Here is a 228,793-nt window from a genome sequence, read left to right on the forward strand (position 1 = left end):
GGACTGGCACACACCCTACGAAGCAATGAGCAAGCTACTGTCAGCCGACACAACCGGTGTTGCGACCACCGATTGAATCCGCCCTACCTCGCCAGGTGACTACCTCGGCGTATACCGGGCGCACCTCCGACGTTCGGCCCGTGTTCACAGTTAGGCTCACCCCGTGCACCTCAAGACGCTCACGCTCCGGGGATTCAAGTCCTTCGCGTCGGCGACCACCCTTGAGCTGGAGCCGGGCATCACCTGCGTGGTGGGCCCCAACGGCTCCGGCAAGTCCAACGTGGTCGACGCGCTCTCCTGGGTCATGGGCGAGCAGGGAGCCAAGTCGCTGCGCGGCGGCAAGATGGACGACGTCATCTTCGCGGGCACGTCGGGCCGCGCGCCGCTCGGCCGCGCCGAGGTGGCCCTGACCATCGACAACACCGACGGCGCGCTGCCGATCGACTACACAGAGGTCACGATCTCCCGCACGCTGTTCCGCAGCGGCGGTTCCGAGTACGCGATCAACGGCAACAGCTGCCGTCTGCTGGACATCCAGGAGCTCCTGAGCGACTCCGGCATCGGGCGTGAGATGCACGTCGTCGTGGGGCAGGGGCAGCTCGACGCCGTGCTGCGCGCCACGCCGGAGGAGCGCCGCGGCTTCATCGAGGAGGCCGCCGGTGTCCTCAAGCACCGCAAGCGCAAGGAGAAGGCGCTCCGCAAGCTCGACGCGATGCAGGGCAACCTCGCCCGGCTGGGCGACCTGACCGCCGAGCTCCGCCGCCAGCTGGGCCCGCTCGGCCGGCAGGCCGAGGCGGCCCGCAAGGCCCAGACGGTGCAGCGCGACCTGCGCGACGCGAAGTCCCGTCTGCTCGCCGACGACCTCGCGCAGCTCACCGCGCAGCTCGAGCAGGAGCGCGCCGACGAACGCTCCCTCCGGGAGCGCCAGGCCGAGACCGAGGCGGCACTGACGGAGGCACGCGGCAGGCTCGCCCGCCTGGAGGCGGCGATGTCCGCCGAGTCGCAGCAGGTCAGCCAGGCGGGCGACACGGTCTTCGCCCTGTCGCAGACGCGCGAGCGGCTGCGCAGCCTCCAGTCCCTGGCCGGCGAGCGTGCGCGACTGCTCGGCACCGCCGAACCCGCCCACCAGGGCCAGGACCCGGACGACCTGGAGGCGCAGGCCGCCCGCGCCCGGGCGAGCGAGGAGGAGCTGGTCACCGAGGTCGAGATGGCCCACGAGGTGGTGGAGACTGCCGTGGACGCGCGGGCCGAGGCCGAGGCCGCGGCGCAGGAGGCCGAGCGTACGCACGCGGGTCTGCTGCGTGCGGCCGCCGACCGCCGCGAGGGCCTCGCCCGCCTGGCCGGGCAGGTGGCCGCGCGCCGCAGCCGGGTCGAGGCCGCGCAGTCCGAGCTGGACCGGCTTCGCGACGCCCTGCTCGAGGCGGAGGAGCGGGTGGCGAACACCTCGCGCGAGCTCGGGGCGCTCGAGTCGGAGGTCGGTGGTGGCGAGGACGGCGAGGAGGGGCTCGACGTCGCGCACGAGGCAGCGTCGGAGGTGCTCGAGCTGGCGAAGGCCGAGGTGCGGCACCTCCAGGAGCAGGTGACGACCGCGCAGCGGGACCGCAGCGCCGCCGCCGCCAAGGTCGAGGCACTGGAGCTGAGCCTGGACCGCAAGGACGGCGCCGGCACCCTCCTGGCCGCCGACCAGGCCGGGGTTCTGGGCTCGGTGGCGGCGCTGCTCGGCATCGAGGCGGGTTTCGAGGACGCGGTGGCGGCGGCGCTCGGCCCGGTGGCGGACGCCGTCGCCGTGGCGGGCGTCGACGAGGCGGTGGACGCGCTACGGCTACTGCGGGACGAGGACGCCGGCCGCGCCAGCCTCGTCGTCGGCTCGGACCGGAGAGCCGCGCACGACGCCGACCGGCCGGCGGTCGCGCTGCCGGCCGGGGCGCGGTGGGCCACCGACGTGGTCCAGGTGGCTGGTCCCGCGTCGGCCGCGCTGCTGACGATCCTGCGTGACGTGGTGGTCGTGGACGACCTCGCGCGAGCCCGCGCGCTCGTCCGTGACCAGCCGGTGGTCGCGGTGACCAGGGCCGGCGACCTGCTCGGCACCACACGGGCCTGGGGTGGGTCGGCGGCCGCGCCCAGCGTGCTGCACCTGCAGTCGGCGCTCGACGAGGCCAAGGCCGCCCGCGACGAGGCCGCCGCCCGGGAGACCGACGGTTCGGCGCACCTGGAGCGTGCGCGTGCCGAGCGTACGACGGCCCAGGAACGGTACGACGAGACGCTCGCCCGGCTGGGCGAGGCGGACGCCGCCCGCGCCGCCGCCGCGGAGCAGCTCGGTTCGCTCGGTGCGGCCGCGCGTGCCGCCCAGGCGGAGGCCGACCGGCACCGGGCCGCGCTGGAGCAGGCCCGGTCCCGCCGCGAGGAGGACGAGATCGAGCTGGAGGCGCTCGTCGAGCGCATGACGATCGCCGAGGAGGAGCCCTCCGACGGCGAGGGCTCGATCGACGCGGTGCAGGCGGAGCGGGACACGGCCGCCGCCGCGGCCACCGCGGCCCGGGCCCGGGAGACCGAGGCGCGGCTCGCCCTGCGGACCGCCGAGGAGCGGGCTCGTGCGGTGTCGGGCCGGGCGCAGTCGCTGGCCGCGGCGGCGGAGCAGGAGCGTGCGGCCCGCGCCCGCGCGGCCGAGCGTGAGGAGCTGCGGCGGCGTGACGCGTCGCGCGCGACGCTGGTGCAGCAGGCGGTGGCGGTCGCGCTCGAGGCGATCGGTCGGTCGCTCGACCGGGCGGTGGCCGACAAGGCGGCCGCCGAGGAGGCGCGGGCGGCGGGCTCCGAGCAGCTGGTCGCGGTGCGGGGGAGCGTCGAGTCGCTGACGGGCGAGCTGCGCGAGCTCACCGACGTGGCCCACCGGGACGAGGTCGCCCGCGCGCAGCAGGTGCTGCGCCTCGAACAGCTCCAGAGCCGGGCGTCCGAGGAGCTGGGCATGGACCCGGACGTGCTCATGGAGGAGTTCGGTCCGCACCAGGCGGTCCCCGTCTACGAGGGTGACGCGGCGGTCCGCGGCCGTAAGCGTCGCGCCGTGGTGGAACGTGACGACGAGGGCAACCCGATCCGGTACGAGGGCGATCCCGCGCTGCCCCGTGGCGCGGCGGCGCGCGAGGACGCGCTCATCGCGCGCACGCGCGCCCTGCACGAGGCGGGCCTGCGGCCGGACGACCCCGCGGCCACCGCGGTGGTCGTCGCGGCTGCCGGGGCCGAGCCGGAGGAGGGCCCGGCCGAGGGTGAGACCGCAGCGGTCGAGGAGCCGGCCCCGAGCGAGCCGAAGCCTGACCGGACTGTCCCGTACGTCCGCGAGGAGCAGGAGGCCCGGCTGGCGAAGGCCGAGCGGGCGCTGTCCCGGATCGGTGCGGTGAACCCCCTGGCGCTGGAGGAGTTCGCGGCCCTGGAGGAGCGGCACCAGTTCCTGGTGGACCAGCTCGCCGACCTGAAGAAGTCCCGTGAGGACCTGCTGCAGATCGTCGACGACATCGACGAGCGTGTGCAGCAGGTGTTCGCCGAGGCCTTCCAGGACACGGCGGCCAAGTTCCTCGAGATCTTCCCCCGGCTCTTCCCCGGGGGCGAGGGCAGGCTGACGTTGACGGACCCGGAGAACCTGCTCACCACGGGTATCGAGGTCGAGGCACGGCCGGCGGGCAAGAAGGTCAAGCGGCTGTCGCTGCTCTCGGGCGGTGAGCGCTCGCTGGCCGCGGTCGCGTTCCTCGTGGCGATCTTCAAGGCACGGCCCAGCCCGTTCTACATCATGGACGAGGTCGAGGCGGCGCTCGACGACGTCAACCTGGGGCGCCTCATCGAGATCTTCAAGGAGCTGCAGAAGGACAGCCAGCTCATCGTGATCACGCACCAGAAGCGCACGATGGAGGTCGCGGACGCCCTCTACGGCGTGACCATGCGTGGCGACGGCGTCACGACCCTGATCAGCCAGCGGATGGGTGACCGGGAGGCGGTCACCGCCTGAGCAGGAGGTGCACCGGGGGTGAATTTTCGTGCCCCGCACAGGGAAATTTTCAGGTGTGAGGCATTTCTCCTGCGTTCCGCGCGCGTGTTGCGCGGCGTGTCGCGGCCGTCTGCACGGCAGGACCGGACAAGACACGACACAATAGGGCCATGTGGTGGTCGGTCATTCTGCTCGTGGTGTGCCTGGTCCTGGCGGTCGGGGTCTTCGTCGTCGCCAGCCAGATGGACGCGCCCGCGAACAGGACTGAGCAGGTCTCGTTCCTCCAGTGGTTCTCGTCCGGCATCGCACATCTTCGTGGTGACGCCAAGCGGCGCAGGGACGGCCGCCGCCTCGGCGCGTCCGCCGTCGCGACCCACGCGGTCGGTGCCCCCTCCGTGTGGGTCGGCAAGCCACCCGTGGTCAAGCCGGACGACTCGCCCGTGGACATGGGCATGTCCGAGTTCTTCGCGGCGACCATCGAGTCCAAGCCCGGTTACGTCGACGCCGAGGAGCTGACCGACGTGCTGAACCGGGCACGCGACCAGGCGCAGAAGACCCTGCACGTGCCGCTCGGGACGGTGCCGCTCAAGCCGACCAACCTCGTGCCGGGGCAGCTCAGGGCCGTGCGGCCGGTGCAGAACGTGCAGAGCGTCGCGCCGGAGCCCGCGGTGGACGACGGCCCGGCCCAGGCCGCGAGCTAGCGTCCCCGCCGGGTCCGCCAGGCCCGGCCCCGCTTCAGCTCTGTACGGTGCGGTGCGAGACGATCACGGGGGTTCCGCCGATCGGATCCGTGAGGATCGACGCCTCGACGGAGAAGACCTCGCGCAGCAGCTCGGTGGTGACGACCTCGGCGGGCGCGCCCTGCGCGACGATCTCGCCGTCGCGCATGGCGACGATGTGGTCCGCGTACCGGCACGCGAGGTTGAGGTCGTGGAGCACCATGACGACGGTCCGGCCGTGGTCCCGGTTGAGCGTGGCGACCAGCTCCAGGACGTCGAGCTGGTGCGCCATGTCCAGGTACGTCGTCGGCTCGTCGAGCAGGAGCAGATCCGTGCGCTGCGCGACGGCCATCGCGATCCAGGCTCGCTGGCGCTGCCCGCCGGACAGCTCGTCCACGTCCCGGTCGGCGATCTCCTCCGTGCCGGTGGCACGCAGCGCGTCCGTCACCGCGTCCGTGTCCGACCTGCCCCACTGGTGCCACCAGCTCTGGTGCGGGTGCCGCCCGCGGGACACGAGGTCCCGCACGGTGATCCCCTCGGGCGCTACGGGCGACTGGGGAAGCATGCCCATGACGCGTGCCACCTCGCGGGTGGGCAGCTCGGAGATCGCCCCGCCGTCGAGGAGCACCGTCCCGCTCGTCGGCGGCATGAGGCGGGCGAGACCGCGCAGCAGGGTCGACTTGCCGCACGCGTTGGGCCCCACGATGACGGTGACCCGCCTGTCGGGCACGGCGAGCGACAGCGTGCGGACGATCGTCCGTTCGCCGTAGCCCAGGGTCACGGCGTCGGCGCGGAGGCGGGCGTCGGACGTGATGGCGACGTTCATCAGGGGGTCCCTCTCGTCGGACGGCGACGCTGCAGCAGGTACAACAGGTAGGGCGCGCCGAACAGGCCCGTCAGCACGCCCACGGGGAGCTGGAACGGCAGGGCCGTGCGGGCGACGGTGTCCGCCACGAGCACGAGCGAGGCGCCGGCGGCGCCCGCCAGCAGCGGTGGGATGTCAGGGACGGCGGCGAGCCGGCGCGCAACCTGTCCCGAGACCAGGGCGACGAACGCGACGGGACCGGCGGCCGACGTGGCGAGCGCCGCCAGGCAGACCGCGATCACGAGCAGGGCGGCCCTGGCGCGACCGGGCCGCACGCCCCAGCCGGACACGACGTCGTCCTCGAAGAGGAGGGCGCGGCCCGTGTGGGCCAGCACGAGGGCGGCGGGCACCAGAAGAGCCACCCCGACGGCCACCGGCATCGTCTCGCCCCAGCCGCGCGCGTTCAGGCTCCCGGTGAGCCAGGCCGCCGAGCGCTGCGCGTCGTAGACGTCGATGCGGGTGAGCAGGAACTGGGTCAGCGCGGTGAGCGCGGCCGACAGTGCGATGCCGACCAGGAGGATGCGGCGTCCCCGGAGGGCCCCGTCCCGGGCGAGCAGGGCGATCAGCGCGGCCGCGGCGAGGCCGCCCGCCAGGGCGGCCGCCGGGATCGGGACGACGCCGACGGGCCCGCCCAGGGAACCGACGGCGATGACTGCTACGACCGCCACCGAGGCGCCCGCGCTGATGCCGAGGACGTCGGGACTGGCCAGCGGGTTGCGCAGCACGCTCTGACTGAGCCCGCCGGACACGCCGAAGGCGGCGCCCACGATCATGGCCAGGACCACGCGGGGCAGCCGGACCTCGAGCACCGCGTACACGGTGTTCTCCGGCCCGCGGCCCTGGAGCGCCGCCCACAGCGCCTCGGGCGACGTCGGTTCGTCGCCGAGGCTCAGGGCCACCGCGGACACGACGGCCAGGAAGAGCCAGGTCCCGAGCACGGCGGCGACGACCCGGCGCCGGGGGCGGGGCCGGGGGAGCAGGGAGCGCGGGGCGCGCGGGGACCGGCCGGTACCCACCCGGACGGCGGTCACCGGGCACGCTCCTTCGCGCGGCGGGTCAGCCAGATGAAGAACGGGGTGCCGAGCAGCGCCGTCACGACACCTACCTGAACCTCGGCGGGACGGGCGACCAGGCGGCCCACGACGTCGGCGGTCACCAGCAGGAGCGGACCGAGCACCGCCGAGAGGGCGAGCACGCGCCGCACGTCGGTACCCACCAGCGCCCGGGCGACGTGCGGGATGACCAGACCGACGAACGCGATGGGCCCGGCCAGCGCGACCGCGGTGCCCGACAGCAGCACCACGGCCGCACCGGCGAGCAGCCGGCTGCGCACGACGGCGACACCGAGCGCCGCCGCCGTGTCGTCGCCCAGGGCCAGGGCGTTGAGCGAGCCGGACACGACGATCGCCAGGATCGCGCCCACGACCGCCGGCGGGATCGCGGGCAGCAGTACCGCAGGCTCCGGCAGGCTCAGCGCGCCGACCACCCAGAACCGGTACTGGTCCATGGTGGAGGCGCTGAGCAGCACGGTCGCCGAGACCGCGGCCCCGAGGAAGGCGGTCATGGCCATGCCGGCGAGCGTCATGTTCACGGGCGTGAGTCCTTCGGGCGAGCGGCTCGCGAACAGGTATACCGCCGCGGTCGCCAGCGCCGCCCCGGCCAGTGCGAGCAGCACGCGGGGGACCCCCGCGCCGAGGCCCAGGAAGACGCTGCCCGCCACCACGGCCACCGCGCCGCCCGCGGAGATGCCGAGCAGGCCGGGGTCGGCCAGGGGGTTGCGGGTCACCGCCTGCGCGAGCACCCCGGCCACGCCCAGCGCGCACCCGACGAGCAGGCCCAGCAGGGTGCGCGGCAGCCGCAGCTCCCAGATCACCGTCGCGGCGATGCCGTCGTGCCCCAGCAGCCCCGCGAACGTCTCGGCCGGCGACAGCACGCGCGTGCCCACGGTCACGCTGGCGAGCGTGGCGGCGGCCAGCAGGACGAGCGCTGCGAGCAGGACCGCGGTGACCGCGGTCCCGCTCGCAGCGACGGTCCGGGGTGCGCTCACCGCTGGTCGGCGGCGATGGCTTCCAGGTCGTCGAGGACCAGCTCGGCCCCCGCCACACCCAGGCCCAGGTACCAGGTCTCGTCCGGCACCTCCTGCACGACGCCACCGTCCGCCACCGCGGGCACCTGGTCCCACAAGGGTCCGTCGACCACCGCGGCCTGCTCGGTGGAGTCGGGCTCGCCGTAGGTGCCCCACAGCAGCCAGTCACCCTCGGCGAGCGTGATCTCCTCGGCCGAGATCTCCACGGCGAGGTCGGCGATGTCCTCGGTCTCCGGCCGGGGCAGCCCGGCGTCGTCGAGGACGATGCCGATGAACGAGTCGTTCGCGTACAGCCGGATCTGGCCCGCCATGAAGCGCAGCATCGTGATCGTCGGGGCCTGCCCGCCGTTCGCCTCGGTGACGGCGGCGCCGACCTCGGCCGCGCGCTCCTCGTAGGCGTCCAGCAGCTCCTGAGCGCGCACCTCCTCGCCCACGGCGGCGGCGTTGAGCAGGAAGTTCTCCTTCCACAGCACGCCGGGGCGAGGCGCGAGCACGGTCGGCGCGATGTCCTGCAGCTGCCGCTTGAGGTCGTCGTCGTCGATCCGCAGCGAGGTGCCGAGGATCAGGTCCGGCTCGAGGTTCTTGATCTGCTCGAGGTCCAGGGCGTCGTACGGGCCCAGGTCGACGGCGTCGCCGACGTCGAGATAGTCGGGCGCCATGCCGACGTCGGCCGGGTGGGCGATGCCGACCGGCTCGATGCCCAGGGCGGCCATGTTGTCGAGCTCGCCCGTGTCGAGCACGATGACGCGCTCCGGCTTGGCGGGGATCTCCGTGTCGCCGACCTCCTCGTTGGCCACGAGGTTGCGCACGGTGCGGGGAAACTCGCCGGGCGCGGCGTCGGTGCCGAGCCGGGCGGCCAGCTCGCGTACGTCCTCGAATCCCTCCTGCCCGGTGGCGACGTTGGACTTGTTGTCGCCGGTGCCGGAGTCGTCCGCCGGGCCGCAGCCGGTGAGCAGGGCGGCGCCGAGGACCAGGACGGCGACGGTCGCGGTAACTGCGCGGGGCATGGTGGTTCCTCTGTCTCTGGTGACGGCCGCGTTCGGCCGTGGTTCCGAGCCAGCGCGGGCTCCGGGCTGAGTCGCGCGCGGCGACGTCACCTTACACTCGGGAATTAGGCAAGCCTAAGCATGCCCGGCTCCCGGACGTCGCGGCGGCGCTGCCGCGCGGCCCTCCGCGGGATGAAAGAATCTGGGGCGTGAACGAGCTTCCCTGGATCGAGATCATCTCCGCCGTCGTCGTCGTCCTCGCGGGCGGTGGCGGCATCGCAGGCCTCGTCGCCGTCCGGCGCCGGAGGCGCGACCAGGACCAGGCCGGCGGCACCGCGACCGTCGAGCGCGAGCGGACGGCGGAGCCGGAAGCGCCGGCCGTGCCCGCCACGACGGCCGAGCCGGAGGCCGCCGCCGAGCCGACCGAGGCCCCGCCGGTCCGCCCCACGGTCGAGACGCCGGCGCCCACGGCCGGCCGCCTGGTGCGGCTCCGCGACCGCCTCGCGCGCTCGGGCTCGCCGCTCGGCGCCCGCCTGTTGTCCGTCCTGTCCCGCGACGCGCTCACCGAGGACGACTGGGACGAGATCGAGGAGGAGCTGCTCCTGGCGGACGTCGGCGCGGGGCCGACGACCGAGCTCCTGGAGTCGCTGCGCACCAAGGTCCGCGTGCTGGGCGTGCGGGAGCCCGCCGCCGTGCGCGATCTGCTGCGCTCCGAGCTCGTCGCCCTCCTGGACCCGGCGCTCGACCGCACGCTGCGGACCGAGCCGACCACGGCGGACGACGGAACGCACCTGCCCGCCGTGACGCTCGTCGTGGGCGTGAACGGCACGGGCAAGACGACGACGGTCGGCAAGCTCGCCCGCGTGCTGGTGGCGGACGGTCGCAGCGTCGTGCTCGGCGCCGCGGACACGTTCCGGGCGGCCGCCGCCGACCAGCTCACCACGTGGGGCAACCGCGTGGGGGTGCCGACCGTGCGCTCGGACCGCGAGGGCGCCGACCCCGCGTCGGTGGCCTTCGAGGCGGTCGCCCGCGGGCGCGACGAGAAGATCGACGTCGTGCTGGTGGACACCGCGGGCCGTCTGCAGAACAAGGCAGGGCTCATGGACGAGCTCGGCAAGATCGTGCGGGTCTCCAGCAAGGTCGCCGCGCCGAGCGAGGTGCTGCTCGTCCTCGACGCGACCACGGGCCAGAACGGGCTCTCGCAGGCCCGGGTCTTCGCGGAGGTCGCCGGCGTCACGGGCATCGTGCTGACCAAGCTGGACGGGACCGCCAAGGGCGGGATCGTCGTGCAGGTGCAGCGCGAGCTCGGCGTGCCGGTCAAGCTCATCGGCCTGGGCGAGGGGCCGGACGACCTGGCGCCGTTCGACGTCGACGAGTTCGTGGACGGCATTCTCGGGTGAGTCCCAGCAGGTCTCGCCTCCCTTCTTCGCCACCCCGGGTGTGAAACGAGACGTTTACCCTCCTCCGGCCTGCTTCACGCGCCCGTAACTCCAGGGTGTGTCCGGTGAAACGGTCCTTCGCGACTGTGTTGCGAACCCAGCACTCCGAGCTGGCCAAGAGAGGATCGTCATATGGAACTGGACACCGGAGCCACAGCGTGGATGCTGATGTCAGCGTCACTCGTGCTCCTCATGACTCCCGGCCTCGCCCTGTTCTACGGCGGGATGGTCCGGGGCAAGTCCGTGCTGAACATGATGATGATGTCGTTCGGGGCCATCGCCGTGACCGGTGTCGTCTACGTGCTGTGGGGCTGGTCGATGTCGTACGGGGCCGACGTCGCGGGCATCTTCGGTAACCCGTTCGACCAGTTCGGTCTGGCCGGCGCGATCTACGACGACGCCGGCGAGTTCGTCATCGACGACTTCGGCGTGCCGGGCATCGTCGGGGTCGGGTTCCAGGCGACGTTCGCCATCATCACCGTCGCGCTGATCTCCGGGGCGATCGCGGACCGCGTGCGGTTCGGCTCGTGGCTCGTGTTCGTCGGGCTCTGGGTCACGCTCGCGTACTTCCCCATGGCGCACATGGTCTGGGGCGGCGGCCTGCTCTCGCCGGACGGCCCGTTCGCGAGCATCGCCACGCCCATCGACTTCGCGGGCGGCACCGTCGTCCACATCAACGCGGGCGCCGCGGCCCTCGTCCTCGCCCTCGTGATCGGCAAGCGGAAGGGCTTCGGGTCGGAGCCCATGCGCCCCCACAACCTGCCGCTCGTCATGCTGGGCGCCGCGCTCCTGTGGTTCGGCTGGTTCGGGTTCAACGGGGGCTCGGCCTTCACCGCCGACGGGGCCGCGGGCCTCGCCTGGGTCAACACCACCGCGGCGACCTGTGCCGCCATCCTCGGCTGGCTGGTCGTCGAGAAGCTGCGTGACGGCTCCGCGACCTCCCTCGGTGCCGCGTCCGGCGTGGTCGCGGGCCTCGTGGCCATCACGCCCGCCGCCGGCGCGCTCAGCCCGGTCGGCTCCGTCGTCGTCGGCGCGATCGCCGGTGCCCTGTGCGCCTTCGCGGTCAGCCTCAAGTACCGGTTCGGGTTCGACGACTCGCTCGACGTCGTGGGCGTGCACCTCGTCGCGGGCCTCTGGGGCACCGTCGCCATCGGCTTCTTCGGTACGGAGACCGGCCTGTTCTACGGCGGCGGCGCGAACCAGCTCGCCGTCCAGGTGATCATCGCCGTGATCGCCGTCCTCTTCTCCGCCGTCGTCACACTGGTCCTCGCGCTCGCGATCAAGCCGCTCGGCTGGCGCGTCTCCGAGGAGGCGGAGGTCAGCGGCATCGACCTCGCCGTCCACGGCGAGACGGCGTACGAGAACTCGGGTTCCACCATCACCGAGGTGCGCTGACCGTGATCACGGTTCAGCGCCCGACCGCTAGGGAGGTACGCGCATGAAGCTCGTCACGGGGATCGTCCAGCCCCACCGGCTCGACGACGTCAAGACGGCGTTGGAGAGTGCCGGTGTCCGGGGGATGACGGTGAGCGAGGCCAGCGGCTACGGCCGGCAGAAGGGGCACACGGAGGTCTACCGCGGTGCCGAGTACACCGTGGACCTCGTGCCGAAGGTCCGGGTGGAGGTCCTGGTGGCCGACGCCGACGTCACCGCGGTCACCGACGCCATGGTGAACGCGGCCCAGACCGGCAAGATCGGTGACGGCAAGGTCTGGGTCGTGTCGGTCGACGACGTGGCCCGCGTGCGCACCGGCGAGCACGGCGACGCCGCCCTCTGACCGGGGAGCCGTCGACGACGTATGGCACATGACCCGGTGTCGGAGGACGCCAGGGCGCAGGCTCCGGACCCCGCCGACGGGGTCCGGGGCCTGCGCGAGCAGCTCCTCACCATCGCGGCAGACCTCACCGGGCCGGGGCGCTCCGGCCAGGCCCGGCGGTCCGCCGTGGGCCAACGGGTCACGGACCGCCTCGGTGTGCTGTTCGCCGAGGCGACGAGGGACGTGGTCCCCACGGGTATCGCCCTGGCGGCCGTGGGGAGCCTGGGGCGGGACGAGCTCGGTCCGCTGAGCGACCTGGACCTCGTGCTGGTGCACGACGGCCGGTCGCACAGTGCCGAGGACCTGCAGCGTGTGGCGGAGCGCCTCTGGTACCCGCTGTGGGACTCCGGCGTGGATCTCGACCACGCGGTGCGGTCCCTGAGCCAGTGCCGCCAGGTGGCGGCCAGCGACCTGCCCGCGGTGATCGGCTGGCTCAGCGTGCGCGCCGTGGCGGGCGACGCCGCCGTGGTGCACCGGGCGGCCTCGGTGGTGCTGAAGGACTGGCGCGCCGCGGCCCGCCGCCGGCTGCCCGAGCTCCTCACCTCCACCAGGGAGCGCGCGCGGCGGGCGGGCGAGCTCGCCTACCTCATCGAGCCGGACCTCAAGGAGGCGCGCGGTGGCATCAGGGACGCGGTCCTGCTGTCCGCGCTTGCCGCGACGTGGCTCACGGACCGCCCGCACGGTGCGGTGGACGCGGCGGCCACCCACCTGCTCGACGTCCGCGACGCCCTGCAGGTGGTGACCAGGCGGCGCACCAGCCGCCTGCTGCTGGCCGACCTCGAGGAGGTCGCGGAGCACACCGGCTACGACGACGGCGACGACCTCCTGGCCGGCCTCGCGGAGTCGGGCAGGACCATCTCGTACGCGCTCGACCTGACGATCCGGCGGGCTCGGCAGGCCCTGACGCGACCGGTGGGCGTCGGCAAGCCGCTGATGGTGCGCGGCCGCCGCACGCCGCCCCGGCTGCGGGTGGTGGGCGAGGGGTTGGTCGAGCACGACGGCGAGCTGGTGCTCGCCGTGGGCACGCGTCCGGCGTCGGACCCGCTGCTGCCGCTGCGGGCCGCCGCGACGGCGGCCAGGACCGGGCTCGTCCTGTCGCCCGTGACCATCGGGAGCCTTGAGCAGTGTCCGCCCCTGCCCGAGCCGTGGCCGCCGCCCGCCCGCAAGAGCCTGCTGTCGCTGCTCGCGGCGGGGCAGGCGCAGGTGCCGGTGTGGGAGGTGCTCGACCTCGCGGGAGTGGTCACCACCTGGATGCCGGAGTGGGGAGACATACGCAACCGGCCGCAGCGTGCAGCGATCCACCGGCACACCGTGGACCGGCACCTGGTGGAGACGGCGGCGGAGGCCGCCCGGCTGCGCCGAGGGCTGCCTGGCCCGACGGCGGGGCGTGCGGCCGCCGGCGACCTCCTGCTGCTGTCGGCGCTGCTGCACGACATCGGCAAGGTCCGCGACGCGCCGGACCACTCGGTGGAGGGAGCACTCCGGGTACCGCGCATCCTGGGGCGTGCGGGATTCCCGCGCCCGGTGGTCGACGACGTCACGCGCCTCGTGCGACACCACCTCACACTGGCGGACCTGGCCGTACGGGCCGACCCCGACGACCCGGCCACGGTCGCGGAGCTGCTGGCGGCGGTGGACCACCGGAGCGACCTGCTGCGGGTGCTGCGGGCGCTGACGGAGGCGGACACCACGTCCCTCGGGCCCAAGTCGTGGACGGACTGGCGCGCGCAGCTCGTGAACGGGCTCACCGAGCGCGCGCTCGCGAAGCTCGCCGATGAACGAGACGGGAGCGGACTCGATTAGGCTGTGTCCGTGTTCAATTCCCTGTCCGACCGGCTTACCTCGACGTTCAAGAACCTGCGCACGCGGGGCCGTCTCTCCGAGGCGGACATCGACGCGACCGTGCGGGAGATCCGCCGCGCCCTCCTCGACGCCGACGTCGCGGTGCCCGTGGTGCGCGAGTTCACCGCCGCGGTGCGCGAGCGCGCGCTGTCGTCGGAGGTCTCCGGTGCGCTGAACCCGGCCCAGCAGGTCGTCAAGATCGTCAACGAGGAGCTCGTCGACATCCTCGGCGGGGCCACGCGCCCGCTCACGCTGGCCAAGACGCCGCCCACGGTGATCATGCTCGCGGGTCTGCAGGGTGCCGGCAAGACCACGCTGGCCGGAAAGCTCGCGCACGCCCTGAAGGGGCAGGGGCACACGCCCGTTCTGGTCGCGGCCGACCTCCAGCGTCCGAACGCCGTGACCCAGCTGACCGTGGTGGCCGAGCGCGCCGGCGTGCCGGTCTTCGCGCCGCACCCCGGCAACACGAGCGAGGCCGACGACCCCGCCGCCGACGCGCCGCTGATCGGCGACCCGGTCGGCGTCGCGCGCGACGGCGTCGCGTACGCGAAGGAGCGGCAGCACGACGTCGTGATCGTGGACACCGCCGGCCGCCTCGGCATCGACGAGGTGCTGATGCAGCAGGCCTCGGACATCCGCGCCGCGGTGAACCCGGACGAGGTCCTGTTCGTCATCGACGCGATGATCGGTCAGGACGCGGTGAACACCGCCAAGGCGTTCGCCGACGGTGTGGACTTCACCGGCGTGGTGCTCTCGAAGCTCGACGGTGACGCCCGCGGTGGTGCCGCCCTGTCGGTCGCCAAGGTGACGGGCCGGCCCATCATGTTCGCCTCCACCGGCGAGAAGCTCACCGACTTCGAGGTCTTCCACCCCGACCGCATGGCGAGCCGCATCCTCGACATGGGTGACGTGCTCACCCTGATCGAGCAGGCCGAGAAGGCGTTCGACGCCGGCGAGGCCGAGAAGATGGCGGCCAAGGTCGCCAGCGGCCAGGACTTCACGCTCGCGGACTTCCTGGTGCAGATGCAGCAGCTGAAGAACATGGGCTCGATGAAGAAGATGCTCGGCATGCTGCCGGGCATGGCCCAGATGCGCGACCAGCTCGACCAGTTCGACGAGCGCGAGGTGGGTCGCATCGAGGCGATCATCCACTCGATGACGCCCGCCGAGCGGGAGAACCCGAAGATCATCAACGGCTCGCGCCGCGCCCGGATCGCCAAGGGTTCCGGTACCACGACGACCGCCATCAACCAGCTCCTCGAGCGGTTCGACAACGCCCAGAAGATGATGCGGCAGATGTCAAAGGGCGGCGGCATGGGCCCCGGTGGGATGCCGGCGATGCCCGGAGGCCCCGGTATGGGCATGGGCAAGAAGTCCCGTGGCAAGACGGCGCCTCCCAAGAAGGGCAAGAAGGGCAAGTCCGGAAACCCCGCGAAGCGCGCCCAGCAGGAGAAGGAAGCCATGCAGCGCGCGCTCGGCGGTGGGCCCGCCGGCACGCCGTCGGCGCCGGCCGGCTCGTCCTTCGGCCTCGGCGCCAAGAAGGACGAGGCACCCGACCTGAGCAACATCGAGCTGCCGCCGGGCCTGGAGAAGTTCTTGGGTCGGTGAGGTCCGCCGGTGGTTCCGGCGGGTGGTGGTGGGTCACAGCGGGTGCGGTAGGCCGCTGGTCGTGCGGGGGGCAGGGCGTGTCCACAGGGTGAATCGGGGAGAACGAAGGAGCCGGATGTCTGCGCTGGAAGGTCCTACCGCGGCGATCCGCGGACGCATCCTGCTGGGTGACGACCGCGAGGCCGAGGAGATCTGGGTCCGCGGCGGCAGGGTCAGCCTGACCCGCCCGTCGGCGCAGGGCACCAACATGCAGGTGCTGGAGGGCTGGGCGGTGCCCGGCCTGGTGGACGTGCACTGCCACATCGGGCTCGCCGCCGACGGCGCGGTGCCCGTGGAGGAGGCCGAGAAGCAGGCGGTCGCCGACCGCGACGCCGGGGTGCTGCTGATCCGCGACGCGGGCTCGCCGCTCGACACGGCGTGGGTGCACGACCGCAGCGACCTGCCGCACCTCCTGCGCTCGGGCACGCACCTGGCGCGGCCCAAGCGGTACCTGCGCAACTACGGCCTCGAGCTCGAGTCCCCTGAGCTGCTCCCCGACGCGGTGCGTACCCAGGCGCGCCGTGGCGACGGCTGGGTCAAGCTCGTGGGCGACTGGATCGACCGCACGCTGGGGGCCGACGGGGACCTGCGCCCGCTGTGGCCGGACGACGTGCTCGCCGAGGCGGTCGCCGTGGCGCACGCCGAGGCGGCGCGGGTCACGGTGCACGCCTTCGCCACCGAGACCATCGACGGGCTCCTGGCCGCGGGTGTGGACTGCATCGAGCACGGCACCGGCATGACCGCCGAGCACATGGCGGTGGCGGCGGAGCGCGGGATCGCCGTCACGCCGACCCTGCTGCAGGTCGGACAGTTCGAGAGCATCGCGGCGCAGGCCGACGGCAAGTACCCCGTGTACGCGGAACGGATGCGCGCCATGTACGCGAACCGATATCAGCAGGTGCGGGACCTGCACGCCGCGGGCGTGCGACTCCTCGTCGGCACGGACGCCGGCGGCACCATCTCGCACGGCCGGATCGCCGACGAGTGCGCCGAGCTGGTCGCCGCGGGCCTCCCGGCGGCCGAGGTGGTGGCGATGGCGTCCTGGCGCGCCCGCGACTACCTGGGCTTCGGGTCCGTGGTCGAGGGGTCGAGCGCCGATCTCGTGGTGTACCCGGCGGACCCGCGCGAGGACATCGAGGTGCTGCGCCGCCCCACGGCGGTCGTGCTGCGCGGCACGGTCTACCCGACCGATCGCTGACGGGCCGGCGTGTGACGCACACGCGGTTGGTGGGCACCCCCGCCGTCTGGCACAATATCCACGTACTCGGCATGCCCAGACCCCTCTCACCTGGTCGTGCCGTGTCCCGGTCTCACACACTGCTTCACCCCACGTCGCGGTGCGCGGACCATCCCATAGAAACCAGGAGAGACCACTTCGTGGCTGTCAAGATTCGTCTCAAGCGCCTCGGCAAGATCCGGGCCCCGTACTACCGTGTCGTCGTCGCCGACTCGCGCACCAAGCGCGACGGTCGCGTGATCGAGGAGATCGGCAAGTACCACCCGACCGAGGAGCCGTCGCTCATCGAGATCAAGTCGGAGCGCGCACAGTACTGGCTCGGCGTCGGCGCACAGCCGAGCGAGCAGGTTGCCGCACTGCTCAAGGTGACCGGTGACTGGCAGAAGTTCAAGGGCCTGCCGGGTGCCGAGGGCACGCTGCGGGTCAAGGGCGAGAAGGTCGACGCGGCCGCCGCGATCGAGGCCGTCAACGCCGATGCCGAGAAGGCCAAGGCCAAGGCTGCCGAGAAGGCCGCTGCCGCTGCCGCCGAGGCTCCGGCTGAGCCGGCCGAGGGCGACGAGGCCTGATGCTCTCGGAGGCCCTCGAGCACCTGGTGCGCGGCATCGTGGACAACCCGGACGACGTTCGCGTCTCCGCGAAGACGCTGCGCCGTGGTGACCTGCTCGAGGTCCGAGTGCACCCCGACGACCTCGGCCGAGTCATCGGCAGGGGCGGTCGCACGGCGCGCGCGCTGCGCACCGTGATCGGTGCGCTTGCCACCGAGGGTCCGGTGCGGGTCGACGTCGTGGACGTCGACCGGCGCTGACAGCATCGCGCTGCGGGGCTGCCCGCCCTGTACGTCGACGAGGCCCGGTCCGAACGCGGACCGGGCCTCGCTCGTTCCTTACCCTTGATCCTCACCCTTCATCCCTCGAGGAGAGACATGCAGCTGACCGTGGCCCGCGTCAGTAAGCCGCACGGGCTCAAGGGCGAGGTCGCCCTCGACCTGCGCACGGACGACCCGGAGACCCGGCTCGCGGTCGGTGAGCGGCTCGAGACCGTGCCCGCCGAGGCCGGCCCGCTGACAGTGACGCACGCGCGCGAGCACCAGGGGCGGTGGCTGGTCACGTTCGCGGAGATCACCGGCCGCGACGCGGCGGAGAACCTGCGCGGGACGGAGCTCGTCGTCGAGGCGGACTCGTCCTCCGAGGAGGACGCCTGGTACCCGCACGAGCTCGCGGGCCTGCGCGTCGAGCTCGACGACGGCACGGTGGTCGGCAAGGTCGTCTCCCTCGAGTACATGCCCGCCCACGAGGCGCTGCTCGTCGAGGAGACCCTGCCCGACGGTGGCACGGCCCGCACGCTGGTCCCGTTCGTCATGGCGATCGTGCCGGTGGTCGACGTCGAGGGCGGTCGCGTGGTGCTGACCCCGCCCGGCGGGCTGCTGGCCCGGGACGCCGACGCCGCGATCGTCGACCGTGCCGATGACGTCGACGCCGTCGAGCGTGAGGACAGCTGACGTGCGCATCGACGTCGTCTCGATCTTTCCCGACTACCTGGCGGCGCTCGACCTGTCGCTGGTGGGCAAGGCGCGACAGCGGGGTCTGCTGGACCTGCGCGTGCACGACCTGCGGGACTGGACCACCGACCGGCACCGCACCGTGGACGACACCCCGTTCGGCGGAGGCGCCGGCATGGTCATGCGGCCCGACGTGTGGGGTCTCGCGATCGACGAGGTCCTGGACGTCGAGGTGACGGGGGCCCACCTGATCGTCCCGACGCCGTCGGGCGAGGTGTTCACCCAGCGGCATGCCGAGCGCCTCGCGTCGGCCGAGCAGATCGTGTTCGCCTGCGGACGGTACGAGGGCATCGACGCGCGGGTGGCGGAGCACTACCGGGACGCCGGTGTCACCGTGCACGAGCTGTCGATCGGTGACTACGTGCTCAACGGGGGCGAGGTCGCCTCCCTCGTCATGATCGAGGCCGTGGCGCGGTTGATCCCCGGTATGGTCGGCAACCCGGACTCGCTGGTGGAGGAGTCGCACGGTGCCGCAGGCCTGCTGGAGTACCCGGTGTACACGAAGCCGCCGTCCTGGGCGGACCTCGAGATTCCCGAGGTGCTGCTGTCCGGGCACCACGCGAAGATCGAGCGCTGGCGCAGGGACCGCGCGCTGGAGCGGACGGCGCGGCTCCGCCCGGACATGATCGCGGCGCTCGACGTCGCGGCCCTGGACAAGCACGACCTGGCGCTCCTCGCGGAGGTCGGCTGGGTGCCGGACCCGCAGGACGCCGGGAGGCTCGCGCGGGCCTGAGGGCGAGCGCCGGGCGTCACATCCGCTCGGCTGCCTGTTCCGGCTGTTCGTATGGCAGAATTACCCGTTGGTGCGTCGCCGGTCAGGTCTCTGCCACAGGGGACGGCCGGGACGGGCAACCGTCCCTGACCGGGTCAAGCCGCACCAGCACACACACCCTTCCGGGACCCTGCCGGCCTGTCGGCCGAGGCAGGGCCCACGATATTCGCGCCTGACCTGTGGCAGGCCCGGAGAGAACAATGCAGAAGCTCGACATGATCGACGCAGCCTCGCTGCGATCCGACATCCCGGAGTTCCGCGCCGGTGACACGGTCAAGGTCAACGTCAAGGTCGTCGAGGGCAACCGCTCTCGTGTCCAGGCGTTCCAGGGCATCGTGATCTCCCGCCACGGCGGCGGGATCGGCGAGACGTTCGCTGTCCGCAAGGTCAGCTTCGGTGTGGGCGTGGAGCGCAAGTTCCCGCTGCACGCGCCGTCGATCGAGTCCATCGAGGTCGTCACCCGCGGCGTCGTGCGCCGTGCGAAGCTCTACTACCTGCGCGAGCTGCGCGGCAAGAAGGCGAAGATCCGCGAGAAGCGCGAGAGCTGACGCGCACCAGCACGTCTCGAACGCCGGCCGTCATCCTCACGTCGGGGATGGCGGCCGTCGTCGTGACTGCCCCGGTCAGCAGGGATGCCACCGGGGCATCTGACCGGCCGCGCGACCATTTCGCCGCGGACGCCCCGAGGTGACAGAGTTACCCTCGTGACGAGTTTCGACCGGGTGGCGCCGCCCACCCCTATCGATGGGACGCCCTTGAGCGCAGCAGATCCGTGGGAGAACAGCGGGGCGCATCGTCGGGGCGGGGCCGCCCACGGTCGTGAGCCGCGCAAGCAGCAGTCGGGCTTCGTCGCGATGCTCAAGGAGGTCGGGATCATCGTGGTCAGCGCGCTGGTCCTGTCGTGGCTCATCAAGACGCTGCTGGTGCAGCCGTTCTACATCCCGAGCGCGTCCATGGAGGACACGCTGACCGAGGGCGACCGGGTGATGGCCTCGCGCCTGACCCCCGGTCCGTTCGACCTGAAGCACGGGGACATCGTCGTCTTCGTGGACCCGGGCGACTGGCTGCCGCCCTACCCGGCACCGGACCGGGGGCCGCTCGGCAACGCGGCGACGTCCTTCCTGACCACCGTGGGCCTGCTGCCGCAGGACACGGGCGACCACCTCATCAAGCGCCTGATCGGGCTGCCCGGCGACAAGGTCGTGTGCTGCGACGCCGAGGGGCGGGTGTCGGTGAACGGCACGCCCATCGACGAGACGTACATCAAGCCGGGCTCGGTGCCGAGCCAGGACCCGTTCGAGGTCACGGTGCCCGCGGACATGCTGTGGGTCATGGGCGACAACCGCCAGGACTCGCAGGACTCGCGCTACAACCGGGGCAAGCCCGGTGGCGGGTTCGTGCCGATCGACAACGTCGTCGGCACGGCGTTCGCCACCGTGTGGCCGCTGGACCGGCTGAACTGGCACAACCATCCGAGCGACGTCTTCGACGGCGTCCCGGACGAGCCCCCAGCGGAGAAGTAGGTGGTGCGGACCGTGCCCACGCTGCGGCAGGAGCGCGCGCTCCTCGCCTCGGGTGCCCGCCTCGTCGCGGGCATGGACGAGGTGGGGCGCGGGGCCCTCGCCGGCCCGGTCAGCGTGGGCGTGGTGGTGGTCGACGCCGCCACGCGCACCGGTCCGAAGGGCGTCGCCGACTCGAAGCTGCTGACGCCCGCCGCGCGGGAGGCCATCGCGCCGGCAGTGCGGAGCTGGGCGGTGGCCTGGGGCGTCGGCCACGCCGGGCCCGCGGAGATCGACGAGATCGGGATCATCGCGGCGCTCCGGACCGCCGGCCGCCGCGCACTGGCCCAGGTACGGCTGATGTGCGGCGACGTCGACGTGGTGGTGCTGGACGGCAAGCACGACTGGCTCTCCACCCCGTCGCTCGACCTGTTCGCGGCGGCGGACGCGCCGGACGACGGCGTCCCCGACCCCGCCGTGCGGACGCTGATCAAGGCCGACATGACCTGCACGTCGGTGGCGGCCGCCAGCGTGCTGGCCAAGGTGGAGCGCGACGCGATCCTGGTCGAGCTGGCGCAGCGGCACCCGGAGTACGCATGGGACCAGAACAAGGGCTACAGCGCGAAGGCCCACATGGACGCGCTCGGCCTGCACGGGCCGACCCCGCAGCACCGCAGATCCTGGAACCTGCCCGGAACCGCGGCGTCGGTGGGATGATGCTTTCGTGAGCGCCGAAGACCTCGAGAACTACGAGACGGAGATGGAGCTCGCGCTCTATCGCGAGTACCGCGATGTGGTGGGCCTGTTCGCCTACGTGGTGGAGACCGAACGCCGGTTCTACCTGGCCAACCAGGTGGACCTCCAGGTGCGGTCCGCCGCGGGTGAGGTGTACTTCGAGCTGCGGCTCGGCGACGCCTGGGTGTGGGACGTCTACCGGTCGGCCCGCTTCGTGAAGTCGGTCCGCGTCGTGACGTTCAAGGACGTGAACGTCGAGGAGCTGGCGAAGGCGGAGCTCGGCCTCTGACGCAGACCCGCCCTGGGCCGAAACTCGTCGTGAGCCTGTGCGGACCCTCCTGACGGGACGCCAGGGGTTCGACCACGACGTGGGACCTGTGGATCGTCGAGCTGTGCACAGGTGACCCCGACGGCGCCGTCGGACTGCCCTGCCGTGACCAAGGCTGGTCATGGAGGTGGACGCGATGGCGAAGAAGGACGGCGTGGGCCGGTACGGCGAGCGCGTGGCGCTGCGACACGTGGAGGCACGCGGCTGGCGTGTGCTCGACACCAACTGGCGCGGCAAGGACGGGGAGCTCGACATCGTCGCGCTCGACGACGACGTGCTCGTGGTGATCGAGGTCAAGACCCGGTCGGGCCACGGGTTCGGGCACCCGGCGGAGGCGGTGACGCCCCGCAAGCTCGCCCGCATCAAGCGGTTGACGGGGCAGTGGATCACCGTGTTCAGGGAGCGACTGGCCGAGGCGCGGCTGCTGGAGGAGGCGGGACCGGGCAGCGCCGTGCCGGTGCTTCCGGACGTGCGCGCGCGGTTCGGTGCCGTTCGGATCGACGTGGTGGCGGTGACGCTGCAGGCCAAGGGGCGCCCCGTGGTCGAGCACCTCGAGTCGGTGGCCTGATGGGCACGGCGACCACGCGGGCCGTCTCGCTCGTCGGCATGCGGGGACACGTCGTGGAGGTGCAGGCCCACCTCGCCGCGTCGGTCCCCGGGTTCACCCTGGTGGGCCTGCCGGACGCCGCGCTGAGCGAGTCGCGGGACCGGGTGCGCGCGGCGGTGACCAGCACGGGGCTGGCGTGGCCAGTCAAGAAGATCACGGTGAACCTCTCGCCGGCCTCGCTGCGCAAGCAGGGCAGTGCCTACGACCTCGCGATCGCCGTGGCGGTGCTCGCGGGTGCCGAGGGGCCCTCGTCGCCGGGGCTGCGCCGGACCGGGCTCGACCGCGTGGTGCACCTGGGCGAGCTCGGGCTCGACGGGCGCCTCCAGCCGGTACGTGGCGTCCTGCCCGCCGTCGCGGCCGCCGTGGACGCCGGGTACCCGGACGTCGTGGTGGCCGCGGGAGACCTCGACGAGGCCCGCCTCGTGCCGGGCGCACGGGTCGTGGGCGCGGCGAGCCTCGGCGAGGTGATAGCGCTGCACGGCGGACCGCCCGAGCTGGTCCGGGAGGTGGTGACCGTGCTGCCGACCCGAGCGGCGCCGCCCGCACGGCGGCCGGGGGACCTGGCCGACGTCATCGGGCAGGAGCGTCCGCGCGCGGCGCTGGAGGTGGCGGCCGCCGGAGGGCACCACCTGCTGCTCGTCGGGCCGCCGGGAACCGGAAAGACCATGCTGGCGTCCCGCCTGCCGGGCATCCTCCCGGACCTCACGGACAGAGAGGCCGTCGAGGTCACCGCCGTGCACTCCGTGGCGGGAACGTTCGACCCGGGCGGAGGACTGATCCGTCGGCCGCCGTTCGAGAACCCGCACCACACGGCCACGCAGGCTGCGGTGGTGGGTGGCGGGTCGGGTATCGCCCGACCGGGAGCGGTCTCGCGGGCGCACCGCGGAATCCTGTTCCTCGACGAGGCTCCCGAGTTCGGCGCACGGGTGCTGGAGACGCTGCGGCAGCCGCTGGAGCAGGGCGAGCTCGTGATCCACCGGTCCGGGGGCGCCGCGCGATACCCGGCCCGGTTCCAGCTCGTCCTCGCCGCCAACCCCTGCCCTTGCGGGCTGGCGATGGACAAGGGCCTGGAGTGCAGCTGCTCGCCCGCGATGCGGCGCCGGTACTTCGCGCGCCTGTCCGGGCCGCTGCTGGACCGGGTGGACGTGCAGGTGGAGGTGCGTCCCGTCGACCGGGTCGAACGGGTGGAGGGTACGTCGGAGCCGTCTGCGACCGTGGCGGCCCGGGTCCTCGCCGCACGCGAGGCCGCGCGGGCGCGCCTGGCCGGCACCCCGTGGTCGACCAACGCCGAGATGCCGGGACGGTTCGTGCGCGACCTGCTCCGGCCGCACCCGGGCCTGTTCGGACCGATCGAGCGCGCGATGACCGACGGACGGCTCAGCCTCCGGGGTGTCGACAGGGTGCTCCGGATCGCCTGGACCCTCGCCGACCTGGCGGGGCGTGCCGCGCCCACGGTGTCGGACGTCGGCAATGCGCTGCTGCTGCGCACCGGAGGCGACCGTGGGTGAACCGCTCTTCGACCTGCCCCGCGCGGGGCTCGGGTTCGACGTCGGGGATCCGGTGCTGGCTCGGGCGGCGTGGAGCCGGATCGCCGAGCCGGGGGATCCGGTGGCGGGAGCCTTGGTGGGCAGCCTCGGACCGGTCGGAGCGCTCGACTGGCTCGTGGACGCGGCCGGGTCGCCGGAGACGGCCGGCGCGGTGCTCCGTCGGCTCGAGAGTGCGGCGCAGGGGGCTGTGCCCGGTGCGGCACCAGGAATCGGTTCGGGTCCGGTCGGGGCCGATAGGGCCGACGCACCCGGGCGTCTGCTCGGTCCCGTCGCCGAGGGCCCGGCTCCCGAGGCCCCCGCCGTCGGCAGCCTGACCTCCGGACCGCGGGCGGCGGAACTGGTCATGGCGGCGGTCCGGCGCTGGGCGCCCCGGCTCGAACGGCTCGACCCCGGGGGAGAGCTCGCCGTGCTCGGCCGGTACGGGGGAACGTTCCTGACGCCGGACGATCCCCGCTGGCCCGCCGGGTTCGCCGCGCTGGGGGCCGGCGCACCGCTGGCGCTGTGGGTGCGTGGCGACCCTGACCTGGCGCGGCTGGGGGAGCGCTCGGTATCGCTGGTCGGTTCCCGGGCCTGCACCGACTACGGCATCCGCGTGACCCGGGCACTGGCCTGCGGGCTGGCCGACCGGGGGTTCACGGTGGTCTCCGGCGGCGCCCACGGCATCGACGCGGAGGCGCACCGGGGCGCGCTCGTCTCAGGGACGCCGACCGTGGCGTTCCTCGCGGGCGGCGTCGACCGGCTCTATCCGGCGAGCAACACCGACCTGCTGCGGCGCACCGTCGAGCAGGGTGCCGTGGTGAGCGAGGTGCCGCCCGGGTCGGTGCCGGGAAAGCAGCGGTTCCTCAAGCGGAACCGGCTGATCGCGGCGCTCACGTCCGGCACGGTGGTGATCGAGGCGTCGGTCCGGTCCGGCGCGCTCTCCACCGCCAACCACGCGGTGCGGTTGCTCCGCCCGCTGGGCGCGGTGCCGGGGCCCGTCACGTCCATGGCCTCCGCCGGGTGTCACGAGCTGCTGCGTCGCGGCGCCGCCGTGTGCGTCACGGACGCGGCGGAGGCCGCGGAGCTCGTCGGGGACCTGGGCGAGAGCGCGCCGCGGCGCCGCGGCGAGCAGCGGCCCGGTGACGACCTCGACGCGGTGGGCAAGGCCGTGCTGGACGCACTGCCCGTGCGCAAGGCCGCGCACGAGCGCTCGATCGCGCGAGCGGCAGGGCTCGCGCTCGGCGACGCCACAGGAGCTCTCGGGCTGCTGGAGCTCATGGGCCTGGCCGAGCAGCGGGACGGAGGCTGGCGGCGGCGCTGAACGGGGCTCGGCGGGCCAGGTAGGGGCGAGGACGGCGGCGCGCCTGCTTCGTCGCGCGGCGTGCGAGCTGCACACTGGCAAACGTGGACCTTACCGACCTGTCCGGCTTGCCGCGGCTGCCCGAGCAGCTGTCCGACGCCGTGTCGCGGTTCGCCCGGTACCTCGACGCGCAGCGCGGGCACTCCGCCCATACCCGGCGTGCCTACGTGGCGGACGTGACCGACCTTCTCCGGTACGCGATGCGACACGGTACGACGCGGCTCGACGCCATCGACCTCACCCTGCTGCGCGCATGGCTCGCCTCCCAGTCCGACCGGGGGCTCGCCCGCTCCACGCTCGCCCGCCGAGGCGCCTCGGCCCGTGCTTTCCTACGCTGGGCGCACCGTTCGGAGCTGGTCCCCGTCGACCCGTCGGCTCGCCTCGCGAGCCCCAAGGTGCCGCGCACCCTGCCGACCGTGCTCGACGTGGACGCGGCGAGCCGCCTGCTCGACGGTGCCCGGGCCGCTGCCGACGACGCCGACGAGGCGAACCGGCCCGTGGCCCTGCGGTCGTGGGTCGCCGCCGAGCTGCTGTACGGCGCGGGCATCCGGGTGGGTGAGCTGGTGTCCGTCGACGTCGGGCACGTGGACTCGCGCGACCGGCTCGTGCGCGTGCTGGGCAAGGGCGGCAAGGAGCGGGTGGTGCCGTTCGGGGTCCCGGCGGCGCGCGCCGTGGAGGCCTGGCTCACCGACGGGCGGCCCGCACTGGCGACGGCAGCGACCGGCGACGCCCTCCTGGTGGGGGAGCGGGGCGGACGCTGGGGCCAGCGCCAGGTGCGCGAGGCCGTGCACCGCCTCGCGGCTCAGGCCGGGGTGGACGACGTGGCGCCGCACGCGCTCCGGCACTCCGCCGCCACCCACCTGCTGCAGGGCGGATCGGACCTGCGCGCGGTGCAGGAGGTGCTGGGCCACGCGAACCTCGCGACCACGCAGCGCTACACGCACGTGGACGCCGAGCGGCTGCGCAGCGTCTACGCCCAGGCCTTCCCGCGCGCCTGAGGGACCGACCACGGGAGGGCCGCCGAGCCGCAGCTCAGCAGTCGACCGGGGTTTGACCGGCGTCGAACCGCAACCTGGACGTCCGCCCAGGGCCTGGCGGCCGCCGAGCCGCAAGCTGAACGTCTTCGCGGCGGCTGATCCGCAACTGAGCCGTGCATCCGCGCGTCGATCGATGTCTACCTTGCGGTCCGGGGCCGGGTCGACGCCTGTCCTGCGCTTCGGGAGCCGGGTCCATGTCTGCCGTGCGGCTCGGCGGGCCTCGTTCGCGGAACGTGCGGTTCGAGAGCTGCGTGAGAGCGGCGGCCCTGCCTCGCCGACGACGCTGGTCGCTCGGCGTCAGTGGTCCGGCAGGAGCACGATCGGCGGGCGGTCCAGCAGGGACAGCGGGTCGATGTAGCGCTCGCCCCTGCGTACACCCCAGTGCAGGCACGACCGAGGCGCGCAGTGGCTCGGCGACGTGCCGCCTGCCGCGTCTCCGCCCTCCACGGTGCCGATCCGTTCGCCGGCCGTGACCGCCGTCCCTACCGCGACGGAGGCGGCGACCGGCTCGAGGCTGCTGCGCAGCCCGTCCGGATGGGTGACGACCAGGACCCCGCGCCGTGCCACCGGCCCGGCGAACGTGACCACGCCGGCGCCGGGGGACAGGACGCTCGAACCGTGCGCGGCGGTCAGGTCGACCCCACGGTGGCCGGCGCCCCACCTCTGTGCGGGTGGGTCGAACCTACGCTCCACACCGGCCGGCGGGTCCACGCCGGCGACGGGCGGCACGTATCCGGTGGCCCCGGCGGCGCCGGGGCGCGCGTTCACCCCGGCGGCGCCGGGGCCTGCGTCCACCCGGACGGCGAGGTCGGGTCCGGAGCGCAGCGCTGCGGCGGGTGCCACGGTGACGAGTGCGACGAGGACGACGGCGAGCAGCACGATCAGCACGGTCGCCGGGAACCGGGCGATGACCCGGCGGGGAGCGGGAGCGGGGAGATGCGTCATGTGGTGAGCATCGCCCGGTCCGACGCGCTCGGGACCACGTAGGTCGGCAGGCTGTGCACGGTGCGGCGCGCGTGCTCCCTGTGGTCGCGCTCGCCGCCCGCAACGCCGGTGACGAGGGTCGCCGGGGGCGGCAGCGACTTCTCCGAGCCCGCCGGGACCGGGTCCTCGCCGGCAGCGCGCGACGTCACAGTCGCGGGGCGTCGGCCGAGTCCTCGTTGCATGGGCTGGTCGGGTAGACTTCCACCCGCGACTGGCATGGACTCCCGTCGGACAGCTGGACAGCTTCGCTGGCCGCCTGCCCAGTACGGAGACCACCCGATCGACAACGCGCGTCACAACATGTCGCGCCCGGCAGCGGTCCGGCCCCCAGGGTCGGCGTCGGGCACGGAGTGGCGCCAGGGGCACCGAGGTAACTGCGGTGCCGATCCAACCGAACCGCGGCCCGGGCTGTCAGCCCAGGTCCGCCTGAAATGCGTGCGGAGGACCCGGGTCGATCTCGGGCCGCACCGAAAGGACGTGTCATGGCCGTCGTGTCCATGCGCCAGCTCCTCGAGAGCGGTGTCCACTTCGGACACCAGACCCGCCGTTGGAACCCGAAGATGAAGCGCTTCATCTTCACGGAGCGCAACGGCATCTACATCGTCGACCTGCAGCAGTCGCTGCACTTCATCGACAGCGCCTACGACTTCGTCAAGGAGACGGTCGCCCACGGCGGCTCGATCCTCTTCGTCGGCACCAAGAAGCAGGCCCAGGAGCCGGTGGCCGAGCAGGCCGCCCGCGTCGGGATGCCCTACGTGAACCACCGCTGGCTCGGTGGCATGCTCACGAACTTCACCACCGTGCACAAGCGCCTTCAGCGGATGAAGGAGCTCGAGGAGATCGACTTCGACGACGTGGCGGCCTCGGGCCTCACGAAGAAGGAGCTCCTGGTCCTGCGTCGCGAGAAGGACAAGCTCGCGCGCACGCTCGGCGGTATCCGTGACATGGCCAAGGTCCCCTCGGCCGTGTGGATCGTCGACACCAACAAGGAGCACCTCGCGGTGGACGAGGCCCGCAAGCTGGGCATCCCCGTCGTCGCGATCCTCGACACCAACTGCGACCCCGACATGGTCGACTACGCGATCCCGGGCAACGACGACGCGATCCGTTCCGTCACGCTGCTCACCCGCGTGATCGCGGACGCCGCCGCCGAGGGCCTCATGCAGCGCCACTCGGGTGGCAGCAAGACCGGTGCCGAGGCCGAGGCCGCCGCCGAGCCGCTGGCCGAGTGGGAGCGCGAGCTCCTGGCCGGCACCGAGGGCACCGTCGAGGCTCCCGCCGCGGAGGGCACCGTCGCCGCGGCGTCCGCCGAGGCCGCCGAGGCTGCCACCCCGGCCGCTCCGGCCGAGGTCGTCGAGGCCGCTGAGGCAGCCGAGGCCACCGCGCCCGCCGCCCCCGAGGCAGCCGAAGCCACCGCGCCTGCCGCCGAGGCTCCGGCCGCCGCCCCCGAGGCCACCGAGGCTGCCGCCGCGGTCGCCCCGGAGGCCGAGACCGAGAAGTGACGTGCTGCGCTGACCGGGCCCGGTTCGTCCGGGCCCGGTCGGCGCACCGCTCCTCGGGTCGTCAGACCTCCCACGAACAACACGACTGCACGGAGGACCAGAACAATGGCGAACTACACCGCCGCTGACATCAAGGCGCTGCGTGAGCGGACCGGCGCCGGCATGCTCGACGTCAAGAAGGCCCTGGACGAGGCCGACGGCAACGCCGAGAAGGCCATCGAGATCATCCGCACCAAGGGCCTGGCCCGCGCCGCCAAGCGTGAGGGCAACACCGCCTCCGAGGGCCTCGTCGCCGTCAAGATCGACGACTCCGCCGCCGGCCAGGTGGCCACCATGATCGAGCTCAACGCCGAGACGGACTTCGTCGTCAAGAACGAGAAGTTCATCGCGCTCGCCGAGGACGTCCTCGCGGCCGCTGCCGCCGCAGGCGCCACCGACGAGGTCGCCGCCGCTGCCGCGCCGTCGGCCGAGGGCACTGTCGCCGACCTGATCGCCGCCCAGGGCGCGACCATGGGCGAGAAGGTCGTCCTGCGCCGTGTCGCGCGGGTCGAGGGCCCCAAGGTCACGGCGTACCTGCACAAGACGGCCAAGGACCTGCCGCCGTCGATCGGTGTCCTCGTCGTCACCGACGAGGCGGGCTCCGCCGTCGCCAAGGACATCGCCCAGCACGTCGCGGCGATGGCCCCGAAGTACCTCACGCGTGAGGACGTCCCGGCGGACATCGTCGAGAAGGAGCGCGCGATCGCTCTGGAGACCTCGAAGAACGAGGGCAAGCCGGAGGCCGCGCTGCCCAAGATCGTCGAGGGGCGCCTGAACGGCTTCTTCAAGGAGGTCGTGCTCGTCGAGCAGCCGCTGGCCAAGGACCCGAAGACCACGGTCGGCAAGCACATCGCCGCCGTGAACGGCTCCCTGACGGCGTTCGTGCGTTTCCGCGTCGGTTCCTGACGCAGCTTGGTCGGCCCGGTCCGCGCTTCGGCGCGGGCCGGGCCGACGCATACGCGGGCCGGTCCCTCCGGGCGGCCCGCACACCGGGCTCCTCAGGAGCACGGTGCGACTTCGATACTTTTGGTGGGGTGTAGAGCCGTCTCGGCTCCACTTCGCACCAGGGGTCTCGAGGCCGGTCCGGACGTCTCTGCCCCGGCGCAGAGGTGTGTTGCCCGCGAGTCGGGCAGTATTCCGGAAGAGCCAGTGTCCCGGTAGTGACGACCGAAGGGTGACGGACCAGTGAGCGACGAGGCGACCCAGGACTTCGCGGTGGACGAGCACGGCAGGCCCGCACGGCGGGTGCTCCTGAAGCTGTCGGGCGAGGCGTTCGGCGGCGGAAGCGTCGGGCTCGACGCCGACGTGGTGCGGCGTATCGCGAAGGAGATCGGCGTAGCCGTGCGCGACGGCGTGCAGGTCGCCATCGTCGTCGGCGGCGGAAACTTCTTCCGTGGCGCCGAGCTGAGCGTGGCGGGCATGGACCGCGCCCGCGCCGACTACATGGGCATGCTCGGCACCGTCATGAACTGCCTGGCGCTCCAGGACTTCCTCGAGCAGGCGGGCGTCAAGACGCGCGTGCAGACCGCCATCACCATGGGCCAGGTCGCAGAGCCGTACATCCCGCTGCGCGCCATCCGGCACATGGAGAAGGGCCGCGTGGTCATCTTCGGTGCCGGCGCGGGCATGCCGTACTTCTCCACCGACACCGTCTCCGTGCAGCGCGCGCTGGAGACGCACTGCGAGCAGGTGGTCATGGGCAAGAACGGCGTCGACGGCGTGTACGACTCCGACCCGCGGCGCAACCCCGACGCGAAGAAGCTCGACCACCTGACGTACACCGACGCCCTCGTGAACCGCCTCGGCGTCATGGACGACACGGCGCTGGCCATGTGCCGCGACAACAACGTCCAGATGCGGGTGTTCGGCATGGAGGGCGAGGGCAACGTGACCCGTGCGCTGGCCGGCGAGCCCATCGGCACGCTGATCACCTCGCGCTGAACCGTCCGCGCCCCGGGACCCGGGAAACGCGCGATCCTTTCGGTAGCCGGGCAAAGTGTCCGTAGAGTGGCCCCGGCACCACCCGTAGACGAATGACAGGAGCAGTGGTGATCGACGAGACCCTCCTCGAGGCCGAGGAAAAGATGGAGAAGGCGATCGAGGTCGCCAAGGAAGACTTCGCGGGTATCCGTACCGGTCGCGCCAACGCTGGGATGTTCAGCAAGATCACCGTCGACTACTACGGTGCGCCGACGCCGCTGCAGCAGCTGGCGTCGTTCAACATCCCGGACGCCCGCACCGTGATGGTGGCGCCGTTCGACAAGAGCTCGCTCCCCGCCGTCGAGAAGGCGCTGCGTGACTCCGACCTGGGCGTGAACCCCGCGACCGACGGGAACGTCGTCCGCGTGGTGCTGCCCTCCCTCACGGAGGAGCGGCGCCGCGACTACGTGAAGCTCGCCAAGACCAAGGCGGAGGAGGCGCGCGTCTCGATACGCAACGTCCGGCGCAAGGCCAAGGACGAGCTCGACCGTGTGGTCAAGGACGGCGAGGCCGGCGAGGACGAGGTCGCGCGCGCCGAGAAGGAGCTGGACAAGCTCACCAAGAGCCACGTCGACGTCATCGACCAGCTGCTCTCCAGCAAGGAGAGCGAGCTGCTCGAGGTCTGATGTCCGCACCGCCTCGAGACAGAACAGAGCGAGACATTGCGCGCATCCCTGTGAGCCCGGCGCCCGAGCCCGCGTCCGACCCCGCGCCGGCTCCGAAGCAGTCGCGCGCCGGCCGTAACCTGCCGGCCGCGATCCTGGTCGGCGTCGGCCTGCTCGGAATCGTCGGCGCGTCGCTGTACTGGCGGCCGGAGCCGTTCGTCCTCCTCGTCGTCGTCCTGATGTGGGCAGGGCTCTGGGAGCTGCGCCAGGCGTTCGCGCGCCGCAACCTGCAGCTGCCGATGGTGCCCCTGTTCGTGGGCAGCGCCGGCATGATCGTCTCCGCGTACCGGGGCGGTCCGGAGGCGCTCTTCGTCGCCTTCGTGCTGACGGTGGCGGCTGCCGTGGTCTGGCGGGCGCTCGACGGCTCGGGCCTCGGCGCCGTCCGGGACTCGGCGGCGGCGGTCTTCGCCGCCGCCTACCTCCCGTTCCTCGCGGGTTTCGTCGTGCTCATGCTGGCGCAGCCCGACGGCGAGATCCGGGTGGCGCTGTTCATCCTCCTGGCGGTGGCCAACGACACCGGCGGCTACATCGCGGGCGTCATGCTGGGCCGGCACCCGCTGGCACCGACCGTGAGCCCCAAGAAGTCATGGGAGGGTCTGGCCGGGTCGATCGTGCTGGCCACAGCGGTGGGCGTGCTCGGAGCGGTGTACGGGCTGGGCGAGAGCCCGCTGCTCGGCATCGCGCTCGGCGTCATGACCGCCATCACCGCGACTGTGGGCGATCTCGCGGAGTCGCTGCTCAAGCGTGACCTAGAATTGAAGGACATGGGCTCATTGCTCCCGGGGCACGGGGGCGTGCTGGACCGCCTCGATTCGCTGGTCATCACAGCGCCCTTCGTCTATCTCGTGCTCTCGGTGGTTGCCTGATGAAAACTCCCCTTGCCCAGCCTGTCGTCCGGCCCTCGGACGAGACCCCCGCCATCCCGCTGCAGATGGCACCGAAGCGTCGCGGCAAGCCGCCGAGGCACTTCGCCGACCTGACTCCCGAGGAGCGGGTGGCCTCCGTCGTCGAGGCGGGAGAGCCGGCGTTCCGCGCCAAGCAGCTCGCCACGCACTACTTCACGCACTACACGAGCGACGCGGCGAAGATGACCGACCTCCCGGCGAAGTCCCGGGAGGCGCTGGCGACCACGATGTTCCCCACGCTGATGCGGCCGACGCGCAAGCTCGAGGCCGACGGCGGGACCACCGTCAAGACGCTGTGGCACCTGTTCGACGAGGCCAAGGTCGAGTCCGTCCTCATGCGCTACCCGCAGCGCACCACGCTGTGCGTCTCCAGCCAGGCGGGCTGCGGCATGGCCTGCCCGTTCTGCGCCACCGGCCAGCTCGGTCTGACCCGGAACCTCTCGACGGCCGAGATCCTCGAGCAGGTCCGCGCGGCGTTCCGCTCCCTGGCGGACGGCGAGATCCCCGGCGGGGTGACGCGCCTGAACAACCTGGTCTTCATGGGGATGGGCGAGCCGCTCGCCAACTACAAGGCCGTGATCGAGACCGTGCGCGCCCTCGTGGCGCCGCAGCCGGAGGGCTTCGGCATGTCGGCCCGCAACATCACGGTCTCCACCGTGGGCCTGGTCCCGGCCATGCAGAAGCTCACCAAGGAGGGCATCCCGGTGACGCTCGCGCTGTCGCTGCACGCGCCCGACGACGACCTGCGCTCCGAGCTGGTGCCGATCAACACGCGCTGGAGCGTCGACGAGACGCTCGACACCGCGCGGAAGTACTTCGAGGTCACCGGGCGCCGGGTGTCCATCGAGTACGCGCTGATCAAGGACATGAACGACCACGCGTGGCGTGCGGACCTGCTCGGCGAGAAGCTCAACGCGCGCGGCCGCGGCTGGGTGCACGTGAACCCGATCCCGCTCAACCCCACGCCCGGTTCGATCTGGACCGCGAGCGACCGTGAGGTCGAGGACGAGTTTGTGGCACGATTGCGCGGTCACGGGATCCCGACCACGATCCGTGATACCCGCGGGAGCGATATCGACGGAGCCTGCGGGCAGCTTGCGGCTGAGGAGGACGACGAGTGAGTGGGATGTTCAACAGCGTTCCCGCGATGCGCACCGGGTACGACAAGGACGAGGTCGACGAGTTCTTCGAGCACGCCCGGCAGGCGTACGAGGGCCGGACCATGGACCGGCTGACCAGTGCCGACATCCAGGCGTCCACGTTCGACCTGACCCGTGGTGGGTACAACACCCACGAGGTCGACGCGGCGCTCGACCGGCTCGAGGCGGCATTCATCGCCCGGCAGCGCGCGGAGTACGCGGCGGCACACGGTCAGCAGGCGTGGATGAACGCGCTCGCCGAGCGCGCCCGGTCCCTGTACGGACGCCTGGGCCGGCCCGACGGCGAGAAGTTCGCGCCGGCCGACCGGGGTTCACAGGGTTACGACAAGGACGACGTCGACGACCTCTGCGACCGGCTCATCGGCTACTTCGACCGGCAGGAGCCGTTGACGGCCGGGGACATCCGGTCGGCGACGTTCGGACGGGCCCGCGGCGCGGACGCCTACGACGAGGCCTCGGTGGACGCGTTCCTGAGCCGTGCGGTGGAGGTCCTGCTCGGGGTGGAGTGACCGCCCCTCCGCCGAGGTAGTCGTCTGGCGAGGTAGTCATGTAGCGAGGTAGTCACCTGGTTCGCGCTGGGCGACTACCTCGCTACACGACTACCTCGCCAGACGACTACCTCGCCAGGTGACTACCTCGGCAAGGGGAGGGTCAGACGGCGGGGGCGGGCTCCTGCGTCTCCCGCAACAGCGCCTCGTTGCGCGTGGCGGTCAGGAACGCCCGGATCGAGTCCCTGCTCCGGGTGAGGCAGTCGATGCGGGACTGGACACCGATGAGCGCCGTGGCGAGCTGCTCGGCCACCTCGCGCGGGCAGGTCGGCTCGTCCCGTCCGGCGGCGTCCTCCGCGTCGAGGAGGATCTTGACGAGCCGGGTGGGGATACCCGCCTGGACCAGGCCTGCCACCCGGGACACCCGCTCGACATGGGCCTCGGTGTAGACGCGGTACCCGTTGGGCGCACGGTCCGCCTCGAGCAGGTCCTGCTGCTCGTAGTACCGGATCAGGCGGGTGGTCACGCCTGTCCGGGCGGCGAGCTCACCGATCTTCATCGCATGCCTCCGACGGCCTTGACATTGACACCAGTGTCAAACTTTAGCGTGGCCGACATGGAGAAGACAGGCGCCACAGCAGCCGTCCAGCCGGCCCTCGCGAGCCCGCCCCGGGACCGGCGCGCCCAGCCGCGTCCCGCCGACGGTCTGCCGTGGCCCTCCCTGCTGGTGCTGGGCGGCGGGACCCTGCTCATGGTCACCGCAGAGATGCTGCCGACCGCCGTCCTCGAGCAGATGAGCACCGGGCTGGGCGTGGCCGAGTCGAGCACGGGCCTGCTCGTCTCGATCTGGGCCGCGGTCGTGGTGGTCCTCAGCTTCCCCCTGGTCCGGTTGACGCGCGGACGCGACCGGCGTGCCGTGATCACCGGCGGACTGGTCGTGCTCGGCGTCTCGTCCGCGCTCACCGCGCTCGCCCCGACCTTCGAGCTGGCGGTGGGCGCGCGCGTCCTCGGGGCGTCCGCCGTCGGTCTGCTGTGGGCGACCACGAACGCGCACGTCGCGGACCTGGTGCCCGACCGCCTGCTCGGCCGCGCCGTCGCCGTGGTGCTGGGCGGGGCGACCCTCGGGATGGTGGTGGGCACGCCGTTCGCCCGGCTGGTCGCCGACGCCGCCGGCTGGCGCGCCTCCTTCTGGGCCCTCGCGGTGCTCGGCCTGCTGGGCGCGGTCGCGGTCCGGCTGGTCGTCGCGCGAGCGCCCCGGCCCGTCACAGCGCAGAGCACGGCGCAGAGCACAGCGCAGAACACGGTACCGGGCGCAGAGGCGCCGGCCACCGCACCGCGGCGCGGGACGGGGCACCTGCTGGCGGTGACCGCGCTCGTCGGGCTGGTCCTGGTGGGCCACTACGGCGCGTACACCTACATCACCCGCCTGACCGAGGTGCCCGCAGAGGCGCTGCCGGGCGGGATGAGCGCCCTGCTGCTCGTCTTCGGGATCGCCTCGGCGGCAGGGGTCGCGCTGGCAGGCCGGCTCGGGGACCGGAGCGGGCCCGCCCTGGTGGTGAGCGTGGCCGGTACGGCGCTCGCCGTGCTCGCCCTCGCCGTGGTCGACGTGAGCCCCGTGGTCGGCATCGGAGTGGTCGTGGTGTGGGGAGTGGTGTCGGGCGGAATGCCGCCCTTCGCCCAGACGCTGATCCTGCGGATCGCCGGGCCGGAGCGCCGGTCCTTCGCCGGCGCGCTGATCCCGGTGCTGTTCAACGGCGGCATCGCCGTCGGGGCGGCGCTCGCCTCGATGGTCGTGGCCGGGCCGGGCGTGGCAGGAGTACCGCCGCTGGCAGCCGGGGTGGTCGGCGCGGCTGCGCTCGGCCTGGCCGTGACGCTCCGGGGCCGCCGGGCGAGCACCGCATGAAATTCGGATGAACGGTTGGTGCCGACCGGCCATCCGGAGTGCGCCTTCCGCCCCATATGCCACGATCGTGCAGTCAGGGCACAGTCGGGAGAGATCTCCGACGGGCAGGCCGAGCCGGCCGGGAAGGGCGCGACGTGGAGACGGACCCGCGCGACGTGGAGACGGACCCGAAGGCTCGCGCGCGGGGGGACCGCGGCCGGACCGGCCGGGTCGTGGCCGCGCTTGCCGTCCTGCTGGTCGTGGTGGTGGCCGGCGTGGCCTTCTGGGTCAACTCGCAGCCTCGGGACCCGGTGACGCTCAGGGTCCTTGCCGGCTCCGAGCTCGCGGACGTCATGGGCGACGACGCGCTCATGGCGGACCTCAGATCGACGACCGGCGTCACGCTGGAGCCGACCTACGTCGGCACCCTGCAGGGTGCCGACTCCGTCGTCAACGGGGGCGTTCGGTGCGGTGCGGCGGGCGACAGCACGGACTGCGACCTGGCGTGGTTCTCGTCGAACGACTACATGGAGCTCCTCTGGGACGAGAAGCAGGCCCTGGCCGCGGCGGCCGAGGATCCCTGGGTCACGCAGAGCGGGGAGACGATGCGCTCGCCGGTCGTCCTGGGCGTGAAGCGTTCGGTCGCGCAGCGGCTCGGCTGGACCCAGGACCGCACCGTGTCCTGGAACGAGATAGCCGACCGCGCCGCCGACGGCTCGCTCTCGTTCTTCATGACCGACCCGGCGACGTCGAACTCCGGGTTCTCCGCGCTCGTCGGGGTCGCGTCGGCGTTCGACCGGAACGGTGCCGACCTGAACCTCGAGGACATCGACCCCGCGCGGGCCGGTGACCTGTTCTCCGGCCTCGTCCGGACCGCGGGCAGCTCCCAGTGGCTGACCGAGCAGTTCGTCGCCGACCAGGACGAGGCGGACGCGATCGTCAACTACGAGTCGGAGCTGATCGCTCTGGCCGGCTCCGGCCAGCTCACTGAGGAGCTGGTGATCATCTACCCCGAGCGGACGGTCTACGCGGACTACCCCGTCCAGCTGCTGGCCCCGGACCAGCAGGACGCCTACGACCGGACGGTCGAGTGGCTCATGGCCGAGGGGACCCAGGAGCGTGTCTCTGCCGCGACCCACCGCCGTCCGGCGACGGACAGCGAGGTGCCCGCCGACCCGTCGGTACCGCCGATGGATCCCGTGCCGGTCCCGCTGCCCGAGGAGCTGAACACCGCCAACGGGCTGATCGACAACTACCTCCAGGACTACCGCGACCCCGCGCACACCATCTACGTGCTGGACACGTCGCGGTCCATGTCAGGCGCGCCCATGAATCAGCTCCGGCAGGCGTTCGGCGACCTCACGGGAAACGACACCTCGATCACGGGGGAGTTCGCACGGTTCCGCAAGGGGGAGCGCGTGACGATCCTGCCGTACGACACGGCGCCCGGGCGTCCGGTGCGGTTCAGCCTCGCCGACCCGGAGCTGGACCCGGAGGAGCTGACGCCGCTGCGCGAGCACGTGGCCGGCCTGGTGCCGGACGGCGGCGGGACAGCCATCTACGCGGCGCTGGAGGAGGCGTACGGCCTGGTCGAGCGCTCGCAGGCCGAGGGGGAGGGCTACTACACCTCGATCGTGCTGATCACGGACGGCGAGAACAACGATCCGAGCCTCGGCCTCGACGCATTCGAGGCGGACTTCGCCGCGGGGAGCAGCGGCTCCCTCGGCACGCCCACGTTCATCGTCATGCTCGGGGACGACGCGAAGTACGTGCGCGAGATGGAGTCGGTGGCGACGCTGACTGGTGGCCGGGTCTTCGACGCGGCCCGGACGTCGATCCGCGCGGCGTTCAAGGAGATCCGCGGCTACCAGTGACCGGCCCGCGGGACGACCGGCGGTGGTCCCCGCCGCGGGTCAGCCGGTCGGGTCGTCGTTGGAGCCCCTCCGGTCGTTGCCGGACCGGAGCGCGATGATCCAGGCGCCCAGCAGGCCGGTCGCGAGCACCGCGCCCGTACCGATCAGCCAGGCGTTGTCGTGCAGCACCAGCGAGACGACGACCAGCACGAGGGCGACGGCCGCACTGGCCACGATCACCACGGTCGGGCTGGGTCCGCGGCCCGGTGGCCAGATCGCGGCACAGAGCGTGCCGATCATGACCACGATCAGGCCCGCGATCGTGCCCTCCGCAAGAGTTTCCACGGGACAGCGCATCCTCCGTCGAGCCTCGCGCCCCGGGTGCCCGCGGCACGTTCCGCCGGAAGTCTGCCACGACCCGGCGTGCGTGCGGAAGGAAAGATCCGGGTCAGCAGGCCGGCGCCACCGGGGCGTTCGACCCGGTGCTCACGTAGGCGTCAGCCACCCAGTTGCCCGGGCCGATCCGGTTCCACAGGTCGCTGGTGCCGAACGTCCCCGTGACGGTGGTGCCGCGTGCGGTGCACTCGATCACCACGTTCGCGTGGTTGCCCGCCAGCCCGACGGCGGTGCGGGCGGTGCTGGGGCCGGAACGCACGGTCAGCGGCCCACCGCTGGTGCGGACGATGCCCCGGGGGCCCGAGCCGGTCCAGAGGTAGGTCACGGTGGTCCAGGCGTTGTCGGTGAGCCCGACGCCGTCCCAGAAGGTGCCGTCCCCGAGGTCGATGCCCGCCGGGTTGGCGACCCGGCGGCCGAACCCGTCGAGCCCGCCGTTGTAACCGTCCTCATATGCGGCCTGAGCCTGCGGGCGGCCCTGCGGCAGGTCCGCCCAGGACTGCCGCGTCCCCGCCGGGTTCCAGTAGTCGTCGGTGGTGTTCCACGGGCCCACGTCCCAGACCGGCGCGTACGCGCAGCGCCCCGTGCTCTCCGCGCAGACCCGCACCGAGTAGCTCCCCGAGGCCTTCGCCGACAGACCGCGCCGCGACGGCAGCGCCACGAAGTGGTCCCGCGGCGTGATCACGTGCCCGTTCGCGGTGGTCCCGCCCACCAGACCCTCCCGGGTGGCGAAGACGCGGTACGAGTCCTCGCCGGCCGTCGGGGCGGCCTCTGCCTCCTGCAGCGACCGAGACCTGAGGGCCGAGGGCGTGAGCGTCACCGCCCGCACGGCAGGGCTCACGTCGCCGGTGCCGACCAGCGTGACCCGCGCCTGCACCGTCTCGGCCGGCACCGGGAGCGCCGAGCCGGCGGGGACCCACTCGGTCCAGGAGTCAGGTCCCTGGCCGGTGAGCCGCCCGCGCACGTCGACCAGCACTGACGTGCCTTCCGGTGCGGTGGCGTCGACGTCGGCCGAGACGGCGCTCGTGGGGGAGCCGAGGGCCTCCGGCTCGGCGACGAGCTGGCCCGACACCTCCTGAGCCGACACCTCCTGGTCCGGGCCCGAGTCGCCCCCAGAGCCGCCCGCAGAAGCCCCCGCCCCGGCGCCCTCGAGGCGCAGCGTCCCGGCCTGGTGCCGCACCCCGGCGTCGTCGGCGCCCACGTCGGTGAGGTCGACGGCCCAGGACCGCGCGTCGGGGTCCGGTGCAGCTCCCGCGACGGCCGTCCCCGAGGCGAGGACGAGCGCGCAGGCGGTGGCGGCGAACAGGGCGGCGCGGCGGCGGGTCCCGCGTACCTGGATGAGCATGTGCCGAATGTATGCGTCCGGTATTTCACCCGCGAGGGGAAAGAGGTGAAATCTCGGTGTCCGGCCGGCTGCCGTCGCCCCCGGCCCTGGCGCACGTGGTGCATGATTCGGGGAACGCACCCCGGTGCGCCCCAGAGCAGCGATGACGAGCAAGGAGAACCACGTGCCCGAGTTCCTGGCCGACAAGCCCGGTGAGTACGACCTCGACGGCGACGGCGTCACGGACGTCGAGGTGGCTGACACCGACGGCGACGGCGTGGTGGACGCCCAGTTCGAGGACTACGACGCCGACGGCGTGCCCGACGTCGAGCTGCACGACACCGACGGTGACGGGCGGCCCGACGTCGTCGTGGAGACCGCCGGTGGCACGCGGACGATCTCCGTGGACACCGACGGTGACGGCGAGGACGACGCCGTGGACTCGTTCCCGGCGTAGGAGGACCCGCCCGTCAGGCCCGCACGGGAGCCGGCCGGGGCCGACCGTAGGTCAGGCGGCGCAACAGCACCTCGGCCGGCCCGCGGCGCCCGGTGCGCTCCTGCCAGACGGCGAAGGCCACGGTGAGCGCCCAGACGCCCACGGCGTACAGCAGCATGGTCGACGACGTGAGGTGCTCGCCGAGCCCGAGCCCCCACGCGGCGAGGACCGGCGCGCACAGCACCGACTGGAGCAGGTAGGACGTGAGCGAGCGCTTGCCGACGGCCTGCACCGCGCCGGCGAACCGCCCGTCCGTGGCGAACAGGTCGTTCGACGGCGTGCCGGTGCGGCGCAGGGCGATCCGATGGCCCAGCAGGCCGAACAGCGCCACGTAGCCCAGGCCGCCGAAGAAGCCCGTCAGGATCTGGACGGGCAGCACGACCCAGCCCGCGTGGTCGGGGATGCTGATGGCGCCGACATGGTCGAGCGCGGACGGCAGCGGGCCCAGCCAGCCGATGGCGATGCCGACGACGGCCACGCGGCGCAGCAGCGGCAGGTGCTCGCCCGGGTTCTCCAGGATGCGGCGGCGTCCGGCCCAGAACGCGAGCAGCAGCATCATCGGCACCACGAGCATGAGGACCCCCTGGCCGACCGACCCGAGGACCCAGTAGCCGAGGCGCTCGCCGATCGATGCGAGGTACGACGTCGCGGCCACCGAGTCGGTCGTCGGGCCGAAGTCGGCGACGATCGACCGCGCGAGGGGGTCGTCCGCCGGGACCTGCGCGGTGAACCAGGCACCGATCACGGCGAACACCGTGCCGATCGCCAGCAGGCCGCCGAGCACCCACGTCCAGACGATGAGCGTCACGTCCTTGGCCTGGAAGAAGAGCCACACCACGAGCAGGCCCGCGATGCCGTAGGCGCCGAGCACGTCGCCCATCCAGAGCAGTGCCGCGTGCACGAACCCGAACGCGAGCAGGAGCCAGTTGCGCCGCTGCAGCAGCCTGCGTGCGGCGTCCTCGGGGGTTCCCGAGGACACCTGGCGGTTGAAGAGCTGCATCATCCCGTAGCCGAACAGGAACGCGAACATGGGGTAGGTCCGCAGGTCGACGAGCACGATGACGAGGAAGTCGACGGTCTTGTCGAGGGCGGACCCGTCGACCGGGTGCGACGCCCACGGGTTCATCTCGCGACCCCACAGGTAGTAGGGCGTGTTCGCGACGGCGATCAGCAGGAGCATGAAGCCGCGCGCGAGGTCTGGCGCGGGCGAGCGCTCGGAGGCCTGGACGGGCCCTCTGGTCAGGGCTGTGGTGGGCATGGGTCCATCTCAGCAGCCCACGCGGCCGGTCGCGAGCAAAGAGGGCCGGAGACCTACGCGGCCTGCTCCGCCAGGCGGGCGCGCTCCTCCTCGACGATGCGGCGTGCCACCTCCGCGTCGGCGACGTCGGTGGCGCCCGGCGCCACGGCCACCGTGGAGCGGCCCGCGTACTCGGCGAACAGCTCCGCCTTGGTGCCGAGGATCTCCAGGAGCCGCTCGTCCACGCTGTTCTCGACGAGCAGCCGGTGGACCTGCACGGTGCGGACCTGGCCCATCCGGTGCGCGCGTGCGATGGCCTGCGCCTCGACGGTCGGCTTGACCTGCGGCTCGCAGAGGATCACCACGGAGGCGGCCTGGATGTTGAGCCCCACTCCACCGGCCTCGATCTGGCTGACCAGCACCTTCGGCTCCGGCGACCGGGTGAACTCGTCGACCAGCTCCTGGCGCCGCCGGGCGGGCACCGAGCCGGTGATGGGCCCGATCGCGAGCGGGCCCAGCTCCGCCAGCACCGTCTCGATCACGTCCCGGAAGAACGAGAACACGACCACCTTGCGGTTGTTGTCCATCGCCTCGGCCACGATCTCGCGCAGCCGCACCAGCTTCGCCGTCGGCTCGGGGGCCGGCGCGAAGGCGGCCCGCCGCATGTCCGCGAACGACCGCTTGAGCACGGCCCGCCGGTAGGCGGCGCCGTCGTACTTGCCGAACCGCTCCCACTCGTCCACCTGGACCAGCTCGGGCAGCTCGGTGAGCACGTCCTCCTGGTTGCGCCGCAGGTACACGGTGGCCACCGACCGGCGGAACGCCGCGGCACCCGCCAGGCCGGCCGCCGGGTCGACCGAGGCGGCGACCTCGGGCTTGAGGTAGTGCACCAGGTTGCGGAACTCGTCCACGGTGTTCTCCATGGGCGTGCCCGACATGAACAGCACCCGCTCGGCCGAGCGGGCCCAGTCCGCAGTCCGCTCCGAGCGCTGGGCGGCAGGGTTCTTCACGTAGTGCGCCTCGTCCACCACGAGCAGCGCGGGCCGGGGCAGCCCGTCCGCGCGCAGGTGCCCGAGCTGCGGGAACGTGACGATGCCGACTCCGCCGTCGGCTATCCAGGTGCGGATGCCGGCGTCACGGTCGTCGCCGTGCAGCACCCGGGGGTGCAGCAGGGAGTGCGCGGCCACCTCCCTGGCCCAGTTGGCGGCGACGCTCGCCGGGCAGACGACGAGGAAGTGCCTGCGGCCGCGGGCGGCGAGGTGCGCCATCGCCGCGATGGCCTGGACGGTCTTGCCGAGCCCCATCTCGTCGCCGAGGATGGTGCGCCGCTGCACCAGCGCGTACCGGGCGCCGAACGCCTGGTACCCGCGCAGGGACACGGTCAGGAGCGAGGTGTCCAGGTCCTGGGCCGTGACCTGGTCCACCACGTCCTCCGGCAGGTAGCCCTCCGCCGCCTCCACGTCGATGCCCAGGTCGACGAGCTCGCCCAGAGCGGTGTAGTAGGCGGCCGCGCGGGCCTCGTAGTCCTGCCAGACCTCTGCGTCCGAGGTGCCGGTGAGCGTCCGGTCGAGGCGCCGCAGAGCCTCGGTGACCCCGGAGGAGTCCAGCCCGTCCACGGTCTCGCGGAGCGCGGTCAGCGCCGTGTCCGCGGCGGCGGTGCGCTCGCGGCCCGCGAAGAGCCGCCGCACGAGGGTGCCGCGCAGGGCTCCGGTCTCGGCCAGCCGGGCGAGCCTCGGCACCTCGACGTCGGCCCGCTCGCCCCACGCGTCGAAGAACCGGGCGACCTGCTCGTGGGTGTGCAGGGCGCGCACGAGATCGGTGACGAGCGGGTCGGCCGGGTCGGCCTCGATCCGGAAGGTGAGCGACTCGTCCACGGCGTCGAAGATCTGCCGCGCGGCCTCGCGCAGCAGGCGGGCGGTCTTGGGCCCGACGCCCCCGATCGCGTCGAGCTCCTGGGTGCTCGCCCCCAGCACGTGGGCGACCGTGCGGAACCCCGCGGACTCGACGGGCCCTACCCGCACGCGCCCGGTGCTGACCTCGCGGATCCGGTCGACGGGGACCTCGGCGAGCTCCGCCAGCACCCGGGCGTCGCGCACGGCGCGGTACGCGACCCGCACGCGTTCCGGGGCGGCGCCGCGCTCGGTCAGCGCGGCCGTGCCGAGGGCGTGCCGCGTGCGGGCCTCCTCGAGGAGGTCGCGGGCGGCGCCGCGGGACCAGGTCTCCATGGCGGCTGACGGTACTGCGTGCGGACCCGGACCGGGAACCAGCACACGCCGTCGGTGCACCGCTGCGGTGCATACCGGACTGAACGCCCGTTCTGGTAGTTTCGTCGCACCGTGGACAGGAGGAACGAGTGAGCACGGACGCACTGCCTCAGCAGGCACAGGCGGCGCAGGCCACCGCAGCAGGGGAGACGACGCCAGGGGGCGCGTCGCAGACGGCACTGGACGTGGCCGAGCGCGACACGGACCTGGTGGCAGCACCCGACCAGGCGACGAGCCCGGAGCAGGTGACGGGTCCCGCGCAGGTCGCGGGCGCTGAGCAGGACAAGGCCCCGGAGCCGGAGGAGGCTCTGGAGCGCGAGGAGAACCTCGAGACGCGCACGGCCGCCAGGCTGCACGAGCTGGTGGCCTCGGGCGCCGAGAAGCTGCCCGGCGAGGCCGGCAGCACGGTGTCGCGGCTTGCCGTGGCGCTGCTGTCGTTCGGCAGCCAGGCCGCCACGAAGGACCAGGACAAGCCGACCACCAAGCTGGTCGGGGAGGCCGTCGAGCTGTACCGCAGCCTGGACGACGACGACCCCGCCAAGCAGCGCGCGGTGCTCGAGGGCGCGCTCGAGAAGTTCACGACGTCCGTCGTCGGCGGCAAGGAGCGCTCGCAGGTGCTCGAGGTCGCCGAGGAGGCCATGGGCCTGTGGGCCAAGCTCCGCGGGACGTCGTCCGACCTCGCGAAGTCGGACGCCGCCGTCTCGATGCGCTCGCTCTCCAGCGTGCTGCGCAAGGAGGGCCGCGACGAGGAGGCCGACGAGACGGAGACCGAGGCCAAGCGCCTCGAGTCCTGAACCGTCACGGGCACCGGTATCGAGCAGCACCGGTATCGAGCCCTGACCGGGGCGTGGGCACTGTCCCGTGCCCCGGTCAGGGCTGTCCCGGCAGCAGTGCCGGCCCGCACGTGGGCTCGTCCCTGAGGCCCACGTCGGCGGGCAGGTCCGCGACGGTCGGTTCCCGGCCCGCCATCGCGCAGGCCCTGGCGATCATCTGGTCGTCCGAGAAGCTCCACTCGGTGGTCACGCCGTGGTCCTGCACCACGACGAGCTGCCCGTCGTCGGCGTACACGGTGTTCGCAGCGGCCGTGCCGCCGGGAGCGTAGAGACGGGTCGCGAGCCTGCCCACCCGCTGGCCCGTCCCGATGTCGAAGAACACCAGCTCCGCGCCCTGGTTCCGGGCCACGAGGTCCGGTCCTGGCAGGACGGCCAGGACGTCGCCGTAGCTGCCCTTGAGATCGAGCCGCACGGGGTCGTCGTGCCCGTCCACGCTGCGCAGGCGCACCGCCGCGTCCACGCCGAGCGTCACGAGCCGGTCCGGTCCCGGCGTGAGCCCGGCCTGCTGCGCGTCCACCGTGTGCACCTGGGCCACGGCGCTGCCGCGCACCGCCCAGACGTCCGTGCCGCCCTCGGCGGCGGCGGCGAGGTCGGCCACGCGCAGCGCGAAGTCGCGTGGCGCGACGGCGACACGGCTGCCGTCGGCGGTGACGGCGACCCGCCCTGGCTCGTCCCACTCGGTGGCGAGCCGCGGGTTGTCGCCCAGCGGGCCAGGCACGTACAGGGCCTTGTCCTCGAGGCCCGCGTCGAGCAGGTAGAGGCCTGAGCACGCGTCGACCAGCAGGATGTGGTCCTGTGCGCGCTGGGCGCTCACGAACGTGGCGCAGTCCGGGTCGCGCCCGTCGAGGGCCGGTACCACCAGGCCGCGGAACCCGGCCTCGTGCCCCGCGACGGTGCCGCCCTGGGTCCGGTAGGCGTTGCCCTCCGGAGAGATGAGCAGCAGCCGGTCGCCGTCCAGCCAGACCGGCAGGAGCGGCCGCCCCACGTCCTCGCTGTCGTCGGGCAGCGTCACCGTGCCGAGACCCTGGATCATGACGGTGCCGTCCGACCAGGACATCGCGACGTCCGCCGACCCGGTCGTCCCGCCCCGGTACGTGGCGATCACCGGTGTGGGCCCGGCCCTGTCGGAGGTGCCGGGCCGTGGCGCGGCCGCCGCGGTCCCGGCCGCGCCGGGCAGGGGTGCGTCGCCGTCCGTGCCGGCGGTGCTCCACAGGGCGATCCCACCGCCCGCCGCCGCCACGACGCGTTCCGTGCCCACCAGCACCGGCGGGCCGGGCTCCGGGACACCCGACAGGTGCCAGGTGCGGTGCTCGCCCAGACCGCTGTGGATCTCGCAGGCGACCAGCCCGCCGTCGGTCGTGAGCAGGGCGCGGGTCGTGTCGTCGTCGATCGCCACCACCCGCGGGTGGGACCAGGCGCGCGGCACCGGGCAGCTCGCCGTGCGCGTCGACCCGTCGGCCCAGTGGCGCACGGTCACCGTGGTGCCGCCGGGCCCGGAACGCAGGGTCGCCCAGTCCCGCAGGGACGGCGACGGCACGGCACCGGCCGGCAGGTCCACCGCCCCCGCGCCGCTCAGCGCGAGAGAGTCAAGGCTGCGGACCTCGAGGGCACCCGCGGCGGCGTCCGCCACCGCCAGGGTGCGGCTGGAACCGACGGCGAGGGACGTGACCGACAGGCCGGTGTCCGCCAGACCGTAGAACGCCAGGTCCTGCTCGTCGGGGCGGTGCGGGTCGCCCTCGGACTCCAGCACGGAGAGGTCCCGGCCCTCGAGGGTGATGCTGCCGATCCGGTTCCGCCCCGTGTCGGCGTCGTGCCACGCGACGATCAGCATGCCGCCGTCCGGCGTGACGGCGACCGCCGTGGTGCCCGCCAGGTCGAGGTGCGTCTGCCGGCTGGTGCTGCCCTCGGGCAGCTCGCCGAACCGGCCGATCGTCACCCCGAGATCGTCCACCGCGGCGACCACCGCCCCGTCAGCGCTCCCGGCCACCACCGTGCGGCCGGCGGCCGCCCCGTCCGCCCGGGCGGTCACCCGGGCGAACGGGGTGCGGTCCCCGTGCAGCACGGTCGGGGCGCCGTCGTCGGGGTTCCAGCGCACCAGGTCTCCGGTGTCCGTGCGGCCGACGACGCCGGTACCGGTCGCCGCCACGTCGGCGAGCGCGGCGTCCCCCGTCAGGTCCGTGGTGCGCAGCAGGTACGGGTCGGCGGGCTCGTTCGCCGTGACCGCGTTGAACAGGGCGGTGCGGGTCTGGCCGTCGCGGAGCCTGCGGACGGCCTCGACCGCCAGCAGCTGCGCCGTCGCGGGATCGTCCTGCTGCACCACGTGGGACGTCGCCCCGAGCAGGTGCGCCGCGTTGGCGTTCATCGCGTCGTTCGCGCGGCCCGCCTCCCGCTCGGCGAACGCGAACGCGCCGACCGACAGCGCGAGCATGACCCCGAGCGAGAGGTTCACCAGGCGTCCCCGCATGCTCGCCGAGCTCTGGCGGGCGATGTGGGAGCTCAGGATCTCCTCGGTGCTGACGTCGGGCCCGCGCAGCGGGGCGACGAGCTCGGCGAGCGCCGTGGGACGGTCCGGGTGGTGCCGCCAGAACCGGCGCTGGCGCAACCGCGTCAGGTCGGTCCACTTGGGCTCGTGGTCGAGACCCGCCGCGAGCGGCGCGGGCAGTGCGGTGCTGCTGATGGTGTCGATCTCGTTCGCCGTCTGGTCCCAGACGATCCTGCCGCTGGTCATCGCGATCAGCAGCGTGTCGATCCCGCGGTGCTCCAGCCACCACTCCACCTCCTTGGCCACGTACTTGGAGCTCGCGGCGCCCTCGGAGGCGAACAGGATGAAGTACTCGGAGTCCTCGAGATTGCGTTCGATCGCGCCCCACAGGCTGGAGTTGTTCGCCAGCCCGGTCCGGTCGAGAAAGATGTTGAGGTCGGGCACGTCGTCGCGCTTGTCGAAGTCGAGCAGCTGCTGGTGGAACTCCGGCGCGAACTCGCCGTCGGAGTCGCGGCTGTACGACAGGAAGGCGTCGTACCGGAAGCCCCGCGGGCCACGGCGCGCTCTACCGGCAGGGCGCAGGGCACGTCCTGTCCGGTTGGTCATCCTCGTACCCGCGTCCCTTCCTCGGCGAAGGTGGTGAACCGGAGAAACGTATCCCCGGGTGGGTCGTGTCGCCGCAGGTCAGACGCTAACGACCTTTAGGGTGCATTGCACGGTTATGCGTGGGCGCGAGTCGGACGTCGCGAGCCGCACGAGGAAGGGCACGACATGGCACCGGAGCTGGTGGTCCCCCGCGGCGGCTCCCGCAGGCCGTTGGCACGCCGGTCCTGGGTCCGCGCCGGCTTCGCCGCGCTGTTCGGGGTCGCCTTCGGTCTGGGGCTGTGGGGCTTCTGGCTCTACCGCGCCTCCCCGGACTTCGCCTGGGGCACCACCGTGTGGGACGTCGTCTACTACACCGTGCAGCTCTTCGTGCTCGGCGCCGAGGCCACGAACGAGGGCGGCGACCTGCCCTGGCAGCTCCAGGTCGCGCGCTTCCTCGCGCCGGTCGCCACCGGCTCCGCCGTGTTCGAGGCCGTGCGCTCCTTGTTCGCCGACCAGTTCACGCTGATGCGCACCCGCCGCATGCGCGGCCACGCGATAGTGGTCGGCCGCACGCCCGCCGCCGGCGTCATCGCCGAGGCGCTCGCGGCCCGGGGAGCGCTCGTGGCGCGGACCGCCACCGGCGACGCCGAGTCGCTGCGCAACGCGGGGGTGGCCGGTGCTGCGGTGCTGTACGCCTGCGAGAGCGAGGACGACGAGCCCGGCGTCAACGTGCTCACCGTCGCGGTGGCCAATCGTGCGGAACGGGCCCCCGACGTGCCCGGACTGCGGCTGAACGCGCACGTCAGCGATCCCGAGCTCGCGCTCGCCCTCCAGGCCCGCCACCTGAGCCACCCCCAGCCCGGGGTGGACTTCTTCACGCTGGGCGAGCTGGTCGCCCGCTCCCTGGCCCGGCGCGACCAGACGGCCGCCCGCGGCGACGCCCCACATATCTCGGTGGTCGGGCACGGGACGTTCGGCCGTGCGCTCGTCGTCGCCTTCGCCCGCCTGCGGAGCGTCGAGATCGCGTCCGGCGGAGAGCCGCTCACCGTGACCCTGGTCGGGCCCGGCGCGCAGGATGCCGCCCGCACCCTGCGGACCCGCTGGCCCAGCGTGCGCTCGGCGTGCCGGCTCGTCCCGGTGGAGACGTTCGCCGAGGTGCGCGCCCTCGGCACGCCCCAGCGCGTCTACGTGTGCCACGACGACGACGGCGATGCGCTCCGCAACGCCCTCCGCGACAGCGACCTCTGGCGGGCCGGCGAGGGCGCGGTGGTGCTCCGGCTCAACCGGCTCGCGGGGCTGGGCGGGCTGTTCGGCACCCACGACGGCGCGATCCTCGACGACCTCGGCGGGCGGCTCGACGTCGTCGAACCGGGCTCGCTGCTGCGCAAGGCGACCGCGCCCGGCGCGCTGGTGCACGACGACGTCTACGACCTGATGGCCGTCTCCGCGCACCTGACCTACCTGCGCAACCAGCGGGCGCGCGGCGTGGCCTGGGAGAGCAGCCCCGCCATGGTCTCCTGGGCCGACCTGTCCGACGACCTGCGCGCCGCGAACCGCGCCCAGGTGCGCGCCATCCCGGACCGGCTGCGCCAGATGGGCTGCACCGTCGCGCCCGCCGGCGACACCGAGCACGGCCGCATCCCCGAACCCATGGTGGACGCGCGGGCTGTTGACGAGCACGACCGCTGGATGGCGGACAAGCTCGCCGACGGCTGGTCCTACGCTCCCGAGCGCGACGACGCCCGCCGCCTGCACCCGGACCTGCGTCCCTGGGCCGACCTGTCGGAGGCGGACCGCGAGAAGGACCGGGCGGCGATCCGCGCGATCCCGGTGATCCTCGCGGACTTCGGCCTGCACGTGGTCCCGCTCGCCGAGGACGCCGGCTTCGAGGCCGCCGACGCCCCCGTGCCCGACCCGCGCGGAGTGGTCCGCGGCTGGCGGATGTTCGGCAGGGGCCGTGCCGAGCAGCCGGGCGAGGGCTGACAGGATGTGCCCATGCGAAGCGTCACCCTCCTCGGCTCAACGGGTTCCATCGGCACACAGGCCATCGACGTCATCGGGCGCAACCCCGACCGGTTCCGGGTGGACGCATTGTCCGCGGGGGGCTCGGACCTGCCGGCGCTCGCCCGCCAGGCCGCGGACCTCGGCGTCCGCGCCGTCGCCGTGGCCGACGCCGCCGCACGCCCCGCACTGACCACCCTGCTCGGCGAGGCGGGGGCCGACGGCGTCGAGGTGCTCGCCGGACCCGACGCCGCGACCGAGCTCGCCGGCCGGGGGAGCGACGTGGTGCTCAACGGCATCACCGGGTCGGTCGGCCTGCGACCCACTCTCGCCGCGCTCGCCGCCGGCTCGACGCTGGCGCTCGCGAACAAGGAGTCGCTCGTGGTCGGTGGCGCGCTGGTCAAGGCGGCCGTGCGGCACGAGGGGCAGATCGTGCCGGTCGACTCGGAGCACTCCGCCATCGCGCAGTCGCTGCGCTCGGGCGCGCCGTCGGAGGTGCGCAGGCTGGTCGTGACGGCCAGCGGCGGGCCGTTTCGTGGCATGTCGCGGGCGGAGCTGCGCGACGTCACGCCCGCACAGGCTCTGCGGCACCCCAACTTCGCCATGGGGCGTGTGGTCACCACCAACTCGGCGACCCTGGTGAACAAGGGCCTCGAGGTGATCGAGGCGCACCTGCTCTTCGACCTGCCGTTCAGCGCCATCGACGTCGTGGTGCACCCGCAGCAGATGATCCACTCGATGGTCGAGTTCGCCGACGGCTCCACCATCGCGCAGGCCGGCCCGCCGCGGATGCTCGTGCCCATCGCGCTCGGCCTGTCCTGGCCCGACCGCCTGCCGGACGTCGACGTGGCGATCGACTGGACGAAGGCCGCCACGTGGGAGTTCCTGCCCCTGGACGACGACGCCTTCCCCGCCGTCCGCCTGGCCCGCCAGGTGGGCGAGGCCGCCGGCACCCACCCGGCCGTCTACAACGCCGCGAACGAGGTGTGCGTGGACGCGTTCCACGACGGCGCCATCGGGTTCCTCGACATCGTCGACACGGTGGCTGCCGTCGTGGAGCAGCACGCGACGACGGCCGCGGGCGACGCGGGCTCGGTCGAGGGCGTCCTGGAGGCGGACGCGTGGGCGCGCCGGCGCGCGGGGGAGATCCTCACGTCGGCCTGACGCGGCCGTCCTGCCACGCCATCTTCCGCAGGCCACGCCATCTTCTGCGTCCGAGGCGGTCAGCCGCGGATCATGGCGTGGCCCGCAGATCATGGCGTGCGCGGCCGGTCAGGCGCTCCGGTCCGCGAAGCCGTGGTCGACCGGGCCGTGCCCGCTCCACGGTCCGGGCGCCGTGCCGGTGCCGCCGATCACCAGGTCGTCCGCCGCCCGCAGCGCACCGGTCAGGTAGTCCTTGGCGGCGCGCACCGCCGGTTCCCAGCCGTCGTGCCGCGGGCGCAGCACGGCGCACGCCGAGCTGAGCGTGCAGCCCGTGCCGTGCGTGTTCCGGGTGGGCACCCGCGGGGCCGTCAGCGCGACCACGTCCGGCCCGGGACCGGCGAGCTGGTCCACCGACTCGGCCGAGACGAGGTGCCCGCCCTTGACCAGGGCGTACCGCGGCCCGAGCTTCAGCAGCGTGCGGGCCTGGTCGGCGGCCTCCACGGCGTCCCGCGCCTTCTCGACGCCGAGCAGCACGGCGGCCTCGGGCAGGTTCGGCGTGACGAGGTCGGCCAGGGGGAGCAGCTCGTCGCGCAGCACCGCCTCGGCGTCGGGTTCGAGCAGCCGGTGGCCCGAGGTCGAGACCATCACCGGGTCGAGCACCACGTACGGCGCGGGGCCGGCGGACCGCAGCGCGCGCAGGGTCGCCGCGATCGCCCGGCCGACGGCGGCGTCCGACGTCATGCCGATCTTCACCGCGTCCACCGCCACGTCGGCGAACAGCGTCTCGAGCTGCGCCGTGACCATGTCGCCGGGTACGGGCAGCACCCGGGTCACACCGGTCGTGGACTGTGCCGTCAGGCCCGTGAGCACCGCGCAGCCGTAGCCACCCAGGGCCGCGAAGGTCTTCAGGTCGGCCTGGACGCCGGCTCCGCCCGAGGGGTCGGAACCGGCGATCGTCAGCGCCACGACGGGGTGGCCGGGCGCACGGGTGCGCACGACGGAGGGCAGGGCAGGATCGGGACCCATGAGGCGTTCCTTCGCTAGAATTACCTAGAGCAGGTTCACGGGTGCATCTCAGCCGGGCTCTCGCCCTGGCGCCCCGCGCCATGTCGGTCCACCTTAGACCGGTCGTGCCCCGTGCTGAAGTCCGTCGACCAGCAGGTCGAGCATGCGGCGGCCGTGGTCCGGCCCCTCGTCCGCCATGGGCAGGGACAGCTTCGAGACGGCGTACAGCAGGTCCTTGGGGCTGGCCACGGCGCGCACGGCGCCCGCTTCGACCGCGGCGTCGAGCAGCGAGCCGAGCGCGGGGCCCAGCCGCCCGAGGAAGTAGGCGGGCAGGGCGTCGAAGGCGCTGTCGCCCGAGTGGAGGGCCGAGGCGAGCCCGCGCTTCGTGGCCAGGAACTCCGTGTACCGGTGGAGCCACCGCTCGAGCGCCTCGACCGGCGCGTACTGCTCGGCGAGGACGGGGGCGGCGTCGGCGCAGGCGTCGACCTCGTGCTGGAACACGGCCTTGACCAGGTCGGAGCGCTTGGGGAAGTGCCGGTACAGCGTGCCGACGCCGACGCCGGCCAGGTCGGCGATCTCCTTCGCCGGCGCATCGACGCCCGACGTGCCGAAGACGGCCTTTGCTGCGTCGAGCAGGGCGTCGACGTTGCGTTGCGCGTCGGCGCGCAGTGCGCGCGGCGCTGTGTTCTGGGTCACTTCGCTCCCATCCCTTGCTATCCGGAATGCCTTTCCATATAGTTCTGGAAGAGCGTTCCACTTAGTTCCGAGACTACGGCATCGACGGTGCGCTCACCAGACCATGACCCCAGGAGGACGCATGCAGTACCGCAACCTCGGGCGGACCGGCATCAAGGTCAGCCCCTACGCACTCGGCGCGATGATGTTCGGCGCGGTCGGGAACGCCGACCACGACGACTCCGTCAAGATCATCCACCGGGCCCTCGACGCCGGGATCAACTTCATCGACACGGCCGACGCGTACTCGCACGGCGAGTCCGAGGAGATCGTGGGCAAGGCGCTCAAGGGCCGCCGCGACGACGTGGTGCTCGCCACCAAGGTGCACCTGCCGATGAGCGACGACCCCAACCACCGCGGCAACTCCCGCCGCTGGATCATCGCCGAGGTCGAGAACTCCCTGCGGCGGCTCGGCACCGACCACATCGACCTCTACCAGATCCACCGCCCGGACCCCGAGACGGACGTCGAGGACACGCTGGCGGCGCTGACGTACCTGATCAACTCGGGCAAGGTGCGTGCCATCGGATCGTCGTCCATGCCCGCCGCCGACATCGTCGAGGCGCAGTGGGTCGCCGAGCGGCGCGGGCTGGAGCGCTTCCGGTCCGAGCAGCCGCCGTACTCCATCCTCAACCGGGGGATCGAGCGCGACGTGCTCCCGGTCGCCCAGCAGCACGGCATGGGCACCCTCGTCTGGAGCCCGCTGGCCGGCGGCCTGCTCACCGGCCGGTACCGCAAGGGGCAGGCCAACGACACGCACCGCGCCCGGTACGGGTTCGAGCACCTGCGTGACGAGCATCGCCTCGACGTCGTCGAGCAGCTCGTCCCCGTCGCCCAGGACGCGGGGGTGCCCCTGAACCACCTCGCCATGGCGTTCGCCATCGCCCACCCGGGCGTGACGTCCGCGATCATCGGCCCCCGCACCATGGAACACCTCGACAGTGCGCTCGCGGGCGTCGACGTGGCCCTGACCGACGAGATCCTCGACCGGATCGACGAGATCGTCCCGCCGGGCACCGACGTCGGCCGCCTCGACATGGCCTACGACCCGCCCGCCATCCAGCAGGCCCCGCTGCGCCGTCGGCCCGCCGACCAGCGTGCCGCGGCCTGACCAGCACGCCATCGCACGGGAGGAACTTTCATGACACACGAGCAACGGCCCATCGGAACCGGGTTCACGGCGGCCTCGACGGTCGAGGACGTGCTGGCCGGCATCGATCTGACCGGCAAGAACGTGATCGTCACCGGCGGTCACTCAGGACTGGGCCTGGTAGCGACCCGGGCGCTGAGCGGCGTCGGCGCCTCGGTCGTCGTCGGCTCGCGCGACACGGAGCGTGCCGCGGCGGCGGTAGCGGGCATCGAGCGGGTGGAGGTCAGCCGGCTCGACCTCCTGGACCCGGGGTCGATCGACGCGTTCGTCGCGCGCTACCTCGCCTCGGGGCGCCCGCTGCACATCCTGATCAACAACGCCGGCTATCCGGCCCCGGCCGAGATCGTGCGGGACGCCCGCGGCTACGAGGCGCAGTTCGCGACCAACCACCTGGGCCACTTCCAGCTCACCCTCGGCCTGCGCCCCGCGCTGCGTGCCGCGGGTGGCGCACGGGTGGTCAACACGACGTCCGGGGCTCAGCGGATGTCCGACATCCTCTGGGACGACCCGAACTTCACGGGCGGCGGCTATGCCCCGGGCCTCGCCTACGCCCAGTCCAAGACAGCCAACGTGCTGTTCACGGTGGAGCTGGACCGGCGCTGGTCCGGAGAAGGGATCCGTGCCTTCGCCGCCCACCCGGGGGTGATCGCCACGACGTCGTTCAACAGCGCGGTGGGCGTCGAGGAGCAGCGTGCCCAGGGCCTGATCGACGACGCCGGCCGGCCGGTCATCGACCCCGAGCGCGGCAAGAAGACCGAGGCCCAGGGCGCCGCGACCATCGTGTTCGGGGCGACCAGCCCGCTGCTGGCGGGCATCGGGGGGCTCTACCTGAACAACAGCGACGTCTCGCAGCTCGACGACGACCAGCCGCCGCCCACGCCGGAGGAGATCACGGCCGACGTCGTGTCGCACTCGATCGACCCGGCGTCCGCACGGCGGTTGTGGGAGCTGAGCGAGCGGCTGCTGGCCGGGTAGTGGGCGTGGGCTGGGGCCGTGCTGCTTACCGCCCCCTCGTCCAGTTGAACACCGCGATACCCGTCACCAGGGCCCCCACCGTGACCAGGGCCGTCGCGGCGACCGCCTGGATGCCGTTGAGCAGCCCGGCGTCCAGCGCGACCTGGACGGTGCCGATCAGCGCGTAGACGCCGGCGAACACCGTGATGGCCGAGAGCGTGCCGTCCATGAGGCGACGGCGTCCGCGCTCACGTCTCGCCTCGGCGGCCCGCTCCCGGTCGCCGTGCAGGCGCTCCAGGGCTGCCAGGCGCGCGGCGATCGGCTCCTGCAGCAGCTCGCGCAGGCGCTCCGTGACCACGGCGGCCTGCTGCTCGAAGTGGGACGCCTGCAGCAGCTGGCGCAGCATCCTGGACTCCAGCGCGGAGGCCAGGAACGTGGGCGAGGTGATGGTGGTCAGCGTGGTGCGGACCTCGGAGGCGAACTCGTGCAGCCGCAGCTGCTCGCGCGTGAGGCGCTCCTTGCGCTCCGCGAGGTCGGCGCCGTTGTTCACGTCGTGGTCGGCGAGCATGGCCGCGACGATCCGCAGGTGGTCCGCGAGCGTGGCGTTCCACGCGCTGAACAGTCCGTTGAGGCTGGCGACGAACTCGGCGAGGGAGCCGTACTGGGAGATCTTGAAGTGGGCGGTGCCGACCAGCGCGACGGTGGTCGAGTTGGTGGCCACGGCCACGACGTCGCCCAGGTGGCGTACGCCCTCCAGCAGCACGGGGTTGCGCTGGCGCAGCGTCCAGTCGCAGAGCGTGGCGGTGCCGTAGGGGACGGGCTGGAGCAGCACCTGGGAGCCGAACGCGGCCAGCAGCTCGTCGCCCATCCTGACCGGTATGCGTTCCGCCGCCGGCGCGGCCGGCCCGCGTCCTCGGCTCGCCTCGTAGACGGTCGTGACCACGTGCGCACGGCCCTGGGCGATCTCGGTGCCCTCCCGGACCAGGTCGGCGGTGGCGCGCTGGAGCAGGTCGGCAAGGTCGAACAGCCGCTCCGGCGGCGGCCCGTCGCCGTGGTCGACGTCGACGGCCATGCCGTCCGGCGTCGTCCAGCGCACCCGGATGTCGGCGTGCAGGTTGGAGAGCCGGAACCGGGCGTCCCTGACCTGCTGCGGTGACTGGTCGCGGGCCGAGTAGCGGAACCGGACGTAGTGGTTGCCGAACTCGGTGAACCGCACGTCGCAGGACAGCTCGGCGATGAACGACCCGTCGGGCTGCTCCAGCTGCACGTTCGGCATCGCGATGGACACGCCGCCGTAGGGGCGCGCGGCCCGGTCGACGCTCGCCCACACGTCGTCCATCTTGAGCCGCCCGCGCACCGCGAGGGCCTGGACGCCGAGCAGCCGAGGTCGTTCGTCGCGGTCGGCGAGGGTGCGGATCGCCGCCACCGCGGCGGCGGGCCTGATGTCGCGCAGCCCGAACGGGTAGATGTAGACGGTGCGCAGGCGGTCGAGCGTGAGCCAGGTCGTGTCGAGGCTGCGGTGCAGCTCGGCGAGGTGCATGCGGTAGGAGCGCAGCTCGCTGGCCAGGATGTAGTTGAGGTGCCGGTCGGTCTCGGCGGCGCGCAGACCGTCGAGGGCGGCGGCGAGCGGTGCCGGGTGGCCGGCCATGGCGGCGTCGGCGGCGCGGGCGGCGTCGGCCAGGGCGCGGAAGTACCGGATGCGGGTCACTGCCTGGGGTACGAGTGCGAGGCGGAACGGGGAGCCCGGGTCCGGGATGGCGCGGGCGGCCCTGAGCAGGTCGGTGCATCGTTCGCCGGCCTGGTCGGCGGCGACGGCCACGCGTCCGAGGTCGCCCGCGCTGCGTGCGGCGGAGGTGTGCATCTGGGTGATCAGGGTGCGCAGCAGCACGGCGACGGCGTCGCCCTCCGCGCGGCAGACGTCGTCGGGCGCGCGGTCGCGGCACGTGGCCCAGGTCTCGACGAAGGCGCGGAGCGGCACGATGATCCGGCCGTGCCGAAAGGTGTACTGCAGGGCGTCGCTCGCCTGCGACCACAGGTAGGCCCCGAGCAGGGCGGCGGCACGGGGCAGGTGGGCGACGGCGGTCAGTGCGGCGGCGGTCTGCGGTCCGCGGGGGTCGCCGGGCAGCGGGTGGCGGCGGTTCGGCGCCTCGCCGTCCTCGCCCATGTTCCAGCGGGACGCCGCCCAGATCGCGCTGACGTCGACGCCGACGTCCCGCAGCTGTCTGGCGACGCGGGAGTCGCCGTCGGCGGCGGGCCAGGCGTCGGTCTGGAACATCGACGTGAGGCTCTCGGTGAGGGCGGCGGGGCCGTGGGCGTGCGCCTCGCGTGAGATGGACGAAACCGACATGAGCGCTAGGTTAATGATCAGTAACCGTTGTTTCAACGAATCACCATGAATTCGAAAGGGCGTGAACGTCGGGTGGTCGTCCCGGGGGAGAGCTGAGCGGCCTTCCGAGCGTGCGGAGAGGTGCCGTAGTCTCGGTGCGGTGAGCATCGTTCCGCACATCGTTGGTGTGCTCGTCCTCCTGCTGGGCGTCATCGTCTCCGTGGGGCTGCACGAGCTGGGCCACATGATCCCCGCCAAGAAGTTCGGCGTACGGGTGAGCCAGTACTTCGTCGGGTTCGGGCCCACCCTCTGGTCACGGACCAAGGGCGAGACCGAGTACGGCATCAAGGCGATCCCGCTGGGCGGGTTCGTGCGCCTGATCGGCATGATGCCGCCGGCGCCGGCCGGTACGCGGCGCGGCAAGGGTTTCTGGAACGAGCTCGTCGCGGATGCCCGCGACGCCTCCGTCGCAGAGGTGCGCCCCGGTGAGGAGCACCGCGCCTTCTACAACCTCTCGACGCCCAAGAAGCTGATCGTGATGTTCGGCGGGCCGTTCATGAACCTCGTGATCGCCACCGTGCTGATCGGCGTGATCCTCGTCGGGTACGGGGCGATGACCGTTTCCACCACGGTGGCGCAGCTCTCGGAGTGCGTGCCGGCGTCCGTCACCTCGACGGCCTCCGGCGACGACTGCGAGGGACAGCCGGCGGCGCCCGCCGTCGCCGCCGGACTGGAGCCGGGCGACGAGATCGTGGCCTTCGGCGGTGCCGAGGTGCACAGCTGGCAGCAGCTCGTCGGTCTCATCAACGACTCCGCCGGCCGCACGTCCGAGGTGGCGGTGCTGCGCGACGGCGAACGCGTCACGCTCGAGGTGACCCCGGCCAGGGCCGACCGGCCCGTCGTGGACGAGCGGGGCGCGGCGGTGCTCGGCGCCGACGGCGATCCGGTCGTCCGGCCCGGTGGGTTCGTGGGCTTCTCCCCGCTGCAGGAGCGTGAGCCGCAGCCGCTCTCCAGCGTGCTGCCCGCCGTGGGCGACCAGACCTGGCAGACCCTGACCATGGTGGCGACCCTCCCGGTCCGCGTGGCCGAGGCCGCCACCCAGGCCTTCACCGCGGAGGAACGCGCGCAGGACTCCGTGCAGTCCATGGTGGGCGTCGCGCGGATCAGCGGCGAGATCATGGCCCTGGACGAGGCGATCCTCGACCGCGTCATGTTCTTCCTGAGCCTGCTCGCGAGCCTCAACATCGCGCTGTTCGCCTTCAACCTGATCCCGCTCCTGCCGCTCGACGGCGGACACCTGGTCAACGCCCTCTACGAGGGCGGCAAGCGTACGCTCGCCCGGGTGCGCGGGGCCGCGGTGCTGCCCGGCCCGGCCGACGTCGCCCGCATGACGCCCGTCGCCTATGTGGTCTTCCTCATCCTGCTCGGGGTGGGTGGCGTGCTCATCGTGGCGGACCTGGTGGATCCGGTGCGGATCACGTGATGCCCGACACGATGTACGTATCGCACCTTCGGAAGCAGGGATACTGAACCCGTGAGCGCAATCAGCCTCGGCATGCCGGCAGCACCTCCGCCGGTCCTCGCCCCCCGCCGCAAGACTCGGAAGATCAAGGTCGGCAAGGTGGAGGTAGGTGGTGACGCACCCGTGAGCGTGCAGTCCATGACCACCACGCCCACCACCGACATCAACGCGACCCTCCAGCAGATCGCGGAGCTCACGACGGCAGGCTGCGACATCGTTCGCGTCGCCGTCCCGACCTCCGACGACGCCGAGGCGCTGCCGATCATCGCGAAGAAGTCCCAGATCCCCGTGATCGCGGACATCCACTTCCAGCCGAAGTACGTGTTCGCCGCGATCGACGCCGGGTGTGCCGCCGTCCGCGTGAACCCCGGCAACATCCGCAAGTTCGACGACCAGGTCAAGGAGATCGCCCGGGCCGCGAAGGACGCCGGGATCTCGCTGCGCATCGGCGTCAACGCCGGGTCCCTGGACAAGCGCATCCTGGAGAAGTACGGCAAGGCGACGCCCGAGGCGCTCGTGGAGTCCGCCGTGTGGGAGGCGAGCCTCTTCGAGGAGCACGACTTCCACGACTTCAAGATCTCGGTCAAGCACAACGACCCCGTCGTCATGGTCCGCGCCTACGAGCTGCTCTCCGAGCGGGGCGACTGGCCGCTGCACCTGGGTGTCACCGAGGCGGGGCCCGCGTTCCAGGGCACCATCAAGTCGGCCACCGCGTTCGGCGCCCTGCTCAGCAGGGGCATCGGCGACACGATCCGCGTCTCCCTCTCCGCCCCGCCGGTGGAGGAGGTCAAGGTCGGCAACCAGATCCTGCAGGGCCTCAACCTGCGGCCGCGTAAGCTCGAGATCGTGTCCTGCCCGTCCTGCGGCCGCGCCCAGGTGGACGTGTACACGCTGGCCGAGAAGGTCACCGCGGGACTCGAGGGCATGACCGTCCCGCTGCGCGTCGCCGTCATGGGCTGTGTCGTGAACGGCCCGGGCGAGGCACGCGAGGCCGACCTCGGTGTGGCCTCCGGCAACGGCAAGGGCCAGATCTTCGTCAAGGGTGAGGTCATCAAGACCGTCCCCGAGGCGATGATCGTCGAGACCCTCATCGAGGAGGCGATGCGGATCGCGGACTCGATGCCTTCGCCGGAGAATGATGTGCAGGCCGGTCCCCCGGTCGTCTCGGTGGGCTGAGCCGGAGCGGAGCAGCAGGCTCAGGGACTACCGAAGAGTCTGATTCGAACGGAGCAGAGCATGGCTCGCTGGCGCACCCCGGTACCCGCCGGAGCGCGCCCCGACGGGCCGCCAGAACCGGGCGAACAGGACATTCGGATGCAGGTGGAGGGGCAGTCGGGTGCGCGCGCACTGACCCGGGCAGACCTGGCGCAGGCCCTCGCGGTCTGCGCCGTCGACCCGGTCTCGTCCGTGCTCGCCACCGCCCGCCTGGAGATCGCGGTGCGCGCCGGCTTCGGCGCCGCCGCGGGCCAGGCCTGGGGCTGGCCCGCCGTCGGACGCCTTGAGGCGGTGTGCTGGGCCGGTGCCAACCTGGTGCCCGTGGTCCCGGTGGCCGACCCGGCACGCCGTGCCGAGGCGATCACCGCCTTCGCCGAGGTGGCGCGCGTCCACGGCCGCCGGTCGTCGTCGATCGTGGGGGAGCAGGAAGCGGCGCTGGCGCTCTGGGAGCGCCTGTCGCCGCACTGGCCGCCGGCCCGCGAGGTGCGCGCCGACCAGCCCTCGATGGCCATCGGGACGGCACCCTCGCTGGCACCCGAGCCCACCGTGCGCCGTTCCGTGCCCTCGGAGCTGGGCCTGGTGCTGCCGGCCTGCGTGCGCATGTTCACCGAGGAGGTCGGCTACTCGCCCGTCGCGACAGGCGGCTCCGCCTACGCGGAACGCGTGAAGTCGCTCATCACCGAGGGGCGCTCGTTCGTCCGTGTGGTGCCCGACGTCGGCGGGCAGCCCGCCGTCGCCTTCAAGGCAGAGCTCGGCGCGGTCGCCGGCGGAGTCGCCCAGGTCCAGGGTGTCTGGGTGGAGCCGGCGTTCCGAGGCCGCGGCTGGTCGGAGTCGGGCATGGCCGCCGTGGTCGCCCTGACGCGCGCGTCCATCGCGCCCGTCGTGTCGCTGTACGTGAACGCCTACAACGAGCGGGCCGTCGCCGCCTACCGGCGCGTCGGGTTCGAGCAGGTGGGCACGTTCGCGACCGTGCTGTTCTGAGCCGACGGGCCGTTCCGCACCGACGGGTCACCGCAGCAGCCTGGACATCCTGCGGTCCGCGAGCGGCTTGCCGCCCGTCTGGCACGTGGGGCAGTACTGCAGGGACCGGTCGGCGAAGGACACCTCGTGCACCGTGTCGCCGCACGGCGTCCCGTCCCAGCCCGGGCAGGGCAGGCCGGCGCGTCCGTGGACCCGCATCCCGGCCCGCTTGGCGTCCTTGAGCTCCTTGGCCGGCTTGCCCGACGCCGCCGCGATGGCCTCGGCGAGCACGTCACCGATCGCGGCGTGCAGCCGAGCGGTCTCTTCCGGGGTGAACGAGCGGGTCAGCTTGTAGGGGCTGAACCGGCTCGCGTGCAGGATCTCGTCGCTGTAGGCGTTGCCGATGCCCGCGATGGCGCGCTGGTCCCTGAGCAGACCTTTCACCTGCTGGTTCTTCGTCGAGAGCAGGCCGGCCAGGACGTCGACGGTGAACTCCGCGGCCAAGGGTTCCACGCCCAGGGACGCGATCATCTCGATCTCGGCGGGGTCGCGGACCACGTGGACCGCCAGCCGCTTGCGGGTGCCCGCCTCGGTGAGGTCGAACCCGGAACCGTCGTCGAGCCGCACCCGCAGCGCGAGGACGGCGCCGCGCCCGGAGCCGCCGAGGGACGGACGCACCGGCTTGGTGGACAGCGCGTCCGACCAGCGCACCCATCCGCCCCGGGAGAGATGGAAGACCAGGTGGAGCGGGGCGCCGCCTGGCTCCGGGCCGACCACCACGTCCAGCCACTTGCCGTGCCGGGCGACGCCGGTCACCTCGCCTCCGACGAGCGCGCCGGTGGGCAGGTCGAACGTCTTGAGCGCGGCGATCGATCCGACCTCGACGGCGGCGACCGTGCGCCCAGAGGTCCGTGCGCGCAGGAAGTCGGCGAGCGCGGCGACCTCGGGCAGCTCCGGCATGGCCTCATCCTGCGAGACTTCCCGAGGCGGGGCAAGACCTGCGAAGCGTGGCCGAACCGCAACCTACGCCTGTTCCGGGCCTTGGCGGCCCTGGGGCGGGCGCCGAGCCGCAACTTGCGGGTCCACCGAACTGGCTGGCCGGGTCGAGCCGAAGGTTAGACGTCGATGTACTCGGCGAACCGCAGGTTGTGGGTCAACCTGGGCACCCAGAGGCGCGAAGCTTGCGGTTGACCACCGTTGGAGACGAGTAACGTGCGGTTCGGCGCCCCGCAGGACGAATAACGTGCGGTTCGGCACTCGACGACTCCCGACGTGCGGTTCGGGACCCGCCCCAGGCCGTGGGTGCCTCGTGGTTCCGCAAATTTCCGGCGAGCCGCAGCGGCCCGCGCGGATAGGCTGTGCCCCATGTCTTCCGCACGCCTCATCCAGGGCGACGTGCTGCGCATGTCGTCCCTCTTCGTCCGTACCCTGCGCGAGGACCCGGCCGAGGCCGAGGTCGCCAGCCACAAGCTCCTCGTGCGCGCCGGGTACATCCGCCGTGCCGCACCGGGCATCTACTCGTGGTTGCCGCTCGGTCTGCGGGTGCTGGCCAAGATCGAGGCGATCGTCCGCGAGGAGATGGTCGCCATCGGCGGCCAGGAGGTGCACTTCCCGGCGCTGCTGCCGAGGGAGCCCTACGAGGCCACGGGCCGCTGGGACGAGTACGGTGCCGCGCTGTTCCGGCTCAAGGACCGCAAGGGCGCCGACTATCTCCTGGCCCCCACGCACGAGGAGATGTTCGCGCTGCTGGTCAAGGACCTGTACTCGTCGTACAAGGACCTCCCCGCGATCCTCTTCCAGATCCAGACCAAGTACCGCGACGAGGCGCGCCCCCGCGCGGGCCTGATCCGCGGGCGCGAGTTCATCATGAAGGACTCGTACTCGTTCGACGTCAAGGACGAGGCCCTCGAGATCAGCTACCAGAAGCACCGTGAGGCGTACGAGAAGATCTTCCAGCGCCTCGGCCTGGAGTACGTGATCGTGTCCGCGATGTCGGGCGCCATGGGCGGGTCCCGCTCCGAGGAGTTCCTCAGCCCCTCGCCGATCGGCGAGGACACCTACGTGCGCTCGCCCGGGGGCTACGCCGCCAACGTCGAGGCCGTCGTCACGCCCGTCCCCGAGGCGATCCCGTACGACGACGCCCCCGCCGCGCACGTCGAGGACACCCCCGACACCCCGACCATCGCCACCCTCGTCGCGGTCGCGAACGAGAAGTTCCCGCGCCCCGACCGGCCCTGGACCGCCGCCGACACCCTGAAGAACGTGGTGCTCGCCCTGGTCCAGCCCGACGGTACGCGCGAGCTGGTCGTGGTCGGCCTGCCCGGCGACCGCGAGGTCGACCTCAAGCGCATCGAGGCCGCGCTCACCCCCGCCGAGCCGGAGCCCGCCACCGAGGAGGACTTCAAGAAGTTCCCCGGCCTGGTCAAGGGCTACATCGGCCCGCAGGCGCTCGGCCCCCAGGGCGAGCAGATCGAGGGGCCCGACGGCGAGAAGGTCCCCGCGATCCGCTACCTGCTCGACCCCCGCGTGGTGCCGGGCACCCGCTGGATCACCGGTGCCAACGAACCCGGCAAGCACGTGTTCGACCTCGTCGCCGGCCGCGACTTCACCGCCGACGGCACGGTCGAGGCCGCCGAGGTGCGCGTCGGCGACCCCGCGCCCGACGGCTCCGGCCCGCTGGAGCTCGCCCGCGGCATCGAGATGGGCCACATCTTCCAGCTCGGCCGCAAGTACGCCGAGGCGCTTCGCCTGGTCGTGCTCGACGAGAACGGCAAGCAGGCAGTCGTCACCATGGGCTCCTACGGCGTCGGCGTCACGCGGGCGCTCGCGGCGCTCGCCGAGGCCAACCACGACGAGAAGGGCCTGGCCTGGCCCGCGCACGTCGCCCCGGTGCACGTGCACCTGGTGGCGACGGGCAAGGGCACCGAGGTGTACGAGGCGGCGGAGTCGATCGCGACCGACCTTGCCGCCCGCGGCGTCGAGGTCCTCTTCGACGACCGGCCCACCAAGGTCTCGCCGGGCGTGAAGTTCAAGGACGCCGAGCTGCTCGGCGCCCCGCTGGTGGTCGTGGTGGGCAAGGGCCTGGCCGACGGCGTGGTCGAGGTGCGGCCGCGCGTCGGCGAGGCGGAGCAGGTGCCCGTCGCGGAGGTCGTGGACGCGGTCGCCGAGAAGGTGACGGCCCTCCTGGCCTGACCCCGCCGCCGACCGGAGAGCGTCAGGCGCGTTCCGGCAGTCCCGGGAACGGGACCGCCGGGGCGCCCCACTGGGCCGCGGCCAGCGTGCTGTCGGTCAGCAGCGCGACCAGCACGGCGCGGGTACCCGGTTCCGCGATCCCGGTCAGCGTCGCGTAGTTCTGCGCGAGGTCCAGCTCGAGGTCGCGGGCCAGGTCCGGCGTCGCCGTGTCCCGGCCGGGCAGCGCGTAGGCGACGCGGCGCGGGTCCTGGTCGGTTCCGTCGGTACCGGCCACGACGGCCCAGCCCTGGGCCCGTGCCCGGTGCAGCCTCGCCCGCTCGTGGGCCCGGGACCGCACCTCGCCGTCGGCCTGCGCCGCCCGGACCTCGAGCGCGTACGCGGCCGTGTCCTCGGACAGGATCAGGGCGTCGAGCTCGTCCGCCGAGAGCCCGGTCGGCACGGCGGCAGGACCCTCCGCGGACGCGGCTGTCGTCGCAGGGGCGTCCTCGCCGTCGGCCGGCTGTGCGTCGGGTTCGTCGGGTTCGGGAATCTCGGTCGGGGGAAGCTCAGGGCCGCGCGCACCCGTCAGCTGTGCCAGGTCACGGGCGTACTGCGCCTGGGCGGCGGACACGGAGGCGAGCAGGCGGCCGAGTGACCCGGCCTGGGCCTGGTTGGCGGCGGCGCGGGTGCGGGTGGCGGCGTCGCGCAGCGAGCTGACGACGGCCCGGGGCGTCTGCTCGGGTGTGGTCGCCGACGGGGAGGCACCGGCGTCCTCGGCCACGATGTCGCCGAGCCCTGAGTCGTACTCGCCCCCGAGCTGCTCCGCCTGCAGCGCCGTGGCCTCGGCGATGAGCGTGAGCTCCGCCGCGACGTCGGCCTGGACCCCGTCTGCCGCCGCCGCGCCGTCGGCCTGGTCGGCGACGAGCAGCGCGTCGGCGACGGCGGTGCGCCGCAACACCTCGGCCGCATCGGGGACCGGCTCGGTGGGTGGCGGCGTCTCGAGTCGCACGCCGCAACCTGAGAGAATGATCGCGCAGGTCAGGGCCAGCGCAGTCAGGGCTGACCGGCTTCGGGTGCTGGCCCTCGGGCCGTTGGCGTTCATCGTGGCCGATGATGCCATGTTCCAGAAGGCGATTCGTGCCCCGGCCGAGATGGGTCAGGTCGCGGACGTCACGTTCTACGCGAAGTGCCGAGGCCCGGCGCTTCGTTACGCTTGATCCAGACAACAACAGCACATCGGTCGAACCGTTCCGGCTCGAACCGTGCCCCCGCACGTGGGGGAGCCGACGGGAGGCAATCGATGACACAGCAGGCGGATGCGGTTCGCGAGGTGGTGGGACCGGTGGTCGAGGCCGCCGGGCTGCACCTCGAGGACGTGGACGTCACCCGTGCGGGCAGCAAGTCGGTGGTGCGGATCACCGTCGACCTGCCGGACGACGCCGTGGGCAGCCTGGACTCCGACGCGCTCGGCGACGTCGCACGCGCCATCTCGGCGGCCCTGGACGTGGACGACGTCGTCGCGGGCGCCTACACGCTGGAGACCTCGACGCCGGGCACGTCCCGGCCGCTGACCGAGGTGCGGCACTTCAAGCGCGCCAGGACCCGGCTGGTGACGCTCAAGATGATGGACGGCAGCCGCGTCGAGGGCCGGCTGACCGACGTGCTGACGGACGACGACGGCGACGCCCTGATGCTCGACGGAGACCGCCGGATCCCGGTGGGCGACGTGCGCAGGGGCAAGGTCGAGGTAGAGCTCAAACGGCTCGACGACGCCCAGGATGCCGAGGTGGGTGAACTGGGCGAGAGTGCAGATGAAGACACCGACGACGACTCGGACGGTGCTGGTTCGGACAACGCGACCGAGGGTAGTCCCGGCCGCAACGAGGAAGGCTGACATGGACATCGACATGACGACCCTGCGGATGCTGGAGCGCGAGAGGGATCTCAGCCTGGACGTCCTCGTCGCGGCCATCGAGCAGGCTCTCCTCTCGGCGTACCACCGCACCCCGGACGCCTACAACCGGGCCCGCGTCGAGGTGGACCGCGCGTCGGGCCATGTCACGGTCTGGGCGCGTGAGGAGCTGCCGGCTCCGGTCGACCCGGAGAGCCCCGAGGTACGTCCCACCGTGGAGTTCGGTCCCGAGTTCGACCACACGCCGCAGGACTTCGGGCGGATCGCCACCGCCACCGCCCGCCAGGTGATCGTGCAGCGGCTGCGCGACGCCGAGGACGACCAGGTGCTCGGCACGTTCCGCGGCAAGGAGGGTGAGGTCCTCGCGGGCGTGATCCAGCAGGGCCGCGACCCCCGCATGGTGCTGGTCGACGTGGGCGGTACCGAGGCGGTGCTGCCGCCGCACGAGCAGGTGCCGACCGAGGAGTACGTGCACGGCGAGCGGCTGCGGGCCTACGTGGTCGAGGTGAGCCGCGGAATGAAGGGCCCCCAGATCACGTTGAGCCGTACGCACCCGAACCTGGTGCGCAAGCTCTTCGAGCTCGAGGTCCCGGAGATCGCGGACGGCTCGGTGGAGATCACCGCCATCGCCCGCGAGGCGGGGCACCGCACCAAGATGGCGGTCCGCACGCGGGTCGCCGGGCTCAACGCCAAGGGCGCCTGCATCGGCCCGATGGGTGCCCGGGTGCGCGCGGTCATGGCCGAGCTGCACGGCGAGAAGATCGACATCGTCGACCACAGCGACGACCCTGCCGCGTTCGTGTCGAGCGCCCTGTCGCCCGCACGTGTGTCGTCGGTCACAGTGGTCGACGCCGACGCACGGGCCGCCCGCGCCATCGTGCCGGACTACCAGCTGTCCCTCGCGATCGGCAAGGAGGGGCAGAATGCCCGTCTCGCCGCGAAGCTGACGGGTTGGCGCATCGACATCCGATCGGACGAGGCCGCCGACGCCGACGCAGGTGGCACCGCCGCCGACGCGCAGGGCGGACGGTAACGCCCGGTGGGTCGGCGCGGTAGACTGTCCGAGTCTGGGCCACGCGCCCGTCTTTCGACATACCCCGTTCCGCCCGCCAAGGGTCCGGTACGCACGTGCGTCGGATGCCGGGGGCGCGACCAGCGGTCTGCACTCCTGCGTCTGGTGCTGGACGACCCGATGGGTGGTGACTCCGTGGCAGGTCCACGGCGCATCGTCGTCGACGTCCGTGCCTGCCTGCCGGGTCGCGGTGCCTGGGTTCACCCGGATCCGCGGTGTCTGGAGCTCGCTGAGCGTCGCAGGGCCGTACCGCGCGCACTGCGCGTCGACGGGCCCCTCGACCTCGGCGAGGTACGAGCACAACTCGGCCAGTGAGGGCACAGGCCGCAGGACTTTCCCGACCGGGCGCAACCGTGCGTCCGGCCGAACCATGCGATTCGTCGACAAGGAAGCGGGTCAGAAGCCGATGGGCACCCGATGAGTCCCCAGCGATGAGTACTCAGTACTAACGGTGGTCCTCCCTGTCTTGGGACGGACCGAGACAGGAGAGTTGTGGCAAAGGTCCGCGTCTACGAGCTCGCTAAGGAGCTCGGAGTGGAAAGCAAGACCCTGCTGGCCGAGTTGAAGTCGGCAGGCGAATACGTTCGCTCGGCGTCGTCGACGCTCGAGCCGCCCGTCGTGCGGCGTATGCGCGACAAGTTCCCGGCCGGTGGCGCTTCCGGCCCGTCCGACAAGGGCGGCGCGGCGACGCCCGCGAAGAGCGCTCCCAAGCCGACCGCGAAGCCCGCGGCCCAGAAGCCGGCCCAGTCGACACCGACCCCGGCCCCAGCTCCCGCGCCGGCCCCGAGCAAGCCGGAGGCCACTCCGGCTCCGGCGCCCGCCCCGGCCCCGAGCCCCGCCCCTGCCCCGGCGGCCGACGAGTCCCCGGCGGCGCCTGCGGCGTCCGCCAAGCCGGCCGCCGCGCCCAAGCCCGGTGCGCCGAAGCCGCCCGCCGCGCCCAAGCCCGGTGCGCCGAAGCCGCCCGCCGCGCCTTCCGGCGCGCGTCCGGGTCGGGACGGCGGCCGTGGTGGCCGTCCCGGTGGCGGTAACCCGCGTCCGGGCAACAATCCGTTCGCGACCAGCCAGGGCATGCCCCGTCCCGGTGGCCGTGGCCGCCCGGGTGCGGGTGCCGGCACCAGCGACCGTCCGGCCGGTGGCAACCCGCGCCCGGGCAACAACCCGTTCGCGACCAGCCAGGGCATGCCGCGTCCGGGGCAGCGCCCCGAGCGCACCGACGCCCCCAGCGGCGAGCGTTCCGGCGGCCCCCGTCCCGGTGGCCCGCGTCCTTCGGCCCCTCGTCCCGGTGGCACCGGTGGCGGCGGTCCTCGCCCCAACCCCGGCATGATGCCGGGTAAGACCTCCATGCCGCGTCCGGGTGACCGCCCGGCTCCGGGTGGCGGTCGTGGCCGTCCGGGTGGCGGCGGTGGCCGTCCTGGCGCCGGTGGCGCCGGTGCGGGTGCACCGGGTCGTCCGGGTGGCGGCGGTGGCGGCTTCGGCGGCCCGCGTCGCGGTGCCGGCGGTCGTGGCGCCACGCAGGGTGCCTTCGGGCGCGCCGGCGGCAAGCCGGTCCGCGGACGCAAGTCGCGTCGGGCGAAGCGCCAGGAGTTCGAGGCCATGCAGGCCCCGTCGCTCGGTGGCGTGCAGGTTCCCCGCGGCAACGGCACCACCGTCGTGCGGCTGCGCCACGGTGCGTCGCTGAACGACTTCGCCGACAAGATCGACGCGAACCCCGCGGCGCTCGTGACCGTGCTGTTCCACCTGGGCGAGATGGCCACGGCCACGCAGTCGCTCGACGAGGACACGTTCGGCACGCTGGCCACCGAGCTGGGCTACCAGATCGAGATGGTCTCGGCCGAGGAGGAGGACCGCGAGCTGCTCGGGGCCTTCGACATCGACCTGCAGGCCGAGGAGGCCGACGAGTCCGACGACGACCTGGCCGCACGGCCCCCGGTCGTCACCGTCATGGGCCACGTCGACCACGGTAAGACCAAGCTGCTGGACGCGATCCGCAAGTCGGACGTGGTGGCGGGCGAGCACGGCGGGATCACGCAGCACATCGGTGCGTACCAGATCACGCACGAGCACGAGGGCACCGAACGTGCGATCACGTTCATCGACACTCCGGGTCACGAGGCCTTCACGGCGATGCGTGCCCGTGGTGCGCAGGTCACCGACATCGCGATCCTCGTGGTCGCGGCCGACGACGGCGTGATGCCGCAGACGGTCGAGGCGGTGAACCACGCCCAGGCGGCAGGTGTGCCGATCGTGGTCGCGGTCAACAAGATCGACGTCGAGGGTGCGAACCCGGCGAAGGTGCGCCAGCAGCTCACCGAGTACAACCTGGTGGCCGAGGAGTACGGCGGCGACACGATGTTCGTCGACGTCGCGGCCAAGCCGGGCATCGGCATCGAGGGCCTGATCGACGCCGTCCTGCTGACCGCGGACGCGTCGCTCGACCTCCGGGCGAACCCGACCAAGGACGCGCGCGGCGTGGCCATCGAGGCGAACCTCGACAAGGGTCGCGGTTCGGTGGCGACGGTGCTGGTCCAGGCCGGCACGCTGCACGTCGGCGACGCGATCGTCGCGGGCACGGCCTACGGCCGCGTCCGTGCGATGTTCGACGAGCACGGCAACGCGGTCGAGGCGGCCACCCCGGCCCGCCCCGTCCAGGTGCTGGGTCTGACCAGCGTGCCGGGTGCCGGTGACACGTTCCTCGTGGCGCCGGACGACCGGACCGCACGGCAGATCGCCGAGAAGCGCCAGGCGGCCGAGCGCGCGGCGACGCTGGCCAAGCGCCGCAAGCGGATCAGCCTCGAGGACTTCGACGTCGAGCTCAAGAAGGGCAAGGTCGAGAGCCTCAACCTCATCCTCAAGGGCGACGTGTCCGGTGCCGTCGAGGCACTGGAGGACGCGCTGCTCAAGATCGACGTGGGCGAGGAGGTCGAGCTGCGCGTCATCCACCGTGGTGTGGGTGCGGTCACGCAGAACGACGTCAACCTCGCGACCGTCGACAGCGCCGTGATCATCGGCTTCAACGTGAAGTACGGCGAGCGCGTCGAGGAGCTGGCGGAGCGCGAAGGCGTCGACGTCAAGTTCTACTCGGTCATCTACCAGGCGATCGAGGACGTCGAGGCAGCCCTCAAGGGCATGCTCAAGCCGGAGTACGAGGAGGTCCAGCTCGGGACCGCGGAGATCCGCCAGGTCTTCCGTTCCTCGAAGTTCGGCAACATCGCCGGTTCGATGGTCCGCTCGGGCAGCATCCGCCGTAACTCGAAGGCGCGTGTGCTTCGCAACGGGACGGTCGTGGGGGACAACCTCACCATCGAGTCGCTGCGTCGCGAGAAGGACGACGTCACCGAGGTCCGCGAGGGCTTCGAGTGCGGTATCGGTCTCGGGTCGTTCAACGACGTCACCGAGGGCGACACCATCGAGACGTTCGAGATGCGCGAGAAGCCGCGCGTCTGACGCTGATGGCTCATGGAGTGCGGGGTATTCGCCCGCCCGGCTCGTCCGGGAAGGGCGAGTGCCCCGCACTCACGCCGAAAGGACAGGTTCATGGTCGACAATCCGCGGGCTCGTAAGCTCGCCGACCGCATCAAGGTGATCGTCGCGCAGATGATCGACACGAAGATCAAGGACCCGCGGCTCGGCTTCGTCACGATCACGGACGTCCGCGTGACCGGGGACCTGCAGAATGCCTCGGTGTTCTACACGGTCTACGGTTCGGACGAGGAGCGTGACGGGACGGCGGCGGCGCTGAAGAGCGCCACGGGGCTGATCCGCTCGGAGGTGGGCAAGCAGACGGGTATCCGCCTGACGCCGACCCTCGAGTTCCACCTCGACTCCGTGCCGGACACGGCAGCCAACCTCGACGCCGCCCTGATCGAGGCGCGCAAGCGGGACGCCGAGCTCGCAGCCCTGCGCGCCGCCGGCGCCGGGTACGCGGGTGACGAGGACCCGTACAAGAAGCCGCGCGAGGACGACGCCGAGTCGGAGTGACCTTCGACTCGGTGCTCCGCGAGCGAAGCACGCCCTACGGGGACGACGGCGCCACCCGGCGCCCGGCAGGAACCTCGTGTTCCGGTCGGCCCGGGTGGCGTCGTCGTCTCCCGACAGGGAGGGTGCGCCGGGACACGCGATACTTGCTCCCATGATTTCCCCCACGCCGCAGGCCCCGGTGCGCCGCCCGACGGCCGCCGACGGATTCGTCGTCGTCGACAAGCCGCAGGGCTGGACCAGCCATGACGTCGTCGGACGCATGCGACGGCTCGCCGGTACCCGCAAGGTCGGCCACGCCGGGACGCTCGACCCCATGGCGACCGGCGTGCTCGTGGTGGGCATCGGCAAGGCGACCCGCCTGCTCACCTACGTGGTGGGCGCGGACAAGGACTACGACGCCACCATCCGGCTGGGGGTGGCGACCACCACGGACGACGCGGAGGGTGACGCCGTCGCGGTGGCCGGGGCCGACGCCGTCGAGCGGGTCGACCGGGCCGCGCTCGACGCGGCCGTGGCCGACCTGCGCGGAGACATCCAGCAGGTCCCCACGTCCGTCTCCGCGATCAAGGTGGACGGCAGGCGCGCGTACGCACTGGTGCGGGCGGGCGAGGAGGTCGCCCTCAAGGCCCGGCCCGTCACGGTGTCCCGGTTCGAGGTGCTGGACGTGCGTGCGGCCACGGCCGCCGTGCCCGACCTCGACCTCGCGGGCACGTACGTCGACGACCCGGTCGACCGGGAGCCGGCCGACGGGGATCCGGCCGACCGGGACCCCGACGCGGAGCCCGCCTCGGTCGCCGACGTGCCGACCAGGGAGGTCCCGGCGGTCGACGTCGACGTGCGCGTCACCGTCTCCTCCGGGACGTACGTGCGGGCCCTCGCGCGCGACCTGGGCGCGGCGCTCGGCACCGGCGGCCACCTGACGATGCTCCGCCGCACCCGTGTGGGCGGCTACGAGCTGGCGGGCGCCCGCACGCTGGAGGAGCTCGAGGCGCAGGCCGACGCCGACGGCACGCTGGCCACGCTCCCGATGGCCGACGCCGCCCGCGCCACGTTCCCGGTGCGCGAGCTCGACGAGGACGAGACCCGCGCGCTCGGCTACGGCCAGTGGGTGGGGCCGTCGGGGCGGGCCGAGGTGGTGGCGGCGCTGTCGCCGTCCGGCGCGCTCGTGGCGCTGCTGGAGGACACGCGGCGGCGGGGCGAGAGCCTCGCCAAACCGGTGCTGGTGCTCGCCCCGGCGCAGTGAGCCGGGCACACGAGGGCTGAAACACGCCGTAGGCTTTTGGGGATCGGTGCGGGCAGGTCGCGCGAGCGGCCCCGCACCAGCGCCACCCGATTCATGAGGAGCAACCCGCGTGCAGCTGTGGACGGACCTGGAACAGGTTCCCCCGGGATTCGGGCCATCAGTGGTGACGATCGGCAACTTCGACGGCGTCCACCGCGGCCACCAGGCGGTGCTCGACCGCATCCTCCGGCTCGCCAGGGGGGACGCGGCCAGCGCCGTCGCCGTGACGTTCTCGCCCCACCCGGCCGCCGTGCACCGGCCTGATTCGGCTCCTGAGCTGATCACCGGCCTGGAGGACCGGCTCGCGCTCATGGAGCGCACCGGCCTCGACGCGGCGCTCCTGGTGCACTACACGCTCGACTTCGCCGCGCAGACCCCTGAGGAGTTCGTGGCGCGCTACCTGGTGGACGGCCTGGGCGCCCGCACCGTGGTGGTCGGCCACGACGTGCGCTTCGGCAAGCAGAACGCCGGCACGCTCGCCACGATGGTCGAGCTCGGCGGTCAGCACGGGTTCGAGGTGGTCGCCATCGACGACGTCGGCGACTTTCTCCCGCCCGAGGGCGACGGGCACCAGCGGTGGTCGTCGACGGCGGTCCGCGCGCTGCTCGCGGAGGGCGACGTCGACCAGGCCGCCGACGTGCTCGGCCGCCCGCACCTCGTGCGCGGCACCGTGGTGCACGGCGACGCGCGGGGCCGCGAGCTCGGCTTCCCGACCGCCAACCTCGGCGACATCACCGGGCTCGTCCCCGCCGACGGCGTCTACGCCGGATGGCTGCGCCGCGGCACCGCGGCGACCTGCGCGAGCCTCTCCGGGCCCGAGGGGGACCGGAACGCCCTGTCCGGGACCGGCCAGGGGCAGGAGGAGATCCTGCCGGCAGCGATCTCCGTCGGCACCAACCCGACGTTCGACGGCGTCGAGCGGCGCGTGGAGGCGTACGTGCTGGACCGCACCGACCTCGACCTGTACGACCAGACGGTCGCGCTCGAGTTCGTGGCCCACCTGCGGCCCACGCTGCGGTTCGACGGCATCGAGCCGCTCGTCGCCCAGATGAACGACGACGTGGCCCGCGCCCGAAAGATCCTCCGCCCCTGAACGCCGCCGCCCACGACAAAGCTGGTCGGTCGGGAGAACCGGTGGTCCTTCGCGCGTTGAGGTGGGCATGACGTCCCTCCAACTGACCGACCTGCTCGTCGGGTACGGCGGCCACGCCGTCTGTCCGCCGGTCTCGCTGACCGTGGCCCCCGGCGACGTGGTCGCCGTGATCGGAACCAACGGCACCGGCAAGTCCACCCTGCTGCGTACCGTGCTCGGTCTGCAGGAGCCGCTGTCCGGCACGGTCAGCGCGTTCGGCCGCGCCGTGGACGAGCGTGAGCGGCACTTCAGGGCCAGGGTCGCGGGCGTGCTGGACGACGACGCGTTCTTTCCCGGGGTGACCGTCCGGGAGCACCTCGTGCTCACCGCGCGCGGCCACGGCGTGCCCGACGCGGGAAAGGTCACCGACCAGGTGCTCGACCACGTGGGCATCACCGGGCACGGCGGCGCCATGCCGCACACCCTGTCGTCCGGGCAGCGCCGCCGGTTCCTGCTGGCCAGCGCCCTGGTGCGCCCGCGGGAGCTGCTCGTCCTGGACGAGCCGGAGCAGCGCCTCGACACCGCGATGCGCGCCCGCCTCGCCGACCTGCTGCGTGCCGAGTCCGACGCCGGCACGGCCGTGCTGTTCGCCACGCACGACGACCGGCTCCTCGCCGGGACCGGCGCGCACGCCCTGCACCTGTCCGACGACGGCGCCACCCTGCTGCCGCCCGACGAGGCACCGGGCGTGCTGGCGGGCTTCCGGTGACGGGCGGGCGGACCACGGCCGATCCGGTGCTGCCGCGGCTCACCGGGGTCGAGGAGGAACGGCTCACCGGCGCCGAGCTGCGCCGCCTCACCGCGCGGGTGCGGGCGCACAACCTGCCGGCCGAGGCGGGCCGGGTGGCCATGGACGTCGGCGAGATCGTGGTCTCCCTCGCGATCGTCGGGCTGTACGTGTGGGGTTTCGGCGGCCCCGTCCGGGAGATGCTCGGGTCGGACGCGACCCGGTTCGGGCTGGGCCCCGGTCTGGTCCAGGCGCTGGTGCTCGCCCTCGCGGCGCTCGCCGGAACGCTGCTCGCCCTGCGGCTGGGCCCCGCCGGCCTGCCCGCCGCCGGGGTGCGCTGGTGGGTGCCCGCCCCGGCCGACCGGGCCGGGCTCACCTCACCGTCGGTCGTGCGGGCGCTGCTCGCCGGGACCGGCGCGGGCCTGCTCGTGGGCGGCCTGCCCGCGGCGTTCGTGGGCGTCGACCTCGCCGGGATCCTCGCCGACGCCGCGCTCGGCGGGGCGCTCGGCCTCCTCGTCGTCGCCGGGACCGGTGTGCTGCAGGTGACCGGGGCGGCGTCGGGCGACCTGCCCGGACGGGTCCTCAACGCCCTGCTCGCCGCCGTGCCGCTGGCCGGGCTCGGTCTGGCGCTCTGGTCACCCCAGTGGCCCGCCTGGGCGGTGCCGTGGCCCGTGCCCGCCGGACTGGTCCTGGTTTCCGGTGCCGCGCTCGCGTTCTGGGCCACCCGGCTGGACCGCCTGCGCGCCGGCGACCTGCGCGCCCGCGCGTCCGCGGCCATGCAGGTCTCGGCCGCCGTGCTCTCGCTCGACGGCGGCGGGATGAGCCGGGCGCTCGGTGCGGGCCGGTCGGCGTCCCGGGTGCTGCCCTGGATGCCTGGCACGGCGCGCGGCCCGAGCGGTGCCCTGCTCGCCGCGGACGCGACCCTGCTGGCCCGTTCGCCCTCCGCGCTCGCGGGGCTCGTCGCGCTCGCCGCGACAGGCGCCTTCGTGGTGCAGGTGCCGGTCCTGGCCGGCGGGATCGGGCTGTGGGCGGTGCTCGCCCTCGCCGGCTACGCCGGGGCGGTCGCCGGTGCGGTGGGTCCACGGTCCGCGGGGGAGAACCCGCGCCTGGACTCGCTCGTGCCGCTGGGCGCGCGGGCGACCAGGGCGGTCCGCACCACGTGGCCGGTGGTGACCGCCGCGGTCGTCGTGCTGGCCGTCGTGGCCGCGACAGGGGGCTGGCAGTGGCTCGCGCCGGCCCTTCCCGCCGCCGTCGTGCTCGGGGCTGCCGCCGTGCGCACCGCGTACCGCGGGCCGGTGCCGTGGGACGTCCCGATGATCGCCACCCCGGCGGGCGGCGTACCGACGGGGCTGGTGCTGCACCAGCTCAAGGGCCTGGACCTGGCGGTGCTCGGTACCCTCCCGCTCGCCTGGGCGGTGGTCTCGGGGTCGGTGACGCCGGGGCTGGTCGCGCTGCAGGCGGCGTTCGCCGTCGGCGCGGTGCTGTGGGCCGTGCACGTCAAGCGCACCGACTGAGGTGGTGCGGCTCACGCGGTCCGGCAGGCCGCCTGAACACTGGTAATGTTGTGTCTGCCGTCTGAACGGCCGCGGATCGAGAGCGCCCGGTGAACAAGTCCCGGAGCACCGCGCAACGACACTGAAGGAGAGCCATGCCGCTCGACACTGCCACGAAGCAGCAGATCATTTCCGAGTACGGAACCAAGCCGGGCGACTCGGGCTCGCCGGAGGTGCAGATCGCGCTCCTCACGCAGCGCATCAAGGACCTCACCGAGCACCTCAAGGAGCACAAGCACGACCACCACAGCCGTCGTGGTCTGCTGCTCCTCGTGGGCCAGCGCCGTCGTCTCCAGGGTTACCTCAAGGGGATCGACATCGAGCGCTACCGCGCCCTGGTCGACAAGCTCGGCCTGCGCCGCTGACATGACGCCCACCAGCCCGGCCCCCGCTGCGGGGGCCGGGCTGGTCTGGTGAGATGCTGTAGTACAAGAAGGCGCCGCCCGTGACCTCGTCCGGTCCTCGGTAGTGGCTTCCCGAACACCTCGCACGTGCGAGCGCCGGTTCGGTAGGCCTCGATCGATGACCGTCGGGCACGGGGGCGTTCCGAAGAGAACACCCGACAGAAGGAGGGCACCCGTGGAGGGTCCCGAGATCCAGTTCGCCGAAGCCGTCATCGACAACGGTCGCTTCGGCACCCGTACCGTCCGGTTCGAGACCGGACGCCTCGCCAAGCAGGCCGCCGGCGCAGTCGCCGCGTACCTCGACGGCGAGACCATGCTGCTGTCGACCACCGCGGCCGGCAAGCACCCCAAGGACCAGTTCGACTTCTTCCCCCTGACGGTGGACGTCGAGGAGCGGATGTACGCCGCTGGGCGCATCCCCGGCTCGTTCTTCCGCCGTGAGGGCCGTCCGTCGACCGACGCGATCCTGACCTGCCGCCTGACCGACCGCCCGCTGCGCCCCCTGTTCGTCAAGGGCCTGCGCAACGAGGTCCAGATCGTCATCACGGTCATGGCGCTGCACCCCGACGACGCGTACGACACCCTGGCGATCAACGCCGCGTCGGCGTCGACCCAGATCTCCGGCCTGCCGTTCGACGGCCCGGTCGGCGCGGTCCGCATCGCGCTGGTCGACGGCCAGTGGGTCGCGTTCCCCAAGTACTCCGACAAGGAGCGCGCGGTCTTCGACATGGTCGTGGCCGGCAGGAACGTGACGGCTGACGACGGCTCGACCGATGTGGCTATCGCCATGATCGAGGCCGAGGCCACCGACGACGCGTGGAACCTCATCAAGAACGAGGGCGTCGCGGCCCCGAACGAGACGGTCGTCGCCGAGGGCATCGAGGCGGCCAAGCCGTTCATCAAGGCCCTGTGCGACGCGCAGGCGCAGCTCGCCGCGCAGTCCGCCAAGGAGACGCAGGAGTTCCCGCTCTTCCCGGACTACCAGGACGACGCCTACGCGGCCGTCGAGGCCGCCGTCTCGGCGCCGACGCGCGAGGCGCTCACCATCGCGGACAAGCAGGAGCGCGAGAACACGCTGGACGGCATCAAGGCCGGCCTGCAGGAGCAGCTCGCCGGGCAGTTCGAGGGCCGCGAGAAGGAGCTGTCGGCGGCGTTCCGCTCGCTGCAGAAGCAGCTCGTCCGCCAGCGCGTGCTGACCGACGGCGTCCGCATCGACGGCCGTGGCCTCGCGGACATCCGCACCCTCTCGGCCGAGGTCGAGGTGCTGCCCCGCGTGCACGGCTCCGCGATCTTCGAGCGCGGCGAGACCCAGATCCTGGGTGTCACCACGCTGAACATGCTCCGCATGGAGCAGCAGATCGACTCGCTCGGTCCGGAGACGCGCAAGCGCTACATGCACAACTACAACTTCCCGCCGTACTCGACGGGTGAGACGGGCCGCGTGGGCAGCCCGAAGCGCCGCGAGATCGGCCACGGTGCGCTCGCCGAGCGTGCCCTGGTGCCGGTCCTGCCGAGCCGCGAGGAGTTCCCGTACGCGATCCGCCAGGTGTCCGAGGCTCTCGGCTCCAACGGTTCGACCTCCATGGGCTCCGTGTGCGCGAGCACGCTGTCGCTGCTCAACGCCGGTGTGCCGCTGCGTGCACCCGTCGCGGGCATCGCGATGGGCCTCGTGTCCGACACCGTGGACGGCGAGACCCGCTACGCCGCGATGACGGACATCCTGGGCGCCGAGGACGCGTTCGGCGACATGGACTTCAAGGTCGCCGGTACCAAGGAGTTCGTCACGGCCATCCAGCTCGACACCAAGCTCGACGGCATCCCCGCCTCGGTGCTGGGTGCGGCGCTCGGCCAGGCCCGTGACGCTCGCCTGACCATCCTCGAGGTGCTCGACGAGGCGATCGACACGCCCGACGAGATGTCCCCGAACGCCCCGCGCGTCATCACGGTGAAGGTCCCCACCGACAAGATCGGCGAGGTCATCGGCCCGAAGGGCAAGATGATCAACCAGATCCAGGAGGAGACGGGCGCGGACATCTCCATCGAGGACGACGGCACCGTGTACATCGGTGCCACCGACGGCCCGTCGGCCGAGGCCGCCCGCGCGGCGATCAACGCGATCGCCAACCCGCACGTCCCCGAGGTGGGCGAGCGGTTCGTCGGAACCGTCGTCAAGACGACGTCGTTCGGCGCCTTCATCTCGCTGTCCCCGGGCAAGGACGGTCTGCTGCACATCAGCCAGATCCGCAAGCTCGTGGGGGGCAAGCGCGTCGAGAACGTCGACGACGTGCTGTCCATCGGCCAGAAGGTCCAGGTCGAGATCGGCGAGATCGACCCGCGCGGCAAGCTGTCGCTGGTCGCCGTGACCGACGAGGACGAGGCGGCTCCGGCCGACGTCGCCGAGCCGGCCACCGAGGCCACCGCATCCGCGGACGCCTGACATGACGTGGCACCTGCCGCTCGTCCCCGCGGGCGAGCCCGGTGCCGAGCTGACCGCCGGGCAGGACGGCGCGACCATCCGTCGCTCCGTCCTGCCCGGCGGTGTCCGTGTACTCACCGAGCACATGCCGGGTCAGCGCTCGGCCACGGTGGGTGCGTGGATCGGCGTCGGCTCGCGGGACGAGACCGACGGCCACTTCGGCTCGACGCACTTCCTGGAGCACCTGCTCTTCAAGGGGACCACCCGGCGCTCCGCGATGGACATCGCCGAGGCGTTCGACGCCGTCGGCGGCGAGGCGAACGCGGCCACCGGGAAGGAGCACACCTGCTACTACGCGCGGGTGCTGGACTCCGACCTGCCGATGGCGGTCGACGTGATCTCCGACATGGTGACCTCGGCGCGCCTGGACACCGACGAGCTCGAGACCGAGCGCGGCGTCATCCTCGAAGAGCTCGCGATGAACGACGACGACCCGACCGACGTCGTGCACGAGCAGTTCTCCGCCGTCGTCCTGGGCGACCACGCGCTCGGCCGCCCCATCGGCGGCACGCCCGAGACGATCAACGCCGTCCCGCGGGACGCCGTCTGGGACCACTACCGCTGGAACTACCGGCCGGAGACCCTCGTGGTCACGGCCGCGGGCGGCATCGACCACGACAAGCTCGTGCAGCAGGTCACCCAGGTGCTGTCCGACGGCGGGTGGGAGCTCGACGCGGCGACCGCGCCGTGCGACCGCCGGGTCTCCACCGAGGACCGGACCGGCGTGCCGGAGTCGGGCGCGGAGCTGACCGTCACCCGCCAGGTCGAGCAGGCCAACATCATCGTGGGCTCCACCGGCATCGCGGCGACGGACGACCGGCGCTTCGCGCTGTCCGTGCTGAACGCGGTGCTGGGCGGCGGCATGTCGTCCCGGCTCTTCCAGGAGATCCGCGAGAAGCGCGGTCTGGCGTACTCGACGTACTCCTTCGCCTCGGCGCACGGCGGGCTCGGTACGTTCGGCCTGTACGCGGGCTGCGCGGCGAGCAAGGTGGACCAGGTGACCGACCTGCTCGTCGAGGAGCTGGAGAAGCTGGCGAACGACGGCATCACCGAGGCCGAGCTCAAGCGGTCCGTGGGGCAGCTCTCCGGCGGTACGGTGCTCGGGCTGGAGGATTCCGGCGCGCGGATGAGCCGCCTGGGCAAGGCCGAGCTCGTGTACGGCGACCTCATGTCGCTGGAGGAGTCGCTCGAGCGCATCCAGTCGGTGACGGCGGCGGACGTCCGGTCCCTGGCCGAAGACCTGGCGGCCCGCCCGAGGTCGATCATCCGAGTGGGCCCGTTCGACAACTGACCTTCGTTGAGTGCCGGATGTTCGCCCGTCCAGGGCCGCTGGAAGGGCGAATATCCAGCACTCAACGACGAAGCAAGGGTGGTAGATCGTGAGTGACATCAAGGTGGCTGTGGTCGGCGCCGGCGGACGCATGGGTTCGCAGGCCTGCGCCGCCGTGGAGGCGGCGGACGGCCTGGAGCTGGTCGCGCGGCTGGACCAGGCGGACACCATCTCCCGCGAGACCCTCGCCGGGGCGGACGTCGCGGTGGACTTCACCGTCCCCGCCGTGACGGAGGCCAACGTGCACGCCGTGCTCGACGCGGGCGCGCACGTCGTGGTGGGCACCACCGGCTGGGACGACGACTCGCGCGCCCGCGTCGCGGCGCACCTCGCCGAGCTCTCGCCGCGGGGAACGGGCGGCAGCGGGGCACTGGGCGTGCTCATCGCGCCGAACTTCGGGCTGTCGGCGGTGCTGGCGATGACCTTCGCCGCCAAGGCCGCGCGCTACTTCGAGTCGGCCGAGGTCGTCGAGCTGCACCACCCGAACAAGGTGGACGCGCCGTCGGGCACCGCGCGGCACACCGCGGCGGCCATCGCCACGGCGCGCGCGGAGGCGGGCCTCGGACCGTCGCCCGACGCGACCGAGGACGGCTGGGAGGCCCGCGGCGCCGACGTCGACGGGGTGCGCGTGCACGCCGTGCGGCTGCGCGGGCTCGTGGCGCACGAGGAGATCCTCTTCGGCAACGAGGGCGAGCAGCTCATCATCCGGCAGGACTCGTTCGACCGGGCCTCGTTCATGCCCGGCGTGCTGCTCGCGATCCGGTCGGTGGTCTCGCGGCCAGGGCTGACCGTGGGCCTCGAGCACGTGCTGGACCTGTCGTGAGCGAGTCCCCGGGCGAGCGGCCTGGCGCGCGTCCGACGTCGGGCCGCAAGCTGCCCAAGGGCCTGGCCGGCACGTTGGCCGTGACCGCCCTGCTCGCGCTGTACGTGTGGCAGATCGCGGGCCGCGGCATCGCCATGGTGCGCACCGGCGAGTCGGTGCTGATCGCCATCGGGCTGGCCGTGCTGATCATCCCGCTGCTGGTCATCGGTCTCATCGTGCGCGAGTACCGGCTGGCCGCGACGGTCCAGACCATGGCGGACACACTGTTCGCGGAGGGCGACCTCCCCGTGGACGACCTGCCTCGGTCGCCCGGCGGCCGCATCGAACGGGCGGCGGCCGACGAAGCGTTCGAGCCGCACCGGGCGGCGGTCGAGGCCGCCCCCGAGGACTGGCGTGCCTGGTACCACCTGGCCTTCGCCTACGACGCGGCGGGCGACCGCCGTCGGGCGCGGGAGTCGCTGCGCAAGGCCGCCGGGTTCTACCGCGCCAAGCCTGCGCCCGCGGGCCCGGGAGGCTAGCGGGCGCCGTAGCGCGCGACCATCGTGGCGACCGCGTCGTCGACGGCGCGGGCCGTCTCGGCGTCGGTGGGGTTCCAGCCGACCACGGTCAGGCGGGGCCAGAACGTGAAGTTCGAGATCATCCCCAAGAACTGGGTGGTGGCCGCCACCGGGTCCTCGACGCGTGCGGCTCCGGCGTCGTGCTCGGCGGCGAGATACCGTCGAACCGAGTCGAAGAACGGCATCTTGCCGATGTGGAAGTGGGTCTCGGCGAGGGCCGGGAAGCGCGGCATCTCGGCGATGACGATGCGGTACAGGCCCACCATCTCGGGCCGGGACATCAGGGCGGCGTACCGGCGCCCGTACTCGGCCAGCCCACCGGCGAGGTCGCCGGACGCCGGCTCGGGGCGCTCGTCGCCGTCCGGGTTCCAGTGCTCCTCGACCATCGACTCGAACAGGCGCGCCTTGGTGGGGAACTGCTTGAACAGCGTGGCCCTGGAGACCTCCGCGGCCTCGGCCACCCGGGCCAGCGACGTGCCCGCGTAGCCGTTGTCCAGGAACAGGCTGGTGGCGGCGGCGATGATCGCCGCGCGCTTCTGCTCCGCGAGCTGCTGGTGGTACGTCCCGGTGCCGGTCGCCATGGGTCCATCATGCCTCAGGCTGTGAGGTGAGTCGCTTGACTCACCTCTAAGGCTGCGCCTATTCTGCAGAAGAGGTGAGTCAGTCGACTCACAACTAGCGAGGGTCGACCCCGTGCAGCGATTCGAGAACAAGACGGTCATCGTCACCGGCGCCGGTGGCGGCATGGGCGTCAGCCACGTGCGCGCCTTCCACGCGGAGGGCGCCGGCGTGGTGATCGCCGACCGCGACGCCGAGCGGGGCGCTGCGCTCGCCGCAGAGCTGGGGGAGCGGGCCGTGCACGTAGGGCTGGACGTCACCAGCGAGACGCAGTGGGCGGCCGCCGTCGCGACCGCCGAGGAACGGTTCGGGCCCGTGTCCGTGCTGGTGAACAACGCGGGGACGCAGCAGCCTGCGGCGCTGATCGAGCACCTGGACGCCGAGACGTTCCGGCGCACGCTCGAGGTCAACGTGACCGGTCAGTTCCTGGGCATCCGTGCGGTCACGCCGTCCATGCGGCGCGGCGGCGGGGGCTCCGTCGTCAACATCTCCTCGACCATGGGCAACGTCGGCACGGCTCACTACGCCGCCTACACGGCCAGCAAGTGGGCCGTGCGGGGCCTGACCCGGTCGGCCGCGCTGGAGCTGGGCCGAGACGGGATCCGGGTCAACTCGGTGCATCCCGGAGTGGTCTCCACACCGCTGATCACCACCCCGGTCGCCGAGGGCGAGCGTCCCGTCGCAGACCTCTACTCGCCCGAGCCGTTCGCCGTGCCGCGGCTGGGGGAGCCGACCGAGCTCTCCCGGCTCGTGCTCTTCCTGACCTCGGCGGACGCCGTGTTCGCCACGGGTTCGGAGTTCGTGCTCGACGGCGGCCTGCTGCTCGGGCCGGCGCTGCGCTACGAGACCGAGACCGAGGCGGAGACCGATGCTGCGAACGAGACCGAGGCCGCGTGATGGACGACGCCGTACGGCGGGCCGTCGAGATCACTCCCGCCGCCTCGACCTGGCAGCGGATCATCGATATCACCACGACGGGCCGGCGTACCGGCCTGCCCCGTCGGATCGAGATCTTCTTCTACCACGTGGCCGGACGCACCTACCTGTGCAGCGGCACGGTCCACCGGCCGAGCTGGTACGTCAACCTGGTGGCCGAGCCGGCCCTCACCTTCCATCTCAAGCACGGCGTGCGGGCGGACCTGCGTGCCACGGCACGGCCGGTCACAGATGAGCCGGAGCGCCGCGCGGTGCTGTCCGAGATCGTCGCCGACCTCAACCAGCCGGCCAACCCGGGGCACCTGGCCCAGCCGGTCGACCTCGAGGACTGGATGCGCCGCAGCCGACTGGTCGAGGTCACGTTCCTGGACTGACCGCCGCCGCCACGGCCAGGGATCGTTCGCGTGCGACCGGCCTCAGAGCGCCCGCAGGCGGTCCAGCAGCGGCCCGGCGGCCTCCGCGAGGAACCGGTCCTGGTTGTGGTCGCCCACCTGCACGATCGAGAGGTCGGTGAACCCGGCCTCGAGGAACGGCCGGGCGCTCTCGGCCAGCTTGTCCAGGTCGGGCCCGCACGCGATCGACGACGCCACGTCCTCCGGCCGCACGAACTGCGTGGCCCCCATGAACCCGGCGGGCGTCGGCAGGTCCGCGTTCACGGACCACCCGCCGCCGAACCAGCGGAACTCGGCGTGCGCGCGCTCGACCGCCTTCTGCTCGTCCGGGTCCCAGCACACCGGCAGCTGCCCGAACACGCGCGAGCTGCCCGGATGCTTGTCGGTCCAGCCCTTGACCACGTCGGCGTCCGGCGTCGCCTGGACCAGGTGGTCCCCGAGCGGCGCGAACCGCTCGACGCCGTGCTCGCCGGACACCGCGATACCGAGCTGTACCCCGGCGTCCGGCACGTCCCAGAGCCGCGCCGAGTCCACGCGGAAGTGCTGACCCTCCCACGTGACGAGCTCGCCCGTGAGAAGCTCCCGGATGATGTGGACCGCCTCCTCGAGGAGGTCGTGCCGCACCGCGATGCTCGGCCAGCCGTCGCCGATCACGTGCTCGTTGAGGTTCTCGCCGGAACCGAGCCCGAGCACGAAGCGGCCCCCGGCCAGGAGCTGGAGCGTCGCCGCCTGCTGGGCCACCACGGCCGGGTGGTACCGCATCGTGGGGCAGGTCACGAAGGTCATCAGCTCGACCCGGTCCGTCGCCTGGGCCACGGATCCCAGGAGCACCCACGCGTTGGGGGCGTGCCCCTGCTCCGGGAGCCAGGGGGAGTAGTGGTCGCTGGAGAGCTCGAAGTCGAAGCCGGCCTCCTCGGCGGCGACCGCGTACCGCAGCAGCTCGCGCGGTCCGCTCTGCTCGGTCATGAGGGTGTACCCGATGCGCATGAGGGCTCCTTCCCGCTTGCCTCCCTCGACGATAGGCAGCCTGATACCCGCTCGCCCCTCGGCCACGGCGCTCTCCGTCACGGCGCTCTCGGCCACGGCCGCACCCGGAGTGCGAGAACCGCTGATCCGCGCGAGCATTCGACGGTGACCAACCGCCCGTGCCGTCTGCCGGTCCGGCGACGCGTCCTGAGCGCGTTGGCCGTGGCCGTCTGCTGTGCGCTCACGGCGTGCGCGCCCGCGGCCACGCGGTCGGACGACGCCAACATCCTGGCGAGCGTGTCCGACCACCTCGACGAGTCGAGCTCGGCCGTGGCCACGGCGCGGCTCGCCGTCCGGGCCAGGGCCGACGGCCGCCTCCCGGCCGTCACGGCGGACGTCGCGGTCGGGGACGCGGCCGAGACCGCCACCGGGGCCGTGCACGGCATCGGCACGGTGGTGGTCTCCGGGGCGGACGCCGAGCGGGTGCGGGACGACGCGCTCGCCGCCGCCTCCGGCGCTGTCCGACCGGTCGCGGCGGCCCGGACCTGGCTGGGCGGGCCGGCGTCGTCGGCCGACGACGTGCTGCGCGCCCTGGACGACGCCGCCGGCGCGCTCGACGACGCGAACGGCGCGGTCCAGCACGCCCAGCGGACGGCGCCGTGAAGAGCCGCCTCCTGACGGTGGCACTCGGGGTGCTCACCGCCATCGGCGGGTTCCTCGACGCCGGTGACCTGGTCACCAACGCCGTCGTGGGCTCACGGTTCGGGCTGTCGCTGGCGTGGGTCGTCGCGGTGGGCGTGCTGGGCATCTGCGTGTTCGCGCACATGTCCGGCAAGGTGGCCGCCGTGTCGGGCCGGGCGACGTTCGAGGTCATCCGGGAGCGGCTCGGGCCACGCACCGCCGGGCTGAACCTGGTGGCCAGCCTCGCGGTCACGGTGCTGACGCTCGTGGCGGAGGTCGGCGGCATCGCGCTCGCTCTCCAGCTGGCGAGCAGCGTGGACCACCGGCTCTGGGTTCCCGTGGCCGCCCTGGCGGTGTGGCTGGTCCTCTGGCGCGTGAAGTTCAACCTCATGGAGAACGTCACCGGCCTGCTCGGGGTGACGCTCGTCGGGTTCGCGGTAGCGGTGTTCCTGCTGGGTCCCGACTGGGGCGAGCTCGGCGCGCAGCTCGTGCCCCAGGTGCCCGCGACGGAGAGCGCGCCCGTGTACTGGTACTTCGCCGTGGCGCTGTTCGGCGCGGCGATGACGCCGTACGAGGTCTTCTTCTTCTCGTCCGGCGGCGTCGAGGACCGCTGGACGGTGCGCGACCTGGCGACCTCGCGCCTGAACGTCATCATCGGGTTCCCGCTCGGCGGACTGCTGTCCGTCGCCATCGCCGCGTGCGCCGCCGTGGTGCTGCTGCCGGCCGGGATCCGGGTGGACTCGATGTCCCAGCTCACGCTCCCGGTCGCGCAGGCGGGCGGGCCGCTGCTGGTCGCTGTGGTGATCGTCGGACTGGTGGCCGCCACGTTCGGCGCAGCCCTGGAGACCGCGCTGTCCACGGGATACACGCTCTCGCAGTACCTGGGCTGGTCGTGGGGCAAGTTCCGGCGCCCCGCGCAGGCGGCGCGGTTCCACCTGGCCATGATCGTGGCGCTGGTGGTCGCCGTCGGCGTCCTGATGACCAACGTGGACCCGATCGCGCTGACCGAGTACTCGGTGGTCTTCTCGGCGGTGGCGCTGCCACTGACGTACCTGCCGATCCTGGTGGTCGCCAACGACCCGGAGTACATGGGCGAGCACGTCAACGGGCGAGTGCTCAACGTGCTCGGCACGGTGTACCTGGTGGTCCTCGTCGTGGCCGCGCTGGCCGCGATACCCCTCATGATCGCGACGGAGGCGGGCGGATGAGACGTACCGGGACCGGCCCGCGCGACCTGTCGCGCCAGCCGGAGCCGCAGCAGGCCGGGCGGGTCCTGGACGCGCGTCTGCACCTGCTGGACCGTCAGGTGCTCGACGTCGACGACGTGCCGGTGTGCACGCTCGACGACCTCGAGCTCGAGATCGTCGACGGCGAGCCGCCCGAGGACGGACGGATCGACGGCAGCGTCCCGGTCGTGATCTCGGCGCTGCTCACCGGTCCGGTGCTCGGCACCAGGGTGTTCGGGGGCCGGCCGCCCACCTCCCGCTGGTACCGCCTGCCGTGGGCCCACGTGTCGGAGGTGGGCACGGTGGCGCGTCTGGGGGTCAGGGGTACCGGTCTCGACGCGACCTGGCTCGAGCGCTGGACCCGCGACCACATCGTCGGGCGCATCCCGGGCGGGACGCACGACCCGGAGGGCTCAGGATGATCGCCTCGGACCTGCTCGACGTCCCGGTGCACGACGACGCCGGGGCGCACCTCGGCTGGGTGGTGGACCTGCGCTTCGTGCTCGACGGGCCGCCCAGCACCTACCTGGCCCGCGCGCGGCTCCACGGCCTCGTGGTGTCCCCGCGCACCAGGACGTCGTTCCTGGGCTTCGAACGCTCGCGTGTGCGCCATCCGTGGCCGGTTGCCCCGCTGCTGCGGTGGCTGCACCGGGGTGCGTTCCTCGTGCACTGGCCCGACGTCGCGCGGGTACCTGACCCGGACGACGACGGCCCGCACCGCGACGCCGTCGTCCTGCTGCGTGCCGGGTACGGGCGGTACGAGCCAGGGCTCTGAACCGGTGCGAGAGCACCGCCGTGCGCGGCGGAGACGGCGGCCACCTGCGACCTTGCTCACGATCGGCCGCCGGGGGTGGAGCGCACCCTGAGCCGGTTGTTTGAATGGTCGCCGCCGCGGTCAGCGCTACCGGCTGCGCGGCGTCCCCCTGACTGAAAGTTCTTGTGCTTCTCCCTGCCTTTCTCCGCGCGCGCCTGCGTGCGCCGAGCCTGAGTTCCGCACCGACCGGCTCCGGGCCGACCGGCTCCATACGCTCCGGGACCAGCTCCGGCCGCTCCCCGTGGCGCGCGCTGCGCCACCCCGCGATGCGCTGGTGGACCGGCGCCAACCTGGTCTCGAGCGCCGGGACCTGGATGCAGATGACCGTCCAGAACCTGCTGGTCCTGCAGATCACGGGCTCCCCGGCCGCCACGGGGCTCTCGCTGGCCGTCCAGGCGGCGCCCGGCCTGCTCTTCGGGGTGGCCGGTGGCGCGGTCGTGGACCGGTGGCCCCGCAAGGCCGTGGTCGCCGTGAGCCAGGCGGCGCTCGGCCTCGTCGCCCTCGCGACGGCCCTGCTCGTCGGCCTCGACGCCCTGAACCTGCCGCTCCTTCTGACGCTGTCCGCGGTCACCGGCCTGCTGGCCGCCGTGGACGGGCCCGCGACCTCGCTGCTCGGCAACGACCTGGTCGCACCGCACGACGTGCCCTCCGCCATCGGGCTGGGTTCCGTGACCAACAGCGTGGGCCGTCTGGTGGGAGTCGGCGTGGCCGGCGGCCTGCTGGCGTTCACCGGACCCGCCGCCGCGTACCTCGTCAACGGTGTCTCGTTCCTGGGGGTCGCGGCGCTCGTACCGTTCCTGCGCCTCTGGGCGCGCGGCCTCGAGGAGGCGTTGCCCGTGGCGCCGGTGCCTCCGGTCGAGCCGGCGGCGCACGGAGCGCCGGCGGCGCACGGAGGCGCGGTGCCTGACGAGGCGGACGCCGCACCGCGACCGTCGTCCAGCTCGCTCGACGGCATCAGGTACTTCTGGAGCCGCCCGCGGCTGGTCGCCCTGCTGGGGGTCACGGCCGTGAGCGCGGTCTTCGGCCGCAACTACTCCCTGACCCTCGCCGTGCTCGTCACCGGCGCGCTGGCGGGCACCACGCAGGACTTCGCCACCGTTGCGGCGGTGCTGGCCGTCGGCGGCATCGTCGGTGCGTTCCTCGCGGGCCGGCTCCGCCGTCCGACCGTGCGGGTGGTGGCCGCGCTCGCCGCGGCAGGAGCGCTGCTCCAGGTGGTCGCCGGTCTGTCCCCGACCTTCGCCCTCCTGCTGGTCGTCGTCGCGCCCATGGCCGTCATGGAGTCGCTCTCGGACACCGCGGGCGCGACCGTGCTGCAGACCGACCCGCCGGCCGCGATGCGGGGCCGGGTCCTGGGTGTCTGGCGCAGTGCGAGCACTGCGTGGGGCCTGGCCGGCCCGCCGCTGCTCGGCCTCATGATGGAGCTCGTCGGCGTGCGCGCGGCCCTGGTCGCGGGCGGGGCGCTCGTGCTGGTCACGATCGCCGCCGGCGCGGCCCGGCACCGGGTCTACGCGGCGCGCCCCGGCTCCGGGGCGGTCCGGCGCGGCCGGGTCCTCGGCCGGCCCGCCCCGGGCGCGGCCACGGAGGGGGCGCCCGCGGGCGCGTCGCCGTCGTGGGTCCCGCGGCGGCCTCGCGTCAGGCCGGCTCCGCCGCGAGGACGGCGTCCGCGTCCGGGTGGGTCGGCACCCACCGCACCGTCACCAGCACGAAACCGACGACGAGCAGCACTGACGTGAGCACGAACGGGTAGGTCCGGTCGATCCCGGACAGCCAGCCGGAGATCCAGCCGAACGGCGCGGCCGCGAGCATGATGCACGTGCGCTGGAGCGCCATCACGCGTGAGCGCTCGCCCTCGTCGACGTGCAGCGCGACGAGCGACTCCGAGAGCATGAACAGCATGCCCGCGCCGAAGCTGTCCAGCAGCAGGCACAGGCCGAGGAACGCGTAGGTCGACGCCGTCGCCGAGCCGTCGGCCGCGGGGATGGCGACCAGCGCGACCTGCCCGGCGAGGTGGACCCCGAACCCCCACAGGGTGGCGCGCCTGGGGTCGACGGCGGTGGTCAGGAGCGGGATGAGCGTGAAGAAGAAGACCACGGACAGCACCGAGCGGACCATCGGGAAGAAGGGCAGCAGCGCGTCCGGCACGTGCAGGTGCTGGCTGGCCACCACCTGCCAGAACGTGGCGTTGACGAGCGTGACCGCGGCGGTCAGCGCGGCCACCGCCAGCGCGAGGAGCGACCCGCGTGAGCGCAGCAGCAGCCCGAGCGCCCCGCGGTACCCGGCCAGCAGGTGCCACACGCTCTGCCCGCGCGTGGCGGCCATGCGGACCTGGCCCTGGCGCGTCTCCCGCGACCAGAGGTAGAGCCAGACGATCTTCGCGGTCATCACGACCGCCGCGTTGATGTACAGGATGCGCACCGCGGGCTCGAGCCCGAGCTGGGCGACCAGCAGGGCGGCCAGCGGCGCGAACAGCGCCGAGCAGTCGGCCGCGACCTTGACCAGCGAGTAGATCCGGGTGATCTGGCCCCGCTCGGCGTCCTCGACCATGAGGCAGTCCCACGAGTTCTGCGTGACCTGCAGGGCGCCGTTCACGAGCGACGCCGCGAGGAAGAACCAGAAGTTCTCCGCGAACGCCCACAGCAGGCACGGGATCACCCAGGCGATCACGTCGAACCACGCCGTCGTGGCGCGCCGGCCGAGCCGGTCGGTGATGATCCCGCCGGCCAGCCCGAAGCCGACCTGGGACAGCATGGCGACGGTCGCCAGGAAGCCGATCTGCTGGTCGTGCAGGCCCAGCGCCAGCATGAACACCGACGCGTACGGCAGCACCAGGGCCATGGACAGTCCCCACAGCGGCTCGGTCCACACGCAGGCGCGAGGGTTGCCGCGGAGCTCGACAAGGGTCCGCCAGAGCGGGTTACGGGTGCGGTTCACGGGGCAAGTGAAGCACCTCGGTGGCGGCCTCAGTCGGTGAGGCTCGTCCAGCAGTACAGGGCGTGTCCCTGGTCGGCGGCGCGGGCGGCCAGGGCCGCGAGCAGCAGGAGCGCGGCGGCGAGGTTGCGCGGCCGCACGGCGGGCGGCGCGGCGCTCGACCACTCACGTGCCGCCCGGGCGAGGCGGGCGGGGCCCGCTGACGCCAGCTCGTCCGCGAGGGTCTGCGAGACCGTCACGATCCACGGGCCCTCGTCGCCCCCGCTGCCGATGAGGCTGCCGTGTCGCGGGTGCGCGGTGACCTCGCCGTACGGGCGGCCGGACAGCACACCGGCGAGCCCGCCGAGCATGACGAACGGGTCCACGGCGGGCACCTCCACGGCGTCGAACCGCGGCAGGTCCGTGCGCTGGTCGGGCTCGGACGGCCCGCCGGACGTGTGGAGCGCCGTCGCCGCCACCTCGTCGGTAGGTGCGGCGAAGTACTCCGTGCGTATCCCCATGGTGCGATGGTCGCAAGGCCGTGTCACGGGACTGTCACGCGGGCGTGAAACCTGGGGTTCGCGATGCGCACGCGGGGTGCGCCCCGGCGCCGTCAGATCTGGGCGGACCAGCGGTGCTCGACGACCTCACGGGCACCCGTCGCGAGCGTGCGGCTCCGGCCGTCCTCGCCGAGGCCGCTGGCCTCGAGGAAGGCGGCGCGCGCCGTGTCGTCGACGAGCGACCAGGTCGTCACGGTCTCGGAGCCGTCAGCGCGGAGCCGGTCGACGGCCGCCGCCAGGAGGCGCGACCCGTGGCCGGCGCGCTGCGCCTCGGGCAGCACCTCGAGGGACAGCACCTGCCCGGGGGAGACGGCGGCGAAGCCGACCACGTCCGGTCCGTCGAGCGCCACGAACACCGCGAAGCCGGGTCCGGGCGGCGAGTTGATCGCCGACGACCAGCGGCCCTGCATGGCAGGGACGTCGAGCGCGGCGATCACCCCCTCGCCGAGCACCCCGGTGGCGCGCCAGGCGGCCACCTGGACCTCGGTCACGGCGTTCTCGTCACCGGCGACGGCGGGGCGGACGGACACGTCGGCAGTCTCACGAAACAGGGCCACCCGATCACCCTAACGGCCGCCCCGCTCGTCAGCCCCAGCCCAGGGCGCGGAGGGCGGCCGCCGTGGCGGCCGCGAGCACCACGACCAGGATGAACGGGGCGCGCAGCGCGAGCGCGAGCGCCGCGACCGCGAGCGCCGGGACGCGCGCGTCCACGGTGAGGGCGCGGCCGTCGGCGAAGCCCTGGACGACGACGAGCGAGACGAGCAGCGCCACGGTCACGAGCGCGGTGACCCGGGTGACGCGCTCGGAGGCGAGCCAGCTCCGGGGGATCAGGTGGCCGCCGAGCTTGAGGGCGAAGCAGGCCAGCGAGGCCACCAGGACGGTGGCCCACAGGACGGTGGTGGTCATGTGGCGGGCTCCCGGTCGGTCGAGTTCTCGGGCTCGTCGTCGGCGGTGCCCGGGGTGGTCGGCGCGACCAGCCCCACGACGACCGCCACGGCGGCAGCGGCGAGCACGGGGATGCCTGGCGGCACGAACGGGATCAGGGCGGCGGTGGCGGCGACGGCGAGCCCGGCCACGAGCTGGGCGCGGCGCGGGGCGAGGCGCGGCCACACCAGGGCGAGGAACGCGGCGGCGGCCGCGGCGTCGAGCCCCCAGGCGCGGGGGTCGCCGAGCGCGTCGCCGGCGAGGGCGCCGAGGAGCACGAACGTGTTCCAGAGGACGAAGACGCCGATGCCGGTGACCCAGAACCCGACCCGGGACGCGGCGGGTTCCGGCTGGGCCGCCGCGACGGCGGTGGACTCGTCGATGGTGAGGTGGGCGGCGGCGAGCCGGCGCCAGCCGCGCACCTGGAGCAGCGGCGAGACCACCGCGCCGTACAGGGTGTTGCGCAGGCCGAGCAGGGCGGCGGTGGCGACGGCGGCGACGGGGGTGCCCGCCGCGCCGATGACGCCGACGAGGGCGAACTGCGAGCCGCCGGAGAACATGAGCAGGCTCAGGGCCATGGTCGGGCCGAGGCCGACACCCGCGGTCACGGACAGCGCGCCGAACGAGATGCCGTACAGGCCGGTGGCCACCGCGACGCTCACGCCCTGGCGGGCGGCGGCGCGTGCCGCCGGGTTGCGGGGGAGGACGTTCACGTCGTGAGGTTATGTCCTCGCGCCGGCCATCCGGAAAGCCGCCCGCCGGCCGGACGGCGTCACAGCGCCACGTACACGGTCTCCTGGTATTCCTCCATGCCTGCCTCGCCGCCCTCGCGGCCCAGGCCGGACGCCTTGACGCCGCCGAACGGCGCGCTCGCGTCGGACACCAGCCCGCGGTTGACACCGATCATCCCGGCCTCGATCTCGTCCATGACGCGCCGGGCGCGGTCCAGCGACGTCGTGTAGGCGTACGCCGCCAGGCCGAACGGCGTGCCGTTGGCGAGCTCGATCGCCTCGTCGTCCGACCCGAAGGCCACGATCGGGGCCACCGGGCCGAAGATCTCCTCCGTCACGATCCGGGCGTCGGCGCTGATGCCGGTCAGCACGGTCGGCTCGAAGAAGTGTCCGGGGCGGTCGAGCCGCCCGCCGCCGGTGAGGACCTGTGCGCCGTGCGCCACGGCGTCGTCCACCAGGCCGGTCACCTTCTCCACGGCCGCCTCGTTGATGAGGGGCCCTACCTCCGCGCCCGGCTGGGAGCCCGGCGCGGTCACCTTGGCGCCCATCGCGTCGGCGAGCTTCTCCGCGAAGGTGTGCGCGACGGCGTCGTGCACGAGGAAGCGGTTGGCGGCCACGCAGGACTGGCCGGAGTTGCGCAGCTTCGCGATCAGTGCGCCCTCGACGGCGGCATCGAGGTCGGCATCCTCGAACACGACGAACGGCGCGTTGCCGCCCAGCTCCATGGAGGTGCGCAGCACGTTCTTGGCTGCCTGCTCGAGCAGCACGGAGCCCACGCGCGTGGAGCCGGTGAAGGAGACCTTGCGCAGGCGCGGGTCCTCGAACAGCGGGCCGGTGACGGGTCCGGCCTGCGTGGTCGGGACCACGTTGACGATGCCCGTGGGCAGCCCCCGCGCCTCGGCCTCCGACCGGATGATCTCCGCGACCAGGAGGGTGGTCATCGGGGTCAGCTCGGCCGGCTTGATCACCACGGTGCAGCCCGCGGCGAGCGCGGGGGCGATCTTGCGGGTGGCCATGGCGATGGGAAAGTTCCAGGGCGTGATCAGCAGCGAGGGGCCGACGGGCCGGCGGCTCACGTACTGCGTGTTGCTGCCGGACGGCGCCGTGCGCACCAGGCCGTCGGCGCGTACGGCCTGCTCGGCGAACCAGCGCAGGAACTCGGCACCGTAGACCACCTCCGCGCGTGCCTCGGCCAGCGGCTTGCCGGCCTCGGCGGTGATGAGCGCCGCGATGTCGCCGGCGCGGGCGACGAGCCGCTCGAAGACGGCCCGCAGCAGCTCGGAGCGTGCGCGCGGCGGCACGGCGCGCCAGGCGGGGGCGGCGGCGTGCGCGGCGTCGAGCGCGCGGACGGCGTCGGCGGGGGTGGCGTCGGAGACGTCGAAGAGGGGCTCGGCCGTCGCCGGGTCGGTGACCTCGAACGTGGCGCCGCCCGCCGCGGGGCGCCAGTGCCCGTCGACGAGGAGGCCGGTGGGCAGGTGCGCCACGAGCGCGGGGGAGAGCGTCGTCGCCGTCATATTCCGAGTATCCATACCCGCGCAACCGGCACCGGGAGCAGGGGTGGCGACCGAGTATCGTCTGGCACACGCCAACGAGACGGGGGATCACCATGACGGCGACGGCCGACCTGTACGACGAGCACGGCGAGGCGCTGGCCTCGCTCTCGCTGCAGCTGCGCGACTTCGGCGGGGTGCGCGCGTTCTCGGGCCCGGTACGCACGGTGCGGTGCCACGAGGACAACGGCCTCGTCAAGGCGCTGACGCGGACGCCGGGCGAGGGCGCGGTCCTGGTGGTCGACGGCGGCGGCTCGCTCCGCAGCGCCCTCATGGGCGACCTCATCGCCGCCGCGGCGGTCGAGAACGGCTGGGCCGGGGCGATCATCCACGGTGCGGTCCGCGACTCGGCGGCGATCGGCGGGCTGCGGCTGGGGGTCAAGGCGCTCGGCACCAACCCGCGCAAGTCGTCCAAGACCGGTGCCGGGGTGGTGGACGAGGCGGTGGAGATCGGCGGCGTCGTGTTCCGCCCCGGCGCCACGGTGTACGCGGACGAGGACGGCGTGCTGGTCGAGCGATGACGCACGGCCACGGGAGCCGCGCACCCGGCGGCGTCGAGCGGCGGGCCGGGCCGCTGCTGATCCTGCTCAACGGGCTGCCGGGAGTGGGCAAGTCCACGGTCGCCGCGGCCTGGTCGGCACGGCACCCCGGCAGCCTGAACCTCGACATCGACGTGGTCCGGTCGCTGATCAGCGGTGCCGTGCGGGACACGGCGGAGCCGGCCCGCGCGCTCGGGCTCGCCATGGCGGCCCAGCACCTGCGCGGTGGGCACCACGTGGTCGTGCCGCAGCTCGTCGCACGCGCCGACCAGGTGCCGCGCTTCGCGGACGCCGCGGCCACGGCGGGCGCGCGGTTCGTCCACGTGCTGCTGGAGGCGCCGGAGAGCCTGGTGGCCGGCAGGGTGGCCGCCGACGCGGCGCCCCACCGCCGCGACGTGGGCCCCGCGGCGCTCGCCGCGTACGCGGAGGGCCTGCGCGGGATCGCGCTGCGGCCCGGCGTGCTCAGGCTGGGCAACGAACGGCTCGCCGCCACCGTGGAAGGGCTGGAGCGGCTGCTCGGGACGGCCCGAGCACAAGCCCTGTGATCCGGCGGTAAACGGTACGGTATGCCTATGGTTCTTCCCGCTGCCTCCGCGCGCCCGTTCGGCGCGGTCCTGACCGCGATGGTCACCCCGATGACGCCCGACGGCGCCATCGACCTGAAAGCGGCGGCCAAGCTGGCGAAGAAGCTCGTCGACGACGGAAACGACGGCCTCGTCCTGTCCGGGACGACCGGTGAGTCCCCGGTGACGCACACGCCCGAGAAGGTGGAGCTCGTCGCCGCCGTCGTCGAGGCGGTGGGCGACCGGGCCGCGGTCCTGGCCGGCGCCGGGTCCAACGACACCGCGCACGCGATCCGCATGGCCACGCAGGCCGCCGACGCGGGCGCCGACGGACTCCTGGTCGTGTCGCCGTACTACTCGCGCCCCACGCAGGAAGGGCTGTACCAGCACTTCGTCGCCGTGGCCGACTCCACCGACCTGCCCGTCATGCTGTATGACATCCCCGGCCGGTCCGGGGTGCGCATCGCGCCCGAGACCTTCTCGCGCATCGCCGAGCACCCGCTGGTCGTGGCGAACAAGGACGCCACCGGCGACGTCTGGTCGGCGGAGCAGCTCATCGAGGCCACCGGACTCGCCTGGTACTCAGGCGACGACGGCCTGCTCCTGCCCTTCCTGAGCGTGGGCGGCGCCGGCATCGTGTCGGTGTCCGCGCACGTGGTCGGACAGCAGTTCGCCGAGGTCGTGCGGCTGTGGGACGCCGGCGACCACACCGCCGCGCTGCGCGTGTTCCGCACGACGGTGCCGGTCGTCAACGCGCTCAACGGAGCCGGCGCGCAGGCCGTGATGACGAAGGCCGCGCTGCAGGCACAGGGCGTGCTGGAGCACCGGACGCTGCGCCTGCCGAACGTCGCCGCCACCGACCACGAGGTGGCGCACCTGCGCGCCGTCCTCGTCGCGAGCGGTGTGATCCCCGCCAGCGCGCACCCCATGTCGCCGCCGGAGCTCCCTGAGGACGCCTCGGCCGTCATCGGGCACCCGGCGATCGTCACACCCCGTTAAAGAACTTTCTCTGTACGTAAACGAGGCCTTGGAGGCCAAGTGAGTCACCCTCACCCCGAACTGTCCCTGCCCCCCGCACTGCCTGACGGCGGTCTGCGCGTGGTCGCCCTCGGCGGCCTGGGCGAGGTGGGACGCAACATGGCGGTCCTCGAGCATGCGGGCAAGCTGCTCGTCATCGACTGCGGCGTGCTTTTCCCCGAGGACAACCAGCCCGGCGTGGACCTGATCCTGCCGGACTTCGACTACATCAAGGACCGCCTCGACGACATCGAGGCGATCGTGCTGACGCACGGCCACGAGGACCACATCGGCGCCGTGCCGTACCTGCTCCGCCTGCGCAAGGACATCCCGCTGGTCGGCTCGCGCCTGACGCTCGCCTTCATCGAGGCGAAGCTCAAGGAGCACCGCATCAAGCCCTACACCCTCGAGGTGAAGGAAGGGCAGCGGGAGAAGCTCGGCGTCTTCGACTGCGAGTTCGTCGCGGTCAACCACTCCATCCCGGACGCGCTCGCCGTGGCGGTCACCACCGCCGCCGGCACCGTGCTGCACACCGGTGACTTCAAGATGGACCAGCTGCCGCTCGACGGCCGCATCACCGACCTGCGCGCCTTCGCCCGCCTCGGCGAGAAGGGCGTGGACCTCTTCATGGTGGACTCCACCAACGCGGAGGTGCCGGGGTTCGTGACGCCGGAGGCCGAGATCGGCCCGGTGCTCGACGACGTGTTCGCCCACGCCGACAAGCGGATCATCGTCGCGTCCTTCTCGTCGCACGTGCACCGGGTGCAGCAGGTGCTGCGCGCCGCGCACGCCCACGGCCGCCGCGTCGCCCTCGTGGGCCGCTCCATGGTGCGCAACATGGGCATCGCCGCCGACCTGGGCTACCTCGACGTGCCGCCGGGCGTGCTGATCGACCTGAAGAAGGCCGACTCCGTGCCGGACGACCAGATCGTCTACATGTCCACGGGCTCCCAGGGCGAGCCCATGGCCGCGCTGTCCCGCATGGCCAACGGCGACCACAAGGTGCAGGTCGAGTTCGGCGACACCGTGATCCTCGCGTCGTCGCTCATCCCCGGCAACGAGAACGCCGTGTTCCGCATCATCAACGGGCTCACGCGCCTCGGCGCCCGCGTGGTGCACGGCGGCAACGCCAAGGTGCACGTCTCCGGGCACGCGTCGGCCGGCGAGCTCATGTACTGCTACAACATCCTCAAGCCGAAGAACGTCATGCCGGTGCACGGCGAGGTGCGCCACCTCGTGGCCAACGCGGCGCTCGCCGTCAAGACCGGTGTGCCCGCGGACCGCGTGGTGCTCGCGGAGGACGGCGTGGTCGTCGACCTCGTGGACGGCAAGGCCTCCGTGGTCGGTGCGGTGCCCTGCGGGTACGTGTACGTCGACGGGTCGTCGGTCGGCGAGATCACCGACGCGGAGCTCAAGGACCGTGTGGTGCTCGGCCAGGAGGGCTTCGTGTCCGTCTTCGCCGTCATCGACACCGCCACCGGCAAGGTGCTCGCGCCGCCGCAGATCCTCGCCCGCGGCATGGCCGAGGACGCTTCGGTGTTCGACAAGGTCATGCCGGAGGTCACCACGGCGCTCGAGAACGCGATCGCCGGCGGTGCCACCGACACGCACCAGCTGCAGCAGATCATGCGCCGCACCATCGGCCGGTACGTGGCAACGCGCCTGCGTCGCAAGCCGATGATCGTCCCGGTGGTCGTGGAGGCCTGACCGGTCCTGCTGATGCGGCCGGCCGAGTCCGGCCGGGTCGTTGAGAACGGGGTGATGTGTCTGATCGGGCCGATCAGACACATCACCCCGTTCTCGTCGGCCGACGAAGACGGCCGGTGAAGTTCACCCGCCGACGATGGGGGCATATCGGGCATCGGTCGCTAGCGTTGGCGGCTGCCCGATGCCTCCTTTCGAGAAGGTCCGCATGTCTCATCACGTCGTCGACCGGCGACCGTCGCAGGGCGTTTCCTCGCAAGGGTCGTCGCCCGCTGTCACCGGACCGTACGGTCTCGCGCACGTCGTGCGGGCGATCGCAGTGGTGTGGTGCCTGCTGCTGATCGTCGACCTGGTGGGGGTCTACCGGGCGCCCGGAGCCTGGGCGGACGCGGCGTCCGGCGGCCCGGGATGGGCGCAGGCCGAGGTGGCGCTCTACGCGTCGACCGCGTACCTGTACCTGCCCGTCCAGATCGCCGCCTTCCTCGTCGGCTCATCCTGGTTGTATCGGAGCCGGCAGCTGGCGGACGCCCTGTCACCGTCGTTCCGCCACAAGCACCCGCCCTATCGGGCGTGGCTCGCGTGGGCCTTCCCGGTCGTCAACCTCTGGTTCCCGTACCAGTTCGTACGCGACATCCGCCGGGCGACCGTCGGTCCGGTCGTGACGACGGCGCCCGTCCGCCTCTGGTGGCTGCTCTGGCTCGTGTGCCTGGCGGCGGACCTGGCGACGTTCGTGGCCGCGGCATCCGCCGAGGTGGGGTCGGACGCCACGCTGAGCGTCGTGCCGTGGCTCGTCACCGGGAGCTCCGCGCTCGGCGTCGTGGGCGGCGTCCTCTGGCTGCGGATCGTCCAAGAGATCACGTCCGCGCAGCGGGCGGGCCTCGCTCTGTCTGGAGAGGTGTTCTGATGTCGCACGACCCGTTCGTCCCGCCCATGGGGCAGCGCCCGCCCATGGGTCCGCCCGCGGGACCGGCGGCTCCCGTCGTGCCCGCACCGGTGCACTACACCTACGGCGCGCCGTTGTACTCCGTTCCGCCTCTGCGCAGCGCGGCAGGGCTGGGGACCGCAGCGATCGTGCTGGCGTGCGTCTGGTCGGCGGTGGGGGTACTGAAGCTAGCGCTCGCCCCTGCGGCAGCCGACGCGCTACGCGACGCGGCCGCCGCAGGGAAGGGCGCCTACGACAGTGCGCTCACCGGCTACGACCTCGCCGCGATGCTGTTCTTCGCGGTGCAGCTCGCGACCTACGTCGTCGCCTGTCTCTGGCTGTACACCAGCCGGTCGACCGCGGTGGCGGCCACCCCGGGCTTCGTGCACGCGCGCAGCAAGGTCTGGGCGTGGCTGGGCTGGTGGGTGCCGATCGTCTCGTTGTGGTTCCCCTACCAGGTGGTGCGCGACATCCGCCGGGGGACGGCCACCGGCCCGGTCTCAGCGATCGGTGGCTGGTGGGCCGCCTGGCTCGTCTTCGTCACGCTGTCGAACGCTGCCGGCCGGATGACCAGCCGCACGACCGCGGAGGCCACGGCGATCGCCGCGGAGGCGCTGGTCCTCGTCGAGCTCGTCGCGACGGTCGGCATGATCGTCGCGCTCGTGCTGTGGATCCGGATCGTCCGCGACGTCTCTCGCTCCCAGGGAGAGCGCATCGCGGCCGCGAGGCAGGCGCCCGGGTCATGAGGTCGCGTCGACGACCTCGTCCAGGCGCAACCTGCGGTTGAGCGCCCCGGCGATCCGCACCACGGCGGTGCGCGGCAGGAGCCTCGCCGGCCAGGTCATCGCACGGTTCACGACCCGGCCGGGGTAGGAGACGGCGCGCCGCCGGGCGTAGTCGTCCAGCGTGCGGGCCGCGACCAGCTCCGGTGTGTCGGCCGCGCGGGGGTCGATCGTGGCCGTGGTGCCGTCGAAGAAGCCGGTGGCGATCGCGCCGGGGTGCGCGGCCATGACGTGCACCCCGGTGCCCCGCAGCTCCTCGGCCAGCGACTCGGTGAAGGACAGCACGAACGCCTTGGTGGCGGCGTAGCTCGCCTGGTAGGGCATGGGCTGGAACGCCGCGGTGGACGAGACGTTGATGATGCCGCCGGTGCCGCGCTCGACGAGCTCGGCCCCGATCGCATGCGTCAGGGCGAGGAGGCCGCTGATGTTGAGGCCGACGGTGCCCAGCTGGGCGCCGAGCGGGCGGCGGAGGAAGGGGCCGACACTGCCCGCACCGGCGTTGTTGAGCAGCAGGTCGACGGTCAGGCGGCGGTCGCGCAGCTCTCGCAGGATCTGCTCGGGGCCGTCAGGGGCGGCGAGGTCGCCGACGACGACCTCGGCGTCCGTGCCGCCGTGCCGTTCCCGGATCTGGGCGACGAGCTCCCGCAGGGGCTCTTCCGAGCGGGCCAGCAGGATCAGCCGGGCTCCCCGGCGAGCCAGCTCCAGGGCGTAGGCGCGGCCCAACCCCTTGGAGGCGCCGGTGACCAGCACGGTGACGTCGGTGAAGTCATGGCGCACAGGATCTCCTATTGTTTCGAGTCTCGAAGTAATGCGACCCGAACATAGCACGGTACTTCGAGACTCGAACTATCGGTAGGATGGTGTGATGACGACGCCAGAGCTCACCGCGGTGGTCGCGGCGACCCACGACATCTGGATGCGGACGAACGACCTGCTCGGCGAGTCGCTGGCCGAGCACCAGATGACGCCGGCGACGTTCCAGGCGCTGTGGGTGATCGACCCCGACGAGCAGCCGCCGTCGATGAAGGTGATGGCCGAGCGCCTGTACTGCAACGCGCCCAACCTGACGTTCATCAGCAACCAGCTCGTCGACCGGGGCCTGGCGGAGCGTGCGGTGGACCCGGACGACCGGCGGTCCCGCGTCCTGGTCCTGACGGCGAAAGGGCGCGAGGTGCGCGCCGAGCTCGTCCGCGTGGCCCTGGAGAAGACCCCGCTGGCCGTGCTGAACAGGAGCGAGCTGCGGCAGCTCATGGCGCTGCTGGAACGGGTCAACCGGCCTGCCGGACAGCCCGCGGTCCCACAGCGCTGAGTTCTCGCGTGGTCGGTCGTCTACCAGACAGGACGCCGGCATCGGGCCGGCGTGACGGGCCCGGAGGACATGATGGAACAGGAACAGGACACCGAGTTCGACACGGCTGCCGCCGTGACGAGGTCCATGCTCGGCTGGGGCGTCGTCGCCGGGCCGTTCTACCTGGTGGTCGGGCTGGTGCTGGCGCTCACCCGCGACGGGTTCGACCTCGCGCGGCACCCGCTCAGCGCGCTCATGCTGGGCGACGGCGGCTGGATGCACACCACCAACCTGGCCCTCAGCGGTGTGATGGTCTGCGTCGCCGGCCTGGGGGCGGCACGGGCGACGGCCCGCGGTACCGGGATCGCGGTCGGCATCTACGGTCTGGCGATGGTCGCGAGCGCGGTCTTCCCGCCCGACCCGATGCCGGGTTTCCCACCGGGGCAGGACGGCGCCACCACACCGAGCGTCGCCGGACTGCTGCACTTCGTGTTCGGCGGTATCGGGTTCGTCGCGTTCGCCGTGGCTGCGTTCCTGCTCGGCGGGTGGCTGGCCCGGCACGGCGAGCGCACCGGAGCACTCTGGTCGCGCGTCGCCGCCGTCGTGATCCTCGTGGGCTTCCTCGGCGGAGCCGCACTGGGCCCCGCCGGTGTGGCCGGCATCTGGCTCGCCGTGGTGGTCGGGTTCGCCTGGCTGCTGCTCGCCTCCGTCCGGCTCTACCGCGAGGTGCCGCATCCGGACGTGGCGCGCCGCTGACCGCGGCGCGCCACGCGGGGTGGTTCCTGACCGGGCTCCGGTGGCGGAGACCTGCCGGAACTCGTCGACCGTGCGCGTGAAGTGCACCGTCCGGTGCCGGCGGGCGAGGTCGTCGAGCGTCTCGTCCTCGTAGAGCTCAGCTCGATCGAGTCCAGCGGGGCGAAGCCGAACGTGTCCTGGCAGTACCACTCTGACAGGCCCCAGGAAACTGGTGCCGGCGCACGGGATCTCGACCGGTCGTGGCGGGTTCACCCACAAATGGTGGCTACCGGACATTGCGGTGTGAGTACGGTGTCGGGAACACACCGGAGGCCATTGATGTCCGATCCGCGTATTTCCCACCAGAACGGTGCCGCCCCCTGGCCCGTGCCGGGTCAGCAGGGCGTGCAGCCCTACCCGGAGCCGCTGGGCAGCCCGGCGCACCCCCAGTCCCCGCATGTCGAGCCGCAGTACGCCGAGCCGCAGTACGCCGAGCACCGCACCGGTCAGTACCCGGCCGCCACGGGGCAACGTGTCGACACCGCGCCGCAGCCTCGCGTGCCCGTCGACGAGGCGTACCCGCCCGCCCGGCGGCGCCTGCCGAGCAAGCCGCTGCCCGAGCCCCCGGCCGGGCTGGCCGTCGGCGCGATCGTCGCCGCGTGCTGCGTGCTGTTCGTCGAGCTCGCCGAGCTGGCGATCCTGCTGGTGACCGGCGGCAGGGGAGAGTCCGCCGCCGGCATCGAGATCGGCATGGGCATCCGGTTCGACCCCAACAGCGGCACCGTGACGCTCCTGTTCGGGCTGGCCGCGTACGTGGCCGCCTGCGTCTGGCTGCACGCGAGCCGCAGGTTCGCCGAGGCGGCGAACCCCACCGCGCGGTTCGCGCACGGTCGTGCCTGGACCTGGCTCGGCTGGTGGGTGCCCGTGGTCTCCCTCTGGGTCCCCTACGGCGTGGTGCGCGACATCCGCCGTGCCGTGGTCCCCGGGGGCGGGCGCGGTGTGGTCCTCGGCCTGTGGTGGTCCTTCTGGCTGCTGTCGGGCCTGCGGCTGTTCGCCTCCTCCTCCGCCGACGCGGAGGTCGTCGTCCGGTCCGTCGCGGTGGTCGCCCTGGCCGTCGCGTTCGCCTGCTGGATCCGGATCGTCCGGGAGACCACGAGGGCACAGGAGAAGGTCTCAGGCCTCTTCTGACCGAGGAGCGGCGGGACGTTAGCCTGCCCGTATGGCTGCTCCCGCCCCCTCGCCGCGCCCGCCCCGTGCCGAACTGCACGTCCATCTCGAAGGCACGCTCGAACCGGACCTGGCCTTCGAGCTGGCGGCCCGCAACGGCGTGCGGCTCCCGTATCCCGCCCCGGCGAGCCTGCGTGCGGCGTACCAGTTCGAGGACCTGCAGTCGTTCCTCGACCTGTACACGGCGGGCATGTCGGTGCTGCGCACCGAGGCCGACTTCGCCGACCTGACGGGCGCGTACCTGGCGCGGGCGGCGGGGGCGGGGGTGCGGCACGCCGAGATCAGCTTCGACCCGCAGGCGCACCTCGTGCGCGGAGTGTCCCTGGAGACCGTCGTGGGCGGCATCGCGCGCGTCGTGGAGCGCGGCGAGGCCGAGCACGGCGTCTCGACCCTGCTCGTGGCCGCGTTCCACCGCGATCGTGACAGCGCCGAGGCGCTCGACGTCCTGGAACGGCTGCTCGCGATGGGCGCACCGATCGTCGGCGTGGGTCTGGACAACGCGGAGGTCGGCTACCCGCCGGGCCTGTTCCAGGACGTCTACGCGCGTGCGGAGGAAGCCGGGCTGCGCCGCACCGCCCACGCGGGGGAGGAGGGGCCCGCCGAGAACATCCGGGACGCCCTGGACCTCCTGCACGCCGAGCGGATCGACCACGGCATCGCCGTCGTCGACGACCCGGAGCTCGTCGCTCGCGTCGTGGCGGAGCAGGTCCCGTTCACCGTGTGCCCCGTGTCCAACGTGCGGCTGCGCGCGGTCCCGAGCCTCGCCGAGCACCCGCTGCCCGCGATGGTCGAGGCGGGCATGCTCGTGAGCATCAACTCCGACGACCCGCCGTACTTCGGCGCGTACGTGGACGACGTCGACGACGCCGTCACCGCGGCCTACGGACTCACCAGGGACCAGCGGGCCGGACTCGCGGCCGCGTCGTTCCGCGGGTCGTTCCTCGCGCGAGACCGGGTGGACGGCTACCTGGCCGAGGTGGAGGCGTGGCGCACGGCCGGCGTCTGACCCGCCGCCCGAGAGCGTGCGCCGAGCCCTGGTCTCCCGGCGTTCAGCGGCCGAGCAGCGCGGGTCCTACCGTTCCGGCGGCCCGGTCGAAGGCGGCCGCGCGCTCCTGCTCGTCGCCGGGCAGCAGGCCGGCGAGCTCGAGCGAGACCAGGCCGTGGACCAGGCCCCACAGCCCGACCGCGGCGCTCAGCACGTGCTCGGGCGGCGCATCGCCGACCGTCCGGGCGACCGCGTCGTGCAGCACCCGGAAGGTCGGCCGCTCGATCGCGGACGCCGGATCCCCGGGCGCCGGCGCCACCGCGCGGTAGAACATCACGCGGTAGAAGTGCGGGTCTGCCAGGGCGAACCGCCGGTAGGCGCCGCCGAGGCCGCGGAGGTCCGCCACGGGGTCGTCGCTCTGCCCGACGGCGGCCAGGTGCTCGGCGAAGCGCCGGAACCCCTCGCCGCAGACCGCCTCGACCAGCGCCTCGCGCGAGCCGAACAGCGCGTAGACGGCGGAGGCGCTGGTCCCGGCGTCGGCAGCGACCTTCCGCACGGTGACGGCGCCCTCGCCGTCGGACGAGATCACCCGTGAGGTGACCTCGAGGAGCCGGGCGCGCAGGGCGTCGTCGTGCAGTCGTGGTCGAGCCATGGCGTGAGTCTAGAAGTCTTGACGAAGGTTTGCGAACGGTGTTTGATAACACTGTTACAGAATATCGTCGCATCGACGCAAGGAGGAAGTCGTGCTCGAGCTCTCGGATCCGGCCCGCATCACAGCGGGTGTCGTGCTTCTGACCGTGGTGGGGATCGAGTCGGGCGGGTTCTTCCTGCTCAAGGTCTTCGGCGGCAAGCTGGTCACCACCGACCTGCAGAAGAGCTTCTACCGGGCGGGTCACGCGCACGCCGGTGTGCTGGTGATCCTCGGTCTGCTCTGCGTGCTCCTGGCGGAGGCGACGAACCTGACGGGGTTCGCGCACTGGCTGGCGGCCACCGGCGTGCTGTGCGCGGCGATCCTGATGCCGGCCGGCTTCTTCTTCTCCGCGATGGGGGAGGGGCGCACGGCACCCAACCGCGCCGTCGTGCTGCTCCCGGCAGGGGCGGTGTTCCTGGCTGCCGGTGTGGTGACGCTGGCGGCCGGCCTGCTCCTGGGCTGAGCGCGGCGGCCAGGTCCAGGACACACCGCGAGGGGTCCTGGGCCCCGCCGTCGTCCCCGGTTACGGTGGCGACATCATGGCGACCCGCACGTCGGCCCGGCGAAGCTCCGGGAAGGGATCCGGGCAGGGCGCGAAGCGCCCCAGGCCCAAGGCCGCAGCGTCGAAATCGACCCAGCGTCGGGGGGCCGCTCGTCCGGCACCCAAGGCTGCGTCCGCGCCGTCCCGCCCACCGTGGCCGGTCCGCGCGCTGCGCGGGCTGTGGATGGGTATGGCGCACGCCGTGGGCGGCGCGACTCGTGCCGCCGGGCCCCGGACCGCGCAGGACGCGTCCGGGGGCACGCAGCAGGCAGAGCAGCAGGGAGGGCAGGAACTGGAACCGGACCACCGGCGCGACGGCGTCGGCTTCGCGCTCCTCGCGGTGGCGGTGATCGTCGCCGCGCGCGAGTGGTGGGGCATCGACGGACCCTTCGGCGACGGCGTGCACGCGGTGGTCGCCGGCACGTTCGGCGTGGCCGGCGTCGCGCTGCCCGTGCTGCTCGTCTGGCTCGCCTTCCGGGTCATGCGCCATCCGGAGCGCGCCCAGCAGAACGGTCGCGTGGCGATCGGGCTCAGCTTCCTGGTCGTCGCCACCTGCTCCCTCGTGCACATCAGCGCCGACCTCCCCTCGCCGGCGGAGGGCTTCACCCCGGTGCAGGACGCCGGGGGTGTGATCGGCTTCCTCTTCGCCACCCCCGTGGTCACCGGCCTGACGCAGTGGTTCGCGATCCCCTTGTACGTCCTGGCCGGGTTCTTCGGCGTCCTCATCGTCACGGCGACGCCCGTGCACCGGATCCCCGCACGGCTGCGCGGCCTGTACGACCGGCTCACCGGCAACCACAGCGAGCCCCAGGCCACGGACAAGGACGGACTGGCGCTCGCCGAGGGCGTCTCGGCGCACGACGGGGCGCCCACCGGTAAGCGCCGCAAGCGCCGCACCAAGCAGGAGATCGCCGCGGAGAAGGAGCGCCTGGCCGGGTTCGTGGGCGACGAGGCCTTCGAGAAGGCCGCGGAGGTCGAGGCCGCAGAGCGCGCCGCGAAGGCGGGCAAGCTCACCACCCAGCGCATCCCGACCAGCGAGTCGGCCGGCAAGGTCACCGGCGCTCCCGCCATCGGACCCGGCGTGCTCGGGCCGGACGGCGAGCGCGGCAAGGGCGACGGGCTGGGGCCGCCGCAGGGCAGCGAGCCGATGCCGCGCGGGGTGCAGCCCATGCTCGAGGGCGACACCGTCTACCTCCTGCCCGACGAGGACCTGCTGGTGCAGGGCCCGCCGCACAAGGCGCGGTCGGCCGCCAACGACCGGGTGGTCGAGTCGCTCACGGGAGTGTTCGAGCAGTTCGGCGTCGACGCCAAGGTCACCGGCTTCAGCCGCGGTCCGACGGTCACCCGGTACGAGGTCGAGGTGGGCGCCAAGACCAAGGTCGAGCGCATCACCTCACTGTCCAACAACATCGCGTACGCGGTGGCGAGCGCCGACGTGCGCATCCTCTCGCCCATCCCGGGCAAGTCCGCGATCGGTATCGAGATCCCGAACACCGACCGCGAGACCGTCGTGCTGGGCGACGTGCTGCGCTCCGGCGCCGCGCGCCGCACCGAGCACTCGATGGTGATGGGTGTCGGCAAGGACGTCGAGGGCGGCTACGTGGTCGCCAATCTCGCGAAGATGCCGCACATCCTCGTGGCGGGTGCCACCGGCGCCGGTAAGTCGAGCTTCATCAACTCGATGATCACCTCGATCCTGATGCGGGCCACGCCCGAGCAGGTGCGCCTGATCCTGGTGGACCCCAAGCGCGTCGAGCTCACGATCTACGAGGGCATCCCGCACCTGATCACCCCGATCATCACGAGCCCCAAGAAGGCGGCGGAGGCCCTCGACTGGGTCGTGCGCGAGATGGACTCGCGGTACGACGACCTGGCGCTGTTCGGCTTCAAGCACATCGACGACTTCAACACGGCGGTCCGGGCCGGCAAGGTCAAGCCGCCGGCGGGCTCCGAGCGCAAGATCGCGCCGTACCCGTACCTGCTCGTGGTCGTCGACGAGCTCGCCGACCTGATGATGGTCGCCCCGCGCGACGTCGAGGCGTCCATCCAGCGCATCACCCAGCTCGCGCGCGCAGCGGGCATCCACCTCGTGCTCGCGACGCAGCGTCCGTCCGTCGACGTCGTCACGGGGCTCATCAAGGCGAACGTGCCGTCGCGCCTCGCGTTCGCGACGTCGTCGGTCACGGACTCCCGCGTCGTGCTGGACCAGCCGGGGGCCGAGAAGCTCATCGGCCAGGGTGATGCGCTCTTCCTGCCCATGGGGGCCGCCAAGCCGATGCGTGTCCAGGGCGCGTGGGTCACCGAGTCCGAGGTCCACGAGGTCGTCGAGCACGTCAAGAGCCAGCTCAAGCCCGTGTACCGCGAGGACGTCGCCGCGCCCGCCGCGGCGAAGAAGCAGGTCGACGAGGACATCGGCGACGACCTCGACCTGCTGCTGCAGGCCACGGAGCTCGTCGTCACCACCCAGTTCGGCTCCACGTCCATGCTGCAGCGCAAGCTCCGTGTGGGCTTCGCCAAGGCGGGCCGCCTCATGGACCTGCTGGAGTCGCGCGAGATCGTGGGGCCCTCCGAGGGCTCCAAGGCCCGCGACGTGCTCGTGGTGGCCGACGAGCTGCCGTCGGCGCTCGCGCTCATCCGTGGTGAGCAGCCGCCGCAGGTCTACGACCAGGCGGAGCCCGAGCGTGGAGCGGACGACACCGCGCGTGCCGCCGCCGACCAGTACGCGGAGGGGACGGACGGGCACATGCCCCCCGTCGCCACGGACTACCACGACGACGCCGACGCGCTGCGCTGACCTGGCCCGTCCGGACGGGGGGTGAACCGCCGCTAGGCTGGAGCAATGGTCACCGACGCTCCGTCGCCCTGGAACATTGCGAACATCGTCACGATGATTCGCATCGCCATGGTCCCGTTCTTCGCCTGGGCGCTCCTCGTCGACGGCGGGGACGACCCGACGTGGCGTCTCGTGGCCACGGCGATCTTCGTGGTCGCGGCGGTGTCCGACAAGGTGGACGGCTACCTCGCCCGGTCGCGCGGGCTCATCACGGACCTGGGCAAGCTGCTCGACCCGATCGCCGACAAGCTGCTCATCGGCGCCGCGCTGGTCCTGCTGTGGATCCCGCTCGGCGAGCTGCCGTGGTGGATCCCGGTGGTGATCCTGGTGCGCGAGCTGGGGATCACGGTCATGCGCATGGGCATGCTCAAGTACGAGGTGATGCCGGCGTCGCGCGGCGGCAAGCTCAAGACGGTACTGCAGTCCGTCGCCATCGCGATGTTCCTGCTGCCGCGTGACGGCTTCGAGTGGTTCACGGTGCTCGCCTGGGTCGTGCTGCTGGCCGCGTTCGTCCTGACGGTCGTGACGGGCCTCGACTACGCGTACCAGGGCTGGAAGATCCGCCGCGACGCGCGTGCCGAGGCGTCCAGCCGATGACGGCGTCGCGCCTCCTGGCCGAGGCGGCCGTGCGGGGGTGGAGCATCGGAGTGGCCGAGTCGCTGACGGGCGGGCTCGTCACGGCGTCCCTCGTCGCGGTGCCCGGTGCGTCGAAAGTGCTGCGCGGCGGTGTGGTCGCCTATGCCACGGACCTGAAGGCGGAGCTGCTGGGCGTGGACGCCGACCTGCTCGCCGAGCGGGGCGCAGTCGACGAGGCGGTCGCCGCGCAGATGGCGGCGGGTGCCCGCAGGGTCACGGGGGCCGACGTCGGTCTGGCGACCACCGGGGTCGCGGGGCCGGATCCCCAGGACGGTCAAGGGCCGGGTGTGGTCTTCGTCGCAGTGAGCACGCCGGTAGCCTCCGAGGTGCACCGGCTGGACCTCGACGGCGAGCGGTCCCAGGTGATCGGTGACGCTGCCCGCGGCGTGCTCGAGCTGGCGTTCACGCTCGTCAGCGAGGCACTGGGTGAAAACCGCGACACACCCCCCACCGAATTTCGTGAAGTTACAGACATGTGAAACTTCTTGGCCTAATCTTGCACAGGGCTTGACGGGTGCGGGCTCCGGGAACAAGGCTCAGATCCACGACGTTGGTCCCGGTGTGATCATGAACAGGCCGACCACCCGGAGCCGGCGCAAGAACCCTTCGAGCACGGGGTACGGTAGAACGAACTCCGCGCACGGAGGGCGCACCACACGCAAGGCACGTCCGGTCCAGACAGGACAGGGCGCGAGTTCAGGGACAGGCACTGAAAGGGGGCGCGAGATGGTCGTACTACGGCGAGAAATCGGAGACGTGCTGCGTGACACGCGGCAGCGTCAGGGGCGCACCCTGCGCGAGGTTTCGTCGGCGGCGCGAGTGTCGCTGGGGTACCTCAGTGAGGTGGAGCGAGGGCAGAAGGAGGCGTCGTCCGAGCTTCTTGGCTCCATCTGCGAGGCGCTCGACGTGCCGCTGTCCTTGGTCCTGCGTGAGGTGAGCGACCGCGTGGCGGTGGCTGAAGGATTCCAGATCCCGGACACCATCCCGGCGGACTTCGTCGCCGGGCTCCTGGCCAGGGGAGGCGACCGGACCGCAGCGCGGCGAGAGGTCGCGCAGTCGGATCTGGCACCGGTCGGCTGAGCCGGCACATTCGAGGCGGAGTCGTGGTGCGGTAGCACCGCGGCGACGGACAACCAGGGCGGGACCCCCGATGCGGGGGTCCCGCCCTGGTTCTGTCTCCGGTGCTATCTCGAGCCGGGTGCCTGGCAGGTCGCGCACCAGAACACCGGACGCTCGTAGGGCTTCTCGTTCGCCGATCCGACGCTGATCGGCGTGCCGCAGCGGTGGCACGGGCGGCCCGCCCTGCCGTGCGCGTGCATCTCGACGGCGCCCAGGCCGCGGGCCCGTCCCACGGCGACGCTGCGCTCCATCAGCCGCCTTGCGGTGCGCAGGAGGTCGTGGGACTCCTCGTCGGTCAGCGCCCCGGCCTGCGCCCACGGGAACAGCCGACGCGCGAACAAGGACTCGGCCATCCAGATGGTCCCGATACCCGCGACGGTGCGCTGGTCCAGCAGGGCCGCGCAGAGCGGCCGGTCCGGCTCGCGGACGAGCCGCGCCGCGGCGTCGGACAGTCCCGCGGTGGGGAAGTCGGCACCCAGCACGTCGGGGCCCAGCCCGCTGAGGATGCGGTGCTCGTCGTGGGTGCGCAGCAGGTCGAGCATCCCGAGGTGCCACCCGGTGGCCGTCCAGGCGTCCGTGGCGAGCACGGCACGGATCGCGGGGTTGCGGGCCGAGGCGTCGCGCGAGCCCGTGCGGTGCACCTTCCAGAGCCCCTCCATGCGCAGGTGCGTGTGCAGGGTGCGCCCGTCGTCGAGCCGGGTCAGCAGGTGCTTGCCGTACGCGCTGGTCTCCAGGGCGGTGGTGCCGGTCAGGTTCGCGGCCCCGGCGCTGGGCCAGCGCAGTTCCGCACGGACGAGCGGCAGGCCGCGCAGCGCCGCGGTGAGGCGCTCGGCGGTGAGACGCAGAACATCGCCTTCTGGCACGTATGCTCCCCTCGTCGTGGGGTTTCAGCGTAGTGTGCGCCTCGCCGAGCGAGGCCGCACAACCGGCATATCACCCGTGCACGTGGACCTGCTTCAGGTTCGGCCGCGCGGGGCCTATGGGGGACAGCCCCCAGAGATCTGCTGGCGTAACCGGGGGAATACCGGATGGATTCTGAGCGCCCGCTCCAGGACTCTTATCTCATGACCGTCGCAGACGCTGACCTGGGGAGACATCCCGAATTGCCGCCAGTACCCGTAGACCCCCGCAGCGCGCGCACCGTCGGTTGGCTCGGCGCGACGGCCCTGCTCCCGATGGCCGCCGCGCACGTGGTGGGCGCGTCGGCCGTCGACCCCGTGCTCGACCCGATCAGCTGGTACGCGTTCGTGCCCGGCGGCGGCGAACTCATCCTGGCGGGCGGCCTGGTCATGGCCCTGCTCGGCCTGATCCTCACGGTGCGGATGTATCGCGCCGGGCTGGCCGTCGGGCCGGTCCCCGCCGTCGCGATGATCCTCTTCGCCGTCGCGATGGTTCTGGTCGGTGCGTTCCCGACCGACCCGCCCGGCACCGCGGTGACCCTGTCCGCGACGATCCATCGGGTCAGCGCGGCAGCGGCGTTCTGCGTGCTCCCGGTCGTGGGCCTGAGCCTGGAGCGGTCGATCCCGCAGCCCCGGTCCGCGCTCCCACGCGGCCTGCGGACGGCGGCGATCGCCCTGGGCGTGGTGGTCGGCCTGTTCCTCGTGGTGCACCTGTCGTTGGTCTTCCTCGCCGACTCCGGGATCATGGCCTTCGGCCTGATCGAGCGCGTCGGCTTCGTGATCATGATCGGCTACCTCTTCCTCCTCGCGGCGACCATCGACCGTGAGGGGCTCGGCACGGAGCCCCTGACGGCGGTGATCGGCGGGCAGGAGATGGCCGAGATCGAGCCGGCCCTCGCGCTCAGCGGACCGCGATCCGCAGACCTCGTGGGGTGACCGCGAAACCCGCCTCCACGAGCGCGCGCGCCACCGGATGGTGCCGTGCCGCCTCCAGGGCGGGTACGCCGTCGACGCGCTGGACCACCAGCCGGCCCAGCCGGTCCTCGCGGACCGCGCGGGCCAGCGCCGCGGCGGCGACCGCGAGCCGCGCGGGGTTCTGGGTGAACGACAGCACCGTGCGCCCACCCCGCTCCACGAACAGCGCGAGATCACCGTGGGTGAGCACCACGACGGCACCGGCCTTGCGGCCCGGCCGGTGCGCGGTAGCGGCCCTGGTCCCCGGGCCTCTGCCCGACGTCGGTTCCCCGTCCTGGTCACCCGCGACGACTATGGACGGCGTCCCGTCCCCTCCGCGGCCAGGTACACCGTTGCCGTCGACCGGGCGGTCGGTGCCAGGGCCGGCCGGCCAGGCGAGCGCCGCCCCGTACGGGTTGGCGGGGTCCATCGCGGCGAGCACCACGGTGGCGCTCGTGGCGCTCGTGGCGCTCGTGGCGGAGCCGGCCGCCACGGCGGCCGTCCGTTCGGCGGCCTCCAGCTCAGCCTCGACCACGCGGGCGCGGTCCTGCGCGTCGACCCGCAGCCGGTCGACGGCACCCGGCAGCGCGAACTGCGAGCCGCCCAGGTGCTCGACGAAGTACCCCCGCCGTACCGCGCCACGTTCCTCCAGGCCGGACAGCACCCGGTACACGTCGCGGTAGCCGGCGCCGACGCCCTCGGCTCCCGCGCCGGACCTGGTGAGCACGCCGTGTCGTTCGAGCAGCACCTGGGTCAGCGCGTGGGCCCGCACAGTGGGGTCGGCCTCGCGCGCGGGCAGCGCCGCCCAGCGGCCCCCGCCGCCCGGGACGGTCGACCCGGCGCGGAGCGCCGACGCGGGGCGCCCCGGCGACACCGCGAACCGTGAGCGCCGCACCGGCCGGGCGCGTGCGGCGGTCCGTGGCGCACGATGGGCGCCCCCGCCACTGACCCGCTCGCGCAGGGCGCCGAGCCCGTCGTTGGTGACGTGCCCGGCCCAGACCAGGTCCCACAGCACCTCGAGCACCGCCTGCGGCTCCGCACCGGTGAGCTCGGCGACCCGCGCCAGGAAGAAGCCACCGGAACCGGTCAGCAGTTCCAGGACTGCCCGGTGCAGGTCGGAGTCGAGCGGGCTCCCCTCCTCGACCGGTTCCGGCGGGGGAAGGGTGAGCCCGGCGCCGTCGGCCAGGTGGAGCGAGACCAGGCCGTCGCCGCCGCCCGACCCGGGCAGCCGCGAGTGGCCGGCCCACAGGACCTCGCCGGCGACCGTCAGCTCGTCCAGCAGGGCGGGGGAGTAGGCGGTCACCCGCGCGGGCAGCACCAGGGACTCCAGGGCCGACGCGGGGACCGCCGCACCGGCGAGCTGCTCGATCGCCTGCACGAGCCCGTCCGCGCCGCGCAGCAGCCCCGTGGAGACGTTCTGCCAGCGGGGCAGGAAGACCCCGAGGGCCTCCTGCTCGACGGGCTCGACCTCGGAGCGCAGCACCGCCAGCGAACGTCGCCGCAGCAGGCGCAGCACCCCGGGATCGCACCACTCGTCGCCCGTGCCGCCGAGCGGGCCGGGTCGCAGGCTGCCGCGCGCGAGCACGCCGTCGGCCTCCAGGCGGGCCAGCCCGTGCGCGACGACCGCCACACCGAGCCCGAACCGCTGAGCGACCGTCGGCGCGCCGAACGGGCCGTGCGTACGGGCGTGGCGGCGCAGCAGGTCGCCCAGCGGGTCCGGCACGGGCTCCGTGAACGTCTCGGGGATACCCACCGGCAGCGCCACACCGAGGGCGTCGCGCAGCCGGCCGGCATCCTCGGCGACCGCCCACTGCTCCTGGCCGGCGAACCGGACCCGGATGACGCGGCGGGTCGCCTCCAGCTCGTCGAGCCAGTGCCCGACGGCGTGCCGGGCCTCGTCGCGGGTACGTGCCTCCAGGGCGGCGAGCGGGTGCGGCCCGGTGCGGCGCAGGAGGTCCCACAGGCCCTCGGCGTCACGGGCCTGCCGGTCCGGTGCGAGGCCGGCCAGCTCGGCCTCGGTCCGTTCGACGGCCCCCGGGTCCAGGAGGTCCGCCAGGTCCGCCGTGCCCTGGTCGCCCAGCAGCTCGGCGAGGAGCTCCGGGTCGAGGGAGAGGGCCGCCGCGCGGCGCTCGGCCAGCGGCGCGTCGCCGTCGTACAGGAACTGCGCCGTGTAGCCGAACAGGAGCGACTGGGCGAACGGGGACGGCGTCGGGGTCGTGACCTCGACGACGCGCACGCCGCCCCCGACGATCTCCCGCATGAGGTCGGCCAGCGCCGCGACGTCGAAGTCGTCCTGCAGGCACTCCCGCGCGGCCTCCAGCACGATGGGGAAATCCGGGAACTGGCTGGCCACCTCCAGCAGCTGGGCGGACCGCTGCCGCTGCTGCCACAGGGGCTGCCGCTTGTCCGGCCGGCGCCGAGGGAGCAGCAGGGCCCGCGCCGCCGCCTCCCGGAACCGCGCGGCGAACATCACGGACGAGCCCAGCTCGTCCCGCACGGCGCCGAGCACCTCGTCCGGGTCGAGCAGCAGGTCGTCGAGGGCGACCTGGCCGGGGGTGTGCTGCGCCTGCTGGGTGGCCTCCCGGCCGGTGTCCCGGCCGGTGTCCGCGCCGACCTCCCACGGGTCGCCCTCCCAGCCCCCGCCGGAGTCGGGCAGCCGCAGCACGATCCCGTCGTCCGAGTGCATCGCTGCCACGTCGAGGCCGAAGCGGGCCCGCAGCCGAGCGGCGATCACCAGGGCCCACGGCGCGTGCACGCGCGCGCCGAGCGGCGAGTGGATCACCACGCGCCAGTCGCCCAGCTCGTCGCGGAACCGCTCCACGACGACCGTGCGGTCGTCCGGCACGCGGCCGGTGCCCAGCCGCTGCTCGCTGAGGTAGGCGGCCAGGTTGTCCGCGGCCCAGGCGTCGAGCCCGCCGTCGCGCAGGTGCTTGCGCCCGGCCTCGGGGTCGGCCGCCAGGGCGGCGTCGGCCTCCCGCACGAACGCGCCGACCGCACGCCCGAGCTCGGCCGGGCGGCCCGGGGCGTCGCCCTTCCAGAAGGGCAGCCGTCCGGGCAGGCCGGGGGCGGGGGTGACCAGCACCCGGTCGGTGGTGATCTCCTGGATGCGCCACGTGCTCGACCCGAGCGTGAACGTGTCGCCGACCCTGGACTCGTAGACCATCTCCTCGTCGAGCTCGCCGACCCGCTTGCCGCCGCGCGTGCGGGCCGTGCCACCGGTCACGGCATCGGTGAGGGCGTCGCCCGGCGTGTCCCCGGTGGCCCCGTCGTTCGCCAGGAACACGCCGTAGGCGCCCTTGTCCGGGATGGTGCCGCCGCTCGTGGCGGCCAGGCGCAACGCTCCGGGCCTGCCCCGCAGCATGCCCGTCGCGCGGTCCCAGGTGATGCGGGCACGCAGCTCCGCGAAGTCCTCGCTGGGGTACCGGCCGGCGAGCATGTCGAGCACTGCGCGCCACGTCGCGTCGCCGAGGTGCGCGAAGGGCGCGGCGCGCCGCACGAGGGCGAGCAGCTCGTCCTCGGCCCAGTCGTCGACGGCGAGGGCCGCGACCACCTGCTGCGCCAGGACGTCGAGCGGGTTGGCCGGCACGTGCATGTGCTCGATCTCGCCGGCTCGCATGCGCTGCGCGATGACGGTGGCCGGGACCAGGTCGCCGCGGAACATCGGGAACACCACGCCCTTGGACACCGCGCCGACCTGGTGGCCGGCCCGGCCGATGCGCTGCAGGCCGCTGGCTACCGACGGCGGTGCGCCGACCTGGACCACCAGGTCCACCGCACCCATGTCGATACCGAGCTCCAGGGACGACGTGGCGACCACGGCGGGCAGCCGGCCCTCCTTGAGCTCCGTCTCCGTACGGGTGCGTTCCGCACGGCTCATCGACCCGTGGTGGGCCCGCGCCAGGAGCGTCTCGTCCTGGCCGGTGTCCCGGCCGGGCACGGCCTCGGGCAGTCCGCGCTGTCCGGGGGCCGGCCGAGGGAGGCCTGCGCTGGTCCCCGACTGCCCTGGCACCAGTGCGGCCCACGTGCTGGCCGGGTCGGCGACGTCAAGGCCCTGGCGCTGCGCCCATACCTCGTTCATGCGGGCGGTCAGGCGTTCGGCGCCCCGCCGGTTGTTGGTGAAGACGATGGTCGAGGTGTGGTCGGCCACGAGGTCGACCACCCGCTCCTCGACGTGCGGCCAGACCGACGCCCGGCGCAGCGGGCGCGTGGCCTCGCCCGAGAGGTCGATCTCGTCGTCGCCGGTGCCGTCCGGTGGTGCCGCGCCGTCGGACGGGCCGGTCGCAGGGGCGCTGTCGAGGTCGGCGAGATCAGGGACGGGCACGACGACGTCGATGGCCCACTCCTTGTGGGAAGGCGGCTGCACGACGGCGACCTCGCGTGCCGATCCGCCGGAGCGCCCGCCGCCGAGGAAGCCGGAGACCGCCTCGACCGGGCGGACCGTCGCCGACAGGCCGATGCGCTGCGCCGGGCGGTCGAGCAGCGCGTCCAGCCGTTCGAGGCTCAGGGCGAGATGCGCACCACGCTTGGTGCCCGCCACGGCATGGATCTCGTCGAGCACCACCGTCTCGACGCCGGCGAGACCGGCGCGGGCCGACGAGGTGAGGATGAGGAACAGGGACTCCGGCGTGGTGACGAGGATGTCCGGAGGCCGGGTGGCGAACGAGCGCCGCTCGCTCGCCGGAGTGTCCCCGGTGCGCATGCCGACCGTGACGTCCGGCACCGAGATGCCGTCCCGTGCCGCGGCCTGCCGGATGCCGGTGAGGGGGGAGCGCAGGTTGCGCTGCACGTCGGCCGCGAGGGCCTTGAGGGGCGACACGTACAGCACCCGGCAGCGGTGGGACCGCTCCTCGGGCGGGGGTGCCGACATGATCCGGTCGATCGACCAGAGGAACGCCGCGAGCGTCTTGCCCGACCCGGTCGGCGCGACCACGAGCGCGTGCTGGTCGCGCGCCACGGCGTCCCACGCGCCGGCCTGGGCGGCGGTGGGCTGCGCGAACGCTCCCGTGAACCACGTGCGGGTGGCGGGTCCGAACCGGGAGAGCGGGTCGTCGGGCGTCGGCATGGACCCATTCTGTCCCCGACCACTGACACCGGCCGGTTCTCGGGGCCCGCTCCCGGCGACGTAGGGTTGCCGGGTGCGCGAACGGGATTTCTGGCAGCTGGTCGACGAGGTCTTCGGCCCCGCCTACGGGCGGGCGCTCGCGCGTGAGCAGGTGCTGCCCGCGCTGGACGGCCGGACCCCCGCGGCCGCGCTCGACGACGGTGACGAGCCGCGCGACGTGTGGCACGCGCTGTGCGACGCGCTGGACGTACCCGACGCCGAGCGGTGGGGCAAGGACAAGTACCGGCAGGCGCCGCCTCCCCGGCGCTGAGCGGGCTCGGTGCCAGGGCCGGCGAGATGTCCCGCGACACGCCGATGTGTCGTGCCTTGCCTCGAACAGGCGTTCGGCTAGACTCTGACCACAGGCACGGATTTCGGAACGTCGTCCACAGGCGGCGGCCGGAGAAGGCGTTCGTGTCAGTGGCTCCGCGTACGGTCGGCAACGACGTACCGAGCCATCCATACCGGCGCACAGAGCGCCCCGAAACCGAAGGTGTTGCACATGCCCGCACCAGCAGATCGCGACAAGGCCCTCGAAGCGGCCCTCGCTCAGATCGACCGCAGCTTTGGCAAGGGCTCGGTCATGCGCCTCGGCGACGAGACGCGTGCGCCCATCGAGGTGATCCCGACCGGCGCGATCGCCCTCGACGTGGCGCTCGGCATCGGCGGCCTGCCCCGGGGCCGCGTCGTCGAGGTATACGGACCCGAGTCCTCGGGCAAGACGACCATCGCGCTGCACGCGGTGGCCAGTGCGCAGCGCCAGGGTGGCATCGCGGCGTTCATCGACGCCGAGCACGCGCTGGACCCGGACTACGCGAAGAAGCTCGGTGTCGACACCGACGCCCTCCTGGTCTCGCAGCCGGACACGGGCGAGCAGGCGCTGGAGATCACGGACATGCTGATCCGCTCGGGTGCGCTCGACATCATCGTGATCGACTCCGTCGCCGCGCTGACGCCCAAGGCCGAGATCGAGGGCGAGATGGGCGACAGCCACGTCGGCCTGCAGGCGCGCCTCATGTCGCAGGCCCTGCGCAAGATCACCGGCGCGCTCAGCTCGTCGGGGACCACGGCGATCTTCATCAACCAGCTCCGCGAGAAGATCGGTGTGTTCTTCGGCTCGCCCGAGACCACCACCGGTGGCAAGGCGCTGAAGTTCTACGCGTCGATCCGCCTCGACATCCGCCGCATCGAGACCCTCAAGGAGGGCACCGACGCGGTCGGTAACCGCACCCGGGTCAAGGTCGTCAAGAACAAGATGGCCCCGCCGTTCAAGCAGGCGGAGTTCGACATCCTGTACGGGCAGGGCATCTCCCGCGAGGGCGGCCTCATCGACATGGGCGTGGAGCACGGCTTCGTGCGCAAGTCGGGCTCGTGGTTCACCTACGAGGGTGACCAGCTCGGTCAGGGCAAGGAGAACGCACGGTCGTTCCTGCGGGACAACCCCGACCTCGCCAACGACATCGAGAAGCGCGTCAAGGAGAAGCTGGGCGTGGGCCCCAAGGTCGATGCGCCGGCCGACGGCGGTGCGGCGGCGACAAGCCCGGCAGCCACGGACACGACCCCGGCGACGGGCACCGTGGCCGCAGCGAGCTCGTCGTCTCGGACGACCGCTACGGCCAAGGCCACGAAGTCGACCAGCACCCGGTCGAAGGCCACCAAGCCGGCTGCTTCGAAGACCGCGGAGAAGGCGGAGGCGGCCGCCGAGAAGGCGCCGTTCTGACGTGCAGTACGGTGATCCAGCGGATGGTCCCGGCGTGGGGAAGCGTCGGGGCCGTCCGGCTGCCCGCGATGATGGCCGGGCGAACGGTGGTGGCCGTCGCGGCGGCGCCGACCGGGCACCCCGCCAGACGGTCGCGGAGCGCCTCGAATCGGGTCAGATCAGTCGGGACGAGGCCGTCGAGAAGGCTCGCGAGGTAGTTCTGCGGATCCTCACGGCGGCGCAGCGTTCCCGCCGCGAGCTCGAGCAGTCGCTGGCCCGTAAGGGCTACCCGGAGGACGTCGTCGTGCAGGTGCTCGACCGGTTCGACGAGGTGGGCCTGGTCGACGACGCGACCTACGCCGAGACCATCGTCCGCACCCGGCACGCCGAGCGAGGCCTGGCCCGCCGCGGCATCGCGGCAGAGCTGCGCCGGCGCGGCATCGACGAGGACACGGCCACGGTGGCCCTGGACCAGCTCGACTCCGACGACGAGCGGGTCGCCGGCGCGAAATTGGCCACCAAGCTCGTCACCCGCACGCGCAGTCTCGACCGGCAGGTGCGGGTCCGTCGCGCTGTCGGCTCGCTCGCACGGAAGGGCTACGCGCCCGGGCTGGCGTTCGAGCTGGTCCGTGACGCGCTCGCAGCGGAGGGCGAGGAGACGGACGACCTCGGCTACGCGGAGGACTGAGGCGGACGCAGGCGTCGGCAAAAGGTCAGGTGGTCGGTAGCCCGAGCTACCGACCACCTGACCTTCTTACCGATCACGCTACGTCCGCGCCCGGTCAGGCGGGGCCACCTGCTCCGACGGGACCGCCCGCGCCGCCGGCCACCACCGTGGGGTTGCCGATGCCGGGGCCTTCGTCGGTGAGGCCCGACGTGCGGCTGGACAGGAGCCTGGACAGCCGGTGCGCCACGACGGTGAGCGCCCAGTTGATCAGGATGAACACCACGGCAACGAGGATGAGGACCTGCAGCGGGTTCCCGTCGCCCGACGACACGATCTGACCGCTCCGGAGCAGCTCGTTGGAGCCGATGATCGACCCGAGCGCGGAGTCCTTCAGCACCACGACGACCTGCGAGACCAGGGCGGGCAGCATGGCCACGAGAGCCTGGGGAAGCTGGACGGACCTGAGTGTCTGGCCTTCGGTCAGGCCGATCGCGAGGCCGGCCTCACCCTGCCCCTTGGGCAGGTTGCCCACACCGGACCGCACGAGCTCGGCGATGACCGAGCCGTTGTACAGGATGAGTGCGACGACGACGGCGACGAACGCCTTGTCCGACACACCCGGCAGGACGACGCCGAACAGCCCGTAGAAGAACACCATCATGAGCAGCACGGGCACGGCGCGCAGGAACTCGACCACCACGCCGCAGACCCAGCGCACGGGCGCGAGCTGCGAGAGGCGGCCCATGCCGAAGACGAGTCCGAAGGCGATGGACCCGACGATCGCGAACGCGGCGGCCCGCAGGGTGTTCACCAGGCCAGGGACCAGGTAGTACTGCCACGTGCGGGCCGAGAGCGCAGGCTCCCACAGGTCCGAGGACAGCTGCCCCTTGGCGTCGAGCTGCAGCAGGACCCAGGCGACCAGGCCGATCGCGAGCAGGGCGCCCAGCACGTTCCAGGAACGGATCCAGGCCCGTGAGCGCGGTCCGGGGGCATCGAAGAGGACGGAGGTGCTCATCGCTTCACCGCCAGGCGCTGGGACATCCAGGTGGTCAGGAGGCCGATGGGGATCACCAGGATCACGTAGCCGATGGCGAACAACCCGAAGATCTCCCATCGATAGTTGGCATTGAACTCGATCATCGTCTTCATCGTGGAGGCGGTCTCCCAGGAGACGCTGGCGGCCGCGGCGACCGTCGAGTTCTTGAGCAGGGCGATGAGCGTGTTGCCCAGCGGGGCTATGGCACCGCGGAACGCCTGCGGCAGGATGATCAGCCGGGCGGCGGGCAGGAACGACAGGCCGATCGCGCGCGCTGCCTCCGCCTGCCCCAGGGGCACGGTGTTCACACCCGAGCGGATGGCCTCGCACACGAAGGCGGCGTGGTAGACCGCCAGGCCGACGACGGCGAGACGGAAGAAGTTCGCGTTGAAGTCAGCGGCCAGGCTGACCTGGAGCTGGGTCCAGACGGCCAGGACCAGGAAGGTCATGATGATCGTCAACGGGGTGTTGCGGAAGACGTTCACGTACGCGGCGCCGGCCCACTGCAGCGAGGCAACGGGGGAGATCCGCATCAGCGCGAGCACGGTGCCGATCACCAGGGCGAACAACGCGCCCCAGAACGTCAGCTGGATGTTGGTCCAGAACGCCCCGAGCACGTCGTACTGCTCCAGGAGCGCGCCGAGCCCGGACAGATAGTCGTTCACGGGTCACCTTTCGGGTGAGGCGCTGCCCCTGAGGGCCCGCCCCGGTCGGTCAGGTCGCGGACGGCAGGAGTGCCGTCCCCGCAGCGAACGGGATCGCGCCGGTCAGGCCGGACGCGATCCCGCGTGCACTGCGATGAGGACGTCAGGCGCAGGCGTCCGGCGTCGGCGGGTTGAGGTCCGCGTTCGGGGTGTAGTCGGCGCCCTCGGTGTTGGCGGCCACTGCCTCTTCCCACGCGCCCTCTTCGATCATCTTGGTGATCGCCTCGTTGATCGGCTCGCACTGGTCGGAGCCCTTGGGGAGGCCGACGCCGTAGTTCTCCTCGGAGAACGGGTTGCCGACGACCTTGAGGTTGCCGTCACCGTTCGCCGCGGCGAGACCCGCGAGGATGATGTCGTCCGTGGTCACCGCGTCGACCTGACCGGCAGACAGGGCAGTGACGCACTCGGCGTAGCCGGGACGCTCCAGCAGCTGGACACCCTCGGCGTAGTCGGTCTTGATCTTCTCGGCCGAGGTCGAGCCGGTGACCGAGCAGAGGTTCTTGCCCTCCAGGTCCTCCGGGCCGGTGATGTCGGTGTTGTCGGCCGCGACCAGGAGGTCCTGGCCCGCGACGAAGTACGGGCCGGCGAAGTCGATGACTTCCTTGCGGTCGTCCGTGATCGAGTACGTCGCGAAGATCATGTCGACGTCGCCGTTCTGCAGCATGCTCTCGCGGTTGGCGGAGGGCGTCTCGCGGAACGTGATCTGGTCCTCGCTGTAGCCGAGCTCCTGCGCGACGTAGCGGGCGACGTCGACGTCGAACCCGGTGAACTCCGCGCCGTCCTGCAGGCCGAGGCCCGGCTGGTCGTACTTGATGCCGATCGTGATGCCGCCGCCGTCCTCGGTCGCGCCGCCTTCCGGCTCGCCGCCGACCTCTGCGCTGCCGCAGGCCGACAGCACGAGAGCAGACGCTGCCGCCGTCGCCAGCAGCCCCATGGTGTGCTTACGCATGATTCCCCTTCGGGTAAGTGCGGGATCCGGTCCGGATCCCTTGACTGGGATCAACCACTGGAAGATCAGTGAGTGAGGATCTTGGAGAGGAAGTCGCGGGCCCGCTCGCTCTTGGGTGCCGTGAAGAACTCCTCGGGGGCAGCCTCCTCGACGATCTGACCGTCCGCCATGAAGACCACGCGGTCGGCGGCCTTGCGGGCGAAGCCCATCTCGTGGGTCACGACGATCATCGTCATGCCCTCGTGGGCGAGCGCCACCATGGCGTCGAGCACCTCGTTGACCATCTCCGGGTCGAGGGCCGACGTCGGCTCGTCGAAGAGCATCACCTTGGGCTGCATCGCCAGGGCGCGCGCGATCGCGACGCGCTGCTGCTGGCCACCGGACAGCTGCGCGGGCATCTTGCCCGCCTGGTTACCGACCCCGACGCGATCGAGCAGCTTGCGAGCCTGCTCCTCCGCGGCCTGCTTGCTCATCCCGCGGACCTTGCGCGGGCCGAGCGTCACGTTGTCGAGCACCGTCTTGTGCGCGAACAGGTTGAACGACTGGAAGACCATGCCGACCTCGGCACGGAGCTGCGCGAGGGCCTTGCCCTCCTCGGGCAGGGTCTTGCCGTCGACGGCGATGCTGCCGTCGTCGATGGTCTCGAGGCGGTTGATGGCACGGCACAGGGTGGACTTGCCTGAGCCCGAGGGGCCGATCACGACCAGCACCTCACCCTTGCGGACGGTCAGGTCGATGTCCTGCAGCACGTGCAGCGGGCCGAAGTGCTTGTTGACGTGCTTCAGCTCGACGAGGGGTGCGCCGAGGGCGTCCTCCGGCATCGGAGCGTCCGCGGTGTCGTCGGCCGCCGGCTGGCCGGTGGTCGAGGTGCTCTGGTCCATCCCTTGAACCTAACGATCCGATGTTTCCTGAGCCAAGTCGACAAGTCACGGCGACACAACGGTTCGGTAACAGATGTCCGCAATGAGGGGCGGCGCCGCCGTTCTGCGCGACTCGACAGGGGCCGTAAAATCGACTCGATGTCCACGACCGCCCTCACCCCAGTCCTGCCCTCCGCCGCCGCGCCGGAGCAGCCGCCGCGCACCTACATGGTGCGCACCCTGGGCTGCCAGATGAACGTCCACGACTCCGAGCACATGGCGGGCATGCTCGAGGAAGCCGGCTACCAGCGGGCGTCCAGCCAGGACGAGGCGGCCAACGCCGCGGACGTCGTGGTGATCAACACCTGCGCCGTCCGCGAGAACGCCGCGAACAAGCTGTACGGGAACCTGGGCCAGCTCGCCAGCATCAAGGCGGCGCGGCCGGGCATGCAGATCGCCGTCGGCGGCTGCCTGGCGCAGAAGGACCGCGGCGACATCGTGGCGAAGGCGCCGTGGGTCGACGTCGTCTTCGGCACGCACAACCTCGACGCCCTGCCGGTGCTCCTGGAGCGCGCCCGGCACAACGAGGCGGCCCAGGTGGAGATCGCCGAGTCCCTGCAGGTCTTCCCGTCCACGCTGCCGACCAAGCGCGAGTCCGTCTACGCCGGCTGGGTCAGCATCTCCGTGGGCTGCAACAACACGTGCACCTTCTGCATCGTGCCGCACCTGCGTGGCAAGGAGCGCGACCGGCGCCCGGGCGAGATCCTCGCCGAGGTGGAGGCGCTCGTCGCCGCCGGGGCCATCGAGGTGACGCTGCTGGGGCAGAACGTGAACAGCTACGGCGTCGAGTTCGGTGACCGCGGCGCGTTCGCCAAGCTCCTGCGCGCGTGCGGCCGGATCGAGGGCCTGGAGCGGGTGCGGTTCACCTCCCCGCACCCCGCCGCGTTCACCGATGACGTCATCGCCGCCATGGCCGAGACCCCGAACGTGATGCCGCAGCTGCACATGCCGCTGCAGTCCGGCTCCGACCGGATCCTGCGCGCGATGCGTCGTTCCTACCGCTCCGAGAAGTTCCTGGGCATCCTCGACCGCGTGCGGGCCGCGATGCCCGACGCCTCGATCACCACCGACATCATCGTCGGCTTCCCCGGCGAGACCGAGGAGGACTTCGCCGAGACGCTGCGCGTCGTCGAGGCATCCCGGTTCAGCTCGGCGTTCAGCTTCCAGTACTCGCCCCGCCCGGGTACGCCCGCCGCGACCATGGCCGACCAGCTGCCCAAGGCAGTGGTGCAGGAGCGCTTCGAGCGCCTGCTGGCGCTGCAGGAGCGGATCGGCGCGGAGGAGGCGCAACGGCAGGTGGGTCGCACGCTCGAGGTCCTGGTCGCCGAAGGGTCCGGCAAGAAGGACGGTGCCATGCACCGCCTCTCGGGGCGCGCGGAGGACAACCGTCTGGTGCACTTCGGCCTGCCCCGCCCGTCGGCCGGCCCGGACGACGGCGCGCTCGACCTCACGGGCGCCCCGGTGAGCCTCGACGACCCACGCCTGTCCGCCGTCGTGCCCGACGGCCTGCCGCGGCCCGGCGACGTGGTGACCGCGACCGTCACGAAGGCCGCCCCGCACCACCTGATCGCCGACCCCGTGGCCACCGGACCGCTCGTGGTGCGGCGCACCCGCTCGGGCGACGCCTGGGCCGAGCGCGAGAAGGTGCGCCTCGGCGGCGGTGAGGACACGCACTCCCACGGCACACCGGCTCCTTCGGGGCCGGTGTCGCTGGGTCTGCCGACCCTCCGCCACGCCTGACCCGCTCGGTCGTGGGCGGGATCGCCCACGACCACGCGGCGCGCGCTACTTCTCCGGGGCGCCCGGTTCTGCGTCCGACGGCGGGGCCAGCGACGCCACCGTCGAGAAGAACTGGCTGGCCGTGACCAGCCCGCAGGACACCGTCTGGGCCAGCTGGTCCTCGGTGGCGCCGTGCTCGAAGTCCACGGAGACCTCGGCGTACAGAGCGAGCCCCGCCGCCTCCTCACGCGTGTAGACCTTGGGCCAGATGCGCTCACGGTTCCAGTCGTTGGCGGCCTGCAGCACGGCGAGCCGCGCGCCGGCGGGCAGCGTGCCCGCCCAGCGGCCGCGCACCTGCAGGATCTCGGCGTGCTCGCCGAGCAGCAGGAACCAGAAGCGGTTGCCGTCCCAGGTGCCGGTGACGTCGCCGTCGTCGTCGATGCGGAACCGGTAGCCGCGGCGCGAGAGGTCATCGCCCACGCGCTGGGTGGTCAGCGGACGAGGCTTCTCGATCTGGACGCCCGCGATCGTCCGGGTCTGCGTGCCGGAGGAGCGCCGCGCCGCCGGCGGGCGCGGATTCAGGAGCCGCGCGAGCCAGCGGCCGGCGCCGCCTCCACCGAGAGCCGGGCTCATGGCGCCGACCTCAGGGGATCGGGGAACGTCTCGTCCAGGTGCTCGAAGAACATGGAGCCCGTGGTCAGCCCGCACTGCAGGAGCTGGTCGAGCTGGTCCTCGGTGACGCCGTGCTCCAGGTCGACCGTGACCTCGGTGTACACGAGCACGGCGCCGTTGTCCCGGACCCGGACGTACGTCTTGGGCCAGATGCGCTCGGCGTTCCACTCGTTGCAGAGCTCCAGGATCTCCTCGAGCCGCTCGATGGTGAGGTCGCGGTGCCACTGTCCGCGTACCTGGAGCACCTCGGAGCTCTCGCCCACCATCAGGAAGTAGAAGAGCCAGCCGTGCCACAGCCCGCCGACATCGCCCTCCGAGTCCACGAAGTAGCTGAACCCGTTCTCGCCCAGCCACTCGACCACACGATCGCGCGTGAGCGGCTCAGGCAGCGAAGAAGGATCGTCGAGACCACCGGTCAGCTCCCGAAGCAGAACGCCTTCGACCTGTGCCCGCAGCTCGTCGTCGTCGAGTTCCTTGGGCTCGGGCTGTTGCGGGCCGGTGGCCGCACGGTCGCCGTCGCCCGCCGTGTTACGGCGTCGTGACCCGAAGAACCTCACCTGACCACAGTACCTGCCCGACCCCGTCCCCCGCTGCGTCCATCGCGGGAGAAAGGGGGTGGAATCTCCCCGGAACGGCCAGAGACCGGGCCTCCTGCTACTTTCAGGGATCGTGCGCGCCGTGATCCTGCCTGCGACCCCCCTACTGGTCCCCGGGGTCGCCCCTGGCCTGCGGACCGACCCGCTCGCGGCCGTCCGCGACGCGGTGGCCCGCGCCCTGGCCGAGCTCACCGCGGGCGGCGTGCTGCCCCTGGTCCTGGCGCACGGCCCGGCCCTCCGGCACGGGCTCCTGCGCCCCTCCCTCACCGGCTCCGGCATCGGCGACCGCTGGCTGCCCGGCGCGGCCGGCCTCTGGGCCGACCCTACGCGCCCGGCCGCCGGCACCGGTGCCTCCGTGGCGCTGCTGGCGCTCGCGGACGTCCTGGGCGGGCGCGCCGCCGAGATCGAGACGCTGGAGGTTCCGCCGGGCGCCGAGACGCTGGAGGGCGACCCGTTGGACCTGCTGCGCCACGCGGACGGGGTCGTGGTCGCCGGCGGGGGAGCGCCCGGCGGACAGGACAGCGGCCCGGACGCCCTCACCGGCGGGATCCGCGCGGCGCTCCGGGCGGCGGGCGCGGGCGCGTGGACGGCGGACGTCCAGGTGTTCGAGCAGGCGGGCGACCACCTCCCGCCCGCGTACCAGGTGACCAGGCTGACCGACCGTAGGATCGCCGTGTGATAGTCGTCGCCGTCGTGGGGCCCACCGCCACCGGAAAGTCGGACCTCGCGCTCGACCTCGCGCAGGCCCTCGGCCACGCGGAGATCGTCAACGCCGACGCCTTCCAGCTCTACCGGGGCATGGACGTCGGCACGGCGAAGGTGCCGCCCGCCGAGCGGCGCGGGATCCCGCACCACCAGCTCGACGTGCTCGACCCCGTGCAGGACGCCTCCGTGGCGCGCTACCAGGAGTCGGGACGCGCTGACCTGGACGCCATCACCCAGCGAGGTGGGCGGGCCGTCGTGGCCGGCGGGTCGGGGCTGTACGTACGGGCCCTGCTCGACGCCATGGACTTTCCCGGAACCGACCCCGAGATCCGCTCGCGGCTCGAGGCCCGCGCCGAGGCGGAGGGCCGCCGCGCCCTGCACGCCGAACTGTCACGGCTGGACCCGCAGGCCGCGACCAGCATCGGCCCGCACAACACGCGCCGCATCGTCCGCGCCCTGGAGGTCATCGAGCTCACCGGGCGCCCGTACACCGCCAACCTGCCCCGGCAGGAGTACGTGCGGCCCGCCGTGCAGATCGGCCTGGACTGCTCCCGCGAGGTGCTGGACGCCCGTGTCGCCGCACGCGTCGACCGCATGTGGGCCACGGGCCTCGTGGACGAGGTGCGCGCCCTCGCGAGCCCCGAGCAGGGCGGCACCGGGACCGGCCTCGGCGTCACCGCCTCCCGCGCCGTCGGCTACGCGGAGGTGCTCGCCTGGTGGCGCGGCGAGAGCACCGAGGCGGAGGCCCGGGAGGCCGTCACCGCGAACACCCGGCGGCTGGCGCGCAAGCAGATGGGCTGGTTCGGGCGCGACCCGCGGGTGCACTGGTTGGACGCGTCCTCGCCCGACCTGCTCTCCGACGCCCTCGCGGTGGTCGCGGGGGCCGACGCGGGGACGCTGCCGGTTGCGGGGACCGAACCCGTGCGCCGTAGCCTGGGATCATGACGCAGCCCGCGACGAGCCCCGTGCCCTCCGCCCCGACGCCCGGCACCCTCACGTTCACCAAGGGGCACGGCACGCAGAACGACTTCGTGCTGATCGCGGACCCCGAGGGCGTGCTCGAGCTCGCACCCCAGGACGTCCGCAGGCTCGCCGACCGCCGCGGCGGCATCGGCGGCGACGGCGTGATCCGGCTCGCCCCGACCGCGGCGCTCGCCCGTGCCGGCGAGCCGTCCGCCCAGGCCGCCCTGGCCACCGACCCGACCGCCGAGTGGTTCATGGACTACCGCAACGCCGACGGCTCGGTCGCCGAGATGTGCGGCAACGGCGTGCGCGTCTTCGCGGCCTTCGCCGAGCAGGAAGGGCTCGCCGACCTGTCCGCCGGATCCCTCAGCCTCGGCACCCGCGGCGGCGTCAAGCACGTGACCAAGGAGCCCGGCGGCTGGTACGCGGTCGACATGGGCCCGTGGTTCCTGCCCGGCGGTGACGCCGCGGTGGCCGACGGGTACGACGCGGCGGTGGCGGTCCACGGCTGGACCGCGCCCCGCCCCGCCCTGAGCGTCGACCTCGGCAACCCGCACACCGTGGTCGCCCTCGCGAGCCCCGACGAGCTCGAGTCGCTCGAGCTCCACCACGCCCCAGAGGTCGCGCCCGTGCCGCCGCACGGCACCAACGTCGAGCTCGTGGTCCCGCTCGGCGAGGAGGACGGTCCCGACGGACTCGTCGGCCGCCTGCGGATGCGCGTGCACGAGCGCGGCGTGGGCGAGACGCCGTCGTGCGGCACGGGGGCCTGCGCCGCGGCGCTCGCGGTCCGTACCTGGCAGGGCGGGGCGTCCGGCGACGGGGCCCCCGACACGTGGATCGTCGAGGTGCCCGGCGGTGAGGTGCGGGTGCGGGTGCTCCCCGGCGGCACGGTCGAGCTCGCGGGCCCGGCCGAGCTGGTCTACTCGGGTCAGGTCACCCTCTAGGGTCGGGCAGGTCAGCCCGCGACCCGCAGGATCCGGAACCCCTTGGACGACGCCTCACGGGCCACCGGCAGGTCGAGCGTGTCGGTGATCCAGCGCGCGAGCGAGTCCGAGCCGAGGTTCTTCTGCACCACCAGCCACGCCTCGGCACCCTCCGCGAGGCGCGGCAGCCAGCGGGTCAGCAGGTCGTGCAGCGCCTGCTTGCCGACGCGGATCGGCGGGTTGGACCAGCACAGGTCGAACTCCAGGCCGTCGGGCACGTCGTCAGGCAGGACGGCGCGGACGTTGCCGAGCCCGAGCCGCTCGGCGTTGCGGCGCACGAGGTCGAGGGCTCGCTCGTTGACGTCGACGGCCCAGACCGTGGCGTGCGGCGCCTCGAGCGCGAGCGAGATCGTGATGGGTCCCCAGCCGCAGCCCAGGTCGAGCAGGTTGCCCGACGGCGGGGGCGCCGGCACCTCGTTCAGCAGCACCACCGTGCCCTTGTCCACGCCGCCGGGCGAGAAGACGCCCGGGGCCACCTCCACCTCCAGCTCACGGCCGGCGAGGTGGACGGTGCGGGTGCGGCGCTCGTCGTCCGAGGCGGGCTGCGCGGTGAAGTAGTGGTCGCTGGACACCGCGCCATCGTATGGCGTGCGGGGCCGCGCCGACGGTCGCCGTCAGCGCACGATCGCGGGCCGGAGGAGGAGCCAGCTCCCCACGGAGGAGAGAGTGATCACCACCCCGGCGGCCACCGCGAGCCACCACGGCTGGAACGCGGCGGCGATCTCGCTCATGGCGGGGATGACGACGATCAGCGCGGTCACGATCACGAGCACCACGCCGGCGGCGATGAGCTGTGGTCCCCGGGCGGCGAAGCGCACCCAGGACGCCGCGAAGACGCCGCCGACGGTGAGTGCGGTGAGCACCCCGAGGAACACGATCGGCACCAGCCGGAGCAGGTCGCCCGCCCCGAGGATGTAGACGTCGAAGATGTAGAAACCGGCGAACCAGTGGTCGGTCGCCAGCTCGATGGCGGTGAGCAGGGCGAGCACCGCGGTGATGTAGGCGGCGGTGATCGCGTACCACAGGAGCGTGCCCGCGACGAAGGAACGCCGTGTCGCACCGAGGGTCAGCGCGAAGGGGAACGTCGTGGCGACCGACGCGACGCCGAAGTACACCAGGAAGCCGACGAGCCCGTACGCGATGCCCGGGTTGCTCTGCGATCCCTGGATCCAGCCCTCGCTGCCGGGCAGGCTCCCGGAGCGCCAGAACAGCAGGGAGACCAGGACGGAGAACGCGGCGACGGTCCCCGCGATGTACAGGGGGACGGCGAAGGTGCTGACCCGCTGGTTGAGATGCAGCCTGACGGTGGAGATGACGGCGCTCATGCTCGCGCCCCTTCCTCGATGGATGCGGACCGCTCGTCGCCGAACGCGGCGACGAGGTCTTGCAGGGACGCGGGCGCGAGCCGGGCGCCGAGGCCTTCGGCGTCCGCACGGACGGAGTCGTCCGCCGTGCCCAGCACCGTGACCGACTTCAGCCCCGAGACCGTGTGGGACCGCAGGACGGTGTGGTGCTGTGCCAGCTGGTCGACGGCGGCCGTCGTGCCGCTCAGCGTGAAGGCCAGGTCGCGGGCGTCGTCGGCATCGCTGTCGACGCGCACCCGGCCGCGGTCGACGACCACGACCCGGTCGAAGAGCCGCTCGGACTCCTCGATGAGGTGGGTGGACAGCAGCACGGTGCGCGGGTGCGCCGCGTAGTCGCGCAGCAGCACGTCGTGGAACAGTGCCCGCGCGGTGACGTCGAGGCCCAGGTACGGCTCGTCCAGGAGGGTGACCGCGGCGCGGGACGCCAGGCCGAGGATGATCGCGACCGAGGACAGCTGGCCCCTGGAGAACTTCTTGATCTCGGTACTCGTCGGGATGCGGAACGCCTCGGCGAGCTCGCCCGCGACGTCCTCGTTCCAGTTCGGCGCGAACTCCGGTGCGATCCGGAGCACGTGCCGGAGCCGGTAGTTGTCGGGGTAGCGCTGGTTGTCGCGGACGAAGCTGATCCGGGAGAGCACCGACTCGTTCTCGAACGGACTCTGACCGAGCACGTCCACCCGCCCTGAGGTCGGTCTGTCCTGCCCGGCGATGATCGACATGATCGTCGTCTTCCCCGCTCCGTTGCGCCCGAGGAGCCCGCAGATCGAGCTCTCCGGTACGGCGAAGCTCACTCCGTCGAGCGCGGTGGTGCGCCCGAACGTCCTGGTCGCCGAGTGCATGTCGATGGCGTTCGTCACGATTCGTCCTCCTGCTTCTCGTCGATCATGTGATGGAGCTCCGCGTCGTCGATCTCGAGGAACCGCGCCTCGCGGAGAAGCGGCTTGATGTAGCGCTCGCGGAACTCCTCCCGTCGTCGGGAGCGGAGGAGGTCGCGCGCGCCCTCTGCCACGAACATCCCGATCCCTCGCTTCTTGTACAGCGCCCCCAGCTCGACGAGCAGGTTGACGCCCTTGCTCGCCGTCGCCGGGTTCATCTGGTGGAACACCGCGAAGTCGGTCGCCGACGGGACCGCCGTCCCCTCGGGGTACGTCCCGGCGACGATCTCGTCCGCGATCCTGGCGGCGAGCCGCTGGAAGGCCGGTCCCTCGTCTACGAACACGTCGCCACCGTAGTCCACTACCCGACTAATGGACCAGGGTGGTGGAGGGTGAACCTCGGCCGTGCGGGAAAGACATGGCCGCGGGACTTTCGGCCGTGGGATCCTTGTTGTACCAACGTCAGAACAGCCGAGAGTTAGGTAGTACATGACCCACACCCCGACAGAGCCCGAGCTCCCCGCTGAGGAGACGCCCGAACTCCGCGCAGTCCAGGCAGACGCCCAGGCGATCGCGAACGATGTCGTGGCACGGGTTCTCGCTCGGGCGGGGACCGCACGTGCCGACGGCGGGACGGTGCACACCGAGGCCGACGGCGACCAGCTCGACCTCGAGGAGCGCACCGCGCTGCGCCGCGTGGCAGGCCTCTCGACCGAGCTCGAGGACGTCACCGAGGTCGAGTACCGGCAGCTGCGCCTGGAGAAGGTGGTGCTGGTCGGCCTGTTCGCGGGTGGCGAGCACGCTGCCCGCGACGCGGAGATCTCGCTGCGCGAGCTCGCCGCGCTGGCGGAGACCGCCGGTTCGCAGGTGCTCGACGGTCTGCTCCAGCGGCGGCAGAAGCCCGACCCCGGCACGTACCTGGGTTCCGGCAAGGCCGTCGAGCTGGCTCAGGTCGTCCTGGCCTCGGGTGCCGACACGGTGATCGTCGACGGCGAGCTCGCCCCGTCCCAGCGCCGTGCGCTGGAGGACGTGGTGAAGGTCAAGGTCGTCGACCGCACGGCCCTGATCCTGGACATCTTCGCGCAGCACGCGAAGTCCCGTGAGGGCAAGGCCCAGGTCGAGCTCGCCCAGCTCGAGTACCTCCTGCCGCGCCTGCGCGGCTGGGGTGAGTCGATGTCCCGCCAGGCCGGTGGCCAGGTGGGCGGCGCGGGCGCCGGCATGGGGTCGCGTGGTCCTGGTGAGACCAAGATCGAGCTGGACCGGCGGCGCATCCGCAACCGGATGGCCAAGCTGCGGCGCGAGATCGCCGCGATGAAGCCGGCCCGGGAGACCAAGCGGCTGAGCCGCAAGCGCAACGCCATCCCCGCCGTCGCGATCGCCGGGTACACGAACGCCGGCAAGTCGTCGCTGCTGAACGCGCTGACCGGTGCGGGGGTGCTCGTCCAGAACGCGCTCTTCGCCACGCTGGACCCGACGGTCCGCCGCACCAAGACCGAGGACGGCCGGGTCTACACGTTCACCGACACGGTCGGGTTCGTGCGGCACCTGCCGCACCAGCTCGTCGAGGCGTTCCGGTCCACGCTGGAGGAGGTCGGCGACGCCGACATCCTGCTGCACGTGGTCGACGCGTCCCACCCCGACCCGGAGGGGCAGATCGCCGCGGTGCGCGAGGTGCTGTCCGAGATCCCGGCGTTCGAGGACGTGCACGAGATCGTGGTGCTGAACAAGGCCGACATCGCCGACCCGACGGTGGTGGGCCGGATCCAGCGGCGGGAGCGGCACACCGCCGTCGTCTCGGCGCACTCCGGTGAGGGCATCGCCGAGCTGCGGGCCCGCATCGCGGCCGAGCTGCCGCGGCCCGGCATCCAGATCGACCTCGTGGTCCCGTACGACCGGGGCGACCTGGTGCACCGGGTGCACGAGCACGGCGACATCGAGCTCACCGAGCACGTCGCGGCGGGCACGCACCTGCGTGGTCGCGTCGACGAGCAGCTGGCGACCGAGCTGCAGCGGGTCGCGGCAGGCTGACCCGCCCCGCCACGCAAACCGCTTGCAGGGCTGCGCAAGCCCTGCAAGCGGTTTGCGTTATCCGTGACTAGGATCGACGTCATGTCGAGACGGTTAGCGGATGTCGCGAAGAAGGTAGGGGTCAGCGAGGCGACGGTCAGTCGCGTCCTGAACGGGAAGCCCGGCGTGTCCCAGGGCACCCGGGACGCCGTGCTCACGGCCCTGGACGTGCTGGGCTACGAGCGGCCCACCAAGCTGCGGGGGAGCCGCGGCAAGCTGGTCGGGCTGGTGCTGCCCGAGCTGGTGAACCCGATCTTTCCCGCGTTCGCGGAGGTGATCGGCGGCGCACTGGCCCAGCAGGGCTACACGCCCGTGCTCTGCACACGGACGGCCGGCGGTGTCACCGAGGCGGAGTACATCGACCTGCTCCTGCAGCAGCAGGTGTCGGGTGTCATCTTCGCCGGCGGCTTCTACGCCGAGCGGGAGGCCGACCACTCCCACTACCGGCGGCTGGAGGACCTCGGGCTGCCCGTGGTGCTCATGAACGCCTCGATCGAGGACCTCGGCTTTCCGCGTGTCGCGACCGACGACCTCGTGGCGATCGAGCAGGCGATGGGCCACGTCGCGTCGCTGGGGCACCAGCGGATCGGCCTGCTGCTGGGTCCGGCCGACCATGTGCCGTCGGAGCGCAAGCTCGCGGCCGCGCGCCGGTTCGCGCAGCGGCACGGCCTGCCGCTCGACGCCGACGTGGTGGTGCACTCGCAGTATTCCCTGGAGAGCGGCCAGGCAGCCGCCAACCGGCTGATCGAGCGGGGCGCCACCGCGATCGTCTGCGCCAGCGACCCGCTGGCCCTCGGTGCGATCAGGGCGGTGCGACGGGTGGGGCTGACTTGCCCGGGGGACGTCTCGGTGGTCGGGTTCGACGACTCGGCGCTGATGAACTCCACCGACCCTGCCCTGACGACCGTGCGCCAGCCGATCGAGCCCATGGGGCGAGCCGCCGTCGACCTGCTCGCCGCGCTCATCGACGGCAACGACGTGCCGCGTGACGAGCTGCTCTTCGAGCCCGAGCTCGTGGTGCGCGCCTCCACCGCTGCCGCGAAGGTTGTCGCGAATCGATAAAGGTTCTGTCGTGTTCTTGCGCGACTGTTGTCATGTGACTTACGGTTCACCGCATGACGACGACGTCCGAACCTGCCGTGGAGCCGTACCCCGCCGCGCCCGAGTGGTGGCGCAGCGCCGTGATCTACCAGATCTACCCCCGCAGCTTCGCCGACGGGAACGGTGACGGCACCGGCGACCTCGCCGGCGTCCGCTCCCGCCTCGGCTACCTGCGCGACCTGGGCGTCGACGCCATCTGGTACACGCCCTGGTACGCCTCGCCGCTGGCCGACGGCGGCTACGACGTGCGGGACTACCGCCGGATCGACCCGGCGTTCGGCACCCTCGCCGACGCCGAGGCGCTGATCGCCGAGGCCGCCGAGCTGGGCATCCGGACCGTGGTCGACGTGGTCCCCAACCACGTCTCCGCCGAGCACGAGTGGTTCCGGGCGGCGCTCGCGGCCGGCCCCGGCTCCCCGGAGCGTGAGCGGTTCTGGTTCCACGACGGCCGCGGCCCCGGCGGGGCGGAGATACCGACCGGGTGGGTCTCCAGCTTCCAGGGGCAGACCTGGACCCGTACGACCAACCCGGACGGCACGCCCGGGCAGTGGTACCTGCACCTGTTCACCCCCGAGCAGCCGGACCTGAACTGGAACCACCCCGACGTGCGGCAGGAGCACGAGGACGTGCTGCGGTTCTGGTTCGACCGGGGTGCCGCCGGCATCCGGATCGACTCGGCGGCCCTCATCGTCAAGGACCCCGCCCTGCCGGAGGTCCCCGAGGCCGCGGGGCCGGGGGAGCACCCTCACCTGGACCGCGACGAGATCCACGACATCTACCGCGGCTGGCGCCGGGTCGCCGACTCGTACGCGGAGCCACGGGTGCTCGTCGGCGAGGTGTGGCTCGCCGACCACGAGCGCTTCGCCCGGTACCTGCGGCCCGACGAGATGCACACGGCCTTCAACTTCGACTTCATGGCGCGCCCGTGGGACGCCAAGGAGCTGCGCGAGTCCATCCGGACGACCCTCGAGGCACACGCCCCCGTGGGGGCTCCGGCCACCTGGGTGCTGTCCAACCATGACGTCACCCGGCCCGTGACCCGGTACGGCCGCCAGGACTCGTCCTTCGACTTCGCCGCCAAGCGGTTCGGCACGCCGTCCGACCTGGAGCTGGGCACCCGCCGGGCGCGGGCCGCCGCCCTGCTGGTCGCCGCACTGCCTGGTGCCCTCTACGTCTACCAGGGCGACGAGCTCGGGCTGCCCGAGGCGGAGGTCCCGAGGGACCTGATCCAGGACCCGATGCACTTCCGTTCCGAGGGCGTCGACCCCGGCCGGGACGGCTGCCGCGTCCCGCTCCCGTGGACCCGCACGGGGGAGAGCCTTGGATTCGGGCCGGCCGGCGGTGCCGCGCCCTGGCTGCCGCAGCCCGCCTCCTGGGGCGACTGCTCGGTCGAGGCGCAGGACGGCGACCCGGGGTCGATGCTCAGCCTCTACCGCCGGGCGCTGCACCTGCGGCGCGACCTCGGCGCACTGCACACCGAGGAGCTCGCGTGGCTCGACCTCGCCCTCGGCACCGCGGGGGACGACGTCCTCGCGTTCACCCGCGGCGCGGGCTTCGCCTGCGTCGTCAACCTCGGGACGGATCCAGTCCCGCTGTCCGCAGGGGCCACGGTGCTCCTGGCGAGCGGTCCCGTCGACGGCGCCGTCGGCCCGGACACCGCCGTCTGGCTCGATCTGCCGCACTGACATCCGGCTCGGCCGACCCCGCCCTGCCCGTCCTCAGCCTTTCCGAACCCGAAGCAGTGCTTTTCCCCAGTGGCCGTCCCAGCGGCACAGAACACAAGGAGTGACAATGAAGTCAGCACAGAAGCGACCGGCGTTCGCCCTGGTGGGCGTCCTGACCGTCGTGGGAACGCTCACCGCATGCGGCTCGTCGTCGGAAGCGTCCGACGAGCCGACCGGCCCGGTGACCATCCAGGTCTCCATCGACGCAGGGCTCGAGCAGCCGGCCATCGACGCTTTCGACGAGCGCATCGCGCAGTTCGAGAAGGACAACCCGGACATCCAGGTGGAGACCAAGGAGTTCACCTGGTCCGGCACGACGTTCGCCGCCGAGCTGGCGGGCGGCACCCTGCCCGACGTCTTCCCGATCCCGTTCACCGACGGCCGGGCCCTCATCGAGCAGCAGCAGATCGCCGACGTCAGCGAGCTCGTGGCCGAGCTGCCCTACGCGGACCAGTTCAACCCCACGATCGCCGCTGCGGGCCAGGACGCCGACGGCGCCATGTGGGCCGTGCCGATCGCCGCCTACAACCAGGGCCTGCACTACAACCGCCGGCTCTTCGAGGAGGCCGGGCTCGACCCCGACAACCCGCCCGCCACGTGGGACGAGGTGCGCGAGGCGGCCAAGGTCATCTCGGACGAGACCGGCCAGGCCGGCTACGCGCACATGACGCAGAGCAACACGGGTGGCTGGATCCTCACCACCGAGACCTACGCGCTCGGCGGCCGCATGGTCGAGGGCGAGGGCGAGGCGGCGACCGCCACCGTCGACAACGACGCGACGGTCGCGGCGCTGGAGATGCTGCGGGAGATGCGCTGGGAGGACGACTCCATGGGGTCCAGCTTCCTGTACGACTGGGGCACCATCAACCAGGACTTCGCCGCCGGCAAGATCGGCATGTACGTCTCGGGCGGCGCCAACTACCCCAACCTGTTCACCCAGAACCAGATGAATCCGGACGAGTACGGGGTGACGGTGCTCCCGCTGGAGGGCGACGACGCGGGCACGCTCGGCGGAGGCACGCTCGCCGCCGTGAGCTCGGCGGCTTCCGAGGCCGAGCAGGCGGCGGCCGTGAAGTGGATCGACTTCTACTACATCTCCAAGCTGACCGACCAGGAGGCCGCCGTCGCGGAGGCCGAGGTCGCCGCAGAGACCGACCAGCCCGTCGGCGCCCCGGCCCTGCCGATCTTCGACCGCGCGACCTACGAGGAGCAGCAGAGCTGGATCAAGGACCTCGTCAACGTCCCGCTGGAGAACTTCGCGCCCATGACCGACGAGATGTTCGACCAGCCCGTCGTCCCCGAGCCCGCCGTCGCCACCCAGGACGTGTACGCGGCGCTCGACCCCGTGGTCCAGGCGGTGCTCACCGACGAGGACGCCGACGTCGACGCACTGCTCGCCGACGCCCAGACCCAGGTCCAGGGCCTGCTCGACCGCGGCTGACGATGACCACCCTGTCCAGCCCGATCCGGACGACGACGGCGGCCACCCCGCCGTCGTCGTCCGTGCCCCGCAGGCGCGGCCGCCGCGCGCCCAGGGAATGGCTGCGCGACGGCGGCCTGAGCACCCTCGTCATCGCCCTGCCGATGATCCTGGTGTTCGGCGTGTTCTCCTGGTTCCCGATCGGGCGAGCCCTGGTCATGAGCGTCCAGGAGACCAACCTGGTCACGGCCCCCGTGTTCGTGGGGCTCGACAACTTCGCGTACGTGCTGCAGGACCCGCTCCTGGGCAAGGCCGTCGCGAACACGCTCTGGTTCGCCGTCCTCGCCCTCGTCTTCGGGTACCCGATTCCCCTGGCCGCCGCCGTGCTGATGAGCGAGGTGCGGCGGATGCGGGGCCTGTTCTCCGCCCTGGCGTACCTGCCCGTCGTCGTGCCGCCCGTCGTGGCGGTGCTCCTGTGGAAGTTCTTCTACGACGCGTCCGACACCGGCGTGTTCAACACCATCGCCGGCTGGGTGGGCCTCGGCCCGTACCCCTGGCTGCAGGACGCCTCCAGCGCCATGCCGTCCCTCGTGCTCGAGGCGACCTGGGCGGCGGCGGGCGGCACGGTCATCATCTACCTCGCCGCGCTCGTCGGGGTACGCACCGAGCTCTACGAGGCCGCCGAGGTGGACGGCGCAGGGGTGTGGCGCAAGATCTGGCACGTCACCCTGCCCCAGTTGCGCGGCGTCCTGTTCATCACCCTGATCCTGCAGATCATCGGCACCTCGCAGGTGTTCCTCGAACCCTTCCTCTTCACCGGCGGAGGACCCAACAACGCCACCCTCACGATCCTGATGCTGATCTACGACTACGCGTTCGGGAGCAGCCTCGGCGGCAACTACGGGGCCGCGACCGCCCTGAGCCTGATGCTCGCCGGCGTCCTCGCCGTCCTCTCCGCGGTGTACTTCCGCGTGACCCGACCCTGGAGCAGCTGACATGGCAGCCACCCTCGAACGCGGCATCGTCTCGTCCCACGACAGGCGGCGGCCCAGCGTACGGAACTCCCTCGGGGTGCTGCAGGGCGGACTGCTGGTCGCCCTGGTCGTCGTCGGGCTCGGGCCCGTCCTCTGGCTCGCGAAGGCGGCGGTCACCCCGACCCAGGAGACCCTGCGCGAGCCGCTGGGGCTGTTCCCCACCGGCGTCGACTGGGCCAACCTCGCCACCGCCTGGACCCGGGCCGAGATCGACCACTACTTCGTCAACACCCTGATCCTGGCCGTCGGAGCCTGGTTCTTCCAGATCCTGGTCGCCACCACCGGCGGCTACGTGCTCTCGGTCCTGCGCCCCCGGTACGGCAACGCCATCTTCGGGCTCGTCCTGGCGACGCTCTTCGTGCCGTCCGTCGTGCTCCTCGTGCCGCTGTACCTGACCATCCTCGACGTGCCCATCGTGCACGTGAGCCTGCTCAACACGTTCTGGGCCGTCTGGCTGCCCATGGGCGCCAGCGCGTTCAACGTGCTGCTGGTCAAACGGTTCTTCGACGGCCTGCCGCGGGAGATCTTCGAGGCCGCCCGGGTCGACGGCGCCGGACCGTTCCGGCTGCTGTGGAGCATCGTGCTGCCGATGTCCAGGCCGATCCTCGGCGTCGTCTCGGTGTTCGCCGTCATCGCCGCCTGGAAGGACTACCTCTGGCCGCTGCTCGTGCTCCCCGACCCGGCCAACCAGCCGCTGTCCGTCCGGCTGCCCGCCATCGCCCCCTACCTGGAGCTCGACGTGTTCCTCGCGGCGCTCGCGATCTCGACGGTGCTGCCGATCGCGCTCTTCCTCGCCTTCCAACGCCTGTTCCTGAGCGGCGCCGGACTGGGCGGGGCGGTCAAGGGATAGCACTCCGGGCGGCGTCCTGTCCCTGTGGACGACATGGGGTGCGTGTCGGTGGTCGCGCCTAGGATCGAGAGTGTGACCAGCCTTCCCGACGCACCTGCCGCACCCGCCTCCGACGAGCCGATTCCCGACGTCGAGGAGCTGCTCGACCTCGCGGTCGGTGAGCTCGGCGGTGGGCGCCGGGACGGCCAGCACCGGATGGCGGTGGCGGTCGGCGAGGCGATCGAGAAGGGCGAGCACCTGCTCGTCCAGGCGGGCACCGGTACCGGTAAGTCGCTCGGTTACCTGGTGCCCGCCGTCCGGCACGCCGTGGCCGCGCAGAGCAAGGTGATCATCTCGACCGCGACGCTCGCCCTGCAGCGCCAGGTCATCACGCGCGACCTCCCGCTGGTGGCGAAGGCGGTGGCGCCGCTGCTCCCGCGCGAGCCGCGCATCGCGCTGCTCAAGGGCTGGCACAACTACTTGTGCGTGCACAAGATCGGGGGCGGGTACCCCGCTGACGAGCCCACGCTGTTCGACCTGCCCGGCGGCGAGGACCACCCGCGCACGGAAGAGCCCGCGGCGTCCGGCGGGGCGCGCGGGCGGCGCAAGGACGACGGTGCGACGCTCGCCGACCACGTCCGCCGGCTGCACGAGTGGGCGGGGGAGACGGAGACGGGTGACCGTGACGACCTGGTGCCCGGCGTGCCCGACCGGGCCTGGCGCCAGGTCTCCGTGACCGCCATGGAGTGCCTGGGCGGCAAGTGCCCCATGCTCGCCGAGTGCTTCCCGGACAGGGCGCGCGCCATCTCGCGGGACGCGGACGTGGTGGTCACCAACCACGCGATGCTGGGCATCGCGGCGACGGGCAGCCCCGGGGTGCTCCCTGAGCACGACGTCGTGGTGGTCGACGAGGCGCACGAGCTCACGGACCGGGTGACGTCGTCGGCCACGGTGGACCTGTCCATGGCCTCGGTGGAGAACGCCGCACGGCTGGCCCGCCGGCACGCGGGCACCAACACCGACGCCCTCGACCAGGCGGCGCAGGCCCTCGGGACCCTGCTCGTCACGGCGCCGGCCGAGCGGTTCCCCACCGGCCTGCCGGACGAGCTGCGGACGGCCGTCGGCGCGGTGCGGGACGCGGCGCGCGAGGTGCTGAGCACGCTCAAGCCGGACACCGCCGGCGGAAAGGGCCAGGCCCAGGGCCAGCCCGAGCCGGGGCTCAAGATGGCGCAGGGGGCGATGCTCCAGCTGTTCGAGACGGCCGAGCGCATGGCGTTCCAGGACACGAGCGCCGACGTGCTGTGGTGCTCGCGCCCCGACAACGGCTGGGGCGGGTTCGGCGACAACGTGACCCGCCTGCACGCGGCACCGCTCCACGTCGCCGGCCTGATCCGCACGCACCTGCTGGGCGAGGCGACCGGCGTCTTCACGTCGGCGACTCTGGCGCTGGGCGGCACGTTCGAGCCGGTGGCGGGCACGCTGGGCCTCAAGGGCGAGGACGCCCCGCCGTGGCGGGGACTGGACGCGGGCAGCCCGTTCGACTACCCGCGCCAGGGCATCCTGTACACGGCGCGGCACCTGCCGGCGCCCGGCCGCGAGCCCACGACGGAGGCACAGCTCGACGAGATCGCCGAGCTCATCACGGCGGCGGGCGGCCGTACGCTCGGCCTCTTCTCGTCCCGGCGTGCGGCCAACGCGGCCGCCGAGGCGATGCGGGAGCGGCTGGACTTCCCGATCCTGGCGCAGGGCGACGACCAGCTGCCCACGCTCGTGCGCCAGTTCGCCGACGACCCGACCGCCTGCCTGTTCGGCACGCTGTCGCTGTGGCAGGGCGTCGACGTGCCGGGGCCGTCGTGCCAGCTCGTGCTCATCGACCGCATCCCGTTCCCCCGCCCCGACGACCCGGTCAAGGCGGCCCGAGCCCGGGCCGTCGAGCAGGCCGGGGGCAACGGGTTCATGGCGGTGTCCGCACAGCACGCCGCGCTGCTGCTCGCACAGGGGGCCGGGCGTCTCGTGCGGAGCATGGACGACCGCGGGGTGGTCGCGGTCCTGGACCCGCGGCTCGCGACCGCGCGGTACGCGTCGTTCCTGACCCGGTCGATGCCCGGGTTCTGGCCCACCACGGATCCAGCACTCGTTCGCGCCGCGCTCGCCCGGCTCGACACATAGCCTGGAACACATGGCAGCCCACCCGGACGTCCAGGACACGGAGCCGTCAGGTTCCCGTACCACCAAGCTGGCCGTCGTGGGCGCGGGGGCGGTCGGTTCGACCCTCGCCTTCGCGGCACTCACCCGAGGTTCGGCCCGCACGATCGCCCTGCACGACGTGAACCGGGCCAAGGTCGAGGCGGAGGTGCTCGACCTGCGGCACGGCCTGATGTTCACGTCGCAGGCGCAGGTCGAGGGCTCCGACGACGTGGCGGTCTGCGCGGGGGCGGACGTCGTCGTCGTGACCGCCGGGGCGAAGCAGAAGCCCGGGCAGACCCGAACCGACCTCGCCGAGGCGACCATCGGGCTGATGCACCAGATCCTGCCGGGGTTGGTGGAGGTGGCGCCCGACGCCACGTATCTGATGGTGACCAATCCCGTGGACGTGGTGACCTACGCGGCCCTCCAGATCTCCGGCCTGCCGCGGGAGCGACTGTTCGGCAGCGGTACCGTCCTGGACTCCTCGCGGCTGCGCGTCGTCCTCGCCGAGCGCTGCGGTGTGGCCGTCGGGAACGTGCACGCGTACATCGCCGGGGAGCACGGCGACTCCGAGATCGCGCTGTGGAGCTCCGCCACGATCGGCGGCGTCCCGTTGCTGGACTGGGTGCCGCTCGGCGACAGGCCGCCGATCGACGCCGCCGTGCGCGCGGAGGTGCACCGCGAGGTGGTCGACTCGGCCTACCGGATCATCGCGGGCAAGGGGGCGACCAACTACGCCGTCGGCCTGGCCGCGACCCGCATCATCGAGGCGGTCCTCAAGGACGAACGCCGGATCATGCCGGTGTCGTCGTTGCTGGACGACTATCACGGCATCGGTGACGTCTGTCTGTCCGTGCCGTCCCGCGTCGACCGGCGCGGGGTCACCGACAACGTGCGGGTCCCGCTGTCCGACGACGAGCTGACGGGCCTGCGCGCCTCGGCGGACAGCGTGCGAGCGGTCCAGAAGCGCTTCGGCTTCTAGGGGCGTGCCCGGGCGGCGAGAACGGGGTGGTGTTCCTGCTGTGGACCCAGCAGGAACACCACCCCGTTCTCCATCGGCTGTGCAGCCCTAGAGGCTGCGCAGGACCGCGACCACGCGGCCCAGAACCTGAGCCTCGTCGCCCGGGATGGGTTCGTAGGCGGGGTTCTGGGGCAGCAGGAACACGTGCCCGTCCGTCTGCTTGAACGTCTTGACCGTCGCCTCGCCATCGATCATGGCCGCGACGATCTCACCCTGCTCGGCGACGTTCTGGCGCCGCACGACGACCCAGTCCCCGTCGCAGATCGCCGCGTCGACCATCGAGTCGCCGGCGACCTTGAGGAGGAACAGCTCGCCGTCGCCGACCAGCTGACGGGGGAGCGGAAAGACGTCCTCCACGACCTGCTCGGCCAGGATGGGGCCACCGGCCGCGATCCGGCCGACCAGCGGCACGTACGACGGCGGCGGGGTGCTCGCGTCGTCAGGTACCGAGCCGCCCCAGTGGACCTGGCCGCTACGCCGCGGCTCGGGCCAGTGGATCTCGCCGCGGCTCGGCTTGTCGACCTGGTCCGCCAGGGGCTCGACGAGCTCCATCGCACGCGGTCGGTTCGGGTCGCGACGCAGAAAGCCCTTCTTCTCGAGCATCTGGAGCTGGTGCTTGACGCTCGACGGGCTGGCCAGCCCGACCGCCTCGCCGATCTCGCGCATCGACGGCGGGTAGCCCCGCGTCTCGAACGACTGCCGGATCGTGTCCAGCACGAGGCGCTGCCGCTCGGTGAGGCGGTCCGTCGGTGAGATCGCGTGCACGTCGGCGACCGCCTTGTCGCCCGGCGCGTCCAGCGTGGCGACGCCCGAGAGTGCCGTGTCGACGGCTCTCGTGTCGCTGGTCCCGTCCCGTCCCGTCATGCCCGTGCCCCTCCCGTTCCGACAAATGTTCTCCTCTGCGCGACCCACTCTAGATCACAAACCCGCTCGGCTCAAACGAATGTTCGAGCGTGTCTCGACATCGACGGTGTCCCGTGCTACACAATGGTACGGGCGTTCGACGAACGTTTGTATGAACGGCAAGAACTCAGTCACTCTTCGAGGAGGGGCCATGGGGGACGTGATCCCGTTGCGGCAGTACACCCCGACGTATGGGCAGGCGTACGCGCCGACGTACGGCCGGGCGCTCGCGCCGGCGGCCGGACCGGTAGTGCACCGGGCGTATCCGCCGGCCCGGGCGCGAACGATCGCGGACCGGCTCGGCGTGGCAGGCCTGCGGCTCACCCGGCGAGGCCGGGTGGCGCTCGTGCTGCTGGCCATGCTCCTGCTCGCGCCGATGATCACCTGGGGTGCCACGGCGGTGGCGAGCGCCCCTGGCGAACCGACGGAGGTCCGGGTGCACGCGGTGCAGCCGGGGGAGACCCTCTGGGGCTTCGCCCGAGAGATCGCGGAGCCTGGTGAGGACGTGCGGCACGCCGTCGGGCGGCTCCAGGAGCTGAACCAGATGTCGTCGGGCGCTCTACGGGTCGGAGAGCTGTTGCTCCTTCCCAAGGAGTGACCGGAGGCCTCGATTCGTCGTCAAATGCTGCGGCGATGTTGCATGAGGGTGGTTTGCCCGCTTACCGTCGGGACGCGACCGGAGGCCTCCGGTCCGTGGTCGACCCACGCAGGAGTGAGCATGCACTGCCCGTTCTGTCGCCACGCCGACTCGCGCGTAGTGGACTCACGGACCGCCGACGACGGCCTGTCGATCCGGCGCCGACGGCAGTGCCCGAACTGCAACCGCCGGTTCACCACCGTCGAGACCGCCAGCCTGTCCGTGGTCAAGCGCTCCGGCGCCACCGAGCCGTTCAGCCGCGACAAGGTCGCCGCGGGCGTGCGCAAGGCGTGCCAGGGGCGGCCGGTGAGCGATGACGACCTCGCCATCCTGGCCCAGCGCGTCGAGGAGACCCTTCGCAGCAACGGCAGCGCCGAGATCGACGCGTACGAGGTGGGTCTCGCGATCCTCGGCCCCCTGCGGGAGCTCGACGAGGTGGCCTATCTCCGGTTCGCGAGCGTCTACCAGTCGTTCGACTCGCTCGAGGACTTCGAGAGCGCGATCACCTCGCTCCGTGCCGAGCGTGCCGAGCGGGCCGCCGCGCAGGCCTGACGGCGCACGGGCGGCCGTATGGGCGCCGGCGTGCCCAGGCCGGGGTCGCCCGCGAAAAATGTTGGCACCCACGTGTGCCGTAGTGCAGGCTGAGCGGACGACGGACCCGATCGAGGGACCCCCGGAACAAGAGGAGGTGATCGGTGTGACGGACGAGAAGCCCACTACCGAGGCGGCCGAGGCGGCCGAGACCCAGGGCGCCGAGGAGCCCAAGGTGGCGACGGCGCCGAGCTCGGACGCCAAGGCGAAGTTCAAGGAGGCGCTGGACCGCAAGAACGCGGCCCGGCACCGGACCGCCGCGGGCGACGTGAATACCGGTGCGGTGCACGGTTCGGAGACGACCGGCCCCGTGCAGAAGATGTTCCGCCGCAAGAGCGGCTGAGCCTCGGTGGTAGGGGCCGCCGACCTGGTGAACGACCAGGTCGGCGGCCTTCGTCGTACTCATGTGGCACCGGGAGGAAGCCGGTGCGATGCTCACCGAGTCCTGGGCTCCCAGGAGAGCCGCACGAGCGACATTCGCGTTCCTAGGTCTCTCGCCAGTACTGGGTGAAGATCCCCGGTGACGGGTCGTAGGCCCAGACCGTCCCTGTGGCGGCCATGGCGCTCCGAACCAGCCGCCGGTCGGCGAGGCTCCGCCGGATCCTGCGTTCGATGTCGTCCGGGTCGAAGCGACTGAGGATGTCGGCACGTGCCCTGGCGACCGCGTCCGCGTACCGGGGGTCGCCGGCGAGGTCATGCCTCTCATCGGGGTCGGTCGAGAGATCGAACAGCTGGTGACCGTGGCCGTGCACGTAGACGTACTTGAGATCCCCTTCGCGGCGCATCCAGCACGGGGCATACACACCCTCCGAGTGATACTCGACGAACACAGGCGCTGCGGGGATCTCCGCGTTGCGCAGCTCGCCGACGAGGCTGCGCCCGTCCTGCCGCACGGGTTCGACGCCCACCAGGTCGCACAAGGTTGACGTCAGGTCCACGAGGGACACCGGAGTCGCGGAGGTGACGCCCTGTGCCTCGACAGGGCCACCGCCGATGATCAGTGGTACCCGGGACGACCACTCGTAGAAGGTTCGCTTCTGGACCATTCCTCGCTCGCCCAGCATGTCGCCATGGTCGCTCGTGAACACGATCACCGTGTCGTCGGCGTGGCCGGTCTCCTCCAGCGTGTCGAGCAGCTCGCCGACCTTGTCGTCGATGTAGGTGACCAGGGCGTAGTAGGCCCGGCGCGTCCGGGCCACCTCCTCCGGGTCGGTGAGGTCCACGCCGTCGACGCCGTGCAGTGCGTCCACCCAGTCGTCCATCGGTGACCGGGGGAGTTCCGGGCTCGCGGGTACTCGCACGGGATCCGTCTCGGCGTCGGCGTACAGGTCCCAGTACTTCTGCGGGGCGAGGAACGGCTCGTGGGGGTGGTGGTACGAAGCCACCAGCAGCCACGGGTCCTGTTCCGGCTCTGTGGCCGGCATCTGCAAGGAACCGCGCCGGGACGTGCGCCGGGAGCGGAGATACTCCAGCGCTCGGTAATGGGCCTCCTCGTCGAACTGCAGCTGCTCGGTCCATTGCACGGGGCCCGAGGTGACGTAGTCGATCGCGATCGGTGGCCCGTCCGGGTTCCCCGGGTGTGCGAACCTGCCGACGGCGTCGCGGTCGGGCGTCCAGGCCAGCGTGCTCGGGAACATGTCGGTGGTGAGCCGCTTGGCGAACCCGTGCACCTGGTCGGCGCCCACGAAGTGCATCTTTCCGGCCAGGGCGGAGTCGTAGCCTGCCGTGGCGAGGTAGTGCGGCAGCATCGGGATGTCCGAGCTGATCGGCGCGGCGTTGTCCCAGGCGGAGTTCGTGGACGCGTACCGCCCGGAGAGCATCGAGCTGCGCGATGGTGAGCACACCGGGACCGGGCAGTATGCGGCGTCGAACCGCACGCCCCGGCGGGCCAGCCGCTCCAGGTTGGGCGTCTGTACCACCGGGTGGCCGTACACGCCGGTGAGGTCTGCGATCATCTGGTCGGCCATGATGACCAGCACGTTCGGACGGTCAGGCACGTCGGGCATCCTCTCGCTCGGTGAGCTGGGTGATCTCGCGAAGTTGCATGGCGGCTGTCCGCATGCCGTCCGGGAACGGAGTGACCGCCGCCAGCTCTCCGATCACCTCGACGACCACGGGTGCTTCCGGCCAGCGGCGTGCGGTTTCCCGGCACAGCCCGGTCACGTCGAACGGGCCGTCCAGCGGAAATGTGCGGTCCCGGTATCCGAGAAGCTGGTTCGTCGGGCGGTGGTTGGCGTTCGAGACCTGTACTGCGAGGACGTCCACGCCGTCGAGGTGCTGCAGGTCCTGGAGGGACTGGCCGGCACGGAAGAAGTGGAAGGAGTCGAGCAGCATCCCGATCACGCCGTCGTTCAGCGCCGTCAGCACGGGTGCGAGCTGGTCCGTACGGCGCAGCACATCGTGATGGCCGATCGGCTCGACGGCGAGCCGCAGGCCGGCGTCCCTTGCGATCGGTAGGGCGCGGCGCAGCCCTGCGGTCACGGTGTCCGAGTCGCCGGCAGGCCGCATGAAAGGCATCACGAAGTAGCCGGCACCCGCTTCTGCGGCGCGGTAGATCTCCGCCCGCATGGCGCCCTCGAGCTCGTCGTCCCACCGCGCGTGCCACCCGTGCAGTGCGGCCGAGGGCGAGACGCCCAGGAGTCGCACGCGGTGCGCGCGCAGCGCGGCGGTGAGGCTGTCCGTGTCCTCCCCGAGGGCCTCCGACGTGAGCTCGACGCTCCCCAGTCCGTACTGCGCGGCGCCCATGATGACCTCGAGCGCGGTCGCCGTCGGAACCGTCTGGTTGTTGATGCCGAGCATGGGCTCGGGCACCGCCTCTCCGGCCAGGGTCGGCTCAGTCATCGAGCACGTCGAGGAACGTCGTGGTGTCGACGTAGTCCTCGGGCTGGAGCTCGGCTCCCTCGAGAGCGCCGATGTCCTCGAACGTCGACTGCATCGTTCCTATCCACCGCAGAACCGTGCCGTCCTGGTAGAGCTTCGCCCACTCGTCGTTCGTGTAGGCCTCGGTCCGGGCATAGAGCGATTCGCACTGCTCCTGGTCCATGTTCTCGGCGATCCGTGGGCAGAAGATGTCCAGGGCGGCATCCGGATCGTTAACGATGTCGGTGTTGGCCTGCTGCCAGGCACGGACCATGCCCTGCACCAGTTCGGGCCGGTCCTCGTAGAACCCGTTGGAGGACACCCAGCCGCCGGAGATCGGCGCGTCCAGGTCGGCGGCGCTGGCGATCAGGTTCGCATCCGGCATGATCTCGGTGACCTGCTGGTCGAACGGTGCCCACAGGGACGCGACGTCCACGCCGCCGGTCACGAAGGTGTTCGCCACGGCCGGCATCTCCAGGTTCACCATCTCGACCTCGTCCCTCGAGATGCCGGCTTGATCCAGGGCGACCTGCAGGACCAGGTCGGACGCGGTGCCGGAGGTGGTGGCGATCGTGGACCCCTCGAGGTCCTCGATGCTCGTGACACCTGAGTCGGGCGCGGCCCAGATCTGGTGGACATCGGTCTGCTGATTGTTCAGAACCATGACGTGGCCCTGCCCCTTCGCAGGGAAGTTCGCCACGACGGCGCCCATGACGCCGACGTCGAGGCTGCCGCCCGTCAGCGCCTGGGACAGAGAGATGCCGGTCTGGAACGCCGTCGTCTCGATCTGGATCCCCTGCTCGGCGAAGTACCCCGCCTCGTCTGCGACGAAGAGCTGCGCGATGTCGTGCGCACCGGGAATGTAGCCGACCCGTACGGTGGTCAGACCGTCCTCGGACTCCGAGGCTGTCTGAGGAGAACCGGCACAGCCTGCCAGGGTGAGCGCGGCGGCCGCCGCAGCGGCCGCGAGTGCGGTGGTGCGTGTGGTGATCACGGGGTGTCCTTTCGGGCAGCCGGCCGCTCGACGTCGTGGAGCAGGTGCTCCACCTGGCGGCGTAGGGCGATGAATTCTTCGGTGAGCTTGAGGTCGTGGTCGCGTTCGGCGCCCCACGGGACGTCGATGATCGCTTGGATGCGGGCTGGACGGGCGCCCATGACGACCACGCGATCGGCCAGATACAGCGCCTCCTCCACCTGGTGGGTGACAAAGAGGACCGTGCGGCGTTCTTGTCGGCTGATGTCGAGCAGTGCTTCCTGCATGTGCTCGCGGGTCTGGGCGTCCAACGCGGCGAAAGGTTCGTCCATCAGCAGGATCGCTGGATCCACGGCGTACGCCCGGGCGATCGCGACGCGCTGGCGCATACCACCCGAGAGGGTCTTGGGGAGCGCGTCCCGAAAGGCGGTCAGCCCCATCAGGTCCAGGTACCTGTCCACGGTCTCCGTCCGTCGTGCCGGGTCGCCGCGCCATGCGCGCAGGCGCGTACCGAACCCGATGTTGCGTTCGACAGAGAGCCACGGGAACACGGCGTACTCCTGGAAGACCACGCAGCGGGACGGTCCTGGTCCCGTGACCGGCTCCCCACCCACCTCGACGGTTCCGTCGTCCGGTGTGACGAAGCCGGCGACCGCGTTGAGCAGCGTGCTCTTGCCCGAACCGCTGGGGCCGACGATCGCCACGAACTCCCCCTCGGCGGCGGCAAGGCTGATCCGTTCCAGCACACTGACGCGTTTGGCACCGCGGCCGAAGCCGACGCTGATCTCCCGAACGTTGAGGTCGGTGGTGGTGGTCATCGTTCTCCCCTGTCCTGCCAGCGCAGCACGCGACTGGCCGTCACACGAATAGCGAGGTCCATCGCGAGCGCCGCCGCACCGATGAGGATGATTCCGGCGTACATGGTGGGCACGTCGAGGTAGTTGCTCGCGTTCTGGATCGCAGCGCCCAGGCCGTCCTGGGCGGCTACCAGTTCCGCAGCGACGAGCGAGGACCAGCCGATACCGAGCGAGATGCGCGCCGCAGTGAAGATGTGGGGCGTGGACAAGGGGAGCACCACGCGGGTGAACAGCTCCATTCGCCCTGCTCCGAGGGTGCGACCGGCGCGGACGTACTTCTCCTCGATCCCGCCGATCCCCTCGTAGACCACGATGATCGTGGCGAAGAAGGCTGCGTAGACGAGGATCACCTCACGTGCGACCTCCCCGATGCCGAAGTAGATGACGACCAGCGGAACGAGAGCGATCGGCGGTAGGGCGCGGAAGAAGTTCACGAGCGGGTTGAACGTCACCCGTGCCCGAGGAAACCAGCCCAGGGCGAAGCCGATGGGGATCGCGGCCGCCATACCGATCGTGACCCCGATGACGACGCGACGACTGCTGATGAGGAGGTCGTTGAGCAGGTTGCCGGACCAGAGCCCTTCCAGGAGCACCCGCCCGACCTCTCCTGGTGTGGGCAACAGACCGGGCTGCATGAGACCCAAGGTCGAGGCGAGCTGCCAGGCACTGACGATGATGACGAATCCGAGCATGCCAAGGGCCGTGTCGACGACCGCTCGGCGAACCCGCCGAGCCCGTTCGGCGGACCGCTCGGACTGTCGGGTCGGTGGTGTGTCACCCCCGGGTGACGCAGACGGTGGGACAGCTAGTTGCTGATGCATGGACTTCGTTGGCCTCCGCATTAGTTGGATCATTGATGGAACTTTCGTTGCATCTATGGTCGTGATCCACGATCGTCTCAGTGCCGGATGACTGTCAAGCCCTTGCTGGACAGTCGATGGTCAGTTCAGTATGGTTCTACCTTTAGATTGTTCATTGAGTCGCGGAAGGTTGAGGTGCCTGTGTCCACACCAATGACCCGTGCGGCGGTGGAGCGTGCCCACGCACAGCTCGTGGAGCTGATCGCGCAGCATCGACGAGACGGCAACCTTCGGCTCCCTCCGGAGACGGAGCTGAGCGGAGTGCTCGGCGTCTCCCGGAACACGTTGCGCGAGGCTCTGGCGCAGCTGGAGGCGCAGGGCGCCGTCACGCGCCGCCGCCGCCTGGGCACCGTCATCAACAAGGAGCCGGAGCGCGTCGGTACCCCTGCGCTGCCGGAGTACCCGCTCGACATCATCCTTTCGATCCCGGCGTTCTTCGCCGGAATCGATCAGCCTGTGACGGTCACCTCTGTCGCGGTGGTGCAGGAGCGTCCCGGTCCACACCTGGTCGCGCGGCTCGCACTTGCCCCGGGTGACGAGGTCTACCGGGTCCGCCGTACCTACGTGCGAGAAGGGGCACCGGTTGCCGTCAGCGAACACGTCATCCCACGTGTCCTACGGGGTCACGGCATCCATATCGAGGCGCTCACCGACGGCGTCTCGACGTTCCTCTCCGACGTCGAGAACATCAGCATCGACGAGGTCGAGCACATCACCTCCGCCGTCCCGGCCGACGAGGCGCTCGCACGTGACCTCGGCGTCGTCGCGGGCAGCCCGGTACTCGTGGTAGACGCAGCCCTGCGCAGTGCTGATGAAGGCTCCGTGCTGCACACCGTTGCGGTCGGACGCCTCTACTTCGATCCGCGGCAGGTCCACCTGCGAGCGACGGCGAGCCCTCCTCGTGATCGGTGACGGCAGTCGCGGGGCGCCTGCACGGGAGTCCTTGCGCCGGCCACCTTCTGGTTCGCCGCACGAGACGCCGACGAAGGCCCGGGGGAGGGTGAACATGAACCGGCCCCGAGCACGGCTGAGGCGAGCGCTCGCACCCCGCGGCGATGTGTACGCTCGTACGTATGACGCCCGACTACTTCGCCGGTGACCCCCGCACCAACCACGAGCGGATGCTCGCCGGTGACCTGTACATCGCCGACGACCCGACGATCGCCGAGACCCAGCAGCACGCGGTCCGGCTCGCGGCCCGCTTCCAGGCGGCCTACGACCAGGACCCCCAGGCAAGCCAGGCCGTCCTCGCCGAGCTGTTCGGCAGCGTCGGCCCGGATACCTTCGTGCGGGCGCCGGTATACGTCGACTACGGCAGCCGGATCTCGGTCGGCCCGCGCACCTTCATCAACATGGGTCTGACGGCGCTCGACGTCGCCCCCGTCACGATCGGCGCCGACTGTCAGATCGGGCCCCACGTCCAGCTGCTCACCCCCACCCACCCGGTCGAGCCGCAGCCGCGCCGCGACAAGCGGGAGGCAGCCCTGCCGATCACCATCGGCGACAACGTCTGGCTCGGCGGCGGCGTGATCGTCTGCCCCGGCGTCACCATCGGTGACGACAGCGTGATCGGCGCGGGCGCGGTGGTCACGCGTGACATCCCCGCGGGCGTCGTCGCCGTCGGCAACCCCGCCAGGGTGGTCCGGGAGATCGGCTGAGGTGCGACGGGGTGCGGCCCGGCCGAGGCCGCACCCCGGAGTGGCCGACCCGTGTCAGGCCGGGGCGTACTCGGCCGCTACGTCGAGGATCCAGGTGATGCCGAACCGGTCGGTCAGCATCCCGAAGGCGGGGGCCCACTGTGCCGGGGCGTAGGGCTCGATGACGGTGGCGCCGTCGGTCAGTGCCTCCCACAGTGCGCCGACCTCCTCGACGCTCTCGCCGCGCACGGAGAGGAAGAACGGCTCCTCGGTGAGGGTGGTGCCGTTCTCGCGACGGGTGGTCGGCGCGCCCTGGGCGACCGGAGCGTTCTCGCCGGGGACGTCGTAGGCCATGACCCGGAAGCCGTTGTCGGCGACGACCTGGCCGAAGACGACGTCGGTGGCCCCGGGCAGGTCGGCCGGCATGCCGAAGTCGCCGTAGGTCATGACGGTGGTCTGCCCACCGAACACCGACTGGTAGAACTCCAGGGCGGCACGGGCCTGGCCGCGGAAGTTCAGGTGTGCAACTGCGTTGACTGCCATGGTGATCTGGTTCCTTACGCGTGGATGACGTGCCGGGGTTCCGGCCGTGGACCCGAATCTGTCACCAGTTCCGGTCAGGGAACGTCCGGTACTCGTGGCAGGGTGCGCGTATGCCGATCGCCTCCTCGACGGCGACCTCCGGGCGCCTGCTCTCCCTGCTGTCGTTGCTGCAGGCCCGCCGCGACTGGCCGGGTGAGCTGCTCGCCCACCGGCTCGGCGTCAGTGAGCGCACCGTGCGTCGCGACGTCGACCGGCTGCGTGAGCTCGGATACCCGGTCCAGGCGGCCAGAGGCCCCGACGGCGGTTACCGGCTGGAGGCGGGCAGCGCGCTGCCGCCCCTGCTGTTCGACGACGACCAGGCGGTCGCGCTCGCCGTGGCGCTGCGCACGGCGGTCGTGACGGGCGCCGGCATCGAGGACGCTGCCGCACGAGCGCTGGCCACGGTGCGGCAGGTACTGCCCTCCCGCCTGCGGCAGCGGGTGGACGTCCTCGCGGTCGGCGCGGCCGAGTCCGCCGGGCGCGGGGCCGGCACCCAGGTCGACACCGACGTCCTGGTCGCGCTGAGCGCCGCCGTCCGGGCGGGGGAGGAGGTCCGGTTCGACTACCGCGCCCCGGGACGACCGGATGCCGCCGAGCCGCGACCGCCCCGGCGGGTACAGCCGCACCACCTCGTGGTCCGGCACGGGCGCTGGTATCTCGTCGGGTGGGCACCGGAACGTGACGACTGGCGGATCTACCGTGCCGACCGGATGGCGCTCCGCGTCCCGAACGGGCCGCGCTTCACACCGCGCGAGGTGCCGGGCGGCGACGTCGCCGCCTTCCTGTCCGACCGGTTCAAAGGAGCCGGCGGCACGGACGGGTGGCCGTGCCGCGGCGAGGTGATCCTCGGCCTGCCCGCCGACCGTGTGGCCCCGTTCGCCGGCGACGGGCTCGTCGAAGAGCTCGGTCCTGAGCGGACCAGGCTGCTCGCCGGGTCATGGTCCTGGGCCGCGATGGCCGCCACGCTCGCCCGGTTCGATGCGGAGATCGAGGTGGTCGGTCCGCCCGAGCTGCGCGAGGCCTTCGCCGAGCTCTCTCACCGCGCCGGACGTGCGGCGGAGCTCGTCGTTCCGCCGGGCTGAGGACGGTGGCGCCGGCCCGATCCGGGGTTGCCGGCGCCGGCGCTGAGCCAGTACGCCAGCACCAGCTGCAGCACCGCCGCCGCCAGTATCAGCCACATCGGCGCGGTCCAGGTGCCGGTGGCCGAGGACAGCAGTCCCAACCCGAAGGGGCCTACGGCCGCCACGAGATATCCCACCGACTGGGCCAGCGTGGACATCGCCGCAGCGTCGGCCGCGTTCTCGCCGCTGCGGCTGATCGCCACCATGACCAGCGGAAAGACGGTGAAGCCGACGCCCAGGAGCAGCACCGGCACCAGAGCCAGCGAGCTGGGCAGGAACAGCAGGGCCGCATACCCCAGCAGACTGGCCCCGGTGGCGACCATGAACGCCGGGCGTTGCCGATGCGGGCTGCTGGCCATGGGCAGCACCAGGGCGATGGCCGGGATGCTGACCAGCTGTGCCACCCCGAGCATCAGCCCGGCAGCGGCCGGCTCCAACCCCCGCGAGATGAGGATGGACGGCAACCAGCTCATGAGGGTGTAGGCCAGCAGCGCCTGCACCGTGAACAGGGCGGTGATCAGCAGCCCCCTGCGGGTCAGCAGCAACGGCCAGGGCGCCACCCCCGGGCCGGTCGCGGCCACCGGGCGCGGTCGCCTGGCGACCACCAGCGGAACGAACACCACCAGGGCGACCAGCGCCAGTAGCGACCACGAGGCCAGCCCGGCAACCGGCGAGCTCAGCTGCATGGCCAGCGGGACGCTGAGTGCGGCGGCGAGGGTCGCCCCGAGGGACATGGTGATGGTGTAGACGGCCGTCATCGCGGACATCCGGTGCGCGAAGTGCTTGCGGACGAACGAGGGCATCGCCACGTTGCAGATCGCGAGTCCCGACATGCTGACCACCGTGCCCAGCAGCAGCATGCCGACCGAGTCGACGATCCTCACCGCCAGGCCGGCGGTGAGCAGTACCAGAGCTATGCCGATCGCCCGCTCCAGCCCGACGAGCCGGGTCAGCCACGTCGTGGCAGCACCGGCGACGGCGAAGCACACCACGGGGATGGCGGGCAGCGTGGCGGCCACCAGAGGTCCATAGCCCAGCAGCTGCTGCAGGTCATGGAACAGTGCCGAGGCACTGACCACACCGACCCGCATGTTCAACCCCAGCAGGACGACGGCACTGAGCGTCACCAGGACCATCAGCCGCCTGCGCCAGGCGGGGCCACCTCCCGGTGCCCCGGCCCGCCGGGACGCCTCGAACGACTCGACCGAGGGACCATTCGCCGATGAGACGTGGGCAGGGGTGGACTGAGCGGGCACTACTAGACGTTAGACGTCTGACATCTTGGTGGCAAACCCGGCTCACGGTGCGGTACTCCGTCGTCAACGACGGGACGGTCGCACTGCGTGCCACGTCCCCGGTCCGCGCGTCGGCCGCGCTCGGGGGCGCCGCCGCCTCGGCACCCGCCGGCGAACCGGTCGAGGTGCTGCCCGGAGGGCGCCGGGAGGTGTCGGTCACGGTGCCAGGAATCTGGCCGATCGGGCCCTACGACGTCGAGGCCGTCGTCGGCGCATCGGTGGCGCAGGGCGGCCAGGAGGCTCCCGCGCCGAGCGACGTGACGCTCGCCGGAACCGCCTGGGCGCTGCCGCTGCCGCACCTCCTGGTGCTGCTGGTTCTCGTGCTCGCCGGGTGGGCGCTGCGCCGGGCGTCCCGTGCGCGCAGGACCCGTCTCGACCGCCTGATCGCGAAGGCGCGCGCGGAGGGACGAGCGGAGGCCATGGCCGCAGCCGGCTGACCCCGTCGCCGGCCGGTGCGGTCGCTGCGCGCTGGAACCGACACGCCCCGGCGACCTCGCACAACACTCCGCGGCGATGCCGTGCCCGCCTGATCTGCCCTGCTACTGTCGGCTCGATCATGCGGGACAAAGGACTGACCGCGAGGAGGCGGTGATGACCGAGATCGAGCCGGTCTACGGGGCTGGCACCCTGCTTCTGATCGCAGCGGCGGCCGTCGCTGTGCTCCTGTTCCTGATCATCCGGCTGAAGCTGCACGCGTTCGTCGCGCTCGTGCTGGTCAGCCTCCTCACCGCGGTCGCGGCGGGGATCCCGGTGGCGGACATCCCGGACGCCTTGCTGACGGGGTTCAGCGGGACGCTGGGCTCCGTGGCGTTGCTGGTCGGCTTCGGCGTCATGGTCGGCAGGCTGCTGGAGATCACCGGCGGCGCGCAGGTCCTCGCCGACACGCTCATCGCGCGGTTCGGGGAGAAGCACGCGCCCCTCGCGCTCGGTGTCGCCGCGCTCATCTTCGGGTTCCCGATCTTCTTCGACGCCGGCCTCGTGGTCTTCCTGCCGATCATCTTCACCGTCGCGCGCCGGTTCGGTGGCGGCATCCTGCGCTACGGGCTGCCCACCGCCGGGGCGTTCGCCGTGATGCACGCCGTGGTGCCACCGCACCCCGGGCCGGTCGCCGCCGCGGAGCTGATGGGAGGGAACATCGGCCTCACGCTCCTGGTCGGCGCACCCGTCGCGGTCGCCGCCTGGTTCCTCGGCGTCCACTACGTGGCCCGCTACCTGAGCGCGCGGTACCGCGTGGACATCCCCGACGCCGTGTTCGGTCGCATGAACGGCGGCCGCGACGACGCGGAGGCGGGTGCCGGAGGCGGCACGGCCACGGCCACCCAAGCACCGCCGCGATTCGGCACCGTCCTGCTCATCCTGCTGCTGCCCCTGGTGCTGATCTCGCTCAACACCGTGGTGGACACACTGGTCACGGCGGAGGTCGTCGCCGAGGGCGCCGAATGGGCGAACGTGCTAATTCTGATCGGCCAGACGCCCGTCGCGCTGCTCATCACCGTGCTGGTCGCGCTCGCCGCGCTGTCGCGTGGCCGCTTCTCGATGTCCCAGGCGACCAGCATCCTCGACGACTCGCTGGGCCCGATCTGCTCCATCATCCTGATCACCGGCGCGGGCGGCATGTTCGGCGGCGTCCTGCGCGCCAGCGGCATCGGCTCCGCCCTCACCGACGCGCTGTCCGGCCTGGGCATGCCGATCCTCCTGCAGGCGTTCTTCATCGCCACCGTGCTGCGCGTCGCGCAGGGCTCGGCCACGGTCGCCCTCACGACGACGGCGGGGCTGATCTCGGCGCAGGTGGCCGCGGAGGGCCTCAGCGACGTGAAGATCACGCTGCTGGTGTTCGCGGTCGCCGCCGGTGCGACCGTCCTGTCCCACGTCAACGACTCCGGGTTCTGGCTCGTGAGCCGGTTCTTCGGCATGGACGTCAAGACGACGCTCAAGACCTGGACCGTGCTCGAGACCACGCTCGGTGTGGCCATCTTCCTGATCGCCGCGCTGCTCTGGCTCGTGACCGGATGAGCACGCCCCGCCACCTCGTGGTCATGGGTGTGACCGCGACGGGCAAGACGACCGTCGGCCGCGCGCTCGCGGAGGAGCTCGGCGCCGTGTTCGTCGAGGGCGACACGTTCCACCCGCCGGCGAACATCGAGAAGATGTCGGCGGGGATCCCGCTCGACGACGACGACCGGCGCCCGTGGCTGCGGGCGCTGGCCGCCGAGATCGCCCGGCTCGACGCCGCGGGGGAGCGCTCCGTGACCGCCTGCTCGGCGTTGCGCCGGCCGTACCGCGACTGGCTGCGCGAGGGCCACGGCGGCCTGTTCTTCGTGCATCTCGACTCGACGTTCGACGTGCTGCTCGACCGGATGAAGCGCCGCACCCACTTCATGCCGCCGTCGCTCCTGCAGTCCCAGCTCGACACGCTGGAACCGCTGGAGCCGGACGAGGCGGGCGCGGTCATCGACGACACCCAGACCGTCGACGCCGTGGTCGCGGACGCGCTCGCCGCGGTCCGGGCGGCCTGAGGCCCTGAGCCCGAGCCCGGCGGCTACCGCGAGAGGTCGGTCGGCTCGGGCGGCCAGGCTCCGGGCGAGGGCTGGTCGAGGGGCGAGGGGAAGGTGACCGGCAGCCGGGCCGGGAAGCGCATCCACGGGCTGGTCGCCCACTCGACGTTGTCGGGGTCGCCGACCAGCGTGAGCTGCAGGCGCTGCAGCAGCTCCGCGACCGCGATCCGGGCGATGACGCGCCCGAGCCGCGGCGCGGGGCACCGGTGGGGACCGGCGCCGAACGACAGGTAGGCCCGGTTGCCCACGGTCTCCCACGGGTCGCCGGACTGGACCAGCGGGTCGTGGTTGGCCGCGTGCACCCCGACGACCACCGCGTCCCCGCGCCCGATGACCTTGTCGCCGATCACCACCTCGCGGGTGGCGAACCGCGGCATGAGGTTGGGGTTGGTCGTCGAGCGCCAGAGCACCTCGTCGAGCGCGTCGTCGATGTGCAGCCGGCCGCCGGAGACCCGGTTCGAGAACCGCGGGTCGCTCAGCACCAGCGCGAGGGTCTGCGCCACCCAGGCCAGCAGCGACTCGTTGGCCGCCAGGGTGATGGCCGTGAGGGTCTGGGCCCGCTCCAGGTCGCTCTCGAAGTTGTCGTGCACGGCCAGGACCCCTGCGATGTCCCTCGTGCCGTTCCTCCTGCTGTGGGCGATGTGCCCGGTGACGATCTCCAGGAGCTCGACGGTCCGCTCGCGTGCCGCGGCGCCGGACTCGAAGATGGCCCGGGTGATCTCCTGCAGCCGCTGCGCCTGGCCCGGGTCGAGCCCGTCCAGCTCGGACAGCACGAGGAACGGGACCACCGCGGCGTACTCGGCGACCAGGTCCGCGCGGCCCCGGTCCTCGAACCGGTCGATGAGCATGCCGCACAGCCTGCGGGTGATCGCGGCCGCACGGGCTTCGTCGATCTGTGACAGCGCGTCGTCGACGGGCGGCCGCATGCGCGTGTGCTTGACGCCGTCGGCGTCGGCGAGCGTGGGCTTCGGGGCACGGGGGAGCACGAGGTGGAGCCCCGACTGCGGGCCGAGCAGGTTCTCCTCGTGCCCGTGCCAGATCGACGGGTCCTTGATGAACGTGCGGTCGTCCCGCAGCACGCCGACCGCCTCGTGGTGGCCGAGCACCAGCCAGGCCGGCACACCCGCCTCCAGGTCGACCGGGGCGACCGGCCCCCACTGGAGCCGCAGCCGCTCGTACACCTCGTTCGCGTCGGCGGCCGTCGTGGTCTCCACCAGGAGCGTGCGGTCGGTGGTGTCGCGTAGCCGCACCAGCGGGCCCGACGGCGGTCGTGCGGTCACGGTTCCCCTCTCGTCGGTGCCCGGCCGGGTCATGTGACGCCGGGTACAAGCCCTCGCTCGGGATGCTAACGGACGAACGCTCAGGTGGCGCCACCAGTTGGGTCACGATCCGGGTCCGCTGCGTCCAGTCGCTTGTCGCCGAGCGGCGCGCTGGGCAGGATGTGCGCCATGCCCCAGGCCACACCGCTGCTCCGACTGCTCAACGTGCTGCTCGCCCCCGGGATGCGCACCCGCAAGGATCCCGACGCCGTGTTCGACCGGCTGCTCCTGGAGGAGCAGCGCGGGCGGGTCGCGCTCGGCGCCGACGACCTCGCGGCGGTGGACGGTCTCCGGCTGCTGCTGAGCGACCTCGCCGCCTACCCGGAGCTGAGCGCCATGGGCTGGTCGAGCACCCAGGACCAGGTCCGGGACCGGCTCCGCAACCGCGTCGTCGTCCGTGCGGCCCAGGCGAGCCGGCCTGAGGTCCGGGACGAGCCCGTGACCGCGCCGGTGTTCGTCGTCGGCCTGCCGCGTACCGGGACCACGCTGACCTACAACCTGATCGCACGCCACCCCGGGCACCGCGGCCCCAAGCTCTGGGAGATGGCCTACTTCGGCCTCCCGCGGCCCCAGGCCGAGCGCGAGCGGCTGATCGCGCAGGCCCGTCAGCGGTTCGCGACCGTGGCCAGGCTCAGCCCCGCGTGGGCGCACCTCCACCCGCTGATCGCAGACAGCGAGGAGGAGGACTTCATGCTGCGCGCCCACACCGAGATGTACGCGACGTGGGGGCCCCTGCCGCGCTACCTCGATCACGTGGCGAAGGCGGACCTCACGGACGACTACCTCTTCCTGCGCGACGCGCTGCAGGTCATGGCGGCCGGCGAGGCGCCGGAGCGCTGGGTGATCAAGCACCCGATGAACCTGTGGCGCATGCCGGAGATCCTGCGTGCTTTCCCGGACGCGCGGTTCGTCTGGACGCACCGCGCACCGGCGGCCGCCGTCGCCTCCGGCAGCTCCATGGCCGAGGCGACGCACGTGCTGTACACCAAGCCGGGCCGCATCGACCTCGAGCGGATCGGCAGGGAGTGGCTGGACATCTCCGCGGGAGGCGTCGAGCGCGCCGTCCGGCTGCGCGAGGAGCTCCCGGCGGACGCGGTGATCGACGTCGTCTACGACGACCTGCTCGCGGACCCCGCGACCGTCATGCGCGGGGTGTTCGACCAGCTCGGCCTGGCGTGGGGTGAGGTCGACGACGCCAACCTCGCCGCGTCGCTCGACCGGACCGGCCACCGCCCCCACGCCTACACGCTGGAGCGTTACGGCCTGACCGAGGCCCAGGTGGCAAAGGCCTTCGAGTCCTACAAGATCCCGGACACGACCCTGTCCTGACCCAGCGTTGAGTGCTGGAGATCTGCCCCGCCGACGCGGTCAGCGGGGCAGATATCCAGCACTCAGCGGGTCAGCGGGCGGCCGGGCCCGGGGGGAACTCCGGGCGGTCGAAGGCGTCGCGGATGCGGAGGCGGATCGTGCTGTCCAGGGCCTGGAGCTTCTTGGAGGCGCCCCGCTCCGTCACGTCCGAGATGTCCGTGACCACGTAGCCGATGTCGCCACGCGTGGCGAGCATCTGGCCCTCGATGTTGGCGCCGTGGTCGGCGAAGATCTGGTTCACGGTGGCCAGCACACCCGGCACGTTGCGGTGCAGCAGGGCGATGCGGCCCACGCCGGTCGGCTCGAGCTGGAGGTTGGGCAGGTTGACGCTCAGCGTGGTCGACCCCGCCGTCACGTAGTCGCGCAGCTTCTTGGCCACGAACTTGCCGATCGACTCCTGCGCCTCCTCGGTGGAGCCGCCCACGTGGGGGGTGAGGATCACGTTGGGCAGGCCGCGCAGCACCGACTCGAAGGCCTCGCCGCGCTTCTTGGGCTCCTCGGGGAAGACGTCGACGGCGGCACCGGAGAGGTGCCCGGACGTGATGTGCTCGGCCAGCGAGTCGACGTCGACCACGAACCCGCGGCACAGGTTGAGGAAGATCGCGCCCTGCTTCATGCGGGCGAACTGCTTGGCCCCGAACAGGCCGGCGTTCCCGGAGCGGCCGTCGACGTGCAGCGTCACGATGTCGGCCGTCTCGAGCAGCTCGTCGAGCGTCTCGGCACGGCGCGCGTTGCCGAGCGCCAGCTTCTCGGCGGTGTCGTAGAAGATGACGGACAGGCCGAGGTTCTCGGCGAGCACGGAGAGCTGCGAGCCGATGTTGCCGTAGCCGACGATGCCGAGCGTGCGGCCCCGCACCTCGTGCGAGCCGTCGGCCGACTTGTCCCACACGCCCGAGTGCAGCGAGCGGTCGCGCTCCGTCATCCGGCGCGTGAGGGAGATGATCTCGGCGATCGCCAGCTCCACCACGGACCGCGTGTTCGAGAACGGCGCGTTGAACACGGCGACGCCCCGGTTGGCCGCGGCGGTCAGGTTGATCTGGTTCGTGCCGATGCTGAAGGCACCCACGCCGACGAGGCTCGTCGCCTCGGACAGCACGCGCGCCGTCACCTCGGACTTGGACCGGATGCCCAGGAGCTGGACGCCGTCGAGGGCGGCGATCAGCTCGTCCTCGTCAAGGGCACCCTTGCGGTAGTCGACCTCGTACCCGGCAGATTCCAGGATCGGGACGGAGGTGGGGTGGACGTTCTCGAGGAGAAGGGCTCGCTGCACGAGCCCATGGTGCGCCAGTGCAGCGGGAACCAACAGTCACGTTCCGCCTACTGGGACGCCCAGATGGTGGTGAGCGGGATCGTTGCGCCCAAAACGGACACCTGGCCGCAACGATCGGTGCCCACGACAAGCACCCACGACAATCAAAAACCTTCCGGGAGATCTCTGGTGTGCACGACGACGAGGCGCTGGGTCGGGCGGGTCATCGCGACGTAGAGGTCGCTCGTCCCGCCACCGCCCTCGGCGATCGCGGCGGGCTCGACCAGCACGACGGCGTCGAACTCCAGGCCCTTGGTCTGGCGCGGCTCGAGCACGGTCACCTGGGCGTCCTCCGGGCGCTGCGCCGTGAGCCGGGCGGCCTCCGCCGCGCCGACCACCTCGGGCAGCGCCGCGGCGACAGCCTCGGCCAGCCGCTCGACGCCCGCCCCCGGCGCCACGACGGCCACCCGGCCGGCGTCGGGCCCCACGAGCTCCTTGACGAGGCCGAGCGCCTCGGTGACCACGGTGTCCGTGTCGGGTAGGACGTCCGGGCCGGGGGCGGTGCGCACAGTGGTGAGGGAGCCCTCGACGTCGCGCGCCGCGCGCAGGTCCGACACGGGCAGCCGCGCGGCCCGCGCGACCCGCTGGGCGGTGTCGGCGACGGTGGACGGCGTGCGGTACGAGACCGTGAGCTCGGCCAGGCGCCACCCGTCGCGCAGCAGGGGGGTCAGCATGCGGTCCCAGCTGCGCGCCCCCGCCGCCGACGACGTTTGGGCGACGTCGCCCACGATGGTCATCGACCGGGTCGGCACCCGCCGCACCAGCGACCGCCAGGCCATGGGGGACAGCTCCTGCGCCTCGTCGACCACCACGTGGCCGTAGGTCCAGGCGCGGTCGCTCGCGGCGCGCTCGGCGGTCGTCAGGGACGGGCCGCTCGCCGCGAAGCGGGAGGCCAGCGTCTCGGCGTCGACCAGGCCGTCACCCGCGCCGCTCGCGGACAGCACGCTGCGGGCGTACTCGACCTCCCGCGCCTGCTCGGCCTCGCGCTGGCGCGCCTCGGCCAGAGCCACGGAGTCGTCCTCGCCGAGCAGCTCGTACGCCTCGTCGAGGATCGGCACGTCCGACTCCGTCCACGGGGCGCCGGGCTCCCGGTGCAGCAGGCGCCGCTCCCGTGCCGAGAGCTCCGGGGCGGCCTCTGCCAGCCGGTGCGGCTTGGCGAAGAGGTCGGTGACGAGCTTCTCGGGCGTGATCGGCAGCCACGCGATGTTCAGCGCAACCCGGACGTCGCGGTCCGAGCGGAGATCCTCGAACACCGACGCGCGGTCCTCGCCGGACAGCGGCGCGTCGGTGAAGTCGCGGTACTGGTCCGTGAGGCGGTCGAGCATGTCGCGCACGAACGAGGCGCGCGCCAGGTTGTGCGGCTTGTGCGTGCGGCGGGCGCGCGCGATCGCGTCGCGGACGTCCCGGGGCCGGATCACGAAGTCGTGGCCCTCGACCCGGACCGGCACCTCCCGCTCCGGCACGCGCTCCCGCGCGCGCACGGCACGGCGGATGATCTTGCGCCACAGGAGCAGGCCCTTGAGCCGGGCGACCTGCCCCTCGTCGACGGCGGTCGCGCGGATGCCGGGGATGAGGTCGCCGACCGTCGTGGACACGACGCCCGTCTCGCCCAGCGAGGGGAGCACCTGGTCGATGTAGCGGAGGAACGAGCTGGACGGGCCGACGACGAGCACGCCGGAACGCTCCAGCAGGCGGCGGTGCGCGTACAGCAGGTAGGCGGCACGGTGCAGGGCCACCGCGGTCTTGCCGGTACCGGGACCGCCCTGGACCACGAGCGCGCCGGACAGGTCGGAGCGGATGATGCGGTCCTGCTCGGCCTGGATGGTCGCGACGATGTCGGACATCCGGCCGGTGCGGCCCTGAGCCATCGCCGCGAGCAGCGCGCCCTCGCCGGACAGCGCGTCGGGGTCGATCTCGCTGTCGAGGTCCAGCACCTCGTCCTCGAGGCCGGTCACCGAGCGGCCCTTGGTCACGAGGTGCCGGCGCCGTCGCACGTCGCCCGGGTGCAGCGCCGTGGCCCGGTAGAACGCCTCGGCGGCAGGTGCGCGCCAGTCGGTCAGCATGGAACGGTGCTCGGCGTCGGTCAGGCCGATGCGGCCCACGTAGCGGGTCACGACGCCGTCGGCGGACTCGTCCGAGAGATCGAGGCGGCCGAAGACCAGCCGGTCCTCGACGGCGTCGAGCTGAGCGGCGCGGTCCTCGTAGAGCGTCGCGAACGCGTCGCGCTCGCTGCGGTTCTGGTGCGTGCCCTGGGCACCCGCCAGGCGGACGTCCCGCAGGCGGTCCGCGGTGGTGCCGCGCAGGGTGTCCAACCGGACGTACATCGTGTCGACGACTGCCTGCTCGTGGGCGAGCTCGCCCGCGATTCCCGTCACGCCATACCTCCGTGGTTCACCAGCGAAAAAGCCTCGGTCGCAATCAACCGGCCGACCATTATCGCGCACCCGTCGGCCTGTCCGCTGACACAGCGTCATCTCGCTGGATAGGATCGCCGCCATGGCACTGGGCGGGGCAGGAACTGCGGGGCCCGGAAGAGGGCCTGGACCTGAAGCGCGTCCGTCATGGATCGACGGACCCATCTCCGTCCTCCTGGTCGAGGACGACGACGCCGACGCGTTCCTCGTCAGCGAGCTGCTCGCCGACGCCGACGTCGAGGCCGACCTGCGAGCCGACCTGCACAGGGCGCGGTCGGTCGACGAGGCCCTGGGGGTCCTGTCGATGGTGGCGGTGGACTGCCTCCTGCTCGACCTCGGCCTGCCCGACGCCGAGGGCCTCGGCGCCCTGCGCCGCATCATCGAGGGCATCGACGTGCTGCCCGTCCAGCCCGCCGTGGTCGTCCTGACCGGGAACACGGCCAACGACCTCGGCGCCTCGGCGGTCGCCAACGGCGCCGACGACTACCTGGTCAAGGGCGACGTGGACGGCGACGGGCTCGCCCGCTGTCTCCGGTACGCGACCCTGCGCCGCCGGTCCGCCGCCCAGCAGATCGCGCTGTTCCGCAGCGAGGTGCGGGCGGCGGAGACCACGCGGCTGGAGCGTGCGCTGCTGCCCAAAGAGCTGGTGACGGACGAGAAGGTCTCCGTCATGGTGGGCTATCTGCCCGGCGGCAACGGCCTGCTCGGCGGCGACTTCTTCGACACGGTGGAGCGGCCCGACGGCACACTCGTCACCGTCATCGGCGACGTGGCGGGGCACGGACCGGACGAGGCGGCGCTGGGCGCGGCCATGCGGACGGCGTGGCGCACGCTCGTGCTGGCGGACACCCCGGCCGACGACGTCCTGCCGCTGCTGGAGCGGGTGCTCCTGGCGGAGCGGGGCAGGCCCGAGGTGTTCGTCACGATCTGCCAGGTGGTGATCGCACCGGACCGGCGCCGCATGGACGTCTACCTCGCGGGGCACCTGCCACCGCTGCTCGTGGTGCCGCGCACCTCGACGGACGCCGCGGTGCTGGTCACCCACCACTGCGAGGAGCTCTCCTCGGCGCGCCGGGGACGCGCGCTGGGCATCCCGGTGGACGGCGGCTGGTCGGCGCACACCGTCGAGCTGCCCGAGGTCTGGACCGCCGTCCTCTACACGGACGGGCTCGTCGAGGCCGCCGTCGGCGCCGACCCGAAGGGCACCCCCGTCCTGCCGCCGAGCGCGCACGGGCGCATGCCGCGCCTCGGCGCGCACGGGCTGCGCAGCGTGGTGGAGCGCGAGATGGACCAGGGCACCGACGAGGTGGTGACCCGCGTGCTGCGCCGGGTGCGTGAGCTGCACGGCGGCCCGCTGGTCGACGACGCGGCGCTGCTCTTCGTCGGCTGGGCCGGCGCCGGCGCGACGGGCCCGGCGGAACGGACCTCGACGCTCGCAGACTCGGTGGAGTGGTCGCGGGCATGACGCTCGTGCCCGACGAGCACCGGTTCACCGGTGTGTCCATGCGCAGCCGGCTCGCCCGGCTCCTCGGCGCCGTCGCGGCCATGCTCGTGATCGCGCTCGCCGTGGCGGTGCTCGCGCTGGTCCAGTCGCGCGGCCTCGACGCACGGGCCGACGGGCCCTACTACCGGGCACTGGTCGACGGGGAGCGCGCGTCGCTGGCGCTGGGCGACGCCGAGGCGTCGCTGCGTGCCTACCGGGCGACGTGCGACGACGCGGCGCTCGAGCCCTGGACCCGCGCGGTCGGGTCGAGCGGCCGCATCATGCTCCTTGCCGACGTCGAACGGCGCGAGCTCGAGTCCGATGCCGAGGTCGCGCTGGCCCACCGGGAGGCGGTGCGTCGCACGGACGCCTGGTTCGACCAGTACGCCGAGCCGGTGGTGGCGGCCGTCGAGGCGGCGCCCGCAGGGCAGATGGCGTGCCGGATGGAGCTGCTGGGCACCGCACCGACCTCCGCGGAGGGGGACGAGCTGTACGAGAGCGCGCGTACCGCGGTGGTGCAGTACCTGGCGGAGCTGAGCGCGCAGCGGGACGAGATCGTGGAGACCCGGGCCGTCTGGGAGCAGCTGCTGCTGGGCGCGGTGATCACGCTCGTCTTCGTCGTCGTGCTGATGGGCACGATGATGTGGCTCGCCCTCGAGTCGTGGGTGATCCGCCCCTTGACCGAGCTGACGGCCGCGGTGCGGGTGGTGAGCAGCGGTGAGCTCCGCCGCGAGATCACCCCGGTGGGTGCGGGCGAGGTGGCGCTCCTCGCCATGCACGTGGAGACGATGCGCCGCGACCTGGTGCACCAGGTGGAGGAGATCCGGCTGTCCCACCAGGAGGTGGAGAACGCGCACGGCCTGCTCAGCGAGAAGACGCGTGAGCTCGAGCGGTCGAACCGGGACCTGGAGCAGTTCGCCTACGTGGCCTCGCACGACCTGCAGGAGCCGCTGCGCAAGGTCGCGAGCTTCACCCAGCTCCTGCAGAAACGGTACGGCGACTCGCTCGACGACCGCGCCGACCAGTACATCGAGTTCGCCGTGGACGGAGCCAAGCGCATGCAGCGGCTCATCCAGGACCTGCTGGCTTTCTCCCGCGTGGGGCGTACGGGCGTGGCACGCGAGGACGTGGACCTCGAGGGGGTGCTCACGGCCGCGCTGTCGGAGCTGTCCGAGCGGGCCGAGGCCACGGGCGCCGACATCGTCCACGACCCGATGCCGGTGGTGCACGGCGAGCGGGCCCTGCTGCAGCAGCTGTTCGTGAACCTGGTGGGCAACTCGCTGAAGTTCCGCGACCCCGAGCGGGCGCCCGTGATCCGGATCGAGGTGCGCAGCATGCGCGCGCACTGGGAGATCTCGGTGGTGGACAACGGCATCGGCATCGACGCCCAGTACGCGGAGCGGGTGTTCGTCATCTTCCAGCGGCTGCACCCGCGCGACGAGTACGCGGGTACCGGCATCGGCCTCTCGCTGGTGAAACGCATCGTGGAGTACCACAAGGGGCGCATCTGGATCGAGCCGGCGGCCGGCGGCGGCACCATCGTGCGGTTCACTCTCGCCCGCCGGCAGGGCCAGCCGTCGGGCGGGCGCCTTTCGACCGAACGCGCGCAGTCGACTACGCTCGGATGAGGCGGCCTGACCAGGGCCGACGGCGGGTCGCGACGAAGGGTCCCGTCGCTGCCGACTCCAGGGGACAGGTACGGGCGTGAGCGGTCACAAGGTGATGGAGATCCTCCTCGTGGAGGACGACCCGGGCGATGTCCTGATGACACGGGAGGCGTTCGAGGATCACCGCGTTCCCAACAACGTGTCGGTCGTCGGAGACGGCGTCAGCGCGCTCGAGTTCCTGCGCAAGCAGGGCCGGTACGCGAAGGTCCCTACACCGGACCTGGTGCTGCTCGACCTCAACCTGCCGAAGATGGACGGCATGGAGGTGCTCGCGGTGGCCAAGGGCGACCCCATGCTGCGGCACATCCCCGTCGTGGTGCTGACCACGTCGGACGCGCAGGAGGACGTCGTCGGCTCGTACTCGCTGCACGCGAACGCCTACGTGACCAAGCCCGTGGACTTCGACCGCTTCATCGACGTCGTGCGGCAGATCGACGACTTCTTCGTCTCCGTGGTGCGCCTGCCCGGTCGGTGAGCGGGCGGGCCGACCCCGTGCGGTGACCTGGCGGCGACGCTGAGGGCGTAACGGGAAGACACCCGGCCGTCGTGCTGTTGGACCTGAGCAGACCCCCGATACCACCGGGTGGTCAGAGAAGCACTCCGACGAGCGAGGGAGCGAACGTGCTTGACCCCCAGGGCATCTACGACGTCGACGAGACAGCGGTCGAGCGCACGCTGGGTCGCAGCGTGCCCGGAAGCACCGACGGACCTGTTCTGCTGCACGCCGTCCGCGGGTTCGTGGACGCGGGCAGCGCGGGCGACCTCGCCGTCGAGCACCTCGTCGACGAGTTCCGCGTCGAGCGGCTCGTGACGTTCGACGTCGACCAGCTGCTCGACTACCGCTCCAAGCGGGCGACCATGACCTTCGACTCCGACCGGTGGGCCGACTACCAGGCCCCCTACCTCGCGATCGACCACGTGACCGACGCCGAGGGCACCGGGTTCCTGCTGCTGCACGGCGCGGAGCCCGACCTGCAGTGGGAACGCGTGGTGGCCGCGGTGATCCAGGTGGTCGAGCGGTTCAACGTGAGCCTCGTGGTCGGCGTCCAGGGCATCCCGATGGGCCTGCCGCACACCCGCCCGCTGTCCCTCACGGCGCACGCGACGCGGCCCGCGCTGGTCGACGACTACACGTCCTGGTTCGGCAGCGTGAAGGTGCCCGGCTCGCTGGCGGCCCTGCTCGAGTACCGGCTGGGCGAGGCGGGGCACGACGCGATGGGCTTCACCGTGCACGTGCCGCACTACCTCTCGCAGTCGCGGTACCCCCCGGCCACCGTGGTGGCGCTGCACCACACGGAGCGTGCGACGGGCCTCGACCTGGCGATCCCCGCGCTCGAGGAGGCGGCCACCGACGCCAAGATCGAGGTCGAGAAGCAGGTCGCGGAGTCGGCGGAGGTCGCGGCCGTGGTGCAGGCGCTGGAGGAGCAGTACGACGCGTTCGCCCGCTCGATCGGGCGCCCTAGCCTGCTCGCCGAGACCACGCCGATCCCCAGTGCCGAGGAGCTCGGCGCCGAGTTCGAGCGGTTCCTCGCTCAGCAGAACGGGGACTGAACGGCCGGCGGTACCAGCGCTGAGCCGCACAGTTCCGGGCGAAGCCGGAGGCTGGGACGTACACCGGCACCGGCTCGAACCGGGCATCTAAGGACCGATGTGTCATATCTGCGGCAGAAATGTGCGTGTTCCGTGGCACATCTGAGTGGTCCATGCCACACTGGCGCACGTTGCAGTGAGTTACCAAGGCCACGTCCGCCGTGTCGTGTGCAAGCGGGGAAAGCATTGCGGCACGGGGGTGGGCAACGGGCCCGCCGCCGGATCCCGGACGGAAGGTCGAAGGACAGCATGGCGCAGGGTTCTGTGAAGTGGTTCAACGCGGAGAAGGGGTACGGGTTCATCGCCCAGGACGGCGGCGGCGCCGACGTCTTCGTGCACTACTCCGCGATCCAGTCCAACGGGTACCGGTCTCTCGAGGAGGCCCAGCGGGTCGAGTTCGAGATCACGCAGGGTCCCAAGGGTCCGCAGGCGGAAGCAGTCGTCCCGCTCTGACGTGCTCGTGAGACAGGCCGCCCTCCTTCGGGAGGGCGGCCTTTCTCGTGCCCGGCCCGGGTGGCTGGTGTCGAGTCAGGGTGCGGCGGTCTCCGGTGGTCGGGCGGCCTCCGGCGGTGCGGCGGTCTCCAGCGGTGCGGCGGTGCCGGCGAACGCGACCGCGTCGTCGCCTACCAGGAGCGTGGCGGGAACGGCGAGCGTGCGCAGGGCGCGCCCCAGACGGGCGTCGCGCAGGTCGGGGCGCACCGCGCCGTGGTCGTGCGCCAGGCGGCCCTGTGCGGCGTCCTGGGTGGTCTCCGGCCCCTCGGTGCCCCCGCTGTCCGGCGACGTGCCCTCCGGCAGTTCCCGGACGGCCGCGAGAACCAGGTTGCCGTAACGGCGTCCCTTGAGGATCCCGGGCTCTGCGACGGCGGCGAGCCGGCCGGAGGCCGCCGCGTCCGGCCCGAACGCGGCCGCGAGGCTCGCGACCTCGCGGCGGGCCGTCGCGAGGGGCGGCTTGTCGGCGCAGTTCACCAGCAGGACGCCGCCGGGGCGCAGTACCCGGTGGGCCTGCGCGGCGAACCCGGTGCCCACGAGGTGCGCCGGCGTGCGGTCCCCCGCGAAGACGTCGCGGACCACCACGTCGTAGGACCGGTCGCGTGCGGAGGACAGGGACCGCCCGGCGTCGTCGGCCCGCAGCCGGAGCAGGGGAGCGCGGGGCAGGGCGAACCACTCGCGGACCAGCTCGAGGAGCCGGGCGTCCAGGTCCACGCCGAGCTGGCGGGAGCCGGGGCGCTCGTGCTCCACGTGGCGGGCGAAGGCGCTGCCCGCCGCGCCCAGGTGCAGCACCCGGAGCGGTCCCGGTGGCAGCAGGGCCACGAAGGCGGCCATCTGCTGCATGTACTCGAAGTCGAGAAAACCGGGGTCGGCGAGGTCGAGGCTGGAGCTGGGCACGCCGTTGACGTGCAGTGTCACCCGCTGCGGGAAGTCCTGGTCGCGAACCACCTCTGCGGTGCCGGTGCTGATCGGCACCGGGCCGACGGGCAGCTCGGCGGGGAGTGTCAGTGGTGCGGAGGAGGATGGGCGGCGTCGGGCGGAGCGGCGGGCCATGGGAACAGTGTCTCCCGGTCCGGTGGACCGCTTGACAGGATAGAACGTATGTTCGATAGTGTCGCACAAGGGGTTCGATCGGAGGTTCGAGATGGGCAGCATGCACTCTCAGGGCGCACGGGACGTTGTCTCCGCGCGCATGCTCGTGCCGCGCGCGGTCCCGCCGGGCGTCAGCGCACTGCTGCGCAAGGCGGACGCGGAGCTGGCCGAGGCGGCGCGTTCGGCCGACTCGGGGGACCGGTTCGTCCACGCGCACCTCGCCGCGATCCGCTCGGCGGCCGCCGTCGTGGCGCTCCGTGGCCGCCCGTCGGCGCGTTCCGGCGCGCGGACGGTGTGGGACATGCTGGCGCACGCCGAGCCGGACCTGGCGGCCTGGTCGGGCTACTTCGCCGCCGGGGCGCCCCTGCGGGCCGCGGTCGACGCCGGCCGTCCCGAGCAGGTCGAGCCCGCGCGGGCGGACGAGCTGCTCGCCTGCGCCGAGGACTTCCGTGACGAGGTGGCGATGCTCGTGGACCCGCACGCGGGGTTCTCGGCACAGCGCCTGACCCTGGTGCCAGAGGCCTCGTGACCGGCGAGTGCGCGAGCGGGCCACCGGTGCCCGCTCCGCACGGCGGGGCAGACAGCCGGGATCGACGGCGGGGAGCGCCGAGCGACAGCAAGGACGGAGCACGTTCGTGAGCAAGGGGCCGCGGTCAGCGGCGGCGAGACGTCACTGGGGGTCGGACGAGTCCGGCTGCTCGGTGCTGCACCTGGACATGGACGCGTTCTTCGCGTCCTGCGAGCTGGCCCGGCGCCCGGAGCTGCGGGGGCTGCCGGTGATCGTGGGCGGGCAGGAGCGCGGCGTGGTCCTGGCCGCGACCTACGAGGCGCGGGCGTTCGGTGTCCGGTCCGCCATGCCGATGACGCGTGCGCGACTGCTGTGCCCGCAGGCCACCGTGGTCCGGCCCGACCACAACCTCTACCGCGACGTGTCGCGCTCGGTCATGGGCATGCTCCGTGAGGTCACCCCGCTCGTGGAGCAGATCAGCGTCGACGAGGCGTTCCTCGACGTGAGCGGTGCCCGCCGGCGGCTGGGTCCGCCCACGGTGATCGGCGCGGCGCTGCGCCGCCGCATCGAGGAGGAGCACGGCGTGACGGCCTCCGTGGGTATCGCGCGGAACAAGTTCGTCGCCAAGCTGGCCTCGACCCACTCCAAGCCGGACGGGCTGATGCTCGTGCCCGTCCAGGCCACCGTGGACTTTCTGCACACGCTGCCGGTCGGTGCGCTGTGGGGGGTCGGGGAGAAGACGGAGAAGTCCCTCGCCGCGTGGGGCATCACCACGGTCGCCGAGCTGGCGCACACGGACCTGGCGAGCCTGCAGGCCGCCGTCGGCCGGGTCAGCGGTGCGCACCTGCACGACCTGTCGTGGGGGCGGGACCCGCGCCCGGTCGTCCCGGAGCACCGCGAGCACAGCATCGGGGCCGAGACCACCTTCGACACCGACCAGGACGACACCGTGGTGGTGAGCCGACGGGTGCTGGAGCTGGCCGACCGGGTCGCCGCGCGCCTGCGGCACCAGGGTGTGATGACTCGCACGGTGTCGGTCAAGGTGCGCTCGAGCGACTTCGCGACATTCACCCGATCGCGAACACTGGACGGCCCCACCGACGTCGCGCGCGAGATCTATCTCGTCGCGCGCGAGCTCGTCGCGGGCGTCGACCTGGGCGGGCTGCCGGTGCGTCTGGTCGGGGTGCGGGCCGAGAATCTCCAGCAACGGGGCGGATCCGCGCAGCAGCCGACGCTCGAAGAAGCCGTGGATCCACGCTCGGGAGCGCAGCGGGAGGCGGAGCTCGCGCTCGACGCCGTGCGTGAGAAGTTTGGAAAAACGGCGATCGACCTGGGTGTACATCGCAAGAACGGAACGCATCTCTACTGATCTGCCCCTATAGTCGCTGGTATGCCCGGGATGTCGACTACCAACGACGGCCGGGTCGTCCTATCCTGGAAGGGACACTGTTCCTTTGCGAGATCCGGGGGTCTCGATGCCTCTGTCCGAGTACGAGCAGCGGGTGCTGGAGCAGATGGAGCGTGCTCTGACGTCAGACGACCCGCGGCTCGCTAATACGCTTCAGTCCACAGGTCGGGGTAACGCGCTGCGCTATGTGCTGTCCGGGGCCGGCGTCATCGTCGGTCTGCTACTTCTTGTCGTCGGTGCGGCCACGTCACAGACCTGGCTCGGTGCCATCGGCTTCGTGCTGATGTTCGCGGGTGTGGTCTTCGCGTTCCTCGGACCGCGCAAGAAGCAGCAGGACGGTCCGGTCGGCGTCGTCGGTGAGGACGGCACGGTCCAGCCGCCACAGGGGGGAGCACGGAAGCCCCGAAAGCGGCAGGGTGGTGGTCGCTCAGGCGGCTTCCTCGCCCGTCTTGAGGAGCGCTGGGAGAACCGGCGCAACCAGGGCGGTCGTTAGGTCACCGGCCCATCGACCGATAGTGGGTGGTCCAAGACCGGGCCACCGACCCGTGTGCGTGACAGGCACAGCGAGGTGTGACTGACAGCCACACGAACAGGAGCCGGGCCCCGCGGGGCCCGGCTCCTGTCTGTTCGTGCGCCACCCCGACGGGGTGTCAGGGTTTGCGGGTCAGGGCCGTCGTCAGCTCCGCCGTCACCGACGTGGTGAGCTCCTCGAGCTCCTCGGCGGTGGGCGGCGTCGCGTGGCGGGCGTACCGCTCCTCCTCGGCGGCGTCGGCGAGCGCGGTGAGGCGCTCCGTGACGTCGTCGGGCAGGGCCGAGCCCGTGCGGGTCCGGACCTCGTCGGCGATGAACGCCGGCGCCCTGCGCAGGGTGACCGACGGGCCGAGTCGCACGTCCTGCTCGGCGAGGAGGGCCAGCACGCGGGACCAGGCCAGCTCCGGGTCGAGCACCTCGACCTCCGTGCGCCGGCGGAGCAGCAGCCAGGCTGCTCCGCCGAGCACGCCGAGCCCGACGACTGTCGCCACCACCCAGGCCCACCCGGGCAGCGTCCGGTCGGACACCTCGGTGCCTCCGGTCGAGCCACCCGCCGTGGCGCCCGGCTCCGACTGCTCGGGCGCCTGGGTCGGCTGCCGTGTGGGCACCTCGTTGGCGCGTGACGGTGTGGGCGCTGCGCTCGGTGCGCTGCCGACACCCGGGTTCGCGTACGAGGGCAGCGGACCCGTCTGGACCTGGGGGGTCGGCTCGAACCGTACCCAGCCGACCGTCGGGAAGTAGATCTCCGGCCAGGCGTGCGAGTCCTGGCCCGTGACCCGGTAACCGCCCTGTCCGTCCGGGCGGCCGGGCAGCCAGCCGATGCCGATCCGGGCGGGGATGTCGAGACTGCGGGCCATGACCATCATCGAGAGGGCGTACTGCGTGCAGTAGCCCTCCTGGTTCTGCAGGAAGTCCCAGACGGTGTCCGACGAGCCGCGGTAGTCGGCGTCCGGGTTGTACACGAACCCCTCGCCGGAGCGCAGGTGGTTCTGCAGGGCGACCACGGCGTCGAACCTCGTGGCCGCGTCGCCGGCGACGTCCTGGGCGTACGCGGCGATCTCGTCCCGGTGCTCGGTGTCGGGCACCTCGGTGTAGCCGGCGGACCGCGGGTCCCCGGACGCCGGAGCCGAGCGGAGCCGCTCCGGCGTGAGCTCGCGGTCGACGACCTCGACGCGGTACCGGGCGCCCGGCTCGGTGCCGTCGCCGCGGACCTCGTCGCGGATCGCGTCGTAGCCCCAGGCGCCCTCGACGCCGATCGACCGGGGCTCGAGCGGCACGGGCAGCTCGGTGCCGGTGAGCTGGCCGATCTCGATGTCCATCCGGCGCCCCTCGCCGACCGCGCCCTCGCCCTCGGGCGCGAGGACGCGGGAGGAGTCGAACTCCGCCAGCCCGCCGTCGGGCACCGCACGCCGGGTCTGGACGCCGTCGAACGCCGTGAGGGTCATGACGCGCAGCGGGCCCGGGGTGTCGTCCTCGGCCACCGTGTACGTCAGCACGGTGCTGCTGGAGCGGGCGCTCAGGGGCTGGCGCATGTCGAGCTCGGACGACAGCTCGACCGTGTCGGACGGCGTGGAGATGAGCTGGTTCCACGTCCCGGCCAGGGCCGGCAGCGAGGCCATGGCCGTCGCGACGCCGAGCGACGTGGCGGCGACGGCCACGGAGGTCAGCGCCGTGATCCAGGAGCGGAACCGCTGGGCACGGCGTACCGCCGCGGAGTCGGAGTCGCTGTGCCGGCCGGGGGTCACGCCCACCGGGTCGACGGTGAGCAGCAGGAGCATCGCGGTCACGCTGATCACGAAGACCAGCCACGGGACCTCGCCGATCAGGGTGAGCGGTGGCGTCCACAGGAGCAGCAGGGGCACGCCGGTGAAGCCGGGCATCCGGGCGCCGGCCAGCGAGTCCATCACCAGCAGCACCAGCAGCGTGCCGCCGACGGCGACCATGCTGATCGCCTCGTCCGGGCCGACGGGGGCTACCTGGGTGCTCATGGTCTCGGTGGCCTGGCGGAACCGCTCGATGACCTGGTCGAGGGAGTCCGGCCCCACGAACGGCTCGAAGCGTTGTCCGGGTCCGCCGTAGCGAGCGAGCACGTACCAGAACGCGACCACCACACCGGCCGCGGTCGCCACGAACGACGCGCTGCCCGACGCCCGGTCGGCGGCACGGTCGGCGCTCGGCCCCTGGCCGGCGGCACGGCGCACGGCGGCGCGGTCGACGGCCGCGCGGATCAGGAGGTACCGCACGACGGCGCTGGTGGTGGACACGAGGATGACGCCGGTGGTCCCGGCGGTCAGCCACGGCCCGGGATCGATCACGAGGGTGAGCGCGTGCATCGACGTGATGACGGCGATGGCCACGAGGATGCCGGAGGCGACCGTACGGACCAGCGGTCCGCGGTGTGCGGGGATCACAGCGCACGCTCCGCGAGCAGGGCCCAGGCGCGTTCGGGGTCGGTCCGGGGCTCCGAGGTGCTGACGTGCCAGCCGGAGGCGCGGAGCTCCGCGACTGTCTCGTCGAGCTCGTGCTGGAACCCCGCACCCCGCGGGGAGACCAGGAGCGCCCAGCACGTGCCCTCGACGCCCAGGGCGGCGAGGGCGTGGCGGGCCTCGGGGTCGTGCGGGCCCAGCACCGCTATGACGATCTCGCCGGCCGTCCGGCCAAGCCGGAGCGCCCGCGCGGTGGTGCCTGTCGCGTTGTGGCCCTCCGCGGCACCGCGGTGCCCGCGGATGTCGACGCAGGCGTCGAGCAGCGCGGACCGGCTGGCCCGCGTGGTCGCGAACCGCTCGCTCTCGAGTCGGGGCGCCACGGAGGTGGTCAGCAGGCGGGTGGGGTGCCCGGCGTCGAGGAACGACGTGGCGATCGAGGCGGCGAGCTCGACCGCCCACTCGCCGTCGTCCACGGCGGCGGGGCGGCGGGGGCCGCCGGACTCCTGCCAGTGCGGGAGCAGCGAGCGGTCGAGCAGGACGGTCACCGGGCGCACGCCGGCGCTCTCGTCCGCCCGGACCATGAGCTGGCCCCGGCGGGCCGCGCTGGCCCAGTGGACACGGCGCGGGTCGTCGCCCGCCACGTACTCGCGCAGCACGGAGTCGTCGCTCGACTGCAGGCGCGCGCCGGTGGCCGAGTGGTCGACGTCGCCCACCGACCGGGTGCGCACGGCGAGCTCGACGGTCCGCGGCCAGACAGGCACGTGCGTCGCGCTGCCGAGCGGCTGGGTCGCGCGGACGAGCCCGAACACGTCGGTCCGCGTCGTGAGCAGGGGGCCGAGCGACCAGCGGCCGCGCCGGGTCGGGGTGAGCGAGTAGTGCACGGTGATCCGGTCGGCCCGCGCGGACACCCTGGCGCGGATCCCCTGGTGCCCCGCGAGCTCGTGCGCCGCCTGCTCGGAGAGCCGCAGCCGCGAGAGCCGCTCGTACGCGGCGCCGCTGGCCTGGTACGCGGCGACGAGGAGGCTGACGTCCGCCGTCCGGTCGCGCACCACGGGGTTCGGGGACACGGCACGGGTCACGTGCAGGGCGCCGCGTCCGGACTCGAGCCGCTGGGTCCCGATGGCCACCCAGGACACCCCCACGGCGAGCAGGGCCGCCGCGCCCAGCCCGACGAGGTCGGGAAGGGTGAGCACGAGTCCGAGCGGCACCAGCGCACCGCCCAGGCAGGCCGCTCCGATACCGCGGGGTGTCAGGCGGACCCGGCTGATCCGTGCGAGCGTGTCACGCCACCTCATGAGCTGGTCGCCCCGGCCGCTCAGAACTGGCGCCGGTCGGCGGGCTCGAGGGCGGGCACGGGTGTGCGCTGCACCAGCTCGTCGACGAGCGTCTCGGGGGTCACGCCACTGAGCCGGGCCTCGGTGGTCAGGATGAGCCGGTGCGCCAGGACGGGCCGGGCGAGCCGCTGGATGTCGTCGGGCAGCACGTGGCCGCGGCCGGCCATGGCCGCGATGGCCTTGGCGGCGCGCAGGAGCTGGAGCGACGCGCGCGGCGAGGCGCCCAGCCGCAGTCCGGCGTGCTCGCGGGTCGCGCCGACCAGCGCCACGACGTACCGCTTGACCGACGGAGACGCGTACAGGGACCGCACGATCTCGGAGAAGCGCAGCATCGAGCGTCCGTCGGTGACGGCCTGCAGGTGGGCCAGCGGGGTGCTGGCCTCCTGCCGGTCGAGCATGAGGATCTCGGCGTCGGTGTCCGGGTAGCCCACCGTGATGCGCGCCATGAAGCGGTCGCGCTGGGCCTCGGGCAGCGGGTACGTGCCCTCCATCTCCACCGGGTTCTGCGTGGCCACCACGAGGAAGGGGCGGGGGAGCTGGTGGGTGGTGCCGTCGACGGTGGTCTGGCCCTCCTCCATGCACTCCAGCAGCGCCGACTGCGTCTTGGGGGAGGCGCGGTTGATCTCGTCGCCGATGACGATGTTGCTGAACACCGGGCCGGGCCGGAACTCGAACTCGTGGCTGCCCGTGCGGAAGATGTTGACCCCGGTCAGGTCGCTCGGCAGCAGGTCCGGCGTGAACTGGATGCGGCCGACGTGGCAGTCGATGCTCCGTGCGATCGCCTTGGCGAGCGTCGTCTTGCCGACGCCCGGCACGTCCTCGACCAGGAGGTGGCCCTCGGCCAGCAGCACGGCGAGCGTGATGTCGGCCAGCCCCGGCCGCCCCGTCACCACCGACTCGACCGCTCCGCGGACACGAGCCATGGTCTCGACCAGCTCGTCGAGTGCGCCCGGTGCTGGCACTGCCTGGGGGGTGGCCCCGCCGTTGTAGTGGTTGTCCGCGAGGCCGGGCGGGGCGGGTTCCGTGTGCAAGGGGAGAACCTCCATCAGGGCCGAGTCGACAGGCCGGTTTGCTGGCGCGGTGGACGCACCGGGTCGAAGCCGGGCGGCCGACGCCTCCCGGCTGGTCCAGCGTAGTAGAGATGTAAAGCACTCTGTTGTCTGCATCACGCGGTCTTCACAGATCCCGGACCTTGATTTACCTCGTCGAATCGGCCCCCTGCCAGGCCTGCGGATGCTGGCGAGAGCGCGGCTGCGGGCTGGCTAGTCCGACATTCCACGCCACGCCGGACATGAATTTCCTCCACCTGGCCTTTACCTCTTTGACCTGCACATTGAGGGACGGTGGGCAGTTCTCCCCATCGTTTTTCCGAGTGTGGTGGTGGAAAGTGGAGTAGCGTGGAGTGTGCGGGAGCGAGAGGAGGTGTTGGCCCATGACTGCGACAGCAGAAGGTTTCGCGGGTCTGGGCCTGCTTCTCGGGACGTACACCCCGAAGCTGGACGAGAAGGGCCGACTGATCCTTCCCGCCAAGTTCCGGGGGCGACTGTCCAGCGGTCTGGTCATGACCAAAGGGCAGGAGCGGTGCCTCTTTCTTCTCCCGATGGACGAGTTCCAGCAGATCTACACCCAGATCCGGCAGGCGCCGGTGACGAGCAAGGCTGCGCGGGACTACACGCGAAACTTCCTGGCGGGAGCCAGCGACGAAGTACCGGACAAGCAGGGCCGGGTCTCCATCCCGACGCACCTGCGTGAGTACGCAGGCCTGGATCGCGAAGTGGTCGTGATCGGGGTCGGTACCCGCGTGGAGGTGTGGGACGCAGCAGCCTGGTCCGCATATCAGGAACAGACCGAACCCGACTACATCGATCAGGCCGAGGAGATCTTCCCCGGACTGAGCTTCTAGGCAGGCGAGGCAGGCGGCCGTACGGCCAGGCCTCCTCCCGCAGGATCCGGCGCACTTCCCCGCCGCCGGAACCGTGCGGAGGGAGACCTGACCGGACGGCCCGGCCCCGCAGGCCGGTCCGGCAGGGCAGGACGACGCAGCAGAGCACGACGCACGAGAGGAGGCACCGATGAACGACGACCGACCAGGCACCGGCGGCGACGCCGCCGACCGCCACCTCCCGGTGCTGCTCCAGCGCTGCGTCGACCTGCTCGCGCCGGCCCTCACGGAGCCGGGCTCGGTGCTGGTGGACTGCACGCTCGGCATGGGTGGCCACACGGAGGCCGTCCTGGAGCAGATCCCGACCGCACGTGTGATCGGCATCGACAGGGACCCGCAGGCGCTGGCCCTGGCGGGCGAGCGGCTGGCCCGGTTCGGCGACCGCTTCACGCCGGTGCACGCCGTCTACGACGAGATCGTCGACGTCGTCGACGAGCACGCCGGCGGGGCGGCCCAGGGTGTCCTCATGGACCTCGGGGTGTCCTCGCTGCAGCTCGACGAGGCCGAGCGCGGCTTCGCGTACGCGCAGGACGCGCCGCTCGACATGCGGATGGACTCCACCCAGGAGCTGACCGCCGCCGACGTGCTCAACACCTACGACGAGCGCGACCTCGCGCGCATCCTGCGGGAGTACGGCGAGGAGCGCTTCGCGAGCAGGATCGCGAAGAACATCGTCCGGCGTCGGGCGGAGCGGGAGTGGGACCGCAGCGGCGAGCTCGTCGACCTGCTGCGGGCCAGCATCCCCGCTGCCACCCGCAAGACCGGCGGCCACCCGGCCAAGCGCACGTTCCAGGCGCTGCGGATCGAGGTGAACGGGGAGCTCGAGGTGCTCGAGCGCGCCGTGCCCGCCGCGATCGAGGCGCTCGCGGTGGGTGGCCGGATCGTCGTGGAGTCGTACCAGTCGCTGGAGGACCGGATCGTCAAGCGCGCCATCGCGCAGGGCACCACGTCGTCCGCGCCGGCCGGGCTGCCCGTCGAGCCGGAGACCCACAAGCCCTACCTCGAGCCGCTCACCCGGGGCGCGGAGGAGGCAGACGCCGAGGAGCTGGAGCGCAACCCGCGCTCGGCGTCGGTCCGGCTGCGCGCCGCACGGCGCCTGCGGCCCACGCCCGACCACCTGATCGACCGCACCACCCAGCACCACACCGCGAAGGAGGACCGCCGATGAGCGCTTCCACTGCTGCGACGGCCCGCGCCGCCCGTCCCGCCGAGCTGCCCCGTACCCGCAGGGCTCCGCTGACCGCCATCTCAGGTGGCGCCGGTCAGCGAGGCCGCCGCCTGGACGTCGTCCGCGCGCCGCTGCACTCGAAGAGCCGGGTGCCGTTCCTCGTGCTGTGCGCCACGCTCATGGTCGTCTCGCTCGTCGCGGTGCTGGTGCTGAACACCACGCTGGCCCGCGGTTCCTACGAGATGTCCGAGCTGCAGGGCGAGGTGGCACAGACCGCCCAGGACGTGCAGGGGCTGCAGGAGGACCTGAGCGCCGCGGAGACGAGCCTGCCGGAGAAGGCCCGCAGCCTCGGCATGGTGCCGGCGGAGAACCCGACCATGGTCAGTCTCCGTACCGGCAAGGTGGTGAAGGGGACAGACCGGTGACCCGGCCGACGTCGGGCTCGGGCCGGCAGCGCACCCCGACGGGGCGCGCTGCCGGACCCCGTACCGCGCAACCCCGCACGGGCCAGCCCCGCACCGGCCAGCCCGCGCGGGGCGACGGCAAGCCACGGCAGGCGGCAACCCCGCAGCGCAAGCAGGGCGCGGCCCCGCAGCGCAAGCAGCCGGCCCCGCAGGGCAGGCCGGCCCCGCAGCGCAAGAACGCCTCGGCGAAAGGGGCGCAGCCCAAGCGGACGTCACCCACCAGGACCCAGCCCCGTGCGACCAGCACGCGGCTGGGTCTTCAGGCACCCGAGGGTGGCCGCAAGGGCCCGGCTCAGCCCCGGCCCGCCCGGTCTAGGGTGGCGCGCCCGCTGCCGCCCCGGCCGGGGCGCCCGGAGATCCGGCAGCGGTGGCTGGTCGGCCTCGCCGCGGTGGTGGTGCTCGTCTTCCTGGTGCGGCTCGTCCACGTGCAGCTCATCGAGGGGCCGAGCCTGGCCGCGGAGGCCGAGGCGGCGCGCACCGCCACCGCCGTGACTCCCGCGCACCGCGGCGACATCACCGACGCGAACGGTGTGACGCTCGCGACCTCGGTGGACCGCTACACGGTCGTCGCCGACCCCAAGGCGATCAAGGACTTCAGCGGAGCGGGCCGCCCGCACGTCGACGGGAGGAAGGTGGAGGACGGCGCCCTGGGCATCGCCCAGCTGCTGGCCCCCATCCTCGACGTGCCCAGGCACGAGCTCGCGGCGCAGCTCGTGGGCGAGTCCCGTTACGAGGTGCTCGCCAAGAACGTGGTGCCAGAGGTGCAGCGCGCCATCTCCAACCTCGAGATCCGCGCGTACATCCGGACCGATCTCACCTCGCGGCGGACGTATCCCTCGCGCACGGTGGGCGGTTCGCTGGTCGGCTTCGTGGACCACGAGCAGACGGGCCGCGGCGGCATCGAGGCGGCGTACGACGACATCCTGTCGGGCACGGCCGGCTCGGACACCTACGAGCGCAGCCTCGACGGCTTGCGCATCCCGGCGGCGGGGCAGGAGTCGGTACCCGCCGTGCCGGGCGACGACGTCCAGCTGTCGCTGGTGCACGACATCCAGTGGAAGGCGCAGGACGCCATCGACGAGGCCCAGCGCTCCTCCGGCGCCGAGTACGGCATCGCGATCGTCCAGGACGTGCGCACGGGCGAGATCGTCGCGCTCGCGGACTCCGGTGCGGTGGACCCGAACGACCGGTCGACGTCGGCGGTGGCGGGCGGGTCCCGTGCGGTCAAGGACGTGTTCGACCCGGGGTCGACGGGCAAGGTGGTCACCATGGCCGCCGCTCTCGAGGGCGGCTACTGGAACCCGAACAGCCGGTTCACCGTGCCGGACACGTACACGACCCCGAACGGCCAGACCTTCCACGACTCGCACGACCACCCGGTGCAGCGGCTCACCCTGACCGGCGTCCTGGCGCAGTCGTCGAACACCGGGACCGTCCAGGTGGGGGAGAAGATCCCGCTCGTGGAGCGGCAGGAGTACCTGCAGCGGTTCGGCTTCGGCCAGCCGACGGGGCTGGGCCTGCCGGGCGAGTCGGTGGGCCTCATGCCGCCCGCCGACGTGGCGGACTGGGACGGCCGCACGCAGTACGCGGTGCTGTTCGGGCAGGGCCTCTCCGTCAACGCGATGCAGGCCACGAGCGTGTTCTCGACGGTGGCGAACGGCGGGGTGCGGATGACGCCGACGCTGTTCAAGGGCACCAAGAGCCCGGACGGCACCGTGACGCCGGCCGAGCGCGAGCCGGGGGAGCGGGTGGTCTCCGAGGAGACGGCCGACACCGTGGTGGAGATGATGGAGGCCGTGACCGAGGACGGTGGTACCGGCACCAACGCCGTGGTGCCCGGGTACCGCGTGGCGGGCAAGACCGGTACCGCCCAGATGCCCGCGGGCAACGGCTGGACCTACATGGCCTCGTTCATCGGGGTCGCCCCGGCTGACGATCCCCGGTACACGGTGTCCGTGTTCCTCAAGAGCCCGAACAGCTCGATCTACGGTGGTGACGTCGCGGCCCCGGTGTTCAGCGACGTCATGGGGTTCACGCTGCAGAAGATGGACGTGCCGCCGAGCAAGAACAGCGACCGGAGACTCAAGACCGAGTGGTGAGTCCCTGGGTCAGCTGCCCGTGATCTGCACGGGGCTGCCCAGCGTGGCGGTGAGGACCGACTCGATGGCGAACCTGGTGGCCTCCGCGAGGTCGACGGCCTCCGGGGCGAGCAGCCACTGCAGCTGAAGCCCGTCCATCACGGCGATGACCGCGTTGGCGGCGCGCTCGGCCTCGCCGTCGGGCAGCTCGACGTCGCGCTCGGTGGCCAGGTCGCGCACCGCCTGCGAGATCTCGCCGCGCAGCACCGCGAACCGCTGCGCCACCCAGCCGGAGGCAGGGTGGCCGTCGGTGACGGACTCCCCGGTGAGCACGGCGTACGCCTGGACGATGCCGCGCCGGTCGGCGTTCAGGCGTGCGGTCGTGACCAGGTGCCGGAACAGATCGATGCCGCCGGGGATGTGCTTGCCCTCCAGGTGCTGCACGTCCACGCGGTCGCGGTACTCGAGCACCTCCCACAGCAGCTTGTCCTTGCTGCCGAAGTGGTGCAGCACCCCGGCGTGGGTGATGCCGACCTGTGCGGCGACGTCGACCAGCGAGCCCTGGTGGTAGCCCTTCGACCCGAACACGCGCGTGGCCGCGGCGAGGATCTCCTCCCGCCGGTGCGCGCGGGTGGGTCGCTTGGCCTTCGGGGCAGCCTGCTCGGTCGCTTCGGACATGCCCCAACGATACGGGGTGAACTGGCTTACTAACCAGTAAGTAAGTGTGGTTGAATGCGTGGCAGCCGTCCGACGCTGAACGGAGAACATGTTGTCATCGCAGGCCATCACGCCAGAGGCCACCGCAGAGGCCACCGCAGAGGCCATCGCCTCTGTGGCCACCGCCCCCGAGCCCGAGCTGCTCCGCCTCCTCGACGAGCTGTCCGCGGAGGAGAAGGTGTCGCTCGTCGTGGGCGCCTCCATGTGGGCGACCACCGCCGTGCCCCGCCTGGGGCTGGAAGCGGTGGTGATGTCCGACGGCCCGGTCGGCGTACGAGGTCCTGCCGGCGGCACGTCGGCGATGCTCCCCGCGCCGTCCGCGCTGGCCGCCACGTGGGACCTGGACCTGGCCCGCCGCACCGGCGCCCTGTTCGCCGCCGAGGCCAGGCGGCACGGCGTGGACGTCGTGCTCGCCCCGCAGGTCAACCTGCAGCGCACGCCCGTGGGCGGCAGGCACTTCGAGTGCTACTCCGAGGACCCGCACCTCACCGCCGAGATCGCGGTGGCGCTCGTGGGCGCCGCCCAGGACCACGGTGTCGGCATGTGCGTCAAGCACTACGTCGCCAACGACTCCGAGACGGAGCGCACGCGCTACCTCGCCCGCCTCGACGAGCGGACGCTCCGGGAGGCGTACCTGGCTCCGTTCGAACGGCTCGTGCGGGACGTGGTCCCGTGGTCGGTCATGGGCGCCTACAACGGCGCGGACACCGGCGGCGTCTCGGCGCGGCTCCTGGAGCACCGGCCGCTGGTGGTCGACCTCCTCAAGGAGGAGTGGGGTTACGACGGCCTGTTCGTCAGCGACTGGGTGGCCACCCAGTCCGTGGTCCCTGCCGTTCGCGGCGGACTCGACCTCCAGATGCCCGGGCCCGACGGCGCGTGGGGCGACGGCCTGCTCGACGCGGTCCGCTCCGGTGAGGTCGTGGAGTCCGAGCTCGACGACAAGGTGCTGCGCCTGCTGCGGCTCGCCCGCCGCACGGGCCGGCTCACTCTGCCCGGCGGCGAGGCCGGCCAGGGCGCGGGCGGAACGGCCGCCGGTGTGCACGCCGCGATCGACCACGCCGCCGGCGCCCCCGGCGGGCCGTCGGCCGAGCGGTTCCTGCGCGAGCTCGTCGCACGCTCCGTCGTCGTGCTCAAGGACTCCGCTGGACTGGTGCCTTTCGTGCTCGACCGGGCCCGCCCCGTGCGCGTGGCGCTGCTCGGCCCCGCGGCCGTCGAGCCGTTCTTCCAGGGGGGCGGCTCGTCGTTCGTGCACCCGGACCGCCTCACCTACCCGGCCGACGAGCTGCGTGCCGCGCTGCCGCAGGGTTCCGAGGTGACGCTGCTGGCGGGGGCGCGTGCCCTGCACAACCCCCCGGAGCTCGACCTCGGCCGGTGCACCGACCCCATGACGGGCGGGCCCGGCCTGCACGTCAGCCTGCTCGCCGCCGACGGCAGCACGCTCGAGGAGTACACGGCCGGCGAGTGGACCGGCTGGCTGCACGACGTGCGGCCGGACGCGGACGCCGTCCGCCTGCGCACCAGGGTCCGGCTCGACGAGCCCGGCGCACACGAGCTGGGCGTCGGCACCGTCGGCGTGCACCGGGTGCTCGTGGACGACGCGGAGATCGCGGCGGGCGACACCCGGGTGAACGAGGACATCGTGCTGTCCTCCGGGCACAACCACCCGATCGCGGCGCTCGCCGCGGCGAGCGGGACCGCCGCCGTCGACGCGACCCTCCAGGTGGTGCACGCCGTGGGCTACGGGCACTTCGTACGCGCCGCGCTCGTGCACCGGCTGCCCGGCCCGTCGCCGGAGGACGAGCTGGCCGCCGCCGTCGAGGCCGCGGCGGCTGCCGACGTCGCCGTGGTGCTCGTCGGCACCACGGCGGAGGTCGAGTCCGAGGGCTACGACCGCCCCGACCTGGACCTGCCCGGCAACCAGGACGAGCTCGTGCGCCGCGTCGTGGCGGCCAACCCGCGCACCGTCGTCGTCGTCAACGCGGGAGCGCCGGTGCTGCTGCCCTGGCTGCACGAGGTGCCCACCGTGCTGTGGGGCTGGCTGCCCGGGCAGGAGGCGGGCACGGCGCTCGCCGACGTGCTGACCGGCGTCACCGAGCCGTCCGGGCGCCTGCCCTGGACGCTCCCCGCGCGGTTCGAGGACGTCCCGGTGCCGCACGCGCGCCCCGTGGACGGCGTCGTCGACTACGCCGAGGGGACCGACATCGGCTACCGGGCCTGGGAACGCCGGCTCGAGGCGGAGCCGGCCGGACCCGCGCCGGCCGCGCCGTTCGGGCACGGCCTGGGCTGGACCACCTGGGAGTACGAGGACGCCGTCCTCGCCTGGGGCGAGGCGCACGACGCCCCCGCGACCCTGACCGTGTACGTGACGGTCCGGAACACCGGCCGCCGGGCCGGCCGCGAGGTGGTCCAGGTGTACGTCGAGGCGCCCGACGGCGGTCCGAGCCGCCCGGTGCGGTGGCTCGGCGGCTTCGCGACCGCGGAGGTCCCCGCCATGGGCAGCGCCACCGTCCGTGTCCGGATAGCGCCCCGCGCGCTCCAGGTCTGGGACCCGCGGACCCAGGGCTGGACCACACCGCCGGGCACCTACCGGCTGCGCACCGGCAGGTCCGTGGCGGACCTGCGACTGACCAACGAGCTGACCGTCCGGCCAGGGGACGACCCAGGCGCCGGAACCCACTGAACACCCACCATCCGTCCCGCACACGCGGGAGGAGTGCAAGGAGGCACACCGTGAGGATTCACAAGCACGTCGCCGCGGCCGCAGCCGCGGCAGGCATCGCCCTGCTGGCCACGGCCTGCGGCGGCGGTGGCGGCGGAGGGACCACGGCGGCCGGCGGCGGCGAGACCCTGACGGTCGGCATGCCGAACGGTGTCCAGACCGAGAACCACAGCCCGTTCGCCACCGGCTCGTCCGCGCTGTCGCTCGGCTACGCGTTCACGATCTACGAGCCGCTCATGATGCGCAACCAGGCCCGTCCGTCGCAGGAGCCGGCCCCCTGGCTCGCCGACAGCATCGAGTGGAACGAGGACTACACCGAGGCGGTCATCACGCCACGCGACGGCGTCACCTGGTCGGACGGGGAGGAGTTCACCGCCGACGACGTCGCGTTCTCCGTCCAGCTGCGCAAGGACTTCGACGCCCTCAACGCCGCGGCCCTGCCCTACGACACCGTCGAGACCGACGGCACGACGGTCACCGTGACGTTCAGCGCCGGGCAGTACGTCAACCAGTCCAAGCTGTACGACCTGGTCATGGTGCCGGAGCACATCTGGGCCGACGTCGAGGACCCCACGACCGACACCAACCCCGACCCCGTCGGCACGGGGCCGTACACGCTCGAGTCGTGGACCCCGCAGGCCGCCACCGTCGTGGCCCGCGACGACTACTGGGGCGGCGAGCCCGCCGTCCCCGAGATCCGCTACTCGTCGTACAACGACAACAACGCCCTGACCACCGCGCTCACGACCGGTGAGGCGCAGTGGGGCTGGACGTTCATCGCCGACTTCGAGAACGTCTACATCGCCCAGGACCCCGAGCACCACAACCAGTACGCCGCCGGCGGCCTCGGCATCGACGTGCTCTACCTGAACAACGAGACCAAGCCGTTCGACGACAAGGCGTTCCGGCAGGCGCTCAACATGGTGATCGACCGCCAGGAGCTCGTCGACGTCGCGACCTCTGGCGTGAACCCCGCACTCACCAGCGTCACCGGGCTGCCCCTGCCCGCCGGCGAGGAGCTCGTCGCCGCCGACCACGCCGGCCAGGAGTTCGCGGTCGACGTCGAGGGCGCACGTGCCCTCCTGAAGGACGCCGGCTACACCTGGGACGGCGACACGCTCATGGACCCCGACGGCGAGAAGGTCACCTTCGAGCTGGTCAACCCCGCCGGCTGGAACGACTACCTGACGGCGCTCGACCTCATCAAGAACTCGGCCGCCGAGCTCGGGGCCACCGCGACGGTCAACCCCGTCAACCAGGACGGCTGGTTCGCCGACATCATCCCGGGCGGCGACTTCCAGGCCACCCTGCACTGGACCGACGGCGGCGCCACCCCCTGGGACATGTACGCCGACATCATGGACGGCGCGCAGTACAAGAAGCTCGGTGAGCCGGCCACGTGGAACTTCGGCCGCTTCCAGGACGACGACGCCACGAAGGCGCTCGCCGACTACGCCGCCGCACCTGACGACGCCGCACGCACGGAGGCGCTCGCCACCATCCAGAAGGTGTTCGTCGAGGAGGTGCCGGGCATCGCCATCTGGACCCGTCCGGCCACCGCGCAGTACTCGACGCAGAACTACGTGGGCTGGCCGTCCGAGGAGGACCCGTACAACCAGCCCCAGCCCACAGGGGTCCAGGCCGCCCAGATCCTGATGAACCTCGAGCCTGCGGACGGCTGATGAGTACGACCGCACCGGTGCTGGCCGCGCACGGCCTCACCAAGCATTTCCGGGCGGGGCACTCTCGGGCGGGTGGACGCCGCGTCGCCGGCCGTTCGCCCGCCCGGGCGATCCACGCCGTGGACGGTGTCGATCTCGAGCTCCACCGCGGCCAGGTGCTGGCCGTGGTCGGGGAGTCGGGCTCCGGCAAGTCCACCGTCGCCCGGCTGCTGGCCCAGCTGATCCCGCTCACGGGCGGGCAGGTGCTGCTGGACGGCACCGACGCCCGGGTGCGCGGCAGGCGGGCCTTCCGCGCTTACGTGCGACGCGTGCAGATGATCTTCCAGGACCCGTTCGCCTCCATCAACCCCGTGCACCCGGTGCGCTACACGCTGACCCGGGCGCTGCGGCTGCACCGCGACCACCCGACGGGCGGGAGGCTGCGCGGCCAGGAGCTGGAGACGGCGCTGACCGAGCTGCTGGAGCGGGTGCACCTCACGCCCGCCGAGCGGTACGTCGACAAGTACCCGCACGAGCTGTCCGGCGGACAGCGGCAGCGCATCGCCATCGCGCGGGCGCTCGCCGCGGACCCGGAGGTGCTGCTCGCGGACGAGCCCGTCTCGATGCTCGACGTGTCGATCCGCCTCGGCATCCTCAACCTGCTGGCCGACCTGCGCGACCGGCTCGGCATCGCCATCCTGTACATCACGCACGACATCGCGTCGGCGCGCTACTTCGCCGACCGGACCACCGTGCTCTACGCCGGGCAGGTGATGGAGACGGGCGACAGCGAGTCGGTCACCCAGGAGCCGCTGCACCCGTACACGCGGCTGCTGGTGGCCTCGGCGCCGGACCCCGACGACCTCGCGGGCGCCGGCGCGGCGGCCGTGCGGGACCAGGGGACCGGCGGCGAGCCGCCGAGCCTCGTGGACCCGCCGCCCGGCTGCCGCTTCGCGCCCCGCTGCCCGTACGCGACGGACCTGTGCCGGTCCGAGACGCCGGTGCTGACCGAGGTCGCGCCCGGTCGTTCGGCCGCCTGCTGGGGCTACAGCGACCGGGGCGGCCGGCCCGACGTCGGTCCCGGGGCGCGGCTCGCGACGGGCCCGGCCGGGCCCGAGGAGGCGGCCGCATGAGGTTCCTGCTGCGCAGGGTCGTGTTCTACGCGCTGACGGCGTGGGCGGCGATCACCATCAACTTCTTCATCCCGCGCATGCTGCCCGGCGACCCGGTGACGGCTCTCATGGGCCGGATGCAGGGCCGCATCGACTCCCAGGCGGAGCAGTCGCTGCGCGTCCTGTTCGGCCTGGACCAGGAGCTGGGCCTGTGGGAGCAGTACGTCGCGTACTGGCGCATGCTCCTGCGGGGCGACCTGGGGCTGTCGTTCACGCACTTCCCGACGCCCGTCGCCGACATCGTGGACCAGTCGCTGCCCTGGACGGTCGGGCTGGTCGGGGTGGCCACGATCATCGCGTTCGTGATCGGCACGCTGGCCGGCTCGATCCTCGGCTGGCGGCGCGGGACGTGGGCCGACGGGCTGCTGCCGGTCGCGACCTTCTTCCAGGCCGTGCCGTACTTCTGGCTCGGCCTGATCACGATCGCCGTGCTCTCGGTGAACCTGGGCTGGTTCCCGTCCAGCGGCAGCTACGACCGCGGCCTGACGCCCGCGTTCACCGGCGAGTTCATCGGCTCGGTCGTCTACCACGGCTTCCTGCCCGCGCTCACCGTGGTGCTGTCGTCCGTGGCGGGCTGGGTGCTCGGCATGCGCAACATGATGGTGACCGTCTCCTCGGAGGACTACGTCACCGTCGCGCACGCCAAGGGTCTGCCGGAGCGGCAGGTCATGCTCGGCTACGCGGCCCGCAACGCGGTGCTGCCGCAGGTCTCCAGCTTCGCCCTGTCCCTCGGGTTCGTGGTCGGCGGCACGCTGATCATGGAGATGGTCTTCTCCTACCAGGGCATCGGCTACACGCTCTACCAGGCGGTCTCCACCCACGACTACCCGCTGATGCAGGGCTGCTTCCTGGTCATCACCCTGTCTGTCCTCGTGGCGAACATGGTGGCCGACCTCGCCTACGCCCTGCTCGACCCCCGTACCCGGACGGAGGACCGATGAACAACCGGCTGATGTTCCTGCGCAACGGCAAGGTGATCACCGGCCTGGTCATCCTCGGCTTCTTCACGCTGCTCGCGCGGCTGGGCCCGTGGATCGCGCCGTACGACCCCAACCAGGTGAGCGACGCGCTGCTGAGCCCGCCGTCGGCGGCGCACTGGCTGGGCACCGACCACACCGGCCGCGACATCCTGTCGCAGATCGTCGTCGGCACGCGCGGCGTGCTCGTCGTCGGTCTGGTGGCCGGGGTGAGCGCCACCGTCGTCGGCGTGCTCGTCGGCGTGACCGCCGGGTTCGTCGGCGGTATCGGCGACGAGTCGCTGTCCGCCGTGTCGAACATGTTCCTCGTGATCCCGCAGCTGCCGCTGATCATCCTGATCGCCGCGCAGCTGCCGTCCGCCGGCGGGCTCACCGTGGCCCTCGTCATCGGCGCTACCGGCTGGGCGTGGGGCGCACGCGTGCTCCGCGCCCAGACACTGTCGCTGCGCAAGCGCGACTTCGTCGAGGCGGCCCGGGCCAACGGGGAGCGCACGTGGCGCCTCGTGCTCGCGGAGGTGCTGCCCAACCTGACGGCCGTGATCGCGTCCGGGTTCGTCGGCACCGTGCTCTTCGCCGTGCTGTCCCAGGTCACGCTCTCGTTCATCGGCATCACCCCGGTCAGCGAGTGGAACTGGGGCACCATCCTGTTCTGGGCGCAGAACAACCTCGCGCTGCAGCGTGGCGCGTGGTGGTGGTTCGTGCCGGCCGGTGCGTGCATCGCCCTGCTGGGCATGGCCCTGACCCTGGTCAACTTCGGCATCGACGAGATCGTCAACCCCCGCCTGCGGTCCACCGGCCTGCACGCGCGCTCGCTGCGCCGCCGGGGCATCCGGCCGCGCGTGGGGTTCACCCCGGTGGTGCGGGAGGCACGGACATGAGCCAGACGGAGACGAGCACACGGGTGCCGGCGGTGGCGACGCCGTCGGACCCCGTGCTGGAGATCCAGAACCTGAGCGTCGACTACGGGTTCGGCGACGACCCCACGCACGTGCTGCGCCAGGTCTCGCTCACCCTGAACCGGGGCGAGGTGCTGGGGCTCGCGGGGGAGTCGGGCTGCGGCAAGTCGACCCTGGCCTACGCGGCGACCCGGCTGCTGCCGCCGCCGGGCCTCATCACGGGCGGCGAGGTATGGCTCACGGGTCGCGACGGCAGGCGCGCGGACCTGCTCTCCCTGTCCGACGCCGAGCTGCGGGCCGCCCGCTGGCGCGACATCGCCATCGTGTTCCAGGGCGCGATGAGCTCGCTCAACCCGGTGTACCGGGTCGAGCGCCAGCTCGTCGACGGCATCCTGGCGCACCGGCCCCGGATGCGGCGCGCCGAGGCCAGGGAGCGGGCCGCCGAGCTGCTGCGGCTCGTCGGCATCTCGGCGGACCGGCTGCGGTCCTACCCGCACCAGCTGTCCGGGGGGATGCGGCAGCGCGTCATGATCGCGATGGCGCTCGCCCTGGAGCCACAGGTGCTCATCATGGACGAGCCCACCACGGCGCTCGACGTCGTCATGCAGCGCCAGATCCTGGAGCAGGTGATGGAGCTGCGCGAGCGGCTGGGCTTCTCGGTGGTCCTCATCACGCACGACGTGTCCCTGCTGGTCGAGGTCGCCGACCGGATCGCCGTCATGTACGCGGGCGAGATCGTGGAGACGGCCGTGGCCAGGGACGTGTACGCGCAGCCGCGACACCCGTACTCGGCCGGTCTGCTCGGGTCGTTCCCCCCGCTGCACGGGCCGCGCCGCGAGCTCACCGGGATCCCCGGCGCGCCGCCGGACCTGTCCCAGCGTGAGCCGGGCTGCCCCTTCGCACCCCGGTGCGCGCACGCCGTGGACGTGTGCCGCACCGAGCTGCCGGTCCTTGGCCGCACCGCGCAGGCCGAGGAGGGGCGTCTGGTGGCGTGCCACCTGCACACCTCAGAACTCGTGCGCGGGGAGCTACCGGGGCTCCTGGCGCGGTAGGGCTCATGATCTCCGCCACGCGCAGAGCGGCCGGCCGGCGAGTACCGGCCGGCCGCCCTGCGCCCGCCGGGATCCAGCGGCGAGAGCCGCGGCCCCGCACGGGCGAGTCGCAGAAGTAGCGGGCCCGACCCACCGTCATGCCCGGACCGACCCACAACCACCACGTGAGTCGCACAGACGGGACAGGACCCTCCCCTCGGAAGCGGTAGGTTCTACTCCGTGACATCCCCGTTCGACCGGATCCGTCCGGCGGCCACGACAGCGCGCAAGGTCTCCGACCTCGCGGTCGCGTTCGGCCTCACCATCGCCCCAGGTCATCCCGCCGACGCCGCGGTCACCTGCGCGGCATCGGACAACCGTGTGGCGCAGGAGGGAGACCTGTTCGTCGCCTTGCCCGGCGCCCGGGCGCACGGCGCGCAGTTCGCCGCCGACGCCGTCGGGCGCGGCGCCGCCGCGGTCCTCACCGACGCCCGCGGGGCAGAGCTGATCGGCACGGGCGGCAGCGTCCCCGTGCTCGTGTCCGACGACCCGCGCGCGATCCTCGGCCAGGTCGCCGCCTGGGTGCTCGGCAACCCCGCCGCCGACCTGATGACGTTCGGCGTCACGGGCACCAACGGGAAGACGACCACCACCTACCAGCTCGACCACCTGCTGCGGGCGCTCGGCTGGAAGGGCGGCCTGATCGGCACCGTCGAGACCCGTTCGGGGGACCGCGTGCTCCCGAGCGTGCTGACCACGCCGGAGGCCGCCGACCTGCAGGCACTGCTCGCGGCGATGCGCGAGGACGACGTGCGCACCCTCGCCATGGAGGTCTCCTCCCACGCGCTCGCGCAGCACCGCGTGGACGGCGTCGTGTTCGGCGTGGCCGGGTTCACCAACCTGACCCAGGACCACCTCGACTTCCACGGCGACTTCGAGTCGTACTTCGCCACGAAGGCAGAGCTGTTCACCCCCGCCCGCGCCCGCCGCGGCGTCGTCACCGTCGACGACGTGTGGGGCGAGCGCATGGCCGAGGCCGCCCAGATCCCGGTCGCGACGCTCACCACGCTGCCGGACCGGGACGCCGACTGGACGGTGACCGACGTAGCCCCGTCAGGTACCGGCTCCGCCTTCACCCTCACCCACCGCGACGGACGCGCGCTGCGCACCTCCACCTCGCTGCCCGGCGGCTACAACGTGGCCAACGCGGCGCTCGCGGTGACCATGGTGCTGGAGGGCGGCTCGGACGTGCGGGACGTGACCGAGGCGCTCGCGGCGGGCCAGGGCCTGAGCGCCACCGTCCCCGGACGCATGGAGGTGCTCGCCACCGCCCCGCGCGTGGTGGTCGACTTCGCGCACAACACGGAGGCGCTGGAGCTCAGCCTCGCCGCGCTGCGCCCGACGACGTCCGGCCGGCTCGCCGTCGTGTTCGGCGCGACGGGCGACCGCGACCCCGGAAAGCGGCCCTTCATGGGGGCCGCCGCCGTCCGCGGCGCGGACGTGGTCTACGTGACCGACGACGACCCGCACGACGAGGACCCCGCGAAGGTGCGGGCCGAGGTGCTCGCCGGCACCGGCCCGGACGGCGCGCCGTCGGGTACCGGCGCTGCGGCGGACGGCCGCGGCTCGCGTACCGTTGAGGTCCACGAGGTCGCCCCCCGCGCGGACGCCATCCGCGCGGCGATCGCCGCCGCGCGCCCCGAGGACACCGTGCTCGTCGCAGGCCGGGGGCACGAGACGGTCCAGGAGATCGCGGGCGTGGACCACCAGCTCGACGACCGTGTCGAGGCGCGCGCCGCCCTGGCGGCCCGGAAGGCGCGGCCTCAGCAGGACGTGTAGCACGAGCAGCGGAACGTAACCCGAGCTGTACCCATGCAGGAGAGGACACCACAGGCATGATCGAGCTGACTGCGGCGCAGGTCGCCGCAGCCACCGGCGGGCGGCTGCACGCCGACCCGGACGTGACGGTCACGGGGGCGGTGATCATCGACTCGCGCGACGCGGGACCCGGTGCGCTGTTCGTGGCGCTGCCGGGCGAGCGGGTGGACGGACACGACTTCGCGGCGGGCGCCGTGCGTGCGGGCGCGGCCCTCGTGCTCGCCGCCCGTGAGCTGGACGGCCTGCCGACCGTCGTGGTGGACGACCCCCAGGCCGCCCTCGGCGACCTCGCCAGGCACGTCCTGGCCACGGTGCGCGGCGGGGCCGACGGCTCGGCCGGCCCCCGGGTCGTCGCCGTGACCGGCTCGGTCGGCAAGACCACGACCAAGGACCTGCTCGGCCAGCTCCTGGCCCCGGAAGGCACCATCATCGTGCCGAAGGGCTCCTTCAACAACGAGATCGGCCTGCCGCTGACCGTCCTGCGGGTCACCGCGGCGACGCGCTACCTCGTGCTCGAGATGGGTGCCGACCGGGTGGGCAACATCGCCTACCTCACGGGCATCGCGCCGCCCGACGTCGGTGTGGTGCTCGCGGTCGGCGTCGCGCACGTCGGCCACTTCGGCAGCGTCGAGGCCATCGCGCGGACGAAGGGCGAGATGGTCGAGGGCGTCGTCGACGGGGGCTCCGTGGTGCTCAACGCCGACGACCTGCGGGTCGTCGCCATGGCCGACCGGGCGGCGCCAGGCACCACCGTGCAGACCTTCGGCACCATCCCGGCCGCCGACGTGCGGGCAGAGGACGTCACCGTCGACACGGCGGGCCGCGCGAGCTTCACGCTCCGGGTCGCCCGGTCCGGCGCCGCCGACGAGCAGCGCGCCGAGGTCGCGCTGGGGCTCGTGGGGGCGCACCACGTGAGCAACGCGCTCGCGGCGGCAGCCGTGGCGCTGCGCCTCGGCGTGACCGTCACCGACGTCGCGCAGCGGCTCTCCGGCGCGACCGCGCTGAGCCCGCACCGCATGGCCGTCACCGAGCGGCCCGACGGCGTCACCGTGATCGACGACGCGTACAACGCGAACCCCGACTCGATGAAGGCCGCCCTGCGCACGCTCGCCGTCATGGCGGGCCGTACCCGCCGCTCCGTCGCGGTGCTCGGCGAGATGCTCGAGCTCGGCGACGGCGCGCGCGCCGCGCACGACGAGATCGGGCGGCTCGTGGTGCGGCTGAACATCAAGCAGCTGATCGTGGTCGGCGAGGGCGCGTATCACATCCACGAGGGCGCGATGCAGGAGGGGTCCTGGGGGTCGGAGTCGATCTTCGTGCCCGACCTGGCCGCCGCCCGTTCGATGCTGGACGAGTCGCTGGAGACCGGCGACGTCGTGCTCGTGAAGTCGTCCCTCGGTGCCGGGCTGGCCGAGCTCGGCGACCACCTGTCGATGGCTCTGACCACTAAGGACAACAACAAGTGATCGCGATCCTGGTCAGCGCCGCGGTGGCGCTGCTCGTCGCCCTGCTGGGCACGCCGGTCTTCATCCGGTTCCTGATCCACAAGAACTACGGGCAGTTCGTCCGTGAGGACGGTCCGACCGGCCACTTCACCAAGCGCGGCACGCCGACCATGGGCGGCGTGGTCATGATCGCGGCGACCCTCGTCGGTGTCGCGGCCTCGATGCTCGTGTCGGGACGGCTGCCGAGCGTGTCGGCGCTGCTGGCGCTCTACCTCATGGCCGGCCTCGGCATGGTCGGGTTTCTCGACGACTTCACCAAGATCCGCAAGCAGCGGTCCCTCGGCCTGACCGCACGCGCCAAGCTGATCGGCCAGGGCATCGTCGGCATCTCGTTCGCCGTGCTCGCGCTCCAGTTCCCCAACGAGAACTCGCGCACCCCCGCGTCGACCAAGATCTCGTTCCTGCGCGACACCGAGCTCGACCTGGCGTTCGCGGGCGCGACCGTCGGCCTCATCCTCTTCGTCATCTGGGCCAACCTGCTCGTGTCGGCGTGGTCCAACGCCGTCAACATCACCGACGGTCTCGACGGACTGGCCACGGGCGTCTCGATCATCACGTTCGGAGCGTACGTGCTGGTGGGCATCTGGCAGCTCAACCAGTCGTGCCAGTTCCTGGCCACGGCGGGACCGCGGTGCTACGAGGTGCGCGACCCGCAGGACCTCGCGGTCGTCGCGGCCGCCGTCACGGGCGCCTGCGTGGGCTTCCTGTGGTGGAACGCCAACCCCGCCAAGATCTTCATGGGCGACACCGGCTCGCTCGCCCTGGGCGGCGCCCTCGCCGGCCTGTCGATCCTGAGCCGCACCGAGCTGCTCGCCGTGATCATCGGCGGCATGTTCGTGCTCATCGTCTCGTCCGTGGTGATCCAGGTCGGGTTCTTCAAGATGACCGGCAGGCGCGTGTTCAAGATGGCGCCGCTGCAGCACCACTTCGAGCTGTCCGGGTGGGGCGAGGTCACCATCGTCATCCGGTTCTGGCTCATCGCCGGCCTGCTCGCGGGCCTGGGCATGGGCATCTTCTACGCCGAGTGGGTCGCCTCGTGACCGAGGTACCGAGCCCCGCGGCCGGCGACACCTACGGGGTGGTCGAACCGCGCGTGCCACTGGCCGAGGCCCGGGTGGTGCTGGCGGGACTCGGCGTGACCGGACGGTCGCTCCAGGGTGTCCTGACGCCGCGCGTCGCCTCGCTGGTCACCGTCGACGACCGGGCCGGCGACGCGGACCACTCCGGGCTCGACGCCGGTGCGGCGGCCGCCGTGCTGGCGCAGGCCGACCTGCTGGTCGCCTCGCCGGGCTTCTCGCCGCACCACCCGGTCGTCGCGGCGGCGCTCGCCGCGGGCGTCCCCGTGTGGAGCGAGGTCGAGCTCGCGTGGCGCCTGCGGGTCGACCGGCTGGGCCGTACCGAGCCCGCCCGGTGGCTCGGCATCACCGGGTCCAACGGCAAGACCACGACCGTCGAGATGCTGGCGTCGATCCTGCGGGCGGCCGGCCTGCGCGCCGCCGCCGTGGGGAACGTCGGCCGCTCCCTCGTGGAGGCGGCCCTCGACCCGGCGCTCGACGTCCTGGCGGTGGAGCTGTCGAGCTTCCAGCTCCACTTCACCCGCACGATGTCCCTCGAGGCCGGTGCGGTCCTGAACGTCTCGCCCGACCACCTCGACTGGCACGGCTCGGTCGACGCGTACACGCGTGACAAGGGCCGGATCTTCGAGCGCGTCCAGGTGGCCTGCGTCTACAACGTGGCCGACCCGAGGACCGAGGAGCTGGTGCGCGAGGCCGACGTCGTCGAGGGCGCCCGCGCGGTCGGCTTCGCGGTCGGCGCACCCCGCCCCGGCGACCTCGGGCTCGTCGACGACGTGCTGGTGGACCGCGCGTTCCACGCCGCCCACGACGACCCCGACCGCCGCAAGAGCGCGGCGGAGCTCGGCACCCTCGCCGACCTGCGGCAGCTCGGCGACCAGGGCGGTGTGGTGCCGACGCACATCGTGGCGGACGCGCTGGCGGCCGCGGCGCTCGCCCGCGCGCACGGCGTGCCCGCCGCCGCCGTCCGTGACGGCCTGCGGTCCTTCGGCCCGAGCGAGCACCGCATCCAGCGCGTCGCCGAGGTCGGCGACGTCACGTACGTGAACGACTCGAAGGCGACGAACACCCACTCCGCCGCGGCCTCGCTGGCCGGTTTCGCCCACGGCACGGTGGTCTGGATCGCCGGTGGCCTGGCCAAGGGCGCCACGTTCGACGACCTCGTGTCGTCCCGCGCCGACCGCATGCGCGCCGCCGTGGTCATCGGGGCGGACCCGCGGCCCTTGGCCGACACGCTGGCCCGACACGCGCCGCAGGTCCCGGTCGTGGTGATCGATCCCGGTGACACTGGGACGGTGATGCGCAGGGCGGTAGCCGCGGCACGGGACCTGGCACAGCCGGGGGACACCGTGCTGCTGGCCCCGGCAGGCGCGTCGCAGGACCAGTTCGCCTCGTACGCCCAGCGCGGCGAGGAGTTCGTCACGGTGGTGCGTGAGCTCGCCACCACGCACTGAGGCGCGGGAGGGACAGCGGATGGCTACGACGGGAACGAGCCGTAGCGCGCCCGAGCGATCATGGCTGGGGCAGTGGAACTCCAACGTCTCCAGCTACTACCTCCTGGTGGGCACCACCGGCCTGCTGACCGTGATCGGCCTGATCATGGTGCTGTCCAGCTCGACGGTGACGTCGATCGCCGAGGGCGGGTCGCCGTACACGGCGTTCCTGGTCCAGGCGCAGTACGCCCTGATCGGCCTGCCCGTGCTGCTGGTCGCCGCGCACCTGCCCGTCCGCTGGTACAAGCGCCTCGCGCTGCCAGGGCTCGCGGTCTCCGTGGTGCTGCTCGTCGCGGTGATCTTCATGGGTGAGATCACCAACGGGCAGCAGAACTGGCTGTCGTTCGGGCCGGTGCGGTTCCAGCCGTCGGAGCTCGCCAAGCTCGCCCTCGCGATCTGGCTGGGTACCGTGCTGGGCCGCAAGCAGCAGCTCCTGGGCAGGTGGTCGCACGCGATCATGCCCGCTGCCCCCGGCGCGGTCGTGGTGATCGGGCTGGTGCTCGGCGGGGGAGACCTGGGTACGGCGCTCGTCATCGGCGTGCTGGTGGCGGGCGCGTTCTTCGTGGCCGGTGTGCCGCTGTCGCTGCTGGGGCTCGGCACCACGATCGCCGCGGTCGTCATCGGGTACGTGTTCATCGTCCAGCAGGACGGCGGGGACCGTCTCCAGCGCATCATCGCCACCTATGGCGCGGAGTGCGACGCGGCGTCGGAGTGCTACCAGTCCCTGCACGGCCTGTTCGGGCTGGGCACCGGCGGGCTGTGGGGGGTGGGCCTCGGCGGGAGCCGCGAGAAGTGGAGCTACCTGCCCGAGGCGCACAACGACTTCATCTTCGCGGTGATCGGCGAGGAGCTCGGCCTGTTCGGCACGGTGCTGGTCGTGGCTCTGTTCGCGGTGCTCGGGCTCGCGATGAGCCGGGTGATCCAGCGGCACACCGACCCGTTCGTCAAGGTGGCCACCGCCGCCGTCGCCTGCTGGATCGTCGGCCAGGCCTTCGTGAACATCGGCGTGGTGATCGGCGTGCTGCCGGTGATCGGCGTGCCGCTCCCGCTGGTGTCCGCCGGCGGTTCGGCGCTGATCACCACGATGGCCGCCCTCGGGATGGTGATCTCCTTCGCCCGCACGGAGCCAGGGGCTGCCAAGGCGCTGGCTGCACGCGGTAGCGTCGTCCGCAAGTCACTGGCTGTGCTGGGCGGCGCGGTTCGTAGACGGTAGAAATGTGCACGGTGGCTCCATCGGTGACGAGATCCGGCACGTCAGATCCCGTCGGGAGGCCGCCGCGCACCGATCCGCCTGGGACGTACGTCCGGGCGACGACGAGAAGGTGATGATGAGCTCAGCAGTTGTGTCGGTGGTGCTCGCCGGTGGCGGTAGCGCTGGACACGTGAACCCCTTGCTCGCGGTGGCCGACGAGGTGCGGCGCCGGGAGCCCGGCGCGCGCGTGCTCGCGCTCGGCACCACGACCGGTCTGGAGGCCGAGCTCGTGCCCGCCCGTGGCTACGAGCTGCGGCCCGTGCCGCGGGTGCCGATGCCGCGCCGGCCCAGCCCCGAGCTGCTGCGCCTCCCGGGCCGGCTCGCGGCAGCGGTGCGCGTGGCGGAGGACGCGATCGACGAGATCGGTGCCGAGGCGGTGATCGGGTTCGGCGGGTACGTGGCCACCCCCGCGTACCTCGCGGCCAAGCGCAAGGGCGTGCCCATCGTGATCCACGAGCAGAACGCCCGGCCCGGGCTGGCCAACCGGCTCGGTGCCCGGTGGGCGGCCCGTGTGGGCCTCACGTTCGCCGGCACCCCGCTGCGGGGCGGTGTGCTCACGGGTCTCCCGCTGCGGCAGGCCATCGCTGCCCTCGTGCAGGAGCGGACGGCCGATGCGGCCGGTGTGCGGGCCCGCGCCGCCGCAGAGCTGGGTCTCGACCCGGCGCTGCCGACGCTCGTGGTCACGGGCGGCTCCCTCGGCGCCCTGAACCTGAACCGCGCGGTGTCGGGCGCCGCGCCGCAGATCCTCGCCGCGGGGGCCCAGGTGCTGCACCTGACGGGCAAGGGCAAGATCGACGAGGTGCGCGAGACGGTGGCGGCGGTGGACGGCCGGCGCTACCAGGTCCGCGAGTACCTCGAGCAGATGGAGCTCGCCTACGCGGTGGCCGACCTGGTGGTCAGCCGTGCCGGCGCGGGCTCGGTGGCCGAGCACGCCGCGCTCGGCATCCCCGCCGTCTACGTACCGCTGCCCATCGGGAACGGCGAGCAGCGGCTCAACGCGGTCCCGCTGGTCCAGGAGGGCGGTGGTCTGCTGGTGGACGACGCGGACGTCACGCCCGACTGGGTGGCCGGCAACGTTCCCACGCTGCTCGCGGACCGCGAGCGGCTCGGTGTCATGGCGAAGGCCGCACGGTCGGCCGGCACCAGCGACGGCGCGGCCCGCGTCGTCGATCTCGTCGAGCAAGCCGTACGGTCAGCAGGTACCGACACCACGGAGGTCAGGTCATGAGCACCACGGTCACGGATCAGATGACGGATCAGGTCGCACAGCTCGGACGCGTCCACATGATCGGCATAGGCGGGGCGGGCATGTCCGTCGTAGCCCGGCTGCTCGCCGGGCGGGGCGTGGCCGTGCAGGGCTCCGACGCCGCCGAGTCGGAGACGCTCGAGGCCCTGCGGGCCGAGGGCGTCAAGGTGTGGGTGGGCCACGATCCGGCTCACCTCGCGGGGGCGGACTCCGTGGTGATCTCCAGCGCCGTCCACGAGGACAACCCGGAGCTCGCCGCCGCACGGGCCCGCCGGCTGAACGTGCTGCACCGCTCCCAGGCGCTGGCCGCCCTCATGGAGGGGTCGCGCGGTGTCGCCGTCGCGGGCGCGCACGGCAAGACGACCACGTCGGCGATGATCGCGACCATCCTGCGCGAGGCGGGCCTCGACCCGTCGTACGCGATCGGCAGCACCGTGCGGACGGCCAACGGCTCGACCCCGGGCGGCCACCTCGGCGCGTCCGACGTGCTCGTGGCCGAGGCCGACGAGTCGGACGGCTCGTTCCTGAACTACACGCCGACCATCGCGGTGGTGACGAACGTCGAGGCGGACCACCTGGACCACTACGGCACCCAGGAGGCGTTCAACGGGGCGTTCATCCGGTTCGCGCGCCGCCTGGTCTCCGACGGCTGGCTCATCGCGTGCGCCGACGACGAGGGCTCGCTCTCCGTGGGGGCCACCATCTGCGCCACCGGCGGCCACGTCATCACCTACGGGACCAATGACACCGCACGCGTGCGGGTCACGGACATCTCGACCACGCCGGAGGGCACCACCGCCGTGCTCCGCGGCGATATCCTCGGCACCAACGAGCAGGTGGCCGACGGCGCCGGCGTGTCCGGCACGGTGCCGGGTATTCCCATGCGGCTCTCCGTCCCCGGCAAGCACAACGTGCTCAACGCGACCGCCGCCGTGATCGCCGCCGTGAAGCTGGGCGTGGAGCCCGAGCAGGCCGTCGCCGGCGTCGAGGCCTTCGTCGGCACGGGCCGCCGCTTCGAGGAGAAGGGGTTCGCCGACGGCGTGCGCGTGGTCGACGACTACGCCCACCACCCCACGGAGGTCCGGGCGGTCCTGACGGCGGCGCGCGAGATCGCCGACGGCGGCCGCGTGCTGGTCCTGTTCCAGCCGCACCTCTACTCCCGGACGAAGATCTTCGCCGACAAGTTCGCGCAGGAGCTCTCCGCGGCCGACGAGGTGGTGGTCACGGACGTCTACGGGGCGCGCGAGGAGCGGGACCCGTCGATCACCGCCGCCACGATCGTCGACCTGATGACCGACCACGGCGCCGCCTACGCGGTGCCGGACCGGCTGGACGCCGCGCACGCGATCGCCGACCTCGCCCGGCCCGGCGACGTGGTGCTCACGGTCGGCGCCGGTGACGTGACCCAGCTCGGTCCCGCCGTCCTGGCGCGCCTGACCAGCCGCGTGGCCACGGGGTCGGCGGCGACCTCCGCGGGGCTGGGCGAGGACTGATGCGACCGCCCGCGCGTCCTCGCGCCGCGGGCACGGCACGGCCGCGCCCAGCAGGCAAGGGCACGGCACAGCAGGGAGAGCAGGGCCAGGACGCCCCGGCGGCCCGGGGCGCCGCGGCGCAGGGTGTGCCGGGGCAAGGCGCTACGGCGCGGGGGTCCGCCACGCGGGCCTCCGCGCCGGCCCGGCCCGGCCGCCCGACCCCCGGTACGAGAATGCCGGCGCAGCGGCCCTCCGCCGCCGAGCCGGCCAGGCTGCCGTCGGCCCCGGCGCAGCGTTCCGCGAGCCGCCCCGGTGCCGGCCGTCCCGAGCCCTCGGGTGCTCGCGACGACGTGGTCTCGGACCAGCTGGCCGATCGGCTCGCGGAGCGGACGGCGATGGCCCGCTACCGCGTGTGGCGCCGCGTCGGCTGGACCGTCGCGGCGGTCGCGGTCGCCGCGGGGCTGGTGTGGGTGGCGTTCTTCTCGCCGTTGCTCGCGCTCGACCCGGACCAGGTGCGGGTGTCGGGGCAGGGTACGACCGTCGACGTCGGCCAGGTGCGGGAGGCGGTGACGGACGAGGCGGGCGTGCCGCTTCCCCGGATCGACACGGTGCGCCTGCGCGAGGAGATCCTCGGCATGAACGCGGTCAAGGACGTGGAGATCACGCGGGCCTGGCCGGACGGCCTCGCGGTGGCGCTCACGTCCCGCGAGCCGGTGGCCGCTGTGCCGCAGTCGGGCGACGTGTACGCGCTCATGGACGCGGAGGGCGTGCGAGTGGCCACCGTCGAGGAGGTTCCTGAGGGGCTGCCCTCGATCGTGGTCTCCCTCGCCGACGGCGACGCCGGCCACCGTGCCATGGACGCCGCCCTCGAGGTGCTCGGCGCCCTGCCGCCCCGGCTGACCTCGACCATCACGACGGTGAGCGCGGCGACGCAGGACGACGTGCGCACCACCCTGGCGGACGGACGGGTGATCCGGTGGGGGAGCGGGGCGCAGGTCGAGCTCAAGACCAAGGTGGCGCGGACGCTGCTGCGGGCGGAGCCGTCGGCGAGGACCATCGACGTGTCGTCGCCAGGACTTCCGGTCACGAACTGACCTTCCGGTCACGAACGGGCCGCGCACGTCCCGCCGGACCGATCGACCGCGTGGGCGCGCCGACCGCGCTCGTCAGGGCCGGGAATGACATCCTTGTGATTTCTCGGGTGCATCGTTGCGCGACACGCGCGACGATGTCTTCGACACACCACGACGGCGCACTTACCGTCGAACTCAGCAGCAACCTGACATAACTCTAACCCTCTACCTCAACCTGAGACTTTGGGAGGGACGAGAGTCGGGACTCGGGACCCGAATCGAAAGGCGACGACGTGGCAACTCCGCAGAACTACCTGGCAGTAATCAAGGTGGTCGGTATCGGCGGCGGTGGTGTGAACGCCGTCAACCGCATGATCGAGGTCGGCCTCAAGGGCGTCGAGTTCATCGCCATCAACACGGACGCACAGGCGCTCCTGATGTCGGACGCCGACGTGAAGCTCGACGTGGGCCGTGAGCTCACGCGCGGCCTCGGCGCCGGCGCGGACCCGGAGGTCGGAAAGAAGGCCGCAGAGGACCACGCCGAGGAGATCGAGGACGTCCTTCGTGGCGCCGACATGGTCTTCGTCACCGCGGGCGAGGGCGGCGGTACAGGAACGGGCGGCGCACCCGTCGTGGCGCGCATCGCGCGCTCGCTCGGCGCGCTGACGGTCGGGGTCGTGACCCGTCCGTTCACGTTCGAGGGCCGCCGGCGTGCGGTGCAGGCGGAGAGCGGCATCGAGAACCTGCGTGACGAGGTCGACACGCTGATCGTGATCCCGAACGACCGGCTCCTGTCGATGTCGGACCGGAACGTGTCGGCGATCGCGGCCTTCCACTCGGCCGACCAGGTCCTGCACTCCGGTGTCCAGGGCATCACGGACCTCATCACCACGCCCGGCCTCATCAACCTCGACTTCGCGGACGTGAAGTCGGTCATGCAGGGTGCGGGCTCTGCGCTCATGGGCATCGGTTCGGCCCGGGGCGAGGACCGCGCGGTGCAGGCCGCCGAGCTGGCGATCTCGTCGCCGCTGCTCGAGGCCTCGATCGACGGCGCGCACGGTGTGCTGCTCTCGATCCAGGGTGGGAGCGACCTCGGCCTGTTCGAGGTGCACGAGGCCGCGCGCCTGGTGCAGGAGGCCGCGCACCCGGAGGCGAACATCATCTTCGGTACGGTCATCGACGACGCTCTGGGCGACGAGGTGCGCGTCACGGTCATCGCGGCGGGCTTCGACGGAGGCCTGCCCAAGGAGCGCAAGGACAACCGCGCGCTCGGTCAGGTGGCCGGTGCGGTCGCCACGCCGAGCGCCGCGGCGACCCGGAGCCCGGCCACCGCGCCGGTCCCGCTGCCCGACGTGTCGGACGCGGCGCGCCGCGCACCCGAGCAGCACGGTGCGAACGGGATGCCGCCGTCGGTCCCGCCGGCGACGCAGCCCTCCCCGGTGTCGACGCTGCCCCGCGTGATCGACGACGAGGGGTCGGACGACGTGCCGCGCACGCTGGACGAGCCGGCCGTCGTCGTGCAGGGGTCGTTCAACCGGCAGGAGGTCTCGCGCGAGCAGGGCGAGCGCGTGGAGGTCCCGCCGCTGTACGACGAGAACCCGCGCCGGTCGTCGGAGGACCTGGACGTACCCGACTTCCTGAAGTGACCGCTTCCGGAGCCGGCTGCCCGGTACTCTCGCACCCGTGAGCGACACCCGGACTTCCGCAGACGTGCACCCCGTCGATCTTGGCGACGGGGTGCACGCCTTTTTCACGACCGGCGGGGGCGGCGTCTCGCCGGCCCCGTGGGCGACGGCGGGCGGCCCCGGCCTGAACCTGGGCCTGAACGTGTCCGACTCCGCCGAGCGAGTGGCGGTCAACCGGTCGTTGGCCGCCGAACGGCTCGGCGCGCCCGTGGCCTTCGCCACCCAGGTGCACGGCGACACGGTGCTCGACCTCGGTCCGGCCGAGCGGGCCCGGTGGGCCGCCGCGCGACCGCCCGCGACGGCGGGGGAGGCCGACGCGCTGGTCACCGCCGAGCGCGGGCTCGGTCTCGGCGTGCTGGTGGCCGACTGCGTGCCGGTCCTCCTGGCGGACCCGGTGGCCCGGGTGGTCGGCGTGGCCCACGCGGGTCGGAACGGCGTGCTCGCCGGTGTGGTGCACCGGGCGCTTGACCGGCTCGTCGCGCGGGGTGCCGACCCGGCCCGCGTGCGCGCGGCCGTGGGACCGGCGGTCTGCGGGCGGTGCTACGAGGTGCCGGCCGCGATGCGGGACGAGGTGGCGGCGGCCGTGCCGGAGACCTTCACGACCACACGCGAGGGCACACCGGGCCTCGACCTGCCCTCCGGGGTGGTCGCGCAGCTCGCCGCGCGCGGCGTCGCGGCGACGCGCGTCGAGCGCTGCACGCTCGAGGACCTGGACCTGTTCTCGCACCGCCGGGCCAGTGCGGCGGGTACCACAACCGGACGTCAAGCAGGCATCATCGCGCTCATTTGACCGCTGTGCACCCTGCTTCCCGGCCCTGCGACACGCCGGTGACACGTCTCTGACCTGCAAAATCACACGGATGTCGTTTTTAGCGAGCAATCGCTGAACAACTTTGGCAAAGTTGTTCGCGGCACGGCGTGTCGCACTTCCGGGTCGGATTGCGCCGAGCTACTTTTGTCAAGGCGACCTCGACGAGGGGTCAAGGTCGGGCCTGTTGGACGGGTCCGCTGGACACCGAGACAGAAGGACGCGCAGCAGGCGACGAACGGAGAAAGAGCGATGGCCGGAGCACTTCGTAAGACCATGCTGTATCTGGGCCTCGCCGACGATCAGGGCGAGCAGGAGTACCTCGACGAGTACGACGAGGGCCTGGAGGAAAACGTGGAGGACCACCGGCACGCGCAGGTCACGCCGCTGCACCGCGACGGGGTGCCCCGTGAGGCGCTGTCCTCCTCGGACCTGCGCCGCATCACGACGGTGCACCCGCGCTCCTACAACGATGCGCGGAACATCGGCGAGGCGTTCCGTTCCGGAACCCCCGTCATCATGAATCTCTCCGACATGGACGACGCCGACGCCAAGCGCCTGGTCGACTTCTCCGCCGGCCTGATCTTCGGTCTGCACGGCTCGATCGAGCGGGTGACCAACAAGGTCTTCCTGCTCTCGCCCGAGCACGTGGAGATCGCGGCCGAGGAGCAGGTCGCCACGGAGAAGCCGAACGGACGCGGCGGCTTCTACAACCAGAGCTGAGCCCGGTACGCGGGCATGACTGAGGGGCGGTCGCCACGGCGGCCGCCCCTCACGTATGTGCGGCTGCCGCGGTCGGTCCCCGGGCTGGTCACAGGACTCGCGCGGCGCGTAGCGCGGGCATCTCGCACGATGCCGAGCCGGGACAGGTTAGGTTGTCCCTTGTGATCTGGGACTTCATCGGCTTCGTGCTGTGGCTCTTCCTGCTGTTCCTCATCGGACGGCTCATCTTCGACTGGGTGCAGTTCTTTGCCCGGGACTGGCGGCCGCGTGGTGTGCTGCTCGTGATCGCCGAGGCGATCTACACCGTCACGGACCCGCCTCTCCGGTTCCTGCGCCGCCTCATCCCGCCCCTGCGGCTGGGTCAGGTGCAGCTCGACCTGGCGTTCATCGTCCTGTTCTTCGGCGTCTCGCTGCTCTCGTCGCTGGTTCGTCAGTTCTAGGGCGAGCCGCGCACGTGTTGAATCTGTGCTGGTTCGATGCGTGCCCGGTCGGCACGAGGCGGCGGTGCCCTTGGAAACGTTGACCGGCGCATGGATGCGGGCTGGGGTGACACGGCACACTCTGTGAGGAAATCGTGCCCGGGGGTGCTCCCGGTGTCCCACGCCGATGTCGTCCGCTACCGTGGGCTTCGGCGGAGTGCGCGCGGCTTGGCAGCGCCGACGTCCGTGTTCTGCGTTCCTACGTTCTAACTTTCGAGGTGACACGATGGCACTGCTTACTGCAGAGGACATCCTCAACAAGAAGTTCTCCGCGACGAAGTTCCGCGAGGGCTACGACGTCGAGGAGGTCGACGACTTCCTCGACGAGGTCGTGCGGACCCTGACCAACGTCCAGGAGGAGAACGAGGGCCTCCGGCAGAAGGTCGCCGCCGCGGAGCGGCGCATCGCCGAGCTCTCGCGCAGCGACGCCTCCGGCCCCGCTCGCGCCCAGGCCGCTCCGGTCGCCGCGCCGGTCATGCCGTCGGGCCCCGCCGCAGGCCTCAAGGGGAACGGCCCGGAGCCGGAGTCCGCGACCGGGATGCTCCAGCTGGCGCAGAAGCTGCACGACGACTACGTGCGCTCCGGCCAGGAGGAGGGCGACCGGCTCATCACGGAGGCCAAGACCGAGGGTGCCCGCATCGTGCGCGACGCCGAGGAGACCTCGCACCGCACGCTGTCCCAGCTCGAGCAGGAGCGTTCGCTCCTCGAGCGCAAGATCGACGAGCTGCGCGTCTTCGAGCGCGACTACCGCACGCGGCTGAAGAGCTTCCTGCAGAACCTGCTCGGCGACCTCGACGCGCGCGGCTCGGCGCTGCCGCCGCAGAACAACCAGCGCTCCGGCCGGCCGGCCGAGATGGCTCAGGGGATCTGACAGCGGTACTCACCGCAGTACTCACGGTTGTACTCGTCGTTCACGGCGACCGGGCGTCCCCACCTCACGCCCGGTCGCCGCGCGCGACACGCCAGGTCCACTCATGATGGGGGCACGCCATGTCGGCGTGCCCCGTTGTGCGTCCGGCCGCTTGTGCTTACGCTTCGTGGACTTGACCACCGGGGGCGACCGTGAAGGGGAACCCATGACCAAGATCTCGACTGCGACGCGAGCCGCGATCAAGCAAGAGTTCCCGAACCTGACACGTGACGTGAAGAAGTTCCCCGTCCGTGACGGTGAAGAACCCTGGACCGTGCGCGAGGCCGAAGAGCTCGCCGCGCTCCTTCTCGAGGAGAAGGAGCGGCTGGAACGCGAGCTGGAGTCGGCGGACCGCGAGCTGTCGGACCTGTTGCGGAACTCGGGCGACGGTGCCGGGGACGATCAGGCCGACTACGGCTCGAGCGCGCTGGAGCGCGAGCAGGAGCTCACGCTCGTCAACAACATGCGTGACCTCCTGGACCAGACGAACCATGCGCTCGATCGGATCCGGAAGGGCACCTACGCCACCTGCGAGCTCACCGACCTGCCGATCGGCAAGGCGCGGCTGCAGGCCTTCCCCCGAGCGACGCTGTCGGTCGAGGCCAAGGCGCGCGAGGAGCGTCGCGGGGCCTGATCCGGTCGGTACCGAACCCCGCGGCGCGAATGTCGTAACCCGATATCAACCCTGTGATGTCCGGGTTACGGGTATTCCTCTCGCATTGCCGTGGGGTTCGGTCCTGGAATGTCTGACTACCCTCCCTGTGCGGCAGGTCACGTTCCAATTGACAGGGTGAAAAACACCCCGGATGCTCGTCGAGGTGAATCACACTCGTGTGATTCATTGCTATTCCGACAGAGCAATTCGAGGGGGAGACACAATGATCCGAGGATTCCGTGCAACCTGCCGTGCAGGTGCAGCCGTGGTCATGTCGGCCGGTATGGTCGTCGCCGCGGCATCGGGTGCGAGCGCGATGGTTGCGGGCGACGCGCCCGAGCTGATCAGCGCACCCAGCGCCGGCAGCGCGACGGAGACGGTCGACGGCGCGGCCGCCGCGGCCGACGTGCTCGGCACCACCGCCCCGCTGGGTGTCGTCGGCGTCGACGGTGCGCTCGACGTCCTCGAGGGCTACGGCACCTCCGAGGTCCCCGCGGGCGTTGACGGCGCGATGGTCCCCGAGGACGTCGCGACCGCCGGTGAGGTCGTCGAGATCGAGGGCGACGGCAGCTTCAACGCGCTGAACGACGTCTGCGTCGCCCCCTGGTACTGGGAGGGCCCGGGCAACGTCGGCAGCACCGCCAACGTGACCGACTACCAGGCCTGCAACGACGGCGACTACGAGCTCGGTGGCGACGGTTCGGTCAACGTGCTGAACAACGTGTGTGTTGCTCCGTGGCACTGGGACGGTCCGCTGAACCTGTTCAACACGGGCAACGTCACGTCCTACGCGGCCTGCAACTGACGCAATCGTCAATTGACTGCCGTCGTGCGGTGACGCGAAGGTAGTGCTGCTTCAGGTGGGGCCCTTTCTCGCTCGTCGGGAAAGGGCCCCGCTCTTGTGCCCGCACGAATTTCTCTCCGGTCATGAATCGGCGCGGGTGAGCGGCGGCGCTTCGTGCGTGCTCCGCGCCCGGCTGCGGGGCGCGAGGCCCGATCGCCGTCCGCGGCATGGGAGACTTTGCCTGATGTCTACTCCCGCTGAATCCTCCGCCGTGGCCGGCGGCGAGACCGGTCCCGCAGCACTCACGCCCCCGCGGTCGCGCAGCCGTGCGCTCGTCGCCTGGACCGCGGCACTCGCGGCCGTCGTCCTGGCCGTCGACCAGCTGACCAAGTGGTGGGCCGAGTCCGCGCTGGTCGCGAACGCGCCGACCGACCCGCTGGTGGGCGACCTGCTCGGGCTCCGGCTGATCTACAACCCCGGCGCGGCGCTCTCGATCGCCTCGGGCTACACCTGGATCCTGACCATCGTCGTGACGGTCGTCGTGGTGTTCATCGTCCGGGCGATCGGTCGGCTCGGGTCCCGGGGCTGGGCAGTCGCGCTCGGCCTGCTGCTCGGCGGCGCGCTCGGTAACCTCGTGGACCGCCTGGTGCGGGAGCCCGGGTTCGCGCGCGGCCACGTCGTGGACTTCATCGACTACGCGGGCTTCTTCGTCGGCAACGTCGCTGACATCGCCGTGGTCTCGGCCGCCGTGCTGATCGGGCTCCTGTCGCTGCGTGGCATCGGTCTGGACGGCCGGCGGCACACGGACGACGAGCCGGACGGCAAGCGTGCCGAGGACGCGGAGCCGGACGGCGACCAGAGCGACCCCGCCTGATGGCGCTACGGACGCTGCCCGTCCCTGACGGGCTCGCCGGCGACCGGGTGGACGCGGCGCTCGCCCGCATGCTCGGCTTCTCCAGGACCCGGGCGGCCGAGCTCGCCGAGGCCGGGGCCGTGCGCCTGGACGGGCGCCAGGTGGGCAAGTCGGACCGGGTGCTCCCCGGCGGCTGGCTCGAGGTGGACATGCCGGAGGAGCGCCCCGCCGTCGAGGTGGTGGCCGAGCCCGTGCCCGGCATGGGCATCGTGTACGACGACGACGACCTGGTCGTGATCGACAAGCCGGTCGGGGTGGCGGCGCACCCCTCGCCCGGCTGGACCGGTCCCACGGTCGTGGGCGCGCTGGTCGCGGCGGGCTACCGGGTGTCGACGTCCGGCGCCGCGGAGCGCCAGGGCATCGTGCACCGGCTCGACGTGGGCACGTCCGGACTCATGGTCGTGGCCAAGTCGGAGCTGGCCTACACGGGTCTCAAGCGGGCGTTCAAGGAGCGGACCGTCGACAAGATCTACCACGCGCTCGCGCAGGGCCACCCCGACCCGACGTCCGGCACCATCGACGCGCCCATCGGCAGGCACCCGAGCTCGGACTGGAAGTTCGCGGTCACCGCTGACGGCAAGCCGTCGGTGACGCACTACGAGACGCTGGAGATGCTGTCGGCCGCCTCGCTGATCGAGGTGCACCTCGAGACGGGGCGCACCCACCAGATCAGGGTGCACCTCGCCGCGCTGCGCCACCCGCTCGTGGGCGACCTGACCTACGGCGCCGACCCCGTGCTCGCCTCCAAGGTGGGGCTGACCCGCCAGTGGCTGCACGCGCACCGGCTCGGTTTCGAGCACCCCACGACGGGGCGCCGGGTCGAGGTGGAGTCGGAGTATCCGGCGGACCTGGAGGCCGCGCTCGAGGTCGTGCGGGGCGCGTACAGGTAGCCCGTCCGCGCACGTGCTGAATGTCGCACGGCGAATCGCGGAACGCCGCCGGCAGGTGCCGTCGAGTGTCAGTGGTGAGTCATAGGATCGACGACATGCCCACCGCCACCGCTTCGAAGAGCGACGACTTCGTCCACCTCCACGTCCACACCGAGTTCTCGATGCTGGACGGCGCGGCGCGCATCGGCGACCTCATGGAGGAGGTCGCGCGGCAGGGGCAGAGCGCCATCGCGACGACCGACCACGGGTACCTGTTCGGCGCGCACGAGTTCTGGGCACAGGCGAAGAAGGCCGGTATCAAGCCGATCATCGGTGTCGAGGCGTACGTGACGCCGGGCACCAGCCGGTTCGACCAGACGCGGGTGCGGTACGGCGAGGCAGGCCAGGAGTCCGACGACGTCTCGGCGCGCGGCGCGTACACGCACATGACGCTGCTGAGCAAGAACAACACCGGGATGCACAACCTGTTCCGGGCGTCGTCGCTGGCCTCCCTGGAGGGCCAGATGGGCAAGTGGCCCCGTATGGACAGGGAGCTGCTGGAGAAGTACTCCGACGGGCTCATCGCCACGACCGGCTGCCCGTCGAGCGAGGTGCAGACCCGGCTGCGGCTCGGCCAGTGGGACGAGGCGGTGCGGCAGGCCGGCGAGCTGCAGGACATCTTCGGCAAAGAGAACTACTTCGTCGAGCTGATGGACCACGGCCTCGACATCGAGACCCGCGTGACCAAGCAGCTGATCGAGCTGAGCAAGACGATCGGCGCGCCGCTCGTGGCCACCAACGACCTGCACTACGTGCGGGAGGAGGACGCGACCAGCCAGGAGGCGCTGCTCGCGATCAACTCCGGGTCCACCCTGGACGACCCGAACCGGTTCCGGTTCGGCGGCACCGGCTACTACGTCAAGTCGGCCGCGCAGATGCGGCAGATCTTCAAGGAGCTGCCCGAGGCGTGCGACAACACGCTGCTCATCGCCGAGCAGTGCGAGGTCTCGTTCAACGACCAGGCCAACTACATGCCGCGCTTCCCTGTGCCCGAGGGGGAGGACGAGATCTCGTGGTTCGTCAAGGAGGTCGAGGCGGGCCTGCTGCGGCGGTACCCGAACGGGTACTCGGACGCGGTGCGCAAGCAGGCGGACTACGAGGTCGAGGTCATCATCCAGATGGGCTTCCCGGGGTACTTCCTCGTGGTCGCCGACTTCATCAACTGGTCCAAGCAGCAGGGCATCCGCGTGGGCCCGGGCCGTGGCTCGGCCGCCGGGTCGATGGTGTCCTACCTCATGGGCATCACCGAGCTGGACCCGCTGGTGCACGGCCTCATCTTCGAGCGCTTCCTCAACCCGGAGCGCGTCTCCATGCCCGACGTCGACGTGGACTTCGACGAGCGCCGGCGCGGTGAGGCCATCCGGTACGTCACGGAGAAGTACGGCGACGACCGGGTGGCGATGATCGTCACCTACGGCACCATCAAGGCCAAGCAGGCGGTCAAGGACTCGGCCCGGCTGCTCGGTTTCCCCTTCGCGATGGGGGAGAAGCTCACCAAGGCGATGCCGCCCGCCGTCATGGGCAAGGACATCCCGCTGTCGGGCATCTTCGACCCGAAGCACGAGCGGTACTCGGAGGCGTCGGAGTTCCGCCAGGTGCACGACACCGACCCCGAGGCCCAGCGCGTGGTCGAGCTCGCGCGCGGTATCGAGGGCCTGAAGCGGCAGTGGGGTGTGCACGCGGCCGGCGTCATCATGTCCAGCGACCCGCTGATCGACATCATCCCGATCATGAAGCGCCCGCAGGACGGCGCGGTGATCACGCAGTTCGACTACCCGACGTCCGAGGGCCTCGGCCTCATCAAGATGGACTTCCTGGGCCTGCGCAACCTCACGATCCTCGACGACGCGCTCGAGAACATCGTGATGAACGGCAAGGACCCGGTCGACATCGAGCACGTCGAGCTCGACGACAAGGCCACCTACGAGCTGCTCGCCAGCGGTAACACGCTCGGCGTGTTCCAGCTCGACGGCGGGGCCATGCGCTCCCTGCTGCGGCAGATGCGGCCCGACAACTTCGAGGACGTCTCCGCCGTCATCGCCCTGTACCGGCCCGGGCCGATGGGCATGAACTCGCACATCAACTACGCGCTGCGCAAGAACGGGCAGCAGAAGATCGAGGCGATCCACCCCGAGGTCGTCGAGCCGTTCGCGGAGATCCTGGACGAGACGTACGGCCTGATCGTCTACCAGGAGCAGGTCCAGCGTGCCGCCCAGATCATGGCCGGCTACTCGCTCGGCCAGGCCGACCTGCTGCGCCGCGCCATGGGCAAGAAGAAGCCCGAGGTGCTGGCCAAGGAGTTCGTCAACTTCGAGAAGGGCGCGAAGGAGAAGGGGTACAGCAACGCCGCGATCAAGGCGGTCTGGGACACGCTCGTCCCGTTCGCCGGCTACGCGTTCAACAAGGCGCACTCCGCGGGCTACGGCCTCGTCGCCTACTGGACCGCCTTCCTCAAGGCGAACTACCCCGCCGAGTACATGGCCGGCCTGCTGCAGTCGGTGGGCGACAACAAGGACAAGATGGCGCTCTACCTCAACGAGTGCCGTCGCATGGGCATCACCGTGCTGCCGCCGGACGTCAACGACTCCTCGGCCAAGTTCACCGCCGTCGGGGGAGACATCCGCTTCGGCCTCACCGGAGTGCGGAACGTGGGCCGCAACGTCGTGGACGCGATCGTGGCGGCCCGTGAGGAGAAGGGCGGCTACACGTCGTTCCAGGACTTCCTCGACAAGGTCCCCGCGCCGGTCTGCAACAAGCGCACCATCGAGTCGCTGATCAAGGCCGGCGCGTTCGACTCGCTCGGGCACACGCGGCGCTCGCTGCTCGTCGTGCACGAGCAGGCCGTCGACTCCGTGATCAGCGTCAAGCGCAAGGAGGCCGAGGGCCAGTTCGACCTGTTCGCGGACTTCGGTGGTGCGGGCGACGACGACGCGGGCATGGGCTTCTCCGTCGAGGTCCCGGACCTGCCGGACTGGGAGAAGAAGCAGAAGCTGCAGTTCGAGCGCGAGATGCTCGGGCTCTACGTGAGCGACCACCCGCTGTCCGGGTTGGAGCATGTGCTGCAGCGCGCCGCCGACACGTCCATCGCCTCGCTGATCGCCGACGAGCACCGGCCGGACAACTCCGTGGTGACCGTGGCGGGGCTGCTGACCTCGGTGCAGCGCAAGATGAGCAAGAACGGCAACCCGTGGGCCGCCGTGACCGTCGAGGACCTGGAGGGTGCCGTCGAGGTCATGTTCTTCGGTGAGACGTACCTCGCGTACTCGACGATGCTCGCGGAGGACCAGGTGGTGGTGCTGCGGGGCAAGGTGCGCCGCCGCGACGAGTCCATGCAGCTGCAGGCCATGGAGGTGGCCCTGCCGGACATCACGGTCGGGTCCGACTCGCCGCTGGCCGTGACGGTGCCGCACAGCCGGGCCGTCGAGCCGGTGATCGTGAAGTTGCGCGAGGTGCTCGCCACGCATCCCGGGTCGGCGGAGGTGCATGTCGTCGTGGCCGAGCCGGGCAAGAAGACCATGGTCCGAGCCTCCGACAGCCTCCGGGTGGAGAAGTCGCCCGCCCTGTTCGGCGACCTCAAGGCGCTGCTCGGGCAGGGCTGCCTCTCGTGACGAGCTCCCCGGGCGCGGACGCCGCGCGCGCACCGGAACCTCCCGCCGAGACGAGCCGCTACCGCGAGGGCGACCACGAACGGTTCGTTCTCGTGCCCGCCGCGTACCTCTACCTGCGTCGCGAGGGTCAGGTGCTGCTCCAGCTGCGGCAGGGCACCGGCTACCGCGACGGGTTCTGGGCGTGCGCGGCCGCCGGGCACGTGGAGGAGGGTGAGTCGGTGATCGACGCCGCCGTGCGGGAGGCCCGCGAGGAGCTCGGTGTGGTCGTCGCTCCCGAGGACGTCCGTCCGCTGACCGTGCTGCACCGGGGCGAACCGGGCGGGCCGGCGATCGAGCAGCGCGTGGACTTCATGTTCGAGGTGACCCGCTGGACCGGCACGCCGACCATCCAGGAGCCCGAGAAGGCCGCCGATCTGGCCTGGTTCCCGTTCGTCGCGCTGCCGCAGCCCCTCGTCCCCCACGAGGAGGTCGTGCTGCGCGCGGTGCACGACGCCGGGCGACACGGCACCGAGGTGCCGCGCATCCTGCCCCACGGGTTCTGACGCGCGGTGCCGCGACCCAGGTCGCGGCACCGCGCGACCTCCGGCGGATGTGGGCCGTGACCCCGCCGCACGACGCTGGAGCGATGGCATCGACATCGACGATCTCCGCACCCTCGGCAGCGCGACGGCGGCGCACCGGCGCCGCCGTGACGGCCACGGCGGCCCTCGCCGTCGTGGCCTCCAGCACGGCGCTCCTGCTCGGCCCCACCGAGGAGTATGCGCTGATCTTCCCGCCGCCCTGGGTCACGTTCGTCGCCGTCGGGCTCCTGATCGCCGCCTCTCTCGCTCCGCGGGGCCGCGCGCGAACGGTCCTCGGGTGGGCGGCCGCAATCTTCTTCCTGGGCGGGTCCGGCGGTGTCGTCCTCGACGCGTTCCGGGCGTTCTTTTGGGCGACCGGTATACCGGCGGGAGACTTCGCCAGCGTGGACTGGCCAGGGGCCGCAGCTCGTGCCGTGAGCCTGCTCGCCGCCCTCGTCACCGTCCACCACACGTGGCGGCACACCGACACACCCCGGGCGGCAGCTCGGCCAAGCTCGGTCTGCGGGACCGGGTCCAGGTGGTGATCTGGGCCTACCAGAACGGGCTCGCGAGCTCGGCGCGCTGACGTCCGGCTGTTCTCGTCAGGTGGCGCTCTCCTGATCCCGTGCTCGCCGGGCGGTGAGCGCGAGTGCCGCCAGAGGCAGCCCTCCGAGGAGCAGCACCAAGGCTCCGACGAGTGGTCGGGGGACCTCGCTGAAGAGTGCCGGCCCCCAGGCGATCGCGCTCACGGCGGCAACCCACAGCGCGACCATGTAGCGGTTCCTCCGGACGAGCAGGAATGCGGCGCCGCGCCCGGCCCGCGCAGCGCTCGCCTGCCCGGCGCCGCTGCTCGAAGCGGTGGACCCGTCGTGCGAGGCTGTGGACCCGTCGTGCGAGCGCACGTGCTGAAGGGCGCTGACCCCGCCGAGCAGCAGCGCCCCACCGACCGACAACAGGAGTTCCGGGACGTATCCGACGGAACGGGGCGCGACGATCAGCAGGGCACCTCCGACCGTTGTCGCGGCCCCGCCGAGAGCAGCGGTCCTGGACCCCAGCCGCAACCCCGTGGCACGCCTCTCGGCGCTGCCGCGTGGTGGCGTCCGACGTTCCAGCCCCCAGGCGATGAGGGCGATCGGAAGGCAGCCGAGGAAGCACACGGCCGACGCGAGCAGGAGCCGGTCGACGGCCGCGAGTACGAGCGCGGTGGCGATCGTCCCTGCCGTGACGGCCCAGAGGGCCACCGTGAGCCCACGCGCGGTGACTCGGTCGTTCACGGGTCCCCCAGAGGTGGGTGGAAGGAGGGCGCCTGCCGGGCTCCGGGCAGGCGCCCTCCTTGTGGGCCGTCAGGTCAGCAGGCTCCCGCGTCCTGCCAGGGGCCCCACGGTGCGCCCGGCTCCTGGTTGCGGGTCCACCACTGCGCCTCCCAGAGGCGGCCGTCGTGCGCCACCGTCTCGCCACCCGTGTAGATCCACGAGTCGGTCCACGCCAGGTGGGTGTCCGACTCGCAGACGACCTCGGCGCCGACCTCGGCCCACGGGCCCCACGGCGAGGCTCCGGGCCGGTCGCCCTTGGTCCACCACTGAGCCACGAAGACCGCGCCGTCGTACGAGACCGAGTCACCGGCCCGGTAGGTGGTGCGTGCCTCCCAGGCGGGCGCCGCCACGCCGGTCACGGCGACATCGGCCGACGCGACGACCGGTACGGCGTACGGGTCGGACGTGACGTGCTCGGCCGAGTTGGTGTACGTGCCGGTGGTGGCGTCCTGATCCACCGTGACGTCGTACGAGAGCTCGACGGGGTCGATGCTCGGCCCGGCGTAGTCGAGGCAGACGCTGCTGCCGTCGGTCAGGGCGGATGCCGGGTCGCTCGCGTTCACCACGGCGGTGCCGAGGGTGCCCGCGAGGTTCTCGATCCCGATGGTGGCCGACGCGGGCAGCGCGCCGACGTCCCCGTACTCGAAGGTGATCTCCGGCCGGTCGTCCGCCACGGAGTTGTAGATCCACGCCTGGAACGTGCCGACGGAGTTGGAGAGGTCGGTCGGGTCACCACCGAACTCGAACGGGTCGTCCCACTGGACCACGGCGACCTCGCCACCGGAGGTGGCCAGCCGTACACCGCGGTCGTTGGCCAGCGAAAGCTCCAGGTCGGACCAGAGCGGCGCGATCACGCCGTTCGGCTCGGCCTTGGCCGGCAGCTGCTGGGGCTCCCACGGCGTTCCGGCGTACCCACCGGCGACGGTGATCAGGCCGTCGTCCGACACGGTGAGGTGCGGCGACTGCTCGGCGTAGTGCGGGAACGGGCCGATGTTCGGGAACGCGTTGACGGCCGCGCTGTCGCCGTCGAGCGAGCTGAACCCGACGCCGGCCCCGCCCAGGTCGAGGAACCCGGACCAGGCGGCGCACTGCGGGTCCGTCTCCGGGGTCGACGCCTCGTAGGCACCCGCCACGCCAACCGGCGTGGGCATGTCGACCTCCCACGTGATGGTCTGGCCGTCGACCACGCCACCGCCGGTCACCGACTCCGGGTCGATGCTCAGCCCGTCGGGCACCGTGTCGGTGATCGTGTAGGTGAGATCCTCCGGGGTCACGTTGGGCGCGACCGTGAGGTCGTACCCGATGGTGTCGCCGATCCCGGCGGTATCCGTCGACGCGGTCTTGGTCACGTCGTCGCCCACGCGGGACAGACGGACGGGGATCTCCCCGATGCCGTCCGGGTTCTCCGGCGAGGTGCCCAGCACCGCGGTGCCGAAGAACAGGTCACCCTCGGTGGCACCGGGCAGGTCCCAGTGCACGCGCACGTCGTACGGCTCGCCGGCGGGCACGGAGCCCTCCGGCCCGGCCACGCCCGCATTGCCGAGGTCCTCGGACGGGACGACGGCGGTGGCGAGCACGTGCTCGTCCGGCTGGTTCTCGCTGCCGGCCCAGCTCTGGATCAGGACCCACCACGTCCCGGCCTCCGGGTCGGCGACGTCGCAGGCCTCGGCGGAGCCGGACGACGTGGAGGCGCACACCTCGGTCTCGGCGCTCGGTGTGTCGCCCGTGCCCACGAACAGGTCGAGGTCCGCCGCCTCGGCCTCGGTGATCTCGGCCACGAGCCGCGCCGCGCCGTCGGGCACCTCCAGCGTGGTGACCTGGACCTGACCCAGGTCGTCGTACGGCGTGTCGTTGGTCGGGTCCTGGCTGAGCGAGCCCTCGTGGAGGTCGGCAGCGCTCAGACCGCGCACCGAGCCGGTGAAGTCGGTGACCTCGACGGAGCTGATGCCGGTCACGGCCTGCGAGCCCGCGTCGCGACGGGTGGTGATCTCCACCTCGGCGGGCAGGATCGCGACGGCCGGGACGACGGCGACCGGCAGGGTCACGACGGGGACGTCCGGGTTGCTCGGCGTGAGCGTGATGCGCCCGAACAGCGTCTCGCCCTCCGGTGCACCCACCACGTCGGCGGTGACGGCGATGTCGAGCGAGTCACCTGGCGACACGGCGGTCGCGGGTACGTCCACCGACACCGTCAGGCCCTCGTCGGAGGCCACCGAAGCAGTCCACGTGACGTCCGCCGGGGCGGACGGCGGGACCTGCGCCGTGCGCTCCCACGAGCACGTGGCCAGGCACTGCGAGTCGGCGAAGGAGGGCAGGTTGAGCGTCTTGGGGTCGCCGCCCGCCTCGGGGTCCGCCGCCAGGTAGTTGGCGTGGGTCTCGTCGAACAGCAGGCCTGCCTGCGCGGCGAGCCCGATGTCCATGTGGCCGCTGCCCTGCTCGTACGGGGTGGCGGGGGAGCCGTCGAAGTCCACCACGCTGGTGCGCGCCGTGGTCATGAGCGCCGACTGCTGCTGCGCGGGGGTCCAGTCGGGGCGGGCCTGCGTGAGCAGGGCTCCGGCGCCGGCCACGTGCGGGCTGGACATCGACGTGCCCGAGATGATGCCGTACTCGACGTGGTCGTACGCGCCGTCGGCCACGCCGTACGCGGCGAGGATGTCGACGCCGGGGGCGGTGATGGACGGCACGATCGTGTCGACGGCCCGGTTGGGGCCGCGCGAGGAGAAGCTGGACATCGTGTCGCCGAGGGCGTCGTCCTGCGTGAACGTGGTGCCGGAGATCGCGGCGGTGTGCCCGGACCCCTCGGCCAGCCAGGTCTTGAGCGTCTCGCCGTCGTCGTACCCGAGGAACACGCCCGGTACGGCGAACGCGTCGCCGAGCACGGAGTCTCCGTTGACCTCGTCGTTCGTCAGGACGAAGCCCGCGGCGCCCTGCGCGGCGACGTTCTGCGACTTCTCGACGCGGCCGTTGCCGCCGCGGTCGCAGAGCACGATCTTGTCGGCGAACTCCGCCTCGTTGCCTGACGTGGTGAGGCACTGGGGGTCGTCGACCGAGCCCGCGTAGACGATCGCGGTGGCGGGCAGAGGGCCGGTCAGGGACTTGCCGGTGAGGTCGCCGAGCTCGCCCGCGCTGCTGGTCAGCCCGGTGAGGGTGTTGAACGCGTGCCGGCTGTGCGTCGAGGCACCGACCGACGTGAGCCAGGGCGCGTCGGCGGGGGAGCCGGTGGTGGCGAAACCGGGGCCGTCGTTGCCGTTCGAGGTCGCCACGAAGATGCCCGCCGCGCGGGCGTTGAGGAACCCGAGCGCGTCGAAGTCGTTCCACAGGTCCGACGGCGCGGACGAGCCGATCGAGTAGTTGATGACGTCGACGCCGTCGGCGATGGCCTGGTCGATCGAGGCGGTCAGGCCCGCGGTGGTGCAGCAGCCGCGGTAGCTGATCACGTTCGCGTGCGGGGCCACGCCGGAGACGTCGAACGTCGGCGGGTTGGTGCCCTCGGGTGCGGTCGGGATCACGTCGTCGACGACGTTGCCGCCCGACGTCGAGGCCGTGTGCGAGCCGTGCCCGTCCTCGTCCAGGGCGCTGCGGTCCTCGGCGGTCAGGAACCCGTAGGCGCCGATCAGCTTGCCGTTGCACGGGAAGTCCGGGTCGTACTGGTCCGTGTTGGCCGGGTCGCACGCGCCGAGGTAGTTGCCGGCGCCGAGCGGGTTGGTGTGCGTGTAGCCGTCGGAGCCGGTCTCGGCGAACGACGGGCTGCTCGGGTGGATCCCGGTGTCGATGGTGCCGATGACGACACCCTCGCCCTGGTAGTCCTCCGGCAGGCCGAGCTCCTCGACGGCGTTCCACAGCGCGTCCGCGTTGCTCCAGGCGGGGCCGGAGTCGGTGTGCAGCTCGTGCTCGCGGTCCAGCGCGATGTGCTCGACGGCCGGGTCCTTGGCCACCTCGGCGGCCTCCGCCGGGGTGAGCACGGCCGAGACGCCGTTGACGGCGTACTGGTACGTGAACGGCACCTCGACGTCGTGCCCGACCGCGCGCTCCATGCGGGTGACGAAGTCGCCCTGCTCCGCCTCGAGGAACTCGGTGTACTCACGTACGCGCGGAGCCGACGGGTCCAGCGTCCGGCCGGACCGCGGCGCGGTCGCGTCCAGGCCGTCGACGCCGCCGTCGTAGGTGGGCACCGCGGCGTCGGACAGCCGGATCAGGTAGGTCCGTTCCGCCTTCCCACGGCCGAGCGACAGCTTCTGCATGTCCGGCGTGCGCTCGACGCCGGGCTGCGGCGTGGTCTCGGCCGGGACGAGGTTCTCGGCGAGAGCGTCCCGCGGATCGGCCTTGTCCGCCGCGGGTGGGGCGGCGGGTACGGCGACGGCCGCCGGCGCGGCTACTGCCGCTAACGCCGTGACGGCCGCTATGACGAGCATGGACGTTCTGGACCGGTGAGACATCTACGGCTCCCTCAGTACGGCAGCGATGGAACGAGCTCGAGCAGGTGCTCGCTATTCCTTCGCAGGTCAGGAGGCTGTGTCAATGATTCCGCACAGGATTCACCCGGTCCCGGATCCGACACCGCGAGCCAGGAGAGGGCGTGGCTAGTGGAAGCGGCCCCGGACGGCCTCGCCGTGCGCCGGCAGGTCCTCGTCGTTGGCCACGGCGACGATGCGGTCCGCGAGCTCCTCGAGGGCGTCCCGCGTGTACTCGACCTGCTGCACCGACTTGAGGAAGGCGTGCACGCCGAGGCCGCTGGCGAAGTGCGCGGTGCCCCCGGTCGGCAGCACGTGGTTGGACCCGGCCATGTAGTCGCCCAGGGACACCGGCGACCACGGTCCGACGAAGATCGCGCCCGCGCTGTGCACGCGCGAGGCGACCCGGCCGGCGTCGGCCGTCTGGACCTCGAGGTGCTCGGCGCCGTAGGCGTTGACGACCGCCACGCCCGCGTCGACGTCGTCCACCAGGACGATCGCGGACTGGGGGCCGTCCAGGGCACGCGCCACGCGCGTGGAGTGCTTGGTGGCGGACGCGAGGTCCTGCACCCTGGCCTCGACCGCGGACGCCAGCTCGACGGAGTCGGTCACCAGCACGGACGCCGCCATCGGGTCGTGCTCGGCCTGGCTGATGAGGTCGAGGGCCACGTGCCCGGCGTCGGCGGTCGCGTCGGCGAGGACCGCGATCTCGGTGGGGCCCGCCTCGGCGTCGATCCCGACGATGCCGCGCACCAGCCGCTTCGCGGCGGCGACGTACACGTTGCCGGGGCCGGTGATCACGTCGACCGGCTCGCACAGCGTCCCGCCGTCCTGCTCCTGGCTGCCCGCCGCGCCGTAGGCGAACATCGCGACGGCCTGCGCGCCGCCCACCGCGTAGACCTCGTCCACCCCGAGCAGTGCGCACGCCGCGAGGATGGTCGGGTGCGGCAGCCCGCCGTTGTCCTTCTGCGGCGGCGACGCCACGGCGAGGCCGGGCACACCCGCCTCCTGCGCCGCGACGACGTTCATCACCACGGACGACGGGTACACCGCCAGCCCGCCGGGCGCGTACAGGCCGACGCGCTGGACGGGGATCCAGCGCTGTCGCACGACGGCGCCCGGCGCGAGGTCCGTCACGTGGTCGGCGGGGAGCTGTTCGGCGTGCACCCGGCGGACCCGGCGGATCGACTCCTCGAGCCCGCGGCGGACCAGCGGCGTGAGGCCGGCCAGGGCGTCGGTCAGCGCGGCGGCGGGGACCCTCAGGTGCTCGGGGGCGACCCCGTCCAGCCGCAACGCGATCTCGCGCAGCGCCGCCGCGCCGCCCTCACGGACCTGGCGCAGCAGCGGCTCGACCACATGGACGGCCTCGTCCACTCCGACCTCGGCGCGGGGCAGGACGTCCAGGAGAGCGCGGCGCCCGAGGGACTGGCCGCGCAGGTCGATACGTTGGATCACCCTGCCAGTCTATGGCGCGAGGCGGTGGACAATGGTGTGGTGTCCAACTCTGCCTTCGAACCCGACTCCGTTCCCCAGGTCCCGATCCGTGACGACGTCATCCGGCTGGGCCAGTTCCTGAAGCTCGCCGACCTGGCCGAGGACGGTGTGCAGGCCCGCGACCTCATCGCCGACGGCGAGGTGCGCGTCAACGGCGAGGTCGAGCAGCGCCGCGGCCGTCAGCTGGTCCGTGGTGACGTGGTGAGCGTCTCCGTTCCCGCGGGCGAGCTGTCGGCCCAGGTGGGCTGATCCGAGTCTCTCCGGCGGGCGGACGTCAGGACGCCATGTAGGTCGAGGCCATCACCTTGTCGACCGTCACGCGCAGCACCACCCGCTCCGGGTTGGGCTCCAGATGACGGTAGCGGCGCGCGTACCGCGCGACGGCGTCGGCGATCTCCGCCTCGTCCGAGCTGACGGCGATGGTGCCCTCGAGCGTGATCCAGCGACCACCGGAGACCTGGCAGAGCGCGGCGCGCGGCGCACCGCCGTCGGCCAGGGGAGCGACGTTGCGCGCCTTGTACGACGTGCGGTTCGTCGTGATCCGCGCGACTCCTGCCTCGGGGTCCCACGTGAAGGCGACAGGGACCACGTGCGGGCTCCCGTCGGGGCGCAGCGTGGTGAGGGTCGCGAGGTGGCGCTCGGTGACGAACACGAGCTGCTCGGGGTTCAGTCGGATCACGACGTGAGTCTAGGTCGGTCCGCCGGCCGTCCTCGCGTCGCCCGGCGGACCCGGTGTGGGTTCCCCGTATTCCCCGGCGCACGGTATTTGGCTAGCGTTCCTGACAAATGCCCGTGCCCAAAGGAGTGGCCATGAGACGGCGTACCTCGTTCCTGGCGGCGGGAGTCGCCGCCCTGCTCGTCACAGGACTGGCGATCCCCGCCGTCGTCGCGTACCCGGGGCCGGCGGCCCAGGCGGCCGCCGCCGACTGCGCCGCAGCGACGTGGGCGGAGGGCAGCACCTATGCCACCGGCGACCACGTGACCCACCTGGGCCGCGGCTACACCGCCCTCGTCGGGCACACCGCGCACGTGGGCGCCGGCTGGACACCCGGCGCCACGCCGAGCCTGTGGTCGGACGACGGCGCGTGCGCCACCGAGCCGGACCCGGACCCCACGGACCCGACGCCGGACCCGGACCCCACCGACCCGACGCCCGACCCCGAGCCCACGCCGACCGACTGCAGCCAGCGGCCGCGCCCGTCGGGCAAGGTGCTGCAGGGCTACTGGGAGAACTGGGACGGCGCGAGCAACGGGGTGCACCCCGGGATGGGCTGGATCCCGGTCACGGACTCGCGCATCACCCAGCACGGGTACAACGTGGCGACCCTGGCGTTCCCCGTCATCCGGTCGGACGGCACGGTCCTGTGGGAGGACGGCATGGACTCCGGCGTGCAGGTGCCGTCGCCCGAGGAGATGTGCGCGGCGAAGGAGAGCGGTCTGACCATCCTGATGTCGATCGGCGGGGCCACCGCGGGGATCGACCTCTCCTCCCAGGCCGTGGCGGACCGGTTCGTCGAGACGATCGTGCCGATCCTGCGGGAGCACAACTTCGACGGCATCGACATCGACATCGAGACGGGCCTGACCGGCAGCGGCTCGATCACCGAGCTCTCGACGTCGCAGGCCAACCTGATGCGGATCATCGACGGGGTGCTCGCCGGGATGCCGGACGGGTTCGGCCTGACGATGGCGCCCGAGACGGCCTACGTGACCGGAGGCAGCGTCGTCTACGGCTCGATCTGGGGCTCGTACCTGCCCATCATCAAGAAGTACGCGGACAACGGCCGGCTGTGGTGGCTCAACATGCAGTACTACAACGGCAGCATGTACGACTGCTCCGGCAACTCATACGCGGCGGGCACCGTCGAAGGCTTCCGGGCGCAGACCGACTGCCTGGACGACGGGCTCGTCATCCAGGGCACCACGATCCGGGTGCCCTACGAGAAGCAGGTGCCCGGGCTGCCCGCCCAGCAGGGCGCCGGCGGCGGGTACATGGAGCCGTCGCTCGTCTCGCAGGCGTACGGCTCGTACGACGGGGCGCTCAAGGGCCTGATGACCTGGTCCATCAACTGGGACGGGTCGCGCGGCTGGACCTTCGGCGACAACGTGCGGGCGCTCCAGGGCCGCTGACGGGCCGGACGAGCGCGCACCTGCACGGCAGAGCGCCTGTCCGGAGCATCCCGCTCCGGACAGGCGCTCCGACGCCGGTGGCCTCAGGCGATGGAGTCGAGCACCGCGATCTCGTCGTCCGGCAGCACCAGGTCGGCCGCCGCGACGTTCTCGCGCAGGTGCGCCACCGACGACGTGCCGGGGATCAGCAGGATGTTCGGCGAGCGCTGCAGCAGCCACGCCTGGGCGACGGCGGCGGGGGTGCTGCCCAGCCGGTCGGCCACGGCGCTCAGCTCCACCGACTGCAACGGGGAGAAGCCGCCGAGCGGGAAGTACGGGACATAGGCGATGCCCTGCGCGGCGAGCGTGTCGATCAGGGCGTCGTCGTCACGATGGGCCAGGTTGTAGTAGTTCTGGACGCACACGACCGGGGCGATCGACCGCGCCTCGGTGACCTGCTCCGGCAGCACCGTGCTGACGCCGAGGTGGGTGATCAGACCCTCGGCCTGCAGCTCGGCGAGCGCGGTGAACGACCGGGCGATGGATCCGGGCTCCGGCCGTTCCACGGCGCCGACGCGCAGGTTGACGACGTCGAGCCGGTCCAGCCCGAGGTGCTCGAGATTCTGCTCGACCTGCCGCCGGAGCGTGCCCGGCTCACGCTCGAGCACCCAGCCGCCCTCGGCGTCGCGCACCGCGCCCACCTTCGTGACGACGTGCAGGCCCGGGTAGGGGTGCAGGGCCTCACGGATGATCTCGTTGGTGACGTACGGTCCGTAGAAGTCGGCGGTGTCGACGTGGTTCACGCCGAGCGCCACGGCCTCGCGGAGCACGGCGACGGCGCCGGCGCGGTCCGCGGGCGGGCCCAGGACGCCAGGGCCAGCGAGCTGCATGGCGCCGTAGCCCATGCGGGAGACGGTCAGGTCGTCGGCGAGCGTGAAGGCGCCGCCGGGGAGTGTCTGTGTGGTCATGGCTCCACGTTCACGCGGTCGGCCGCCCACAGGCAGTGCCCGGACGATCCTGGGGGCAGGAGGACCAGGCAGCCGGGCGCGGCGCGGCCTACGGTGAGGAGATGAGCAGCGAGACCCCGCTGGGGGAGTACCTCAGGGCACGCCGCGAGCTGGTACGGCCCGCGGACGTCGGACTGCCGGCGGGCGGTGTGCGCCGGGTGGCCGGCCTGCGCCGTGAGGAGGTCGCGCTGCTCGCAGGCATCAGCGCCGACTACTACCTGCGGCTGGAACAGGGCAGGGACCGGAACCCGTCGCCCCAGGTCCTCGAGTCCCTCGCCCGCGTGCTCCTGCTCGACGAGCCGGCCACCAGGCACCTGCTCGGCCTCGTGGCGCCCGCGCCACGGCGACGCCGCAGCAGGGCGCGCCGCGAGGTCGTCCCGGCGGGGACGCTCCGGCTCCTGGACCGGCTGAACATCCCCGCATACGTGGAGGGCCGGTACTTCGACGTGCTCGCGGCGAACCGGACGTCCCAGGCGCTCTCGCCCAACCTCCGGGTGGGGCACAACCGGCTCAGGGACCTGTTCCTCGACCCCGAGGAGCAGGCGCTGCACCCGGACTGGCCCGACCTGGAGCCGAAGTTCGTGGCCAGGTTCCGCGAGGCGGTCGGCACCGACAACGACGACGAGCGGGCCGAGCGGCTCGTCGGGGAGCTCTCGCTCGCCTCGGAGCGCTTCCGCACGCTGTGGGCACGGCACGACGTGAGCCTCGGGACGCCGCACCGGACCCGGATCCTGCACCCACAGGTCGGGGAGCTGGAGCTGGACCTGGAGAAGCTCTCGATCGGCGGGACCGACCGGCAGATGCTCGTGCTGCTGCACGCGGCGGAGGACTCGCCGAGCGGGGAGCGGCTCGCGCTGCTCGCGTCGCTCGCCGCGCCGGACAGAAAGGGCGCGTCACGCGGCGCGGTGGCTGCCGACGCCGTCGAGAACGGGTGACCGCACGCCGTCAGCCCGCACGGCCGGACGTGCTGCCGGGGGCGAGGTCGGTCCCCGGTGTACTCATGACCCGCCGCGCCGACCGCTCGTTCGTCAGCGAGTTCACGCGCAGGATCGTAGAGACCTCGCGGCGTGATCTGTGGATAACGCGCTGGCGGTGTGGGTGGCTCCTCCTAGGATCGACACGTGACCAAGGACCCCTTCGCAGATCTGCCCTTCAACGTGGAGGAGCCACCCGATGACGCCGCGTTCCTGATCGAGGTCGGCGATCCGGCGCTCCCGCCGTCCGCACGGAACTCGCCGGAGGCGCAGGCGGCCAAGCTGGAGATGCTGCGCGGCCTGATGGGCGATCGTGCGGAGGCCGCCGCGGCTGAGGCCGCAGCGGCCCCTCGGCGCCCGGCACCCTCCCCGGCGGAACCCGCGTCCGAATCCGTGCACGAACCCGCGGACGAACCCGCGGACGAACCCGCGGACGAGGAGTACCTGGAGCCCGGGCCGGCGCCCGTCCCGGTCGCGGCCGCACCCGGGACGTCCCTGCGCGAGGAGGCGGAGTCCGCGCTCCGTGAGCTCGTGGGCCGCGACGACGCGCGGCTGCGCGACGACCAGTGGACGGCTATCGAGGCGCTGGCCGCGTTCCACCGGCGGGCACTGGTGGTGCAGCGCACGGGGTGGGGCAAGTCGGCCGTGTACTTCGTCGCGACCAGGCTCCTGCGCGCTCGCGGTGCCGGCCCCACGGTCATCGTGTCGCCGCTGCTGGCGCTCATGCGCGACCAGATCGCGGCGGCCGCGCGTGCGGGCATCCGCGCGGTGACCATCAACTCGGCCAACATGACCGAGTGGGACGAGGTGCACGCGTCGATCGCGCGCGGCGAGGTCGACGTGCTGCTGTGCTCGCCGGAGCGCCTGAACAACCCCGGGTTCCGGGACGAGGTGCTCCCGCGCCTGGCCGCCGACGCCGGGCTCGTGGTCATCGACGAGGCGCACTGCATCTCCGACTGGGGCCACGACTTCCGCCCCGACTACCGTCGGATCCGCACGCTCCTGGCCGACCTGCCCACGGGGATCCCCGTGCTCGCCACGACGGCGACCGCGAACGAGCGCGTCACGCAGGACGTGGCGGAGCAGCTCGCCGTGCACGCGGACGGCGCGAGCGAGGAGGATGTGCTGGTGCTGCGCGGCGGGCTCGACCGCGAGTCGCTGCACCTGGCCGTGCTGGAGCTCGGCGACCAGCCCACGCGCGTGGCGTGGCTGGCCGAGGCCCTGCAGGACATCGAGGGCTCCGGCATCGTCTACTGCCTCACGGTGTCGGCGGCGGAGCAGGTCGCCGAGCAGCTGCGCGGCTACGGTCTCGGGGTCGCCGCGTACACCGGCCGCACGGAGCCCGCGCAGCGCGAGCAGCTGGAGGCCGACCTCAAGAACAACGAGGTCAAGGCGCTGGTCGCGACATCGGCGCTGGGCATGGGCTTCGACAAGCCCGACCTGGCGTTCGTCGTGCACCTGGGCGCTCCCTCGTCCCCGATCGCGTACTACCAGCAGGTGGGCCGTGCCGGCCGTGGCGTCGACCAGGCGCTGGTGGTGCTGCTCCCGGGCGTCGAGGACAAGGCGATCTGGGACTGGTTCGGCGAGCAGGCGTTCCCCGCGGAGGGTCAGGTCCGGGCCACGCTCGACGCCCTGGGCAGCGGTGGCACCATGTCCACGGCGGTGCTCGAGACACAGGTGGACCTGCGCAGGTCGCGCCTGGAGACCATGCTCAAGGTGCTCGATGTCGACGGGGCCGTCCGCCGGGTGCGCGGCGGGTGGGAGTCCACGGGCCAGGCGTGGTCGTACGACGCGGAACGGTATGCCAGGGTCGCCGCCAACCGTGCGGCGGAGCAGCAGGCGATGGTGGACTACGTGGGCACCCAGGGCTGCCGCATGGCGTATCTGCGTGCCCAGCTCGACGACCCGGAGCTGACGCCCGGCTGGCAGTGCGGGCGCTGTGACCGGTGCGGTGCGATGGATCTGCCCGAGGCGCCCGACGCCGAGGCGGTGGCCGCGGCCCGCGCCGAGATGGACCGCCCAGGCGTCGAGGTCGAGACCCGCAAGATGTGGCCGACCGGTCTGGCATCCATCGGCCTGGACCTGAAGGGCAAGATCCCGCCCGCCGAGCTGGCCGAACCGGGACGGGCCGTCGCCCGGCTCGACGGTCTCGGCTGGTCCGGGCCCCTGCGTGACCTGCTCGCCCCGACGGCGAGCGACGGTGAGCTCCCGGTGCCGCTGCGCCGGGCCGCCGCGCGGGTGCTGGACGAGTGGAGCGCGCTCCGCCCGCCCGTCGCGCCCGCAGAGGTCGAGACCGACGAGGGCGAGCCGGGCGTCGGCGCTGCGGAGCCGGGCCCGCTCGTGGTCGAGGCCGTCGTGGCGGTCCGGTCGATCAAGCGGCCGCAGCTGTCGTACCACCTGGCCACCGGCCTGGCGAAGTACCTCGGTGTGCCGATGATCGGCGCGATCGGTCCGGTCGCGGTGGAGCCGGGCAGGCACGACGTGAACTCGGCCATGCGGCTCGCCGGGGTGACGCGCCGGTTGCAGCTGCAGCTCGGCGAGCCGGCGCTCCGGGGCCTGCCGGGCCGCGCCGTCCTGCTGGTGGACGACTACACCGACTCCGGCTGGACGCTCACGGTCGCCGCTCGGCTGCTGCGCCAGGCCGGCGCCGGTGCCGTGTACCCGTTCGTGCTGGGTGTCCGGTGACCGGTCCCACCTGTCCGGTGACCGGCACCACCCGCCCGGTGGGCGGACTCACACCGGGTCGGTGCCGCACGGTTCGTAGACTGGTCCGGTGATGACCCACGCCGTCGACCAGCACAGCGCGGAGGACAGCGCCCCCGCGCCCTCGGTGCGGCTGCCGTTGCGCCCCGAGCTGGCGGACGAGAAGCCCTATGGCGCGCCCCAGCTCGACGTCCCGGTGCTGCTGAACGTGAACGAGAACCCGTACCCGCCCGCGGAGGAGGTGGTGGCGACCATCGCGCAGGAGGTGGCGCGTGCCGCCCGCGGGATGAACCGCTACCCGGACCGTGACGCGACCGACCTGCGGCGGGACCTGGCGGACTACCTCGCGGTGGAGACCGGCGTCTCCCGGCTCGCGGAGTCGGAGCGGTTCGACGTCTGGGCGGCGAACGGGTCCAACGAGGTGATGCTGCACGTGCTGCAGGCCTTCGGCGGTCCTGGTCGCACGGCCCTGTCGTTCGCGCCGACGTACTCGATGTACCCGGAGTACGCGCGCGACACGCACACGAGCTGGGTGGTCGGCCGCCGCGAGGACGACTTCACGCTCGACCCCGGCCACGCCGCCGAGACGATCCGCCGGGTGCAGCCGTCGGTGATCCTGCTGGCCAGCCCCAACAACCCGACGGGTACCGCCCTGCCGGCGGCCACGGTCGAGGCGGTCTGCGAGGCGGCGCTCGGCGTGGACATCGACGGGGCGCACCCCGTCGTCGTGATCGACGAGGCGTACGCGGAGTTCCGTCGTCCGGGCACGCCGTCCGCGGTGGCCCTCCTGGAGCGGTACCCCCACCTCGCGGTCTCCCGCACGATGTCCAAGGCGTTCGCCGCGGCCGGAGCCCGGGTGGGCTACCTGGTGGCGTCGACCGACTTCGTCGACGCGCTGCGGATCGTGCGGCTGCCGTACCACCTGAGCGCCATCACGCAGGCCGCGGCGGGCGCCGCGCTGCGGCACCGGGACTCCCTCATGGCCCAGGTCGCCACGCTGCGCGCCGAGCGCGACGACTGCGTCGCCTGGCTGCGCGAGCAGCGGCTCCCGGACGGTCGCCGGTTCGAGGTGGCCGACACGGACGCCAACTTCGTGCTGTTCGGCAGGTTCAACGATCGGCACGCGGTGTGGCAGGGTCTCCTGGACCGCGGAGTCCTGATCCGCGAGACCGGCCCCGAGGGCTGGCTGCGGGTGTCGATCGGCACCCCCGCAGAGATGGCCGCGTTCCGCGCGGCGCTCACCGAGGTCCTGCAGACGCAGGGAGAGGAACAGCCATGAGCAGGACAGGACGCGTCGAGCGCGCCACGTCCGAGTCGAAGGTGCTGGTCGAGCTCGATCTCGACGGCACGGGTCGGACCGAGATCGGCACGGGGGTGCCGTTCTACGACCACATGCTCACCGCGCTCGGCAAGCACTCGCTGATCGACCTCACCGTGCGGGCGTCCGGCGACACGCACATCGACGCCCACCACACCGTCGAGGACGTGGCCATCAGCATCGGAGAGGCCCTGCGCCAGGCGCTCGGCGACAAGGCGGGCATCTCCCGGTTCGGCGACGCGCTCGTGCCGCTCGACGAGGCGCTCGCCCAGGCGGTCGTCGATGTGTCGGGCAGGCCGTACCTCGTGCACGACGGCGAGCCCGCCGGGCAGGAGTACCACCTCATCGGCGGGCACTTCACGGGGTCGCTGACGCGGCACGTCCTGGAGTCGATCGCCCACCACGCGGGCATCTGCCTGCACGTCCGGGTGCTCGCGGGCAGGGACCCGCACCACATCGTCGAAGCTCAGTTCAAGGCGCTGGCGCGTGCGCTGCGCGCCGCCGTCGCCATCGACCCCCGGGTCGACGGCATCCCGTCCACGAAGGGTGCGCTCTAGCCGCCATGTCCGAAAGCCCCAAGCCCGACAACGACGGGTCCAGCAACACGCCGACCGGCGACGACCTGCCCGACCTCGATCTCGGCGACCTCGAGATCCCGGACGACCTGTCGTCCCTGACCGGCAGCGGCGAGCCGGAGTTCGCCGCGCTCATCACCCAGATCGCCGGCGCCGAGCCGCTCGCGGCGGCCAGCTCGCTCGCGCAGCTCGACCTCGACGCGGTGCCCACCCCCGTCGGCGCCGTCGGCGTGCTCAGGGACCTCTCGGGCGACGCGCCCGAGCAGGCCGCCGCGGCCGTCTCGCAGCTGGTACGGGGTGTCCCGCTCGTCCTGGTGACGCGCACGGGCGAGCAGCTGACGGCGGTGCGGTTCGCCGACGGCGTCCGGGGCGACGAGCTCGCCCCCGGCCTCGTGCTGGGCGGCGCCCCCGAGGACGTCGTCGACCTGCTGACGGGGGCCACCGGCGTGGCCGACCTCGACGGCGTCGTGCGCTCGACGTCGATCAGCAAGTTCAAGGCGGTGCGGATGCTGACGTCCGCAGCGCGCAAGGCACGCAAGGGCATGAGCAAGGGCGAGCCGGG

Annotated in this window: 207 protein-coding genes and 1 riboswitch (1 of these 208 cut by a window edge); of the genes, 147 read left to right on the plus strand and 60 right to left on the minus strand. The window is 72.4% G+C overall.

All coding sequences use genetic code 11. The features are described 5' to 3' along the window. The first annotated feature begins 163 nt into the window (after window positions 1-163). Both smc and ACYVK7_RS22885 read left to right on the plus strand, forming a co-directional pair. The gene (smc, locus tag ACYVK7_RS22880) at window positions 164-3,994 is read left to right on the plus strand and encodes a chromosome segregation protein SMC (RefSeq protein ID WP_460890029.1); all 3,831 of its coding nucleotides are present in this window, start codon (window positions 164-166) and stop codon (window positions 3,992-3,994) included. 149 nt (window positions 3,995-4,143) lie between these two features. After that, window positions 4,144-4,674 carry a hypothetical protein gene (locus tag ACYVK7_RS22885; RefSeq protein ID WP_460890030.1) on the plus strand — a complete coding sequence of 177 codons (531 nt, stop codon included), beginning with the start codon at window positions 4,144-4,146 and terminating at the stop codon, window positions 4,672-4,674. 34 nt (window positions 4,675-4,708) lie between these two features. Here ACYVK7_RS22885 and ACYVK7_RS22890 read toward each other — a convergent pair whose 3' ends face one another. The 4 genes from ACYVK7_RS22890 to ACYVK7_RS22905 are packed head-to-tail and all read right to left on the minus strand — an operon-like array spanning window position 4,709 to window position 8,650. Next, entirely contained in the window at window positions 4,709-5,518 is an 810-nt protein-coding gene (locus ACYVK7_RS22890) for an ABC transporter ATP-binding protein (protein ID WP_460890031.1), read from the minus strand. Continuing rightward, window positions 5,518-6,588, minus strand: a complete 1,071-nt coding sequence (locus ACYVK7_RS22895) for a FecCD family ABC transporter permease (protein ID WP_460890032.1) — start codon at window positions 6,586-6,588, stop codon at window positions 5,518-5,520. Before ACYVK7_RS22895 ends, ACYVK7_RS22890 begins: the two co-directional genes overlap by 1 nt. Then, the gene (locus ACYVK7_RS22900) at window positions 6,585-7,604 is read right to left on the minus strand and encodes a FecCD family ABC transporter permease (RefSeq protein WP_460890033.1); all 1,020 of its coding nucleotides are present in this window, start codon (window positions 7,602-7,604) and stop codon (window positions 6,585-6,587) included. The genes ACYVK7_RS22895 and ACYVK7_RS22900 overlap by 4 nt, the downstream gene beginning before the upstream one ends. After that, window positions 7,601-8,650, minus strand: a complete 1,050-nt coding sequence (locus tag ACYVK7_RS22905) for an ABC transporter substrate-binding protein (protein ID WP_460890034.1) — start codon at window positions 8,648-8,650, stop codon at window positions 7,601-7,603. The genes ACYVK7_RS22900 and ACYVK7_RS22905 overlap by 4 nt, the downstream gene beginning before the upstream one ends. A 188-nt stretch (window positions 8,651-8,838) precedes the next feature. Here ACYVK7_RS22905 and ftsY point away from each other — a divergent pair, with 188 nt between their 5' ends. From ftsY to ACYVK7_RS22995, 18 genes are all read left to right on the plus strand, one after another. Next, the gene (ftsY, locus tag ACYVK7_RS22910; protein ID WP_460890035.1) at window positions 8,839-10,029 is read left to right on the plus strand and encodes a signal recognition particle-docking protein FtsY; all 1,191 of its coding nucleotides are present in this window, start codon (window positions 8,839-8,841) and stop codon (window positions 10,027-10,029) included. A 171-nt stretch (window positions 10,030-10,200) separates the two neighbouring features. Continuing rightward, window positions 10,201-11,463 carry an ammonium transporter gene (locus ACYVK7_RS22915; RefSeq protein WP_460890036.1) on the plus strand — a complete coding sequence of 421 codons (1,263 nt, stop codon included), beginning with the start codon at window positions 10,201-10,203 and terminating at the stop codon, window positions 11,461-11,463. Between the two features lie 43 nt (window positions 11,464-11,506). Then, window positions 11,507-11,845: a P-II family nitrogen regulator gene (locus tag ACYVK7_RS22920; RefSeq protein ID WP_460890037.1), complete on the plus strand. Its 339-nt coding sequence runs from the start codon at window positions 11,507-11,509 to the stop codon at window positions 11,843-11,845. Window positions 11,846-11,866: 21 nt separating this feature from the next. Further along, window positions 11,867-13,687: a [protein-PII] uridylyltransferase family protein gene (locus tag ACYVK7_RS22925; RefSeq protein WP_460890038.1), complete on the plus strand. Its 1,821-nt coding sequence runs from the start codon at window positions 11,867-11,869 to the stop codon at window positions 13,685-13,687. 9 nt (window positions 13,688-13,696) lie between these two features. Beyond that, window positions 13,697-15,334 (plus strand): signal recognition particle protein, encoded by a 1,638-nt coding sequence (gene ffh / locus ACYVK7_RS22930; protein ID WP_460890039.1) that lies wholly within the window; start codon window positions 13,697-13,699, stop codon window positions 15,332-15,334. Between the two features lie 115 nt (window positions 15,335-15,449). Then, window positions 15,450-16,571 carry an amidohydrolase family protein gene (locus tag ACYVK7_RS22935; protein ID WP_460890040.1) on the plus strand — a complete coding sequence of 374 codons (1,122 nt, stop codon included), beginning with the start codon at window positions 15,450-15,452 and terminating at the stop codon, window positions 16,569-16,571. Window positions 16,572-16,750: 179 nt separating this feature from the next. Next, window positions 16,751-17,176, plus strand: a complete 426-nt coding sequence (rpsP, locus tag ACYVK7_RS22940) for a 30S ribosomal protein S16 (RefSeq protein WP_460890041.1) — start codon at window positions 16,751-16,753, stop codon at window positions 17,174-17,176. Next, the gene (locus tag ACYVK7_RS22945; protein ID WP_020016864.1) at window positions 17,176-17,415 is read left to right on the plus strand and encodes an RNA-binding protein; all 240 of its coding nucleotides are present in this window, start codon (window positions 17,176-17,178) and stop codon (window positions 17,413-17,415) included. The genes rpsP and ACYVK7_RS22945 overlap by 1 nt, the downstream gene beginning before the upstream one ends. Window positions 17,416-17,532: 117 nt before the next feature. Beyond that, window positions 17,533-18,108, plus strand: a complete 576-nt coding sequence (rimM, locus tag ACYVK7_RS22950; RefSeq protein ID WP_460890042.1) for a ribosome maturation factor RimM — start codon at window positions 17,533-17,535, stop codon at window positions 18,106-18,108. Between the two features lies 1 nt (window position 18,109). Next, window positions 18,110-18,901, plus strand: a complete 792-nt coding sequence (gene trmD, locus ACYVK7_RS22955; protein ID WP_460890043.1) for a tRNA (guanosine(37)-N1)-methyltransferase TrmD — start codon at window positions 18,110-18,112, stop codon at window positions 18,899-18,901. A gap of 239 nt (window positions 18,902-19,140) precedes the next feature. After that, window positions 19,141-19,488, plus strand: a complete 348-nt coding sequence (gene rplS, locus ACYVK7_RS22960) for a 50S ribosomal protein L19 (protein WP_460890044.1) — start codon at window positions 19,141-19,143, stop codon at window positions 19,486-19,488. 207 nt (window positions 19,489-19,695) lie between these two features. Then, window positions 19,696-20,463, plus strand: coding sequence for a signal peptidase I (gene lepB, locus ACYVK7_RS22965; protein ID WP_460890045.1), 768 nt, complete (start codon window positions 19,696-19,698; stop codon window positions 20,461-20,463). A 3-nt stretch (window positions 20,464-20,466) separates the two neighbouring features. Next, window positions 20,467-21,156 carry a ribonuclease HII gene (locus ACYVK7_RS22970; RefSeq protein ID WP_460890046.1) on the plus strand — a complete coding sequence of 230 codons (690 nt, stop codon included), beginning with the start codon at window positions 20,467-20,469 and terminating at the stop codon, window positions 21,154-21,156. Between the two features lie 7 nt (window positions 21,157-21,163). Then, window positions 21,164-21,463, plus strand: a complete 300-nt coding sequence (locus tag ACYVK7_RS22975; RefSeq protein ID WP_460890047.1) for a DUF2469 domain-containing protein — start codon at window positions 21,164-21,166, stop codon at window positions 21,461-21,463. Window positions 21,464-21,638: 175 nt separating this feature from the next. Continuing rightward, a complete protein-coding gene (locus ACYVK7_RS22980) occupies window positions 21,639-22,070 on the plus strand; it encodes a YraN family protein (RefSeq protein WP_460890048.1) in 432 nt (143 codons plus the stop codon). Next, on the plus strand, window positions 22,070-23,617 hold the full coding sequence (locus ACYVK7_RS22985) for a YifB family Mg chelatase-like AAA ATPase (RefSeq protein WP_460890049.1): 1,548 nt from the start codon (window positions 22,070-22,072) through the stop codon (window positions 23,615-23,617). The genes ACYVK7_RS22980 and ACYVK7_RS22985 overlap by 1 nt, the downstream gene beginning before the upstream one ends. After that, entirely contained in the window at window positions 23,610-24,956 is a 1,347-nt protein-coding gene (gene dprA, locus ACYVK7_RS22990; protein WP_460890050.1) for a DNA-processing protein DprA, read from the plus strand. Before ACYVK7_RS22985 ends, dprA begins: the two co-directional genes overlap by 8 nt. 83 nt (window positions 24,957-25,039) lie before the next feature. Continuing rightward, entirely contained in the window at window positions 25,040-25,993 is a 954-nt protein-coding gene (locus ACYVK7_RS22995) for a tyrosine recombinase XerC (RefSeq protein ID WP_460890051.1), read from the plus strand. 336 nt (window positions 25,994-26,329) lie between these two features. Here the strand turns inward: ACYVK7_RS22995 and ACYVK7_RS23000 are convergent, their stop codons facing one another. Both ACYVK7_RS23000 and ACYVK7_RS23005 read right to left on the minus strand, forming a co-directional pair. After that, the gene (locus ACYVK7_RS23000; protein ID WP_460890052.1) at window positions 26,330-26,977 is read right to left on the minus strand and encodes a murein hydrolase activator EnvC family protein; all 648 of its coding nucleotides are present in this window, start codon (window positions 26,975-26,977) and stop codon (window positions 26,330-26,332) included. Next, a complete protein-coding gene (locus tag ACYVK7_RS23005) occupies window positions 26,974-27,198 on the minus strand; it encodes a hypothetical protein (protein ID WP_460890053.1) in 225 nt (74 codons plus the stop codon). The genes ACYVK7_RS23000 and ACYVK7_RS23005 overlap by 4 nt, the downstream gene beginning before the upstream one ends. Before the next feature lie 300 nt (window positions 27,199-27,498). Between ACYVK7_RS23005 and rpsB the strand changes: the two genes are divergently transcribed. From rpsB to ACYVK7_RS23040, 7 genes are all read left to right on the plus strand, one after another. Next, entirely contained in the window at window positions 27,499-28,518 is a 1,020-nt protein-coding gene (gene rpsB / locus ACYVK7_RS23010; protein ID WP_460890054.1) for a 30S ribosomal protein S2, read from the plus strand. 105 nt (window positions 28,519-28,623) lie between these two features. Continuing rightward, the gene (tsf, locus tag ACYVK7_RS23015; RefSeq protein ID WP_460890055.1) at window positions 28,624-29,463 is read left to right on the plus strand and encodes a translation elongation factor Ts; all 840 of its coding nucleotides are present in this window, start codon (window positions 28,624-28,626) and stop codon (window positions 29,461-29,463) included. A gap of 279 nt (window positions 29,464-29,742) precedes the next feature. Continuing rightward, window positions 29,743-30,498: a UMP kinase gene (gene pyrH / locus ACYVK7_RS23020; protein ID WP_460890056.1), complete on the plus strand. Its 756-nt coding sequence runs from the start codon at window positions 29,743-29,745 to the stop codon at window positions 30,496-30,498. A gap of 107 nt (window positions 30,499-30,605) precedes the next feature. After that, window positions 30,606-31,163: a ribosome recycling factor gene (frr, locus tag ACYVK7_RS23025; protein ID WP_460890057.1), complete on the plus strand. Its 558-nt coding sequence runs from the start codon at window positions 30,606-30,608 to the stop codon at window positions 31,161-31,163. A 50-nt stretch (window positions 31,164-31,213) separates the two neighbouring features. Beyond that, entirely contained in the window at window positions 31,214-32,068 is an 855-nt protein-coding gene (locus ACYVK7_RS23030) for a phosphatidate cytidylyltransferase (RefSeq protein WP_460890058.1), read from the plus strand. Continuing rightward, window positions 32,068-33,228, plus strand: coding sequence for a dual-specificity RNA methyltransferase RlmN (rlmN, locus tag ACYVK7_RS23035; protein ID WP_460890059.1), 1,161 nt, complete (start codon window positions 32,068-32,070; stop codon window positions 33,226-33,228). Before ACYVK7_RS23030 ends, rlmN begins: the two co-directional genes overlap by 1 nt. Before the next feature lie 5 nt (window positions 33,229-33,233). Continuing rightward, complete coding sequence (locus ACYVK7_RS23040) at window positions 33,234-33,776, plus strand: DivIVA domain-containing protein (protein WP_357471144.1); 543 nt, start codon at window positions 33,234-33,236, stop codon at window positions 33,774-33,776. A gap of 142 nt (window positions 33,777-33,918) precedes the next feature. Here the strand turns inward: ACYVK7_RS23040 and ACYVK7_RS23045 are convergent, their stop codons facing one another. Beyond that, complete coding sequence (locus tag ACYVK7_RS23045) at window positions 33,919-34,314, minus strand: MerR family transcriptional regulator (protein ID WP_460890060.1); 396 nt, start codon at window positions 34,312-34,314, stop codon at window positions 33,919-33,921. A gap of 57 nt (window positions 34,315-34,371) precedes the next feature. On the opposite strand from ACYVK7_RS23045, the gene ACYVK7_RS23050 reads away from it, so the two are divergent. After that, complete coding sequence (locus ACYVK7_RS23050) at window positions 34,372-35,658, plus strand: MFS transporter (protein WP_460890061.1); 1,287 nt, start codon at window positions 34,372-34,374, stop codon at window positions 35,656-35,658. 134 nt (window positions 35,659-35,792) lie between these two features. Continuing rightward, window positions 35,793-37,511, plus strand: coding sequence for a vWA domain-containing protein (locus tag ACYVK7_RS23055; protein WP_460890062.1), 1,719 nt, complete (start codon window positions 35,793-35,795; stop codon window positions 37,509-37,511). A 39-nt stretch (window positions 37,512-37,550) separates the two neighbouring features. Here ACYVK7_RS23055 and ACYVK7_RS23060 read toward each other — a convergent pair whose 3' ends face one another. Both ACYVK7_RS23060 and ACYVK7_RS23065 read right to left on the minus strand, forming a co-directional pair. Next, entirely contained in the window at window positions 37,551-37,835 is a 285-nt protein-coding gene (locus ACYVK7_RS23060) for a hypothetical protein (RefSeq protein ID WP_460890063.1), read from the minus strand. A gap of 103 nt (window positions 37,836-37,938) precedes the next feature. Beyond that, window positions 37,939-39,228: a hypothetical protein gene (locus tag ACYVK7_RS23065; RefSeq protein ID WP_460890064.1), complete on the minus strand. Its 1,290-nt coding sequence runs from the start codon at window positions 39,226-39,228 to the stop codon at window positions 37,939-37,941. A gap of 142 nt (window positions 39,229-39,370) precedes the next feature. On the opposite strand from ACYVK7_RS23065, the gene ACYVK7_RS23070 reads away from it, so the two are divergent. Further along, window positions 39,371-39,664 (plus strand): hypothetical protein, encoded by a 294-nt coding sequence (locus ACYVK7_RS23070; protein WP_460890065.1) that lies wholly within the window; start codon window positions 39,371-39,373, stop codon window positions 39,662-39,664. 13 nt (window positions 39,665-39,677) lie between these two features. Here the strand turns inward: ACYVK7_RS23070 and ACYVK7_RS23075 are convergent, their stop codons facing one another. Next, on the minus strand, window positions 39,678-40,961 hold the full coding sequence (locus ACYVK7_RS23075) for a DUF418 domain-containing protein (RefSeq protein ID WP_460890066.1): 1,284 nt from the start codon (window positions 40,959-40,961) through the stop codon (window positions 39,678-39,680). Window positions 40,962-41,014: 53 nt separating this feature from the next. Continuing rightward, window positions 41,015-43,165: a DEAD/DEAH box helicase gene (locus ACYVK7_RS23080; RefSeq protein WP_460890067.1), complete on the minus strand. Its 2,151-nt coding sequence runs from the start codon at window positions 43,163-43,165 to the stop codon at window positions 41,015-41,017. Window positions 43,166-43,293: 128 nt separating this feature from the next. Between ACYVK7_RS23080 and ACYVK7_RS23085 the strand changes: the two genes are divergently transcribed. Then, window positions 43,294-43,998, plus strand: a complete 705-nt coding sequence (locus ACYVK7_RS23085; protein ID WP_460890068.1) for a hypothetical protein — start codon at window positions 43,294-43,296, stop codon at window positions 43,996-43,998. Window positions 43,999-44,074: 76 nt separating this feature from the next. On the opposite strand, the gene ACYVK7_RS23090 is transcribed toward ACYVK7_RS23085, so the two are convergent. Further along, window positions 44,075-47,125, minus strand: a complete 3,051-nt coding sequence (locus ACYVK7_RS23090) for a TIR domain-containing protein (protein WP_460890069.1) — start codon at window positions 47,123-47,125, stop codon at window positions 44,075-44,077. A 165-nt stretch (window positions 47,126-47,290) separates the two neighbouring features. Between ACYVK7_RS23090 and ACYVK7_RS23095 the strand changes: the two genes are divergently transcribed. Together ACYVK7_RS23095 and dxr are read left to right on the plus strand one after the other, a co-directional pair. Further along, a complete protein-coding gene (locus ACYVK7_RS23095; RefSeq protein WP_460890070.1) occupies window positions 47,291-49,087 on the plus strand; it encodes a RyR domain-containing protein in 1,797 nt (598 codons plus the stop codon). Between the two features lie 12 nt (window positions 49,088-49,099). Continuing rightward, complete coding sequence (gene dxr, locus ACYVK7_RS23100; protein ID WP_460890071.1) at window positions 49,100-50,269, plus strand: 1-deoxy-D-xylulose-5-phosphate reductoisomerase; 1,170 nt, start codon at window positions 49,100-49,102, stop codon at window positions 50,267-50,269. Between the two features lie 108 nt (window positions 50,270-50,377). Here dxr and thiD read toward each other — a convergent pair whose 3' ends face one another. Further along, the gene (thiD, locus tag ACYVK7_RS23105) at window positions 50,378-51,274 is read right to left on the minus strand and encodes a bifunctional hydroxymethylpyrimidine kinase/phosphomethylpyrimidine kinase (protein ID WP_460890072.1); all 897 of its coding nucleotides are present in this window, start codon (window positions 51,272-51,274) and stop codon (window positions 50,378-50,380) included. Further along, window positions 51,264-51,360, minus strand: a riboswitch (TPP riboswitch). It overlaps the preceding gene by 11 nt. 7 nt (window positions 51,361-51,367) lie before the next feature. Next, window positions 51,368-51,949, minus strand: a complete 582-nt coding sequence (locus tag ACYVK7_RS23110) for a TetR/AcrR family transcriptional regulator (protein ID WP_460890073.1) — start codon at window positions 51,947-51,949, stop codon at window positions 51,368-51,370. A gap of 121 nt (window positions 51,950-52,070) precedes the next feature. On the opposite strand from ACYVK7_RS23110, the gene ACYVK7_RS23115 reads away from it, so the two are divergent. Then, the gene (locus tag ACYVK7_RS23115; RefSeq protein ID WP_460890074.1) at window positions 52,071-53,099 is read left to right on the plus strand and encodes an aldo/keto reductase; all 1,029 of its coding nucleotides are present in this window, start codon (window positions 52,071-52,073) and stop codon (window positions 53,097-53,099) included. Between the two features lie 30 nt (window positions 53,100-53,129). Next, window positions 53,130-54,113: an SDR family NAD(P)-dependent oxidoreductase gene (locus ACYVK7_RS23120; protein ID WP_460890075.1), complete on the plus strand. Its 984-nt coding sequence runs from the start codon at window positions 53,130-53,132 to the stop codon at window positions 54,111-54,113. 25 nt (window positions 54,114-54,138) lie between these two features. Here the strand turns inward: ACYVK7_RS23120 and ACYVK7_RS23125 are convergent, their stop codons facing one another. Beyond that, a complete protein-coding gene (locus ACYVK7_RS23125) occupies window positions 54,139-56,439 on the minus strand; it encodes a hypothetical protein (RefSeq protein WP_460890076.1) in 2,301 nt (766 codons plus the stop codon). 139 nt (window positions 56,440-56,578) lie between these two features. Between ACYVK7_RS23125 and ACYVK7_RS23130 the strand changes: the two genes are divergently transcribed. From ACYVK7_RS23130 to ACYVK7_RS23140, 3 genes are all read left to right on the plus strand, one after another. Continuing rightward, complete coding sequence (locus ACYVK7_RS23130; RefSeq protein WP_460890077.1) at window positions 56,579-57,901, plus strand: M50 family metallopeptidase; 1,323 nt, start codon at window positions 56,579-56,581, stop codon at window positions 57,899-57,901. Between the two features lie 72 nt (window positions 57,902-57,973). Continuing rightward, window positions 57,974-59,116: a flavodoxin-dependent (E)-4-hydroxy-3-methylbut-2-enyl-diphosphate synthase gene (gene ispG, locus ACYVK7_RS23135; RefSeq protein ID WP_460890277.1), complete on the plus strand. Its 1,143-nt coding sequence runs from the start codon at window positions 57,974-57,976 to the stop codon at window positions 59,114-59,116. 60 nt (window positions 59,117-59,176) lie between these two features. Further along, a complete protein-coding gene (locus ACYVK7_RS23140) occupies window positions 59,177-60,136 on the plus strand; it encodes a GNAT family N-acetyltransferase (protein ID WP_460890078.1) in 960 nt (319 codons plus the stop codon). A gap of 27 nt (window positions 60,137-60,163) precedes the next feature. Here ACYVK7_RS23140 and ACYVK7_RS23145 read toward each other — a convergent pair whose 3' ends face one another. Next, window positions 60,164-61,075, minus strand: a complete 912-nt coding sequence (locus ACYVK7_RS23145; RefSeq protein ID WP_460890079.1) for an Fpg/Nei family DNA glycosylase — start codon at window positions 61,073-61,075, stop codon at window positions 60,164-60,166. A gap of 405 nt (window positions 61,076-61,480) precedes the next feature. Between ACYVK7_RS23145 and ACYVK7_RS23150 the strand changes: the two genes are divergently transcribed. Further along, window positions 61,481-63,307 carry a proline--tRNA ligase gene (locus ACYVK7_RS23150; protein ID WP_460890080.1) on the plus strand — a complete coding sequence of 609 codons (1,827 nt, stop codon included), beginning with the start codon at window positions 61,481-61,483 and terminating at the stop codon, window positions 63,305-63,307. Between the two features lie 22 nt (window positions 63,308-63,329). Here the strand turns inward: ACYVK7_RS23150 and ACYVK7_RS23155 are convergent, their stop codons facing one another. Further along, window positions 63,330-64,295: a DUF4439 domain-containing protein gene (locus ACYVK7_RS23155; RefSeq protein ID WP_460890081.1), complete on the minus strand. Its 966-nt coding sequence runs from the start codon at window positions 64,293-64,295 to the stop codon at window positions 63,330-63,332. A gap of 16 nt (window positions 64,296-64,311) precedes the next feature. On the opposite strand from ACYVK7_RS23155, the gene ACYVK7_RS23160 reads away from it, so the two are divergent. From ACYVK7_RS23160 to ACYVK7_RS23230, 15 genes are all read left to right on the plus strand, one after another. Further along, window positions 64,312-64,503 (plus strand): hypothetical protein, encoded by a 192-nt coding sequence (locus tag ACYVK7_RS23160; RefSeq protein WP_460890082.1) that lies wholly within the window; start codon window positions 64,312-64,314, stop codon window positions 64,501-64,503. A gap of 83 nt (window positions 64,504-64,586) precedes the next feature. Beyond that, window positions 64,587-65,180 (plus strand): ribosome maturation factor RimP, encoded by a 594-nt coding sequence (locus ACYVK7_RS23165; protein ID WP_460890083.1) that lies wholly within the window; start codon window positions 64,587-64,589, stop codon window positions 65,178-65,180. Window position 65,181: 1 nt separating this feature from the next. Continuing rightward, complete coding sequence (nusA, locus tag ACYVK7_RS23170) at window positions 65,182-66,231, plus strand: transcription termination factor NusA (protein WP_460890084.1); 1,050 nt, start codon at window positions 65,182-65,184, stop codon at window positions 66,229-66,231. 6 nt (window positions 66,232-66,237) lie between these two features. Continuing rightward, the gene (locus ACYVK7_RS23175; RefSeq protein WP_460890085.1) at window positions 66,238-66,585 is read left to right on the plus strand and encodes a YlxR family protein; all 348 of its coding nucleotides are present in this window, start codon (window positions 66,238-66,240) and stop codon (window positions 66,583-66,585) included. A gap of 177 nt (window positions 66,586-66,762) precedes the next feature. Further along, a complete protein-coding gene (gene infB, locus ACYVK7_RS23180) occupies window positions 66,763-69,714 on the plus strand; it encodes a translation initiation factor IF-2 (protein WP_460890086.1) in 2,952 nt (983 codons plus the stop codon). A gap of 90 nt (window positions 69,715-69,804) precedes the next feature. Next, window positions 69,805-70,248, plus strand: a complete 444-nt coding sequence (gene rbfA, locus ACYVK7_RS23185; protein ID WP_460890087.1) for a 30S ribosome-binding factor RbfA — start codon at window positions 69,805-69,807, stop codon at window positions 70,246-70,248. A 151-nt stretch (window positions 70,249-70,399) separates the two neighbouring features. Beyond that, window positions 70,400-71,491: a tRNA pseudouridine(55) synthase TruB gene (gene truB, locus ACYVK7_RS23190; protein ID WP_460890088.1), complete on the plus strand. Its 1,092-nt coding sequence runs from the start codon at window positions 70,400-70,402 to the stop codon at window positions 71,489-71,491. A gap of 109 nt (window positions 71,492-71,600) precedes the next feature. Further along, window positions 71,601-72,623 carry a bifunctional riboflavin kinase/FAD synthetase gene (locus ACYVK7_RS23195; RefSeq protein ID WP_460890089.1) on the plus strand — a complete coding sequence of 341 codons (1,023 nt, stop codon included), beginning with the start codon at window positions 71,601-71,603 and terminating at the stop codon, window positions 72,621-72,623. 67 nt (window positions 72,624-72,690) lie between these two features. Further along, window positions 72,691-73,371, plus strand: a complete 681-nt coding sequence (locus ACYVK7_RS23200) for an ABC transporter ATP-binding protein (protein ID WP_460890090.1) — start codon at window positions 72,691-72,693, stop codon at window positions 73,369-73,371. Continuing rightward, window positions 73,368-74,903 carry a DUF6297 family protein gene (locus ACYVK7_RS23205; protein WP_460890091.1) on the plus strand — a complete coding sequence of 512 codons (1,536 nt, stop codon included), beginning with the start codon at window positions 73,368-73,370 and terminating at the stop codon, window positions 74,901-74,903. Before ACYVK7_RS23200 ends, ACYVK7_RS23205 begins: the two co-directional genes overlap by 4 nt. A gap of 134 nt (window positions 74,904-75,037) precedes the next feature. Beyond that, window positions 75,038-75,307: a 30S ribosomal protein S15 gene (rpsO, locus tag ACYVK7_RS23210; RefSeq protein ID WP_020016810.1), complete on the plus strand. Its 270-nt coding sequence runs from the start codon at window positions 75,038-75,040 to the stop codon at window positions 75,305-75,307. Window positions 75,308-75,521: 214 nt separating this feature from the next. Continuing rightward, the gene (locus ACYVK7_RS23215) at window positions 75,522-77,783 is read left to right on the plus strand and encodes a polyribonucleotide nucleotidyltransferase (protein WP_460890092.1); all 2,262 of its coding nucleotides are present in this window, start codon (window positions 75,522-75,524) and stop codon (window positions 77,781-77,783) included. Between the two features lies 1 nt (window position 77,784). Continuing rightward, complete coding sequence (locus ACYVK7_RS23220; RefSeq protein ID WP_460890093.1) at window positions 77,785-79,113, plus strand: M16 family metallopeptidase; 1,329 nt, start codon at window positions 77,785-77,787, stop codon at window positions 79,111-79,113. An 88-nt stretch (window positions 79,114-79,201) separates the two neighbouring features. Then, window positions 79,202-79,975, plus strand: a complete 774-nt coding sequence (gene dapB / locus ACYVK7_RS23225) for a 4-hydroxy-tetrahydrodipicolinate reductase (protein WP_460890094.1) — start codon at window positions 79,202-79,204, stop codon at window positions 79,973-79,975. Next, entirely contained in the window at window positions 79,972-80,493 is a 522-nt protein-coding gene (locus ACYVK7_RS23230) for a hypothetical protein (protein WP_460890095.1), read from the plus strand. The genes dapB and ACYVK7_RS23230 overlap by 4 nt, the downstream gene beginning before the upstream one ends. Here the strand turns inward: ACYVK7_RS23230 and ACYVK7_RS23235 are convergent. Further along, entirely contained in the window at window positions 80,490-81,113 is a 624-nt protein-coding gene (locus ACYVK7_RS23235) for a TetR/AcrR family transcriptional regulator (protein ID WP_460890096.1), read from the minus strand. The genes ACYVK7_RS23230 and ACYVK7_RS23235 overlap by 4 nt on opposite strands. A 112-nt stretch (window positions 81,114-81,225) precedes the next feature. On the opposite strand from ACYVK7_RS23235, the gene ACYVK7_RS23240 reads away from it, so the two are divergent. Both ACYVK7_RS23240 and ACYVK7_RS23245 read left to right on the plus strand, forming a co-directional pair. Then, on the plus strand, window positions 81,226-82,047 hold the full coding sequence (locus ACYVK7_RS23240; protein WP_460890097.1) for a glucose 1-dehydrogenase: 822 nt from the start codon (window positions 81,226-81,228) through the stop codon (window positions 82,045-82,047). Beyond that, window positions 82,047-82,460 carry a nitroreductase/quinone reductase family protein gene (locus tag ACYVK7_RS23245; RefSeq protein WP_460890098.1) on the plus strand — a complete coding sequence of 138 codons (414 nt, stop codon included), beginning with the start codon at window positions 82,047-82,049 and terminating at the stop codon, window positions 82,458-82,460. Before ACYVK7_RS23240 ends, ACYVK7_RS23245 begins: the two co-directional genes overlap by 1 nt. A 42-nt stretch (window positions 82,461-82,502) precedes the next feature. Here the strand turns inward: ACYVK7_RS23245 and ACYVK7_RS23250 are convergent, their stop codons facing one another. Beyond that, window positions 82,503-83,465 (minus strand): TIGR03557 family F420-dependent LLM class oxidoreductase, encoded by a 963-nt coding sequence (locus tag ACYVK7_RS23250; protein WP_460890099.1) that lies wholly within the window; start codon window positions 83,463-83,465, stop codon window positions 82,503-82,505. Between the two features lie 144 nt (window positions 83,466-83,609). Here ACYVK7_RS23250 and ACYVK7_RS23255 point away from each other — a divergent pair, with 144 nt between their 5' ends. The 5 genes from ACYVK7_RS23255 to ACYVK7_RS23275 all read left to right on the plus strand — a co-directional run bounded on the left by ACYVK7_RS23255 (window position 83,610) and on the right by ACYVK7_RS23275 (window position 87,898). After that, window positions 83,610-84,107, plus strand: coding sequence for a hypothetical protein (locus ACYVK7_RS23255; protein WP_460890100.1), 498 nt, complete (start codon window positions 83,610-83,612; stop codon window positions 84,105-84,107). Beyond that, the gene (locus ACYVK7_RS23260; protein WP_460890101.1) at window positions 84,104-85,333 is read left to right on the plus strand and encodes an Nramp family divalent metal transporter; all 1,230 of its coding nucleotides are present in this window, start codon (window positions 84,104-84,106) and stop codon (window positions 85,331-85,333) included. The genes ACYVK7_RS23255 and ACYVK7_RS23260 overlap by 4 nt, the downstream gene beginning before the upstream one ends. Continuing rightward, on the plus strand, window positions 85,330-85,773 hold the full coding sequence (locus ACYVK7_RS23265; RefSeq protein WP_460890102.1) for a hypothetical protein: 444 nt from the start codon (window positions 85,330-85,332) through the stop codon (window positions 85,771-85,773). Before ACYVK7_RS23260 ends, ACYVK7_RS23265 begins: the two co-directional genes overlap by 4 nt. Continuing rightward, window positions 85,770-86,126, plus strand: a complete 357-nt coding sequence (locus ACYVK7_RS23270; RefSeq protein WP_460890103.1) for a PRC-barrel domain-containing protein — start codon at window positions 85,770-85,772, stop codon at window positions 86,124-86,126. Before ACYVK7_RS23265 ends, ACYVK7_RS23270 begins: the two co-directional genes overlap by 4 nt. Before the next feature lie 164 nt (window positions 86,127-86,290). Then, the gene (locus ACYVK7_RS23275) at window positions 86,291-87,898 is read left to right on the plus strand and encodes an MFS transporter (RefSeq protein ID WP_460890104.1); all 1,608 of its coding nucleotides are present in this window, start codon (window positions 86,291-86,293) and stop codon (window positions 87,896-87,898) included. Here the strand turns inward: ACYVK7_RS23275 and ACYVK7_RS23280 are convergent. From ACYVK7_RS23280 to ACYVK7_RS23305, 6 genes are all read right to left on the minus strand, one after another. Next, window positions 87,798-89,096, minus strand: a complete 1,299-nt coding sequence (locus ACYVK7_RS23280) for an MFS transporter (RefSeq protein WP_460890105.1) — start codon at window positions 89,094-89,096, stop codon at window positions 87,798-87,800. The two genes, ACYVK7_RS23275 and ACYVK7_RS23280, sit on opposite strands and share 101 nt — an antisense overlap. Before the next feature lie 29 nt (window positions 89,097-89,125). Then, window positions 89,126-89,593 carry a hypothetical protein gene (locus ACYVK7_RS23285; RefSeq protein ID WP_460890106.1) on the minus strand — a complete coding sequence of 156 codons (468 nt, stop codon included), beginning with the start codon at window positions 89,591-89,593 and terminating at the stop codon, window positions 89,126-89,128. A gap of 92 nt (window positions 89,594-89,685) precedes the next feature. Next, complete coding sequence (locus ACYVK7_RS23290) at window positions 89,686-90,189, minus strand: GNAT family N-acetyltransferase (RefSeq protein WP_460890107.1); 504 nt, start codon at window positions 90,187-90,189, stop codon at window positions 89,686-89,688. A gap of 28 nt (window positions 90,190-90,217) precedes the next feature. Further along, a complete protein-coding gene (locus ACYVK7_RS23295) occupies window positions 90,218-90,538 on the minus strand; it encodes an AzlD domain-containing protein (protein ID WP_460890108.1) in 321 nt (106 codons plus the stop codon). After that, window positions 90,535-91,269, minus strand: a complete 735-nt coding sequence (locus tag ACYVK7_RS23300; RefSeq protein WP_460890109.1) for an AzlC family ABC transporter permease — start codon at window positions 91,267-91,269, stop codon at window positions 90,535-90,537. Before ACYVK7_RS23300 ends, ACYVK7_RS23295 begins: the two co-directional genes overlap by 4 nt. Window positions 91,270-91,328: 59 nt before the next feature. Further along, complete coding sequence (locus ACYVK7_RS23305; protein ID WP_460890110.1) at window positions 91,329-92,801, minus strand: NAD-dependent succinate-semialdehyde dehydrogenase; 1,473 nt, start codon at window positions 92,799-92,801, stop codon at window positions 91,329-91,331. A 92-nt stretch (window positions 92,802-92,893) separates the two neighbouring features. On the opposite strand from ACYVK7_RS23305, the gene rraA reads away from it, so the two are divergent. From rraA to ACYVK7_RS23335, 6 genes are all read left to right on the plus strand, one after another. Beyond that, a complete protein-coding gene (gene rraA / locus ACYVK7_RS23310; RefSeq protein ID WP_460890111.1) occupies window positions 92,894-93,358 on the plus strand; it encodes a ribonuclease E activity regulator RraA in 465 nt (154 codons plus the stop codon). Continuing rightward, window positions 93,355-93,921 (plus strand): AAA family ATPase, encoded by a 567-nt coding sequence (locus ACYVK7_RS23315; protein ID WP_460890112.1) that lies wholly within the window; start codon window positions 93,355-93,357, stop codon window positions 93,919-93,921. The genes rraA and ACYVK7_RS23315 overlap by 4 nt, the downstream gene beginning before the upstream one ends. Before the next feature lie 21 nt (window positions 93,922-93,942). Continuing rightward, window positions 93,943-94,938: a 4-hydroxy-tetrahydrodipicolinate synthase gene (gene dapA / locus ACYVK7_RS23320; protein ID WP_460890113.1), complete on the plus strand. Its 996-nt coding sequence runs from the start codon at window positions 93,943-93,945 to the stop codon at window positions 94,936-94,938. A 39-nt stretch (window positions 94,939-94,977) separates the two neighbouring features. Continuing rightward, window positions 94,978-96,663: a ribonuclease J gene (locus ACYVK7_RS23325; RefSeq protein ID WP_460890114.1), complete on the plus strand. Its 1,686-nt coding sequence runs from the start codon at window positions 94,978-94,980 to the stop codon at window positions 96,661-96,663. A 301-nt stretch (window positions 96,664-96,964) separates the two neighbouring features. Next, the gene (locus tag ACYVK7_RS23330; RefSeq protein WP_460890115.1) at window positions 96,965-97,564 is read left to right on the plus strand and encodes a DUF4328 domain-containing protein; all 600 of its coding nucleotides are present in this window, start codon (window positions 96,965-96,967) and stop codon (window positions 97,562-97,564) included. Then, window positions 97,564-98,328, plus strand: coding sequence for a DUF4328 domain-containing protein (locus ACYVK7_RS23335; protein WP_460890116.1), 765 nt, complete (start codon window positions 97,564-97,566; stop codon window positions 98,326-98,328). Before ACYVK7_RS23330 ends, ACYVK7_RS23335 begins: the two co-directional genes overlap by 1 nt. Here ACYVK7_RS23335 and ACYVK7_RS23340 read toward each other — a convergent pair. Beyond that, window positions 98,323-99,141: an SDR family NAD(P)-dependent oxidoreductase gene (locus ACYVK7_RS23340; protein WP_460890117.1), complete on the minus strand. Its 819-nt coding sequence runs from the start codon at window positions 99,139-99,141 to the stop codon at window positions 98,323-98,325. The two genes, ACYVK7_RS23335 and ACYVK7_RS23340, sit on opposite strands and share 6 nt — an antisense overlap. Window positions 99,142-99,229: 88 nt before the next feature. Here ACYVK7_RS23340 and ACYVK7_RS23345 point away from each other — a divergent pair, with 88 nt between their 5' ends. The 4 genes from ACYVK7_RS23345 (at window position 99,230) to add (ending at window position 102,620) form a co-directional block, all read left to right on the plus strand. Continuing rightward, window positions 99,230-99,673, plus strand: a complete 444-nt coding sequence (locus ACYVK7_RS23345) for a MarR family winged helix-turn-helix transcriptional regulator (protein ID WP_460890118.1) — start codon at window positions 99,230-99,232, stop codon at window positions 99,671-99,673. Between the two features lie 72 nt (window positions 99,674-99,745). After that, entirely contained in the window at window positions 99,746-100,408 is a 663-nt protein-coding gene (locus tag ACYVK7_RS23350) for a DUF998 domain-containing protein (protein WP_460890119.1), read from the plus strand. A 318-nt stretch (window positions 100,409-100,726) separates the two neighbouring features. Further along, entirely contained in the window at window positions 100,727-101,575 is an 849-nt protein-coding gene (locus ACYVK7_RS23355; RefSeq protein ID WP_460890120.1) for a DUF4328 domain-containing protein, read from the plus strand. A gap of 31 nt (window positions 101,576-101,606) precedes the next feature. Then, window positions 101,607-102,620: an adenosine deaminase gene (add, locus tag ACYVK7_RS23360; protein ID WP_460890121.1), complete on the plus strand. Its 1,014-nt coding sequence runs from the start codon at window positions 101,607-101,609 to the stop codon at window positions 102,618-102,620. Window positions 102,621-102,663: 43 nt separating this feature from the next. On the opposite strand, the gene ACYVK7_RS23365 is transcribed toward add, so the two are convergent. Beyond that, window positions 102,664-103,251 carry a TetR/AcrR family transcriptional regulator gene (locus tag ACYVK7_RS23365; RefSeq protein ID WP_460890122.1) on the minus strand — a complete coding sequence of 196 codons (588 nt, stop codon included), beginning with the start codon at window positions 103,249-103,251 and terminating at the stop codon, window positions 102,664-102,666. 91 nt (window positions 103,252-103,342) lie between these two features. On the opposite strand from ACYVK7_RS23365, the gene ACYVK7_RS23370 reads away from it, so the two are divergent. The 5 genes from ACYVK7_RS23370 (at window position 103,343) to ACYVK7_RS23390 (ending at window position 108,380) form a co-directional block, all read left to right on the plus strand. After that, window positions 103,343-103,753, plus strand: coding sequence for a hypothetical protein (locus tag ACYVK7_RS23370; protein ID WP_460890123.1), 411 nt, complete (start codon window positions 103,343-103,345; stop codon window positions 103,751-103,753). A 268-nt stretch (window positions 103,754-104,021) separates the two neighbouring features. Continuing rightward, window positions 104,022-106,625 (plus strand): FtsK/SpoIIIE family DNA translocase, encoded by a 2,604-nt coding sequence (locus ACYVK7_RS23375; protein WP_460890124.1) that lies wholly within the window; start codon window positions 104,022-104,024, stop codon window positions 106,623-106,625. A 45-nt stretch (window positions 106,626-106,670) separates the two neighbouring features. Next, a complete protein-coding gene (gene pgsA / locus ACYVK7_RS23380) occupies window positions 106,671-107,261 on the plus strand; it encodes a CDP-diacylglycerol--glycerol-3-phosphate 3-phosphatidyltransferase (protein WP_460890125.1) in 591 nt (196 codons plus the stop codon). Then, window positions 107,258-107,779 carry a CinA family protein gene (locus ACYVK7_RS23385; protein WP_460890126.1) on the plus strand — a complete coding sequence of 174 codons (522 nt, stop codon included), beginning with the start codon at window positions 107,258-107,260 and terminating at the stop codon, window positions 107,777-107,779. The genes pgsA and ACYVK7_RS23385 overlap by 4 nt, the downstream gene beginning before the upstream one ends. A 247-nt stretch (window positions 107,780-108,026) precedes the next feature. Next, window positions 108,027-108,380, plus strand: a complete 354-nt coding sequence (locus ACYVK7_RS23390; RefSeq protein ID WP_116674556.1) for a helix-turn-helix domain-containing protein — start codon at window positions 108,027-108,029, stop codon at window positions 108,378-108,380. 104 nt (window positions 108,381-108,484) lie between these two features. Here the strand turns inward: ACYVK7_RS23390 and ACYVK7_RS23395 are convergent, their stop codons facing one another. Then, a complete protein-coding gene (locus ACYVK7_RS23395) occupies window positions 108,485-109,282 on the minus strand; it encodes a DNA-formamidopyrimidine glycosylase family protein (protein ID WP_460890127.1) in 798 nt (265 codons plus the stop codon). A 201-nt stretch (window positions 109,283-109,483) separates the two neighbouring features. Here ACYVK7_RS23395 and ACYVK7_RS23400 point away from each other — a divergent pair, with 201 nt between their 5' ends. Then, window positions 109,484-110,254, plus strand: a complete 771-nt coding sequence (locus ACYVK7_RS23400; RefSeq protein ID WP_460890128.1) for a DUF998 domain-containing protein — start codon at window positions 109,484-109,486, stop codon at window positions 110,252-110,254. Here ACYVK7_RS23400 and ACYVK7_RS23405 read toward each other — a convergent pair. After that, window positions 110,220-115,334 carry a DEAD/DEAH box helicase gene (locus ACYVK7_RS23405; RefSeq protein ID WP_460890129.1) on the minus strand — a complete coding sequence of 1,705 codons (5,115 nt, stop codon included), beginning with the start codon at window positions 115,332-115,334 and terminating at the stop codon, window positions 110,220-110,222. The two genes, ACYVK7_RS23400 and ACYVK7_RS23405, sit on opposite strands and share 35 nt — an antisense overlap. 73 nt (window positions 115,335-115,407) lie before the next feature. Here ACYVK7_RS23405 and ACYVK7_RS23410 point away from each other — a divergent pair, with 73 nt between their 5' ends. The 3 genes from ACYVK7_RS23410 (at window position 115,408) to ACYVK7_RS23420 (ending at window position 117,760) form a co-directional block, all read left to right on the plus strand. Next, entirely contained in the window at window positions 115,408-115,644 is a 237-nt protein-coding gene (locus ACYVK7_RS23410; protein WP_460890130.1) for a DUF3046 domain-containing protein, read from the plus strand. Window positions 115,645-115,875: 231 nt separating this feature from the next. Next, window positions 115,876-117,093, plus strand: coding sequence for a recombinase RecA (gene recA / locus ACYVK7_RS23415; RefSeq protein ID WP_460890131.1), 1,218 nt, complete (start codon window positions 115,876-115,878; stop codon window positions 117,091-117,093). A gap of 34 nt (window positions 117,094-117,127) precedes the next feature. Continuing rightward, on the plus strand, window positions 117,128-117,760 hold the full coding sequence (locus ACYVK7_RS23420) for a regulatory protein RecX (RefSeq protein ID WP_460890132.1): 633 nt from the start codon (window positions 117,128-117,130) through the stop codon (window positions 117,758-117,760). A gap of 94 nt (window positions 117,761-117,854) precedes the next feature. On the opposite strand, the gene ACYVK7_RS23425 is transcribed toward ACYVK7_RS23420, so the two are convergent. From ACYVK7_RS23425 to ACYVK7_RS23440, 4 genes are all read right to left on the minus strand, one after another. Beyond that, complete coding sequence (locus ACYVK7_RS23425; RefSeq protein WP_460890133.1) at window positions 117,855-118,754, minus strand: amino acid ABC transporter permease; 900 nt, start codon at window positions 118,752-118,754, stop codon at window positions 117,855-117,857. Beyond that, complete coding sequence (locus ACYVK7_RS23430) at window positions 118,751-119,440, minus strand: amino acid ABC transporter permease (protein WP_460890134.1); 690 nt, start codon at window positions 119,438-119,440, stop codon at window positions 118,751-118,753. Before ACYVK7_RS23430 ends, ACYVK7_RS23425 begins: the two co-directional genes overlap by 4 nt. A 142-nt stretch (window positions 119,441-119,582) precedes the next feature. Further along, entirely contained in the window at window positions 119,583-120,428 is an 846-nt protein-coding gene (locus tag ACYVK7_RS23435) for a glutamate ABC transporter substrate-binding protein (protein WP_460890135.1), read from the minus strand. A 65-nt stretch (window positions 120,429-120,493) separates the two neighbouring features. Continuing rightward, window positions 120,494-121,249, minus strand: a complete 756-nt coding sequence (locus tag ACYVK7_RS23440) for an amino acid ABC transporter ATP-binding protein (RefSeq protein WP_460890278.1) — start codon at window positions 121,247-121,249, stop codon at window positions 120,494-120,496. A 198-nt stretch (window positions 121,250-121,447) separates the two neighbouring features. Here ACYVK7_RS23440 and miaB point away from each other — a divergent pair, with 198 nt between their 5' ends. Beyond that, window positions 121,448-123,088, plus strand: a complete 1,641-nt coding sequence (gene miaB, locus ACYVK7_RS23445) for a tRNA (N6-isopentenyl adenosine(37)-C2)-methylthiotransferase MiaB (protein ID WP_460890136.1) — start codon at window positions 121,448-121,450, stop codon at window positions 123,086-123,088. Between the two features lie 45 nt (window positions 123,089-123,133). Here the strand turns inward: miaB and ACYVK7_RS23450 are convergent, their stop codons facing one another. Together ACYVK7_RS23450 and ACYVK7_RS23455 are read right to left on the minus strand one after the other, a co-directional pair. Then, the gene (locus ACYVK7_RS23450; protein ID WP_460890137.1) at window positions 123,134-123,700 is read right to left on the minus strand and encodes a type III secretion system chaperone family protein; all 567 of its coding nucleotides are present in this window, start codon (window positions 123,698-123,700) and stop codon (window positions 123,134-123,136) included. Continuing rightward, the gene (locus ACYVK7_RS23455) at window positions 123,697-124,296 is read right to left on the minus strand and encodes a type III secretion system chaperone family protein (RefSeq protein ID WP_357463199.1); all 600 of its coding nucleotides are present in this window, start codon (window positions 124,294-124,296) and stop codon (window positions 123,697-123,699) included. The genes ACYVK7_RS23450 and ACYVK7_RS23455 overlap by 4 nt, the downstream gene beginning before the upstream one ends. A 121-nt stretch (window positions 124,297-124,417) precedes the next feature. Between ACYVK7_RS23455 and ACYVK7_RS23460 the strand changes: the two genes are divergently transcribed. The 3 genes from ACYVK7_RS23460 to dapF are packed head-to-tail and all read left to right on the plus strand — an operon-like array spanning window position 124,418 to window position 126,947. After that, complete coding sequence (locus ACYVK7_RS23460) at window positions 124,418-125,014, plus strand: hypothetical protein (protein WP_460890138.1); 597 nt, start codon at window positions 124,418-124,420, stop codon at window positions 125,012-125,014. Further along, window positions 125,011-125,985, plus strand: coding sequence for a tRNA (adenosine(37)-N6)-dimethylallyltransferase MiaA (gene miaA, locus ACYVK7_RS23465; protein WP_460890139.1), 975 nt, complete (start codon window positions 125,011-125,013; stop codon window positions 125,983-125,985). The genes ACYVK7_RS23460 and miaA overlap by 4 nt, the downstream gene beginning before the upstream one ends. Then, window positions 125,982-126,947 carry a diaminopimelate epimerase gene (gene dapF, locus ACYVK7_RS23470; RefSeq protein WP_460890140.1) on the plus strand — a complete coding sequence of 322 codons (966 nt, stop codon included), beginning with the start codon at window positions 125,982-125,984 and terminating at the stop codon, window positions 126,945-126,947. The genes miaA and dapF overlap by 4 nt, the downstream gene beginning before the upstream one ends. 11 nt (window positions 126,948-126,958) lie before the next feature. Here the strand turns inward: dapF and ACYVK7_RS23475 are convergent, their stop codons facing one another. The 4 genes from ACYVK7_RS23475 to ACYVK7_RS23490 are packed head-to-tail and all read right to left on the minus strand — an operon-like array spanning window position 126,959 to window position 129,569. Then, a complete protein-coding gene (locus tag ACYVK7_RS23475; RefSeq protein ID WP_460890141.1) occupies window positions 126,959-127,558 on the minus strand; it encodes a class I SAM-dependent methyltransferase in 600 nt (199 codons plus the stop codon). Window positions 127,559-127,600: 42 nt separating this feature from the next. After that, on the minus strand, window positions 127,601-128,311 hold the full coding sequence (locus ACYVK7_RS23480; protein WP_460890142.1) for a hypothetical protein: 711 nt from the start codon (window positions 128,309-128,311) through the stop codon (window positions 127,601-127,603). Further along, the gene (locus tag ACYVK7_RS23485) at window positions 128,308-129,207 is read right to left on the minus strand and encodes an ATP-binding cassette domain-containing protein (protein ID WP_460890143.1); all 900 of its coding nucleotides are present in this window, start codon (window positions 129,205-129,207) and stop codon (window positions 128,308-128,310) included. Before ACYVK7_RS23485 ends, ACYVK7_RS23480 begins: the two co-directional genes overlap by 4 nt. After that, window positions 129,204-129,569, minus strand: a complete 366-nt coding sequence (locus ACYVK7_RS23490; protein ID WP_460890144.1) for a GntR family transcriptional regulator — start codon at window positions 129,567-129,569, stop codon at window positions 129,204-129,206. The genes ACYVK7_RS23485 and ACYVK7_RS23490 overlap by 4 nt, the downstream gene beginning before the upstream one ends. Window positions 129,570-129,714: 145 nt before the next feature. Between ACYVK7_RS23490 and hflX the strand changes: the two genes are divergently transcribed. From hflX to ACYVK7_RS23530, 8 genes are all read left to right on the plus strand, one after another. After that, complete coding sequence (gene hflX, locus ACYVK7_RS23495; protein ID WP_460890145.1) at window positions 129,715-131,253, plus strand: GTPase HflX; 1,539 nt, start codon at window positions 129,715-129,717, stop codon at window positions 131,251-131,253. Window positions 131,254-131,334: 81 nt separating this feature from the next. Beyond that, window positions 131,335-132,354 carry a LacI family DNA-binding transcriptional regulator gene (locus ACYVK7_RS23500; protein WP_460890146.1) on the plus strand — a complete coding sequence of 340 codons (1,020 nt, stop codon included), beginning with the start codon at window positions 131,335-131,337 and terminating at the stop codon, window positions 132,352-132,354. Window positions 132,355-132,407: 53 nt separating this feature from the next. Next, a complete protein-coding gene (locus tag ACYVK7_RS23505) occupies window positions 132,408-134,078 on the plus strand; it encodes a glycoside hydrolase family 13 protein (RefSeq protein WP_460890147.1) in 1,671 nt (556 codons plus the stop codon). 106 nt (window positions 134,079-134,184) lie between these two features. After that, window positions 134,185-135,558 (plus strand): ABC transporter substrate-binding protein, encoded by a 1,374-nt coding sequence (locus ACYVK7_RS23510; RefSeq protein WP_460890148.1) that lies wholly within the window; start codon window positions 134,185-134,187, stop codon window positions 135,556-135,558. Window positions 135,559-135,560: 2 nt separating this feature from the next. Further along, window positions 135,561-136,532, plus strand: a complete 972-nt coding sequence (locus ACYVK7_RS23515; protein ID WP_460890149.1) for a carbohydrate ABC transporter permease — start codon at window positions 135,561-135,563, stop codon at window positions 136,530-136,532. A gap of 1 nt (window position 136,533) precedes the next feature. Beyond that, entirely contained in the window at window positions 136,534-137,421 is an 888-nt protein-coding gene (locus ACYVK7_RS23520) for a carbohydrate ABC transporter permease (protein WP_460890150.1), read from the plus strand. Window positions 137,422-137,454: 33 nt separating this feature from the next. Beyond that, a complete protein-coding gene (locus tag ACYVK7_RS23525) occupies window positions 137,455-139,569 on the plus strand; it encodes an ATP-dependent DNA helicase (protein ID WP_460890279.1) in 2,115 nt (704 codons plus the stop codon). Window positions 139,570-139,579: 10 nt separating this feature from the next. Continuing rightward, window positions 139,580-140,569, plus strand: a complete 990-nt coding sequence (locus ACYVK7_RS23530) for an L-lactate dehydrogenase (RefSeq protein WP_460890151.1) — start codon at window positions 139,580-139,582, stop codon at window positions 140,567-140,569. 87 nt (window positions 140,570-140,656) lie between these two features. Here ACYVK7_RS23530 and lexA read toward each other — a convergent pair whose 3' ends face one another. After that, window positions 140,657-141,472 (minus strand): transcriptional repressor LexA, encoded by an 816-nt coding sequence (gene lexA, locus ACYVK7_RS23535; RefSeq protein ID WP_460890152.1) that lies wholly within the window; start codon window positions 141,470-141,472, stop codon window positions 140,657-140,659. Between the two features lie 190 nt (window positions 141,473-141,662). Here lexA and ACYVK7_RS23540 point away from each other — a divergent pair, with 190 nt between their 5' ends. The 3 genes from ACYVK7_RS23540 to ACYVK7_RS23550 all read left to right on the plus strand — a co-directional run bounded on the left by ACYVK7_RS23540 (window position 141,663) and on the right by ACYVK7_RS23550 (window position 143,082). Beyond that, window positions 141,663-142,109, plus strand: a complete 447-nt coding sequence (locus tag ACYVK7_RS23540; protein WP_460890153.1) for a LysM peptidoglycan-binding domain-containing protein — start codon at window positions 141,663-141,665, stop codon at window positions 142,107-142,109. Between the two features lie 120 nt (window positions 142,110-142,229). After that, a complete protein-coding gene (nrdR, locus tag ACYVK7_RS23545; protein WP_357463254.1) occupies window positions 142,230-142,700 on the plus strand; it encodes a transcriptional regulator NrdR in 471 nt (156 codons plus the stop codon). Window positions 142,701-142,845: 145 nt separating this feature from the next. Continuing rightward, the gene (locus tag ACYVK7_RS23550) at window positions 142,846-143,082 is read left to right on the plus strand and encodes a DUF5302 domain-containing protein (RefSeq protein WP_460890154.1); all 237 of its coding nucleotides are present in this window, start codon (window positions 142,846-142,848) and stop codon (window positions 143,080-143,082) included. Window positions 143,083-143,224: 142 nt separating this feature from the next. Here the strand turns inward: ACYVK7_RS23550 and betC are convergent, their stop codons facing one another. From betC to ACYVK7_RS23575, 5 genes are read right to left on the minus strand one after another with little or no spacing between them, the layout of a single operon-like run. Continuing rightward, window positions 143,225-144,736, minus strand: coding sequence for a choline-sulfatase (betC, locus tag ACYVK7_RS23555; RefSeq protein ID WP_460890155.1), 1,512 nt, complete (start codon window positions 144,734-144,736; stop codon window positions 143,225-143,227). Then, window positions 144,729-145,580: a sugar phosphate isomerase/epimerase family protein gene (locus ACYVK7_RS23560; protein ID WP_460890156.1), complete on the minus strand. Its 852-nt coding sequence runs from the start codon at window positions 145,578-145,580 to the stop codon at window positions 144,729-144,731. Before ACYVK7_RS23560 ends, betC begins: the two co-directional genes overlap by 8 nt. Continuing rightward, window positions 145,573-146,592, minus strand: a complete 1,020-nt coding sequence (locus ACYVK7_RS23565) for an ABC transporter substrate-binding protein (RefSeq protein ID WP_460890157.1) — start codon at window positions 146,590-146,592, stop codon at window positions 145,573-145,575. The genes ACYVK7_RS23560 and ACYVK7_RS23565 overlap by 8 nt, the downstream gene beginning before the upstream one ends. Then, window positions 146,589-147,389 (minus strand): ABC transporter ATP-binding protein, encoded by an 801-nt coding sequence (locus tag ACYVK7_RS23570; RefSeq protein WP_460890158.1) that lies wholly within the window; start codon window positions 147,387-147,389, stop codon window positions 146,589-146,591. The genes ACYVK7_RS23565 and ACYVK7_RS23570 overlap by 4 nt, the downstream gene beginning before the upstream one ends. After that, window positions 147,386-148,120: an ABC transporter permease gene (locus ACYVK7_RS23575; protein ID WP_460890159.1), complete on the minus strand. Its 735-nt coding sequence runs from the start codon at window positions 148,118-148,120 to the stop codon at window positions 147,386-147,388. The genes ACYVK7_RS23570 and ACYVK7_RS23575 overlap by 4 nt, the downstream gene beginning before the upstream one ends. Before the next feature lie 309 nt (window positions 148,121-148,429). Between ACYVK7_RS23575 and ACYVK7_RS23580 the strand changes: the two genes are divergently transcribed. Together ACYVK7_RS23580 and ACYVK7_RS23585 are read left to right on the plus strand one after the other, a co-directional pair. Beyond that, the gene (locus ACYVK7_RS23580; protein ID WP_460890160.1) at window positions 148,430-149,200 is read left to right on the plus strand and encodes a GntR family transcriptional regulator; all 771 of its coding nucleotides are present in this window, start codon (window positions 148,430-148,432) and stop codon (window positions 149,198-149,200) included. Window positions 149,201-149,361: 161 nt separating this feature from the next. Further along, on the plus strand, window positions 149,362-149,946 hold the full coding sequence (locus ACYVK7_RS23585; protein WP_460890161.1) for a sugar O-acetyltransferase: 585 nt from the start codon (window positions 149,362-149,364) through the stop codon (window positions 149,944-149,946). Between the two features lie 54 nt (window positions 149,947-150,000). Here ACYVK7_RS23585 and ACYVK7_RS23590 read toward each other — a convergent pair whose 3' ends face one another. Further along, complete coding sequence (locus ACYVK7_RS23590) at window positions 150,001-150,468, minus strand: VOC family protein (RefSeq protein ID WP_460890162.1); 468 nt, start codon at window positions 150,466-150,468, stop codon at window positions 150,001-150,003. Between the two features lie 110 nt (window positions 150,469-150,578). Here ACYVK7_RS23590 and ACYVK7_RS23595 point away from each other — a divergent pair, with 110 nt between their 5' ends. After that, on the plus strand, window positions 150,579-151,589 hold the full coding sequence (locus ACYVK7_RS23595) for a helix-turn-helix transcriptional regulator (RefSeq protein WP_460890163.1): 1,011 nt from the start codon (window positions 150,579-150,581) through the stop codon (window positions 151,587-151,589). On the opposite strand, the gene ACYVK7_RS23600 is transcribed toward ACYVK7_RS23595, so the two are convergent. Beyond that, a complete protein-coding gene (locus ACYVK7_RS23600; RefSeq protein WP_460890164.1) occupies window positions 151,544-152,884 on the minus strand; it encodes an MFS transporter in 1,341 nt (446 codons plus the stop codon). The two genes, ACYVK7_RS23595 and ACYVK7_RS23600, sit on opposite strands and share 46 nt — an antisense overlap. A 47-nt stretch (window positions 152,885-152,931) precedes the next feature. Here ACYVK7_RS23600 and ACYVK7_RS23605 point away from each other — a divergent pair, with 47 nt between their 5' ends. From ACYVK7_RS23605 to ACYVK7_RS23615, 3 genes are all read left to right on the plus strand, one after another. After that, window positions 152,932-153,360, plus strand: coding sequence for a hypothetical protein (locus ACYVK7_RS23605; protein ID WP_460890165.1), 429 nt, complete (start codon window positions 152,932-152,934; stop codon window positions 153,358-153,360). A gap of 154 nt (window positions 153,361-153,514) precedes the next feature. Further along, window positions 153,515-154,936, plus strand: a complete 1,422-nt coding sequence (locus ACYVK7_RS23610) for a GntP family permease (protein ID WP_460890166.1) — start codon at window positions 153,515-153,517, stop codon at window positions 154,934-154,936. After that, window positions 154,933-155,439: a gluconokinase gene (locus tag ACYVK7_RS23615; RefSeq protein ID WP_460890167.1), complete on the plus strand. Its 507-nt coding sequence runs from the start codon at window positions 154,933-154,935 to the stop codon at window positions 155,437-155,439. Before ACYVK7_RS23610 ends, ACYVK7_RS23615 begins: the two co-directional genes overlap by 4 nt. A 23-nt stretch (window positions 155,440-155,462) precedes the next feature. Here the strand turns inward: ACYVK7_RS23615 and ACYVK7_RS23620 are convergent, their stop codons facing one another. Next, the gene (locus ACYVK7_RS23620) at window positions 155,463-156,758 is read right to left on the minus strand and encodes a cytochrome P450 (protein ID WP_460890168.1); all 1,296 of its coding nucleotides are present in this window, start codon (window positions 156,756-156,758) and stop codon (window positions 155,463-155,465) included. A 168-nt stretch (window positions 156,759-156,926) separates the two neighbouring features. Between ACYVK7_RS23620 and ACYVK7_RS23625 the strand changes: the two genes are divergently transcribed. Then, entirely contained in the window at window positions 156,927-158,126 is a 1,200-nt protein-coding gene (locus ACYVK7_RS23625) for a sulfotransferase family protein (RefSeq protein WP_460890169.1), read from the plus strand. 70 nt (window positions 158,127-158,196) lie between these two features. On the opposite strand, the gene serA is transcribed toward ACYVK7_RS23625, so the two are convergent. Together serA and ACYVK7_RS23635 are read right to left on the minus strand one after the other, a co-directional pair. After that, complete coding sequence (gene serA / locus ACYVK7_RS23630; RefSeq protein ID WP_460890170.1) at window positions 158,197-159,435, minus strand: phosphoglycerate dehydrogenase; 1,239 nt, start codon at window positions 159,433-159,435, stop codon at window positions 158,197-158,199. A 143-nt stretch (window positions 159,436-159,578) separates the two neighbouring features. Continuing rightward, window positions 159,579-161,849 (minus strand): HelD family protein, encoded by a 2,271-nt coding sequence (locus ACYVK7_RS23635; protein WP_460890171.1) that lies wholly within the window; start codon window positions 161,847-161,849, stop codon window positions 159,579-159,581. Between the two features lie 121 nt (window positions 161,850-161,970). Between ACYVK7_RS23635 and ACYVK7_RS23640 the strand changes: the two genes are divergently transcribed. The 5 genes from ACYVK7_RS23640 (at window position 161,971) to ACYVK7_RS23660 (ending at window position 167,081) form a co-directional block, all read left to right on the plus strand. Beyond that, the gene (locus tag ACYVK7_RS23640; protein ID WP_460890172.1) at window positions 161,971-163,353 is read left to right on the plus strand and encodes a PP2C family protein-serine/threonine phosphatase; all 1,383 of its coding nucleotides are present in this window, start codon (window positions 161,971-161,973) and stop codon (window positions 163,351-163,353) included. Beyond that, window positions 163,350-164,999: a sensor histidine kinase gene (locus ACYVK7_RS23645; RefSeq protein ID WP_460890173.1), complete on the plus strand. Its 1,650-nt coding sequence runs from the start codon at window positions 163,350-163,352 to the stop codon at window positions 164,997-164,999. Before ACYVK7_RS23640 ends, ACYVK7_RS23645 begins: the two co-directional genes overlap by 4 nt. Before the next feature lie 94 nt (window positions 165,000-165,093). After that, window positions 165,094-165,513, plus strand: coding sequence for a response regulator (locus ACYVK7_RS23650; RefSeq protein WP_460890280.1), 420 nt, complete (start codon window positions 165,094-165,096; stop codon window positions 165,511-165,513). Window positions 165,514-165,659: 146 nt separating this feature from the next. After that, window positions 165,660-166,589: a proteasome assembly chaperone family protein gene (locus ACYVK7_RS23655; protein ID WP_460890174.1), complete on the plus strand. Its 930-nt coding sequence runs from the start codon at window positions 165,660-165,662 to the stop codon at window positions 166,587-166,589. A 288-nt stretch (window positions 166,590-166,877) separates the two neighbouring features. Beyond that, window positions 166,878-167,081, plus strand: coding sequence for a cold-shock protein (locus tag ACYVK7_RS23660; RefSeq protein ID WP_020016705.1), 204 nt, complete (start codon window positions 166,878-166,880; stop codon window positions 167,079-167,081). A gap of 75 nt (window positions 167,082-167,156) precedes the next feature. On the opposite strand, the gene ACYVK7_RS23665 is transcribed toward ACYVK7_RS23660, so the two are convergent. Further along, window positions 167,157-168,170 carry a spermidine synthase gene (locus ACYVK7_RS23665; protein WP_460890175.1) on the minus strand — a complete coding sequence of 338 codons (1,014 nt, stop codon included), beginning with the start codon at window positions 168,168-168,170 and terminating at the stop codon, window positions 167,157-167,159. Window positions 168,171-168,270: 100 nt separating this feature from the next. On the opposite strand from ACYVK7_RS23665, the gene ACYVK7_RS23670 reads away from it, so the two are divergent. The 3 genes from ACYVK7_RS23670 to ACYVK7_RS23680 all read left to right on the plus strand — a co-directional run bounded on the left by ACYVK7_RS23670 (window position 168,271) and on the right by ACYVK7_RS23680 (window position 170,618). Continuing rightward, window positions 168,271-168,738, plus strand: coding sequence for an SAV_6107 family HEPN domain-containing protein (locus ACYVK7_RS23670; RefSeq protein WP_460890176.1), 468 nt, complete (start codon window positions 168,271-168,273; stop codon window positions 168,736-168,738). Between the two features lie 106 nt (window positions 168,739-168,844). Beyond that, window positions 168,845-170,086 (plus strand): DNA polymerase IV, encoded by a 1,242-nt coding sequence (locus ACYVK7_RS23675; protein WP_460890177.1) that lies wholly within the window; start codon window positions 168,845-168,847, stop codon window positions 170,084-170,086. 106 nt (window positions 170,087-170,192) lie between these two features. After that, window positions 170,193-170,618, plus strand: a complete 426-nt coding sequence (locus tag ACYVK7_RS23680; RefSeq protein ID WP_460890178.1) for a DUF3040 domain-containing protein — start codon at window positions 170,193-170,195, stop codon at window positions 170,616-170,618. Between the two features lie 157 nt (window positions 170,619-170,775). Here ACYVK7_RS23680 and ACYVK7_RS23685 read toward each other — a convergent pair whose 3' ends face one another. From ACYVK7_RS23685 to ACYVK7_RS23695, 3 genes are read right to left on the minus strand one after another with little or no spacing between them, the layout of a single operon-like run. Continuing rightward, window positions 170,776-173,067 carry a transglutaminase family protein gene (locus tag ACYVK7_RS23685; protein WP_460890179.1) on the minus strand — a complete coding sequence of 764 codons (2,292 nt, stop codon included), beginning with the start codon at window positions 173,065-173,067 and terminating at the stop codon, window positions 170,776-170,778. Further along, window positions 173,064-174,377, minus strand: a complete 1,314-nt coding sequence (locus ACYVK7_RS23690) for a DUF58 domain-containing protein (RefSeq protein ID WP_460890180.1) — start codon at window positions 174,375-174,377, stop codon at window positions 173,064-173,066. Before ACYVK7_RS23690 ends, ACYVK7_RS23685 begins: the two co-directional genes overlap by 4 nt. Before the next feature lie 20 nt (window positions 174,378-174,397). Further along, the gene (locus ACYVK7_RS23695; protein ID WP_460890181.1) at window positions 174,398-175,447 is read right to left on the minus strand and encodes an AAA family ATPase; all 1,050 of its coding nucleotides are present in this window, start codon (window positions 175,445-175,447) and stop codon (window positions 174,398-174,400) included. 401 nt (window positions 175,448-175,848) lie between these two features. On the opposite strand from ACYVK7_RS23695, the gene mraZ reads away from it, so the two are divergent. The 4 genes from mraZ (at window position 175,849) to ACYVK7_RS23715 (ending at window position 180,089) form a co-directional block, all read left to right on the plus strand. Continuing rightward, complete coding sequence (gene mraZ / locus ACYVK7_RS23700; RefSeq protein ID WP_460890182.1) at window positions 175,849-176,319, plus strand: division/cell wall cluster transcriptional repressor MraZ; 471 nt, start codon at window positions 175,849-175,851, stop codon at window positions 176,317-176,319. Window positions 176,320-176,488: 169 nt separating this feature from the next. After that, entirely contained in the window at window positions 176,489-177,526 is a 1,038-nt protein-coding gene (rsmH, locus tag ACYVK7_RS23705; protein ID WP_460890183.1) for a 16S rRNA (cytosine(1402)-N(4))-methyltransferase RsmH, read from the plus strand. Continuing rightward, window positions 177,523-177,951 (plus strand): hypothetical protein, encoded by a 429-nt coding sequence (locus ACYVK7_RS23710; protein WP_460890184.1) that lies wholly within the window; start codon window positions 177,523-177,525, stop codon window positions 177,949-177,951. The genes rsmH and ACYVK7_RS23710 overlap by 4 nt, the downstream gene beginning before the upstream one ends. Beyond that, the gene (locus ACYVK7_RS23715; RefSeq protein ID WP_460890185.1) at window positions 177,948-180,089 is read left to right on the plus strand and encodes a peptidoglycan D,D-transpeptidase FtsI family protein; all 2,142 of its coding nucleotides are present in this window, start codon (window positions 177,948-177,950) and stop codon (window positions 180,087-180,089) included. Before ACYVK7_RS23710 ends, ACYVK7_RS23715 begins: the two co-directional genes overlap by 4 nt. 9 nt (window positions 180,090-180,098) lie before the next feature. Here the strand turns inward: ACYVK7_RS23715 and ACYVK7_RS23720 are convergent, their stop codons facing one another. Next, on the minus strand, window positions 180,099-180,746 hold the full coding sequence (locus ACYVK7_RS23720) for a TetR/AcrR family transcriptional regulator (protein ID WP_460890186.1): 648 nt from the start codon (window positions 180,744-180,746) through the stop codon (window positions 180,099-180,101). Window positions 180,747-180,837: 91 nt separating this feature from the next. Between ACYVK7_RS23720 and ACYVK7_RS23725 the strand changes: the two genes are divergently transcribed. The 26 genes from ACYVK7_RS23725 to ACYVK7_RS23850 all read left to right on the plus strand — a co-directional run bounded on the left by ACYVK7_RS23725 (window position 180,838) and on the right by ACYVK7_RS23850 (window position 212,832). Continuing rightward, entirely contained in the window at window positions 180,838-183,465 is a 2,628-nt protein-coding gene (locus ACYVK7_RS23725) for a beta-d-glucosidase (protein ID WP_460890187.1), read from the plus strand. A gap of 50 nt (window positions 183,466-183,515) precedes the next feature. Further along, window positions 183,516-185,186, plus strand: a complete 1,671-nt coding sequence (locus ACYVK7_RS23730) for an ABC transporter substrate-binding protein (protein ID WP_460890188.1) — start codon at window positions 183,516-183,518, stop codon at window positions 185,184-185,186. Next, on the plus strand, window positions 185,186-186,298 hold the full coding sequence (locus ACYVK7_RS23735) for an ABC transporter ATP-binding protein (protein ID WP_460890189.1): 1,113 nt from the start codon (window positions 185,186-185,188) through the stop codon (window positions 186,296-186,298). The genes ACYVK7_RS23730 and ACYVK7_RS23735 overlap by 1 nt, the downstream gene beginning before the upstream one ends. Continuing rightward, window positions 186,295-187,278 (plus strand): ABC transporter permease, encoded by a 984-nt coding sequence (locus ACYVK7_RS23740; protein WP_460890190.1) that lies wholly within the window; start codon window positions 186,295-186,297, stop codon window positions 187,276-187,278. The genes ACYVK7_RS23735 and ACYVK7_RS23740 overlap by 4 nt, the downstream gene beginning before the upstream one ends. Further along, on the plus strand, window positions 187,275-188,192 hold the full coding sequence (locus tag ACYVK7_RS23745) for an ABC transporter permease (RefSeq protein ID WP_460890191.1): 918 nt from the start codon (window positions 187,275-187,277) through the stop codon (window positions 188,190-188,192). The genes ACYVK7_RS23740 and ACYVK7_RS23745 overlap by 4 nt, the downstream gene beginning before the upstream one ends. Continuing rightward, a complete protein-coding gene (locus ACYVK7_RS23750) occupies window positions 188,189-189,262 on the plus strand; it encodes an ABC transporter ATP-binding protein (protein WP_460890192.1) in 1,074 nt (357 codons plus the stop codon). Before ACYVK7_RS23745 ends, ACYVK7_RS23750 begins: the two co-directional genes overlap by 4 nt. A gap of 219 nt (window positions 189,263-189,481) precedes the next feature. Beyond that, window positions 189,482-191,080, plus strand: a complete 1,599-nt coding sequence (locus ACYVK7_RS23755; protein ID WP_460890193.1) for a UDP-N-acetylmuramoyl-L-alanyl-D-glutamate--2,6-diaminopimelate ligase — start codon at window positions 189,482-189,484, stop codon at window positions 191,078-191,080. 56 nt (window positions 191,081-191,136) lie between these two features. Further along, window positions 191,137-192,585, plus strand: a complete 1,449-nt coding sequence (locus tag ACYVK7_RS23760) for a UDP-N-acetylmuramoyl-tripeptide--D-alanyl-D-alanine ligase (protein WP_460890194.1) — start codon at window positions 191,137-191,139, stop codon at window positions 192,583-192,585. After that, a complete protein-coding gene (mraY, locus tag ACYVK7_RS23765) occupies window positions 192,582-193,664 on the plus strand; it encodes a phospho-N-acetylmuramoyl-pentapeptide-transferase (RefSeq protein WP_460890195.1) in 1,083 nt (360 codons plus the stop codon). The genes ACYVK7_RS23760 and mraY overlap by 4 nt, the downstream gene beginning before the upstream one ends. After that, window positions 193,661-195,151 (plus strand): UDP-N-acetylmuramoyl-L-alanine--D-glutamate ligase, encoded by a 1,491-nt coding sequence (gene murD / locus ACYVK7_RS23770; protein ID WP_460890196.1) that lies wholly within the window; start codon window positions 193,661-193,663, stop codon window positions 195,149-195,151. Before mraY ends, murD begins: the two co-directional genes overlap by 4 nt. 19 nt (window positions 195,152-195,170) lie before the next feature. Continuing rightward, a complete protein-coding gene (gene ftsW, locus ACYVK7_RS23775) occupies window positions 195,171-196,403 on the plus strand; it encodes a putative lipid II flippase FtsW (protein WP_460890197.1) in 1,233 nt (410 codons plus the stop codon). Window positions 196,404-196,515: 112 nt separating this feature from the next. Then, entirely contained in the window at window positions 196,516-197,670 is a 1,155-nt protein-coding gene (murG, locus tag ACYVK7_RS23780) for an undecaprenyldiphospho-muramoylpentapeptide beta-N-acetylglucosaminyltransferase (protein ID WP_460890281.1), read from the plus strand. Beyond that, on the plus strand, window positions 197,667-199,181 hold the full coding sequence (gene murC / locus ACYVK7_RS23785; RefSeq protein ID WP_460890198.1) for a UDP-N-acetylmuramate--L-alanine ligase: 1,515 nt from the start codon (window positions 197,667-197,669) through the stop codon (window positions 199,179-199,181). Before murG ends, murC begins: the two co-directional genes overlap by 4 nt. Next, a complete protein-coding gene (locus ACYVK7_RS23790) occupies window positions 199,181-200,254 on the plus strand; it encodes a cell division protein FtsQ/DivIB (protein ID WP_460890199.1) in 1,074 nt (357 codons plus the stop codon). The genes murC and ACYVK7_RS23790 overlap by 1 nt, the downstream gene beginning before the upstream one ends. A 272-nt stretch (window positions 200,255-200,526) precedes the next feature. Then, window positions 200,527-201,879, plus strand: coding sequence for a cell division protein FtsZ (ftsZ, locus tag ACYVK7_RS23795; protein WP_460890200.1), 1,353 nt, complete (start codon window positions 200,527-200,529; stop codon window positions 201,877-201,879). 37 nt (window positions 201,880-201,916) lie between these two features. Then, the gene (locus ACYVK7_RS23800; protein WP_460890201.1) at window positions 201,917-202,708 is read left to right on the plus strand and encodes a polyphenol oxidase family protein; all 792 of its coding nucleotides are present in this window, start codon (window positions 201,917-201,919) and stop codon (window positions 202,706-202,708) included. 270 nt (window positions 202,709-202,978) lie between these two features. Beyond that, window positions 202,979-203,449 carry a cell division protein SepF gene (locus ACYVK7_RS23805; RefSeq protein ID WP_460890202.1) on the plus strand — a complete coding sequence of 157 codons (471 nt, stop codon included), beginning with the start codon at window positions 202,979-202,981 and terminating at the stop codon, window positions 203,447-203,449. Window positions 203,450-203,610: 161 nt separating this feature from the next. Beyond that, window positions 203,611-203,889, plus strand: coding sequence for a YggT family protein (locus ACYVK7_RS23810; protein WP_460890203.1), 279 nt, complete (start codon window positions 203,611-203,613; stop codon window positions 203,887-203,889). Window positions 203,890-204,154: 265 nt separating this feature from the next. Then, on the plus strand, window positions 204,155-204,799 hold the full coding sequence (locus tag ACYVK7_RS23815; RefSeq protein WP_460890204.1) for a DivIVA domain-containing protein: 645 nt from the start codon (window positions 204,155-204,157) through the stop codon (window positions 204,797-204,799). A 205-nt stretch (window positions 204,800-205,004) separates the two neighbouring features. Then, entirely contained in the window at window positions 205,005-205,472 is a 468-nt protein-coding gene (locus ACYVK7_RS23820; protein ID WP_460890205.1) for a TraR/DksA family transcriptional regulator, read from the plus strand. A 292-nt stretch (window positions 205,473-205,764) separates the two neighbouring features. Next, on the plus strand, window positions 205,765-206,298 hold the full coding sequence (locus ACYVK7_RS23825) for a hypothetical protein (RefSeq protein ID WP_460890206.1): 534 nt from the start codon (window positions 205,765-205,767) through the stop codon (window positions 206,296-206,298). Window positions 206,299-206,521: 223 nt separating this feature from the next. Beyond that, complete coding sequence (locus ACYVK7_RS23830; protein ID WP_460890207.1) at window positions 206,522-207,151, plus strand: signal peptidase II; 630 nt, start codon at window positions 206,522-206,524, stop codon at window positions 207,149-207,151. After that, window positions 207,151-208,080, plus strand: a complete 930-nt coding sequence (locus ACYVK7_RS23835) for an RluA family pseudouridine synthase (RefSeq protein ID WP_460890208.1) — start codon at window positions 207,151-207,153, stop codon at window positions 208,078-208,080. Before ACYVK7_RS23830 ends, ACYVK7_RS23835 begins: the two co-directional genes overlap by 1 nt. Before the next feature lie 95 nt (window positions 208,081-208,175). Next, complete coding sequence (gene dnaE, locus ACYVK7_RS23840) at window positions 208,176-211,727, plus strand: DNA polymerase III subunit alpha (protein WP_460890209.1); 3,552 nt, start codon at window positions 208,176-208,178, stop codon at window positions 211,725-211,727. Then, window positions 211,724-212,269, plus strand: a complete 546-nt coding sequence (locus ACYVK7_RS23845; protein ID WP_460890210.1) for an NUDIX hydrolase — start codon at window positions 211,724-211,726, stop codon at window positions 212,267-212,269. The genes dnaE and ACYVK7_RS23845 overlap by 4 nt, the downstream gene beginning before the upstream one ends. Window positions 212,270-212,352: 83 nt before the next feature. Further along, window positions 212,353-212,832, plus strand: a complete 480-nt coding sequence (locus ACYVK7_RS23850; RefSeq protein WP_460890211.1) for a hypothetical protein — start codon at window positions 212,353-212,355, stop codon at window positions 212,830-212,832. Window positions 212,833-212,889: 57 nt separating this feature from the next. On the opposite strand, the gene ACYVK7_RS23855 is transcribed toward ACYVK7_RS23850, so the two are convergent. The 3 genes from ACYVK7_RS23855 to hisD form a co-directional block, all read right to left on the minus strand. Continuing rightward, window positions 212,890-213,561 (minus strand): hypothetical protein, encoded by a 672-nt coding sequence (locus tag ACYVK7_RS23855; protein ID WP_460890212.1) that lies wholly within the window; start codon window positions 213,559-213,561, stop codon window positions 212,890-212,892. Window positions 213,562-213,635: 74 nt separating this feature from the next. Beyond that, entirely contained in the window at window positions 213,636-218,012 is a 4,377-nt protein-coding gene (locus ACYVK7_RS23860) for a S8 family serine peptidase (protein ID WP_460890213.1), read from the minus strand. Between the two features lie 168 nt (window positions 218,013-218,180). Further along, complete coding sequence (gene hisD / locus ACYVK7_RS23865) at window positions 218,181-219,506, minus strand: histidinol dehydrogenase (protein WP_460890214.1); 1,326 nt, start codon at window positions 219,504-219,506, stop codon at window positions 218,181-218,183. A 39-nt stretch (window positions 219,507-219,545) separates the two neighbouring features. Between hisD and ACYVK7_RS23870 the strand changes: the two genes are divergently transcribed. Next, on the plus strand, window positions 219,546-219,794 hold the full coding sequence (locus ACYVK7_RS23870; RefSeq protein ID WP_460890215.1) for an RNA-binding S4 domain-containing protein: 249 nt from the start codon (window positions 219,546-219,548) through the stop codon (window positions 219,792-219,794). Window positions 219,795-219,819: 25 nt separating this feature from the next. Here ACYVK7_RS23870 and ACYVK7_RS23875 read toward each other — a convergent pair whose 3' ends face one another. After that, on the minus strand, window positions 219,820-220,224 hold the full coding sequence (locus ACYVK7_RS23875; RefSeq protein WP_460890216.1) for a pyridoxamine 5'-phosphate oxidase family protein: 405 nt from the start codon (window positions 220,222-220,224) through the stop codon (window positions 219,820-219,822). Between the two features lie 131 nt (window positions 220,225-220,355). On the opposite strand from ACYVK7_RS23875, the gene ACYVK7_RS23880 reads away from it, so the two are divergent. Continuing rightward, entirely contained in the window at window positions 220,356-221,675 is a 1,320-nt protein-coding gene (locus ACYVK7_RS23880; RefSeq protein WP_460890217.1) for a carbohydrate-binding protein, read from the plus strand. Window positions 221,676-221,758: 83 nt separating this feature from the next. On the opposite strand, the gene ACYVK7_RS23885 is transcribed toward ACYVK7_RS23880, so the two are convergent. Continuing rightward, window positions 221,759-222,622, minus strand: coding sequence for an oxidoreductase (locus ACYVK7_RS23885; protein WP_460890218.1), 864 nt, complete (start codon window positions 222,620-222,622; stop codon window positions 221,759-221,761). A gap of 101 nt (window positions 222,623-222,723) precedes the next feature. Between ACYVK7_RS23885 and ACYVK7_RS23890 the strand changes: the two genes are divergently transcribed. From ACYVK7_RS23890 to ACYVK7_RS23910, 5 genes are all read left to right on the plus strand, one after another. Then, on the plus strand, window positions 222,724-223,596 hold the full coding sequence (locus ACYVK7_RS23890; protein WP_460890219.1) for a helix-turn-helix transcriptional regulator: 873 nt from the start codon (window positions 222,724-222,726) through the stop codon (window positions 223,594-223,596). 186 nt (window positions 223,597-223,782) lie between these two features. Next, window positions 223,783-226,320, plus strand: a complete 2,538-nt coding sequence (locus ACYVK7_RS23895) for a RecQ family ATP-dependent DNA helicase (protein WP_460890220.1) — start codon at window positions 223,783-223,785, stop codon at window positions 226,318-226,320. Window positions 226,321-226,411: 91 nt separating this feature from the next. Beyond that, window positions 226,412-227,617, plus strand: coding sequence for a histidinol-phosphate transaminase (locus tag ACYVK7_RS23900; RefSeq protein ID WP_460890221.1), 1,206 nt, complete (start codon window positions 226,412-226,414; stop codon window positions 227,615-227,617). Further along, complete coding sequence (hisB, locus tag ACYVK7_RS23905; protein WP_460890222.1) at window positions 227,614-228,213, plus strand: imidazoleglycerol-phosphate dehydratase HisB; 600 nt, start codon at window positions 227,614-227,616, stop codon at window positions 228,211-228,213. The genes ACYVK7_RS23900 and hisB overlap by 4 nt, the downstream gene beginning before the upstream one ends. A 5-nt stretch (window positions 228,214-228,218) precedes the next feature. Further along, window positions 228,219-228,793 carry the 5' portion of a hypothetical protein gene (locus ACYVK7_RS23910; RefSeq protein ID WP_460890223.1) on the plus strand. Its footprint extends 25 nt past the window's final position, so 575 of the gene's 600 nt are visible here — the first part of the coding sequence; it begins with the start codon at window positions 228,219-228,221; the stop codon falls past the right edge of the window.

This window comes from Promicromonospora xylanilytica (assembly GCF_054782895.1).

Bases quoted from the DNA above. Each gene is read 5' to 3' on its own strand.
- ACYVK7_RS22885 (WP_460890030.1), top strand. From the start codon at position 4,144: ATGTGGTGGTCGGTCATTCTGCTCGTGGTGTGCCTGGTCCTGGCGGTC.
- ACYVK7_RS22890 (WP_460890031.1), bottom strand. From the start codon at position 5,518: ATGAACGTCGCCATCACGTCCGACGCCCGCCTCCGCGCCGACGCCGTG.
- ACYVK7_RS22905 (WP_460890034.1), bottom strand. From the start codon at position 8,650: ATGCCCCGCGCAGTTACCGCGACCGTCGCCGTCCTGGTCCTCGGCGCC.
- ACYVK7_RS22915 (WP_460890036.1), top strand. From the start codon at position 10,201: ATGGAACTGGACACCGGAGCCACAGCGTGGATGCTGATGTCAGCGTCA.
- ACYVK7_RS22920 (WP_460890037.1), top strand. From the start codon at position 11,507: ATGAAGCTCGTCACGGGGATCGTCCAGCCCCACCGGCTCGACGACGTC.
- ACYVK7_RS22925 (WP_460890038.1), top strand. From the start codon at position 11,867: ATGGCACATGACCCGGTGTCGGAGGACGCCAGGGCGCAGGCTCCGGAC.
- ACYVK7_RS22935 (WP_460890040.1), top strand. From the start codon at position 15,450: ATGTCTGCGCTGGAAGGTCCTACCGCGGCGATCCGCGGACGCATCCTG.
- ACYVK7_RS22945 (WP_020016864.1), top strand. From the start codon at position 17,176: ATGCTCTCGGAGGCCCTCGAGCACCTGGTGCGCGGCATCGTGGACAAC.
- rimM (WP_460890042.1), top strand. From the start codon at position 17,533: ATGCAGCTGACCGTGGCCCGCGTCAGTAAGCCGCACGGGCTCAAGGGC.
- rplS (WP_460890044.1), top strand. From the start codon at position 19,141: ATGCAGAAGCTCGACATGATCGACGCAGCCTCGCTGCGATCCGACATC.
- ACYVK7_RS22980 (WP_460890048.1), top strand. From the start codon at position 21,639: ATGGCGAAGAAGGACGGCGTGGGCCGGTACGGCGAGCGCGTGGCGCTG.
- ACYVK7_RS22985 (WP_460890049.1), top strand. From the start codon at position 22,070: ATGGGCACGGCGACCACGCGGGCCGTCTCGCTCGTCGGCATGCGGGGA.
- ACYVK7_RS23000 (WP_460890052.1), bottom strand. From the start codon at position 26,977: ATGACGCATCTCCCCGCTCCCGCTCCCCGCCGGGTCATCGCCCGGTTC.
- ACYVK7_RS23005 (WP_460890053.1), bottom strand. From the start codon at position 27,198: ATGCAACGAGGACTCGGCCGACGCCCCGCGACTGTGACGTCGCGCGCT.
- rpsB (WP_460890054.1), top strand. From the start codon at position 27,499: ATGGCCGTCGTGTCCATGCGCCAGCTCCTCGAGAGCGGTGTCCACTTC.
- tsf (WP_460890055.1), top strand. From the start codon at position 28,624: ATGGCGAACTACACCGCCGCTGACATCAAGGCGCTGCGTGAGCGGACC.
- rlmN (WP_460890059.1), top strand. From the start codon at position 32,068: ATGAAAACTCCCCTTGCCCAGCCTGTCGTCCGGCCCTCGGACGAGACC.
- ACYVK7_RS23040 (WP_357471144.1), top strand. From the start codon at position 33,234: ATGTTCAACAGCGTTCCCGCGATGCGCACCGGGTACGACAAGGACGAG.
- ACYVK7_RS23045 (WP_460890060.1), bottom strand. From the start codon at position 34,314: ATGAAGATCGGTGAGCTCGCCGCCCGGACAGGCGTGACCACCCGCCTG.
- ACYVK7_RS23050 (WP_460890061.1), top strand. From the start codon at position 34,372: ATGGAGAAGACAGGCGCCACAGCAGCCGTCCAGCCGGCCCTCGCGAGC.
- ACYVK7_RS23065 (WP_460890064.1), bottom strand. From the start codon at position 39,228: ATGCTCATCCAGGTACGCGGGACCCGCCGCCGCGCCGCCCTGTTCGCC.
- ACYVK7_RS23070 (WP_460890065.1), top strand. From the start codon at position 39,371: ATGACGAGCAAGGAGAACCACGTGCCCGAGTTCCTGGCCGACAAGCCC.
- ACYVK7_RS23075 (WP_460890066.1), bottom strand. From the start codon at position 40,961: ATGCCCACCACAGCCCTGACCAGAGGGCCCGTCCAGGCCTCCGAGCGC.
- ACYVK7_RS23080 (WP_460890067.1), bottom strand. From the start codon at position 43,165: ATGGAGACCTGGTCCCGCGGCGCCGCCCGCGACCTCCTCGAGGAGGCC.
- ACYVK7_RS23090 (WP_460890069.1), bottom strand. From the start codon at position 47,125: ATGACCAACCGGACAGGACGTGCCCTGCGCCCTGCCGGTAGAGCGCGC.
- ACYVK7_RS23095 (WP_460890070.1), top strand. From the start codon at position 47,291: ATGGCACCGGAGCTGGTGGTCCCCCGCGGCGGCTCCCGCAGGCCGTTG.
- dxr (WP_460890071.1), top strand. From the start codon at position 49,100: ATGCGAAGCGTCACCCTCCTCGGCTCAACGGGTTCCATCGGCACACAG.
- thiD (WP_460890072.1), bottom strand. From the start codon at position 51,274: ATGGGTCCCGATCCTGCCCTGCCCTCCGTCGTGCGCACCCGTGCGCCC.
- ACYVK7_RS23115 (WP_460890074.1), top strand. From the start codon at position 52,071: ATGCAGTACCGCAACCTCGGGCGGACCGGCATCAAGGTCAGCCCCTAC.
- ACYVK7_RS23120 (WP_460890075.1), top strand. From the start codon at position 53,130: ATGACACACGAGCAACGGCCCATCGGAACCGGGTTCACGGCGGCCTCG.
- ACYVK7_RS23125 (WP_460890076.1), bottom strand. From the start codon at position 56,439: ATGTCGGTTTCGTCCATCTCACGCGAGGCGCACGCCCACGGCCCCGCC.
- ispG (WP_460890277.1), top strand. From the start codon at position 57,974: ATGCCGGCAGCACCTCCGCCGGTCCTCGCCCCCCGCCGCAAGACTCGG.
- ACYVK7_RS23140 (WP_460890078.1), top strand. From the start codon at position 59,177: ATGGCTCGCTGGCGCACCCCGGTACCCGCCGGAGCGCGCCCCGACGGG.
- ACYVK7_RS23145 (WP_460890079.1), bottom strand. From the start codon at position 61,075: ATGCCGGAGCTGCCCGAGGTCGCCGCGCTCGCCGACTTCCTGCGCGCA.
- ACYVK7_RS23150 (WP_460890080.1), top strand. From the start codon at position 61,481: ATGTCTTCCGCACGCCTCATCCAGGGCGACGTGCTGCGCATGTCGTCC.
- ACYVK7_RS23160 (WP_460890082.1), top strand. From the start codon at position 64,312: ATGATCGCGCAGGTCAGGGCCAGCGCAGTCAGGGCTGACCGGCTTCGG.
- ACYVK7_RS23165 (WP_460890083.1), top strand. From the start codon at position 64,587: ATGACACAGCAGGCGGATGCGGTTCGCGAGGTGGTGGGACCGGTGGTC.
- nusA (WP_460890084.1), top strand. From the start codon at position 65,182: ATGGACATCGACATGACGACCCTGCGGATGCTGGAGCGCGAGAGGGAT.
- rbfA (WP_460890087.1), top strand. From the start codon at position 69,805: ATGGTCGACAATCCGCGGGCTCGTAAGCTCGCCGACCGCATCAAGGTG.
- truB (WP_460890088.1), top strand. From the start codon at position 70,400: ATGATTTCCCCCACGCCGCAGGCCCCGGTGCGCCGCCCGACGGCCGCC.
- ACYVK7_RS23200 (WP_460890090.1), top strand. From the start codon at position 72,691: ATGACGTCCCTCCAACTGACCGACCTGCTCGTCGGGTACGGCGGCCAC.
- rpsO (WP_020016810.1), top strand. From the start codon at position 75,038: ATGCCGCTCGACACTGCCACGAAGCAGCAGATCATTTCCGAGTACGGA.
- ACYVK7_RS23220 (WP_460890093.1), top strand. From the start codon at position 77,785: ATGACGTGGCACCTGCCGCTCGTCCCCGCGGGCGAGCCCGGTGCCGAG.
- ACYVK7_RS23235 (WP_460890096.1), bottom strand. From the start codon at position 81,113: ATGGCGACCGGCACCGGGACGTACCACCAGCAGCTCGCGGAGCAGAAG.
- ACYVK7_RS23245 (WP_460890098.1), top strand. From the start codon at position 82,047: ATGGACGACGCCGTACGGCGGGCCGTCGAGATCACTCCCGCCGCCTCG.
- ACYVK7_RS23250 (WP_460890099.1), bottom strand. From the start codon at position 83,465: ATGCGCATCGGGTACACCCTCATGACCGAGCAGAGCGGACCGCGCGAG.
- ACYVK7_RS23265 (WP_460890102.1), top strand. From the start codon at position 85,330: ATGAGACGTACCGGGACCGGCCCGCGCGACCTGTCGCGCCAGCCGGAG.
- ACYVK7_RS23270 (WP_460890103.1), top strand. From the start codon at position 85,770: ATGATCGCCTCGGACCTGCTCGACGTCCCGGTGCACGACGACGCCGGG.
- ACYVK7_RS23285 (WP_460890106.1), bottom strand. From the start codon at position 89,593: ATGGGGATACGCACGGAGTACTTCGCCGCACCTACCGACGAGGTGGCG.
- ACYVK7_RS23295 (WP_460890108.1), bottom strand. From the start codon at position 90,538: ATGACCACCACCGTCCTGTGGGCCACCGTCCTGGTGGCCTCGCTGGCC.
- ACYVK7_RS23305 (WP_460890110.1), bottom strand. From the start codon at position 92,801: ATGACGGCGACGACGCTCTCCCCCGCGCTCGTGGCGCACCTGCCCACC.
- rraA (WP_460890111.1), top strand. From the start codon at position 92,894: ATGACGGCGACGGCCGACCTGTACGACGAGCACGGCGAGGCGCTGGCC.
- ACYVK7_RS23315 (WP_460890112.1), top strand. From the start codon at position 93,355: ATGACGCACGGCCACGGGAGCCGCGCACCCGGCGGCGTCGAGCGGCGG.
- dapA (WP_460890113.1), top strand. From the start codon at position 93,943: ATGCCTATGGTTCTTCCCGCTGCCTCCGCGCGCCCGTTCGGCGCGGTC.
- ACYVK7_RS23335 (WP_460890116.1), top strand. From the start codon at position 97,564: ATGTCGCACGACCCGTTCGTCCCGCCCATGGGGCAGCGCCCGCCCATG.
- ACYVK7_RS23345 (WP_460890118.1), top strand. From the start codon at position 99,230: ATGACGACGCCAGAGCTCACCGCGGTGGTCGCGGCGACCCACGACATC.
- ACYVK7_RS23350 (WP_460890119.1), top strand. From the start codon at position 99,746: ATGGAACAGGAACAGGACACCGAGTTCGACACGGCTGCCGCCGTGACG.
- ACYVK7_RS23355 (WP_460890120.1), top strand. From the start codon at position 100,727: ATGTCCGATCCGCGTATTTCCCACCAGAACGGTGCCGCCCCCTGGCCC.
- add (WP_460890121.1), top strand. From the start codon at position 101,607: ATGGCTGCTCCCGCCCCCTCGCCGCGCCCGCCCCGTGCCGAACTGCAC.
- ACYVK7_RS23365 (WP_460890122.1), bottom strand. From the start codon at position 103,251: ATGGCTCGACCACGACTGCACGACGACGCCCTGCGCGCCCGGCTCCTC.
- ACYVK7_RS23375 (WP_460890124.1), top strand. From the start codon at position 104,022: ATGGCGCACGCCGTGGGCGGCGCGACTCGTGCCGCCGGGCCCCGGACC.
- pgsA (WP_460890125.1), top strand. From the start codon at position 106,671: ATGGTCACCGACGCTCCGTCGCCCTGGAACATTGCGAACATCGTCACG.
- ACYVK7_RS23385 (WP_460890126.1), top strand. From the start codon at position 107,258: ATGACGGCGTCGCGCCTCCTGGCCGAGGCGGCCGTGCGGGGGTGGAGC.
- ACYVK7_RS23390 (WP_116674556.1), top strand. From the start codon at position 108,027: ATGGTCGTACTACGGCGAGAAATCGGAGACGTGCTGCGTGACACGCGG.
- ACYVK7_RS23400 (WP_460890128.1), top strand. From the start codon at position 109,484: ATGACCGTCGCAGACGCTGACCTGGGGAGACATCCCGAATTGCCGCCA.
- ACYVK7_RS23405 (WP_460890129.1), bottom strand. From the start codon at position 115,334: ATGCCGACGCCCGACGACCCGCTCTCCCGGTTCGGACCCGCCACCCGC.
- recA (WP_460890131.1), top strand. From the start codon at position 115,876: ATGCCCGCACCAGCAGATCGCGACAAGGCCCTCGAAGCGGCCCTCGCT.
- ACYVK7_RS23425 (WP_460890133.1), bottom strand. From the start codon at position 118,754: ATGAGCACCTCCGTCCTCTTCGATGCCCCCGGACCGCGCTCACGGGCC.
- ACYVK7_RS23435 (WP_460890135.1), bottom strand. From the start codon at position 120,428: ATGCGTAAGCACACCATGGGGCTGCTGGCGACGGCGGCAGCGTCTGCT.
- ACYVK7_RS23440 (WP_460890278.1), bottom strand. From the start codon at position 121,249: ATGCCGGAGGACGCCCTCGGCGCACCCCTCGTCGAGCTGAAGCACGTC.
- miaB (WP_460890136.1), top strand. From the start codon at position 121,448: ATGTCCACGACCGCCCTCACCCCAGTCCTGCCCTCCGCCGCCGCGCCG.
- ACYVK7_RS23450 (WP_460890137.1), bottom strand. From the start codon at position 123,700: ATGAGCCCGGCTCTCGGTGGAGGCGGCGCCGGCCGCTGGCTCGCGCGG.
- dapF (WP_460890140.1), top strand. From the start codon at position 125,982: ATGACGCAGCCCGCGACGAGCCCCGTGCCCTCCGCCCCGACGCCCGGC.
- ACYVK7_RS23480 (WP_460890142.1), bottom strand. From the start codon at position 128,311: ATGAGCGCCGTCATCTCCACCGTCAGGCTGCATCTCAACCAGCGGGTC.
- hflX (WP_460890145.1), top strand. From the start codon at position 129,715: ATGACCCACACCCCGACAGAGCCCGAGCTCCCCGCTGAGGAGACGCCC.
- ACYVK7_RS23500 (WP_460890146.1), top strand. From the start codon at position 131,335: ATGTCGAGACGGTTAGCGGATGTCGCGAAGAAGGTAGGGGTCAGCGAG.
- ACYVK7_RS23505 (WP_460890147.1), top strand. From the start codon at position 132,408: ATGACGACGACGTCCGAACCTGCCGTGGAGCCGTACCCCGCCGCGCCC.
- ACYVK7_RS23510 (WP_460890148.1), top strand. From the start codon at position 134,185: ATGAAGTCAGCACAGAAGCGACCGGCGTTCGCCCTGGTGGGCGTCCTG.
- ACYVK7_RS23515 (WP_460890149.1), top strand. From the start codon at position 135,561: ATGACCACCCTGTCCAGCCCGATCCGGACGACGACGGCGGCCACCCCG.
- ACYVK7_RS23520 (WP_460890150.1), top strand. From the start codon at position 136,534: ATGGCAGCCACCCTCGAACGCGGCATCGTCTCGTCCCACGACAGGCGG.
- ACYVK7_RS23525 (WP_460890279.1), top strand. From the start codon at position 137,455: ATGGGGTGCGTGTCGGTGGTCGCGCCTAGGATCGAGAGTGTGACCAGC.
- ACYVK7_RS23530 (WP_460890151.1), top strand. From the start codon at position 139,580: ATGGCAGCCCACCCGGACGTCCAGGACACGGAGCCGTCAGGTTCCCGT.
- lexA (WP_460890152.1), bottom strand. From the start codon at position 141,472: ATGACGGGACGGGACGGGACCAGCGACACGAGAGCCGTCGACACGGCA.
- ACYVK7_RS23540 (WP_460890153.1), top strand. From the start codon at position 141,663: ATGGGGGACGTGATCCCGTTGCGGCAGTACACCCCGACGTATGGGCAG.
- nrdR (WP_357463254.1), top strand. From the start codon at position 142,230: ATGCACTGCCCGTTCTGTCGCCACGCCGACTCGCGCGTAGTGGACTCA.
- ACYVK7_RS23560 (WP_460890156.1), bottom strand. From the start codon at position 145,580: ATGACTGAGCCGACCCTGGCCGGAGAGGCGGTGCCCGAGCCCATGCTC.
- ACYVK7_RS23570 (WP_460890158.1), bottom strand. From the start codon at position 147,389: ATGACCACCACCACCGACCTCAACGTTCGGGAGATCAGCGTCGGCTTC.
- ACYVK7_RS23575 (WP_460890159.1), bottom strand. From the start codon at position 148,120: ATGCTCGGATTCGTCATCATCGTCAGTGCCTGGCAGCTCGCCTCGACC.
- ACYVK7_RS23585 (WP_460890161.1), top strand. From the start codon at position 149,362: ATGACGCCCGACTACTTCGCCGGTGACCCCCGCACCAACCACGAGCGG.
- ACYVK7_RS23590 (WP_460890162.1), bottom strand. From the start codon at position 150,468: ATGGCAGTCAACGCAGTTGCACACCTGAACTTCCGCGGCCAGGCCCGT.
- ACYVK7_RS23595 (WP_460890163.1), top strand. From the start codon at position 150,579: ATGCCGATCGCCTCCTCGACGGCGACCTCCGGGCGCCTGCTCTCCCTG.
- ACYVK7_RS23610 (WP_460890166.1), top strand. From the start codon at position 153,515: ATGACCGAGATCGAGCCGGTCTACGGGGCTGGCACCCTGCTTCTGATC.
- ACYVK7_RS23615 (WP_460890167.1), top strand. From the start codon at position 154,933: ATGAGCACGCCCCGCCACCTCGTGGTCATGGGTGTGACCGCGACGGGC.
- ACYVK7_RS23625 (WP_460890169.1), top strand. From the start codon at position 156,927: ATGCCCCAGGCCACACCGCTGCTCCGACTGCTCAACGTGCTGCTCGCC.
- ACYVK7_RS23640 (WP_460890172.1), top strand. From the start codon at position 161,971: ATGGCACTGGGCGGGGCAGGAACTGCGGGGCCCGGAAGAGGGCCTGGA.
- ACYVK7_RS23645 (WP_460890173.1), top strand. From the start codon at position 163,350: ATGACGCTCGTGCCCGACGAGCACCGGTTCACCGGTGTGTCCATGCGC.
- ACYVK7_RS23650 (WP_460890280.1), top strand. From the start codon at position 165,094: ATGGAGATCCTCCTCGTGGAGGACGACCCGGGCGATGTCCTGATGACA.
- ACYVK7_RS23660 (WP_020016705.1), top strand. From the start codon at position 166,878: ATGGCGCAGGGTTCTGTGAAGTGGTTCAACGCGGAGAAGGGGTACGGG.
- ACYVK7_RS23665 (WP_460890175.1), bottom strand. From the start codon at position 168,170: ATGGCCCGCCGCTCCGCCCGACGCCGCCCATCCTCCTCCGCACCACTG.
- ACYVK7_RS23670 (WP_460890176.1), top strand. From the start codon at position 168,271: ATGCACTCTCAGGGCGCACGGGACGTTGTCTCCGCGCGCATGCTCGTG.
- ACYVK7_RS23680 (WP_460890178.1), top strand. From the start codon at position 170,193: ATGCCTCTGTCCGAGTACGAGCAGCGGGTGCTGGAGCAGATGGAGCGT.
- ACYVK7_RS23690 (WP_460890180.1), bottom strand. From the start codon at position 174,377: ATGAGGTGGCGTGACACGCTCGCACGGATCAGCCGGGTCCGCCTGACA.
- mraZ (WP_460890182.1), top strand. From the start codon at position 175,849: ATGACTGCGACAGCAGAAGGTTTCGCGGGTCTGGGCCTGCTTCTCGGG.
- rsmH (WP_460890183.1), top strand. From the start codon at position 176,489: ATGAACGACGACCGACCAGGCACCGGCGGCGACGCCGCCGACCGCCAC.
- ACYVK7_RS23710 (WP_460890184.1), top strand. From the start codon at position 177,523: ATGAGCGCTTCCACTGCTGCGACGGCCCGCGCCGCCCGTCCCGCCGAG.
- ACYVK7_RS23720 (WP_460890186.1), bottom strand. From the start codon at position 180,746: ATGTCCGAAGCGACCGAGCAGGCTGCCCCGAAGGCCAAGCGACCCACC.
- ACYVK7_RS23735 (WP_460890189.1), top strand. From the start codon at position 185,186: ATGAGTACGACCGCACCGGTGCTGGCCGCGCACGGCCTCACCAAGCAT.
- ACYVK7_RS23740 (WP_460890190.1), top strand. From the start codon at position 186,295: ATGAGGTTCCTGCTGCGCAGGGTCGTGTTCTACGCGCTGACGGCGTGG.
- ACYVK7_RS23745 (WP_460890191.1), top strand. From the start codon at position 187,275: ATGAACAACCGGCTGATGTTCCTGCGCAACGGCAAGGTGATCACCGGC.
- ACYVK7_RS23750 (WP_460890192.1), top strand. From the start codon at position 188,189: ATGAGCCAGACGGAGACGAGCACACGGGTGCCGGCGGTGGCGACGCCG.
- ACYVK7_RS23760 (WP_460890194.1), top strand. From the start codon at position 191,137: ATGATCGAGCTGACTGCGGCGCAGGTCGCCGCAGCCACCGGCGGGCGG.
- ftsW (WP_460890197.1), top strand. From the start codon at position 195,171: ATGGCTACGACGGGAACGAGCCGTAGCGCGCCCGAGCGATCATGGCTG.
- murG (WP_460890281.1), top strand. From the start codon at position 196,516: ATGATGAGCTCAGCAGTTGTGTCGGTGGTGCTCGCCGGTGGCGGTAGC.
- murC (WP_460890198.1), top strand. From the start codon at position 197,667: ATGAGCACCACGGTCACGGATCAGATGACGGATCAGGTCGCACAGCTC.
- ACYVK7_RS23790 (WP_460890199.1), top strand. From the start codon at position 199,181: ATGCGACCGCCCGCGCGTCCTCGCGCCGCGGGCACGGCACGGCCGCGC.
- ACYVK7_RS23805 (WP_460890202.1), top strand. From the start codon at position 202,979: ATGGCCGGAGCACTTCGTAAGACCATGCTGTATCTGGGCCTCGCCGAC.
- ACYVK7_RS23815 (WP_460890204.1), top strand. From the start codon at position 204,155: ATGGCACTGCTTACTGCAGAGGACATCCTCAACAAGAAGTTCTCCGCG.
- ACYVK7_RS23820 (WP_460890205.1), top strand. From the start codon at position 205,005: ATGACCAAGATCTCGACTGCGACGCGAGCCGCGATCAAGCAAGAGTTC.
- ACYVK7_RS23825 (WP_460890206.1), top strand. From the start codon at position 205,765: ATGTCGGCCGGTATGGTCGTCGCCGCGGCATCGGGTGCGAGCGCGATG.
- ACYVK7_RS23830 (WP_460890207.1), top strand. From the start codon at position 206,522: ATGTCTACTCCCGCTGAATCCTCCGCCGTGGCCGGCGGCGAGACCGGT.
- ACYVK7_RS23835 (WP_460890208.1), top strand. From the start codon at position 207,151: ATGGCGCTACGGACGCTGCCCGTCCCTGACGGGCTCGCCGGCGACCGG.
- dnaE (WP_460890209.1), top strand. From the start codon at position 208,176: ATGCCCACCGCCACCGCTTCGAAGAGCGACGACTTCGTCCACCTCCAC.
- ACYVK7_RS23850 (WP_460890211.1), top strand. From the start codon at position 212,353: ATGGCATCGACATCGACGATCTCCGCACCCTCGGCAGCGCGACGGCGG.
- ACYVK7_RS23860 (WP_460890213.1), bottom strand. From the start codon at position 218,012: ATGCTCGTCATAGCGGCCGTCACGGCGTTAGCGGCAGTAGCCGCGCCG.
- ACYVK7_RS23880 (WP_460890217.1), top strand. From the start codon at position 220,356: ATGAGACGGCGTACCTCGTTCCTGGCGGCGGGAGTCGCCGCCCTGCTC.
- ACYVK7_RS23885 (WP_460890218.1), bottom strand. From the start codon at position 222,622: ATGACCACACAGACACTCCCCGGCGGCGCCTTCACGCTCGCCGACGAC.
- ACYVK7_RS23890 (WP_460890219.1), top strand. From the start codon at position 222,724: ATGAGCAGCGAGACCCCGCTGGGGGAGTACCTCAGGGCACGCCGCGAG.
- ACYVK7_RS23900 (WP_460890221.1), top strand. From the start codon at position 226,412: ATGACCCACGCCGTCGACCAGCACAGCGCGGAGGACAGCGCCCCCGCG.
- hisB (WP_460890222.1), top strand. From the start codon at position 227,614: ATGAGCAGGACAGGACGCGTCGAGCGCGCCACGTCCGAGTCGAAGGTG.